The organism is Ancylobacter sp. 3268 (assembly GCF_031456575.1).
Classification (GTDB): domain Bacteria; phylum Pseudomonadota; class Alphaproteobacteria; order Rhizobiales; family Xanthobacteraceae; genus Ancylobacter.
Genome location: NZ_JAVDUX010000009.1, coordinates 1 through 225,827 on the forward strand (window position 1 = coordinate 1; position 225,827 = coordinate 225,827).

A 225,827-nucleotide genomic window follows, 5' to 3' on the forward strand; every position below is an offset into this window, starting at 1 on the left:
GACCCTCAAGGCGATAACCGGGTGAACGGAGCTAACGCGCGCCATGGCAACAACCTGCGCGACGACCCACAGGGAGTTCTCACACAGCCTCGGGCGGGAAGCGGTCGGGCGGACGCAAGCACGATTCTCCGAGACGGGCCGCAAACTGAATTCAAGCTGGCTCATCACCAATGGCAACTGTGTCACCGACATCATCCGGAATCTCCGTCAGAAAATTCTGACCCTTCTGCAGGCGCTTGCCGAGCGTCTCGATGAAGCCCTCGTAGCGCTCCCGACCCTTGATCTGCGCCGCGGCCTGGGCGTCGCCCGGCAGCGGCGGGTGATCGTCAACCAGAAGCGGACGAACAGCGCGAGCGTATCGGTGGTGACTCGCAGATCGCGCTCGATGCGTGCGCTCCGACGAGAGAGCCGGTCGAGGCGCCGGGTAAGGCGGCCTCGCGCAGGTCGGCGGCATCGGGGGACAGAAGGAGGCGATGGCGGCCTCGACGATTGCCGAGCGCGGGATCTTGCGGCGCTCGGCAAGCTCGTTGATCCGGGCGATCAGCTCCGCGGGCAAGGTGAAGTTGAGGTGCTCGCGCATGCCGGCGCCTACAGGTCCAAGCCGTCATTTGGATCAAGCGAGACCTGGCGTGCGACACAACCCATCTGCCGGCGCAGGACCTGGCGCTGGCGGACGACGTCTTCCGGCTCGTCGTCGAGCATGATTGCGAACTCCTCCGACGGGCGCGGCGGGGTCGTCTCCCTGGCGATGGCGACATGATCCGGCGACTCGGGCTCGCGCCGCAGGCCGGCATTGGCCGTGTCGGCCTCGGCCTTGGCGATCTCGGCGAGCAAGCCGGTGTCCAGCTGTTGCGGCCGCAGGGCGGACCAGTTGTCGGTGCGGGATGTTCGCGCGCAGCGCTGCGGGGCAGGGGGCGGCAGCACCCGCTCGCGAAAGCGCGGATCCTCGTAGTAGCGCGCCTTCTTCGCCCGGATCGGCGGTGAGCCCGCGGCCATCACGATCTCGTCGGCGGGGGGAAGCTGCATGATCTCGCCGGGGGTGAGCAGCGGCCGCGCGGTTTCCGATCGCGACACCATCAGGTGGCCTAACCAGGGCGAGAGGCGATGGCCGGCATAGTTCTTCATCGCCTTCATCTCGGTGGCCGTGCCGAGGGCGTCGCTGACCCGCTTGGCCGTCCGCTCGTCATTGGTCGCGAAGCTGATCCTCAAATGGCAGTTGTCGAGGATGGAGTTGTTCGCGCCGTATGCCTTCTCGATCTGATTGAGGCTTTGAGCGATCAGGAAGGCCTTCAATTTGTACCCGGCCATGAAGGCGAGCGCGCTCTCGAAGAAATCCAGGCGGCCGAGCGCGGGGAACTCGTCGAGGATCATCAGCATGCGATGCCGGCGCTGCGTGGCGTGCAGTTCCTCGGTCAACCGCCTTCCGATCTGGTTGGGGACCAGGCGCACGAGGGGCTTGGTCCGGCTGATGTCGCTCAGGGGCACCAAGAGATAGAGCGTCGCCGGGCGCGGGTCGCCAACGAGATCGGCGATGCGCCAGTCGCAGCGGCGCGTGACCTGTGCGACTACGGGATCGCGATAGAGGCAGAGGAAGCTCATGGCGGTGCTCAGGACACCCGAGCGCTCATTGTCCGATTTGTTAAGGAGTTCGCGGGCGGCGCTGGCGACCACGGGGTGCGGGCCGGCCTCCCCGAGATGGGGCGTCGTCATCATCGTCCTGAGCGTCGTCTTGATCGGCCGCTTCGGATCGGAGAGGAAGGCGACAAACCCGGCCAATGTCTTGTCCGTCTCGGCATAGAGGACATGCAGGATGGCCCAACCAGGAGGGAATGGCTGGTCTTCTCCCAGTGATTGCGGCGGTCGAGGCTGCCCTCCGGGTCGACCAGGACGGGAGTGACGAGGGATATCGTCATCCGGACATCCGGCGACGCCGACGAATTGATGGCGATCGTTCGTGCCTCGGCAGCACGCGCCCGGGAGTGGATTGCGGCGCAATCGGGTGACCCACTCGACCTCTTGCGTCGGATGAAGTTCGATCCGATCGGATTCCACCCTATCGACGACCGGCCACTCAATCTGATCGAGCAGATCAACCAGACATGGACCTTCGCCGTCGCAATAGCGGCCGCCCGGCAGCTGCTGGAGCTGCATCCGGATGTGTCCGGGCTTCGACTCGCCCCGGGGCCCACGCATTGCTCGAGCTCGATATCATGAGCCACGAGGCTGGTTATGTCGGTGCCGAGACCTTGGCCGCCGTCAACCCGCGCAACAACGGCAAACTAGCAGCGGATCTTAGCAAGCTAGCGGGACGTATGGAGCGGCATAGATACGTGTTCTTCATGTCACCTCTGTTTCCCGGTAACGAACGCTGGCCGCAGTTCGAACGCCATGGGATAGAGGTCTGGTCTGTCGACTTCTGATCCGGGACGAAGCTGTCCTCTCATGGGGGTGATAGCTTGGCCCAACAATATTACGCCAACCGAAGAGAGCCGGGTTGCGTTCGAGCGGAATGACCAGACATGGCGCTACCCAACCACTTGGCGGCAAGGGCGAACACCACGAAAGATAAGCTCATATTTGGTGAGGACAGCGGTGCCGGCGGCATTCAGCCAGCCGCTTCCATTTTGCTTCCATATGGCTCGACGATGCAACTCGAAGCAAAAAAGCGCCTCGGGAACATCTAGCAATATGTTGATATTATTAAGAAAAACTGGAGCGGGCGATGGGATTCGAACCCACGACCCCAACCTTGGCAAGGTTGTGCTCTACCCCTGAGCTACACCCGCACCGCTCCCGTCGAACCGGCTGGCAGCGCCGCAGTCCGAACGGGCGCCTCTATGCCCCATGCCGAGCCGGATTGCAACGCCCTTTGTCACGGTTTCACGAAGCCTGTGGAAATCTCGCCGCCCGGGGAAGCACGTTCGGAGACGCGGATTTCCTGCGTCAGCTCCGTCCGGCAACCGGCGCCATGCCGAAGCTGCGCGCGGCCGCGACAAACAAATCGACATCCGCCGCCGTCGTCGCGAACGAGGTGACGAGCCGCACCACGTTCGGCGCCCAGCGGTCTGCATAAAAATAGAAGCCCGCGTCCAGCAACGCCGCTGCCATGCCCTCGGGCAGCTTGCAGAACAGGATATTGGCTCGCGCGCCCTCCTGCACCTCCACGCCCTCGATTCCCGCCAGCCCTCGCGCCAGCCGCGCCGCCATGGCGTTGGCGTGGCGGGCATTGCCAAGCCATAGATCGTCGGCGAGATAGGCCTCCATCTGCGCCGCAAGAAAGCGCATCTTGGAGGTGAGATGACCGCCACGCTTGCGTCGCAGCTCCAGTTCGTGGCCGCGTTGCGGAGCAAAGGCAATCACCGCCTCGACTCCCATGGCGCCATTCTTGGTCGCGCCGAAGGAAAGCAGATCCACACCCGCCTTCCAGCTCATCTGCGCCGGCGAAACGTCGAGCGCCGCCAAAGCATTGGCGAAGCGTGAACCATCCATGTGCAGCGCGAGGCCGGATTCGCGACAGATGGCGCCGAGCGCCGCGACCTCGTCGGGCGTGTAGAGCGTGCCAAGCTCGGTCGCCTGCGTGATGCTGACGCAAGCCGGCTGGACGGAATGCACATCGCCCTTCCCGAGACGCGCCTTAACCTGCAGGGCCTCCGGTTCGATCTTGGCGAGCGGTCCTTCCACCGGCACCAGCTTGGCGCCGCCGGTAAAGAACTCCGGCGCACCGCATTCGTCGTTCTCGATATGGCTCAGCGGGTGGCAAAGCACCGCCCCCCAGGGCGGCGTCGCCGCGGCGAGGCACAGTGTATTGGCGGCCGTGCCGGTGGAAACCAGCAGCACCGAGATTTCATGCTCGAACAGTTCGGCGAAGCGGCGTTCGAGCCGCGCGCTCACCTCGTCAGCGCCGTAAGATCGTGCCGGGCCCTCGTTGCAACGGGCGAGCGCCTCGAGAATCTGCGGCGACATGCCGGCCATGTTGTCGCTGCCGAAGGCGGGCATGCGGTTGCGCCCGGAGAGTGAGATGGTCACGGCAATTTCCTTTCCATGGCTGGTCGGCGCGCCGGATGCCTATCGCTCCGCCGCGCGGCGGCGGGCATCCGCGACCACATCCACGAAGCCTTGATAATCGAGCGCCGCGGCGACCTTGTAGGGGCCGACGAGATAGACCGGCGTGCCGGGCAACTGCAGTGCCACCGCCTGTTCGTTGTTGCGCCTCAGCAATCCGGCGATCGGCTCGACATGCTTTTCCGCATCGGCATTCAGGCGGGCGAGGTCGAGGCCAGCGCGTTTCAGCGCCCTGGCCATGCCATCCTCATTCATGGAACGGCCCTGCAATCCCATGAGAGCATGATGGGCGGGCTCGTAGCGGTTCTGGTACTTGGCGGCTACCGCGAGGCGAGCGGCCGTCACCGACGATTTGTGCAGGATGGGCCAGTCCTTGTAGACGAGGCGGATCTTGCCGTCGCTCTTGAGCAGCCTGGTCAAGGCCGGCGCGGAAGCTTTGCAATAGCCGCAATTATAGTCGAAGAACGCGACGATGGTGACGTCGCCGGCCGGATTGCCGCCGACCGGCGCCGCCGGATCGAACAGCAGCGCCTCGATATCCAGCGCCGGTCCCACGGGCGCGCCCTCGCCCGCATGTGGCGCCGCGAACACCGTGGCGAGCGAAACGCCCATGGCGGAGCGCAGGAAGGTGCGACGGTGCATCAGGCATCTCCAGGAGGCGCGCAACCGGCGCGCAGCGGGCGCGGGCAAGACGACACTTGCCACTAAGGGATTGGGCGGAAACGAATTCCTTCAAGAATGATGCGGCTGACATTCTCGGCGGCGGCATTGGCGAAAGCTTCGTCGTCGAGGCCGGTGCCGAGCAGCGCGTCGATCTGCCCGGCAAAGTCGGCATAATGCTGTGTCGTCGCCCAGATGGCAAAGATGAGGTGATGCGGATCGACCGGGGCGAGCTTGCCGGCCGCCGTCCAGCCACGGATCATCGCCGCCTTGGCATCGACCAGCTGCTTGAGCGAGGTTTCCAGCTCGCGCTTCAACAGCGGCGCCCCCTGTACGATCTCGAGACAGAACAGGCGCGAGGCGGCGGGCTGGGTGCGGGAGAACAGGATCTTGCGGCGGATATACTCGCCGATGGCGACCACAGGATCGGCATCCGGCTCGATGGCGCGCAGCGGCGCCAGCCATTCATCGAGCAGGCGGCTCAGCACCGCGACGTAAATTTCCTCTTTGGAGGCAAAGTAATAGAAGAGGTTGGTCTTGGAGACGCCGGCGTCCTCGGCGATCTGCTCCACCGTGGTGCCGTGCAGGCCGGCGCGGGAAAACAAGCCGAGGGCGGCATCGAGTATCGCGGTGTGCTTGGCTTCGATCTGCTTCAGCCGGCGCGGGGTTTTGGGGTGCGCGGAGCGCTGACCGGACCGGGATTTGGGCGTCGCGGGCGACGCCTCCTTGCCGGATGGATTTCGGGTGACCGCGCTGCGTGCCAACGACCGATGCTCCCCTTCCACGCCCCCGGACTGACATGACATGGAAATGAACGGCGTCGCAATATGAAGCTGGATCCCCGGTTTCGGAGTTCGCGATGATCGACATCAGGTCATTGATTTTAATCGGTTTTTTATCGGTGTCGGCTTATGCCGCGACGGCTCAGACGATTCCGATCGAGGTGCGGGCCACCCCGATCGAGGCCTTCGACACCAGCGGACGGATACGGATCGGCGCGGTGGAATTTCGCGGAGGTCTGACGCTGACCTCGCCGAACGACCATTTCGGCGGCCTATCCGGCATGGCGCTCGACGCCAGCGGCGAGAAGCTTATCGCTTTGACGGACAAGGGTTATTGGCTCTCCGCCACCCTCACCAACCAGGACGGCCGCCCCACGGGCCTCGCGGATATACGCATGGCACCGCTGATGGCGACGGATGGGCGCAGCCTGGATTCCCGGGGGCTGGGCGACAGCGAATCGCTGGCCGTCACCGGGGAAGGCGTGATTGTTGGCATCGAACGGCGTCACGAAATCTGGCAGTTCCGAGGGCCCGACCCGCTGACCTCAAGGGGGAAACAGCTGATATCCTTCAAGGGGATAGCCGATCTCGGCTTCAATGAGGGCATCGAGGCGCTCGCCGCTTCTCCCGCCGGCAAGCCGGCGGCGCTGATCGCCATCGCCGAGCAGGATCCGAAGGATCTGGACATCCTGCCCGGCTTCCTGTTCTCCCCGCTCGACAAGCCGGCGCTGATAGGGCGCTTTGCCATTGAAAGAATTGATGAATTCAGTGCCACCGACATGTCCGTCGGCCCGGATGGCAAGGTCTACCTGCTGGAGCGGCGTTACGATCCGCTGCGCGGCGTGGCCATGCGAATCCGCCGGTTCGAGCTCACGCAACTGGTTGACGGCGCTCGACTTTCGGGAGATATCCTGATGGAAGCCCACCGGGCTGCCGCCATCGACAATATGGAGGCGCTGGCGGTGACCCGGGGCTCAGCGGGAGAGATCCTCCTCACCGTGCTGTCCGACGATAATTTCTCGCCGCTGCAGCGGACCGTGCTGCTGCGTTTCGCCGTCGTCCAGTGAGGATGATGAGGTGTACGATCAGGCCGATCGGCGACTGAAAATGGCCGGTGCGACCGGATCAGGCCGAAATCAGGCCCGATTCAGGCCGAGGTGCCGGACATCGGCGTCGAATTCGGCGCCGCCCACGGCTTCATCCGGCCCATCAGCGCGCCATAGGGCACCAGGGCGACCAGCGCGCAGCCAAGCTTCACCAGGAAGTCGAAATAGGCGAGGCCCCCCCACAGCGGCACGGTGATGCCGGTCGAGGCATAGGTGACGGGGAAGGACATGTCGGCATCGCCCGCGAAGGCGAGGGAAAAGAACAGCACCGTGTCGAGCGCCGAGCCGATGAGGCTGCCGGCGAGCGGCGCCTGCCACCAGCTCATGCGGCGCAGGCGATTGAAGACGGTGATGTCGAGGAGCTGGCCGACGAGGAAGGCGCTGCCGGAGGCGAGCGCGATGCGCGGGGTGGCAAGCCACACCGACAGCAGCACCGCGAGGGCAAAGCCGGCATAGACGACGCGACGCGTCACCGCCGGCCCGAAGCGGCGATTGGTCAGGTCATTGACCAGAAAGGCAAGCGGATAGGTGAAGGCGCCCCAGGTGAGCGCCTCCTCCAGGCCGAAGAACCGCACCGGATACTGGACGGCCACATTCGACGCCGCCACCACCGCCATCATGGCGGCAATGGGCAGCATCAGTGCGCGCAGCGAAACCCGCGTTCCGGCGATCAGCATCGGCTCAGGCCCGGATCACGCCGCCGCGACCTCGACCGAAGCCTTCTGCACCGCGCGCTTCAGCTCGACGGCCTTCTGCGACAGCTCCTCGGCACTGGCCTTGAGGAGGAACGCATCGAGGCCGCCGCGGTGATCGACGGTACGCAGGGCATTGGCGCTCACGCGCAGCTTCACCGACCGCTTCAGCACATCGCTGGTGAGGGTAACGTTCACCAGGTTCGGCAGGTAGCGCCGACGGGTCTTGCGGTTGGAGTGGCTCACGAGATTGCCGGTCAGAACCGCCTTCCCGGTAAGTTCGCACCGACGAGACATCGTGGAATTCCTTAATGTTCGCAGCTACCGCGCGCCGGACCCGAATATCGAGCCTTGCGTTCTTGCAGGCAGCATCCGTGAAAGAGTGCGCTCCTATAGGCAAGCGGCCCGCGCACGTCAAGGCTCAAGACACGGCGATGACAGCCCCCCGCCGCGACGACCGCTGCCCGCGAGCCGGCCAGCCGGTCGCGGGATGATGTATCATGGCGGGCCGCGCGCGTCTCGCGCACAGGTGATGGGGGCGCAGCCAAACCGTCACAGTTCCGCCGGCTTCGACCGCCATCGGGAATCATAATAGACTGATTCCCCATTGTGATTCACCGCCCGCGTCCCGCGGCGGCCGGAGCCTGTCCTTCATGTCGCGTCCCTTGCCGCGTCGCCTGTCGCGCCTCGTGCCGTCCCATCTGCCGCGTTCGCTGGCGGCCGCCGGCAGCGCCGCCGGCATTCTGGCGGGCATTCTGGCGGGGGTCGCCCCCGCCCTGGCCGACGGCAAGCTGGAAGCCCGCTACAAGCTGTCGCTCGCCGGGCTGGAGCTGGGCCGCGCCGCCTTCCTGCTGGAGGTGGATGACGGCTCCTATACCGCCTCGGGCAGCGCCCGGCTCACCGGCGTGGTGCAGGCGGTGTCCTCCGGCAAGGGATCGGCAGGCGCGCGCGGCGCCGTGCAGCGCGACGGGCTGATGCCGCGCTCCTTCGCCATGGAGGCGGAGACGGACAGGAAGGCCGAGGCGATCCGCCTGTCGCTGGCCGGCGGCAACGTCACCGACACCAAGGTGGAGCCACCGGTGCCCGCCGCCGCCGACCGCGTGCCGGTATCCGACAAGGACAAGCGCGGCGTGCTCGACCCGATGACGGCGGCGCTGTTCCTGGCGCCGGGCTCGGGCGACCTGATGGCGCCGAAGAACTGCGAGCGGCTGCTGCCGATCTATGACGGCCGCCAGCGCTACGACCTCGACCTCAGCTTCGAGCGCGTCGACCAGGTGAAGGCGGAGAAGGGCTATGCCGGCCCGGCACTGGTGTGCCGCATCGCCTACAAGCCGGTGGCGGGGCATCGCGCCAACCGCACCAGCGTCAAATACATGACGCGGAACAAGGACATGTATGTGTGGCTGGCCCCGGTGGCCGGCACGCGCGTGCTCGCCCCGTTCCGCGCCTCGGTGGCGACCGCCATCGGGGTGGCGCAGATCGAGGCGGTCTCCTTCCAGACCGAGCCGATGATCCCCAAGGGTGGCGCGCCCTCGAAGGCGGCAGCGCCGTAGCGCCCCGGCCCCCGGTCCCTGCCCCCCGCCCCCTGCCCCCTGCCCGGACGGCCGGGCAAGAGGCGCCCCGGCGCGCCCCTCGCCCGGCCGGGTGAGGATCGTCAACTCATCGGTGCTGGGGACGCATCAGGACTTCGGCATCAGCACGGTGTCGATCACGTGAACGACGCCGTTGGCCTGAAGCACGTCCGGGGTCTCGATGGTGGCGACATGGCCGGCCCTGTCGACCACCACCCATTTGCCCATCTTCTCCTCGACCACCAGCGTCTGGCCCTCGACGGTCTTCAGCGTCGCCTTGCCGCCATGCTTCATCGCCTGGGCCTTGAGGTCGGCAGCGGTCAGCCGGCCCGGCACAACGTGATAGGTGAGGATCTCGGTCAACTGCTTCTTCATGCCCGGCTCGACCAGCTTGTCCACGGTGCCGGCCGGCAATTTGGAAAACGCGGCATTGGTCGGGGCGAAGACGGTGAAGGGGCCGTCGCCGTTCAGCGTGTCGACCAGCCCGGCGGCTTTCACCGCGGCGACCAGCGTGGTCAGGTTCTTCGCCTTCGAGGCGTTGGCGGGAATGCGCGCATCGGACATCATCGGCGCGCCGCCGACCATGACCGAGGTGGCGGCAAGCGCGGGAACCGCGATCAGGAAGCCGGCGGCCGCGGCCGACATGGCGACATTCCGGAAGGTGAACGGCGTTGTTGTGCGGGACATGGGACGTCTCCATTGCTGCATGCTCTCGGCATGACGCCCCCTGTACGAACCCGCCGGCGCGGCAGCTCAACCGATCATCCATTCGTGATCCGGCCTGTGCCGGAGCCTTCCGGAGGCCGGCCCGGGCCGCTGAAGCCGGCCGCCGCCAGTACCCGGTCGAGCGCCGCGTCCTTATCGTCGCCGAGCGCCAGCAACGCGGCATATGGATCGCCGGCAAGGCCGAGCGCCGCCGCGAAGGCCGGCTCGGTCTTCAGGCCGGCCCGCCGGCGCGCCACCGCCGCCCCGCGCAACGCCTCGCCGCCGCGTGCCAGCAGGCGCTGCTCGGCGCGGAAATGCCGCCAGCCGGCCTGCTCCGCCACCGGACGCGGCGCGGCAAACACCTCGAACGGCCAGCCGGCGGCGGTGAAGCAGGCGATCACCGGGCGATCGCCGGCGCGCCACCGCCGCAGCAGGAAATGTTGCCGATCGCCGAAATGATCCCACATGAGACGGGCGACGGCGTTCGGATCGGGTGCGTGGCAGACGATATCGATGTCGCTGCCGGCGAGATCGAGGCCGAGCGGCGGCGTGCCGACCACGTGCGGATCGAAGCCGGCGATACGGCCGAGCAGGCCGGTCCTTTCCAGGGCGGCGCGGAAGCCGGGTCGCGGCGGCGTGCTCATACTGGTTACCTCGCCGAAAGCGGCCCCGTCGCCGTGGCCCTTCGCCTTGCTCGCTGCCTCGCCCCTCGGCGCGATTCGCCGATGGCGCGGTCCCTATGCTAGAACGGCCACCCTTCCGGTTCGATGGAACGGTCGCCTGGTGAACGCTACCTTATGAACATTGCCGCCCCGCCGGACATCGCCCGCGCCGCCAATGCCGCTTCCCTCGCCCCGCTGCCGCCGCGCATGCGCGCGCGCGGCGTCACCGCCGTGCTGGGGCCGACCAACACCGGCAAGACCCATCTCGCCATCGAGCGCATGCTCGGCCATTCCTCCGGGCTGATCGGCCTGCCGCTGCGGCTGCTCGCCCGCGAGGTGTATCAGCGCCTCGTCGAGCGCGCCGGCGCCGACCAGGTGGCGCTGGTCACCGGCGAGGAGCGTATCAAGCCGGCGCATGCCCGCTACTGGGTGGCGACGGTGGAGGCGATGCCGCGCGACCTCGACGTCGCCTTCGTGGCGCTCGACGAGATCCAGATCGCCGCCGACCTCGACCGCGGCCATGTCTTCACCGACCGGCTGCTCAACCGGCGGGGCCGCGAGGAGACGCTGCTGCTCGGCGCCGCCACCATGCGGCCCTTGATCGAGAAGCTGATCCCGGGCGCGAACATATTGGTGCGCCCGCGCCTGTCGCAGCTCAGCTTCGCCGGCGAGAAGAAGATCACCCGGCTGCCGCGCCGCTCGGCCATCGTCGCCTTCTCCGCCGACGAGGTCTACGCCATCGCCGAGCTGGTGCGCCGCCAGCGCGGCGGCGCGGCGGTGGTGCTCGGCGCGCTCTCGCCGCGCACCCGCAACGCCCAGGTGGCGATGTACCAGAACGGCGATGTCGATTACCTCATCGCCACCGACGCCATCGGCATGGGGCTGAACCTCGACGTCGACCATGTCGCCTTCGCCGGCGACGTGAAGTTCGACGGCTGGCAGTTCCGCCGGCTCAACCCAGGCGAACTGGCGCAGATCGCCGGCCGCGCCGGGCGGGCGCAGCGCGACGGCACCTTCGGCACCACCGGGCGCTGCCCGCCCTTCGACGCCGAGCTGGTGGAGCGGCTGGAAAGCCATGCCTTCGACGCCCATCGCGTGCTGCAATGGCGCAACACCGCGCTGGACTTCGGCTCGATCCAGAGCCTGCAGCGCACGCTCGCCGAGCCGCCGCGCGAGGAGGGGCTGACCCGCGCGCCCACCGCCGACGATGTCGAGGTGCTGGAAGCGATGGCCCGCGACGAGCAAGTGCGGCGCTTCGCCACCAGCCGCGCCGGCGTGGAGCGGCTGTGGGAAGCCTGCGGGCTGCCGGACTACCGCAAGGTGTCGCCGGGCGCGCATCGCGAGTTGGTCGGCACGGTCTATGACTACCTGATGCGCGAGGGAAAGCTCTCGACGGACTGGTTCGCCAAACAAGTGGCCTTGGCGGACCGGACGGAAGGTGACATAGACACGCTGTCGGGACGCATCGCGCAGATCCGCACCTGGACCTTCGCGGCCAACCGTCCCGACTGGCTCGACGACCCGGAGCACTGGCAGGGGATAACACGGCGCGTGGAGGACCGACTCTCCGACGCGCTTCACGAAAGACTGGCAAACCGTTTCGTCGACCGACGGACGAGCGTCCTGATGCGGCGCCTGCGGGAAAACGCAATGCTCGATACAGAAATCACCAAGACCGGCGACGTCGTCGTGGAAGGCCATGTGATCGGCCATCTGCTCGGATTCCAATTCGCGGCGGACGCCTCCGCCGGCGGTCCGGAGGCGAAAGCCTTGCGCACCACCGCCCAGAAGGCGCTGGCCGGCGAGATCGAGGCGCGCGCCACGCGGCTCTCGGAGGCCGGCGACGACGCCTTCGTGCTCTCCGCCGACGGCACGCTGCGCTGGATCGGCGACCCGGTCGCCAAGCTGATCCCCGGCGAAGAGGTGCTGGCCCCGCGCCTCAAGATCATCGCCGACGAGCACCTGACCGGCGCCGCCCGCGACGCGGTGCAGGCGCGCATCGAGCTGTGGCTGAAGGCGCATACCGAGAAGCTGCTCGGCCCGCTGATGGCGCTCGGCCGCGCCGAGGACGTCACCGGCATCGCCCGCGGCATCGCCTTCCAGCTGGTCGAATCGCTCGGCGTGCTGGAACGGCAGAAGGTCGCCGAGGAGATGAAGACGCTGCCGCAGGAGCAGCGCGCGGTGCTGCGCGGCCACGGCGTGCGCTTCGGCGCCCACCACATCTACCTGCCGGCGCTGCTGAAGCCGGCGCCGCGCGCGCTGGCCGCCCAGTTCTGGGCGCTGAAGCATGGCGGGCTGCAGCAGAAGGGCCTCGACGAGCTGCCGCATCTGGCCGCTTCCGGGCGCACCTCGATCACCGTGGACCCGGATATCCAGAAGGGCCTGTACCGCGCCGTCGGCTTCCGCGTCGCCGGCGAGCGGGCGGTGCGCGTCGACATCCTCGAGCGCCTCGCCGACCTGATCCGCCCGGCGCTGGCCTGGCGCCCCGGCGCCTCCGGCGAGAAGCCGGCCGGCGCCTTCGACGGCAACGGTTTCACCGCCACCGTCGCCATGACCTCGCTGGCCGGCTGCGCCGGCGAGGACTTCGCCTCGATCCTGCGCTCGCTCGGCTACCGCATGGAGCGCCGCCCAGCTCCGGTAGAGACCGCGCCGGTGGAGGCCGTGCCGGCGGTTGCCGAGGCGGCGGTGCCGTCTTCGGACGCTGCCGTCATCGAGGCCGCGACCGCCGAAACCGCGGCCGATGCCGGCGCCGGGATTCCGCTCGGCACCGATGTCGCCTTCGACCACACGGTGGAACCGGCGCTTGAGCCAGAAGCCGCGGCGCAGTCCGCCGCCGAGCGAGCGGAGACCGCCGCCGAGGCGACGACCGACGCGCCGGCGGCCGATGTCACCGCCGTCAGCGGCGAGGTGTTTACCGATCCGGTGTTCGACCAGACGGTGGAACCGGCGCTGGAGGCCGTGGCGGAAGCGCCGGCGGCCGAGAGCGCGGCCGATACGGTGGACGTCGCCGGGGATGCGGCCGCCGAGGCACCGGTCGCCGAAACCGTTGCCACCGAAACCGTTGCCACCGACGCCGCTCCGGCGGAGCCGGCGATGATCGAGGTGTGGCGGCCCGGCCGTCCGCCCGGCCAGCCGCACCACCGTGGCAGCCCGCGCGGCCAGCGCGGGGCGCCGCGCCAGGGCGAGGGCGCCGAGGGCGGCCGCCGCTTCGAGCGCGGGCAGCCGCGTGACGGGCAATCCCGCGAAGGGCAATCCCGCGAAGGGCAGCCGCGCGAGGGACAACCCCGCGACGCGCAGCCGCGTCCCGCGGGCGAGGCCGCCCGCGAGAATGGCCGACGCGACGACAATCGGCGCGACGACCGCCGTCCGCGTCCCGAGCGTGGCGAGCGGCCGGATCGCGCCCCCCGTCCGGAGCGCGGCGAGCGCACCGGCGGCGGGCGGGAGGAGCGTGGCGAGCGCCGGGGCGGCGAGCGGCGCAACGAGTTCCGCGACGGACCGCGTCACGATCAGCGCCCGGATCACCGCGCGCCGCGCAACGAGCCGCCCCGCCGCGACAAGCCGGTCGACCCGGATTCGCCCTTCGCCAAGCTGCTGGCGCTGAAGGCGAAGATGGAAGCCGAGAAGGACGGGAAATAGGAGACGCCTGCTTGGCCGGCGAGCGACATCGTCTCGACGTCTGGCTCTGGCACGCGCGCTGCGTGCGCACCCGCAGCGCCGCGGCCGAACTGGTTCGCGCCGGCCATGTGCGGCTGAACGGCACGCGGGTCGGCGCGCCCGCCCAGGTGGTCCGGCTCGGCGACGTGCTGACCGTCGCCCTCGCTGGCCGGGTGCGGCTGCTCAAGGTGATCGGATTTTCCGAACGCCGGGGGGATGCGCAGGCCGCGCAGGCGACCTATCTCGATATCGACGCGCCATCGCAGGCCGGCGATGCCGGGCAGGACGCTGGGTAACCGCTCGCGGCCGGCCCTCTCGAGCCGCAGGCAGGGCGGAATCGGCAGATGGCCCAGATGTGGTTCAACGGGCCGACGTCCAGGTCTGCTATGCGCGCAGGCCTGCCCCTCGCCCAGGTCGGACCTTCCGACGGGTCGGACCTTCCGACGGGTCGGATCGGCCCGGCAGGCGGGCGCGCGGCGGGCTTGGGCGCCGATGCCCGGTTGCATGGCGGCAGGCGGTGCGCTAGAGCGCTTCTTGGCCGGATGCGATATCCCGCCGAAGCGCTCTCGGTTCGATGATCGGGAGCATGTTCTCCTCGCAAAAGGCATTTCGGTTTTTGCGGAACATGCGCTAGGTAAGGGCCGCGGGTAAATCACGCGTCCCGCACGGAGATAGGATCAATGCCCTACGTCGTGACGGACAATTGCATCAAGTGCAAGTACACCGACTGCGTCTCGGTGTGCCCCGTCGACTGTTTCTACGAGGGCGAGAACTTCCTGGTCATCCACCCCGACGAATGCATCGACTGCGGCGTGTGCGAGCCGGAATGCCCGGCCGAGGCGATCAAGCCCGACACCGAGCCGGGGCTGGAGAAGTGGCTCACGCTGAACGCGGAATACGCCAAGGTGTGGCCCAACATCACCGAGCGCCGCGACCCGCTGCCGGATGCCAAGGAATGGGATGGTGTAGCCGACAAGCTACAGTATCTCTCGCCGGAACCCGCTAAGCAGGACTGACGAAGCGGCGTGCGTCGCCACGCTTCGACAGATCGCCGAACGCCTGTACCCCCGCGCGCGACATCGAGGTCGCACGCGCGCTGCGTTGCGGCAGTGTTTTGATTCTGTGCGAAATTGTGCTATAACCTCTTTCGAGCAGTCGATTGGGTTTGCCATGGCGCAACGCTCCCGATTTGGAGCGCCCTCCCCGGAATTGATGAAGGGTTCGGTCTGACACGCCGTCGTGCGCGTGCCGGAGACACCCGATTTTCCGTTTTCGGCTGATGGTACGGCATCGGTATCCACCGGTGCCGGGTGTGTCTTATGCCCGGAGCGATCCGGGAGGGCAAGCCGGCCGAGGTGGCCGGGTGCCGAAGAACAGAGACCCAGGAGCAGGCTCAGCATGTCGACGAAGAAGCCGTCCACCAACGTCCGTCAGGGTTTCAAGACGGGCGAGCATATCGTCTATCCGTCGCATGGCGTCGGACGCATCACGTCGATCGAAGAGCAGGAAGTGGCGGGCTTCAAGCTCGAACTTTTCGTCATCCATTTCGAAAAAGACAAGATGACGCTCCGCGTCCCGGTGCCGAAGATCGCGTCCGTGGGCATGCGCAAGCTTTCCGAGCCGGCGGTGATGAAGAAGGCCCTGGAAACGCTGAAGGGCCGCGCCCGGGTGAAGCGCACCATGTGGAGCCGCCGCGCCCAGGAATACGAGGCCAAGATCAATTCCGGCGATATCGTCGCCATTTCCGAAGTGGTGCGCGATCTCTATCGCTCCGACGCGCAGCCCGAGCAGTCCTACAGCGAGCGCCAGCTCTATGAGGCGGCGCTCGACCGCATGGCCCGCGAGCTGGGGGCGGTGGAGAACCTGACCGAGACCGAGGCGATCAAGTCGATCGAAGCCAACCTCCAGAAGGGCCCGCGCCGGCTTGGCAAGGGCGAGGAGGCCGAGGTGGACGAGGCTGACGACGCCGACGCCGAGGAAGCCGCCGCCTGAGCGCCGTCGCTTCTTGACGACACGGAATGCCCGGCCTTCGCGCCGGGCTTTCTGTTGCGCCGCGGCCGTGGCGGCCCGGGGTGTCGCCGGGATCCGGGCATCGCCCTTCGCGGCGCCGGCCGCGTCGACATGCCGCCGGCCGCCCCCGCCCGACGGGCGAGGATCGCGGCCGGACATCCATCGCAGCGGGGAGCATGGCGGTCGCGGGGCCGCCGGCGGGTCTTCCTCGCACCGGCGGCCGCATAGAGGAGGTGGCCGGCGATCATCCGTGCCGCGCAGCGCTGCCGCCGGCGCCTCCGGTCATTCGGCCGGCGTGGTCTCCGCGCGCGTGCTGGCGCCGGGCAGCGGCGACATGCTCTCGAACACGCCGTCGCGGCGGATGAGCGCGTGGAACAGTCCCGCCGCCAGATGCAGGAGGATCAGCGCGAAGAAGGCGAAGGCGAGATACACATGCGCCTGCCACAGCAGCGCGTGCAGCTGGTCGCTCTGCGGCAGGATCGCCGGCAGGCGGATGCCGCCATACAGCACCACCGGATAGGCGCCGGCCGACAGCATCGCCCAGCCGATCAGCGGCATGCCGATCATCAGCGCATAGAGGCCGTAATGCGAGAGATGCGCGGCAAGCTTCATCGGCGCCGGCATCGAGGCCGGCAGCGCCGGGGCGCCATAGATGAACCGCACCGCCAGCCGGAACAGCGCCAGCACCAGTATGGCGATGCCGAGCGTCTTGTGGGTCTCCACCAGCGGCAGATATTTCGGCGCCACGGTGGACACCATGCCGACGCCGATGAACAGCATGGCGAGGATGCCGATCGCCATCAGCCAGTGCAGCGCGCGCTGGAGGACGGTGAAATGCGCGGAATCGGAGCTCATCGAATCACCGTTTGTCAGGGCTGCTTGGCTTGCGGGGCGGCACCGGCCGGCGCCTGGTAGGGATAGTCCCTCCATTCCGCGGTGCGCAGATTGAAGGAGCGCGCATAGGCGGCGGAGCGGGCGGCCGGGAACGGATCGTCGGACACGCCGATGCCGTCCGGCAGCAGGGTCGGATCGAAATTGATGTCGCGGCAGGGGCCGTCGCGCTCGTCCTCGACCTTCTCGACCACCAGCGTGCCGGCCTCCACGGTGCGCCGCCCTTCCGGCCAGACCTTGCTGGGATCGGCGGTGGGATCGCCCGGCTCGGCGACGGTGAGCGCCAGCGTCCAGCGCTGCGGCGCGCCCGCCACCCGCTCGGCGATCTCGGTCTCCAGATGATCCGAGCCGAGCTTGGTGAAATCGTCCTTGCTCAGCGGCTGGGGCTGCGCCTCAGGCTTATACGACCAGCGCACCGCATGGGCGGCCCCGGCGGCATTGGTGAAGATGAAGGCGTTGAGGCTGTTGAACTGGTCCTCGGCATAGCTCGCCATATAGGGCGCACTGCCGGCCCAGGCGCCGAAGGCGGGCAATTCCGGATGGGCGGCGACGAAATTCTTCATCGCGTCCGGCTGCTTGCTGTGGCTGGCTTCGAGCAACGCGTAGAAGGCGTCGGGCGTCGCGACCGGGAAGAACGGCGGATCGATCATCGCCGCCCGCCACACCTGCCCTCCCGCCGTGATCTGCAGCCCGAGCCCGCGCACCCGCACGGTGGCGTCCGGGGCGTTGGGATCCGGCGTGCCGAGATTGAAGCGGCCGACGACCGGATATTCGCCGGCCGCGAGCATCGGCGCGCGGGACAGCGCCGCGCCCGCCCCGTTCGCCTGGAATATTCCGGTGAAGCAGATGCCCTTGGCGTGGTTGCGGCGATGGCCGAGCGCCGGCCCGCCCGGCGGCGCCAGCGCGGCGACCAGCTTCGGCGGCGTGAGACGGTCCGGCGACAGGAAGCCGCCAGTATAGGCGAACGCCCCGGCACCGACGGCGACGACACCGGCAATGAGGAGGAGCGAGCCGATCGCCGCACGGGAGGTCGGTCGAGGCGACTGAGCCATGAGATAGCTTCCGATGTTCGGCCCACCCGGAAGGCCCGGCGCAGGCGAGACGGCCCAAGGTGGAGTCATTCTAGGCTGCCTTGCGGCTTCCCACTTGTCCATTCGCTCTTTCGCTTGCCGGATCGCACGCCGGCAGGCACGAAGAAGGGGCGCAAGGGAGGGGTGGTCGTGAAGGCCGGGCGGCGGGAAATCCGCCGAGGCCCATCCCCCATGCCGCCGCGCCGAGGGTTGCGAGGCCTCGGACACCGCGCTAGCCTGTGGCGTCGGCCTTGCATCAGTGCGGATGCGGGGACCGGCACGAGCGTTGGAGCTCTCGTCCGCGGCACGCGCGGCGAGGGCTTTTTTTGTGAGGATGGCCGGCGATGTCGCAAGACGACTGGGACCACAGCCCGTTGCCGATCGGCATCCTGTTCTCGCGCACCGGCGTGACCTCGGCGGTGGAGCGCACCCAGCTGAGCGCCACCCGGCTCGCCATCGCCGAAATCAACGCCGCCGGCGGCGTCGCCGGGCGCGAACTGGTCGGCCTCGGCGAGGATTGCGAGGCCGATCCCAAGGTGTTCCGCCGTGAGGCGACGCGGCTGGTCGAGGAGGCGGGCGTGCGACTCGTCTTCGGCTGCTACATGTCGAGCACCCGCAAGGCGGTGCTGCCGGTGGTGGAGGCGCGCGGGGCGCTGCTGTTCTACCCCACCCTCTATGAGGGTTTCGAATATTCGCCGAGCTGCATCTATACCGGCGCCGTGCCGAACCAGAACTCGCAGCCGCTGGTGCGCTACCTGATGCAGCATCACGGCCCGCGCATGTTGCTGGTCGGCTCGAACTACATCTACCCCTACGAGTCCAACCGCATCTTCTCGGATCTCGTCACCGCGGCGGGCGGTCGCATCCTCGACGAAATCTACGTGCCGCTCGACCCGAAGCCGGAGGATTTCGAGCGCGTGCTGCGCAAGATCTCCCGGCTGGAGCCGGATGCGGTGTTCTCCACCATCGTCGGCTCGGGCACGGCGCAGTTCTATGACGCCTATCGCCGCGCCGGCCTCGACGCCGGGCGCCGGCCGATCGCCAGCCTGACCACCGGCGAGGCCGAGGTGGCGGAGATGACGGCGGAGGCGGCGGAGGGACACCTGACCGCCGCGCCGTACTTCCAGAGCCTCGACACCCCGCGCAACCGGGCGTTCCTCGCCGCCTGGCGCCAGCATGTCGGGCCGGAAATGCCGGTCACCGCCGCGGCGGAAGCCGCCTATTTCCAGGTGCATCTCGCGGCGCGCGCGGTGGCGCAGGCGCGCTCGACCGCCCGCGAGGCGGTGGTGGAGGCGCTCGGCCAGGTACAGTTCGAGGCGCCGCAGGGGCTGGTCGCCATCGACCCGGCCAACAATCATTGCTTCCTGTGGCCGAAAGTGGCGAAGCTCGATGCAAAGGCCCGCTTCGAGGTGGTGTGGGACCCGCGCCGGCGCATCACCCCGGATCCCTATTTCGCCTCCGCTTCCCTGGACGCATGGGCCCTCGAGGACGGGCCGTTCGGACCGCAGCCGGCGGGGATCGGCTGACCATGGCCATGCCGCCGCTGAAGAGCCTGAAGGGGCTTCCCGTCCTCGTCGTCCATCCGGCCGATGCCGACGGGCGCATGCTGACCGAGCATCTGCGCCGCATCGGCTGCCACGCCGAGGCGACCTGGCCGATCCCGCGCGACATTCCCGCCAATGTCGCGGTGGTGTTCCTCTCCGTCGACCACGAATGCCGCGCCGACATCCTCAAACTGTGCCGGAACATCGACGGCATCCCGCCGGCGATCATCGCCATCGTCGACTACGAGAACCCCTCGACGCTGGAAATCTTGTTCGACATCGGCGTGCTGGCGGCGATGGACCGGCCGATCCGGCCGTTCGGCGTGCTCACCAACCTGCTGCTGGCGCGCGGGCTGTGGCAGGAGCGGCTCGACGGGCAGAAGCGCCTCGCCAAGCTGGAGCGCCGGCTCTCCTCGATGCAGCGGATCCAGAAGGCCAAGGCGATATTGATGGCGCTGCACGGCATCGGCGAGGAACAGGCCTATGAGAGCATCCGCCAGCAGGCGATGGGCAAGCGCATCTCCATGGACGAGATCGCCACCTCGATCATCAACGCCAGCGAGCTCCTGAACGCCGGCGAGCTCATGAAGGCGAAGGGCCCGGCGGCGGGAACGCCGGCCGCAGCGCTGCCCTTGCAATTGCCGGGGAAGGGTGGTTAGCTCCCTCTGCTCGGTTTCGAGCATGCCGCTTTTGTCGGCAGGCGGGAGCGGACAGTGTTGTCCTCCCGCTTCGGCTAGGTAGCCCGGTCCGCCCCGCGAGGGGTGTCCGGGCTTTTTTGTTTTCCGGGTCCGACAGGGCCGTCGACCCGCTCCGACCGCCACGCCGCGGCTTCCGCCGCCGCCTCGACGCGCCGCGCTCGCCCCGGCCGCGCTCGCGGCATCGCGCCTTCTCCCCGCCCCACCCGACCGAGGCCCGCACGGGCCGCCTTTCACGGAGGACCGCCATGCAACACGGAGACATCACCTCGAGCCGGGATTCGGTCGGCGTCGCGGTCGTCAATTACAAGATGCCGCGCCTGCACACCAAGGCCGAGGTGCTGGCCAATGCCCGCAAGATCGCCGACATGCTGATCGGCATGAAGCAGGGCCTGCCCGGCATGGACCTGGTGGTGTTCCCCGAATACTCCACCCACGGCATCATGTACGACCCCAAGGAGATGTACGCGACCGCCGCCACCGTGCCCGGCGAGGAGACCGAGATCTTCGCCGAGGCCTGCCGCACCGCCGGCGTGTGGGGGGTGTTCTCGCTCACCGGCGAGCAGCATGAGGAGCACCCCAGCAAGGCGCCCTACAACACGCTGATCCTGATGAACGACAAGGGCGAGATCGTGCAGAAATACCGCAAGATCATGCCCTGGGTGCCGATCGAGGGCTGGTATCCCGGCGACTGCACCTATGTCTCGGACGGCCCCAAGGGGCTGAAGATCAGCCTGATCATCTGCGACGACGGCAACTATCCGGAGATCTGGCGCGACTGCGCCATGAAGGGCGCCGAGCTGATCGTGCGCTGCCAGGGCTACATGTATCCCGCCAAGGAGCAGCAGATCCTGATGGCCAAGGCGATGGCCTGGGCCAACAATGTCTATGTCGCGGTAGCCAACGCCGCCGGCTTCGACGGCGTCTACACCTATTTCGGCCATTCGGCGGTGGTGGGCTTCGACGGGCGCACGCTGGGCGAATGCGGCACCGAGGAGATGGGCATCCAGTTCGCCCAGCTCTCCGTGCCGCTGATCCGCGAGGCGCGCAGCAAGGGCCAGGCGCAGAACCATCTCTACAAGCTGCTGCACCGCGGCTATACCGGCATGATCAATTCCGGCGACGACCCGCGCGGCAGCTGCGCCCTGCCGTTCCAGTTCTACAAGCAATGGGCCGACGACCCCGAGGGAACCCGCGACAGGGTGGAGGCGATCACCCGCGCCGCGCCGGGGGTGGAGGACTGCCCGATCGAGGGCATCCCGACCAAGCTCGCCGCCGGGCATCGCTGAGCCGGCACACCTTCGCGCCAGCCCTGCCGGCGGAGGCCCTCCGCCGGTTCTGCGCCTCAGCGCACGGTGAGCTGGAAATACAGTGCCGCCAGCCGTGCCGGCAGTTCCTCCACCCGCGTGATCGGGAAGCTGTTGCGGCGGCCGAAGATGGCCGCCGCCGCCCGGTCGGCGGCCGCGCCGAGCGCGACGCAGAACACGTCGAGCCCCTGGCCGCGTGCGCCCGCCACCGCCCGGCGGGCGTCCTCGGCGAGATAGGCCTCGTCCTCGACATCGATGTCGGAGGGCTCGCCATCGGTGACGACGACCAGCACCCGGCGATGCGTCGCCTGCGGGGCGAGCCCGGCGGCGGCGTGGCGGATGGGGGCGCCGAGCCTGGTCGAATAGGCCGGCACGAGGCCGGCGAGGCGCGGCAGCGCGGCCTCCCAGCGCTCGGCGAAGCCTTTCAGTCCGGTGATGCGGACATCCTCGCGGCCATTGGAGGCGAAGGCGAGGGCGGCGAAGGGATCGCCGACGCCGTCCAGCGCCGCGCCGAGCAGGCCCACCGCCAGAGCGGCGGTCGACAGCACGCTCTCGCCCGCGCGGCCGACCGGATCGGCGGTGGATTGCGAGACGTCGAGCAGCAGCATGAGCGCCACGTCGCGCCCCTGCCGGCGCCGCAGCGTGTGGATGCGCGGATCGGGCAGTTCGCCGAGGCGGCGCGCCAGCATCGCCTCCTGCGCCGCCTCGAGGTCGATCTCCTCGCCATCGAGGCGGCGGCGCAGCCGGGTCGGCCGGTCGAGACGGGCACGGCGCATCAGCGCGTCGAGGCGGGCAGCGACGGGGGCCGCCGCGTCAAGCCGCGCCGCCAATGGCGAGACGGCGGGCGCCGCCGGCTCATAGAGCCGCACCGTCACATGGTCGGCGATCTCGGTGCGCAGGCGGTGGTCCCATTCCGGGTAATAGCCGGCAATCGTGCCCTCTTCCCGAGACGCCGCGCCCTTCATGCGGGCGCCGCCGGCGGGCGCGGGGGCCGGATCCGGCGGGGCCTCGCCCGCCGCCTCCTGCCGCAGGCGGGCGGCCTCGACGACGAGTTCCAGCACGTCGTCATTGTCGGGATCGGTCTCGTCCCAGTCGAACAGGCCGAGCCCGTCGTCGCGATAGGCCGGTTCGACGCGATAGGCCCTGGCATCGAAGGAGATGCGCAGCTGGCCGAGGTCATGGCCGAGGATGCGGGCGATCTCCGGCACGAAGTCCTGCCGTTCGGCATGCTCGGCAAAGGCGCGCTCGAACAGGTCGCGGGCCTTGGCGATCCAGCCGTCATCGTCGTGGAAATCCGGATCGGCCAGCGCGCGGGCGAGGCTCGCGAACAGCGAACGGACGGTGCGGGCGCTCGATGGCTCCACGGTATGGAAGCGCCGCCACAGCCGGCCGAGTCCGGGATAGGCGCGTGCCGCCAGCCGCTCGACGCGGGCATCCTCCAGCAGCGACACGAGAGCGAGCTGCACCGGCCTCATCCGGCCGATGGCGAATCGCGCGCGGCTATAGGCGCCATGACAGGCGGCATGCGTCACCGCCGCCTCGAAGAAGGTGGCGGCATCCTCCGGGCGCAGATCCGGGAAACCCTGCGGCATCAGCAGCAGCCCGCCGGCGAGGCGAGGGCGGATCAGCGCCGGATCGGCAACGACCCGCACCTCCGGCGTGAAACCGAACAGCGCCTGCGCCACCAGCTTCAGCCGCTCCTCATGCGCGGCGAAACGCACTGCGCCGGCAAGGTCGGCGAGGCGCCGCCGCGCCAGCGGATCCTCCAGCCGGAACCACGTCGCCCGGCGGCGGCGATCGGTGGGGTACAGCGCGAGGCCATCGGCGAGCCATTGCGCCATCGGCCCGGGCGGCAGCTCGTCCATCACCCGCGCCAGCACGGAGGCCAGCGGGGCCAGCGCGTCCGGCGCCCGCTCGGCGAGGCCGGCGAGCGCCGCCAGGCGGGCCGCGGTCTCGCGCCCGTCGCCGCCATAGGCGAGGCGGGCGGCCAGCGCGTCGAGCAGCGCGAGGGTGGCGCGGCTGCCGCTCTGGCGGCACAGCGTGCGGCCGGCCTGCCAGAGCGCCGCCGACGTGTCGAGGTCGGCGCCGGGCAGGATGCGCCGCTCGATGCCCCACAGCGCCTCCAGCACCGCCGGGCCGGCATTGGCATGATAGAGTGCGCTCACCTGCGCCGCCCAACGCGGCAGCCCGGCCACGCCGAGATGACGCCGGGCCTGCGCCCGCGCCGCGAGGAACCCGGCCTGCAGCGCCGGCCGGCGGCCCAGCAGGCGCTCCAGCGCCGCCGCATCGTCCTGCACAGCCTCGCCCGCGGCGTCGAGCCGACCGGCCGCCGTCACAGGCAGGCCGCCACGACCGAGCGCAAGGCGCCGCGGGTATCGGCATCGTCGGTGAGCGGCGCGACGATGGCCATGTCGCAGGCCTCGGCGGCGGCGATGCCGCGGGCGATCAGCTTGCCGGCGCGGATCAGCGTGCGGGTGGAGGCGCCCTCCTCCAGCGCCCGGTGGCCGAGATTGCGCGAGGCCGCGGCGATGCGCACCAGCTTCTCGGCGGTGCCGGCGTCGATGCCGGCCTCGCGGGCGACGATGTCGGCCTCCCGCGCCGCCTCGGCATAGGTGAAATCGATGGCGGCGAAGCGCTGCTTGGTCGATTCCTTCAGATCCTTCACCGCGCTCTGGTAGCCGGGATTGTAGGAGATGACGAGGAAGAAGCCGGGAGGCGCGGCGACAACCTCGTTGCGCTTGTCGAGCGGCAGCACCCGGCGCTCGTCGGTGAGCGGATGGATGACGACGGTGGTGTCCTGCCGCGCCTCGACGATCTCGTCGAGATAGCAGATGGCACCGCCGCGCACCGCCTGGGTCAGCGGCCCGTCGCGCCACACCGTGCCCTGCGCGTCGAGCAGATAGCGCCCGACGAGATCGGCCGCCGTCATGTCCTCGTGGCAGGCAATGGTGATCAGGGGCCGCTGCAGCCGCCAGGCCATGTGCTCGACGAAGCGGGTCTTGCCGCAGCCGGTCGGCCCCTTGAGCATCAGCGGCACCTGGGCGCGATACGCCGCCTCAAACAGCGCCACCTCGTTGCCCACTGGGGTGTAATAGGGCTCGTCGACGAGACGGAAGCACGCGAGGTCCGGCGGATCGGCATCCATTGGGGGCTCCTGCAAGCGGCGGGAATGAGGGGAGGGCGTAGGAGGACGGCGACACAGGGCGGCGACACAGGGCGGGCGACACAGGACGGGCGACACAGGACGGCGACACAGGACGGCGACACAGGACGGCGACACAGGACGGCGACACAGGGCGGGCGACGGGCACAAAAAAACCCGGCCCGAGCGGCGAGCTCGGGACCGGGCTTCCATGCCCCTGCCGCGCACGACCCTGTGCGGCGGCGATTTTCCGGGGCTCATCATTCAGCAGCGGGTTCGCTTGCGCAAGCGGCACGGCTCCCGGCGGGCGGTCGGAGGAGCATCGGCGCCGGCTTCGCTTCGCCCTGCCCTGTGGTAGAAGAAGCCGCCGGGACGCGCCGCGCCCGGCGGGGGGAGTGACCATCCATGCCGCGCAGGCGACAGAGCCACGAGCCCGGCCACCGCCGGAAGTTTCTCGTGGTCATAGACGACACGCCGGAATGCGACCGGGCGGTGTATTACGCCGCCCGCCGCGCCGCCCGCACCCAGGGCGGGGTGGTGATGATGGCGGTGCTGGAACTGGCCGACGTGCAGAGCCAGTGGCTCGGCGTCGCCGAACTGATGCGCGCCGAAGCCACCGACAAGGCACAGGCGCGGCTCGACCACTTCGCCGCCCGCACCCGCAACCTGTCCGGCATCGAGCCGGAGCAGGCGGTGCGCGAAGGCGAGGTCGCCGGCGAGATCCTCAAGGTCATCGAGGCGGACGAGGACATCGCCATACTGGTGCTGGCGGCCGGCACCGGCAGCGAGGGGCCGGGGCCGCTGATCGCCGCGCTCGCCACGGGATTGCTGAACGGCCTGCCGATCCCGGTCACCATCGTGCCCGGCGGCTTGTCCGACACCGAGATCGACGCCCTGGCCTGAGGTTGCCCTGGCCTGAGGTTGCCCTGGCCTGAGGTTGCCAGCCTGACGTTGCCCTCGCCTGACGCCGCCCGATCCGTGCCCAGCCTGCCCGATCAAGGAGCGCCTCATGCCGTTCGGTTTCCTCATACCCGTGCATGCCTTCTGGATCGGCCCCGCGCTCGGCCCGACCGCACGGGCCTGCCTCTCCTCCTTCGTGCGGGCCGGCCATCCGGTCACCCTGCACGGCTACCAGCGCCCGCACGACCTGCCGCCGGGCGTCGCCTTCGCCGACGCCGCCCGCCTGGTGCCGCCGGAGCGAATCATCCGCCATCGCGAGACCGGCAGCTACGCGCTGTTCGCCAACGTATTCCGCTACCGGCTGCTGCAGCGCTACGACTGCCTGTACGTCGATTGCGACGTCTATTGCCTGAAGCCGGTGGAGCGGGCGGACTATCTGCTCGGCTGGGAGGATGACGTCCACATCAACGGCGCGGTGCTGCGCCTGCCGAAGGATTCCGCGCTGCTGCGCGCCCTCAACGCGGTGGCCGACGACCCGACGCCGATCCCGCCCTGGCTGCCGGAGGCATTGCAGGCCGAGCTGCGCGAGAACGCCCGGCAGGGCCGCCCCACCAGCGTGCAAGACATGCCCTGGGGCGTGCTGGGGCCGCGCGCCATCACCTGGCTGGCGAAGGAATGCGGCGTCGACGGCAAGGCGCTGCCGACCGAGGCGTTCTATCCGCTGCACTACACGCAGGTGCACCGGCTGCTCGACCCGGAGCTGACCCTCGAGGACCTGGTGACGCCTCGCTCGCAGTGCCTCCACCTCTATAACGAGATGCTGCGCCGGCTCGACCTCTCCGCCGTGCCGCCCTCCTCGCCGCTCGGGCAGGTGCTGGCGGCGCCGGAGGTGGTGCCGAGCCGGTGGGACCGGCTGCGCCAAGGCTTCCTTTGGCGGCGATGAGCGCCTATCTATAACCCTACCAGACCCACGTCGCCGGGGCCTTGAACCCCGGTAGGCCAGGAGCATCCCATGTTCATCCAGACCGAGCCGACCCCGAATCCCGCCACGCTGAAGTTCCTGCCCGGGCGCAGCGTGCTCGGCGCCGGCACCTTCGAGGCGCGCAATCCCGACGAAGCCGGCCGCTCGCCGCTGGCGGTCAAGCTGTTCGACATTCCCGGCGTCACCGGCGTGTTCTTCGGCTCCGACTTCGTGACCGTCACCAAGGATCGCGCCGAATGGGCGCATCTGAAGCCGGCGATCCTCGGCGCCATCATGGAGCATTTCGTCTCCGGCCAGCCGGTGCTGCCGGAGGACCATGAGCATGCCGAGGACGATGCCTTCTACGAGGCGAAGGATGCCGGGCTCGTCGACACCATCCGCGAGCTGATCGACACCCGCGTGCGCCCGGCGGTGGCCAATGACGGCGGCGACATCACCTTCCGCGGCTACAAGGACGGCGTGGTGTTCCTCGCCATGAAGGGCTCCTGCTCCGGCTGCCCGTCCTCCACCGCGACGCTGAAGAACGGCATCGAGAACCTGTTGCGGCACTTCGTGCCGGATGTCACCGAGGTACGGCCGGTCTGACCGGCCGGGACCGCCGCCTCCGGGGCGTCCGGCGCCCCAAGGCGCGGGCGCTTCCAGCTTTACGGCGCCGAGCGGCGCCGGGCGGCTGCCTGTGGAGAGGCGCGCCGGCGGGGCTTTGCCTCGCCTGCCGCCCATGTGCATGGTGAGGCGAAGGATAATGGCGCCATGCTGATTCTCGCCCTCGATACCGCGCTGGAGGCCTGCTCCGTCGCCCTCCACGATATCGCCAGCGACCGGACGCTGGCGCGGGCCTCGCAGGCGATGACGCGCGGCCACGCCGAGGCGCTGGTGCCGATGGTCGACCAGGTCATGGTCGAATCCGGCCGCGCATTCGGCGATATCGGCCTGTTCGCCGTCACCGTGGGACCGGGCAGCTTCACCGGATTGCGGGTGGGGCTTTCGGCGGCGCGCGGCTTCGGCCTCGCCACCGGGCGGCCGGTGATCGGCATCTCGACCCTCGCCACGCTGGCGGCGCCGCTGCTGGCCGAGGATGACGGCGTGCCGGTGGTCGCCGCCATCGATGCCCGGCACGACAATCTGTACATCCAGATGATCGGCCCCGGCGGCCGGGTGATGGTGTCGCCCCGCCAGCTGGCGCTGAAGGACGCGGTGCGCGCGGTGGCCAACGGCCCGGCGCGGCTGGTCGGCTCCGGCGGGCCGCTGCTCGCCAGCGCCTGGCCGAGCACCGCGCCGGCGCCGGTCGAGGTCGTCGCCACCAATACCCCCGATCCGGTCTGGCTGGCCCGCCTCGCCTCGGTGGCCGACCCGGCCAAATCCGAGCCGCGGCCGCTTTATCTGCGCGACGCCGACGCCAAGCCGCAGACCGCGGCCCGCATCGCCCGCCGCTGAGCACGCGAGGTGGCGGGCCGGCGATGAGCTGGAAGATCACCGACATCACCCGGGCCTGGCGCGCACCGCCGGCCTTTCGCCCGGCCGTCGCCGCCGATGCCGAGGCGCTGGCGGCGCTGCATGCCGCGAGCTTCCGCATCGGCTGGGAGGCGGCGGAGTTCGAGCGCCTGCTCGCCGACCGGCTGAGCCGGGCGCTGGTGGCGACCGAGGGGCCGGGCGGCCGGGTGACCGGCTTCATCCTTCTGCATGGCGTGGCGCCGGAAATGGAGATCCTCTCGATCGCCGTGGCGCGCAGCCATCGCGGCGGCGGCATCGGCCGCGCCCTGGTGCAGAAGGCGATGGCCCGCCTCGCCGCCGAGGGCATCGCCACGCTGTTCCTCGAGGTCGAGGAGGGCAACCGGCCGGCGGTGACGCTCTACGAGAAAGCCGGCTTTCGCGAGATCGGCCGCCGGCCCGGCTATTATCGCGACGCCGCCGGCAGGCCGGTGGCGGCGATCGCCATGCGGCGCGACCTCGCGTGAGGCGGCGGCGCGCGCTCCGGCCGGGGATAGGGCCGGAGGAAACGGTTGCCCTCAGCCAACGGGTTGCGCCATAAGCAGGGCAAAGGAGACGACGCGCGAATGACCGACAAGCCGACCGCCATCGAGGAGGCCTGCGTCACGCTGGGCCTGCGCATGACGGACCAGCGCCGGGTGATCGCGCGCGTCATCGCCGATGCGCAGGACCATCCCGATGTCGAGGAGCTGCATCGCCGTGCCGTGGCGGTGGATGACCGCATCTCGATCTCCACCGTCTACCGCACGGTGAAGCTGTTCGAGGATGCCGGCATCATCGAGCGCCACGATTTCCGCGACGGCCGCTCGCGCTACGAGCCGGTGCCGGACGAGCACCATGACCACCTGATCGACCTGCGCAACGGCACGGTCGTGGAGTTCCGCTCGGAAGAGATCGAGCACCTGCAGGAAGAGATCGCCCGCAAGCTCGGCTTCCGCCTCGTCGGCCACCGGCTGGAGCTCTATGGCGTGCCGCTCGATTCCACGCCGAAGAAATAGACCGTGCGCCCCGTCCTCGTGCTGGTACCGGTGCTGATCGCGACGCTGATCGGCATACCCTGCCAGTGGCTGGCGGTGCGGCTGGCGCTCGACGCCCGGCGGTGGATCCCGGTGCTTTATCACCGCTTCGTGCTGACGATGCTCGGCGTCAAGGTGCGGGTGATCGGCGCGCCGGCGGCCGAGCGGCCGCTGATGATCCTCTCCAACCATGTCTCCTGGCTCGACATTGCCGTGCTTGGCGCGCAGTTCCCGCTGGGCTTCATCGCCAAGAGCGAGGTCGCCGGCTGGCCGGGCATCGGGCTGCTCGCCCGGCTCCAACGCACCATCTTCGTCGACCGGCAGGCGCGCGCCGCCACCGGGCGGGTCAGCGCCGAGATCGCCGCCCGGCTCGACGGCGGCGATCCGGTGGTGCTGTTCGCCGAGGGCACGTCGAGCGACGGCAACCGGGTGCTGCCGTTCCGCTCCGCCCTGGTCGGCGCGGCGCGGCCGAGCACCGAGGGTCGGCCGGCCACCTTGCAGCCTCTGGCCATCGCCTATGTGGCGCAGGGCGGGGTGCCGCTCGGCCGGGCGCGGCGGCCCTTGGTGGCCTGGTACGGCGACATGGACCTCGCGCCGCATCTGCTGGAGGTGCTGCGGCGCGGCGGCATCGAGGTGGAGCTGCGCTTCGGCGCCCCGATCGCCGGGGCCGACCGCAAGGCGGCGACAAGCCGCGCCGAGGCCGCGGTGCGCGCCATGATGGCGGAAGCGCTCAATCCCCGGCCGGCATGACGGCGCGGGCGGCCGGGGAAATCGGCACGGCGGCTCATTTCCTTTTGCCGGGAATCCCGCTAAACAGACATCGGGTGTCGACCGAGGAGACGTACACGATCTCGACCTGGGAACGAGCGGCGGCAAGCGGAGGCGCCTCGTCACGGGCGCATGGTGCGCGCGCCGTGCCCTCAACCTTCAGCGACCCTGTGGCCGGGACGGCCGGACAGGGCGGGTCGATCGATACGCCATGAGTGAAACGCAGGAAGCGCGTCAGCAGGAAGCGCGTCAATTGGAAGCGCCGCGCGAGACGCACGAGCCGGGTGACGCGCGCAGGATTTACGTCCGCTCCTTCGGCTGCCAGATGAACGTCTATGATGCCCAGCGCATGACGGACACCATGGCGAAGGAAGGCTATGTCGAGACCGACAAGCCCGATGATGCCGACCTCATCATCCTCAACACCTGCCACATTCGCGAGAAGGCGGCGGAAAAGGTCTATTCCGAGCTCGGCCGGCTGCGCGTGGCGCAGGAGGAGGCCGGCCGCACGCCGATGGTGGCGGTGGCCGGCTGCGTCGCCCAGGCCGAGGGCGCCGAGATCATCAAGCGCGCCCGCGTCGTCGACCTCGTGGTCGGGCCGCAGAGCTACCACAAGCTGCCGGAACTGGTGGCCCGCGCGCAGGAGAAGCGCGGCCAGCACAGGAAGGGTGTCGTCGAAACGGAGTTCCCGGTCGAGGACAAGTTCGACTTCCTCGCCCCGCCGAGCCGGCAGGCGATCGCCAAGCGCGGCCCGACCGCCTTCGTCACCGTGCAGGAAGGCTGCGACAAGTTCTGCACCTTCTGCGTGGTGCCCTATACGCGCGGCGCCGAGGTGTCGCGCCCGCTCGCCAAGATCCTCGACGAAGTGAAGCGCCTCGCCGAGGGCGGGGTGCGCGAGGTGACGCTGATCGGCCAGAACGTCAACGCCTATCACGGCCTCGACGCGCACGGCCGCAGCGCCAACCTCGCCGAGCTGATGGCGCGCGTCGCCGAGGTGCCGGGCATTGCCCGCATCCGCTACACGACGAGCCATCCGCGCGACATGGATGACGAGCTGATCGCCGCCCATCGCGACATGCCGGCGCTGATGCCCTATCTGCACCTGCCGGTGCAGTCCGGCTCCGACCGCATCCTCGCGGCGATGAACCGCAAGCATGGGCGCGAGGCCTATTTCGAGCTGGTCGCCAAGGTGCGGGCGGCGCGGCCGGACATCGCCTTCTCCTCCGACTTCATCGTCGGCTTCCCCGGCGAGACCGATGCCGATTTCGCCGACACCATGGACCTGGTGGAAAAGGTCGGCTTCGCCGGCGCCTTCTCGTTCAAATACTCGCCGCGCCCCGGCACGCCGGCGGCGGGGATGGGCGCGCAGGTGCCCGAGGCGGCGATGAACGAGCGCATCTACGCGCTGCAGGCGCTGCTGGACAGGCAGAAGGCCGCCTTCGACGCCGCCTGCCGCGGCCGGCGCTTCGATATCCTGCTGGAAAAGCCCGGCAAGCTGCCCGGCCAGCTCATCGGGCGCTCGCCCTATCTCCAGTCCGTGGTGGTGCTCGCCCCGCGCGAGGCGATCGGTACGCTTGCCAGCGTGGTCGTGCGCGACGTCAGCACCAAGAGTCTTTCCGGCGACATCGTCGCGGGCGAATTCTGGCCCGAGGGCGTGCCGGCCGGCACGAGCTTAGTGGGGCAGGGCGAAAAACTGGAGGCGTGATGGTGCGTCGTGGAGGATCGGATACGGATCGGACGCTGGTGGCGACCCGTACGGGCGCGCGCAGCAGCGGGAGCGGCAGCAGCAGCGGAACCGCGGCACAGTCGGCCTCGACAGCTTCGACGGCCCGCTGGCTGACCCCCGACGCCGGCACGTCGAGCCAGATCGTGCTCGCCTTCGACGACAACCGGCTGGCCAGCCTGTTGTTCGGCAATTACGGCCAGAACCTCGCCACCATCGAGCGGCGGCTCGACATCGTCGCCGAGCAGCGCGGCAACCACGTTACGCTCGAAGGCCCGCGCGAAGCCTGCGACCAGGCCCGGCACGTGCTGGAGACGCTGTATGCCCGGCTGAAGAAGGGCGGCGAGATCGCCCCCGGCGATGTCGAGGGCGTGCTGCGCGAGGCGGCCTCGCAGGGCTTCCTGTTCGATTTCGACCCGGCGACCAAGAAGCAGAGCTTCGACGAAATCCAGCTGCGCCGCCGCCCGGTGCGCGCCCGCACCCTGGCGCAGGACGCCTATATCCGCGCGCTGAAGCGGCAGACGCTGGTATTCGGCGTCGGCCCGGCCGGCACAGGCAAGACCTGGCTCGCCGTCGCCTACGCCGTGCACCTGCTGGAGCGGCGGATCGTCGACAAGCTGATCCTCTCGCGGCCGGCGGTGGAAGCCGGCGAGCGGCTCGGCTTCCTGCCCGGCGACATGAAGGAGAAGGTCGATCCCTATCTGCGGCCGATCTACGACGCGCTGCACGACCTGATGGACCGCAACTATGTCGAGCGGGCGCTGACCTCCGGCGAGATCGAGATCGCCCCGCTCGCCTTCATGCGCGGGCGCACGCTGGCCAATGCCTGCGTCATCCTCGACGAGGCGCAGAACACCACCTCGATGCAGATGAAGATGTTCCTCACCCGCCTGGGCGAGAATTCGCACATGATCGTCACCGGCGACCCCAGCCAGATCGACCTGCCGCCGGGCCAGACCTCCGGCCTCGCCGAGGCAGTGGGGCTCCTGGAGAATGTCGAGGGCGTCGAGGTCTGCCACTTCAACGCCGCCGACGTGGTGCGCCACGAACTGGTGGGCCGCATCGTCGCCGCCTATGACGGCAAGGCCGCCGCCCGCCGCCCCGCCCCCCCGCCGGAAGCGCCGGCACCGGTCCAGAAGCCGGCCGCCGACGGGGAGCCGCCGCGATGAGCGACGGCTCCGCCATCGCGGTCGACGTCCTCGTCGCCGCCGGCCCCTGGCCGGAGCATGCCGAGGCCGCCGGCCTGGTGACGCGGGCGATCCGCGCCGCCCATAAGGGGGCGATGGAAGAGTACGATCTGGGCATCGAGCAGGGCGAGGTCGCGGTGATGCTCACCGACGACACCGGCATCCGCACGCTCAACCTCGACTGGCGCTCGAAGGACAAGGCGACAAACGTGCTATCATTCCCCACGCCGCAGGTAGCGCGGGAGGCCGGCGAGCCCCATCTGGGCGATATCGCCATCGCCTATGAGACCGTCGCCCGCGAGGCGGCCGCCGAGGAGAAGAGCTTCGACGACCACCTGACGCATCTCGCCGTTCACGGCATGCTGCATCTGCTCGGCTTCGACCACGAGACACCGGACGAAGCGGAGGAGATGGAGGCGATGGAGCGGCGGATCTTGTCCGGCCTCGGCATCGCCGATCCCTATGCCGAGACCGAACCCGTTCATCAAACCCACTAGAAGGCCATGTCCGATCCCGTTTCCAAGACACCGCCCCCCGCAGACGCCGGCGAAGGGCCAAGTACAGGGACCAGCATAAGTCCCACCCCGCTCCCCACCGAGCCGCGCGCCGGCGAGGGGCGGGGGGGACTTCTCGACCGGCTCCGACACCTGATCGGCGGCTGGCGAACCACCGGCTCGCTGCGCAGCGATCTCGCCGAGGCGCTGGCATCCAATGCCGATTTCACCGCCGACCTGTCGGCGACCGAGCGCGCGATGCTGAAAAGCATCCTGGAACTGCGCGAGCGGCGCGTGGGCGACCTGATGGTGCCGCGCGCCGACATCATCGCCGTGCAGAAGGACATCCCGCTCGGCGAACTGCTCGCGGTTTTCGCCGATGCCGGCCATTCGCGCCTCGTCGTCTATGACGACACGCTCGACGACCCGGTCGGCATGGTGCACATCCGCGACCTCGTCACCCATCTCACCCAGCGGGCGATGACCTCGCGCCCGCCCGCCGCGCTCGGCAGGCCGCGCGAGCCGAAGGCCGAACCGGGCGACGCCCGATCCGGCGGCGACACAAAACCGGCACCGGCGTTCAACCTCAAGGCGATCGACCTTTCCGCCTCGCTGAGCGCCGCGCGGCTGATCCGGCGGCTGCTGTTCGTGCCGCCCTCCATGCCCTCGATCGAACTGCTCGCCAGCATGCAGGCGAGCCGCATCCATCTCGCCCTCGTCATCGACGAATATGGCGGCACCGACGGCATCGTCTCGATGGAGGATCTGGTCGAGGAGATCGTCGGCGACATCGAAGACGAGCATGACGACGACGAGGCGCCGATGATCGCCCGCCAGCCGGACGGCAGCTTCATCGCCGATGCCCGCGCCGGCCTCGACGAGGTCGCCGAGATGGTGGACCCGGCCTTCGCCAATGGCGAGGAAGCCGAGGAGGTCGACACGCTCGGCGGCCTGCTGGTGACGCTGGCCGGGCGGGTGCCGGTGCGCGGCGAGATCGTCGCCGGGCCGGGCCCGTTCGAAATCGAGGTGCTCGATGCCGATCCGCGCCGGGTGAAGCGGCTGCGCATCTCCCCCGCCCGCGGCAATGGACATGCGCCGCGCGAGGCCGAACCGGCCGGGCGGGCCTCCACCGCCAGCCTGCCGCCGCCGGCGCAGCAATCCAGCGCCGATTCGCGCGCCGCGCTGCGCGGACCCGATGCGGCGTGATCCGCTGCCCGCCGGCGCGGCGGGCCCGGCCGGCGACCGCTCCGTCGCCGGCCCGCCGGCCACCGACCGGCGGAACCGTCTCGCCGCCCTGCTGCGGGACGGCCCCTACCCCCGGCGGGCGCTGATCGCGCTCGCCGCCGGCGCCGTCTCGGCACTGGCTTTGCAACCCTTCAACGTCTGGCCGCTGCTGGCGCTGACCTTGCCGGTGCTGGTGCTGCTGCTCGACGGCGTGCGGGACGGCGTGCGGGCGCGGCAGGCCCCGGCCTGGGCGGCGCTGCGGCCGGCCTTCGGCCTCGGCTGGTGCTTCGGCATGGGCTATTTCGTCGCCGGCCTGTGGTGGATCGGCGCCGCCTTCCTGGTGCAGGCGGACGATTTCGCCTGGCTGATGCCCTTCGCCGTGCTGGGGCTGCCGGCCTATCTGGCGCTCTATACCGGCCTCGGCGCCAGCGCCTGCATGCTGATCTGGCCGCGCGGACCGGCGCGCCTGCTCGGCTTCGCCGCGGTGATGACGCTGGCCGAGGGGTTGCGCGGCCTCCTGCTCACCGGCTTTCCATGGAACAATTTCGGCTACGCGCTCGGCAGCGACCTGCGTTTCGCGCAGGCAAGCGCGGTGATCGGCATCGCCGGGCTTTGCCTGGTCACCCTCGCCTGCCTGTCGACGCCGGTGGCGCTGCTGGATACCTCCCGCTCCTGGCGCGCGCGCCTCGCGCCGCCGCTCGCCGCCGGCCTGGTGCTGGCGGCACTGTGGATCGGCGGTGCCTGGCGGCTCGCCCATGTCGAGGTCGGCACGGTGCCGGGCGTGAAGCTGCGCATCATGCAGCCCGACCTGCCGCAGGACCAGAAATTCCGCTACGACGCCCGCCGCAGCGTGATGGACCTCTATGTCGCCACCAGCGAAAGCGCCGGCGGGCTCGAGGGCGTCACCCATCTGTTCTGGCCGGAATCCGCCTTCCCCTTCTTTCTCGAGCGCGAACCGGAGGCGCTGGCACGGCTGCGCGCCATGCTGCCCGCCGGGGCGACGCTGATCACCGGCGCCGGCCGGCTGGAGGAACGGCCGAGCGGCCAGCGGCCGGCGGTCTATAACAGCCTGCTGGCCCTCGATTCGCAGGGGCGGACCGTCGCCACCGCCGACAAGGTGCATCTCGTTCCGTTCGGCGAATATCTACCGTTCCAGGAAACGCTTGAAGCGCTCGGGCTCCAGCAACTTACACGTGTGCGTGGCGGTTTTTCTGCCGCCGACACCCGAAAACCGATGGAAATTCCGGGATTGCCCCCGGCTTTGCCGCTAATATGTTATGAAGCAATATTCCCGACCGAAATTGTATCGGCAAGAAATTCCTATGATGTGCATCGGCGGGGCCTATTACTGAACGTCAGTAACGATGCCTGGTTTGGCGAGACCCCCGGTCCGTTCCAGCATTTCGAGCAGGCGCGGATGCGGGCCATCGAGCAGGGACTGCCGCTGATCCGCGCGACCAATAATGGCATATCCGCCATTGTCGATCCGTTGGGCCGCGTGGTTGCCATGCTACCGCTGGGTGCGCGCGGCGTGCTTGATGGCGCATTGCCGCAAGCACTCGCGCCGACCATTTATGCCAATATTGGCAATTCTGTATCCAATTCCCTGCTTGTCTTGTTCCTGCTACTCGCCTTTGCATCGCAACGAGGATATACACGCAGGGATTGATCGACGTGTGCGCGTAGTTTGCCTAGACTGCCTGCCCTGATCGATGCGCTTTTCCTGCCTGCGAGGGGAGGGAAGGTATTTTTTTGTCCGAATCGGGGAAGCCGATGACCAAGAAGTCTCCTAACCCAATTGACAGGCATGTTGGCAGCCGCGTGCGCATGCGCCGGATGATGATCAACATGAGTCAGGAAAAATTGGGAGAAAGCTTGGGTATTACTTTTCAGCAGATTCAGAAATACGAAAAAGGCACAAACCGCATCGGCGCCAGTCGGTTGCAGAATATTTCCAGCGTGCTGGGCGTGCCGGTCGCGTTCTTTTTCGAGGGCGCACCTTCCACCGGCGTGACGATGTCCGGGCTGGCCGAGGAGGCCTCGCCCGCCTATGTGGCGGATTTCCTCGCCACATCGGAAGGCCTGGCGCTCACCCGCGCCTTCACCCGCATTTCCGATCCCAAGGTGCGCCGGCGAATCGTCGATCTCGTCGAGACTCTCGCCGACCAGGACGACGGCGCCTGAGCGAGCGGCGGCGCGCCCGTTCGTTTTTCCGAACAAATCCGGCGGCAAAACTTGACCTGTCTGGCCGCTATTGCCAGAAAGGGCCAGCCGGACGTCTTCGCCGCGCCGGTGGTGAGATGAGGAGCCGAGACGTGTCTCGACAAGACTATGTTTTTACCAGCGAATCCGTTTCCGAAGGCCATCCCGACAAGGTCTGCGACCGCATTTCCGACGAAGTGGTCGACGCCTTTTTCCGTGAAGGCCCGAAACTCGGCTGGGATCCGGGGCACCTGCGCGTCGCCTGCGAAACCCTCGCCACCACCAACCGCGTGGTGATCGCCGGCGAGACCCGCGGCCCGGCCGCCATCACCCGCGACTTCATTTCGCACATCGCCCGCCTCGCCATTCGCGACATCGGCTACGAACAGGACGGCTTCCACTGGGAAGACGCCGATATCGAGGTGCTGCTGCACGCCCAGTCCGTCGACATCGCCCAGGGCGTCGATTCCACCGGCAACAAGGACGAAGGCGCCGGCGACCAGGGCATCATGTTCGGCTATGCCTGCCGCGAGACGCCGGAACTGATGCCGGCACCAATCTACTACGCCCACCGCATCCTCAAGGTGCTGGCCAATGCCCGCCATTCCGGCGAGAGCTCGGTGCTCGGCCCCGACGCCAAGAGCCAGGTGAGCGTGCGCTATGAGGGCGGCAAGCCGGTCGAGGTGACGCAGATCGTGCTGTCGACCCAGCATCTCGACGCCGAGCTGTCCTCCCACGACGTGCGCAACATCGTCGAGCCCTATATCCGCGAGGCGCTGCCGCAGAGCTGGATCACCCCGTCCACCGTGTGGCACGTCAATCCGACCGGCAAGTTCGTCATCGGCGGCCCGGACGGCGATTGCGGCCTGACCGGCCGCAAGATCATCGTCGACACCTATGGCGGCGCGGCCCCGCATGGCGGCGGCGCCTTCTCCGGCAAGGACCCGACCAAGGTCGACCGCTCGGCCGCCTATGCCGCGCGCTACCTGGCCAAGAACGTGGTCGCCGCCGAACTGGCGCAGCGCTGCACCATCCAGCTCGCCTATGCGATCGGCGTCTCCGACCCGCTCGCCGTCTATGTCGACCTGCACGGCACCGGCGAGGTCGAGGAGGCCCGGCTGGAGAAGGTGCTGCGCGAGGTGATGAACCTGCGTCCGCGCGGCATCCGCGAGCATCTCGAGCTCAACAGGCCCATCTATGCCCGCACCGCCGCCTATGGCCATTTCGGCCGCGCGCCGGAAGAGGATGGCGGCTTCTCCTGGGAACGCACCGACCTCGCCGCGGCGATCCGCGCCGCCGTGGGCTGAGCCCGGCAGCCGCGACCGGACAGAACCGGGCCGGGGCGATCGATCCCGGCTTGCGCCTTTCCACGGCTGATCTTAATGCGGGGCGGATCTGCGGGTCCGCCCCGCCCTGCTTTCGGTGACGCCTCATGACCAGCGCGGACAACGCGCACACCCGCGATACCGCGGCGCCCGGCACCGGCTTCTATGGCCGGCGCAAGGGCAAGCCGCTGCGCGCCCTCCAGAACCAGCATCTGCAGGAACACCTGCCGCGGCTGCAGATCGATTTGGCGATGCTCGACGACCTGGCGATGCTCGACGATCCGGCGACGCCCGACCGCCCGCTTTTGTCGGCGCTGTTCCCACTTCCGATCGCCGAGGTGCGGCTGGAGATCGGCTTCGGCGGCGGCGAGCACCTGCTGGCCGAGGCCGCGCGGCATCCCGGCATCGGCTATATCGGCGCCGAGGCCTTCGTGAACGGCGTCGCCAAGGCGACGGCCGGCGTCGTCGAGGCCGGGCTCGCCAATGTCCGGCTCTACGGCGACGACGTGGTGCCGCTGCTCGACCGGCTGCCGGCCGGTTCGCTCGCCCGCATCGACCTGCTCTATCCCGATCCCTGGCCGAAGCGCCGGCACTGGAAGCGCCGCTTCGTGCGGCCGGACAATATCGACCGTTTCGCCCGGCTGCTGGCGCCCGGCGGGCATTTTCGTTTTGCCACCGATGTCGAGGACTACGCGGCCTGGACGCTGCGCCACCTGCTGGCCGACGCCCGCTTCCGCTGGACGGCGCGGGTCGCCGACGACTGGCGGCTGCCCTGGGCCGGGTGGCCGGGCACCCGCTACGAGGCCAAAGCGCGGCGCGAGGGACGAATACCGGGCTATTACGAGTTCCAGCGCATCTGATTACCGCATAGGCTGGAACCGCGGCGGCGCCAAAGCGTTATCGCCCGCACCCACCGGGGTAAGGCACAGGAGACGAGCATGGCCGATCCGAATCCGCAGGAAGACTTCTCCAAGCTCACCGCCGATCTCGCCGCCCTGCGGGAAGATGTCGCCAAGCTCGCCGAATCGCTGGCGACGCTGGCCAGGCAGGAAGGCGCCGCCGCCGCCGAAACCGTGCGGGAAAAGGTGCGCAGCGGCAAGGCGCAGGCCGAAGCCACCGCCGCCGGCCTGCTCGACGAGGGCGCCGCCGCCGTGGAGGATGCCAAGGCCTGCGCTTCCGCGCTTTGCCGCGACGCCAGCGGCGCCATTGAACGCAATCCCTTTGCCGCGGTGGCCGCGGCGCTCGGCATCGGCTTCGTCTTCGGCCTGATCTCGCGGAGCCGGTGATGCTGAAGCTGCTGGCCGGTTTCGTCGGCGCCGAGGTCAACCTTGCGCTGCGCCGCGCCGCGACGACCGCGCTGCTGCTGCTGCTCGGCGCGCTGCTGTTCGGCGGCGCGCTGGTCGCCCTGATGGTCGCGCTCTTCATCGCGCTGGCCGAAGCCTATGATCCGGTGGTGGCGGCGCTGCTGATCGCCGCGCTGTCCTTCGTCGTCGGCCTCCTCCTGCTGATCGTCGCCTATGCGCGGCTGAGGACGCGCTCACGGCGGGCCGCCTCCTCGTTCGACCTGCGGGCGGCAGCGATTCGCGCGCCGGTAGGGCCGGCCGTTCCGCCGGCGCCGCCGCTCGCCGCCCAGACGGTGCTGGGGATTGCCGCGATTGCGGCGATTACCGGCCTTATTCTTGGCCGACGCATCTGAAACTCTCAGCTTCGTGCGCGACGCAGGCTGTTCCTAGCACCACCCGTTCTTGCAGGAGCGGGTAAAAAGGAACAATCTGCCCGCAGGCATTGGGGAGCCGCTTAGGCAGCCACCTGGTAACCACTTGGGTAACCATTTGAGTGGCAACCTGGGCTGTCGGCGGCCGGATCGGTCGCGGCTGACCAAGCTTCGCCGCTGGAGGTTCTGGATTTGACGTTTCGACGCTCGTCGCTGCGGCCGGGTGTGGCCGTACTCGCCCTGCTCACGGCCCTTGGCGGGGCGAGCGCGGTCAAGGCCGATGCGCCTCCCGCGGCGCTGATCGCCCGTTCCTCCCCCGCCGGCAACTATCTCGCCGCCCGCCTCGCGCTCGCCGAGCGCGATACCGGTGCCGCCGCCGCCTATTACCGCGCGCTGGTGCGGGTGTTCCCGCGCAATGGCGAGATACTGGAACGGGCTTTCCTCACCCTGCTCGCCGACGGCTCGATCGACGAAGCGGTGGAACTGGCCCAGCGCATCGTGCGCATCGATCCGGAGCACTCGCTGGCCCGGCTGGTGCTCGGCGTGAAGGCGATCAAGACCAAGCAATATGTCACCGCGCGCTCCAATCTGCGCCGGGCCGGCGACGGCGCCATTGCCGAACTCAATTCGACGCTGCTCAGCGCCTGGGCGCAGTTCGGCTCGGGCAACGCCCGCCAGGCGGCGGCCGCCATCGACGAGTTGCAAGGGCCGGAATGGTATGCCGGCTTCAAGGCGCTGCATGCGGGGCTGATCCTCGACGCCGCCGGCATCCGCAAGGAAGCCGGCCAGCGGCTCGAACAGGCGCTGAAGGTCGATCCACGCTCGCTGCGGGTGGTGGACGCCTATGCCCGCTGGGCCTCGCGCAGCGGCAACAAGAAGCTGGCGATCGATACGTACGAAGCCTATGACAAGGTGGCGCCGGACGACCCGCTCGTCGAGCGGGCGATGGCGCAACTCGACGCCGGCAAGACCCTGCCGCCGCTGATCGACACGCCGCAGGCCGGCGCCGCCGAAGTGATGTACGGCCTCGGCGCTGCGCTCGGCCGCCAGGGCGGCGAGGACCTCGCCATGGTCTATCTGCAGCTCGGCCGCTGGCTCGACCCCTCGCATCCGCTGATCGAGGTGACGCTCGCCGACCTGTTCGAAAGCCTCAACAAGCACGACGAGGCGATCGCGCTTTTCCGCGCCGTGCCGGCGGATTCTCCGCTCAAGCTGAATGCCGACATCCAGCTCGGCATCAACCTCAATGCCGCCGGCAAGAAGGACGAGGCGGAGAAGACGCTGGAAGAGGCGCTCGCCCGCCACCCGAAGGATCTGCGCGCCATGATGGCGTATGGTGACGTATTGCGCGCCAATGAGCAGTTCGAGAAATCGATCGTGGTCTACAGCAAGGCGATCGACGAAATCGGCACGCCGACCGGCAAGAACTGGATGCTGTTCTATTTCCGCGGCATCGGCTACGAGCGCACCAAGCAGTGGGCAAAATCGGAAGCCGACCTGAAGAAGGCCCTGGAGCTGCGCCCCGACCAGCCGCATGTGCTGAACTATCTCGGCTATTCCTGGATCGACCAGGGCGTCAATCTCGACGAGGGCATGGAGATGATCCGCAAGGCGGTGACGCTCCGGCCCGACGACGGCTATTTCATCGACAGCCTCGGCTGGGCCTATTACCGCATCGGCAAATATGACGACGCGGTGCGCGAACTGGAGCGCGCCGTCGAACTGAAGCCGAACGAGGCGGTAATCAACGACCATCTCGGCGACGCCTATTGGAAGGTCGGGCGGCATCTGGAGGCGCGGTTCAAGTGGAACCATGCCCGCGATCTCAACCCGGAGCCGGCCGACCTCGCCAAGATCGAGCGCAAGATCGCGGTGGGCCTCGACGAGGCACAGACCACCGAGGCGGCGCAGAACAACACCTCGGCCGCCAAGCCCGCGGCGCCGGCCGAGGTGACGAAGCCCGGTGGCGGCGGCTGAGCGCCCGAGACTTCCGTGAGGCGTGAAACGTGCCGGCCCGGTGGACACCTGGCCGGCACGTGTCTGTTCGGGCCTGTGCGATCAGGCGTTAGCGGGGCGGCCGACGAAGAGCAGCGGGCGCGAGCGCAGCGCATAGGCGCCATCCCCGAGCAGCCACAGCGCGAAGGACGTCGCGATGAGGAAGGCGGGATATTCCCAGCCACCGCCGGCGGCGGAAAACAGCCAGCCATTGCCGAGATGCGCGCTCATGGCCCCGGCCATCACCGGGATCATCAGCAGGGCGACGTGGCGGGCATAGAGGCCGGCGACGATCAGGACGCCGCCGACCAGTTCCGCAAGGATCACCGGGCCGGCAAGGACGCCGGGCATGCCCAGGCTTTCGAGATAGCCGGCGAAGCCGGGAACGGTGAAGACGACATATTTCAGCAGCGCGTGCGAGATCCACATGAGACCGAGGGCGACGCGCAGGACGAAGATGCCATAAGGGGCGGAGCGGGTGTCGAGCATGACGAGCTATCCGTGTGTGGTGACGGGGGTGCCGGAGGACTTCCGGTTGCGGGTGTCTTGCACCACAGCTAGCTCATCGCATCACGGCACGCGATAGCCATAAAAACGCAAGATACATTGCACTGCTGCAATATGGAGCGAAAGTCCTGCGCCTGAGGCCGGGATCGGAATCCGTCGATCCGCGATAGGGCGTCACGGCGATGTCGGCGGGAGGTTGGCGGGAGGGGCCGCGCCGGATTCGCTACCCGGGGAGGCGCACAAAGATGCGACGGCCGAGCGACGCAAGGACGGGTACGGAGCCAAGGCGAACGCATACCGCCCGCAACCGGCGAGGGGAGGCCGACGCCAGCCTGGCGCCACGCCGCCGCGGTGCCGTTACGGCGAGGCGGCCTCAGTGCACGCTTTCGATCTGCGCGGTCTTGGTGCCCGCCGGCGCGCCTCGCGCACGCTCCACCAGCCGGGTGCGGCCGCTGCCGCCACGCTTGAACTCGCACCACATCTGGTTGAAGCCGGCGAGATTGCCGCGGAACGCATCCGCCGCCGTCTTCTCCAGCTCGAAGCAGGGCTGATAGGCAACGCCCTTCAGCCGGGCGCAGATCTTTTCGGACGAGGTTTGCACCGTGCCCGCCGGCAGGGTGACATAGCGGGCATTGCCCTTGCCGCGCACCTGGATGGTGCCGGCGACCGAACCGTCCTTCAGCACCCGGCCGGAACCGACCGTACCTTCATAGCAGGTATAGGAAAAGGTTTTTCCCAGCACGAAGCGCTCGGCGGCCTGCGGCGTCAGCGGGTCGGCCGACGCACCCGACGACATTCCGACGGCGCCGGCGGTGAGCGCAGCAGCAGACAGCAGAACCTTGGTGATCCGCATCCGAAACCTTCCTATCAGAGGCAGTGCCCCCAAGCCCCGGGAGAACCGCCACATCACGATGCGTCGCAAACGCCGGATCCCGCAAGAGCCGGGCCGGAACCCGGCACCGCACGGGCTCACGCGACGTCACACCTGTTGCAGGATTGCTACGCCGCCGCCGCAACGCCTCCTCGGACTATGTGCGCGCGATGGTTAACAGCTCGCCAACGCGACCGGCCGGAGCCGGTCGCCATAGGGCGGCTCGGAGACCGGTTGTCAGGCGGCGGCGGGATGCCGGCGCTCGGCCACCGGGCGCTCGACGATCGGCAGGTTGATCGCCGCCGAGGCGAAGGACAGCGCCACCGACAGCCACCACACCAGATCGTAGGAACCGAGCCGCTCATAGAGCAGGCCGCCCAGCCACACGCCGAGGAAGCCGCCGACCTGATGGCTGAAGAAGGCGAAGCCATAGAGCATGGCGAGGTAGCGGGTGCCGAACATCAGCATGACCAGGCCGGAGGTCGGCGGCACGGTGGAGAGCCACAGCAGGCCGATACCGATGCCGAAGCCGATGGAGGTGATCGGGCTCGCCGGCAGCAGGATGAAGACGATGATGACGACACCGCGGGCGAAATAGATCCAGGCCAGCAGCAGCCGGCGCGAGAAACGCGACGACAGCCAGCCGGAGGAGAGCGAGCCGACCATGTTGGCCAGGCCGATCACCGCCAGCGTCCAGCCACCCACGGTGATGGAGAGGCCACGATCGGTGAGATAGGCCGGCAGATGGGTGGTGACGAAGGCCAGCTGGAAGCCGCAGGTGAAGAAGCCGAGCACCAGGAACACATAGCTCGGATGCCGGAAGGCCTGGCCGAGTGCCGCGCCGATGGTCTGCTTCGGCTCGGTGGCGACGACCGTCACCTTGGGCGGGCTCATCAGCGCCACGGCAAGCGGCATCACCATCAGCATGGCGCCGCCGAACACGATCAGCGTCTCCTGCCAGCCGACGGCACCGATGAGGCCGGCAGCCAGCGGCGGGAACAGGAACTGGCCGAAGGAGCCGGCGGCGGTACCGGCGCCGAAGGCCATGGGCCGCCAGCGGTCCGGCAGCATCTTGCCGAAGGCGGCGAGCACGATGTTGAAGGAGCAGCCCGACAGGCCGAAGCCGACGATGACGCCGGCCGAAAGATGCAGCAGGCCGGGCGTCGAGGCATAGGCCATCAGACCGAGACCGACGGCATAGAGCAGCGCGCCGGCGCACAGCACGCGGGCGACGCCGAATCGATCGGCAATGGCGCCGGCAAACGGGGTGCCGAGGCCCCAGAGCAGGTTCTGGATGGCGATGGCGAGGCCGAACGTGTCGCGTCCCCAGCCATATTCGGCGGTCATCGGCAGCAGGAAGATGCCGGAGGACGCGCGCGGCCCGAAGGTGAGCATGGCGATGAGGCAGCCGCACAGCACGATGATGAGCGGGGCGCGCCGTGCCAGGCCGGAAGCGGAGGAGGGGGAGGCGGCGGACATGCGGTCATCCCGGCGATGAGCTGAAGGCGGCAAATTACAGCCCTGTCGCGGACGATAGAAACGAATAATTTTCCGGTCGACCATCAGCATATTAGATGAATCCGGCCGGTGCCGCGTGGCTGGGTGCCGTGTGCCGAACCGCCTCCATACGGGCCGGCCGACGATTGCGAGCGGGTGCCCGTCGCGTGACGGGCGCCCTCCGAGAGGGACGCGAACTCAACCGAAGAGCTTCATTGCCGAGACCGCTGAGGTGTGGGATGGCTGCGCTGCGGGCGGAATCGGCCCGGCCGGCATCACCGCCACAGCGCGATGCCGGCGCCCCCCTCCCGACGACCGCGGCACCGCGATCTTCTCCTCGCATCGACCCGAAGCCACATCCCACAGGCTGCTTCCGCATCATGGCTCCCACCGCGGCCGACCGTTCCGGCACTCCCGCCATACCGCTCTCCGCCTATGCCCACCTCCTCACCATCTACATCGTTTGGGGCGGCGCCTATCTGGCGGTGAAGATCTGCATCTCCGGCCCGGCGGCGATTACCGTGCCGCAACTGCAATCGACGCGCATGTGGGGAGCGGCGCTACTGATCGGCGCGGTGGCACTGGCGCGCACCCGGCGGGTACCGCACCTGACACGGCGCGATATCGCGCTGTGCACCGCCACCGGGCTGCTGATGTGGGTCGGCGGCAACGGCCTCGCCACCCTCGCCTCGCGCCATGCCACATCGAGCTTCATCGTCATGGCGATGGGCGCGATCCCGTTGTGGAGCTGCCTGCTCGAACTCGTCATCGCCCGCACCCTGCCGGCAAGGCGGGTGGTGCTCGGGCTGGTGCTCGGCCTCGCCGGGCTGTTCCTGGTGGTGGCGCCGACGCTGATCGGCACCGGCGCGGCGATCATCGAGCCGGGCTATGCCGGCCTCACCGTTGTTCTGCTCATCGGCGCGGGCATGAGCTGGTCGCTCGGCACCATCGTTCAGCGGCCGCTGATGAAGCGGATGCGGCCGGAATGGGCGGCGACGCTGCAGCTGCTCACCGCCGCGCTGGTGCTGAGCGTGGTGGCGGCGGGCGAGCACGCGCCACTGCCGGACATGCCGAGCACCCGGCAATGGCTTGCCTTCGGCTTCCTGATCGTCTTCGCCTCGGTGATCGGGCTGACGTCCTATATCCGCGTCATCGGCGCCTTCAGCCCGGTGATCGCCTCGACCTTCGCCTATGTGAACCCGATCATCGGCGTCCTGCTCGGCTGGATCTTGCTGGGCGAGGAGATCGCGCCGGTGTCGCTGCTCGGCCTCGGCATCGTGCTCGCCAGCATCGCGATCGTGCTCAGCGGGCGACGCTGAACCGCTCATCCCACCGCGCGCAGATGGCGGATCGGCCGGCCGGGGGTCATCGATTGCGCGGCGCGGACGATGCCCTGCGCGTCGATGCCGTAATGGCGGTAGAGATCGGCCAGCGTGCCGGTCTGGCCGAAGCGCTCGACGCCCAGCGCCCGCACCCGGTGCCCCTGCACGGCGCCAAGCCAGCCCAGCGTCGCCGGATGGCCGTCGATGACGGTGACGAGGGCGCACGCACCGGGCACGTCGGCCAGCAGCCGCTCGATATGCGCCTCCCCTGCCTCGCCGCGCTCGCGCAGGCGCTGGGCGCCGGTCCAGCCGGCATGCAGCCGGTCGGCGGAAGTGACGGCGAGCAGGCCAACATCGCGGCGGTCCTCGGCGATCAGCCCGACCGCCTCGATGGCCTCCGGCGCCAGCGCCCCGGCATAGGCCACGACCACCTGCGCGTTCGGCCCCGGCCGCCGCAGCCAGTAGCCGCCGGCGACGATGTCGGCCGCCAGCGCTTCGTCCATGGCGCGGCGCGGCTGCTCGATGGTGCGGGTCGACAGGCGCAGATAGCTGGCGCCGCCCTGCGCATCGGTGAGACCGGAGGCATCCGGCGCGGCGGAGCCGGAGCGCTGCATGTAGTCGAAGGCGAAGCGCAGGATCACCGCGAGTTCGTCGACGAAGGCCGGCTCGAAACTGGCCAGCCCGTCCTGCGCCACGCCGATCAGCGGGGTGGCGATCGACTGGTGCGCGCCGCCCTCCGGCGCCAGCGTCACCCCGGACGGCGTGGCCGCGAGGATGAACCGGGCCTCCTGGTAGCAGGCATAGTTCAGCGCATCGAGGCCGCGCTCGATGAACGGGTCGTAGAGCGTGCCGACCGGCAGCAGCCGCTCGCCGAACAGCGAATGCGACAGGCCGAGCGCCGAGAGCATGAGGAACAGGTTCATCTCGGCGATGCCGAGCTCCATGTGCTGGCCCTTGGGCGAGAACTCCCAGTTGAAGGTCGAGGGGATGCGCTCCCGCTTGAAGGTGTCGGCCAGGGATTCGCGGGCGAACAGGCCGCGCCGGTTCACGAAGGCACCGAGATTGGTGGAGACCGTGACATCCGGCGAGGTAGTGACGACGCGGGCGGCGAAATCGTCCTCGCGCTTGGCGATCTCATGCATCAAAAGGCCGAAGCCCTGCTGGGTCGACATCGCCGGCTGGAGGGCAAGCTCGAGCCGGGACGGCACCGCGAGCGCCGGCGCCTGATGGCGACGGGTGCCCCTGGCATTGAACGGCGCGGCATCGAGGAACGCCTGCAGCCGCTCGGCCGGCAAAGCGAGCCCCTCGAACGGATCCCATTCATGGCCCGGGCGGATGGCGTGGCGCCTGCGCAGGTCTTCCATCTGCGCCGGGGTCATCAGCCCGGCATGGTTGTCCTTGTGGCCGGCGAGCGGCAGGCCATAGCCCTTGACGGTGTAGGCGATGAAGCAGACCGGGCGATCATGCGCCCTCGCCGCCTCGAACGTCTCGGTAAGCGACGGAAGATCATGGCCGCCGAGATTGCTCATCAGCCGCGCCAGCTCCTCGTCGGAGCGACGCTCGATCAGGGCCGTCACCGGCCCCTGGTCGCCGATATCGTCGTTGAGGCGCTTGCGCCAGGCCTTGCCGCCCTGGAAGGTGAGGGCGGAATAGAGCTGGTTGGGACAGGTGTCGATGAAGCGGCGCAGCGCCTCGCCGCCCGGCTCGGCGAAGGCTTCCTGCATCAGGCGGCCATATTTCAGGATGACGACGTCCCAGCCGAAATTGCGGAAGATCGATTCGACGCGCTCCCACAGGCCCTCGCGCACCACCGCATCGAGGCTCTGCCGGTTATAGTCGACGATCCACCAGCAATTGCGCAGGCCGTGTTTCCAGCCTTCGAGCAGGGCTTCGAAGATATTGCCCTCATCCATCTCGGCATCGCCGACCAGCGCGACCATCTTGCCTTCCGGCCCCTCGCCGCCGAGCGCCTTCGCCCGCAAAAAGTCCTGCACCAGCGAGGCGAACAGCGTCTGGGCGACGCCGAGGCCGACCGAACCGGTGGAGAAATCGACGTCGTCGACATCCTTGGTGCGCGAGGGATAGGACTGGGCACCCTTGTAGCCGCGGAAATTCTCCAGCTTCTCCCGGCTCTGATTGCCGAACAGGTACTGGATGGCGTGAAACACCGGGCTGGCATGCGGCTTCACCGCCACCCGATCCTCGGGACGCAGCGCCTTGAGGTAAAGCGCCGTCATCACGGTGGCCAGCGAGGCGGAGGAGGCCTGATGGCCGCCCACCTTCAGCCCATCGACATTGGCGCGGACATGGTTGGCGTTATGGATGGTCCAGGTCGCCAGCCACAGCAGCTTTTTCTCGAGCTCCGCCAGTTCGTCATCCGCCGGTCTCCGGGGGCGGTCCCGGCCTTCCATCCGTTGCACGGCCATGTTCCCTCTCCGGCATGCAGAGGAGGGAGATTACGCCTGGCCGAGGCGCGATTGCAGCTATTCTCAAGTGCGGAAGCGGGCCATGTTAGCTGAAATCGCCCATTTTCCCGCGCAACATGGCTGAACATGACCGAGACGCCCCTTGATGCCATCGACCGCAAGCTCCTCGCCGCCCTGCAGGCGGACGCCCATGCCACCATGGAGCAATTGAGCGCACTGGTCGGCCTCTCGCCCTCGCCCTGCGCCCGGCGGGTGCGGCAGTTGGAGGCGGCCGGAGTGATCCGGCGCTATGTGGCGGTGCTCGACCAGGACAAGGTCGGGCTGCCGATCAGCGTCTTCGCCTCGATCCGGCTGGAGCGCCAGCGCGAGGAGGAACTCGACCGCTTCGCCAAGGCGATCATGCGCTGGCCGGAGATCGTCGAATGCTACCTGATGACCGGGCAGCGCGACTATCTGCTGCGCATCGTGGTCAAGGACCTGCCCGCCTATGAAGCCTTCCTCAAGCGGACGCTGACCCGGCTCGAGGGCGTCGCCTCGATCGAATCGAGCTTCGCCCTCGGGCAGGTGAAGCATGCGGAAGGGCTGCCGATCGGCGCGCCTGAGCCGCCACGGTTCTAATCGCCCTCGGTCTCGGCGACGAGGTCCAGAAAGGCCTGCGCCGCCCGCGTGCGGTAGCGCTCCTTGTGACGCAGCGCCAGGAAGCGGCGCGTCGGCAGCGGGAAGGCGATCTCGGCGAGCGTGCCGGCGCGGATGGCGCTCGCCGCCACCCGGCGTGACAGCACGGTGACGCCGCTGCCGGCCTCCACCGCCGCCCGCACCGCCTCGTTGGAGGGATATTCCAGCGCCACATTCAATCGCTCCGCCGGCAGACCGAGGCCGGCGAGATGGGCCTCCAGCACCGCGCGGGTGCCCGATCCCGGCTCGCGCAGCACCCAGGGACCGGCGAGCAGCTGCTCCGCTGCCGTCGGCGGGCGCCAGGCCCAGGGATGGGTGACCGGGGTCACCAGCACCATCTCGTCCCGCGCCACCGGCAGCACGGTGAGCGCCGGCTCTTCCACCTCACCCTCGGCAAAGCCGAGGTCGGCCTCGCCGCGCCGCACCTGCCCGGCGACGAAATCGGTGTTGCCGACGGCGATGGAAACCGAAATGCCGGGATGGCGGGCACGGAACCGCTGCACCTGCCGCGGCAGCCAGTAGCCGGCAATGGTCTGGCTGGCGGCCAGAGCGAGCGAGCCATGGGCAAGGCCGGACAGGTCGGCGAGCACCTTCTCGGCGGCGGCGGCCTGGGCCAGCACCGCCTTCGCCTCGACGAGGAACAGCCTTCCCGCCTCGGTGAGCTCGATGCGGCGGCCGATGCGATCGAACAGCCGAGTGGCGTGGCGCGCTTCCAGCGCTGCGATGGCGGCACTGGTGGCCGACTGGGTGAGGTTGAGGTCCGCCGCCCCCTTGGTGACATGCTGGCGCGCGGCGACGGCGACGAAGATGCGCAGCTGTTCGAGGGTCATTCCGGGCCGTCGCCGATGCTCATGCGGTGAGTTTCACCAGCATAAGACTGAAACCGGCGATGAAGGCAAAGGCGGCGAAGCCCAGCGCCAGGGGGCGGGTGCCCCTGGCCTTCAATTTGGCGAAGCTGGTCTCCAGCCCCATCGCCGCCAGCGCCATCGAAAGCAGGAAGTTGGTGATGACGACGATCGCCGATTTCAGCCCGGCAGGGAGGACGACCAGGCTGTTGAACCCGACCATCGCCAGGAAGCCGAGCACGAACCACGGCATCGGCGGACGGGTGCCGCCGGTCGCCCCGCCTTCCCGGCGGGCCTGACGGGTGGCGATGAGGCCGAGGGCGAGCACCACCGGCACCAGCAGCATCACCCGCGACAGCTTGGCGATGGTGCCGAACTCGCCGGCGGCGGCGCCGTCCTGATAGGCGGCGGCGACCACCTGGGCGATCTCGTGGATGGAGGCGCCGGCCCATAGGCCGTAGGCATGCGGCGAGAGGCCGAGCACCCCGACCAGCAACGGGTAGGCCAGCATGGCGATGGAGCCGAACACGGTGACGCAGGCCACGGCATAGGCGACGTCCTCATCCGGCGCGCGGGTGACGGTGTTGGTGGCGATCACCGCCGAGGCGCCGCAGATCGAGGTGCCGGCGGCGATCAGCTCGGCGAGGCCGCGCTCGACGCCGATCAGCCGGCCGAGCCAGAGGGTGAAGACGAAGGTAGCGACGAGCGTCAGCGCGATCACCGCGAGGCCGCTGCCGCCGACCTCCGCCACCTGCGCGGCGGTGAGCTGTAGGCCCAGCAGCACGATGGCCAAGCGCAGGATGCGGCGCACGGAGAACGTCACCCCGGCCCGCGCCCGCGCCGGGGTTCCGACGGCATTGTGCAGGATCATGCCGATGATGATGGCAAGGATCATCGGGCTGAGACCACCCATATAGGGCAGCTGGCGCAGACCGAAGGCGGCGCCGGCTATGGCGGCGGTGAGCGCGAGGCCCGGCCCCAGCGCCGCCGCCCTCGAAGGAAGCGGCAGGGCGGCGGGCACCAATGTCTGCGAGGCGTGCGAACGAGCGGCCATGGCCGGATCTCCCCTCTGCCGGACGGGCTCGGCATGGGTGGTTGATCGCAGCTATGGATCAATCGATCCAACGCATTGTTTGGATCGATTTGTTCGGTAAAAGCGAACGATCAGGCGCCACGATGGGCGATGAAGTCGATTTCCACCCGCGCGCCATAGGCAAGCCCGGTGACGCCGACACAGGTCCTCGCCGGCAGCCGGCCTTCCGGGAAATAGCTGCGATAGGTCTCGTTGAAGACGGCGTAGTCCTCATGAAACTCGGTAAGGAAGGCGCGGGTGCAGACGACGTGCTCGAAGCCGAGGCCGAGACCGGCGAGTACCAGGCGCAGATTCTCCATGACATTGCGCGTCTGCGCCTCGACGCCTTCCGGCAGCAGGCCCGGCGCCGCCGGGGTGTCCGGCATCTGGCCGGTGACGAAGACGAAGCCGTCGCACTCGACGGCATGGCTGAACGGCGCGACCGGCTTCGGACCGCCGGCGATCATGTGGAAGAGAGCGGACATGCAGGGGAACTCCGACTGGAAGGCACCTCGGCCCGGCCGGGACGATGGACCGGCGGGGGTCGCGCCATGCAAGCACGGGGCCGGCGCGATGTCCTTCATCGGCCACGGCGGGCAGGACACGTCACCGGCGCGCCGGGCCATTGGTTACCGCCAGGTGACTGGCCTCACGAAACTTTGTGCCGCCGAACCGGCGCTTTCGCCGCCGCTTCGGCTTTCTGCCCCGCGACGTTCCATGCCATGAGGCGGCGGGGAGGCCGGCATGACCGACAGGACAACCGTCACCTATCTGTTCGACCCGCTGTGCGGGTGGTGCTACGGCGCCGGGCCGGGGCTCGACATGCTGTCCGCCGCCCCGGCCTTTTCGCTCGAACTGGCGCCGACCGGGCTGTTCGCCGGCGCGGGCGCCCGGCCGATGGACGATGGCTTCGCCGCCTATGCCTGGGCGAACGACCAGCGCATAGAAAAGCTGACCGGACAACGCTTCACCGTCGCCTATCGCGACAGGGTGCTCGCCGACCGACAGCGCCGCTTGGATTCCGGCCCGGCGACGCTGGCGCTCACCGCCGTGCACCTGACCGCGCCGGACGGCGAACGGGACGCGCTCAAGGCGATCCAGCAGGCCCGCTATGTCGATGGACGCGATGTTACCGACGCGGCGGTGCTCGCCGCCCTGCTCGACGATGCCGGCTTTCGGGCGGCGGCCGGGCGGCTGGCGCGGCCGGACGGCGATCTCGCCGCGGCGATGCAGGCCCGCATCGACGCCGCCCGGCGGCAGATGCAGGGCTTCGGCGTCGCCGGCGTGCCGGCGCTGATCCTCGGGGAGGGCGACCGGCGCCGCCTCTTACCGGCGGCCGCCCTGTTCCAGGACCTGTCGACGCTGCTGACGACACTGACGGCCGCGTGAGGGCGCCTTCTCCATGATCACGCGACGCGGAATGCTGAAATTCGCCGGCATCGCCAGTGCCGCCGCTGCGCTCGAAGGCGCCTTGCGGATGGAAGGGGCGGTGGCCGGCGAGGCAAACGGCGCGCGCCCGCCAGCCGCCGTCGCCCTGCCCTTCGCGCTGACCACTCCCGCCCATATCGACGCCGCCGCTCTACGCGTGCGCGACCTCGCCACGGTGAGCGCCTATTACCGGCAGGTGCTGGGGCTGGACATCCTTGCCCGCACCGCCGATGGCGAGGTGCTCGGCGCCGGTGGCGTGCCGCTGCTGCACCTCATCCGCGCCCCCGCCGCGCCGGCATCCGGGCCGGGATCGGCCGGGCTGTTCCACGTCGCCTATCTCATGCCGAGCCGCGAGGACCTCGCCCGCTGGCTGGTGCATGCCACCCGCATCGACGTGCCGGTGGACGGCCTCGCCGACCACAATGTCAGCGAGGCGATCTATCTCTCCGATCCTGAGGGCAACGGCATCGAAGTGTATGCCGACCGGCCGCCCGCCAGCTGGCAGTGGCGGGACGGCCTCGTCACCATGGGGACGCAGGCGCTCGACGTCGACGCCATCGTGGCGCTGACCGACCGGTCGGTGGACAGCTATCGCACCGCACCGGCCGGGTTGCGCATCGGCCATGTGCATTTGCGGGTCGGCGACGTGGAGGCCGCCCGCGGCTTCTACCAGACCGCGCTAGGCCTCGACGCGACGCGGCCGCGGCGCCCGGACGCCGCCTTCCTCTCCTCCGGTGGCTATCACCACCATGTGGCGGTGAACAGCTGGCAGAGCCTGGGCGCACCGTTGCGCCGGCCAGGGGAACTCGGCCTCGACTGGTTTGCGATGAAGGTCGGCGATTTCCGGCTCTATGCCGGCCAGCGGGCACGGCTGGCGAGCCTCGGGAGGGTAACCGAGACCGCCAGCGGCATCGAGGCCCGCGATCCGTGGGGCACCACGGTGCGGCTGCGGCCGGCCTAGCCGCAAGACGACGACCCCGCCGGGGAAGCGGCAGCCGCCGGACGGAGCGGCTGCGCGGAATACGAGCATCCGCCGTGCCCATGGCGCGACGGGCGCGGGCGGCGGCGCGGCGAAAAAGCGAACGGACGCAGCGGCCCGCAAGGCTGCCGCCCCCTTGCGCCGCAACCCAAGAAAACGGCGCCGCCTGCCCAAAAAACAGGCGTGCCTGACATTTCGAATTTGTATAGCGTTTTTCCCGGCCTCCGATCGGTGCCGGAAGGCCGGTGCGCGGCGCTAACTGTCTGTCACAAAGGCGGTTTCGCGGTACTAAAGATAGACACTTTCCAGAGGGGCACAGCCCCATCATCACCCGCTTCGCCCGCGCAAACCGACGCGGCGAAGGCACGGTAGGACGATGCGCCGGGCCGCTCCCGGCGGCGTCGCAGGGAGTCGCAGCATGATGACCAAACTCTTCCGCCGGTGCCTCGCCGGCGCGCTCACCGGAGCGGTCCTGGCCGCCGCCGCGGCGCAGCCCGCCGCCGCCGGCAAGATCTCCATCGGCCACACCATCTGGGTCGGCTACGGCCCGCTCTACCTCGCCAAGGAGCTCGGCTTCTTCAAGGAGAACGGCGTCGACGTCGACTTCCAGGTGGTGGACGATTCCGCCCTCGCCATGGCCGCGCAGGCCGCCGGCAAGCTCGACGGCACCGCCACCACCCTCGACGAGATTCTGAAGTACCGTTCCGACAATTTCTGCTTCAAGGCGGTGGCGCTGTTCGACGAGAGCCATGGCGGCGACGGCATGGTGTCGCTGAAGGAGATCAACTCGCTCGCCGACCTCAAGGGCAAGACCGTTGCGCTCAACGAGGGCTCGACCTCGCAGTTCTGGTTCTCCTACCTGTTGAAGAAGCAGGGCATCCCGCTGAAGGACGTCGAGGTGCTCAACATGAGCGCCGACGCCGCCGCCGCCGCCTTCATCGCCGGCCAGGTGCCGGTCGCGGTGACCTGGGAGCCGAACCTCACCCTGGTGAAGACCAAGAACGCCGGCAAGGTGCTGACCGACAGCGCCGCCACGCCGGGCGTGATCGTCGACGTGCTGGAAATCTCCTGCTCGGTGCTGAAGGACCGGCCGGCCGACGTGAAGGGCTTCGTCGCCGGCCTGCAGAAGGCGGTCGACTACATCAAGACCAACCCCGACAAGGCCTATGCGATCATGGCCAAGGGCGTGGGCGGCTACCTGAAGGAGCCGAAGGACTTCGCCGACGCCGCCTCGGGCGTGAAGTTCTACGACAAGGCGATGACCATCGAATATCTCGGCACCCCCGACAAGCCCGGCAAGGTGACCGAGGTGATCGCGCTCGGCAACGAGATCTGGACCGACCTCGGCAAGATCAAGAAGCCGATCGAGTACAAGGACATCATCGACGCCAGCTTCACCCAGTGAACGGCTCGCTGTGATCCCCTGCGGGACGCGGTGCGCCGCGTCCCGTCCCTGCCCCGAGACCGGTGACACCGCATGGCCCGCAAGCGTTCCATCGTCGACCTCTGCCTGACGCCGAAAGCCGAGATTCCGACCGGCCTGCGCTTTGCGGTGTCGACGCTGATGTGGCTGCTGGTCATCGGCACCTGGTCGCTCGCCACCTATGGCGGCTTCATGCAGGAGATCTTCCTGCCCTCGCCGACCGCCGTGGTCGCCGCCTTCTTCCGGCTGTTCGAGGACGGCACGCTCGGCCAGCACATCTGGGCCAGCGTGCAGGTGGTGGTGATCGGCTTCGTGATCTCCTCGGTCATCGCTGTGCCGCTCGGCCTGCTGATGGGCACGTTCCGCGTGGTGCAGGCGGGCCTCGAGCCGCTGGTCAACTTCATCCGCTACCTGCCGGTGACCTCCTTCGTGCCGCTGTTCATCCTGTGGATCGGCATCGGCATCGAGCAGCGGATCATGGTGATCTTCTTCGGCACCTTCTTTCAGCAGTTGGTGATGATCGCCGACGTCTCGCGCGGGGTGCAGAAGGACCTGCTCAACGCCTCCTACACGCTCGGCGCCACCCGGCGGGACGCGGTGCTGCACGTGCTGGCGCCGGCCGCCATGCCCGGCGTGCTCGACACGCTGCGCGTCACCATGGGCTGGGCCTGGACCTACCTCGTGGTGGCGGAACTGGTCGCCGCCTCCTCGGGCCTCGGCTACATCTCGATGAAGGCGATGCGCGGCTTCCAGGTCGACGTGATCTTCCTCGCCATCGCGGTGATCGGCCTGCTGGGCCTGCTTACCGACCTCGTGTTCCGGCTGCTGCGCATGCGGCTGGTGGCGTGGGCGAATTGAGACCGCCGATCGAGGCGGGGCGAATTGAAGGAGCCGAACATGACTGCCGTGACAGCGCTGCGCGGGATGCCTACCGCCGCCTCGGCCGCGACGGCAGCCCCGCGGCTGCGCATCGAGGATGTGCGGCTCGAATATACCACGCGGCAGGGCAAGACCGTCCTCGCCATCGACGACATCTCGATCGACGTGCCCGACAACCAGTTCGCGGTGATCGTCGGCCCGTCCGGCTGCGGCAAGTCGAGCCTGCTCTACCTCGTCGCCGGCCTCAACGAGCCGACCTCCGGCCGCATCCTGCTCGGCAACGAGGAAGTCGACGGGCCGGGCACCGATCGCGGCATGGTGTTCCAGAGCTACACGCTGTTCCCCTGGCTCACCGTGCGGGAGAATGTCGAATTCGGGCTCAAGCGCCGGAAGGTGCCTCCGGCCGAGCGCGACGAGATCGTCAACCGCTACCTCAACGAGACCGGCCTCGCCGCCTTCCACGACGCCTATCCCAAGCAGCTCTCCGGCGGCATGATGCAGCGCGTCGCCATCGCCCGCGCGCTCGCCAACGACCCGAAGATCCTCTTGATGGACGAGCCCTTCGGCGCGCTGGACAGCCAGACGCGCAACTCGATGCAGAAGCTGCTGCTCAGGGTGTGGGAGCAGCACAAGAAGACGGTGCTGTTCGTCACCCACGACATCGACGAGGCGATCCTGCTCGGCGACCGCATCTATGTGATGACCGCCCGCCCCGGCCGCCTCAAGGAAGAGGTGGTGGTCGACATACCGCGCCCGCGCTCGCTGGACATGGTGATGGACCCGGCGTTCATCGCGGTGAAGCGCAAGATCCTCGAACTGCTGAAGAACGAGATCAAGGACGACGAGCATTAGGCTCGGGACGGCACGATGACCTGGCTTTCGCTCTTCGACCTGACCGGCCGCAAGGCGCTGGTGACCGGCGCCAGCCGCGGCATCGGCCGCATGCTCGCGGTGGCGCTCGCCTCCGCCGGCGCCGATATCGCCATCTCCGCCCGCAGCCGCTCCTCGCTTGCCGGGACCGCTGCCGAAATCGAGGCGACCGGCCGGCGCGCGGTGGCTCTCGATCTCGACGTGACCGATGCCGCACGCTGCCGTTCCGGCGTCGCGGAGGCCGCCGCGGCATTGGGCGGGCTCGACATTCTCGTCAACAATGCCGGTATCGAGCAGGTCTGCCCCTCGCTCGACGTCGAGGAAGAGCTCTGGGACCGCATTCTCGATACCAACCTCAAGGGCGCGTTCTTCTGCGCACAGGGGGCGGCGAAGGCGATGAAGGCGGCCGGGCCGGATGGGCGCCCACATGGCGGCGCCATCATCAATCTGTGCTCGCTGACCTCCGAGGTGGGCGTGCCGACCGCGGTGCCCTATGGCTCGTCGAAATCCGGCCTGCTCGGCATGACGCGGGCGCTGGCGGCGGAATGGGCGCCGTTCGGCATCCGCGTCAACGCCATCGCGCCCGGCTATTTCCGCACCGACATGACCGACGTGTTCTATGCCGACGAGGACTGGCAGGCGAAGATGCTCGGCAAGATCCCGCAGGGGCGCTTCGGCGAACTGGGCGATCTCGCCGGGGCGGCGATCTTCCTCGCATCAAAGGCCTCCGCCTATGTCACCGGCCAGTGCCTGCCGGTGGATGGCGGCTATCTCGCCTCGATCTGAGACCGCCCGGCGGGACCGCGCCGCGATGAGATCGCTCAGGAAACGGGCAGCGGCGCGGAAAGTTTGACCTCACGCAACCCTGAATATGGCTATACATATTCCATCCGAGCTGAGGCGCCGTTCGGGCACCACGTCGAAGGTTTGATCATGTCGGACATCTGCAATTTCCACGAACTCGCCACTCTCGACGCGGAAGCCCGCGCGGCGCTGCTGAAGCGCTCGGAGACCGACCTTTCCGGTTTCATCGACAAGGTGCGTCCGATCGTCGAGGCGGTGCGGACCGAGGGCGACGCGGCGCTGGCCCGCTTCGGCCGCGATTTCGACAAGGCGGAGCTGACCGCCGACCGCATCAAGGTGACCGAAGTGGAATTCGACGCTGCCTTCAAGGCGGTGGAGCCGGAGGTCATCGAATCCATCCGCTTCGGGATCTCCAACATACGCACCTTCCACGAGGAGCAGGCGCCGGAGCCGATGTGGCTGAAGGAAGTGCGCCCCGGCGCCTTCGCCGGCGACCGCTGGACGCCGATCCAGTCCGTCGCGCTCTATGTGCCGCGCGGCAAGGGTGCCTTCCCCTCGGTGACGATGATGACGGCGGTGCCGGCCAGCGTCGCCAAGGTGCCGAACATCGCGATCGTGACGCCGCCGACCGCCGACGGCGGCGTCGATGCGGCGACGCTGGTGGCCGCAAGGCTCGCTGGCGTCGAGACGGTTTACAAATGCGGCGGCGCGCAGGCGGTGGCGGCGGTCGCCTATGGTACGCAGACGGTGGGCAAGGCGCTCAAGATCGTCGGGCCGGGCTCGCCCTGGCTGGTGGCCGCCAAGCGGCTGCTGTCCGGCCTCATCGATACCGGCCTGCCGGCCGGCCCCTCCGAGGCGCTCATCTTCGCCGACGGCACGGTGAACGGCGCGGTGGCGGCGCTCGACCTCTTGATCGAGGCCGAGCACGGGCCGGATTCGTCGGCCTATCTGGTGACGCATTCGCGCGACGTGGCGGAGCAGGCGCTGGCCGCGCTGCCCGAGCACTGGGCGCGGATGACCGAACAGCGCGTCGGCTTTTCGAAAGCGGTGCTCACCGGCAAGAGCGGCGGCATCGTGCTGACCTCCTCGCTGCAGGAGAGCATCGACTTCGTCAACGCCTATGCGCCGGAGCATCTGGAGATCCTCTCCACCGACCCGTTCGCGCATCTCGGCCGCATCACCGAGGCGGCGGAAGTGCTGATGGGGCCGCACACGCCGGTGACCATCGCCAATTTCACCCTCGGGCCGAACGCCGTACTGCCGACCAGCCGCTGGGCGCGCACCTATGGGCCGCTGTCGGTGACGGATTTCCTCAAGCGGTCCTCCATCGGCTACGTCACCGCCTCGGCCTATCCCGAATTCGCCGGCCACGCCCGCCGGCTGGCGCGCTATGAGGGCTTCTCCAGCCATGAGAACGCCGTGTCGGAGATCCGCGACCAGTTGCTGAAGGGCTGAGCCATGAAGGCGGTACGGCTGCATGGCGCCGGCGACCTGCGGGTGGAGGAGGTGCCGGCCCCCGGCTCGCCCGAACCAGGCTGGGTGCGGCTGAAGGTGACGGCGGCCGGCATTTGCGGCTCCGACTTGCATAATTTCCGCACCGGGCAATGGATCAGCCGCGCGCCCTCCACCGCCGGACATGAGCTGACCGGGGTGGTGGCGGAGCTCGGCGAGGGCGTGGCCGGCTTCGGGATCGGCGATGCGGTGGTGGCGGATTCGCGCTTCTGGTGCGGCGACTGCGCCGCCTGCCGGGATGGGCGACATCATCTGTGCGAGAGGCTCGGCTTCGTCGGCGAGGCCTGCGACGGCGGCTTCGCGGAGGAGGTCGTGCTGCCGGCGCGCCTGCTGCTGGCGGTGGCGCCGGAGGTCGATCCAGCGGTGGCGGCGATGGCCGAGCCGCTGGCGGTCGCCCTGCATGCGGTGAAACGGCTGGCGCCGAGGCCCGGCGAGCCGGTGCTGGTGCTCGGCTGCGGGCCGATCGGCGGTCTGGCGGCGCTGCTGCTGGCGCGCGATCGCACGGGGCCGCTGTTGGTGGCCGACCGCAACGCCACCCGCGCCGAGCTGGTCGCGACCGTGACCGGCGGCACGGCGGTGGCGCTCGACGCCGGCGAGATCCGCAACGTGCTCGGCGGCGCGCTGCCGAGGGCCGCCATCGAGGCCACCGGCTCGACGGCGGCGCTTGGCCATCTCGTCGGTGCGCTGGAGGGCGGCGGACGGGTGGCGCTGGTCGGCATCTTCCATGGCCGGCTCGATATCGATCCGAACCTGCTGGTCGAGCGCGAACTCACCATGATCGGCTGCCACGCCTTCGCCGACGAGCTGCCGGGGGCGGTGGCGCGGCTTCCGGAGCTCGCGCCCGATCTCCTCCGGCTCGTCGACCGGCAGATCGACCTCGACGCGGTGCCGGACGCCTATCAGCGGCTGATGGCCGGCGAGGCCGCCGGGCTCAAGACCATCATCCGTCCAGATGGGGTGCCGAGATGAGCCGCACCGCCGAACTGCGGGCGCTGGCCGCGCGCGATCCCAAGGCGGCGGAGGCGCCGCTCGCCCGCCTGCTCGCCGACCTGTTCGGGCTCAAGGCGCGCGAGGTGCGCATCAATCTCGACCAGTACAGCCTCAATTCGCTCAACGGCTTCTTCGCGACCGACGACGGCGCCTTCTTCTTCAAGTTCCACCAGGAGGAGGGCGAGGAGGCGATGACCGGCGAATACTATCGCGCCGACATCCTCGCCCGCGCCGGCCTGCCGGTGGACCAGCCGGTGCATGTGTCGACGCAGCCGGGCGAGCAGATACTCGTCTACCGCCGCCGCGACGAACCACGCTTCTCCGACGTGCTGCGCGCGCTCGACCTCGCCGACGATGCGGCAGAGCGGGCGGTGGCGCTGGAGGCGGAGCGCGGGCTGTCGCAGCATCTCGCCGCGACCTATCTCGCCACCCTGCACCCGATCACGCCCGAGCAGGCCGTGGCCGAGCCGATCCACCGGCTATTCCACGAGCGGCTGATCGACCGAACGACAGCCGGACTGCGCTATCCCGGCGGGCGGCTTGCCGAGTTCTATGTCGGCAAGCGCTTCGCCTTTCCCGGTGTCGAGCTGGAATGGGACGAGCTGGCGGCGCGGCGCTTCACCATCAACGGCATCACCCATGCCCGTCCGCTCGGCGACCTGTTTGACGCCGCCGAAGCGCGGCTGCGGCCGGAGCGGCTTGCCGATGCCGGCGGAGTAGTGGCGCATGGCGACGCGCACAATGCCAATGTGTGGTTCGCGCGCGAAGGCGGGACGGCGCGGCTCTCCTTCTTCGACCCGGCCTTTGCCGGCGCGAAGGTGCCGGCGCTGCTCGCCGAGGTGAAGGCGACCTTCCACAATGTCTTCGCGCATCCGTTCTGGCTCTACGACCCGGCGCTGGCCAGCGAGCGATTTTCCGCCACTGCCCGGCTGGGCGCAGGAGAGCTGATCGTCGAGACCGACTGGGCGCTGTCGCCGGTGCGGCTCGGCCTCCTGGAGGTCAAGGCACGGGAGGTGTGGCGGCCGCTGCTCGCCGGGCTGAAGGCGCGCGGCATGCTCCCGGCCGACTGGCGCGAGGTGATCCGGCTTGGCCTGTTCCTCTGCCCGACGCTGGTGATGAATTTGCGCGCCGGCGCCCGCTCGCACACGCCGGTCTCCTCGCTGATCGGGCTGTCGGTGGCGGTGATGGCCGGCTCGGAACCCGTGAGCGGCGAGGACGTGGTCACGCGCTTCCTCGACGCCATCGCCCCCGGGGGCGGCTGAACCGCCGGCTCCGCCCTTGGTCCATCGCGACAGACCGGGCGCCGGCGGCCTATAGGAACGCGCAGCAGGGATCGCCGGAGTGCAGCCAATGACCATCGTCAATGTCGAGGATGCCCGCGCGGCGGCCAAGCGCCGGATGCCGAAGATCTTCTTCGACTATGTCGAGGGCGGCTCCTTCAACGAGGACACGCTGCGGGCCAACCGCGCCGATTTCCAGCGCTGGACACTGGTGCAGCGGGTGCTGAACGACATCTCCGTGCGCGATCTTTCGACCGATTTCCTCGGCACCCGGCATCCCCTGCCCTTCATGCCCGGCCCGGTCGGCTTTCTCGGCCTCTATGCCGGTCGTGGCGAGGTCGCCGCGGCGAAGGCGGCGCATGCGGCGGGGGTGCCGCTGTGCCTCTCCACCTTTTCCATCGCCTCGCTCGGCGAGTTGCGCGCCGCCACCTCCGGACCGCTGCATTTCCAGCTCTATGTGATGAGCGACCGCGCCATGGGCGAGGAGCTGCTCGCCCAGGCCGAGGCGGCGGGCGTCGACACGCTCTATCTCACCGTCGACACCGCCATCACCGGCATACGCGAGCGCGACGTGAGGAACGGCTTCCGGGCGTTGACGCGGATCACACCGGCGCTGGGGCTGCGGCTGGCGATGCGACCGGCCTGGTGCCTCGACATGCTCGGCGCCGGACTGCCGGAGGTCGGCGCCGTGAAGCATCGGCCGGACTTCGGCAAGGGCGTGCTCGAGCAGGCCGGCAACCTGTCGCGCCGCATCGACACGCGGCTGTCCTGGAAGGATGTCGACTGGCTGCGCGGGCGCTGGAAGGGACGGCTGGTGCTGAAGGGCATCCTCGCACCGGAAGACGCGCTCGCCGCCCGCGCGGCGGGAGCGGACGCCATCGTGGTCTCCAATCATGGCGGGCGGCAGCTCGACGGCGCCTCCTCCACCATTGCGGCGCTGCCGGCCATCGCCGAAGCGCTGGAGGGCTCCATGGACGTGCTGTTCGACGGCGGGGTGCGGCGCGGCGCCGACATCGTCAAGGCGCTGGCGCTCGGCGCCTCAGGGGTGCTGCTGGGGCGGGCCTATGTCTATGGGCTCGGCGCGGCGGGGCAAGCGGGGGTCACGCGCGTGCTCGCCCATCTCGCGGAAGAGGTGAGCCTGACGCTCGCCCTGATGGGGCTCACCTCGGTGGACGAATTGAAGCGGCGCGGGCGCGCGGCGCTGACACCCCGCGCCCCATAGTCGCCTCACGCCCGCTTCTGGTTGTAGACGTCGAGGCAGACGGCGCCGAGCAGCACGAGGCCCTTGATCACCTGCTGGTAATCGATGCCGATGCCGAGGATCGACATGCCGTTGTTCATCACCCCCATGATCAGCGCGCCGATCACCGCCCCGCCGACCCGGCCGACGCCGCCATAGGCCGAGGCACCGCCGATGAAGCAGGCGGCGATGACATCGAGCTCGAAGCCGAGGCCGGCCTTCGGCGTCGCGGTGTTGAGCCGGGCGGCGAAGATCAGGCCGGCCAAGGCGGCGAGCACGCCCATATTGACGAAGGTGAGGAAGGTGAGCCGCTCGGTCTTGATGCCGGAGAGCTTGGCCGCCTTTTCGTTGCCGCCCACCGCATAGATCTGCCGGCCGATCACCGTGCGGGTGGTCATGAAGGCATAGAGCGCCACCAGCACCGCCATGATCACCAGCACATTGGGCAGGCCGCGATGCGAGGCGATCAGATAGGCGAAATAGACGATCACCGCGAAGAACACCGCGTTCTTGCCGAGGAAGAAGCCATAGGGCTCGGTCTCGATCCCGTGGCTCTCCTGCCGGGCGCGGCTGCGGACATTCTGCCAGACCAGACCCAGCGCGAGCAGCGCGCCGATGGCGAGCGAGGTGGGGTAGAGCGTGCCGGCATCGGGAAGCAGTTCCGGGATGAAGCCGGAGGACAGCTTCTGGAAATCCGGCGGGAACGGCCCGACCGACTGGCCGGCGAGGATGGCGAGCGCCAGCCCCTTGAACACCAGCATGCCCGCCAGCGTGACGATGAAGGACGGGATCTTGAAATAGGCCACCCAATAGCCCTGCGCGGCGCCAATGGCACCGCCCAGTACCAGGCAGAGCAGGGTGGCGGGCACCCATGGCACGCCCAGCTTGACGATGAGCACCGCCGCCACCGCGCCGACGAACCCGGCCACCGAACCGACCGACAGGTCGATATGACCGGTGACGATCACCAGCAGCATGCCCAGCGCCATGATGACGATGTAGCTGTTCTGCAGCACGAGATTGGTGAGGTTCAGCGGCCGCAGCAGCGTGCCGTTGGTGACTACCTCGAAGAAGATCATGATAGCGAACAGCGAGAGCATCATCCCGTATTCGCGCAGGTTGTTCTTGAGGAAGCCGGCGTGGTGCGGCTTTTCCTTCAGCGCGGCGTCGCTCATGAACGGTCTCCTTCGCGCGCGAGGGCGGCGTGACGCATAATGGCGCGCATGATTTTTTCCTGTGTCGCTTCCGCGCCGGGGAACTCGCCGACGAAGGTGCCCTCGTTCATCACGCAGATCCGGTCGCAGATGCCGATCAGCTCCGGCATCTCCGATGAGATGACGATCACGCCTTTGCCGGCGTCGGCCAGCTCGTTGATGATGCAATAGATTTCATATTTGGCGCCGACATCGATTCCCCGCGTCGGCTCGTCGAGGATCAGCACCTTGGGGTCGGTGAACAGCCATTTCGACAGCACGACCTTCTGCTGGTTGCCGCCGGAGAGCTTGCCGGCCTCCTGATAGACGCTGTGGCTGCGGATGCGCATGCGGCCGCGATAATCGGCAGCGACGCGCAGCTCCTGCACGTCGTCGATCACATTCGACGAGGCGACGGCGGCAAGATTCGCCAAGGTGATGTTCTTGCGGATGTCATCGGCCAGCAGCAGGCCGAGCTGCTTGCGGTCCTCGGTGACATAGGCGAGGCCGGCATCCACGGCGCGCCGCACGGTGGAGAGATCGACGGGCCGACCTTCCATCTCGGCATGGCCGGAAATCTTCTGGCCGTAGGAGCGGCCGAAGATGCTCATGGCGAACTCGGTGCGCCCGGCGCCCATCAGCCCGGCAATGCCGACGATCTCGCCGCGCCTCACTTCGAAATCCACATTGCGGATCATCTGCCGGTCGGCATGCTGCGGGTGGAACACCGACCAGTCGCGCACCTTGAAGATGGGCTCGCCGATCCGAGGGTCGCGCTTGGGGTAGCGGTGCTCGAGGTCGCGATCGACCATGGAGCGGATGATGCGGTCCTCCTCCACCGCGCCGGCGGAGCAGTCCATGGTGTCGACGGTGCGGCCGTCGCGCAGCACGGTGATGCGGTCGGCGACGCGGGAGACCTCGTTCAGCTTGTGCGAGATGAGGATGGAGGCGATGCCCTGCGCCTTGAACTCCAGCAGGAGGTCGAGCAGCGCGGCGCTGTCCTTCTCCGACAGGCTGGCGGTCGGCTCGTCAAGGATGAGCAGGCGCACCTTCTTCGACAGCGCCTTGGCGATCTCCACCAGTTGCTGCTTGCCGACCCCGATATTGGTCACCAGCGTGTCGGGAGCCTCGTCCAGTCCGACCTTCGCCAGCAATTCCTTCGCCCGGCGATGCACGGCGCCGCGGTCGATGACGCCGAAGCGGGACGGCGGATCGGTGAGGAAGATGTTCTCGGCGATCGACATCAGCGGGATCAGGGCGAGTTCCTGATGGATGATGATGATGCCGAGCGCCTCGGAATCGTTGATGTCGCGGAAGCGGCGCTCCTCGCCGTCGAACAGGATGGCGCCCTCATAGGAGCCGTGCGGGTGCACCCCGCTCAGCACCTTCATCAGGGTCGACTTGCCGGCGCCGTTCTCGCCGACGAGCGCATGGATCTCGCCGGGCTCCACCGTGAGATCGACACCGCTCAGCGCCCTCACCCCGGTGAAGTGCTTGCTGATGTCGCGCATTTCCAGAAGGGCATACATGAGCGCATTTGCTCCGAAGAAGCGTCCTGCGCCGGCGGGGGTCAAACCGCCCGCCGGCGCAGGATCTGACTTGGTTGAACCCGACTTGGTTGAACCGGCTTCAGTTGATCTGGTTCTGCTTGTAGTAGCCCGAGCCGACCAGCACCGGCTCCCAGTTGCTCTTGTCGACGACGACCGGCTTCAGCAGGTAGGACGGCACGACCTTGACGCCGTTATTGTAGGTCTTGGTATCGTTCACCGTGACCTGCTTGCCGGAGAGCGACGCATCGACCATGTCGGCGGTCACCTTGGCGAGTTCGCGGGTGTCCTTGAAGATGGTCGAATACTGCTCGCCGGCCAGCATCGATTTCACCGACGGCACCTCGGCGTCCTGCCCGGTGACCACCGGCATCTTCATGTTGCCCGAGCCGTAGCCGACGCCCTTCACCGAGGACAGGATGCCGATCGACAGCCCGTCATAGGGCGACAGCACGCCATCGAGCTTCTTGTCCGAGTAGTAGGCGCTCAGCAGGTTGTCCATGCGGGCCTGGGCGGTGGCGCCGTCCCAGCGCAGCGTCGACACCTTGTCCATGCCCATCTGGCCGGACGCCACCTTCAGCGTGCCGTTGTCGATCAGCGGCTTCAGCACCGACATGGCACCATCATAGAAGAAATAGGCATTGTTGTCGTCCGGCGAGCCACCGAACAGCTCGATGTTGAACGGCCCCTTGTTCTCGGGATAGCCGAGACCCTTCAAGAGCGACTGCGCCTGCAGCACGCCGACCTGGAAATTGTCGAAGGTGGCGTAATAGTCGACATTCGGCGTCTCGCGGATCAGCCGGTCATAGGCGATGACCTTGATGCCCTTGTCGGCGGCCTGTTTCAGCACATCGGACAAGGTGGTGCCGTCGATGGAGGCGATCACCAGCACCTTGGCGCCCTTGGTCACCATGTTCTCGATCTGCGAGAGCTGGTTGGGAATGTCGTCCTCGGCATATTGCAGATCGGTATTGTAGCCGCGCTCCTTGAGCACCTTCACCATGTTGTCGCCGTCGGCGATCCAGCGGGCGGAGGACTTGGTGGGCATGGCGATGCCGACGGTGGCCTTCTCCTGGGCGGAGGCAGGACCGGCGAACATCATCGCGCCGAGCGCGAGGGCGGAAAGCGTGGGCAGCAGGCTTTTCATCGTCTCTCTCCCAGTGGGTTGGATGGCCGCGTTTCGCGTACCGTGTTCTTGGCGGCGCATGAGACAGAGGGTCCCTGGCCGCGCGTGACGTCCGCCGCGCCTCACCACGAGGCGCGCAAGCTGTCTCCCGTTCGAGCCGGAACCCCGACTGCGCCGCTCATCGCCGCGTCTCCACAGCCGCGAAGGCGAGGCGCGCCGCTTCGTGCAGCCCGCCGCGCACGCAGGTCTCGGCGTCGCACAGGCCGATGCCGGCCACCCCGGCCATGGTGAAGGCACGGCGATAAAGCTCGGCAATGGGCCCCGAAGCGACGAGAACCGCGCCGTCGAGCGCGCCCATGCGCGCATAGGCGCCGGTAATCTCCAGCCCGATCAGCAGGCCCGACAGCCGCGCCAGCGTAGCGTCGGCCGGCTCATCGGCCAGCAGCCATCCGGCACGCAATTCGAACAGGCGGTTGCCGATCGCCGCCGGCGCCTCCAGCGCATCGGCAACGCCGCCGGCAAAGGCCGGCGAACCGGCATCGACCGCCGCCGCGCCCTCCGCCGCCGGCGCCACCACCGAGGCGGTGCGGAGCAGCTGGAACAGTTCGCCGGTCATGAAGGTGGCGAAGCCGGCCACGGCGCCGGCCTCCATCCGCACCCATTTGGAGTGGGTGCCGGGCAGGCAGGCGAGGCCGTCATATCCATCGCTGGCCAGCGCCAGCAGCTGGGTTTCCTCGCCGCGTATCACGTCGGGATGCTCGCCATCGCGCTGGGCGATGCCGGGCAGGATGCGCACGAGGCGGCGGGCGGCGGGCACCTCGGTGGCAAGTGCGGCGAGGCGGTCGAGCCGCACCGGCGCGTCGACATAGGCCGCCTCCTTCCAGCCGGCCCGCGAGCCGACCATGCCGCACATCATCACCGGCACGCCTTCCGGCACGCCGAGTGCGGCGAGGTGCGATTCCAGCACCGCCTCGAAGCCCGCGGCGGCGGAGGCTTTCAACCCCTGGTCGCTGCGGCGCTCGGCGAGCACGCCGCCTTCGGCATCCAGCGCCCACAGGCGGAAGCTCGACGTGCCCCAATCGACGACGACATGGGAGAGGCGGAGCATCACAATCCTCCCAGCCGCACGCGCGGCTCGGCGCGCCCGCATGCGCCGATGTCGACGAGGAAGGTCTGGCCGTGGGCGGCATCGGCGGTGCGCGCCGCCGCGTCCATCCCCTCATAGGCGGAGGTGACGAGCAGCCTGTCGAAATCCCGGCCGACGAAGACCGGGCAGCTCGACTGCAATGCCGGCACATCGACGCTGCGGAGGAGTTCGCCCGCCGGCGAATAGGCATTGAGCCGCGCCCCGCCCCAGATGGCGCACCAGATGCGGCCTTCGGCATCGGTCACCGCGCCGTCGAGCCCCCCGGCCGCCGAGTGGTGGTGCAACGCCTGCGGCTCGCCCTCGGGCAAGCCGGTCAGCGGGTCGAGCTCGACGCGGCAGAGCGTGTTCTCCCGGGTATCGGCGAAGTAGCCGGTTGAACCATCCGGCGAGAAGCAGATGGCATTGGGGATGGAGATGCCGGAGAACAGCCGCAGCAGCGCACCGGCGCGGAAGGCATAGATGGCGCCGGCGCCCGGCTCGGCGCGCCTGCCCATGGTCGAGACCCAGAAGGTGCCGGACGGATGCACCCGCCCGTCATTCGAGCGGGTCGCCGGGTTGTCGGCCTCGATATCCATCACCTCGGTCAGTTGGCCGCCGGCAATGTCGCGCAGCATCAGCCCGTGTTCCGTGGAAAGCAACTGCCGGCGGTCGTCGACGACCGCGAGTGCACTGGCCATCACCGGCAGCTCGTGCCGCCGATGTCCGCCACCGGACGGGCTCTGCTGGTAAAGCCGTTTCTCGACGATATCGAACCACCACGCCATGTCGCTGGCGGCGTCATAGGTTGGCCCTTCGCCGAGATGGCAGCGTTCGGCGCAGAACAAGGTCGCGGCGGCCAATGCCGGAGCCAGAGGCGCGCTAGTGGTTGTCACGCGGCATCCCCATGGTCTGGGCGATGCGCTGGTAGCGCACCGCCGGCTCCAGCACCGCGCCGGTCTCCAGCTGGCCGACGAAGCTGCGCTGGATCTCCTGCCAGGGCGTCTGGTGCGCCGGATAGTGATAGCCGCCATTAGCCGCCAGCTCCTGCCGGCGCTTTTCCAGTTCCTCGTCCGGAATCAGCATGTTGGCGCTGTTGCGCTTCAAATCGATGCGCACCCGGTCGCCGGTGCGCAACAAAGCCAGGCCACCGCCGACCGCCGCTTCCGGCGAGGCGTTGAGGATCGAGGGCGAGCCGGAAGTGCCAGACTGGCGGCCGTCGCCGATGCAGGGCAGGGCGTGGATGCCCGCCTTGATCAGATAATCCGGCGCCCGCATGTTCACCACCTCGGCCGCGCCGGGATAGCCGACCGGGCCGGCGCCGCGCATGAACAGGACGGTGGTCTCGTCGATGGCGAGCGCGGGGTCGTCGATGCGGGCGTGGTAGTCCTCCGGCCCGTCGAACACCACGGCGCGGCCCTCGAAGGCTTCCGGATCGTTCGGATTGGAGAGGTAGCGGTCGCGAAACTCCGACGAGATCACGCTGGTCTTCATGATCGCCGAGGAGAACAGATTGCCGCGCAGCACCCGGAAGCCGGCCTTCTCCTTGAGCGGCCTGGCATAGGGACGGATGACGTTCTCGTCCTCGATGTTCGCCGCGCGGCAGTTCTCGCCAAGGGTCCGGCCATTGACGGTGATCGCCTCTCCCGCGATAAGGCCTTGGTCCATAAGCTGTTTCACCACCGCCGGCACGCCGCCGGCATGGTAATAGTCCTCGCCGAGATACTCGCCGGCCGGCTGGAGGTTGACCAGGAGCGGCACCTCCTCGCCATAGGTCTGCCAGTCGTCGATCGACAGCTCCACCCCGACATGGCGGGCCAGCGCGTTGAGGTGGATCGGCGCGTTGGTGGAGCCGCCGATGGCGGAATTGACGCGGATGGCGTTGAGGAAGGCGTCGCGCGTGAGGATGTCGGAGGGCTTCAAATCCTCATGCACCATCTCGACGATGCGCAGGCCGGTACGGTAGGCGACCTCCTGCCGGTCGCGATAGGGCGCGGGAATGGCGGCCGAGCCCGGAAGCTGCATGCCCAGCGCCTCGGCAAGCGAGTTCATTGTCGTCGCCGTGCCCATGGTGTTGCAGTAACCCGTTGACGGTGCTGAGGACGCCACGAGCTTGACGAAGCCGGCGTAGTCGATCTCGCCGGCCGCCAAGAGCTCGCGCGCCTTCCAGACGATGGTGCCCGAGCCGGTGCGCTGGCCCTTGTACCAGCCGTTCAGCATCGGCCCGACCGATAGCGCAATGGCGGGAATGTTCACCGTCGCCGCCGCCATCAGCAGCGCCGGGGTGGTCTTGTCGCAGCCGATGGTGAGCACTACGCCGTCGAGTGGGTAGCCGTAGAGCACCTCCACCAGCCCGAGATAGGCGAGGTTGCGGTCGAGGCCCGCGGTGGGGCGCTTGCCGGTCTCCTGAATCGGGTGGACGGGGAACTCGATGGCGATGCCGCCGGCCTCGCGAATGCCCTCGCGCGTGCGCTTGGCAAGCTCGATATGGTGGCGATTGCAAGGGGATAGGTCGGATCCGGTCTGGGCGATGCCGATGATCGGGCGACCGCTTTGCAGTTCTTCCTGCGACAGGCCGAAATTGAGGTAGCGCTCAAGATAGAGCGCGGTCATGTCGATGTTGTGCGGGTTGTCGAACCAGGCGCGGGAGCGAAGCTGGCGGTCGGATTTGGGGGCTTTGCCGTGCATGATGCTCTCCTCAGCCTTCGAACGGTGCGACCACGATACGCCGACCAAGCAGGAATGCATCGGCAACGTGCTGTAGCGGCGCCAGGTCGACATCCGAGGCGCCGCGCGCGACCAGATCGACGAAGTGCTTGTAGATGCCGGGATATTCGGCTTCCGGCTCCTCGATCAGCGCCTTGCCGTCAAGGAAAAGCTTGGCGCCGCCAAGCGACAGGGTGAGGCGGCCGGCGTCGGTCTCCACATGAATGTCCCAGGTCTGCGGCCCGGTTTGCAGGAAATCGAGCTCGGCACGGATCGGCACCCCGGCGCTATCGGCGAAATCGAGCGCCGCCTCGATGGGAGCGTCGCGGTTTTCCGGGAAGCCGAGCGTGGCCCTCGTCAGGAAGAAGGGGGCTGGCAGTATATGGGTGAGGATCGATAAGGCATTGATTCCAGGATCGAAAACCCCGAGGCCGCCCGGCTCGAAGATCCAGTCCTGGCCGGGATGCCAGACGCGGACATCCTCCTTCCACTCCACGCTCACCGCGCGGGGCGCGTGCTCGGCGAGGAAGGCGCGCGCGGGCGCCACCGCCGGGGCGAAACGGGAGTGCCAGGTGGCGAACAGCGTCCGGCCGGAGGCCCGCGCGGCGGCGATGAGCGGGGCGAGCTCGCTCACCGTGGCACCGGGCGGCTTCTCCAAAAGCACGTGTTTTCCGTGACTTAGTGCCAGCGCGGCCTGTTGGCGGCGCACCTGCGGCGGGGTGCAGAGCGCCACCGCGTCGACCGCCACGTCGCTCGCCAGCAATTCGTCGAGGCTGGCGAAATGGGGGATGCCGTCGAGGGTAGCGTTACGGCTGGCGATGGCGACCAGCTCGATTCCGCCGGTCTTTTCGATGGCGGGGAGGTGCTGGTCGCGGGCGATCTTGCCGAGGCCGACAATGGCGAGACGGATCATGACCGGACGTCCCGTTTCGAGTGCAGTGAGGTGTAGGGTGCGGCCGATGCCGCGGCCGGGATGACCGATGCGATCATTTTTCGGCCTCCGTCTCTGTGGCGGCTATCATCTTGCCGTCGAGAAGACGCGGGAGGCGGAGCGGATTACCGCCCTTGACCGCTGCCGGCAACAGTGCCTCGGGCAGGTCCTGGTAGCAGACCGGGCGGAGGAAGCGGCGGATGGCGAGGGTGCCGACCGAGGTCGAGCGCGGGTCCGAGGTCGCCGGAAACGGGCCGCCATGCACCATGGCATGGCAGACCTCGACGCCGGTCGGCCAGCCATTGGCGAGGATGCGGCCGGCCTTTTCCTCCAGCACCGGCAGCAGCTGCGCCGCCAGCGGGTGGTCGGCGACGTCCAAATGCAGGGTGGCGGTGAGCTGGCCCTCCACCGCGCGGGCGACCTGCACCATTTCCGCCGCGTCGCGGCAGCGGATGACCAGCGAGGAGGCCCCGAACACCTCGTGCGAGAGGGCCGGCTCCGCAAGGAAGCTCGCCGCTTCGGCGACGAACAGCGCCGGGCGGCAGGCATTCGGGCCGGTCTCGGCACCGCCGCGGGCGATCTCGGTGGCGCCGGCTTCGGCGAGCGCGGCGACGCCCTTGCCATAGGCGCCGGCGATGCCGGGGGTGAGCATGGTGGCGGCGGGCGCCGCCTCCACCGCCGCGCCGGCGCCGGCGAGGAAGCGGGCGAGGCCCTCGCCCTCGATGGCGATGACGAGGCCGGGATTGGTGCAGAACTGGCCGGCGCCGAGGGTGAGTGAGCCGACGAAGCCGGCGGCCAGCGCCTCGGCACGGGATTCCAGCGCCGCCGGCAGCAGGAACACCGGGTTGATGCTGCTCATCTCGGCATAGACCGGGATCGGCACCGGGCGGGCGGCGGCGATGCGGCACAAGGCGAGGCCGCCGGCTCGGGAGCCGGTGAACCCCACCGCAGCGACGCGCGGATCGCCCACCAGCGCGCCGCCGAGCTCGTGCGAGGTGCCGGTGAGCAGCGAGAACACGCCTTCCGGCAGCCCGGCCTTGGCCATCGCCGCCCGGATGGCGCGGCCGACCAGCTCCGAGGTGCCGGGATGGGCGGGATGGCCCTTGACGATGACCGGGCAGCCGGCAGCGAGCGCCGAGGCGGTGTCGCCGCCGGCCACCGAGAAGGCCAGCGGGAAATTCGAGGCGCCGAACACCGCCACCGGGCCGATGCCGATATGGCGCAGGCGCAGATCGGCGCGCGGCAGCGGCGTGCGCTCGGGGAGCGGAGAATCGAGGCGCGGCTCGTCGGCGCCGCCGTCGCGGATCCACGAGGCGAACAGGCGGAGCTGGCCGCAGGTGCGGGCGCGCTCGCCCTGAAGCCGGGCGGCGGGCAGGCCGGTCTCCCGCGCGGCGCGCTCGATCAGCGCGTCGCCCAGCGCCTCGATCTCGGTGGCGATGCCGTCGAGAAAGGCCGCGCGGGCTGCCGGCGCCGTGGCGCGGTAGAACGGGAAGGCCTGCGCGGCGAGAGCGGCGGCCTCGGCGACATCGGCCGGGCCGGCCTCGACGAAGGCCGGTTCGATCTCGGCTCCGCGCGCGGGATCGACGGCGCGGAAGGCCGGGCCTTCCGTCACCTCGCGCGAGCCGATGAGCAGGGCGCCAGTGATACCAGTTGCCTCGATCATGCTCATTTCCCCCAGCTCAGCACCACCGGATCGAGCCGGCGGGCAATCTCGATCAGGCCGGCGCGGGTGGCGGGGGCGACCTGCGGCAGCGGCGCGCGCAGCGTGTCATGGGCGATGACGCCGCCTTCCTTCATCAGGATCTTGCACGCAGCCAAGCCGGTCTGGCGGTTCTCGTAATTGATCAGCGGCAGCCAGCGCATATAGGCGTCGATGGCGGCTTCCCGATCTCCGGCGAAATAGGGGTCGACGATCTGGCGGATGCCGTCCGGGTAGCCGCCGCCGGTCATGGCGCCAGTGGCGCCGGCATCGAGATCGGCGAGCAGGGTGATGGCCTCCTCGCCGTCCCACGGCCCTTCGATGGCGTTGCCGCCGGCCTCGATCAGCGCCCGCAGCTTGGCGGCGGCCTGCGGCACCTCGATCTTGAAATAGGCGAGGTGCTCGATCTCCTTCGCCATGCGGGCGAGGAAGGGAACGGAGAGCGGCGTGCCGGCCACCGGCGCGTCCTGCACCATGATCGGGATATCGACAGCATCCGAGACGCCACGATAGAAATCGTAGATTGCGCTCTCCGGCACCCGGAAGGTGGCGCCGTGATAGGGCGGCATCACCATCACCATCGCCGCGCCCATCTCCTGCGCCCGCCTCGAGCGTTCGGCGCAGACGAAGGTGGAGAAATGCGTGGTGGTGACGATGACCGGCACCCGCCCGGCCACATGCTCCAGCACCGTGCGCATGACCAGGTCGCGCTCGTCATCGGTGAGCACGAACTGCTCGGAGAAATTGGCGAGGATGCACAGGCCGTGCGAGCCGCCATCGATCATGCACTCGATGGCGCGCTTCTGGCCTTCGAGGTCGAGCCGGCCATCGGCATCGAACACGGTCGGGGCGACCGGGAAGACACCTTTATAGGGGCGGGCGGAAGTCGTGGTCATCATGCACCCTTAGTGATTGTCGCGCGGCACCGGCGAACCGGAGCGGCCGACGAGAAAATCGAAATCGGCGCCGCGATCGGCCTGCAGCACATGGTCGATGTAGAGACGCTGGTAGCCGCGCGCGGCGTGCGGCTCCGGCGACACCCAGGCGGCGCGACGGGCGGCGAGCTCGGCCTCCTCCACATGCAGGTGCAGCGCGCGGGCGGGCACGTCGAGGGTGATGAGGTCGCCGTTGCGGACGAGGGCCAGCGGCCCGCCGGCGGTCGCCTCCGGCGCGACATGCAGCACGACGGTGCCATAGGCGGTGCCGGACATACGGGCATCGGAGATGCGGATCATGTCGCGCACGCCCTGGCGCAGCAACTTAGCCGGCAAAGGCATGTTGCCGACCTCGGCCATGCCGGGATAGCCCTTGGGCCCGCAATGCTTCAGCACCATGATGCAGGAGGCGTCGATGTCGAGGTCCTCGTCATTGACCGCGTGGTGCATCTCCTCGACGCTCTCGAACACCACCGCGCGGCCGGTGTGCACCATCAGCTCCGGCGAGGCGGCCGACGGCTTGATGACGGCGCCGTCGGGGGCGAGGTTGCCCTTCAGGATGGCCATGCCGGACTCGGGCTTGAACGGCGTCTCGAACGGGGTGATCACCTCGGCATTCCAGTTCGGCGCGTTCTCGACATTCTCCCACAGGGTGCGGCCATTGGCGGTGCGGGCGTCCTTGTGGATCAGCCCGCGTTCGCCCAGCGCCCGCAGCACCGCCGGCAGGCCGCCGGCATAGTAGAAGTCCTCCATCAGGAAGCGGCCGGAGGGCATCAAATCGACGAGGCAGTGGATGTCGCGGCCGAGGCGGTCGAAATCGTCGAGGGTGAGGTCGATGCCGACGCGGCCGGCGATGGCCAGCAGGTGGACGACAGCATTGGTGGACCCGCCGATCGCCGCCAGCGTGCGGATGGCGTTCTCGAAGGCGTCGCGGGTCAGGATGTCGGAGGGTTTCAGGTCCTCACGCACCATCTCGACGATGCGCCGGCCGGCCATGCGGGCGAGCAAGGCGCGGCGGGCGTCGGCGGCGGGGATGGCGGCATTCTCCGGCAGGCCGATGCCGAGCGCCTCGACCATCGAGGCCATGGTGGAAGCGGTGCCCATGGTCATGCAGGAGCCGGCGGAGCGGTTCATGCCGGCCTCGGCGGCGTGGAACTCCTCCAGCGTCACCTCGCCGGCGCGCAGCTGCTCGCTCATCGAGATGATGTTGGTGCCGGATCCAATGATCTGGCCGCGATAGACGCCGCGCAGCTGCGGGCCGCCGGAGACGCCGATGGCCGGCAGGTCGGCGGAGGCGGCGCCCATCAGGAGGGCGGGCGTGGTCTTGTCGCAGCCCATGAGCAGCACCACGCCATCGAGCGGATGGGCGCGGATGGCTTCCTCGACATCCATCGAGGCGAGGTTGCGGAACAGCATGGCGGTGGGGCGCATCGTCACCTCGCCGAGCGAGGAGACCGGGAATTCCAGCGGGTAGCCGCCGGCATCCAGCACGCCGCGCCGCACGTGCTCGGCGAGGTCGCGGAAATGGATGTTGCAGGGCGTCAGCTCGGACCAGGTGTTGCAGATGCCGATCACCGGGCGGCCGTCGAACTGGTCTTGCGGCGTGCCGGAGTTCTTCAGGAAGGAGCGGTAGTAGAAGCCCATCTTGTCCTGCCGGCCGAACCAGGCCTGGCTCCGCAACGGCTTGCCGCCGCCGGGCTGCTTCTTCTTGTCGTTGGACGGATGGTCGCTCATCTCGGCACCTGTTCAGCCCGCCGCGCCGTGGCGGCGCAGGCCGTTGAAGATCACATTGGTCATCGCCACGCTGGCGGCCTCGGCATCCTTGTCGGCGATGGCCTCGACGATGCGCTCATGCGCGGCCACCGCGATGTCGCGCTCACGCGTATCCACCGGGGCGGAGAGCACGAAGGAGGCGCGCAGCGCCGCCTCGATCACCGCGCCGATCGAACGCATGAACGGATTGCCGGAGGCGTTGGCGATGGCGATGTGCAAGGCGAGGTCATCCTCGGCGAAGCCTTCCGACGCGCCGGGCACCTCACCCATATGGGCGACCGCGGCGCGCATCAGCACCAGATCGGCCTCGTTGCGGCGCTCGGCGGCGAGCGCGGCGGCGCGCGGCTCCACCGCGAGGCGGATCTCGGCGAGATCGCGCAGGAAGCGGCGGTCGATGCCGGCATCGAGATGCCAGGCCAGCACGTCCGGATCGAACATGTTCCACGCCGCCCGCTCGCGCACCACCGTGCCGACGCGGGCCTTGGTGGACAGCAGGCCCTTGGCGACCAGCGTCTTGACACTCTCGCGCAGCACCGGGCGGGACACGCCGAACAGCAGGGTCAGCTCGGCATCGCCGGGGAGCTTCTCGCCCTCGCCATAACGGCCGGCGATGATGTCGATGCCGATGGTGCGCGCCACCTCGGCATGGTTGGAATGCCCGCGGCGGGCGGGGATGACGATGATCCGCGAGTTCATGCGTGCGCGCCTCCGGTCGCGTGACGGCGCGAACGCCGCGCCAGCCGCAACGTAGCCTGCTGGAAGCCGATAAAGGCAAACAGAAGCAGGCCGGTGGCGATCTTTGCCCACCAGCTCGACAGCGAGCCATCGAAGGAGATGTAGGTCTGAATCAGCCCCTGGATCAGCACGCCGACGAAGGTGCCGAACACGAAGCCGTAGCCGCCGGACAGCAGCGTGCCGCCGATGACCACCGCGGCGATGGCATCGAGCTCCACCCCGACGCCGGACAGCGAGTAGCCGGACGAGGTATAGAGCGAGAACACGATGCCCGACAGGCCGGCGAGGCCCGCCGACAGCATGTAGATGAGGATGGTGGTGCGGGTGACGTTCACCCCCATCAGGGCGGTGGAGACCCGCGAGCCGCCCAGCGCATAGACATTGGCGCCGAAGCGGGTGAGGTGCAGCAGCACCATGCCGCCGATCACGACGAGGATCATGATCATCGCCGGCACGGTGAGGCGGGCGCCGCCGGGCAGCCGCAGCGCATGGTCGGCGAGGTGGGAATACAGATCGGCGGTGATCGGGATCGATTCCGTCGACATCAGGAAGCTGGCGCCGCGGGCGAGGAACATGCCGGCCAGGGTGACGATGAAGGGCGGCAGCTCGAAATATTCGATCGCCGCGCCCATGGCGGCGCCGAACAGCGCGCAGATGACCAGCACCAGCGCGAAGGCGACCAGCGGCGGCACGCCCCAGCGCTCGATGGCGATGGCGAGGAACACGGTGGTGAAGCCGATCACCGAGCCGACCGACAGATCGATGCCGCCGGAGATGATGACGAAGGTCATGCCCACCGCGACGATGCCGAGAAAGGCGTTGTCGGTGAACAGGTTCATCACCACCCGCAGCGAGGCGAAATTGGGGAAGGTGAGCGAGCAGATGAGGAAGCCGAGCAGGAACACCGCGGTGGTGGCGGCGACCGGCAGCAGCCGGTTCAGGGAATTGCGACCGGCGGCGTTCATGCGCGCCTCCCGAACAGGCTGGAGCCGAGGACGGCAAGGCTGCCCTTCAGCCGCGGCGACTGGGCGAGCAGCACGGCGAGCACCACCACCGCCTTGACCACGAGGTTGGTCTCCGGCGGGAAGCCGGACAGCAGGATGCCGGTGTTCATCGCCTGGATGATGAGCGCGCCGATCACCGCCAGCACCAGCGAGAAGCGGCCACCGAACAGCGAGGTGCCGCCGATCACCACCGCCAGGATGGCGTCGAGCTCCAGCCACAGCCCGGCATTGTTGGCATCGGCGCCGAGAATGTCGGCGGCGGCCACCACGCCGGCGATGGCGGCGCACAGGCCGCACCAGGCATAGACGGCCAGGGTGATGAGGCGGGTGCCGACCCCGGCCAGCGCGGCGGCGCGGGCATTGCCGCCGGTCGCCTCGATGAGCAGGCCGAGCGCCGTGCCGCGCACGATGAGGAGCGTCAGCGCCAGCAAGGCGAGGGTGATGACGATCGGGGTGGGCAGGCCCAGCACCGAGCCGCCGCCGAGAAAGGCCAGCTCCGGCGAGGTGAAGGTGACGATGCGCCCCTCGGTGATCAGCTGCGCGATGCCGCGCCCGGCCACCATCAGGATCAGCGTGGCGACGATCGGCTGGATGCCGAGCACCGCGACCAGGAAGCCGTTCCACAGGCCGCAGGCGAGGCCGGCGCCGAGCGCGGCGGCCAGCACCACCGGCAGAGAATGACTATCGGCAAGGCTGGCGGCGATGGCGCCGCAGATCGCCATCACCGCGCCGACCGACAGATCGATGCCGCGCATGGCGATGACCAGCACCATGCCGAGCGACAGGATCGCCACCGGCGCGCCGCGATTGAGCACGTCGATGAGGCTGCCGAACAGCCGGCCGTCCTGCAGGCGGATGTCGAAGAATTGCGGCGACACCACCCAGTTGATCGCCAGGATCGCGAGCAGTGCCACCACTTGCGAGGTGCCGATGCGGGGAAGGCGAAGCGACATGATCCCCTCCCTCACGCGGCCCGCCCGGCGGCGGCCGGCGGCGGCTGCACCGGATCGGCTTCGGCGATGGCGGCGAGGATGCCGGGTACGGTGATGTCTTCGCCGGTGAGCCGGGCGACATGGGCGCGATCACGCAGCACGATCACCTCGTCGGCATAGGTGACGATCTCCTCCAGCTCAGAGGACACCACCAGCAGCGCCATCCCCTCGGCGCAGAGCCGGCGGATCAGCGCGATGATCTCGGCATGGGCGCCGACATCGATGCCGCGCGTCGGCTCGTCGAGGATCAGGAGGCGCGGCTCGGTCGCCAGCCAGCGGGCCAGCAGCGCCTTCTGCTGGTTGCCGCCGGACAGGAGGCCGATCGGCCGCTCCGGATCGGGCGGGCGAATGTCGAGCAGGCGGATGAACCTTGCCGCGATCTCGTCCTGCTCGCGGCGCGACAGCGGCCGGGTGACGCCGCGACGGGCCTGCAAGGCCAGCACGATGTTCTCGCGCACGGTGAGCTCGGCGACGATGCCCTCGGTCTTGCGCTCCTCCGGGCAGTAGCCGAAGCCGAGATGCAGCGCCTCCGCCGGGCTGGTGAGCGCCACCCTGGCGCCGTCCACGGTGGCGGTGCCGCTGTCGGCATGGGCGGCGCCGAAGACCAGGCGGGTGGTCTCGGTGCGGCCGGAGCCGAGCAGGCCGGCGAGGCCGACCACATGGCCGGGGCGCAAGGCGAGATCGAAGGGCGCGACATAGCCGGCCTTGCCGTAATTCTCGAAGGTGGCGAAGGCGGCCGCGCGCCCGCCGGCCACGTCGCGGGCAGCCTCCGGCGCGTGCGCGGCGGAGGCGGTCGCCTGGGCGAGCTCGCGGCCGAGCATCATCCGCACCAGATCGAGGCGGGGCAGCTCGGCAGTGGTGGCGCTGCCGGCGAGGCGGCCATTGCGCAGCACGGTGATGCGTTCGCAGATCGCATAGACCTGATCGAGGAAATGGGTGACGAAGACGATGCCGATGCCGCGCGCCTTCAGCTTGCGCAGCACCGCGAACAGGATTTCGACCTCGTGGGCGTCGAGGCTGGCGGTCGGCTCGTCGAGGATCAGCACCCGCGCCGACTGATCGACCGCGCGGGCGATGGCGACGATGTGCTGCACGGCGACCGAATAGCTCTCCAGCGGCGCGGCGACGTCGAGGTCGAGATCGAACGCGGCCAGCAGCTCGCGGGCACGCCGGCGCATCTCGCCCTCGCGCACCAGGCCGAAGCGGGTGGGCTGGCGGCCGAGGAACAGGTTCTGAGCCACCGAGAGGTTGGGGGCGAGATTGACCTCCTGATAGACGGTGGCGATGCCGGCCTTCACCGCCTCCTCCGCCGAGCGCGGCGCGATGTCCACGCCATCGAGGCTGAGCCGGCCGGCGTCGCGGTGGACGACGCCGGTCATGCATTTGATCAGCGTCGACTTGCCGGCGCCGTTCTCGCCCAGCAGCGCATGCACCTCGCCGGCGCGCAGCGTCAGCTCGACCTGATCCAGAGCCTTGAAGCCGGCAAAGGACTTGGAGAAGCCGGTGAGCTCAAGCAGGGGAGCGCCGGAAGGCGGGGCGGCGGGCGCGTCGTCATGCGGGGAACTTACGGGTACCATATGCGGTCTCGCCGGCGACGGTCGGGCTGGGGACAACCCTGTGGAGAAGGCGGTGCACGAACCCGCTTTCTCCACAGGCAGAGGCGGCGGGCGATGCCGGCGGGCCATCAAGGTCCGCCGGGCGGTCGGAGGGCATGCGCCCCACGCCTCCCCGCAACGACCCGGTTCGGTGCAGGGATCGGGGAGACACCCCGTCCCGCATGCTCCGCCTCAGTAGCCGAGGTCCTTCTTGCTCTCGTAGACCGCCTTCGGACTGTCGGCCTGGGTGTAGAGCTTGGATTCGGTCTGGATCCACTTCGGCGGCACCGTGCCCTTCTCCTTGAAGGCGACGATGGCGTCGAAGGCCGGGCCGGCCATGTTGGGCGTCAGCTCGACGGTGGCGTTGGCCTCGCCGGCGGCCATCGCCTTGAAGATGTCCGGCACCGCGTCGATGGAGACGGTCAGCACCTCGGTGCCCGGCTTCAGCCCGGCTTCCTTCATCGCCTGGATGGCGCCGACCATCATGTCATCATTATGCGCGTAGACGGCGCAGATGTTCTTGCCGCCGCCCTCGGCCTTGATGAAGCTTTCCATGACTTCCTTGCCCTTGGCGCGGGTGAAGTCGCCGGTCTGCGAGCGGACGATCTTGACGTTGGAGGCGCCGGCGATGCCGTCCTCGAAGCCCTTCTTGCGGTTGGCCGCGACGCTGGCACCCACCGTGCCCTGCAGCTCGACCACGTTGCACGGCTTGCCGTTCACCGTCTTCACCAGCCATTCGCCGGCAACCTTGCCTTCATGCACCGAATCCGAGGTGACCGCGGTGAGGTAGAGGCTCTTGCCGGCGGGATCGATGTCGCGGTCGAGCAGCACGACCGGGATCTTGGCCTCCTGCGCCTCCTTCAGCACCGTATCCCAGCCGGTGGAGACGACGGGCGCCAGGAAGATGGCGTCGACGCCCTGGGCGATGAAGGAGCGGATCGCCTTGATCTGGTTCTCCTGCTTCTGCTGGGCGTCGGCGATCTTGAAATTGATGTTGCGCTTCTTCGCCTCCGCCTTGGAGACGGTGGTCTCCGCGGCGCGCCAGCCCGATTCCGAGCCGATCTGCGAGAAGCCGATGGTGAGGTCGCTCGCAAGGGCGCCGGTGGCCGCGAACAGGGCGCCGGACATGGCGGTGGCGAGCATCAAAGCTTTGAAAGACATAGCGTTTCTCCCATGAGGTCCAGCTGCGCGCCACTTACGGGCGCTTGTGAGCTGGCGTTTTATGGCATGGTTTCGAACGGTTGAATAGTCATACTGTTTGACTTTTCAGCCATGGAACGTGCGAGGGAGCGGACGCGCGAAAGCACGGCGCAAGGACGCGGCGACGCGCCCTCGCCGACATGAGCGGGGGATGGGAGACGGCGGGAAGCGGCAAAAGCGGGTCCGCACTGGACGCCATGACGCGCCGGCAGCCGGCGTGACGGCAGCCCCCAGGCGTCTCGGCGGTGCGGAGGAGCGGCGGCAGGCGCCGCCGCGGCCGGACGGTCAGCGCACGAAGCCGACGATGTCCTTCACCTCAGCCATGGTGACCTCGGCAATGGCGCGGGCGCGGGCGGCGCCGTCGCGCAGCACCGCGTCGATATGGCCGGGATCGGCGACGAGGCGCTTCATCTCGTTGCCGATCGGGCCGAGACGCTCGACGGCGAGCTCGACCAGCGCGCCCTTGAAGGTGGAGAACTGGCCGCCGCCATAGCTCTCAAGCACCTCTTCCTTGGTGGCGCCGGACAGCGCGGCATAGATGCCGACCAGGTTCTCCGCCTCGGGCCGGCCCTTCAGGCCGTCGAGCTCGGTGGGCAGCGGCTCGGGATCGGTCTTGGCCTTGCGGATCTTGGAGGCGACGGCGTCGGCATCGTCGGTGAGGTTGATGCGCGACAGGTCGGAGGGGTCCGACTTCGACATCTTCTTCGAGCCGTCGCGCAGGCTCATCACCCGCGCCGCCGGCCCGCCGATCAGCGGCTCGGTGAGCGGGAAATAGCCGCCCTCGGCGCCCCTGCCAAAGCCGTTGGACGCGATCGATTCGGCGAAGTCGTTGTTGAACTTCTGCGCGATGTCGCGGGTGAGCTCGATATGCTGCTTCTGGTCCTCGCCCACCGGCACATGGGTGGCGTGGTAGAGCAGGATGTCGGCCGCCATCAGGTTCGGGTAGGCGTAGAGGCCGACCGAGGCGTTCTCGCGGTCCTTGCCGGCCTTCTCCTTGAACTGGGTCATGCGGTTCAGCCAGCCGAGCCGGGCGACGCAGTTGAACACCCAGGCGAGCTCGGCATGGCCGGAGACCTGGCTCTGGTTGAAGATGATGTTCTTCTTCGGATCGATGCCGGCGGCGAGATAGGCGGCGGTCACTTCCCGGATGTTGCGCGACAGCTCGGCCGGCCCGCCCCACACCCGCATATCCGGGGTGATGGCGTGCAGGTCCACCACGCAATAGAGGCAGTCGAAGCTGTCCTGCAGCTCGGCGAACCGCTTGATGGCGCCGAGATAATTGCCGAGATGCAGGTTGCCGGTCGGCTGCACGCCGGAAAACACGCGCTGCTGGACGTTCATTACACCCTCGAAAAGGCTGGCTTCCTCGAAGACACGGGCCCGCCCGGCCGTGTCGACGGGGCAGATGAATCTGGGTCCGCCTCATGGCACGCACGGCCTGACGGCGCAAGGGCGGCGGGGCCGGGGCGCGGCCGGCGGGGAACGGCCTCGCCTCAGCGGCGCGGCAGCAGGCCGAGGCTCCGGGCGGCAAGGCCGTAGACGGCGATGCCGGCGAGCACCAGCAGGCCGAGCGTCAGCGTGCCGTGCAGCCCGCCGGCGGCCAGCGGCGCGGCGAGGAGGTGCGCGCCGAGCCCGACCATGACCGCCATCGCCAGGGTGGCGAGCAGGCAGCCGGCGAGCAGGCGCCACTCCCCGCCGCCCAGACGCAGCAGGCCGGCGCGGGCGAGCCCGACCCACAGCCCGGCGAGTGCCACCAGGCTGGAGGCGACGACGCCGAGCGCCGGGCCGGCGAGCCCGAGCGGGCCGGCGGCGGCAAAGCCGATGCCGCCGCCCGCCAGCAGTGCCGCGACGCTGGTGCGAGTGACGAGGCGCCCGAGCCCCTGGGCGAAGGCGGCGGTCGACAGGATGCGCTCCATCGCCTGCAAGGGCAGGCTGAGCGCCAGCATCGCCAGCGCTTCGGCGGTGAGCGCCGCCGCCGCGGCATCGAAAGCGCCGCGCTGGAACAGCACCCGCACGATCGGCTCGGCGAGCAAGGCGAGACCGGCCGCCGCCGGCGCGGTGAGCGCCAGCGCGGCGACGAGGGCGTCGCCCAGCAGCTTGTGGCCCCGCGGGCTGTGGCCGGCCGGATCCTCCGCCCGTCCATGGGCGGCCAGCGCCGGCAGCAGCACCGCCCCGGCGCTCGCCCCGACCAGGCCGAGCGGCAATTCGACGAGGCGGGTGGCATAGAACAGCGCCGAGACGCCGCCCTCCAGCTCCGAGGCGCCGGCATTGGCGACGAGGATGCGCAGCTGCGGCAGCGCGGCGGCGAACAGCGTCGGGCCGGCAGCGATCAGCACCGGCAGCGCCGCCTTCAACGCCGCGCGGTCGGGCAGCAGGGTGCCGGGCCGGTGCGGCAGCGCGGCGCCGATCACCATCGCCTGGGCGAGCGCGCCGGCCACCGTCGCCACCGCGAGGAAGGCGAGCGCGCGGGAGCCGACGTCTTCGGCGGTACCGGCATGGAAAAAGGCGAAGGCGCCGATCACCGCCAGCACGGCGAGATTGCCGGCGGCCGGCGCGAAGGCCGGGCGCGTCACCCGGCCGGCGGCATTCACCAGCGCCGCCAGCACGCCGGCGCCGGCGGCGAGCGGCAGGGCGAGCATGGCGATGCGCCCGGCCAGCACCGCGCCTTCGGCGCGCGCCGGATCATCAAGGAAGCCAGGCGCCAGCAGCGCCGTCACCTGCGGCATGAACAGCGCCAGCAGCGCGGCGATGAGGACCGCCGCGAGGGTGAAGACGAGGATCAGCGCCCCGGCGAGGCGAGGGGCGGGACCCGCGGACGCGGCCGGCAGCCGCGGCAGGATGGCGGCGTTCAGCGCCCCCTCCCCGAGCAGCCGCCGGGCGAGCTGGGGAATGGCGAGGCCGGCGACGGAGGCATCGGCCACCGCGCCGGTGCCGAACAGCGCCGCCACCGCGGCATCGCGGGCAAAGCCGAGCCCCCGCGAGAGCAGCGTCAGCGAGACGACGGTGGAAGCATGCCGCAGCAGGGACATCAAGGCGCCGGCGATTGGGACCCCGCCAGCAATAGCCGCTCGCACCGCCCGGCGGAAGGGCGAGGCGGGCCGGTACGGCCGAGCGGGGGCGGCGCGGGGTGGCGATCGCCCCCGGCATCAACGGTCAGGGATCGCCGGCAAGGGAGGCGTAGGCCACGTCCGGGACTGCCCTGTCCGGCGCTGCCGCGTCGCGGGAAAGCCGGGCATCGGCGGGAGGTTGTCGCCAAGAGGTCGGCGGCGGAACCAAGGTCGGGCCGAGCCGCTGCGGAAGGGAAGCGGGGGCGACCGACATTGCGGCCACGCGCCGGCTCTGCTACCGCCAGACATCATCTCCCATTCGAAAGGCCCGCATGTGACCGCGCCAACCCTCGATGTGATCGGTTTCGGCAATGCCATCGTCGACGTGCTCGCCCGCGCCGAGGACGACTTCCTTGCCACGCACGGCATGCGCAAGGGCGGCATGACGCTGATCGACGAGGAGCGGGCCGAGACGGTCTATGCCGCCATGGGATCCGGCATCGAGATCTCCGGCGGCTCGGCGGCCAATACCATGGCCGGCATCGCCGAGCTCGGCGGGCGCGCCGGCTTCGTCGGCAAGGTGAAGGACGATGCGCTCGGCGCCATCTTCGCCCATGACATCGGCGCCGCCGGCGTCGCCTACCGCACCCCCGCCGCGGCGGACGGCCCCGCCACCGCCCGCTGCCTGATCCTGGTGACGCCGGATGGCGAGCGCACCATGAACACCTATCTCGGCGCGGCGCAGGACCTGACGCCGGACGACGTCGCCGCCGAGATGGTGGCGGCGGCCACCGTCACCTATCTCGAGGGCTATCTCTGGGACCCGCCGCCGGCCAAGCAGGCCTTCCTCAAGGCCGCCGGCATCGCCCATGCCGCCGGGCGCAGCGTCGCGCTCACCCTTTCCGACGCCTTCTGCGTCGACCGCTACCGGGCCGAGTTCCTCACGCTGATGCGCGAGGGGACGGTCGACCTGGTCTTCGCCAATGAAAGCGAGCTCAAATCGCTCTACCAGACCGCCGATTTCGACACCGCCCTCGCCCAGCTCGCCACCGATGTGCGCCGGGCGGTGGTGACGCGCTCCGAGCAGGGGGCGCTGTGGCTGTCCGGCAACGAACGCGTGGCGGTGCCCGCCTACCCGGTCGAGCAGGTGGTCGACACCACCGGCGCCGGCGACCTGTTCGCCGCCGGCTTCCTGCACGGCTTCGCGCGCGGCTTCGTCCCGGAGGAATCGCTGCGGCTGGGCGCGCTGTGCGCGGCGGAGGTGATCAGCCACATGGGGGCACGCCCCGAGCGCGGGCTGAAGCAGCTGGCGCAGGAGAACGGCCTGCGGGTGTGAACGCTGCAGCCGGGACCGCGCCTCGCCGGCCGGACGCAACTTCGTCACGATTGCCGGCGAAGCTCACCTGTGGCCGGGCGCCGGAGCGTCTTGGCAGAGGTGCGCCCCCGATGAGCGTCGTCCGTCTGGAAACCCCGCCCATTCCCTATGATGCCGCGCGCTTCCGCTCGACGGCGGAATTCTACGGCCGCTACCGCCAGCCCTATCCGCTGGAGCTGATCGCCGCGGTGGCGGCGCGGATCGGGCTGGAGGCCGGCGACCGGCTGCTCGACCTCGGCTGCGGGCCGGCGCCGCTGGCGATCGGCTTCGCCCGGCTGGGCCTCGACGTCACCGGCATGGATCCCGAGCCCTCGATGCTGGCGGCGGCACGGGCCGAGGCGGAGGCGGCCGGGGTCCGGCTCGATCTGGTGCAGGGCTCGTCCTACGACCTGTCGGCAACGCTCGGACGGTTCGGCGCGGTGGTGATGGGCCGCTCCTTCCACTGGATGGACCGGCCGGCGACGCTGCGCGCGCTCGACGCGCTGATCGAGCCCGGCGGCGCGGTGGTGCTGATGGGCGACCGCCGCCTGTACGGCACCCCGGACTGGCATGCGGTGCTCGACCGGCTGGCCGAGCGGCACGCCCCCCAGCGCTATGCCGACCGGCGGGTGCGCCGGCAGCCGGACTGGGTGCCGCATGAAGCGGTGCTGATCGCCTCGCCTTTCGCCGTCGTCGAGCGGATCGGCCGCATCCTGCCGCGCGAGCGCAGCATCGAGGAGGTGGTCGGGCTGGCCTATTCCCGCTCGCTGACCTCGCCGGCGGCGCTGGGCACGGCGCAGCCGGCGTTCGAGCGCGAGCTGCGGGACGAGCTGGCGCGCATCGCCCCCGACGGGCGCTTCCACGACGTGATCGAGATGACCGCGGTGCTAGCCTTCCGGCCGACGCCGGAGGGGTGAGGGCGGGCCCCGGAAGGCCAGGCGGCTGCCTTCAGCGGGGCGACGTCATGGCAGGACCGCCCAACGCCTTCGGCCCGCTCAGCGTGGGGCGCGCTTGGCGAGGATGCGCTGGAGAGTGCGGCGGTGCATGGAAAGGCGGCGGGCCGTCTCCGACACGTTGCGCCCGCACAGCTCGTACACCCGCTGAATGTGCTCCCAGCGCACCCGGTCGGCCGACATCGGGTTTTCCGGCAGCTGCGGCTTGTAGTCCGCCTGCGCGTTCAGGGCGGCGCAGATGTCGTCGGCATCGGCGGGTTTGGCGAGATAATCGACCGCGCCCATCTTCACCGCGTTCACCGCGGTGGCGATGTTGCCGTAGCCGGTGAGGATGACGCCGCGCGCCTCCGGGCGGCGGCGCTTCAGCGCCGAGATGACGTCAAGGCCGTTGCCGTCGCCGAGCCGCATGTCGACCACCGCATAGGCCGGGGCGCCGCCTTCGACGCGGGCGAGGCCATCGGCGACCGATTCCGCCGTCGTCACGGCGAAGCCGCGCGTTTCCATGGCACGGGCCAGACGCTGGAGAAAGGGCCGGTCGTCGTCGACGATCAGCAGCGAGCGGTCGATTGTATCGGCGGTTGCGTCAAGCATGGCGTTTTCCGGCAAGGACTCCCTAGCGGCCGGCCTCGGCGCGGCGGCCTTTAATATTTTGCGTGAGGCTACACCGCAGGGCCGGCGATGCACAGCACCGTGGCATTATAGCGCAGCGGCGGCGCTTGTCATTTCGGCTCGCCCTCGCCGGGCTCGCGGTCGGAAATATCGACCAGCCGGCGCGGCCAGCGCACGGTGACGCGGGCGCCATGGCGGGGCGCCGGCACGTTCACATAGGCGAGTTCGGCGCCGGAACGCTCCAGCAGCGTCTTGGCGATGAACAGGCCGAGGCCGAGGCCCTGCTCGCCATCCTCGCCCTCGCCGGCCCCCTCGCGCCGCCAGCGATGGCGGCCGCGGCTGGTGAGATAGGGCGCGCCGATGCTGTCGATGAGCTCGGCCGGGAAGCCCGGCCCGTCATCGGTGACGGTGACCACCAGATCGCGATCGGTCCAGTTGGCGGCGATCTCCACCCGCCCGGCGGCGAAATCGACGGCGTTCTCGACGATGTTGCCGAGGCCGTAGATCAGGCCGGGATTGCGGGCGATCACCGGCTCGCCGATGCGCGTCGCGGTGGTGACGTCGACCTCGATGCCGAAATTGCGGTGCGGCGACGCCACATCCTCGAGCAGATGCGTGACCTTCATGCGGTCGAACGGCGCCTCGCCGGCATCGAGCGTGGTGAGGCGGCGCAATATGGCGCGGCAGCGCTCGGACTGTTCGCCCAGCAGGCGGATATCGTCGGCGATCGGGCTATCGGGCGCCAGGCCGCGGGCCAGTTCCTTGGCGACCACGGTGATGGTGGCGAGCGGGGTGCCGAGCTCATGGGCGGCGGCGGCGGCAAGCCCGTCCAGCGCCGAGAGATGCTGCTCGCGGGCCAGCACCAGCTCGGTGGCGGCGAGCGCCTCGGAGAGCTCGCGCGTCTCCTCGGCGACGCGCCAGGCATGGCTGCCGATGAAGGCGATCGCCACCGCCAGCGCGCTCCAGATGGCGGCGAGATAGAGCGGCGGCAGCAGCGGCCCGGCCCCGAGCGCCTCGCTGTGCCGCCACGGCAGCGGCATCTGCCACAGCCCGACCAGCGCCGCGAGGCCGCCGGCGAGCAGGCCGAGCAGCAGGGTGGAGCGCGGCGACAGCGCGGTGGCCGAGATCAGCACCGGGGCGAGGAACAGCACCGCGAAGGGATTGGCCAGGCCGCCGGTGAGAAACAGCAGGGCCGCGAGCTGAAGGATGTCATAGGCGAGCAGCCAGGTCGCCTCGGTGTTGGAGAGCCGCCTTGCGCCGGGGCTGCGCAGCCGCAAGGCGAGGTTCAGCCATGCGGAAAGCGCCACCACCGCGAGGCAGGCGCCGATCGGCACCGTGAAGCCGAGCAGCCACTGCACCACCACGATGGCGGCGGTCTGGCCGGAAATCGCCAGCCAGCGCAGGCGGATGAGCGTATCGAGCCTGAGGCCGAAGAAGCGCTCGCCGATCGGATGATCCAGCGAAAGTGGCATTTGGTTCCCCCCTGCGCGCCCTCTATACAGGTAAGCGCGGCGCGGCGGGAATGCGCTGATTCGTTGACGTGCGGCCGAAAGCGACTATGTGTTGCAGTGCACAACGATCCCGCCGGTCTTCTCGCTATCGCAGGAACCCGGGCGGGACCTCGGGAATTGCCCGAAGGAATTGCCGGGGAATTGCCGAAGGAATTGCCGACCTGCCCCGTGACACGCTGCCGGCGGGAAAGCCCGCGGCGCCAGCGGTACGGGCGAGTTCAGGACTGTCGTTTTCAAATCGGAGGCGCGTATGGCGATCGGGGTTTTCGGGGCCGTGCCCGATGCGGAGGCGACCGCAGGGACGCCGACCGACTTGCTGGAGGCGGCCTCGGTCTTCTCCAAGCCGCTCTACTGGATGTTCGAAATGGGCCAGGCGGCGCTCGACCCGTTGCGGGCGATGGCGGATGCCGGGCGGCTCTATTACCGCCATCCGGCCAACCCGCTCTCGCACACCGATTTCGGCCGCACGCTGCTGGCCGGCTTCGAGATGTTCGAGCGCACCACGCGGCGCTATGGCAAGCCGGACTGGCGGATCGAACACACCACGGTGGGCGGCGCCAAGGTGCCGGTGCGCATCGAGACCGTGTGGGAAAAGCCGTTCTGCCGGCTGCTGCATTTCGAGCGGGTGTTCGCCCGCCCGCCGCGCCGGCCGCAGCCGCGCATGCTGATCGTCGCCCCGCTCTCCGGGCACTATGCGACGCTGCTGCGTGGCACGGTGGAGACGCTGCTGCCCAACCACGACATCTACATCACCGACTGGACGGATGCCCGCGAGGTGCCGCTGAGCGCGGGGCGGTTCGGCCTCGACGACTATATCGACTACCTGATCGAGATCTTCCACTTCCTCGGCGGCGGGGTGCATGCGCTCGCCGTGTGCCAGCCGGCGGTGCCGGTGCTGGCCGCCGTCGCGGTGATGGAGGGCCGGGGCGACCCCGACGTGCCGGCCTCCATGGTGCTGATGGGCGGGCCGATCGACACCCGGGAAAGCCCGACGGCGGTGAACGATTTCGCGCAGGCGCGCGGGCTCGATTGGTTCCGCCGCAACGTCATCACCACCGTGCCCTGGCCGCATCCGGGCGTGATGCGACAGGTCTATCCCGGCTTCCTGCAGCTGCACGGCTTCATGAGCATGAATCTGGAGCGGCACCTGCAGGCGCATGCCGACATGTTCCGCCATCTGGTGAAGGGCGACGGCGATTCCGCCGCCAAGCACCGCGAGTTCTATGACGAGTATCTCTCGGTGATGGATCTGCCGGCGGAATATTACCTGCAGACGCTGCAGGCGGTGTTCATCGACCATGCACTGCCCAACGGCACGTTCACCCATCACGGCGAGAAGGTGGATCCCGGCGCCATCCGCAACGTCGCGCTGCTGACCGTGGAAGGCGAGAACGACGACATTTCCGGGGTCGGCCAGACCCGGGCGGCGCACGAATTGTGCACCAACCTGCCCGACGACAAGCGGGCGCACTACCTGCAGCCGACGGTCGGCCATTACGGGGTGTTCAACGGCTCGCGCTTCCGTGCCGAGATCGCCCCGCGCATCTCCGACTTCATCTTGAGCCATAACTGGCCGACCAAGGGGCACAACCAGCCGGCCCCGGCGGGCGACGCCAAGGCCGCGGCCGCGCCGGACGCCGGCGCGCCGAACAGCTGAAAAGGGCGGGGCCGGCCGTGTGGCCTGCCCCGCCCGTCCGGCTCGCGCCGTCAGTCGCAATCGATGGTCCCGGGCGGGATTTTGGGAGCCGCCGCCCAGGCAATATGCTCCGACGGGCGTTCCGGCACCCCTGGGCCCCGACACGGCGACCGCGAAGAACCTGCCGCCCGCGCCCGTCTCCCTGCTGAAATCGACGATCCTCCGCCGGCGCCGCACGCCCCCCGGCGAACCGCGGACGGCAACCCGCCGCCGCGGATGCGGCCACCGGCGGAGGCCACGCGCCGGCGACTACTCGCTGGCGACGTCCTGCGGCATCAGCCGGTCGAGACGCGGCATCAGCGGATGCACGATCCCGGCATTCGGCCGGCCGGCGGCCCGCCATTGCGCCAGCCGCTGTTCGTGCTCGTCGACGAAGGCGATGGCGGCCGCCCGCTGCTCGGGCGTCATGCGCGGGGCGTGCACGAGGCGCTTGCGCATCTGGGCGAAGCGCGCCTCGATCGGCCCCTTCGGCAGATTGGCGAGATAGCCGCACAGGGTGGCGTCGAAGGCATCGCGCCAGCTCTCGCGGGTGAAGCCGGCCTTGGCGATGAGCCCGTCGCGCAACGCATCGCGGGCGAACCATTCCTCGGCAGTCTCCTCATTATAGGCGATCGGACCGAGCTCGGGTTCGAGCGCCTCGATGAGGGCGACCACCTTGGTGGCGTCGGCAGCGGTCAGGGCGGCAGCGTGGGTGACGAGGCCGGCAAGCATGACGAGCGCCAGCGTGACGATGGCCGCACGCGTCCGCAGCCGCAAGGACGACAGGCGCGGGCACGGGAGGCGCAGACCTGGGAGGCGCAGACCTGGGAGGCGCAGACCTGGCAGGCGCAGACCTGGGAGGCGCAGACCTGGGAGGCGCAGACCTGGGAGGCGCAAGGGCAGGAGAGACATGGAGGGCACTCGCTGGTGAAACGCGAGCGTCTTGCTAAACGGACCATTCGGTCCGGTCTCGGCGTGGCGCGCAGCAACTGGGCGTGGCGCGCAGCGGCGTTCAGTTACGTCGCGTCCTCAGCGCCCGCGCCCGCACATCGGAGGGCGTGCAGCCATAGCGGCGGCGGAAGGCCCGGTTGAAGGTCGACAGGTCGGTGAAGCCGGCGTCGAAGGCGATGCCGGCAACTCCATCGCGATTGGTGGAATCGCCGAGCTGGCGGAAGGCGCGGTCGAGCCGGGCTTCGCGCAGGAAATCGGAGAAGCTGGTGTCCTCCTGCGCGAACAGCAGCTGCACATAGCGCGGCGAGATGCCATGGCGGCGCGCGACCATGGCGATATCGAGCGCGGGATCGTCGAGCCGCGCCGCGATGTCCTTCTTGATCAGGGCAAGCCGGGCGTGGCGCAGCGCCGAGCCATGCTCCCGCGCCGGCTCCGCCGGATCGGCGGCGAGGGTGAGCGCCGCGAGCTTGACCAGATGATCGGCCGCAAGCCGGATGGCGGCCGGCGTCGCCGGCGGCTCGCGGCGCAGCAACCGGGCATAGCCGACCAACAGGCCGAGCCCCGCCGTCCCCCGCCCGGCCTTGCGGAAGGCGCGGGCGCCGAGGCCCGGCACCAGGCCGGCGAGCGCGCGGCGCGGCAGCACCAGCACCTCGTAGCAGCTGGCCGGAGCGCGGGTGACGAAGCGCGCCGCCTGGTCGAAAGCCAGCAGCTCGCCGGCGCCGACCGCGAGCGTGCGGCCGCCGTCGATCTCGGTCTCGTAGCCGGTCGGGTTGATCAGCAGCTGGTAGTCGTCGCGGCCGTCGGCGAGCAGTTCGCGCGTCCTGACGCCGGTGAAGGCATCGTAGCAGGCATCGCCGACCAGCACGCCGTCGAGCGGCAGGATGGAGAAGCGGGCGCGGAACGCCTCGGTATCGACCGGCCGGAAGCACATGCCGGCGGCATGGCGGCCGACCACATCATGGACGAAGGCGAGGCGCTCGTGCCGCGGCACGTCCTCGGTCGACAGGCGTTGCATGGCGTTCCCCCCGGGGCGGCCTCTTCGCGTGGCCTTGTTTGGCCCTCTTTCGGCGCGAGAGGTGTGACGCAACGGCAGAAAAGTCAATCCGGCCGGCAGGGGAAGATCTCGCGCCCGGCGGCGGCGGATCAGGGCTCCCAATAGGGCGGATCGCCGAAGGCATGGCGCAGCCAGTCGGCCAGCGCCCGCAGCTTCGCCGATGGCCGGCGGCCTTCGGGATGCGCGACATAGATGAATTCGGGCTCGGTGGCGGCCCCGACTTCGACGGCGACCAGCGTGCCCGCCTTGAGCGGAGGGCCGGAGATGAACAGGGGCAGCAGCGCGATGCCGAGGCCGGCAAGGGCGGCGTCGCGCATCAGTTCGCCATTGTTGACCCGCAGCGCCGCCGGGGCGCGCAGATGCACCGTTCCGCCCTCGGTGAGGAAGCGCCAGTCGGCGATGCCGCGGCCGGTGTAGAAGATGCCGCGATGGCCCTCCAGCTCGGCGAGGCTGGCGGGGGTGCCGTGGCGGGCGAGATAGTCCGGCGAGGCCACCAGCACCCGCCGGCTGCGGGCGAGCCGCCACGCCACCAGCCGGCTGTCATGCAGCGGCCCGTGCCGCACCACCCCGTCATAGCCTTCCGAATGGGCGTCGATGCGGCGGTCGTCGAGATCGAGGGTGAGCTCGATCTGCGGATGGCGCGCCAGGAAGGGATAGAGCGCCGGGCCGAGATGCAGCCGGCTGAAGGTGACCGGCGCCGACAGCCGCAGCGGCCCGGCCAGCGTGCTGCGCCGCTCGGCCAGCGCGGCGGCGGCGGCGTCGAGCTCGCGCAGCGCGCCCGATGCCCGCTCCAGGAACGCCATGCCGTCCTCGGTCAGCGACAATTTGCGGGAGGAGCGGTGGATCAGGCTGGCGCTGAGCTGATGCTCCAGCTCCCTGAGCCGGTCGCTGACCACCGATTTCGACAGCCGCAGCCGGCGGGCGGCCTCGCTGATCGAGCCCGCCTCGGCGATGGCGACGAAGGCGGCGATGCCGTCGAGCTTCATCGTTCGGTTTTTCCGGACATGAGTTCCATCGATCGCAGGCTAATCCGAACGCATCGGCATCGCCATACTTCCCGGCGACAGGATGACAACCACGTTGTCACGGTGCCTGGCCACCCCGGAAGGCGCGGCGGCCGGCAGACAGGAGAAGATCGATGGGACGTCTGGATGGAAAAATCGCGCTGATCACCGGCGCCAGCGCCGGCATCGGCCGCGCCACCGCCGAGCTGTTCGCCCGCGAGGGCGCGAAAGTGGTGGTCGGCGCCCGCCGCCAGGCCGAGCTCGACACGCTGGTGGCCGAGATCACCCATGCCGGCGGCGCGGCGGCGGCACTGGCCGGCGACGTGAAGGACGAGGATTATGCGAAGGCGCTGGTGGCGCTGGCGGTGGAGCGCTTCGGCCGGCTCGACGTCGCCTTCAACAATGCCGGCACGCTCGGCGCCAGCGGCGCCAGCACCGAAATCTCGGCGCAGGGCTGGGCCGACACGCTAGCGGTGAACCTCACCGGCGCCTTTCTCGGCGCCAAGCACCAGATCGTCGCGATGCTGACCAGTGGCGGCGGCTCGGTGATCTTCACCTCGACCTTTGTCGGCTATTCGACGGCGTTTCCCGGCCTTGCCGCCTATGCCGCCTCGAAATCCGGGCTGATCGGCCTCACCCAGGCGCTGGCCGCCGAATATGGGCCGCAGGGGATCCGGGTGAACGCGGTGCTGCCCGGCGCGGTGGAGACCGAGATGTTCCGCCAGGCCAACGGCACGCCGGAGGCGCAGAGCTTCGTCACCGGCCTGCACGCGCTGAAGCGGGTGGCGCAGCCGGAGGAGCTGGCGCGCTCGGTGCTGTATCTGGCCTCAGACGATTCGTCCTTCGTCTCCGGCACCGCGCATCTGGTGGATGGCGGGTTGTCGATCACCCGCACCTAGGAACACCACGACCCTTCAGGGAGAGAGGCCCGCGCAGCAGACCGGCGAAGGGCGGCGGATCGCCGAGCGTCACTCCCTCACCCCCCTCCCCCTCGGGGAGAGGAGAAGGCAGTCAGGCTCAGCAGCCCTGTCCGAACCATCGCCGCCCGAGCCGCGCCCGCTCAGCCGCCTCGCGCCGGATCGACGGCGATCGGGGTGGTGCGGGCGACATGGTGATGATCGGAGGCGCGGAAGCGCACCACGGCACGGGCCTGGTCGAGGAAGGCCGTTTGCTCCACCAGCCCCTTGGCGACCAGCAGTTCCACCGCCGCCTCGTGCCAGCAGACATAATAGGGCTGGTCCGGGTGAGCGTGGATCTCGGCGCTAAGGCCGGCGGCGAATTCCGGCCATTCGAACAGGCCGCGCTCGTGCAGCTTCACCACCAGCGCGAAGGCCTGAGCCTCCCATGGCGCGGCGAAGGCCTTCGGCCGGTCGAGGTCGGGCAGCAGAGTGCCGGTCATGGCACGACCTCCGAAGCGGGAGAGGCCGGCAGGGCCGGCAGCAGATAGCTGTCCCACAGATCGATGGTGAGGCTGTCGGCCGGCGCGCCCTGCGGCCCCCACAATTCGCGCATGGAGAAGCGCACGGCGTAGCAATATTCACGCGTTTCCTCGTCGCCGAGCGCCCGGACATCGGGCAGGGCATAGAGGCCGTGCACCTTCACCACCACCCCGCGCTTGCCGCGGCAATAGCGCGGCAGCCGCGTATGGGTGAGCGGGCTGAGCGTGCGGGTGACGACGTGATCGCCCGGTGCGAAGGCCGGCACGCGCGAGGGGTCGTCGACCCTGGTGGTGGCGCCGGTCTTCAGGAGATCGAGAATATCGGCGGCGCTGAGCATCAGGCGTCCCCGGCAAGAATATCGGCGCTGCCGGCGGCGGCGCGTCCGGCGGCGAGGTGCCGGGCGAAGTCCTCCGGCGTCAGCAGGCCCTTCTCCATCATCAGCCGCGCCACCGCGAACCACCATTGCTCGTAATAGGGGCGGGTGAGATATTTCACCGGCTCCAGCCGCTCGCGCGACTGGCGGAACTCGTCGTCCGAGTAATGCGCGCCGATGGTGATCATGAACAGCCCGCACATGCGGCGCTCCCACTCCTCCTTGAACACCGGCTCGCGCCCGTCATAACCCTCCGGCACCACCCGGCCGAAGCCGTCGAAGCCGCCGCAATCATGCACCGAGTTCATTCGGCCGGCTCCGGGGTCAGGGCCTCGGTGACGCCGATCATGCTGTCACGGGTGACGAGGGCGGCGAGCGCCGCCTCGTCCATGCCCTCGGTGCCCTCCGGGCGGCGGGGAACGACGAGGTAGCGGACTTCCGAATTGCTGTCCCAGACGCGGATTTCGGTGGTGTCCGGCAGCACGGTGCCGAATTCGGCCAGCACCGAGCGCGGATCGCGCACGATGCGGGTGCGGTAGGCCATGCTCTTGTACCAGACCGGCGGCAGCCCCAGCACCGGCCACGGGTAACAGGAGCACAGGGTGCAGACGACGACATTGTGCACGCTGTCGGTGTTCTCCAGCGCCACCATGTTCTCGCCCTGCGCGCCGGTGAAGCCGAGATCGGCGATGGCGGCGTTGGGATCCTCGAGCAGCCACGTCCTGTAGGCCGGATCGGCCCAGGCGCGGGCAATCACCCGGGCACCGTTCTTCGGGCCGATCTGGTTCTCATAGAGATCCACCACCGCATCAAGCGCGGCCGGATCGACCAGCCCCTTCTGTGTGAGCAGCTCCTCCAGCGCCTTGACGCGGGCGCTGATCTCGATGTCGGCGATCGACATCAGCAGCGCGTCCGCCTCCTCGGAATGGATGCGGTGGAAAGGATCCTCATGCGGGTGATCGTGAGGCGCATGATCATCGTGATCGTGGTCGTCGTGCTGCCCTGCCATGCGAAGCGATCCGTCCCTGCGCCGCGAGGAGGGCATTATGCGGACACGCCGCGCGCGTGTCGACGACGCAGGAGTAGAAAAGCGGCACGGTGAAAAGATGGGCGACGCCTCGGAAAACGACGTTGGCGCCGGGGGTCGCGGCAGAAGCACGTGCGACGCCCACAGGCCGCCATCCCGTCCGGACCTTCGGCCCGCCGGTACTCCCCCGACGGATGAACGGAGAAGAGGCCGGCGGCGTGCTGTCGTGAGGCAGAGGGGAGCCTGCGAGACAGGGCGCCGGCACCAAAGACGAAAATCCGCCGGGGATTGCGCGCCAGCGGATCGGTTCCGAGTGCCACACGCGCGGCGGCGAGGCCGCCTCAATGGGTGCGGGCGAACATCTCGTTGAAGGAATAGCCGGAGCCGCGCACGGTGCGGATCGGATCGGGCTGGCGCGGGCGGTTGAGCGCCTTGCGCAGCCGGCCGACATGCACGTCCACCGTGCGCTCGTCGATATAGACGTCCTGGCCCCAGACGCCGTCGAGCAGCTGCTCGCGGGAATAGACCCGGCCGGGCGACTGCATGAGGAACTCCAGCAGCCGGAACTCGGTGGGACCGAGATGCAGCTCGCGGCCGGAGCGGTGCACCCGCTTGGTCTCGCGGTCGAGCTCGATGTCGCCGGCGCGCAGCAGCGTCGAGATGTGGTCCGGCTTGGCCCGGCGCAGCAGCGCCCGCACGCGGGCGACCAGTTCCGGCACCGAGAACGGCTTCACCACATAATCATCCGCCCCGGTGGCGAGGCCGCGCACGCGCTCGGTCTCCTCGCCGCGGGCGGTGAGCATCAGGATCGGCATGCGCTCGGTTTCCGGCCGGGCCCGCAACCGCCGGCACAGCTCGATGCCGGACAGGCCCGGAAGCATCCAGTCGAGCAACAGAAGATCCGGCACCTTCTCGCGCAGCCGCGTCTCCGCCTCGTCGCCGCGCGCCACGCTCTCCACCGAATAGCCTTCGGATTCGAGGTTGTAGCGCAGCAACAGGGTGAGCGGCTCCTCGTCCTCGACGATGAGAATATTGGTCGGCATCGCTTTTCCCGTGCGAATGATGCGAAACCGCGATCCGGCCCGCCTCAGGACGGGAACGGAACCGCGGTCAGGCTGGTGGTGTCCTGCTTCGGCCGCTCTTCGGTGAGCAGCTGGCCGGTCGCGAGGTAGTGCACGGTCTCGGCGATGTTGGTGGCGTGGTCGCCGATGCGCTCGATGTTCTTGGCACAGAACAAAAGATGCGTGCACAGCGAGATGTTGCGCGGATCCTCCATCATATAGGTGAGGAGTTCGCGGAACAGCGAGGTATAGAGAACGTCGACCTCGCCGTCGCGCTTCCACACCTCGATGGCGCGGGTGTCCTCGCGGCTGGCATAGGCGTCCAGCACCTCCTTAAGCTGCTCCAGCACCATGCTCGACATGTGCTCGACGCCACGCACCAGTTTCTGCGGATGGAACTCGCCGGTGAGCGCCAGCACCCGCTTGGAGGTGTTCTTGGCGAGGTCGCCGATGCGCTCCAGATCGTTGGCGACGCGCATCGCCGCCACGATTTCGCGCAGGTCGCCGGCCAGCGGCTGGCGACGGGCGATGGTGAGCACCGACTTTTCCTCGATCTCGCGCTGGAGCAGGTCGATGGGACCGTCCAGCACGATCACCTTCTGCGCGAGCTCCGTATCGCGCTTGACCAGCGACTGCACGGAATCGGCGACCAGCTGCTCGGCCTGGCCACCCATCTCCACCACGCGGCGGCTGATCTCCTTGAGATCGGTATCGAAGGACGAGACGATATGTTCGGAGGGCATGGGCTGGTCCTCTTTCCCGTCGCACTCAGCCGAAGCGGCCGGTGATGTAGTCGCGGGTGCGCGCCTCGCGCGGATTGGTGAAGATCTCGTTCGACGCGGCCACCTCGATCAGCTCGCCGAGATAGAAGAACGAGGTGATGTCGGCGCAGCGGGCGGCCTGCTGCATGTTGTGCGTCACGATGACAATGGTGAATTCCTGCTTCAGCTCGTCGATCAGGTCTTCGATCTTCGAGGTGGAGATCGGGTCGAGCGCCGAGGTCGGCTCGTCGAGCAGGATCACCTCCGGCCGCACCGCGATGGTGCGGGCGATGCACAGGCGCTGCTGCTGGCCGCCGGACATGCCGAGCGCCGAGGTGTGCAGCCGGTCCTTGGTCTCTTCCCAGATGGCCGCCTTGCGCAGGCACCACTCGACCCGCTCGTCCATCTGCGACTTGGACAGGCTCTCGTGCAGCTTCACGCCGAAGGCGATGTTGTCGTAGATCGACATCGGGAACGGCGTCGGCTTCTGGAACACCATGCCGATGCGCGAGCGCACCACGGTGGAATCGAGATCCTTCGACAGGAGGTCGCCGCCGTCGAACAGGATCTTCCCTTCCGCGCGCTGGCCCGGATAGAGTTGGTACATGCGGTTGAAGATGCGCAGCAAGGTCGACTTGCCGCAGCCCGAGGGCCCGATCATCGCGGTGACGCGCTTCTCGGGAATCTCGAAGTTGATGTTCTTCAGCGCGTGGTTGTCGCCGTAGTAGAAATTCAGCTTCTCGACCTTGAGCTTCGGCTGCGCGGACGGCGCGGTGGCGCGGTTGACGGCGGAAGCGATGTCGATGGAGGTATCGGGTGCGAAATTCATGGCCGTCTCACTTCATCTTCGCCAGAACCAGGCGGGACAGGACGTTCAGGGTCAGCACCCCGACGGTGATGATGAGGGCGCCGGCCCAGGCAAGGGCGACCCAATCCTCGAAGGGGCTGGCGGCGTATTGATAGATGGCGATCGGCAGCGACGCCATGGGCGCCGACATGTTCAGCGACCAGCCATTATTGCCGAGCGAGGTGAACAGCAGCGGCGCGGTCTCGCCGGCGGCGCGGGCCAGCGCCAGCAGGATGCCGGTGACGATGCCGGCGCGGGCGGCGCGCCAGGTGATGAAGGTCACCACCTTCCACTGCGGCGCGCCAAGAGCGAAGGCCGCCTCGCGCAGGCCGATCGGCACCAGGTTCAGCATGTCCTCGGTGGTGCGCACCACCACCGGGATGACCAGGATGGCCAGGGCGATCGAGCCCGCCCAGCCGGAGAAGCCGCCGAACGGCACCACGAGGAGCTGGTAGACGAACAGGCCGATCAGGATCGACGGCGCCGAGAGCAGCACGTCGTTGACGAAGCGCACCACATTGGCGATCTGGGTGCCGCGGCCGTTCTCGGCGAGGAAGGTGCCGCACATCAGGCCGATCGGCGTGCCGATCACCAGCGCGACGCCGATCTGGATCAGCGAGCCGACAATGGCGTTCAGCAGGCCGCCGCCGGCGCCGGGCGGGGCGGTGATGCGGGTGAAGACGTGCGGGCCGAGCGCCGGCAGGCCGCGGGAGAGCAGCGTCCACAGGATCCAGGCGAGCAGGATGAGCGACAGCGCGGCGAAGGCGGTGGAGATGGCCTTGACGGCATAGTCGGTGGTGCGACGGCGGGCGAGCGATGACATGGTTTCCTCTCCCCTCAGCCCTTGAGCTTCGAGCGGACGAGCAGGCGGGACAGCGCCAGCACGATGAAGGAGATGACGAACAGGATGAAGCCGAGCTGCAGCAGCGCCTGCAGCTTCAGCGAGCCGATCGAGGCTTCCGGGAACTCGTTGGCGATGGTGGAGGCGATGGTGGCGCCCGGCGCGAACAGCGAGGCCGACATGCGCGTCGCGTTGCCGATGACGAAGGTGACCGCCATGGTTTCGCCCAGCGCACGGCCGAGGCCGAGCATCACCGCGCCGACCATGGCCGTGCGGCCATAGGGCACGGAGACGTTGCGATAGACCTCATAGGTGGTCGCGCCGACGCCATAGGCGGATTCCTTCAGCATCGGCGGCACCGATTCCAACACCTCGACGAACATGGCGGTGATGAAGGGCAGGATCATCAGCGCCAGGATCAGGCCGGCGGTGAGCATGCCGGCGCCGAGCGGCGGGCCCTGGAACAGCGCGCCGATCAGCGGGATCGGACTGAGCCACTCGATGAGCGGCGGCTGCACATAGGCGGCGATCAGCGGCACCACGACGAAGAAGCCCCACATGCCGTAGATGATCGAGGGAATCGCGGCGAGCAGCTGGATGGCGACGCCGATCGGCCGGCGGAACGGACCGGGGGCGATCTCGGTAAGAAAGAAGGCAATGCCGAAGGACAGCGGCAGCGCCACGATGACGGCGATCACCGCGCTCGCCACCGTGCCGAACACCATGACGCCGGCGCCGAAGCGCTCGGTGACCGGGTTCCAGGTGGTGGACCAGAGGAAGGAAATGCCGAATTCGCGCAGCGCCGGCAGCCCGCCCTCGAACAGCATCGCGATGATGAGCCCGAGCAGAACCAGCACGAAAATGCCGCTGGCCCAGAGCAGGCCGACGAAGATGGGATCGCTGACGCGCCCGGTCGGCTTATGCGCGGCGATCAGGGCCGTGTCGGCCTCGGTTCCGCTGATGGAGGCAGCCATGTCGAATTTCCTTGAGCGCTGTCGCCGCTGATGCGCTTGAAACGGGATCAGCCTGTCACCGGCGGGCGCAGGCTGCATCTGTAAATGACGCTAGCCTCTCCGGGCGGCAGGCAGGACGCGGAAGGCACGGCACGCTTGTTCAGGCGAGCGAAAGGCGAGGGGGCGGCCGCATGGCGGCACCCCCTCGCCGGTCGGCAATACCAGGCTCAGTTGGTCCAGACCGACTTGCCGTCGGCCTTGATCTCGGCCTTCCAGGCGTCGCGGATGGTGGTCACAACCGCGTCCGGCAGCGGGATGTAGTGCAGCTTCTCGGCGATGGCGTCGCCCTCGGCGCCATAGGCCCAGTCGAAGAACTTGATCGTCTCGGCCGACTGCGCGCCATTGCTCGGGTTCTTCGGCAGCAGGATGTAGGTGGCGCTGGTGATCGGCCAGGCCTTGTCGCCGGCGGTATCGATCATCGAGGCGGCGAAGTTCTTCGCGCCCTTCCAGTCGGCGGCGGCGGCGGCGTCCATGAAGGCCTCGGTGGTGGGCTTCACGACCTTGCCGGCCTTGTTGACGAGGTTGGTCGAGGTCAGCGCATTCGCCGCGGCATAGACGAACTCGACATAGCCGACCGCGCCCTTGGTGTTCTTCACGGTGCCGGCAATGCCCTCATTGCCCTTGGCGCCCGCGCCGGCCGGCCACTGCACCGAGGTGGCGGCGCCGACATTGGACTTCCAGTCCGCGCTCACCGAGGTGAGGTAGGAGGTGAACACGAAGGAGGTGCCCGAGGAATCCGAGCGGTAGACCGGGACGATGGCCAGATCCGGCAGGGCCACGCCCTTGTTCAGCGCCGCGATCTTCGGGTCGTTCCACTTGGTGATCTTGCCCTGGTAGATGTCGGCCAGGGTGGCGCCGTCGAGGGTCAGCTGGCCGTCGGCGATGCCGTCGATGTTGACGATGGCGACCACCGAGCCGATCACGGTCGGGAACTGCAGCAGGCTGGCCTGCTCGAGCTTGTCGTCCTTCATCGGCGCGTCGGAGGCGCCGAAATCGACGGTGCGGTTGACGATCTGGTTCTGCCCGCCGCCCGAGCCGATCGACTGGTAGTTGAGGCCGGTGCCGGACTTCGCCTTATACGCGGCGGCCCAGGCCTGGTACACCGGAGCGGGGAACGAGGCGCCGGCGCCGTTGATGTCGGCGGCGAAAGCCGCGCCGGTAAAGCTGGCGAACGAGATCACGGCGACGCCGAGGAGGCGGTTGAACTTCAAGGGTCTTCTCCCAGTGCTTCAGCGGTTCGCGCGGCGCGCGAACCGGGCCGGAGGTGTTTGCCCGTGGGCGGTGAAAGAGAGCACACCGGACTCTTAACGACCGGACGCCACCGTTCTATGACCATGCAATGACAACTGGATGACACTTCAAGCTATTGATTTAACCGATATTTTCTTAACTTCAGCCGGCAGTGCCGCCAAGCGCACCGAGAATGTCGAGCCCTCGCCCGGCGTGCTGTCTATGCCGAGCCGGCCGCGATGGCGGGCAACGATGTGCTTGACGATGGCAAGGCCCAGCCCGGTGCCTCCCTGCTCCCGCGAATGGGCGGTATCGACGCGGTAGAATCGCTCGGTAAGCCGGGGTACGTGCTCCGGGGCGATGCCGGGACCGTAATCGCGCACCGCGACCAGCGCGTCGTCGCCGTCGCGCGACAGGGTGATGTCCACCCGGCCGCCGGACGCCCCGTATTTCAGGGCGTTCTCGACCAGGTTCTCGAAGACCCGGATCAGCTCGTCGCGGTCGCCCAGCACCATCACCGAGGCGTCGGCGTGGTGGAAGGCGATCTCCAGCTGCCGCTCGGCGCCGAGCGGAGCGAGGGCCTCGCGCACATGGCCGACCACCGCGACGAGATCGATCCGCGCCTGCGGGCGCAGATGCGCGTTCAGCTCGATGCGCGACAGCGACAGCAGGTCGTCGATCAGCCGCGACATCCGCCGCGCCTGCTCGGCCATGATCTTGAGGAAGCGCTCGCGGGCGGTGACATCGTTGCGGGCCGGGCCCTGCAACGTCTCGATGAAGCCGGAGAGCGAGGCGAGGGGGGTGCGCAGCTCGTGGCTGGCATTGGCGATGAAGTCGACCCGCATCTGCTCGACGCGGCGCTGCGGGGTGAGGTCGGTGAAGGTCAGCAGCAGCGATTCCACCTTCTCCGCCCGGCCGCCATTGCCGCCCGGCCCCATGACCGGGACGATGTCGGCGCGCAGCCAGCGGTCCACCGGCACACGCTGGCTGAACTCGACGCGGCGGGCCTGGCCATCGGCGCTGGCGGCGCGGATCGCCTCCAGAACCTCGGGCACCCGCACCGCGAAGGAGACCGGATCGCCGACCCGCACGGCGGCGAGCATGCCGGAGGCGCGGCTGTTGGTGGCGCGCACCGTGCCGCGATGATCGAGCAGCAGCGCCGCCTCCGGCAGCGCCCCCACCAGCGAGGCGAGCCGATCCGGCGGCGGGGCCGGCGGCTCGCGGAAGCGCGACAGCGCCGCGGCGACGGGCCGACGCAACCGCCAGCGCCCCGCCGGCACGCAGGCGGCGACAAGGATGACCGCGCCGAGGATCAGCGCCGGCCCGGGCGCGAGCACCTCCTGCACCACCGCCACCGCCAGACCGAGACCGCCGGCGAGCAAAATCCAGCGCGCCGCAGCCAGACGCTCGCCGAGCGTCTCGCGGGCGAACGGGCCGGATTCGTCGATGCTCATGGCGGTTTCCTCCCCGGTACGCCCGAAATTGGCTATGTTGTCCTCGACTTCCCGGATGGATTCGCCGGAATCAGGTCCGGCGGCAAGGGAACGATTCACCGTCTCCTTATGGTCTCATCGAGAGGCTTCCATATGACGAAGAAGCCGAACCGGCCCGCGGTCAAGCCCGCAGCGGCCAAATCTTCCGCCACCGACGCCACCACGGTGCAGGCCGCCGCTCCCGTCGCGCCGCAGGACGGGGCGGATGCCGCCCTTCCGCCGGCCGCCACCCGCAAGGGCGCCGACGGCGGCAAGAAGGCCGCCCCCCGGGATTCCGCGCGCAAGAACGGTGGAAGTGCCGACCGCCTCGCCGCGGCTCTCGCCACCTTCTCGATGGATTTGCCGGCGCTGCCGGCGATCATCGACGAGCGGGCCTATCGCAGCGGCAACTATCCCTATGCCGACCGACCCAAGCGCAAGCACTACCAGAAGGAGCTTCGCGCCCTGCAGATCGAGCTTTTGAAGCTGCAGCGCTGGGTGAACGACACCGGCGAGCGCATCGTCATCGTGTTCGAGGGCCGCGACGCCGCCGGAAAGGGCGGCACCATCCACCGCCTGGTGCAGCACCTCAACCCGCGTTCGGTACGGGTGGTGGCGCTCACCAAGCCGACCGAGGCCGAAGCCGGCCAGTGGTACTTCCAGCGCTACATCGCGCATCTTCCCCGCCGGGGCGAGATCGTGCTGTTCGACCGCTCCTGGTACAACCGCGCCGTGGTCGAGCCTGTCATGGGCTTCTGCACGCCGCAGGAGACGGCGCATTTCCTCGAACAGGTGCCGACCTTCGAGAAGATGCTCGCCGATGACGGCATCCGCCTGTTCAAGATCTGGCTCGACATCGGCCGCGAAATGCAGCTGAAGCGGCTCTTCGCCCGCAAGAAGGATCCGCTCAAGCACTGGAAGCTGTCCCCCGTCGACCTCGCCGCCCCCTCCCGCTGGGAGGCGATCTCGGCGGCGCGCGACGCGGTGATCGCCGCCACCGACCAGCCGGCGGCGCCGTGGACGGCGATACTCGCCAACGACAAGATGCGGGCGCGGCTCGGCGTGATCCGCCAGCTGCTGGCCCAGCTTCCCTATGCCGAGCGCGACGACCGGGTCATCGGCGTCCCCGATCCGCAAATCGTGCTCGGCGGGCGCAACTTTCTGCATCGGGCCGATGCATGAGCCGCGTTGACGCCCAGATTGCCTGCCAGTGCTCGTCGACGTAAGAGCATGACGCTGCGTCGGTCACAGGGGGCGGATGCACGACAGGTGCCAGGACGGCCGGCAGGTGCCGGGCGGATGGCGGCACCTTGCCGTGCCGTCCGGCGCCTGGAACGCCCGCGGCGACACCCCCGCCGCGTTTCCGCCCGACCCGATTCCGTCCGATCCAGGACCGTAACCGAGCCATGATCTTCTTCCGGCCGATGCAGCGCTTGCTGACCACGGGCCTGTTCGGCCTGTGCGCGAGCGCGGTCGCGGCGACGGAGCCCGCGCCTTATCGGTCGCCACCCGCGCCGCCTCCTGCCTTCGGGCCGCCGCCCGGGCCGCCATCGGACGCGTTCACGCCGCCGCCCTTCGCGCCTTCGCCCTTCGGCCCCACCCCGTTCGGCCCGATGCCGTTCGGGCCGCCGGCGCTGGGGCCGCTGCCGCCGCGCCCCACCGTCGACTTCACGCTGCGCGGGCGCACCCTGCCGGAGGGCGGGGATGTGCGCATCGCGCACCGCCAGGGACGGCTGCGCGTCGATGTCCGCGTCGCCGCCGTGACGACGACGCTGACCGGCTTCATCGACCTGAAGGCACGGAAGCTGGCGGTGCTCTCCAACCTTCCCGGCCTCGGCCGGGTGGCGGTCGAGATGAAGCTGCCGCAGGAATATGTCGCGATCGACATGCCGGCCGACAGCCGGTATTGGGGCACGGATACGGTGGCCGGCGAGCCCTGCGACATCTGGCGCAGCCTCGACCCGGTCAGCTCGGCGCCGATCGAGGCCTGCATCACCCTCGACGGCGTGCCGCTGCGCTCGCTGAGCTATACCGACACCGGCAAGAAGGTGATGTTCGAGGCCGTGGAGATTTCGCGCGCGCCGCTCGGCGCCGAGGCGGTGGCCCTGCCCAAGGGGGTGAAGGTCACCCGCCTGCCCGGCGCCCTCGAGAGCATGGTGCCGAGCCTGACCCGCTGAGCCCGGTGGCCGGGGGCCATCACCCAGGACGGCGGGCCGGATTGGACCGGAAACGCCCCGCCGGCCGTCAGCCGACGGCGCGACGCGGCGGCTCGGCCTCGCCATCGGCCGGCGCGGCGGCCAATTGGGAGGCATCGCCGAGATGCGGCGGCGTGTCCTCGATCAGCGCCGGCACGGCGGCGGCCGCCAGCGCCGCATCAAGCGAGGCCGGAGGCGCGAAGCGGCGGCGACGGCTGACCAGCAACTCGCGCACACCCATGGTGACCAGAGCGATAGCGAACGGCGTGACGTAATAGAGCAGGCGCAGCAGCAGCAGCGCGCCGAGCAGCGGCTCGGTCTCGAATTGCGGCAGCGCGACCAGCATGGCGGCGTCGAACACGCCGAGCCCGCCGGGCGCATGGCTGGCGAAGCCGAGCAGCGTTGCCGAGATGAACACCACGCCGAGCGCGATCGGATCGATGAACGGCGTCTGCGGCATTAGCACATACATCGCCATGGCGCAGAAGGAGAGGTCGACGATGCCGATGCCGATCTGCAGCAGCGTCAGCTTCCAGCCCGGCAGGGTGACCTGCCAATGGCCCTTGCCGACGCCGATGCGGCGCGGCTTCAGGCCCACCCACACCACATAGGCGGCCAGCGCCGCGAGCAGGCCGAGGCCGATCAGCCGGTTGATCCACGCCGGCAGCTTGTCCACCGCGCTCGCCGCCCAGGGCTCGACGGACACGCCGAGGCCGAGGATCGCCATGTTGCCGAGCCAGAAGGTGAGCCCGGTGATGAAGCACAGCTTGGCGACATCCACCGCGCCGAGCCCGTGCGCCGAATAGATGCGATAGCGCACCGTGCCGCCGGTGAAGGCGGAGAAGCCGATATTGTGGCCGATGGAATAGGAGGTGAACGAGGCCAGCGCCGCGGTGCGATAGGGCACGTGGGTCTTGCCGATGGTGCGCAGCGCGAACCAATCATAGAAGGTGAGGGTGAAATAGGCGCAGGCGACGAACAGCGCGGCCAGCGCCACCCGCCAGGGCGCGGTATCGGTGAGCGCGTCGAACACCTCGCCGGGGCGGATGTTGCGGAGCATCTCATACAGCACGACCGCCGCGATGCCGATGATGACCAGGCTGGCGACGACGCCCACGCCATGCCAGCCGACACGCTCGCGGAAGAACCTCGCTATCGTGCTCAGCTTGCTGCTCATGGCGTTCCCGTCATCCTGTACCTCGTCATGCGCATTCCCCTTTCAGCCGTAGCAGACCTTGGCCGGCGGCGGAACCTGCCTTGAGTGCGGCGGCACCGCGCGGGGGAGGCCTTACGCAAGGGCCGGGGCGGGAGCCGGAGCGGCGATTGCCGGACCTATCCGCCCGGAACGCGGCAAGGCCATGGCAGGCGTCTGTCGGCGGCGCGCCGCCGCCTGCGGGTGCACCGCACCGAGCGCTCACAGGCGCACCGGATAGCCGATCTCGATGGTACGCGGGCGCGGCAGGCCGAAGCGGTCGACCGAGCGTTCGGCATTGCGCGCCAGGAAGGCGAACACATGGGCGAGCGCGTCGCGGATGCCGAGGATCTCCTCCGGCGGCATGATGCGCTCATGGCCGATGACATAGACCGCCTCGTCCGGATCGATGCCCAGCGAATACAGCGCCGGGCCGAGCACCGAGGGCACGTCGATCTGCTGCATGTAGCCGAAGCGCACATCGACCCGCACATGGCCGGCATCCAGCACGGTGACGCGCACCCGCTCATCCACCGGCACCCGCGGGCGCGAGGCGATCCACACCGAGGCGATGACCGATTTGGTGAACTGCACGTTGAGCAGGTCGGACAGCCGGCCGAGCGCCACCGGGGTGAGCGCGCCACCGCGCGACAGGAAGATGGCGGTGCGCGGGCTGGTGGCGCTGCCGGCGGGCTTGCCGCGGGCGATGAATTCCTCCAGCGGCTCGGCGAAACGCTTCTGCTGGATGCCGAGGCCCTCGAGCCCGCGGCGCCAGCTCACCATCACCACCAGCACCAGCGAGGCGATGGCGACCGGCAGCCAGCCGCCATCATGCAGCTTGGTGAGATTGGCGGCGGCGAAGGAGAGATCGACCACCAGCAGGCCAGCGGCGAGGCCCACCAGCGCGAGCACCGGCAGCCTATTGAGGCGCTTGACGAAGGCGACGAACAGAATGGTGGTGGCGATCATCGCCATCGCCACCGCGATGCCATAGGCGGAGGCAAGGCTGTCCGACGAGCCGAAGGACACCACCACCGCGGTGCAGGCCAGCATAAGCAGCCAGTTGAGCCGGCCGATATAGATGTGCTGGTCATTGTGCTCGCTGGTGTAGCGGATGCGCATCGGCGGCAGATAGCCGAGCTCGATCGCCTGCTTGGCGAGTGAGAACACCCCGGTGATGATCGCCTGCGAGGCGATGACGGTCGCCGCCGCCGCCAGGAACAGCAGCGGCACGTCGAAAATGTCCGGCGACAGGTCGTAGAACGGGTTGCGCACCGCCGCCGGATTGACCAGCACCGTGGCCCCCTGCCCGTAATAGTTCAGCAGCAGCGCCGGCATGGCGACGAACAGCCAGGCCCGGGTGATCACCGGCCGGCCGAAATGGCCCAGATCGGCATAGAGCGCCTCGCCGCCGGTGATGGCGAGGAAGGTGGCGCCGAGTACCGCACCGGCCAGCCAGATATGATCGGCGATGAGGGCGATGCCGTAGCGCGGATCGATCGCGACCAGCACGCCGGGCTCCTGGACGATGCCGTAAAGGCCGAACCCGCCGAGCGTGAGGAACCAGACCAGCATGATCGGCCCGTAGAACGCGCCGATGCGATCGGTACCCGCCCGTTGCGACACGAAGACCGCCATGATCACCACCACGGTGACGGCGACGATCCAGTGGTCGAGCGCCGGCGCTACGACCTCCAGGCCCTCGATGGCCGAGAGCACCGAAATGGCCGGGGTGAGCACGCCGTCGCCGATCAGCATCGCCGCGCCGACCAGCCCGGCAATGAGCAGCCATATCCGCCCGCCATTGGCGCTGCGGTGCAGGTCGAGCAGTGTCACCAGCGCCAGGATGCCGCCTTCGCCGTCATTGTCGGCCCGCAGCACCAGCAGCACATATTTGATGGTCACCGACAGGATGATCGCCCAGGTGACGAGCGAAAGCAGGCCCAGCACCTCGTCATGGGTCACCGAGGCGCCGCCGACCGCCAGAAGACCCTGCTTGAAGGCATAGAGCGGACTGGTGCCGATATCGCCGAAGACCACGCCCAGCGCCGCAAGTTCGGCGGTAAACGGAATCACGCGTTTCGCGCTGGTCGAAGAAGAGGATCGGGCCATAATGCCTCGTTATGCCCCTGACGGCCGGCGCAGCTGGCCGCGGCCGCCGTTGCGGCCTTTGCGGCCGCATTTTACCAAACTGGCCCTTGGCATGATCGACGCCGGCGATGAGGAGGAAGTAGCGCACCGCAGCAATAGCGCGGCAGGCTGCCGCCGCCAAGCGGAGTTTCCCCGAAAGACCGCGACCGAAAGATCGAACGCCGCTTTCCGCGCGGCGAAGCCGTAGGGCGGGGCAATGGCGCGATGGGTTTGAGGGAGGAGAGCATGGGGGGCGGAAAGCTCCCCTCCCTCGACCATCCGTCGGAGCACCCCGAGGGCTTGCGGGGGCCATTCGGACTCACGACGGCGGGTGACGGACCGGGGAATGGCGGATCGAAATATTGGATCCAATTCGCCATCCGAACCGTTCGGTCATTGGTTCCGAATTATATAGTCTCCAAACGGGGCTTTGTCAGGCATTTGCCGAGGCCGCTCGCGGTCATAGCGACAACGTGATCGCAAAAATTCGGAAATGTAATAGATTTCCGATCGTTTCCCGCGCCGCGACGGATCGATATGGCAGCCTCCCTCACCCTACCGGATGCCTGGGCCTTTTCCTCCTACGGCACGGAAAAACGCCGGCAGATTCTCGACGGCGCCAGCGACGTGTTCCTGGCGAGCGGTTTCGACGGCGCCAGCATGGGCGAGATCGCGCGGGCGGCCGGCGTGTCGAAGGGCACGCTCTATACCTATTTCGCCTCGAAGGAGGAGTTGTTCCGCGCGCTGCTGCGGGAGAAGTGCGCCAGCACCGCCGAGCGCTGCTTCGTGCTGCGCCCGGAAGGCGACGTGCGCGCCGAGCTGACCGCGGTGGCGGGGCGCTATATCGCGGCGATGGCGGAACCGGAATATATCGCCACGGTGCGTGTCGTGATCGGCGTCGCCGACAGGTTCCCGGCGGTGGGCGCCGCCTATCACGAGGCCGGCATCGAGACTGCCGTGGCGCTGCTGCGCGACTGGCTCGCCGCCAAATCGGCCGGCGGCGAACTTGCCGTCGAGGCTCCCGAACTGGCGGCACGGCAGTTCATCTGCAGCTGCTACGCCCAGACCGTCACGCCGATGCTGTTCGGCCAGATGGAGCAGCCGGCGCCGGATGAGATCGCCAAGGCGATCCGCTTCACCGTGAACGCCTTCCTGCGCGCCTTCGGCCCGGCGGCGTGAGCGGAAGTCAGTCGCGCGTCCCGGCGCTTCCCTCGCCTTGCGCGAACAGCGCGTCGAGCCCCTCGCGATAGCTGGGAAAGGCGAGATCGACGCCGAGCTCACGCCGGAGCCGGGCATTGCGCACCCGGCGGTTGTCGGCCCAGAAAGACAGCGCCATCGCCGACATGGCGGGCGCGGCCTGCGCGAACGGCACCGCCACCGGTTCCGGCCGGCCGAGCAGGCGGGCGGCATGGCGCACCGGGGCGCATGCCGGCGAGGGCTCGTCGTCGACGACGTTCACCACCCCGTCGAAACCGAGGCGGAAGGCGGCGTCGATGGTGCGGGCGATGTCGTCGACATGGATGCGGTTGAACATCTGGCCGTCCCGCTCGATGCAGCGGGCGCTGCCATCGGCGACGTCGACCAGCGCGTTGCGACCGGGCCCATAGATGCCCCCCAGCCGCAGGATCGCCACCGGCCGGCCGGCGCGGGCGCCGAGCGCGCGCCACGCCGCCTCCGCCTCGATGCGGCGGCTCGCGCGGGGTTTCGCGGCGGCGAGAGGGGCGCTCTCGTCGATCCAGGCCCCGGCGCTGTCGCCATAGACGCCGATGGTGGAGAGATAGACGATCGGGCCGGAGCCCCGCTCCAAGGCACCGGCGAGGGCAGGCAGGAACGGGTCGCCCGCTTCCCCCGGCGCGGCACTGGCCAGCACCGCCGCCTCGCCGGATATCGCCGCGGCGAGGCCCGGCGAATCCGGTGCCAGCAGTTCCACCGGCCCCTGCGCGCCGGCGCCCTGCCGCGAGGTGCCGAGGACACGGGAGAAGTGCCCGGCGAACAACGCGGCATAGCCGCGGGCGCAGAAGCCGTAGCCGAGACAGATCAGCGTGGTCACGCGGCGCTCTCCAAGGAAGTCTCCCATTCCGCCCGCACGCCGGCATCGGGCTCGCCCGGCGCATGGCGGGCGGCGAGGCCGGCGAAGGTGGCGGGCGGGACGAGGCGCGACAGCGCCCAGACCGCCGCGCCACGGATCAGCGGCTCGGAATCGGCAAGCAGGCGCTCGGCCTCGCCGGCCAGCGCCGGATCGCCGGAATTGCCAATGGCGGTCAACACATTGCGCAGGAAACGCACCCGTCCGGTCCGCTTGATCGGGCTCTTGCTGAAGCGGGCGCGGAACTGCGCATCGTCGAGCCGGGCGAGTTCCGCCAAGGCGGGATTGCGGTTCTCGTCGCGGGCGGCGAGCCGGGCCTCGCGGCCCAGCTGCGCGAACTTGTTCCACGGGCAGGCGGCGAGGCAATCGTCGCAGCCATAGATGCGGTTGCCGATCAGCGGGCGCAGCGCGCGCGGGATCGGCCCCCGATGCTCGATGGTGAGATAGGACACGCAGCGGCGGGCATCGATGCGATAGGGGGCGGGGAAGGCCCCGGTCGGGCAGGCATCGAGGCAGGCGCGGCACGAGCCGCAATGGTCGCCCTCCGGCGCGTCCGGCGGCAGTTCCAGCGTGGTGGCGATGGCGCCGAGCAGCAGCCAGGACCCCTTCTCGCGCGAGACCAGATTGGTGTGCTTGCCCTGCCAGCCGAGGCCGGCGGCGGCGGCCAGCGGCTTTTCCATCAGCGGCGCGGTATCGACGAACACCTTCACGGCGACGTTCTCAGGACCGCCAGCGCGCGGCACGAAGCGCGAGCAGATGCGCTTCAGCTTGCCTTTGACCAGCTCGTGATAGTCGTCGCCGCGGGCATAGACCGAGATGGCGCCGCGCGCCCGGTCCGCCAGTGCCGCGCGGGGATCCTCGTCCGGGCCGTAATTGAGGCCGAGCATGACGACCGAGCGTGCCTCCGGCCACAGGCGATGCGGCGAGGAACGGCGCGCGGCGGTCTCTTCCATCCACTCCATGTCGCCCTGGGCGCCGGAGGCCAGCCACTGCGCGAGGCGCGGCGCGGCCTGCGGGATGGAATCGGCGGCGCAGATGCCGATGGCGTCGAACCCCTCGTCGCGGGCCAATTGCTGGAGCAGCGCCCTGGCAGCGGCAGCGGGCGGTGCGTCGGACGCCCGCGGGTTCAGAAATCCAGATCCGCGTAGCAGGCGGCCGGCGGCATCCCCGCCATGGTCACGGCGAGCAGCGGCCGGAAGGCCGGGCGCGACTTGATGCGCGCGTACCAGATCTTCGCCGTCTCGTCCTCGTGCCACGGCACGTCGCCCAGGTAATCGACGCAGGAAATATGGGCGGCGGCGGCGAGGTCGGCATAGGTGAGCCGGTCGCCGCCGAGCCAGTTCCGCGTCTTCAGAAGCCAGCCGATATAATGCAGATGATAGCGGATATTGGCGCGCGCGGCACGGATCGCCGGCATGTCCGGCGGCCCCCCGCCGGCCTCGCGCGGCATGTAGCGCTTGTAGACCTTCTCGCGCACCAGCGGCTCGGAGACCTCGAAGTAGAACTTCTCGTTGAACCACGCCATCAGCCGGCGCACCTCGACGCGGTCCTCGCGGCCGGCGGGCAGCAGCCGGCGATCGCCCATCACATGGCCATAGGTCTCGTCGAGATATTCGGCAATCACGGTCCCGCCCGGCACCACCAGCCCGTCCGCCTCCGTCAGCACCGGCGTCTGGCCGGCCGGGTCGAGCATCAGGAAGCCCGGGCGACGTTCCCACACCCGTTCCTCGATGAGTTCGGGGTCCATTCCCATCTCGCCGAGGGCGAGACGGATCATGCGCGAGAACTGGCAGAAGGGGTGATGATAGAGCTGCATTTTCCGGGATGCGCCGCGCGGCTGCTTGAGACAAGCGCCGTCCATTGATCGGTCTAGAGAGGTTCCGGCGACATCGCAAGCGATGACGGCATCAAGATGGCCGAGGAGAACGGGTTGCCGCTACGCCACGGAGCGCCTTTCTCGGGTTATCGTATCCGGACGGTTAACATCGCCGCACCGGCCCTTCCGCCGGCCGGCGCCGCACGGGAGGAACCCGCCCATGTCCGAGACGCCGCAGCACGGCAGCTTCGTCTGGAACGAGCTCAACAGCCCCGATCCCGCCGCCGCCAAGGCCTTCTACGGTCGGCTGATGGGATGGAGCTTCACGCCCTTCCCCATGGCGGAGGGCGAGTACTGGCTCATCAGGAAGGGCGACACGGAAATCGGCGGGCTGTTTCCGCTCGCCGGGCCGGACTTCAAGGACATGCCGGCGCACTGGCTGACCTACATTGCCGTCGACGACGTCGATGCGCGCGCCGGCGAGGCGGAGGCCGCCGGCGGCACCATCGCCCGGCCGCCCTTCGACGTGCCCGGCGTCGGCCGGATCGCCATCATACGGGATGCCGAAGGCGCCTATATGGGCTGGATCACGCCGAAAATGTAAGGCGGCTCAAGGCCCTGATGACCCTAGGGCATTAGGCGATTCCGACATTCGCATGTCATGCTGGAGGCGCAGGTGCGTCGCCCGAGCGGCGCTCCGGCGTCCGCATGACCTCTATCAACCTGCGAAGTGAAGGAAATTCCGAACGATGCAGATGCCCCTCCCGGTTTCCCCCATCCGTGCCTGTGGCTATTCCCTGCGTGAAGGCAGTCCCGAGTTCGACGATCTCGGCCTCTCTCTCGACGAAGCGGAGGCGCTCGGCGTCGATGTGGTGGAGCTGCCGGCGTATGCGTGGCACCTCATCGTCGGCGGCCGCGTGCTCACCAGCCGGCTCGCCGACCTCACGAGCCACCTCGCCGGCCGCAATCTGCGCTACACGGTGCACGGCCCGCTCTCCATCAACCTGATGGACCTGCCCGAGCGGCTGCCGCGCCATGAAGCGGTGCTCGATGCCGCGATCGAGATCGCCGGCACCATCGGCGCCGATAATCTGGTCATCCATACCGGCATCGTGCGCGAACAGGGCGACGACATCGAACTCGCCTATGCCCGCCAGCGCGAGGCGCTGGTGCGCGCCGGCGACCGCGCCGCCGCCGCCGGGCTGACGCTGTGCGTCGAGAACATCTTCCGCTTCGCCGGCGCGCGGGAGACCGCGACCCCGCTGAAGCTGGCCGGCGAGCTCGCCGCCATCGACCACGAGGCGGTAAGGGCGACGCTCGACGTCAGCCACGCCTTCATCCGCTGCGCCGATACCCGGCACGACCCGATCGCCGAGATCGCGGCACTGGCGCCCTATGTCGCGCATCTGCATCTGCACGACAGCTTCGGCCGGCCGAACGACCTGTGGACCTATCATCCCGCCGAGGCGGTGGCCTTCGGCGAGGGCGACCTGCACCTGCCGATCGGCTGGGGCTCCATCGACTGGCAGGCGGTCGCCGAGGCGGTTCCGCTCGCCTCCGCGGCGACGGCAATCCTCGAGCTCAACCCGCGCCACTGGCGGGAGATCGGCACCCAGGTGCCGGTGCTGAGGGAGCTGGCGGAGCGGTTCCGCGGCGTCGCCACCGCCGTGGCGGCCTGAGGCGTGGCCCCGGCCTGCCGCTGCGCGTTGCCCAAGGAAGCCGCGGCCAGTCGCCCGCGGCCCCGCTTCAATCCAAAATGGCTCGGATTCAACCCGAGAAGGCTTCTTGCAGGCGCGTAACGCCGCCCCTATATCGGCGAGCGAACGACGCTCGGAAAAGGCGTCGTACCCAATCTATCGGAGGCCGGTCCGGAGGGACGGCGTGGCGCAACGAGCGCCGGTGTCGTTCCTCTCCGGGTGCTTCATGAGGCCCGGCCGGCCTGCCAGAAGGAGAATATGCATGTCTAAAGTCATCGGTATCGATCTCGGCACGACCAATAGCTGCGTCGCGGTCATGGAAGGCACCTCGCCCAAGGTGATCGAGAACGCGGAAGGCGCCCGCACGACGCCCTCCATCGTCGCCTTCACCGAGGACGGCGAGCGTCTGGTCGGCCAGCCGGCCAAGCGCCAGGCGGTCACCAATCCCGAGCGCACCTTCTTCGCGGTGAAGCGCCTGATCGGCCGCCGCTACGACGACCCGATCATCGAGAAGGACAAGAAGCTCGTCCCCTATTCGATCGTGAAGGGCGACAATGGCGATGCCTGGCTCGAATCGGACGGCAAGAAATATTCGCCCTCGCAGATCTCCGCCTTCACGCTGCAGAAGATGAAGGAGACCGCGGAGGCCTATCTCGGCGCCAAGGTCGACAAGGCGGTGATCACCGTCCCGGCCTATTTCAACGACGCCCAGCGCCAGGCCACCAAGGACGCCGGCCGCATCGCCGGCCTCGAGGTGCTGCGCATCATCAACGAGCCCACCGCGGCGGCGCTCGCCTACGGCCTCGACAAGAAGTCGGCCGGCACCATCGCGGTCTACGACCTCGGCGGCGGCACCTTCGACGTCTCGGTGCTGGAGATCGGCGACGGCGTGTTCGAGGTGAAGTCCACCAATGGCGACACCTTCCTCGGCGGCGAAGACTTCGACATGCGGCTCGTCAACTATCTCGCCGACGAGTTCAAGAAGGAGCAGGGCATCGACCTGCGCAACGACAAGCTCGCCCTCCAGCGGCTGAAGGAAGCCGCCGAAAAGGCGAAGATCGAGCTGTCGAGCGCGCAGCAGACCGAGATCAACCTGCCCTTCATCACCGCCGACGCCTCCGGGCCGAAGCATCTGACCATGAAGCTCACCCGCTCCAAATTCGAGGCGCTGGTGGACGACCTGATCCAGCGCACCGTCGAGCCGTGCCGCAAGGCGCTCAAGGATGCCGGCCTCACCGCCGGGCAGATTGACGAAGTGGTGCTGGTCGGCGGCATGACCCGCATGCCGAAGGTGCAGGAGATCGTGAAGCAGTTCTTCGGCAAGGAGCCCCACAAGGGCGTCAACCCGGATGAAGTGGTCGCCATCGGCGCCGCCATCCAGGCCGGCGTGCTGCAGGGCGACGTGAAGGACGTGCTGCTGCTCGACGTCACCCCGCTCTCGCTCGGCATCGAGACGCTGGGCGGCGTGTTCACCCGCCTGATCGACCGCAACACCACCATCCCGACCAAGAAGAGCCAGGTGTTCTCCACGGCGGAAGATGGCCAGACCGCGGTGACCATCCGCGTGTTCCAGGGCGAGCGCGAAATGGCGGCGGACAACAAGATCCTCGGTCAGTTCGACCTCGTCGGCATCCCGCCGGCGCCGCGCGGCGTGCCGCAGATCGAGGTCGCCTTCGACATCGACGCCAACGGCATCGTCAACGTGTCGGCCAAGGACAAGGGCACCGGCAAGGAGCAGCAGATCCGCATCCAGGCTTCGGGCGGCCTCTCGGACGCCGACATCGACAAGATGGTGAAGGATGCCGAGGCGCACGCCGCCGAGGACAAGAAGCGCCGCGCCGCCGTCGAGGCGAAGAACCATGGCGAGGCGCTGATCCACTCGACCGAGAAGGCCCTCGCCGAGCATGGCGACAAGGTCGGCGCGGCCGAGAAGGGCGCCATCGAGACCGCGATCGCCGAGCTGAAGACCGCGCTGGAAGGCGACGACGCCGAGGCGATCACCGCCAAGACCAATGCTCTCGCCCAGGCCTCCCTCAAGCTGGGCGAGGCGATGTATGCCGCCCAGCAGGGTGGCAGCGAGGCCGAGGCCGGCGCGCCGAAGGACGACGTGGTGGACGCCGAGTTCACCGAAGTCGACGACGACAAGAAGAAGTCGGCCTGACAGGCTTCTCCGACACCCCGCCCCGGGAGTCCGCTTCCGGGGCGGCTTTGTAATGACGATGCAGGCGAGCGAGCGCCCGGGCCCCGGCAGATTTGCTGCCGGACGAGGTCTCCGGCGGCAAGCTTCCTGCATGTAACGGGCCCGAACGTCCCTCCAGCCTGCGCATCCATGACGGATCCGAACGGCGCGGCTGGCCGGTGGACACAACGATTCGGCGGCACGGCGACCCATGGCCAAGATCGACTATTACGAACTGCTCGAAGTGGACCGCACCTGTTCGGACGGGGAACTGAAGTCGAGCTATCGCAAGCTCGCCATGAAGTGGCACCCCGACAGGAACCCCGGCGATGCCGCGGCCGAGGCCCGCTTCAAGCAGATCAGCGAAGCCTATGATGTGCTGAAGGACCCGCAGAAGCGCGCCGCCTATGACCGCTTCGGCCACGCCGCCTTCGAGAATGGCGGCGGCGGGGCCGGCCCCGGCTTCGGCAATGATTTCGCCTCCACCTTCTCCGACATCTTCGACGACCTGTTCGGCATGGGCGGCGGCGGGCGCCGCGGCGGCGGGCGCGGCACCGGCCGCGAGCGCGGGGCGGACCTGCGTTACAACATGGAAATCACGCTCGAGGAAGCCTTCTCCGGCAAGGATGCCACCCTGCACCTGCCGACCTCGATCACCTGCGAGGCCTGCACCGGCACCGGTGCGAAGCCGGGCACCCAGCCGACCACCTGCCGCACCTGCGGCGGCGCCGGCCGCGTGCGCCAGGCCCAGGGCTTCTTCACCCTGGAGCGCACCTGCCCGAGCTGCCAGGGCCGCGGCCAGGTGATCGAGGATCCCTGCCCGGCCTGCGCCGGCGCCGGGAAGGTGACCAAGGAGCGCACGCTGGAGGTCGCGATCCCCGCCGGCGTCGAGGACGGCACCCGCATCCGCCTCGGTGGCGAAGGCGAGGCCGGGACGCGCGGCGGCCCGTCGGGCGACCTCTACATCTTCCTGTCCATCGCCCCGCACGACTTCTTCCAGCGCGACGGCGCCGACCTGTTCTGCCGGGCGCCGATCTCGATGGTGACGGCGGCTCTGGGCGGCTCCTTCGAGGTGCCGACCATAGATGGCGACACCTCCAAGGTGAAGATCCCGGAGGGTACCCAGTCCGGCAAGCGCTTCCGCCTCGGCGGCAAGGGCATGCCGGTGCTGCGCACCCGCACCCGCGGCGACATGTATGTGCAGGTGGTGGTGGAGACGCCGCAGAACCTCACCCGCCGCCAACGCGAGCTGCTCGCCGAATTCGAGGCGGAATCCTCGACGGAAAACCATCCCGAGGCGCACGGCTTCTTCGCCAAGGTCAAGGATTTCTTCGCCGGCGACGCCGAATGACCTCGACGCATGACGTATCGGCAGCGGCCGGAATGTCCGGCCGGTGTAACGCCCGCGTCATCGCGATGACTTAACATTGCCCGATAGCGCGCATAGTCTTCCAGGATTGCATATCGTCCCCTTCATTCACGGCCGTTCCGTTTCGGCGCTCTGGAATCCAAGTGGCATGCTGCATCGTTCCTGCTCCGACGGCCAAAAGGCACGTCCCGACGAAGTCCGCTTCCTCCAATCCTGGCTGCAGGATCCGCTACGTACCGGGGCGGTGTCGCCGTCCGGCCGGGCGCTGGCGCGCACCATGGCCGGCTATGTCGACCCGGATTCCGATGGCCCGGTCATCGAGCTCGGGCCCGGCACCGGGCCGGTAACGGCGGCACTGATCGCCCGCGGCGTGGCGCAGGAGCGGCTGGTGCTGATCGAATACAACCCGGAGTTCTGCAAGCTGCTCAGGACCCGCTTTCCCGGCGCGACGGTGATCCGCGGCGACGCCTATGGCATCGGCAAGACGCTCGACGGCTCGCTCGACAAGCCGGCGGCGGCGGTGGTCTCCTCGCTGCCGCTGTTCACCCGGCCGGTCGCCGAGCGCTACAGCCTGCTCGACCAATCCTTCGACCTGTCCCGGCCGCAGGCGCCGTTCATCCAGTTCACCTATGCCGTGGTCTCGCCGGTGCCGTTGCAGCCCGAGCGCTTCGATTCCCACCGCAGCCCGCGCATCTGGGCCAACCTGCCGCCGGCCCGGGTCTGGGTGTACCGTTCCCGCACCGCCTGACGTCCCGCCCCCGGCGACAGAGCGGCGGCGGACACTACCCCGCCCCCGCCCGCCCTCATCACGCTCCCGCGGAGAGAGCCATGCGCCCGCCAAAGATCCTCAGCTTCGCCGGCTCGATCCGTACCGGCTCCTATTCGGCACATCTCGCGGCACTGGCCGCCAAGGAGCTCGCCCTGCTCGGTGCCGAGCCGGTGCTGATCTCGCTGCAGGACTACCCGCTGCCGATCTACGACGCCGATCTCGAAGCCGAGGAAGGCGTGCCGCAGGCCGCCGAGCAGCTGCGCGACCAGCTGGCGCTGGCCGACGGGGTGTTCATCGCCACGCCGGAATACAATGCCTCGGTGCCGCCGCTGCTGAAGAACGCCATCGACTGGGCGAGCCGCGCCAAGGGCATAAGCGGGGGAAGCGCTGCGGGCGGCGGCGGGCACGACCCGTTCAAGGGACCGGTCTTCGCCATCGGCTCGACCTCGCCGGGCGCGCTCGGCGGCTACCGCGCGGCGATGATGCTGCGGCAGGTGCTGGCGCTCGGGCTGAGTGCGCTGGTGCTCGCCGAGCAGGCGATGGTGCCCGCCGCGCACCAGGCCTTCACCGACGCCGGGGATTTCAAGGACGATCGGCAGCTCGAACGCTTGCGCGGAACGCTGCGCGCGCTTATCGACCAGTCGGCGCTGCGCGCAGGCCTGCGCGCCTAGCGCCAGGCACCGCCCGAAGCCGCCGTGCGCCGCACGGGGCCCGAGGACCAGTCGACCGGAGACCGCCGATGAGCCCCGCCGCGCGCCTAGCCGTTGCCGATCCGCGCGACCGGTTGATCGTCGCCCTCGACCTGCCCTCGCTCCGGGCGGCCGAGGACGTGGTCTCGAAGCTCGGCGACACCGTCAGCTTCTACAAGATCGGCTATGAGCTCGGCTTCGCCGGCGGCCTCGGCTTCGCCCGCGAGCTGATCGGCGAGGGCAAGAAGGTCTTCATCGACTTCAAGCTGCACGACATCGGCAACACCGTGGCGCGCGGCGTGGCGAGCGTCGCCGGCATGGGCGCCAGCTTCCTCACCGTGCACGCCTATCCCCAGACCATGCGCGCGGCGATGGAAGGCAAGGGCGCCAGCCCGCTGCGTATCCTCGCCGTCACCGTGCTGACCTCCTATGACGAGGCCGACCTCGCCGAAGCCGGCTATGCCGCCGGCGTCGAGGCGACGGTGCGGCGGCGGGTCGAGCAGGCGCATGAAACCGGCATTGACGGCATCGTCTGCGCCCCCACCGATGCGGCGATGGTCCGCGAGGTGCTGGGCCCCAAGCGCGCCATCGTCACCCCGGGCGTGCGCCCGCAGGGGGCCGCCGCCGGCGACCAGAAGCGCATCGCCACGCCGGCCGCCGCCATCCGCGCCGGCGCCGATCATCTGGTGGTCGGCCGGCCGATCGTCGCCTCGCCCGATCCGGCCGCCGCCGCCCGCGCCGTGCAGGCCGAGATCGCCGCCGCGCTCGCGGGCGCCTGAGTTTTCCGAACGGGAAGGTTTCGACAGCATGGCCAAGGGTTACTGGATCAGCCGCATCGACGTGAACGACGCCGAGGCCTACAAGCCCTATGTCGCCGGCGCCGATGCGGCGATCGCCGCCTATGGCGGCCGCTTCCTGGTGCGCGGCGGGGCGTTCGAGGCGCCCGAGGGTATTGCCCGCGCGCGCAATGTGGTCGTCGAGTTCAAGGACTACGAGACGGCGCTCGCCTGCTTCAACTCGCCGGAATACCAGGCCGCCTACCAGCACCGTCTGGCCGCCTCCGATGGCGAGCATCTCGTCATCGAGGAATATGAGGGCAACCAGCCGGCGGCGGGCGTGATCGACGGGCCGGCCTCCGGGCCGGGCACCGCCTATTGGGTGATGCGCATCGACGTTCACGACGCCGAGGGCTACAAGCCCTATATCGCCGCCGACGCCATCGCGGTGGAGCACGCCAAGGGCTGGTTCCTGGTGCGCGGCGGCAAGCATGAGGCGGTACACGGCCCCGCCCGCTCGCGCAATGTGGTGCTGGCATTCAAGGACTATGCGACCGCCGTCGCCGCCTATCATTCGCCCGAGTACCAGGCGGCGCTCGCCTTCCGCAAGGCGGCCGCCGAGGCCGAGGTGATCATCATCCACGGCGCCGAATAGCGGCGCGGCACCTGAAGGCACCGGCCGGCGGCGGATTCGCCCGGCCTCACCACCACCGCTGTGGACAAGGCGGGGCGGGTCTGCTATGTGCGCACACCTTGATCGGATCTGCGCGGTTTCTGCCTGAAGGCGGAACGACGCCTCCGGTCGCCGATATTCAACGCATACGCGATAGCGAAGGCACGAAGAGGAAGACACGTGCAGGTTCTCGTTCGGGACAACAATGTCGATCAGGCCCTGAAGGCCCTCAAGAAGAAGATGCAGCGCGAAGGCATTTTCCGCGAGATGAAGCTGCGCGGCCATTACGAGAAGCCCTCCGAGAAGCGCGCCCGCGAGGAGGCCGAGGCCGTCCGTCGCGCGCGCAAGCTGGCCCGTAAGCGCGCCCAGCGCGAAGGCCTGCTGCCGTCCAAGCCGAAGCCGACCGTCGGCGGCCGCTGATCGCGCCGCCCCTCTCGGGGCTCCCGTCGACCATCCGTGAAGCGCGGTGACGATGTCGCCGCGCTTTTTGGCGTTTCCGAACCCGATGACCGCGGATCACATTTGCCGGCACCGCCGAACGGCACGACCGGGGGGCGAGGCGAGATGGCCAACAGCGCGAAGACGCAGGCGTGCGATCCGGCCAGGCTCCCACCCGCAGGCAGCGGAGCGGGCATCTGCGACCTGCGTACGGCTCCACATTTCGTCCCGGTCGTGGCCGATCGGGTCTGGCGCGCTTGGTGGCAGGACCAGGGAGTGTCGCTGGATGCCCTGCGCCTGCGGCTGGAGGAAAGCCTCGGCACCCAGCCGGTGCCGACCGCTCTGGTGGCCCATCGCGACGCGCAGTTCCTCGGCACCGTCTCGCTGATCGCCACCGATGTGGAGCAGCGCCCGGCGCTATCGCCCTGGGTGGCGGCATTGTGGGTGGAGCCGCCGCACCGGCGGGCCGGCATCGGCGCGGCGTTGGTCGAGACCGCGAGCCGGCTCGGCTTTCGCCTCGGCCATCGACGGATCCATCTGGCGGCGCTGCCGGCAAATGCCGGCTACTACCGCCGTCGCGGCTGGACCACGCTTGAAGCTGATGTGGGCGGGCTGGACATCCTCAGCCGGGCAGCGCCGCCCGACTGACGGGCATTACTGGCGGTTCATCGGCACCGTGTATTCGCCGGCACGGATGCGCTCGGCGAGGCGTCCGGCGAAATCGGCGGCCGCGTCCTCGCCATAGGTGGCCACCATCGAGCGGATGGCGGTGAACAGCGCCGCCTGGGCGAGACAGTCCTCGTCGAGACCGTCATAGACCGCCTCGTTCCACGCCTCGTCGAGATAAGCGAGCGCGGCATGGCGCTCGTCTTCCTGCGCCCGCTCGGCGGCGGGATCGATGGCGGTCGGATCGGTAATCTCGGACAAACTGGCACCTCCGCGCGTGCTGGCCGCGCCCCGACTCACCATAGCACGACGATCCCGATGGTCTGCCCATGTTTTGAACAAGGGTTAACGACGCTCGGTAATTCGCCGGCCTGTGTCTTTTCAGCCGCGACTGTTGCCCAATAGCCGCAGAATGCGGCCGGAGCATGATCCCTCGGCACTCACTTCACGGGATGGAAATCGCCGGAGCGATCCGCGATCAGAGCGCGATCTCGAACGGCTCGCCCAGCATCGCCTCGCTGCCGCGGCCGATGCCGGCGATCGCCGCGCTCATCCGCCCCTGCCGGCCGAGCGCGGCATCGGCGAGCGAGACCAGCAGCGCGTTGGGAGTGGCGCTGGGCGAGGCGGCGCGCAGGGCGCGGGCGATCGCCGCCTCGTCGCGCTCGGGGGCGAGCGCACAGGCGGCGATGAAGGCCGAGGCGGTGGAGCGGCTGATGCCGGCGAAGCAGTGCACCACCAGCGGCGCCTGGCGCGGCCAGCGGCTGATAAAGCCGAGGATCGCCTCGACATGCTCCGCCGCCGGATGGATCAGCCCTTCCTGCGGCTCCACTATGTCGTTGAAGCCGATGAAAAGATGGTCCTCGGCGCGGATGGCGGCCGGACGCGGCACCGTCGTGCCGCGATTGATCACGGTGAGCACATGCGAGGCGCGGGTGCGCGCCACCGTCTCCTCGAGACGCGAGAGCGGGCAGACATGGATCATGGCGGGCCTCCGGCCGACGGGCCATGCGAGGATATCGACGCGAGTTCGGTGAAGCGGGCGAGGAAACGCGCCTTGGCTTCACCCGCGCTCCAAGGCGAGAGATGCTCGCGCTCGACGGCCGGGTCGAGCGGAAACGGCGTGCCGAAGAACCGTCTGGCTTCATTGACCTCGAAGCCGGCGAGGCGGGTGGCCTCCAGGAAGGCGCTGGCGCGGTCGGCGGCCTTCACCTTCTTCACCAGCACCGCCGGCCACTGCACCGGCAGGCCGAAGCGCAGGCTCACCGCCGCCAGCAGGCGTGCCTCGACGCCCTTATAGTCGCCGCCCAGCACCGCCTTGAAGGGGCTGATCATATCGCCGACCACATATTCCGGCGCGTCGTGCAGCAGCATGGCGAGGCACCAGCGGCGGTCGAGTTCAATGCCGGCGGCCTCGGCCTGCCGGCGGGCGATCAGCTCGACCAGCACCGAGTGCTGGGCGACGGAGAAGATCTGCTCGCCGCGGGTCTGGCCGTTCCAGCGAGCGACGCGGGCGAGGCCGTGGGCGATGTCCTCGATCTCGATGTCGAGCGGCGAGGGGTCGAGCAGGTCGAGCCGCCGGCCGGAGAGCATGCGCTGCCACGCGCGCGGCGCGCGGGGTGGGCTCAACGTCGGCCTCCGAATTCCCGCGCCCCATGCCGGTGGCAGGTGAGGTCATGGTCGTCCACCATGCCGACCGCCTGCATGAAGGCATAGACGATGGTCGGGCCGACGAAATTGAAGCCGCGGCCCTTCAGCTCCTTCGACATCGCCTGCGCCACCGGCGAGGTGACGAGCGGCGGCGCGCCCGCCTCGCGGCGATTGTCCAAGGTCGGGCCGTTGATGCCCCAGAGCAGCGCCGAGAAGCCCGGCCCCTTGTCCATGATATCGAGCCAGGCGCGGGCGGAGCGGATGGTGGCCTCGATCTTGGCGCGGTTGCGCACGATGCCGGCATCCTGCATCAGCGCCTCGACCTTGTCCGACCCGTAACCGGCGATGATCTCCGGCTCGAAGCCGTCAAAGGCGCGACGGAATCCGTCGCGCTTGCGCAGGATGGTGATCCAGGCGAGGCCGGCCTGGAAGCCGTCGAGGATCAGCTTCTCGAACAGCGCCCGGTCGTCGCGCTCCGGCACGCCCCATTCCTCGTCGTGATAGGCGATATAGAGCGGGTCGGTGCCGCACCAGCGGCAGCGATGCCGGCCGTCGGCGTGCAGGGGGTTGGCGTTCTTGGACATTAGGCGGCGCTCCCGGCGCCGGGAATGGCGAAGCTCGCCCATTCGAGCCGCTCGGGCACCAGCGTCGCGCCGTCCGCCTCGATGGCCAACCCGGAATCACGGGCTTCGGCGAGACGGTCGAGGCGGATCAGCGCCAGCAGCCGTCCTTCGACACCCGAGCCTACGGTGCCGAGCGTCTTGCCGCCGGCGATGATCGGCGTGCCGGGCGCCGGCGGCTGGCCGCAAATGGCGAACGGCACGATCCGGGTGCGGGCGGTGCCGCGATGCTGCATGCGGCTGACGATTTCCTGGCCGACATAGCAGCCCTTGTCGAAGTCGATGCCGTTGAGTTGGTCCATATCCGCCTCATGCGGGAAGGCGTCGGCATAGGCGAAGTCGCGCCCGCCTTCCGGCACGCCGAGCGCCACCCTGTGCGCCTGCCAGTCCGCCTCGTCGGCATCCGGCGCGACGGCGGCGTCGGGAGCGAGCAGGAAGCGGGTGCCGAGCGCCGGCAGGCGCGGATCGGCAAAGGCGGCAGCCCCCGCGGGCGGCACATCATCGCCCCAGGCGACGCCGACGCGCCAGCCTTCCAGCGCCGCGATCTCCACCTTGGCGCGCAGGCGGTAAAGCGTCAGGCGCTTGAGCAGATCGGCAAGCCGGTCGGCGGGCAGGTCGAGGCGGAAACCGCCATCGACACCGAGCACGAACATGTCGGCGATGATCTTGCCCTGCGGGGTCAGCAGCGCGGCATAGCGCGCCGCCCCCGGCGCCGGGGTGCGGGCGGTGAGCAGATTGTCGAGGAAATGCGCCGCATCGGCGCCGTCGATCCGGGCTAGGGCGCGCTGTTGGAAAAGAGCGATGGGCATTCAGCCGTCTCCCGGCACCATGGACGCCGGTAGAGGCACCGACTCGGCCGGCGGACCGACCGTTCCGCACAGGTAAGGCGCCCCGACGACGCGGGCAAGAGCCGCCGCACATCGGCCGGGCACGCTGTCGGACGGAACGCCCGGTGACGCCGGCGATGCGCCGGCTTTCACGTCCGGCGCGGGGCGGCCGGCGCACCGATGTCGACGCCGTGGCCGGTGAGATCGCCGCCGGGATAGACCCCGTTCAGCACCTCGTCGAAATGACGGCGCACCGCATCGGAACAGTCGCAGCTGATCTGCCGCAAGCGCGTCGCATCCTTCACCACCAGCCGGCCGCGGCGGGTATCGACGGCACCCGCTTCGCGCAGCGAATTCAGCACGCGGCCAATATAGGAGCGGCCGACCGCCAGCATGGCGGCGAGTTGCTCCTGGGTGAGCCGGACATTCTCGTCGCCGGTGCGATCCATGGCACCGAGCAGCCATTTGGCCGTGCGCTGCTCGATGGAATGGGCGGCGTTGCAGGCCACCGACTGGAAGATCTGCGCCAGCAGGCAATCGGCATAGCGCGAGAACAGGTGACGCAGGGTGAGCGAGTGTTCCTTGGCGCGCTCGAGGTCGGCGCTGTCGAGGCGCAGCAGCGCCCCGCCGATCTGCACCTGCGCCCGGCAATAGGCCGGCAGCCGGCCCTGGCTGACGATGCCGCCGACGGCACCCTCGCGCCCGACCATGCCGACCTCGGCGGGACGGCCATCCTCCAGCATCACCATGAAGGAGACGAGCGTCGGGCCGCAGGGGAAATAGACGGTGCGCACATCGTCGCCCGGCTCGTAAAGCACCGCGCCGGCCGGCCGCTCCAGCCGCATCAGATGGCCGCGCAGCAAGGCGAAATCCATCTCCCGCACCGCGGCGAGAAGATTATTGCCGGTCGCCGCGCCGTTGATCGGAATATTGGTCGCCCCCGCCATCGCCATCTCTCTCACCCCTGTCGCCTTTCGACAGATAGGCAACGCAGTAGGGGGAGAAATGTTCACCAGTGTGCAGAAGCCGGCCCCGAGGGTCTCTACAAGACGGTATCTCAGGCCGGCAACCATCGGGCATGCACGTGGCACGGCGAATCAGGAGCCTTCGGATCGATGGCAGTTCAGGACACGGCATGGCGCCGGAGCGGCGCTCGCCGCACTTCACTGCGGAATGCCCGCCTAGCGGTCATCCCGCGACATGGCTGAGCCGCATCGGCCCGGATCGCCCAGGGTTTCGCTGTTCTGGAAGCTGGTCACCGCGGCGCGGCCGCTGCGCCACCATCCCTGGCTGGGCGACGCCGTCGGCATCGCCATGTTCGTGGCCGCGGTGGCGCTGCGCTTCGCCGTCGACGGCGTGCTGCCGCCAGGCTTCCCCTTCCTCACCTTCTTCCCGGCGGTGATCCTGGCCACCTTCTTCTGCGGGCTGCGGCCGGGCATCACCTGCGCGGCGCTGTCCGCCCTCGCCGCCTGGGCATTCTTCATCGGCCCGGCGACCGGCATGAACATCGCCGACGGCCAGGCTTTGATCGCGCTTGCCTTCTTCGTCGCCATCGCCTCGATCGACATCGCGCTGATCCACTTCACCTTCGGCGCCGCCGAGCAACTGCGCGAGGAGGAGGCGACCACCGCACGGCTCTATGAGAGCCAGCACATCATGTTCCAGGAATTGCAGCACCGCGTCGCCAACAACATGCAGTTCGTGGCGGCGCTGCTGAACCTGCACAAGCGCCGTGCCGCCGACGAGCCGCGGCATGCGCTGGTGGCGCTCGACGAGGCGCGGATGCGGCTCGACACCATCTCGCGCATCCATCGCCATCTCTACGCTCCCGAGCGGCTGGACATGCCGACCGCCCAGTTTCTCCGCGAGTTGTGCAGCGATCTCATTGCCGCCGCCGGCGTCGAGGGCATCGCCAGCGAGGTCTCCTCGCCGGACCTGCCGCTGAACGTGGCTCAGCTCACCACGCTCTCCATGCTGGTCGCCGAGATCGTCACCAATTCGCTCAAGCACGCCTTTGCACCCGGCAGCGGCGGCACGGTGCGCATCATTGTGACGCCTCAAGGAGAGCGGCGCTTCGAGATCACCATCTCCGACGATGGGCGCGGCCTGCCGCAGGGGGTGGATCTGGTCGGCAGCAAGAGCCTCGGCTGGCGGATCATCCAAGGGCTCGCCACCCAGCTCGGCGGCAAGGCGCGGCTTGCCGAGGCGGCCGGAGGCCGCGGCACGGCGGTGCGGGTGGAGTTCGCCCTCGCCTGAGCCGATACACGACCCAGCCGACGCGTCGGGCAGGGTCGTGGCACGGCCGCCCCGGACATGGTCTTGCGGCCGGAACTGGGTTAAGAGCCCGGAAGGGCTTCCATCACCAGCGGGGACACCATGAGCTTGACCTTCGACCTTCTCCTCAAGGGCGGCACCGTGGTGAATCAGGACGGCATCGCCCGGCGGGATGTCGGCGTGACCGGCGGCCGGATCGCCGGCATCGGCTCCTTCGACGCCGCCCGGGCCGGCGAGACGATCGACTGCACCGGTCTGCATGTGCTGCCCGGCGTGATCGACACCCAGGTGCATTTCCGCGAGCCCGGCATGGAGCACAAGGAGGATCTCGAGACGGGATCCCGCGCGGCGGTGATGGGCGGGGTGACGGCGGTGTTCGAGATGCCGAACACCAGTCCGCTCACCACCTCGGCGCGCGCGCTCGAAGACAAGATCGCCCGCGCCACCGGGCGCATGCATTGCGACTTCGCCTTCTTCGTCGGCGGCACGCATGAGAACGTCAACGACCTGCCGGAGCTGGAGATGCTGCCCGGCGCCGCCGGCATCAAGGTGTTCATCGGCTCGTCCACCGGCTCGCTGCTGGTGGCCGACGATCCGGGCGTGAAGGCGATCCTGCAGGTGATCCGCCGCCGCGCCTCGTTCCACTGCGAGGACGAGCCGCGCCTTGCCGAGCGCAAGGGTCTGCGCGTGCCGGGCGACGCCTCCTCGCACCCGGTGTGGCGGGACGAGATCGCCGCGCTGACCGCCACCACCCGCCTCGTCAACCTCGCCCGCGAGGTCGGCAAGCGCGTGCATGTGCTGCACGTCACCTCCGCCGAGGAAATGGCCTTCCTGCGCGACAACAAGGACGTTGCCACCGTCGAGGTGACGCCGCACCATCTCACCATGGATGCGAGCTGGTACGCCCGGCTCGGCTCGCTGGTGCAGATGAACCCGCCGGTGCGGGAGGCCCGCCACCGCGCCGCGCTCTGGCAGGCGCTGGCCGACGGCGTGGTCGACGTTCTCGGCTCGGACCACGCGCCGCACACGCTGGAGGAGAAGGCCAAGCCCTATCCCGACAGCCCCTCGGGTATGACCGGCGTGCAGACGCTGGTGCCGATGATGCTCGACCATGTGAATGCCGGGCGGCTGACGCTGGAACGCTTCGTCGACCTGTCCTCCGCCGGGCCGGCACGCATCTTCAACATCGCCACCAAGGGGCGGATCGCGGTGGGCTATGACGCCGATTTCACCGTGGTCGACCTCAAGCGGCGGCAGACCATCCGCAATGGCTGGATCGCCTCCAAGCCCGGCTGGACGCCCTATGACGGGGTGGAGGTCGCCGGCTGGCCGGTCGGCACCTTCGTGCGGGGCACAAAGGTGATGTGGGAAGGCGAGCTGGCGACACCGTCGCAGGGCGCGCCGGTGCGCTTCATGGACGCGCTGAAGCCGCTGTGAGTTTCCTCTCCTCTTCCGGCGGGGAGAGGAGCAGGCCCCGCGCCGCGCTCAATAGGTCACTTCCGCCAGATACAGCCCCGCCGAGGGCGCCATCGGGCCGCAGCGTGTGCGGTCGGTGGCCTCCAGCGCCGCCCTCACGTCGCCGGGCGTCCACGCCCCCTCGCCGACCTTCACCAGCGTGCCGACCATCGAGCGCACCTGATGGTGCAGGAACGACCGCGCGGCCGCATGCACGCGAATCTCGCTGCCGAAATCGAGCGGCACCTGCTCCACCTCCAGCCGGTCCAGCGTCTTCACCGGCGAGGCGGCCTGGCAGCCTCTGGCGCGGAAGGTGGTGAAGTCGTGCCGGCCGACCAGCTGCCGCGCGCCTTCGGCCATTGCCTGCGCATCGAGCGGGCGCAGCACCCGCCACGCCCGGTCGCGGTCCAGCGCGAGATCGGCGCGGCGGAGGATGATCCGGTAGACATAGCGGCGGCCGACGGCCGAGAAGCGGGCGTGGAAATCATCATCCGCCGCCTCCGCCGCCAGCACGGCGACCGGCAAGGGCCGCAGATGCGCGTTCATGGCGTCGCGCACCGTATCCGGGCGCCAGTACTTCGACAGTTCGATATGCGCCACCTGCCCCGTGGCGTGCACGCCGGCATCGGTGCGACCCGCCCCCTGCACATGCACGCGCTCGCCGGAAAAGCGCTTCACCGCATCGGTGAGCGCGCCCTGCACGGAAGCGCCGAGCGCCTGGATCTGCCAGCCGACGAAGGGCGTGCCGTCATATTCGATGGTGAGCTTGTAGCGGGGCATGATCGTATCCTCGCGGCTCTGTAGCGCCGGACGGCCGCGCCGTCACTATCTCGTCCCGCGCTCTTGCTCCGGAGGACCGGGTTCGGCATCGTGCGCGCCCGACAGGAGCCCGCCATGACCGCCCCGACCACCGACCGCACCGACATCGTAGACCCGAACGACCATGTCGTGCTGATCGACGGCTCGGCCTATATCTTCCGCGCCTATCACGCGTTGCCGCCGCTCACCCGCACCTCCGACAAGCTGCCGGTGGGCGCGGTCGCCGGCTTCTGCAACATGTTGTGGAAGCTGGTGCGGGCGCAGGGCTTCTCCCCCGCCCCGACCCATCTCGCGGTGGTGTTCGACAAGAGCGAGCAGACCTTCCGCAAGGACATCTACCCGCTCTACAAGGCGCAGCGCCCCGAGCTGCCGGAAGACCTGATCCCGCAATTCCCGCTCATTCGGGAAGCCACGCGCGCGTTCGACCTCGCCTGCGTCGAGCAGGCGGGCTTCGAGGCCGACGACATCATAGCCACCTATGCCGAGCAGGCGAAGAAGCGCGGCGCGCGCGTCACCATCATCTCCTCCGACAAGGACCTGATGCAGCTCGTCGACGACAATGTCCGCATGTACGACCCGATGAAGGACAGGACGATCGGCACTGAGGAGGTGTTCGAGAAATTCGGCGTCGCGCCGGACAGGGTCATCGACGTGCAGTCGCTGGCCGGCGATTCGGTGGACAACGTGCCGGGCGTGCCGGGCATCGGCATCAAGACCGCCGCGCAGCTGCTCGCCGAATATGGCGACCTCGACGCGCTGCTGGCCCGCGCGCCGGAGATCAAGCAGACCAAGCGGCGCGAGAACCTGATCGCCTTCGCCGACCAGGCCCGCCTGTCGCGCGAGCTGGTGACGCTGAAGCGCGACGTGCCGGTGGAGGTGCCGCTCGACGAGATCGCGGTGGTGGAGCCGGAAGGCAAGCGGCTGGTCGCCTTCCTCAAGGCGATGGAGTTCACCACCCTCACCCGCCGTGTCGGCGAGACCTACGAGATCGAGATCGCCGCCATCGAGCCGGATGAGCGGCTGAAGGCCGGAGCGCCGGCCTCGCTGGCCTTTGCCGAGGCCGCCGGACTGGGACCGCAGGCCGAGGAGAGCGGAGAAGCCGGCGCGGCAGCCGGTTTCTCCATCGGCGGTGGCGACGACCAGTTGCTGTCGCCAACCAGACGTGCCGTGGCGCGCGTCAAGGAAGCCGGCAAGACCCCGGTGGACCGCTCCCGCTACGAGACGGTGACGAGCCTGGCCCGCCTGCAGGCCTGGGTCGGCAAGGCGTTCGAGACCGGCTGCGTCGCCATCGACACCGAGACCAATTCGCTCGACACCATGCAGGCCGAGCTGATCGGCTTCTCGCTGGCGCTGGCGCCCAACGAGGCCTGCTACGTGCCGCTCCAGCATGTCGGCGCCGGCGACGGGCTGTTCGCGGAAGGGTTGGTCCCTGGCCAGATTCCGCTCGACGCGGCGCTCGCCACCATCAAGCCGCTGCTGGAAGACGAAGGCGTGCTGAAAATCGGCCAGAACCTCAAATATGACTGGCTGATCCTCGCCCGCCACGGCATCGAGGTCGCCCCCTATGACGACACGATGCTGCTCTCCTATGTGCTCGACGCCGGCGCCTCGCCGCACGGCATGGACCCGCTCTCCATGCGCTGGCTGAACCACACGCCGATCAAATATGAGGAGGTCGCCGGCAAGGGGAAGGGCGCCGTCACCTTCGACCGCGTCGCCATCGAGAAGGCGGTGGAGTACGCCGCCGAGGACGCCGACGTTACGCTGCGGCTGTGGCGCGTGCTGAAGGCGCGGCTGGTGGCCGAGCACAGGAGCACGGTCTACGAGACTCTGGAACGCCCGCTCGTCACCGTGCTCGCCAATATGGAGCGGCGCGGCATCCTCATCGACCGGCAGATGCTCTCCCGGCTCTCCGGCGACTTCGCGCAGGGCATGGCGCGGCTGGAGGCCGAGATTTCCGAGATGGCCGGCGAGACCTTCAATCCCGGCTCGCCCAAGCAGCTCGGCGACATATTGTTCGGCAAGATGCAGATCCCCGGCGGGCGCAAGACGCCGACCGGCGCCTGGTCGACCGGTGCCGACGTGCTGGAGGAGCTCGCCGAACAGGGCCACGAACTGCCGCGCCGCATCCTCGACTGGCGCCAGCTGCAGAAGCTGAAATCCACCTATGCCGACGCACTGCCGACCTATGTGAACCCGCATTCGGGCCGGGTGCACACCTCCTTCGCGCTGGCGGCGACGACGACGGGCCGGCTGTCCTCCTCCGAGCCAAATCTGCAGAACATCCCGGTGCGCACCGAGGAGGGCCGCAAGATCCGCAAGGCCTTCGTCGCCGCGCCCGGCCACAAGCTGGTCTCGGCCGACTATTCGCAGATCGAGCTGCGGCTGCTGGCCGAGATCGCCGACACGCCCTCGCTGCGCCAGGCGTTCCAGGACGGGCTCGACATCCATGCCATGACCGCCTCCGAGATGTTCGGCGTGCCGATCGCCGGCATGCCGAGCGAGGTGCGCCGCCGCGCCAAGGCGATCAATTTCGGCATCATCTACGGCATCTCGGCCTTCGGGCTCGCCAACCAGCTGTCGATCCCGCGCGAGGAGGCGGGGGCCTATATCAAGCGCTATTTCGAGCGCTTCCCGGGCATCCGCGCCTATATGGACGAGACACGCAACTTCGCCCGCGAGCACGGCTATGTGGAGACGCTGTTCGGCCGGCGCTGCCACTATCCGGACATCGCCGCCAAAAACCCGTCGATCCGCGCCTTCAACGAGCGGGCGGCGATCAATGCCCGGCTGCAGGGTTCGGCGGCCGACATCATCCGCCGCGCCATGGTGCGCATGGATACGGCGCTCGCCCGCGCGAAGCTGGACGCCCGCATGCTGCTGCAGGTGCATGACGAACTGATCTTCGAGGTGCCGGACGATCAGATCGCCGCCACCATCCCGGTGATCGCCAAGGTGATGGAGGAAGCGCCGCTGCCGGCAGTGGCGCTCAAGGTGCCGCTGAAGGTCGACGCCCGCGCCGCCGCCAATTGGGACGAGGCGCATTGAGGCGACGCACTCCCTTTCGCTCTTCCATCAAGCTGTCGCCTTGACCGGCAAGGCGGCTCCCTCTCCCCGTGGGGGAGAGGGATGGGGTGAGGGGTCTTCTTCGCTTCCCGATCGCGTCTCCCCTCACCGACCCGCTACGCGGCCACCTCTCCGTCGAAGCCGGATGTTTCCGGCTTCGACCTTGCCGAACGGAACTCGGCAACAGCCGAGTTCCGGCGGGGAGAGGAAAGGAAGGGAGACGCTCCCCATGGACGAGCCGCCCGCTCAAATGTCGTTCAATGCGCGGCTTCCCGCGCGCGGTCCAGCCGCTCGATGATCGCCTTGGCGATCAGCGTCACCAGCGCCACCGCGGTGAGCAGCGTGGCCACCGCGAAGGCGGCCACCGCGTTGTTGTCCTGGTACAGCAGCTCGATCTGCAAGGGCAGCGTGTTGGTCTGGCCGCGTATGTTGCCCGAGACGATCGACACCGCGCCGAACTCGCCCATCACCCGCGCATTGCACAGCGCCGCGCCGTAGAGCAGCGCGAAGCGGACATTGGGCAAAGTCACCGTGCGCAGGATGCGCCAACCGCCGGCGCCCAGCGTCACCGCCGCCTCTTCCTCCTCCGACCCCTGGGCGATCATCAGCGGGATCAGCTCGCGGGCGACGAAGGGGGCGGTGACGAACAGGCTCGCCAGCATGATGCCGGGCACCGCGAACATGATCTTGATGTCCCACGCTTCCAGCGTCGGCCCGAGCAGCCCCTGCGCGCCATAGACGAACAGATAGGCGACGCCGGCAATGATCGGCGAAATGGAGAAAGGCAGCTCCACCAGTGCCACCAGGAGGTTGCGGCCGGGAAAGCTGAACTTGGCTATGCACCAGGCGGCGGCGATGCCGAAGCCGATATTGACCGGCACCACCACCAGCGCGGTGATCAGCGTCAGCCAGATGGCGTATTGGGTGTCGGGCGCCGCGAAGGAGCGGGCATAGGCCTCCCAGCCATGGCGCAGCGCCTCGGCGAAGATGGCGACGAGCGGCGCCACCAGAATGAGAGCGGTGACCAGCAGCACGGTGCCGATCAGCACCCGCCGGGTGGTCGCCCCCGAGCCGACGCGCACGCGGGCGCCGAGAGCATCCTTGCGGGGGCGGGGAATGGTGGGCGGCGCGGCCATGCTCAGTCTCCCGACGCGCCGATCCGCCGCTGCTGCCAGAGCTGGATCATGTTGACGAGGAACAGCATCACGAAGGCGGTCAGGAGCAGCGTGGTGGCGATGGCGGCGGCGGCGGGGTAGTCATATTCCTCGATGCGGATGAAGGTGAGCAGCGACACCACCTCGGTCTTGCCCGGCAGGTTGCCGGCAATGAAGATGATCGCCCCGAATTCGCCGAGCGAGCGCGCGAAGCTCAGCGACGCCCCGGTGAGGAAGGCCGGGAAGATCGCCGGGAAGATCACTCTGGCGAAGATGCGCGCGTCCGAGGCGCCCAGCGTGGCGGCCGCCTCCTCGACATCGGCCTGCAGATCCTCCAGCACCGGCTGCACGGTGCGCACCACGAAGGGGATGGAGGTGAACGCCATGGCGATGGCGATGCCGAGCGGGGTATAGGCGACCTCGATGCCGAACGCGGCCAGCGGGCCGCCGAACCAGCCATTCTTGACGAACAGGGCCGACAGCGCGAGGCCCGCCACCGCCGTCGGCAGGGCGAAGGGCACGTCGACCAGGGCGTCCAGCAGCCGCTTGCCGGGAAACTCATAGCGCGCCAGCACCCAGGCAAGCGCAAGGCCGTAGACGCAGTTGAAGGCGGTGGCGAGCGCGGCGGTAGTGAACGTGATGCGGAAGGCGTTCGCCGTGCGCGGGCCGGCGAGAATGGCGAGGTAGCGTTCCCAGCCGACGCCGAGCGCCTGCCAGACCAGGGCGCCGAGCGGCAGCAGCACGATCAGGCTGAGATAGGTAAGGGTGATGCCGAGCGACAATCCGAAACCCGGGACGACGCGGTTCAACGGCTCGGCTCCTCAAGCTCGGCAACGGGCACGGCACGGCCAATCGCCGACACCGCTCCGGCCATGCCGCACTTATCCGGCAATGTCCAGTGCGAGGACACTTTTCACGGCGGCGGGACGGGGATCAGAGCTTTCCCCGATATGCGCCATCCCCGAGCAACGTCATGGCCGGACCTGATCCGGCCATCCAAGCCTTTCCACCCCGGCACCGGCCGGAGACGTGGATGCCCGGGACAAGCCCGGGCATGACGGGTCTTCTGCTTCTTCGGAAGAATCAGCAGAAGATCACTTGCCGACGAAGAGCTGGTCCAGCTTGCCGTCGGAGACGAAATGCTCCTTCTGCAGCTCGGCCCAGCCACCGAACACGTCCTCGACCTTGACGAGGCGCACCGGGGCGAACTTCGCCTTGAACTGATCGGCAACCTTGGCATCGACGACGCGGTTATTGGCCTGCGCGGCGATGGTCTGCCCCTCCGGCGAATAGAGCCAGGTGAGGTAATCCGTCGCTTCCTTGCGCGAGCCGCGCTTGTCCACCACCTTGTCGACCACCGCGACCGGGAACTCGGCCAAGAGGCTCACCGGCGGCACCACGACCTGGAAATTCTTGTCCTTGTAGGCGTCCTTCACGCTGATGACCTCGGCCTCGAAGGTGATCAGCACGTCGCCCTGCTCGCGCTCGACGAAGGAGGTGGTGGCGCCGCGCCCGCCGGTGTCGAAGACGACGACGTTGGAGAGCAGCTTCTTGGCGAAGGCATCGGCCTGCACCTTGTCGCCCTTGAACTTCTCCAGCGCGAAGGCATAGGCGGCGATATAGGTGTAGCGCCCGTTGCCGGACGTCTTCGGGTTGGGGAACACCAGCTTGACGTCGTCGCGGACGAGGTCGTCCCAGTTCTTCACATTCTTGGGATTGCCGGCGCGGACCAGGAAGGCCGGGAAGGAGTACCAGGGCGAGGAGGCATTGGGCAGGCGGCCCTGCCAGTCCTTGGCGACGAAACCCTTGTCGACCAGGAACTGGATGTCGGTGATCTGGTTGAAGGTGACGACGTCCGCTTCCAATCCCTCGACGATCGAGCGCGCCTGCTTCGAGGTGCCGGCATGGCTCTGATTGACCTTCACCTCCCTGCCGGTTTCCGCCTTGTAGGCGGGCTCAAACTTGGCGTTGATCGCCTCGAACAGTTCGCGGGCGATATCGTAGGAAGCGTTGAGAATCGCATTGGGCTCGGCGGCGCGGGCGGACGGCACGGCGGCCGACAGCACGAGGGGCGCCAGGGCGGCGGCAAGGACGAGGCGGCGCGACAGGCGCATGGGAGTCTCTCCAGACGGGCAGCTATTTATCATTTACAATTTGTGGAAATTTCAATTCCACAGTCGAAATTGATGTAGCATGGCGGTTGTCGTGGCGGAAGGGTGAATCGGTACCGACCCGCATTCGTCGCCCTGCCATTCGCTTGGCGTCGCCGCGGTGCGCGGAGGGCTGCGGGACGCGCCACCCGATGCCATATGACAAGCAAAACCTCGCCTCGGCCGATGGTTCCGTGCTAGTGGCAGGCCCCGAGGAGAGACGCGCGTGGCCATCGAGATCAAGATCTGCGGGCTGAAGACGCCGGAGACGCTGGACGCGGCGCTTGCCGCCGGCGCCGACATGGTCGGTGCGGTGTTCTTCACGCCGAGCCCGCGCCATCTCGACCTCGCCACCGCCGCCCGCCTCGGCACGCGCGCGCGCGGCAAGGCGCAGATCGTCGCGCTCTCGGTCGATGCCGACGATGCGGCGCTTGCCGACATCATCGCCGCGCTCGCCCCCGACGCGCTGCAGCTGCACGGCCGCGAGACGCCGGAACGCGTCGCCGCCGTCAAGGCCCGCTTCGGCCGGCCGGTCTGGAAGGCGATCGGCATTGCCGGACCGGAGGACCTCGCTAGGCTGCCGGCCTATGCCGCGGTCGCCGACCGGCTGCTGCTCGACGCCAAGGCACCGAAGGGCGCGGCGCTGCCGGGCGGCAATGGCGTGCCGTTCGACTGGAATCTGCTCACCGGCCTTGACCTCGCAAAGCCCTTCATGCTGTCAGGGGGGCTGACGCCTGAAAATGTCGGGCAGGCCGTGGCCATCACCCGCGCGCGGGCGGTCGATGTCTCGTCCGGCGTGGAAAGCGCGCCGGGCGTGAAGGATCCGGCGCGGATCGCCGCCTTTGTGCGCCATGCGCGGCACGCCGCGCACGACGTCGCCCACGCCTTCGAAACCGCCGCCGGCACGCCGGCGGACCACTTGCCGGCCGCGCCGACACGCCCTGCCAACCTAACGAGCTCCACGTCGTGAACGCACCCAACTCCTTCCGCACCGGCCCCGACGAGAACGGGCATTTCGGCATGTTCGGCGGCCGCTTCGTCGCCGAGACCCTGATGCCGCTGATCCTCGACCTGGAAAAGGCCTATCAGGACGCCAAGGCGGATCCCGCCTACAAGGCGGAGATGGATGCCGGGCTGAAGCACTATGTCGGCCGGCCGAGCCCGCTCTATTTCGCCGAGCGGCTGACCAAGCATTTGCGCGCCGGGGCGCCCGATGGCTTGGGCGCCAAGATCTATTTCAAGCGCGAGGAACTGAACCACACGGGTTCGCACAAGGTGAACAACGTGCTCGGGCAGATCCTGCTCGCCCGGCGCATGGGCAAGCCGCGCATCATCGCCGAGACCGGCGCCGGCCAGCACGGCGTCGCCACCGCCACGCTGTGCGCGCGGTACGGGCTGAAATGCGTCGTCTATATGGGCGCGCTCGACGTCGCCCGACAGGCGCCGAACGTGTTCCGCATGAAGATGCTCGGCGCCGAGGTGGTGCCGGTGCAGGCGGGCGCCAAGACGCTCAAGGACGCCATGAACGAGGCGCTGCGCGACTGGGTGACCAATGTGCACGACACTTTCTACTGCATCGGCACCGTGGCCGGCCCGCATCCTTATCCAGCAATGGTCAGAGACTTTCAAAGCGTGATCGGCCACGAGACCCGCGCGCAGATGCTGGAGCAGGAGGGCCGGCTGCCGGACAGCCTGATCGCCTGCATCGGCGGCGGCTCCAACGCCATGGGCCTGTTCCACCCCTTCCTCGACGATCCCGCCGTGAAGATCTGGGGCGTCGAGGCTGCCGGCCACGGCATTCCGACCGGCCAGCATGCCGCCTCGCTGACCGGCGGTCGTCCCGGCGTGCTGCACGGCAACCGCACCTATCTGCTGATGGACGATGACGGCCAGATCGCCGAGGCGCATTCCATCTCCGCCGGGCTCGACTATCCCGGCATCGGGCCGGAGCATTCGTGGCTGCACGATACCGGCCGCGCCACCTATATCTCGGCGACCGACCAGGAGGCGCTGGCCGCCTTCCAGCTGGTGTCGCGCCTCGAGGGCATCATCCCCGCGCTGGAGCCGGCGCATGCGCTGGCCAAGGTGATCGAACTCGCGCCGACGCTGCCGAAGGACCATCTGATGGTGGTCAACCTCTCCGGCCGCGGCGACAAGGACATTCCGCAGGTGGCGGAGATTCTGGGAACCCGCATATGAGCTCGCGCCTCACCCAACGCTTCGAGGCCTGCGCCCGCGAGGGCCGCGCCGCGCTCGTCACCTTCGTCACCGCCGGCGACCCCGATTACGACACCTCGCTGGCGCTGCTGAAGGCGCTGCCGGCGGCGGGGGCCGACGTCATCGAGTTCGGGGTGCCGTTCACCGATCCGATGGCCGACGGCCCGGCGATCCAGGCCGCTGGCCTGCGGGCGCTCAAGAACGGCCAGACGGTCGCCAAGACGCTGGCGATGGTGCGCGCCTTCCGCGAGACCGACTCGACCACGCCGGTGGTGCTGATGGGCTATTACAACCCGGTCTACATCTATGGCGTCGAGCGCTTCCTGGTCGACGCCAAGGCCGCGGGGGTGGACGGGCTCGTCGTCGTCGACCTGCCGCCGGAGGAAGACAACGAGCTGTGCCTGCCGGCGCTCGCCGCCGGGCTCGCCTTCATCCGGCTCGCCACCCCGACCACCGACGACAAGCGCCTGCCGACAGTGCTGAAGAACACCGCCGGCTTCGTCTATTATGTCTCGATCGCCGGCATCACCGGCGCCGCCACCCCGGATGCGGACCGGGTGACGCGGGCGGTCGCCCGCATCAAGGCGCATACGCCGCTGCCGGTGGCGGTCGGATTCGGGGTGAAGACCCCGGCACAGGCCGCCGCCATCGCCGCCGGAGCCGATGGCGTGGTGGTCGGCTCGGCATTGATCGACGCCCTGCGCGGCACGCTCGATACCGAGGAGAAGGCGACATCGGCCACCATCCCGGCCGTGACCCAGCTGGTCTCGGCGCTGGCGACGGCGGTGCGCGACGCGCGACCGGCCGCCGCCGAGTAGCGCGCCCGCCTTTTCCTCGCCTTGCTGCATGATTACTTGCTGCGTGACTAGATGAAGGCCGGCGCCGCAGCGCGCCGCCTCGACCACCCCGGAGCCGCGCCCTTGAACTGGATCTCGAACGTCGTCCGCCCCAAGCTCAACAGCTTCCTGAACCGTCGGGAAGTGCCGGAGAATCTGTGGGTGAAGTGCCCCGAGACCGGGCAGATGGTGTTCCACAAGGATCTGGAAGCCAATCTGCACGTCATCCCCGGTTCCGGCTACCATATGCGCATGGAGCCGACGGCGCGGCTGCGGACGATGTTCGACGGCGGCAAATGGTACGACGTGGCTCTGCCTTCAGTCGTCGCCGATCCGCTGAAGTTCCGCGACGAGAAACGCTACACCGACCGGCTGAAGGACGCCCGCACGAAAACCGGGGCGCAGGACGCGCTGAAGGTCGGCTATGGCAAGCTCGACGGCCTGCCGGTGACGATTGCGGTGCAGGATTTCGGCTTCATGGGCGGCTCGCTCGGCATGGCGGCCGGCGAGGCGATCGTCACCGGGCTGGAGACCGCCGCGGCGCGGCAGACGCCGTTCATCATCTTCGCCTCCTCGGGCGGCGCGCGCATGCAGGAAGGCATCCTCTCGCTGATGCAGATGCCCCGCACCACCTGCGCCGTGCAGGAACTGCGCGAGGCGCGCCTGCCCTATATCGTGGTGCTCACCAACCCGACCACTGGCGGCGTCACCGCTTCCTACGCCATGCTCGGCGACGTGCACATCGCCGAGCCGGGGGCGCTCATCGGCTTCGCCGGCCCGCGCGTCATCGAGCAGACCATCCGCGAGAAGCTGCCCGATGGTTTCCAGCGCTCGGAGTTCCTGCGCCAGCACGGCATGGTGGACATGGTCGTGCATCGCCACGAGATGCGCGCAACTCTCGCCCGGCTGTGCCGGCTGCTGATGCGCGCACCCGCCGCCGAGGTGGCTCCGGCCAGGGCGGAGAAGCTGGACGAAACCCCGGACGCAGCCACCGCATCCGCTGCCCCGGCGACCTCCTGACGCGAGGACGACAGCCGTGCCTGCCCTCCCCATCGCCGGCGGCGCGCCCATCGACGCCATCTTCGAGCGGCTGCTGGCGCTGCATCCCAAGCTGATCGACCTGTCGCTCGACCGCATGGAGCGGCTGATGGCGCGGCTCGGCCATCCCGAACGCCGGCTGCCGCCGCTCATCCATGTCGCCGGCACCAATGGCAAGGGCTCCACCGTCGCCTTCATGCGGGCGATCCTGGAGGCGGGCGGCAAGCGGGTGCATGTCTACACCTCGCCGCATCTGGTGCGCTTCAACGAGCGGATCCGTCTCGCCGGGCATCTGGTCGAGGACGCGCAGCTGGTCGACGCGCTCGACCGCGCCGAGCGGGCCAATGGCGGCGAGCCGATCACCTTCTTCGAGATCACCACCGCTGCCGCCTTCCTGCTGTTCGCGGAGGTTCCCGCCGACGTGCTGCTGCTGGAAGTCGGCCTCGGCGGCCGGCTCGACGCCACCAATGTGGTGGATGCTCCGCTGGTCAGCGTCATCACGCCGGTCTCGATCGACCATGTCGATTTCCTCGGCGAGACCGTCGCCGCCATCGCCGGCGAGAAAGCCGGCATCCTCAAGCGCGGGATTCCGGCGGTGCTCGGCCGGCAGAACGAGGCGGCGCTTCGGGTCATCGAGCGGCAGGCGGCGCGGCTGCACGCGCCGCTCACCATCATGGGCGAGCACTTCCAGGCGCATGACGAGGGTGGCCGGCTCATCGTCGCCGACGAGAACGGCCTGATCGACCTGCCGCGTCCGCGTCTCGTCGGCCCGCACCAGATCGAGAATGCCGGCCTTGCCGTCGAGGCGCTGCGGGTCGCCGGTCTGGCCATGCCGTCGCTGGCGCTGCCTTCCCATGCCTTCGAGGAGGGGGTGCGCGCGGCGGAGTGGCCGGCGCGGCTGCAGCGGCTCGGCCCCGGCCCGCTGACCGCCCGCGCGCCGGAAGGTGTCGATGTCTGGCTCGACGGCGGTCACAATGCCGCCGGCGGACAGGCGCTTGCCGCCGCGCTGGCCGATATCGAGGATCGGGTGCCGCGGCCGCTGGTGCTGATCGTCGGCATGCTCGGCACCAAGGATTCCGGCGCCTTCCTCGCTCCTTTCGCCGGACTGGCACGCGAACTCATCGCGGTGCCGGTACCGGGCGATCACAAGGGTCGTTCGCCGGAGGAGGTCGCCGCCACCGGCGCGGCGCACGGCCTGTCGTCCTCGACGGCGCCCAGCGTCGCGGCAGCGCTCGACGGACTTGCCGCCTTTCCGGTCACCCCGGCGCCGCGGGTGCTGATCGCCGGCTCGCTCTATCTTGCCGGCGCGGTCCTGGCGGAAAACGGCAACCTGCCGGAGTGACCCGGCCCGGCCGTCCCAGCCAGGGGGCCGGCCAGGCGGAGCGGTGAGCCTTCCACCCGCGGCCGGCTCGGTCACCCTCTCCCGGACATGCAAAAGCACCGGCGCCCGCACGGCCCGGTGCTTGCAGTTCACGGGAGAAGGACCCGTTCCGTCGGAAGACGGCCCGGCGTCCGCGCTCAGCGCGGCGCCAGCACCATGATCATCTGCCGGCCTTCCAGCAGCGGCTCCGACTCGACCTTGGCGATCGTGGCGAGCTCTTCCTTGACCTTGTTGAGCAGCTTGTAGCCAAGCTCCTGATGCGCCATCTCGCGACCGCGGAAGCGCAGGGTGACCTTCACCTTGTCGCCTTCGTCGAAGAAACGATGGATGGCCTTCATCTTCACCTCGTAATCATGGGTGTCGATGCCTGGGCGCAGCTTGATTTCCTTGATCTCGACGACGTGCTGCTTCTTGCGCGCCTCGCTGGCCTTCTTCTGGTTCTGGTATTTGAAGCGGCCGTAATCGAGGATCTTGCAGACAGGCGGAACCGAGTTCGGCGCGATCTCGACGAGATCGAGGCCAGCCTCCTGCGCCAGGGCAATGGCATCGCGCGTCGGCACGACGCCACGATTCTGCCCGTCCTGGTCGATGAGCTGGACTTCACGGATGCGGATATCTTCGTTGACGCGCGGGCCTTCCTTCTCGGGCACGGCGGCTCTCATAGGGCGACGAATGGCGGTCTTCTCCTCTGACGTTCCGGGTACATCTCACCGCGCGTCTCGGGACAGGCCGGCCGGCTCGCTCACGCGCGTGTAAAACGGTCGCAGAACATCGGTATAAACCCGCCGGAAGTCAACGGTCTTACCAAGGGTAAGAGGCCCTCAAAGCCGCGAAAATAAGCAATTTCCTCCTCCGCACTGCCTTTTGATGTTGCTTTTCGGCTCTCGGCACGCCTTGAGTGCGCCCCGGGCCGGTCGATTTTCGCCGCGCCGGTGCGAGAACGGGTACGGGCAGCGAGGACGGGAATGGCCGAAGACACGCCGGATGTCATCGAGACAGGCTTCTCCGGGGCGAGCTTCATCGAGGTCGGCCTGCCGGCGCGACGCATCGCCGTGCGGACGACGCCCGGGCGCAGCGAACAGGGCGCCCCCGGCATCCTGTGGTGCGGCGGCTATCTCTCCGACATGCGCGGCACCAAGGCCGAGGCGCTGGCCGAATGGGGTATCGCCCAGGGCCGGCAGGTGGTGCGGTTCGACTATTCCGGCCATGGCGAATCTGCCGGCGCCTTCATCGACGGCACGATTTCCCACTGGGCCGAGGACGCGCTCGCGGTGTTCGACCGCTGCACCAGCGGGCCGCAGATCATCGTCGGCTCCTCCATGGGCGGCTGGATCTCGCTGCTGCTGGCGCGGGCGCTCGCCGCGCGCGGCGACAAACGGCTTGCCGGCCTGGTCCTCATCGCCCCGGCGCCCGATTTCACCGAAGAGCTGATGTGGAAGGCGATGACGCCGCAGGTCCGCGCCGAGCTGCTCGCAAACGGGGTCTGGTACCGCGAAAGCGAGCATGGCCGCAGTCCGATCACCTTGAAGCTGATCGAGGATGGGAGGCGGCACCAGGTGCTGGGCGAGCCGTTCGCGGTGGGCTGCGCGGTGCGCATCCTGCAGGGCATCGCCGACGACGTCGTGCCGTGGCGCCACGCGATGAAGCTGGTCACCTGCCTCGCCGAGGACGACGTGGTGGCGACGCTGATCAAGGACGGCGACCACCGGCTGTCGCGTCCGGAGGACATTGCCCGCATCCTGGCGGCGGTCGAGCAATTGGGTTAGGCCGCGCCGCCGCCCGGCGCACGCAGGAAGATGACTTCCGTCGTATCGTAGCGCCGCCGCTCCAGCTCCTCGAAGCCCTCCGGGGGGGCAAAGGCGGCTTCCACCGCCTCCTCGACGAGGACGAGGGCGCCCGGCGCCAGCCAGCCGCCGTCGCGGACGCCGGCCAGCGCCTGCTCGGCGAGGCCGCGCCCATAGGGCGGGTCGCAGAAGACGAGGTCGAACGCATCGCTGGCGAAGGCGGTACCCAACCGCGTGGCGTCGCGGCGGAAGATGCGGGTGACCCCGCCGAGCCCGAGCGCCTCGACATTGGCACGGATGAGGCCGCGCGGCTCGGCGGCCTCCTCGACGAACACCGCGAGCTTCGCGCCGCGCGACAGCGCCTCCAGGCCCAGCGCGCCGGTGCCGGCGAACAGGTCCAGCACCCGGGCGCCGTCGGCCGCGTCGCCATAGGCATGGGCGAGCACATTGAACAACGCCTCGCGCAGCCGGTCGCTGGTGGGCCGGGTCGCATTGGAGGTCGGCCCCCGCAGGGGCCGGCCGCCGAACCGGCCGCCGACGATGCGCATCGCAGAGTTCCCTTGGCTCAGCTACGCGGCGGACGCGGGCCGCGCGGCTTCGACGGGCCGCCGGAGGGACGCTCCCCGCGCGGCTTGCCAGCACCGGGCCGGCCACCGCTGGGCTTGGCATCGAAGCTCTTGCCGCCGGAGCTCTTGCCGCCGGAGCTCTTGCCGCCGAAGCTTTTGCCGCCGAAGCTTTTGCCGCCGCCCGGCTTGCCGGCGAACTTGCCGGCCGGACGCCCGCCGGGCTTGTCGCCGAAGGAACGTTCGCCGCGCGGCTTGTCCCCCGCGGAGCTCTTGCCGGCGAAGTTCTTTGCCCCGAAGCTCTTGCCTTCCGGCCGGCTGTCGCGACGCTCGGTCCCCTCGCTGGAACGGAACGAACGGCCGCGCCCGGCCTCCTCGGACTTCACCCGGCCGCTATAGGGCCGGTTGCTGCCCTCGCCACGGAAGGAGCGCTCGCGGAACGGCCGCTCGCCCTGCTCGCGACGCGGCGCGCGCGCCGGGCGCTCCTCGCCGTCCCGGTTGCGGAACGGACGCTCGCCCTCCGCACGCTCGGTGCGGGGACGGAACGGGCGCTCGCCTTCCGCACGTTCCCCGCGCGGGCGGAACGGACGCTCGCCGCGCTCGCCCTCCTCGCGGGGCGGCCGAGGACGGGACGGGCGCTCGCCCTCTTCCCGCTTGCGAAAACCATCTTCTGCGGAACGCGCGCGGAAGGGACGTGCGGCGGCCGCCTCCTCACGCGGCGTGCGCGGACGGAAGGCGCGCTCGGTGCGCTCGCCCTCCTCGCGGCGTGGGCGCTGCGGGCGCTCGCCGCCATCGTCCTCGCGGCGCGGCCGGTCGCCGCGGGCGCGGAACGGCTGGCCGCCGTCTTCACGGCGCGGACCGCGAGCCGGACGCTCGTCGCCGTCCCGGCGATGGGCCGGGCGATCGCCATCCTCGCGCGGGCGGAACGGACGGCCGCCCTCCGGACGCGCGCTGCGCGAACGGAAGGTGCGCTCGCCGGCGTCTTCCTCGCGGCGCGGACGCTCGGTGCGGGCACGGAACGGCCCGTCGCCCTCGTCGCGGCGCGGGCCGCGAGCCGGACGCTCGTCGCCGTCCCGGCGATGGGCCGGACGGTCGCCATCCTCGCGCGGGCGGAACGGACGGTCGCCCTCCGGACGCGCGCTGCGCGAACGGAAGGTGCGCTCGCCGCCCTCCCCCTCACGGCGCGGACCGCGGGCCGTGCGCTCGCCGTCCTCGCGCGGGCGGAACGGGCGTTCGCCCTCGGTACGACGGCCGCGCAACGGCGCGCGCTCGGGCTCCGGCTCCGGCGCATTGCTCTTCACGCGCTGCACCAGCACTTTGCGACCCTTGCGATCGGCGACGATCCCGGCCTTCACCGTGCGCTCGGGCGTCTCCTCAGTATCGATCGGCTTGCGGCGGTGACGATCCTCGGCGCCCTCCGCCTTGGCATAGCGCGCCGCCTTGCCGGAGCGTGCCGGCGCGCGGGGCGCCTCCTCGTCCGAGCCGTCATAGACGAAGACCGGACCTTCGAAATCGGCACCGGCGGCAGCGGCCAACTCGGAACCGAGCTGGTCGGCGAGCACGCGGGTGCGCACCTCCTCGATCGCGCCCTGGGCGATCTCGCCGAGCTGGAACGGGCCGTAGGACAGACGGATCAGCCGGTTGACGTCGAGGCCGAGCGAGCCGAGCACGTTGCGCACTTCGCGGTTCTTGCCTTCGCGCAGGGCGAGGGTCAGCCAGGAATTGGCTCCCTGCACGCGGTCGAGCACGGCTTCGATGGGGCCGTAATGCACGCCATCGACGGTGATGCCGTTGATCAGGGCGTCGAGCTTGTCCTGGGTGATCTCGCCCTTGGCGCGCACGCGATAGCGGCGCAGCCAGCCGGTTTCCGGCAGCTCCAGCACCCGCGACAGGCCGCCATCATTGGTGAGCAGGATCAGTCCCTCGGTGTTGAGATCGAGCCGGCCGACCGAGACGAGCCGGGGCAGGTCGGCGGGCAGGATCTCGAACAGGGTCGGGCGTCCCTCGGGGTCGAAATTGGTCGTCACCACGCCCTTGGGCTTGTGGTAGAGGAACAGCCGCGTGCGTTCCTTCGCCGGCAATGGGCGGCCGTCGACGGTGATGGCGTCCTGAGGCGTCACGGTGCGGGCGGGGGTGTCCAGCACCTCGCCATTGACCGTCACCCGGCCTTCCGCGATCCAGTCCTCGATCTCGCGGCGCGAGCCGAGGCCGGCGCGGGCGATGACCTTGGCGACGCGCTCGGCCTCCCGCGGCTCGGCGGGGGCGAGGTTGCGCGGCGCACGCGGCACGCGGTTCTGTTCCTTGCGGGGCGCGGAGGGGTTGCGCGGAGGCGGTTTGGGCATGGGGATGATCCGAACTTTGGGCGGCGGTGCTATCACGTCCGGGACGCGGACGCGAGCTTTTGGGGGCATCAAGGGTTGAATGAGGCGACGGCACGGCCGGATTTCATGGAACGGGCCCTCGATGAGGCCCGGAAGGCCGCCGAACGCGGCGAGGTGCCGGTCGGCGCGGTGGTGGTACGCGAAGGCGCGGTGCTGGCCGCGGAGGGCAACCGCACCCGCGAGCTCGCCGACCCGTCGGCGCATGCCGAAATGCTGGCGATCCGCCGGGCCGCGGCGCTTTTGGGCACCGATCGGCTCGGCGACTGCGATCTCTATGTGACGCTGGAGCCCTGCACCATGTGCGCCGGCGTCATTGCCTGGGCGCGGCTGCGGCGCCTCTATTACGGCGCCGCCGATCCCAAGGGCGGAGCGGTGGAGAGCGGCGTGCGGTTCTTCTCGGCGCCGACCTGCCACCATGTGCCGGAGATCTATGACGGTATCAGGGCAAGCGAGGCGGCAACGCTGCTGAAGGCCTTCTTCGTCGCGCGACGCTAGAGCGTTTTCGAGCGAAGTGAATTCCACTTCGCGGGAAGAAACGCGTCATGCTAGAGCATTTCCGGCGAACCGGTGTTCACCGGAAATGCTCTAGGCGGACGGCGCGGAACTAGGCCAGCACCGCCTCGACACGGCGCTTCACCTCGTCCTTTACCGGCTCGGCGGCCTTGAAGATCGCGGGGGAACGGAAGAAGTCCAGCACCCGGAAGCTGTCGACATTGGGCCGGATCAGGATATCCGGCGCGCCGGATTTCAGCTTCTCGGCGACGATCGAGCCGGCCATGATCTGCAATGCCGCGAACATGGCGTCGAAGGGCCGCGGCACGCCGCGCGTCTCGCCGCCATGGCCGCCGGTGATATCCACCGCCAGCACCTTGTCGGCGCGCAGCCGCAACAGGTCGAACGGCAGCGGATTGACCGCGCCGCCATCGACCAGCGTATGGCCGCCATGCACCACCGGGCGGATCAGCCCGGGTATCGCCAGCGACGCCGCCACCGCCGGGCGGATGTCGCCGGAAGAGAATACCTGCTCGCGCCGGGCCCAGTAATCGGTGGCGACGACATGCAGCGGGATCGCCAGTTCCTCGAAGCGCGCCGGCACCGAGGCGGGCAGAAATCCCTCGAGGAAGCGCTCGGCATCGAGCAGCACCGGATTGCCCAGCCCGCCGAACAGGTCGGCGATGCGGCCGACACGGGCCGCCAGCAGGCGGCGCATCACCTCGCCGCGGTCCTTCAACAGGTTCGCCACCATATGGCGCAGCTCCTGCGCCGGGATGCCGGACGCATAGGCGGCGCCGATCAGCGCGCCGATCGAGGCGCCGGCGATGGCGACGGGACGCACGCCGAGCTCGTCCAGCGCCTCCAGCACCAGGATGTGCGACAGCCCGCGCGCGCCTCCCGACCCCAGCGCCACGGCAAGCGACGGCTCGCGCCCGGCCAGCGAGGTGCCGTGCGAGGAAAGAACCGGTTCGTGAGGCGGCGCGTGACGTCCGCGCCCGGCGTGAGGGTCGTCCATGGCGGTCATGTCGCATGATTCCGCGGCAATTGTTTGAAAACGTCGCGACAGCCCCATAGTTCGGCCGGCGCGGCGATCTTGTTTCGCCCCGCCGGCCGGCCCGCTATTGCGCCAGCGCCCGCCAGGCGATGTCGGAGCGGCAGAAGCCCTCCGGCCAGTCGACCAGCGCCACCGCGTCATAGGCGCGCTCGCGGGCTTCGGCGACATTGGCGCCGATGGCGGTGACGTTGAGCACCCGCCCGCCATTGGCGATGAGGTGCCCGCCCTCCAGCCGGGTGCCGGCATGGAAGACATGCACGCCCGGCAGCGCGCCGGCGGCGCCGACACCCCTGATCGGCGTGCCCTTCTCATAGGAGCCCGGATAGCCGCGCGCGGCCATCACCACGGTGATGGCGGCGTCCGCCGCCATGGAGACACCACGCTCCTCGGCCAGCGCGCCGGTGGCGGTGGCATGGAGCAGCTCCAGGAGGTCGCCCTCCAGCCGCATCAGCAGCACCTGGCATTCCGGATCGCCGAAGCGGACATTGTATTCGATGAGCTTGGGCCCATCGAGGGTGATCATCAGCCCGGCAAAGATGATGCCGCGATACGGGCTGCCGCCATCGGCAAGGGCGCGGGCGGTCGGCTTGACGATTTCCGACAGCGTGCGGCGCTCCATCTCGGCGGTGAACACCGGCGCCGGCGAATAGGCGCCCATGCCGCCGGTGTTGGGACCCTGATCGCCGTCGAAGGCACGCTTGTGGTCCTGCGCCGAGCCGAAGGGCAGCACTGTCTCGCCGTCGACCAGGCAGAAGAAGCTCACTTCCTCGCCTTCGAGGAATTCCTCGATGAGGATCTCGGTGCCGGGGGTGCCCATGGCGAACACCTCGTCGACCGCGGCAAGCGCCTCCTCCGGCGTCATGGCGACGACGACACCCTTGCCGGCCATCAGCCCGTCGGCCTTCAGCACGATCGGCGCGCCGCGCTCGCGCACATAGGCCCGGGCGGCATCGGCCTGCGAGAACCGGCCGAAGGCGGCGGTCGGAATGCCGTGCTGGCGGCACAGTTCCTTGGTGAACAGCTTGGAGCCTTCCAGCTGCGCCGGGGCTCGGCGCGGGCCGAACACGTTGATGCCCTCGGCGGCCAGCCGGTCGGCGATGCCGTCGACCAGCGGCGCCTCGGGGCCGACCACCACCAGGTCGATCTTCTCGGCGGCACAGATCGAGACGATGGCGTCGTGATCGGTCAGCGGGATGGATTCGAGGCAGCGCGCATGTTCGGCAATGCCGGGATTGCCGGGAATCGCGATCAGCGCCGTGAGCAGCGGGCTCTGCGCCAGCTTCCAGGCGAGTGCATGCTCGCGGCCGCCCGAGCCCAGCAGCAGAACTTTCATGCCTCGTCTCCCGTTCGCGTCATGCGGCGGCGCGTCAACCAGCTACGCGCCATCCGCTCCGCGCTTCGCCTAGACGACCCGGCGCCGGGGAGCAAGGGGCGGGCGGGCCAGGTCGGGATATCGAGAGCCGGAACGAGCCTACTCGTAGGCCAGCGCCACCACCGGATCCATCCCCGCCGCCTTGCGCGCCGGCAGATAGCCGAAGATCAGCCCGGTGAGGAAGGCGCAACCGAAGGCGAGCAGCGGCGGCAGCAGCGAGAGCACGATGTTGACGCCCAGCATCGCCAGCGCCACCGCTGCGCCGAGGCCGAGCACCACGCCGACGGCACCGCCGACCCCGCACACCACCAGAGCCTCGGTATTGAACTGCAGCATGATGTTGCTCATCCGCGCCCCGGTCGCCATGCGGATGCCGATCTCGCGGGTACGCTCGGTGACGCTCACCAGCATGATGTTCATCACCCCGATGCCGGCGACGATGAGCGAGATGGCGGCGACGCAGCCGAGCACCAGCGTCAGCGTCTCCTGCGTTGCCATTGCCGTCTCCAGGAACTGCGCGGTGTTGCGCACCTGGAAGTCCTCGGCCTGGTGGCGCTCGGTGAGGATGCGGGTGACCTCCCGCTCGACGGCCGGGATGTTGGCGGCGTCGTCCACCTTCAGCGTCACCGAGTTGACGAAGCGGCGGCCGAACACCCGCACGAAGCCGGTGGAGAGCGGCACCAGCGCCACATCGTCCTGGTCCTGGCCGAAGGCATTAGCGCCGCGCGCGCCGAGGATGCCGATCACCTGATAGGGCACGTTCTTCACCAGCACGTAGCGCCCGATCGGATCATCCTCGCCGAACAGGTTTCTCGCCACCGTCTGTCCCAGCACCAGCACCGGCGTATAGGCCTTGACGTCGGCGGCGGAGAACATCACCCCCCGCTCCATCGGCCAATCGCGCGCGGCGAGATAATCCGCCGTGGTGCCGGTGATCTGGGTAAAATAATCCTCCGAACCGAACCGCATGGTGTAGCGCCCGGTCCGTTCCGGCGCCACGGCGCCGAGGCCGGGAATGGCGCGCAGCGCGTCGGCATCCTCCGGCAGCAGCGTGGCATTGTCGCCGGAGGTGCGGATGCCCGCGGCGCCGGGCCGCACGATCAGCAGGTTGGTGCCGATCTGGGCGATCCGCTCCATCACCTGCTGCTTGCCGCCGTCGCCGACCGCCAGCATGGTGATGACCGAGGCGACGCCGATGACGATGCCGAGCAGGGTCAGCACAGTGCGGAACAGGTTGGCGTACATGGAGGCGAAAGCCATGCGCACCGCTTCCGCCAGGTCCGGCACGAAGCGGGCGAGGCCGCCGCGACCCTCCAGGTGGCCCGCCGGCTTGGGCGGGGCGGCGGGCGGCGGCAGCGCCGCGCGCGGGGTCGGCTCGTCGGAGACGATGTGCCCATCCTGGAAGCGCACGATGCGCCGCGCATGCGCCGCTACCTCGGCGTCGTGGGTGATCAGGATGACGGTGTGGCCCTCGGCGTTCAGCTCGGTGAGCAGCGCCAGCACCTCCTCGCCCGAGCGGCTGTCGAGCGCGCCGGTCGGCTCGTCGGCGAGGATCACCGGTGCGGCGTTCATCAGCGCCCGCGCGATGGAGACGCGCTGCTGCTGGCCGCCGGAGAGCTGACTGGGCCGGTGCCCGGCGCGCTCGGCGAGGCCGAGCCTGGCGAGCAGGGCGTGGGAACGGGACACCCGCCGTTCCCGCGGCAGGCCGGCATAGATGGCGGGGATCTCGACATTTTCCGCCGCCGTCAGGCTCGGCAGCAAATTGTAGCGCTGGAACACGAAGCCGAAGCTTGAGCAGCGCAGATGCGCCAGCGCGTCGGGGTCCAGCCCGGCGACATCGACGCCGGCGACGCGGTACTGGCCGCTGCTCGGCCTGTCGAGGCAGCCGACGATGTTCATCAGCGTCGACTTGCCCGACCCCGACTGGCCCATGATGGCGACGAACTCGCCGGGCATGATCGACAGCGACACCCGGTCGAGCGCCCGCACCACCGTCTCGCCGTTCGGATAAAGCCGGCTGACATCGACCAGCTCGACGATCGGCGTTCCCGCCGGCGGGACGGGAGAGGGGAGATCGCGGCCGCCAAGGCCGGCTTCGCCGATCACCCCCTCGCGTGTGGCTCCCTCGCCTGTGGTCCCCTCGCTCATGGCGCTGCCTCAGCCGAGCCGCGGCATCATCGGCGGCCGGCCCTGCCCCGGGGTGGCGCCCGGCGCGCGGTTGCCGGTGATCACCCGGTCGCCCACCGCCAGGCCCTCGACGATCTGCGTCATCGAGCGGTTCGACAGCCCCGTCGTCACCGCGCGCTCCTCCACCGCACCGCCACGGGAGAGCACGCGCACCGTCCTGGCGCCATCGCGGCCGGTGCGCAGGGCGGCGGTCGGCACCAGCGGCACGCCCTTGGCCTCGCCGAGCCGGAAGAACACCTGCGCGGTCATGTCGGTCATCAGCATCAGATCGGCGTTCGGCACGTCGATCAGCACGTTGTAGAGCACCACGTCGTTGACGATGGTGGGGGTCGGTTCGACCTGACGCACCGTGCCCTCCCAGCGCCGATCCGGCAGGCCCAGCGTGGAGAAATAGGCGGGGGTGCCGACCTGGATGCGCGGAATGTCGCCCTCGGCGACCTGCGCCGTCACCGTCATGGTCTGGAGGTCGGCGATGCGCAGCACGATCGGCGCGCTCTGGTTGGCATTGAGCGTCGAGCCCTCACGGGCGGTGATCGACACCACGGTGCCATCCATCGGCGCGTAGATCTTGGTGTATCCGAGATTGGCGAGGTCGCCCTCGAGCGTTGCCTGCGTCTGGGCGATCTGCGCCTTGAGGGCGTCGATCTTGGCTTCGCTGATGCGCGCCGTGGCGGTGGCGGCGTCGGCGGCATCCTTGCTGCCGGACTGGTTGGCCAGCAATTGCTGCGCGCGCTCGTTGCGCAGCCGGTCAAGGGTGAGCTGTGCTTCGGCCTGCGCCAGCTGGGCACGCAGATTGTCGAGGCTGGCACGGTCGCCGGCGACGCGGGTCTGGTAGACAGTGGGATCGATCTCGGCGAGCAGATCGCCCTTCTTCACCACCGCGCCGACATCGGGATGAATGGTGCGCAGCTGGCCGGACACCTGGGTGCCGACATCGACATAGTTCTTCGGCTGCAGCTTGGCGATGGCGGTGACCACGGCCTCGATGTCGCCGAGCTCGACCCTGGCGGTCTGGTAGGCCGGCGTCTCAGTGGCATTGCGCTCACCGGAAAGATAGGCAAAGGCGCCGCCCCCGGCCACCAGAACGGCCGCCAGCGCCAGCCACGGCCAACGCCGCCGCCGACGCGGCGCGAGGCGCGTCTCACCCAATTCCCTACCGGAGCGCTGAAGCATCGCCGTTCCGTCGCTTTCCCTGTCTGTCCAAGGGGATAGACCGGAAGCCGCACAGCATAAAGTGAATTCGCGGTAATGTCGTCCGTGGAGGCGCCCGCCGACGCGTCGCCTTGGCTTGTCTACCGGCCCGGCGAGCCCGCCCGATCGGTAAAGGGTCCTAGCGCTGCTGCGGCCGGTAGTCGCCCGTCGCCGGATCGCGCCGCAGCGTGGCCGGGGGCTGGGCGGCCGCCGACTCGTCGTTGCGGGCCTCGTCGAGTTCGGCATTCACCCGGCGCGACTCCTGCGCCAGCTTCTTGATCAGGGCGGCGGCGCCCAGGGCGCCCAGGGCGACGATCAGGAAAGGGGGCATGGACGGTTTCCTCGGTTACAGGCCGAAGCGGCCCCACAGCGCCCGCGTCTCGGCGGCATGGACGATCTCGTCGGCGAAACTGGCACCGATCGCGGCGGCCGATCCTGTCTGGACGCCGACACCGGGGACACGGCGGCCGAACAGCCCGCCGCCGGACTGGATCAGCGGCGTGACGACCTTGTCGCCGTAGCGGGCGCGCAGGAACGCGCGCAGGTCGCCGATCGAATCGACGAGGCCGAATTCCTGCGCCTGTTCCGCCGTCCAGAACTCGCCGGAGAACAGCGTGGCGTCATCGGCGGTCAACACATCGCCGCGCCGCGCCCGCACCAAGCCGGCGAACACCGCATGGATGTCCTTCTGCAGGCTTTTAAGCCGTTCGACGTCCTCCGGCTTTTCCGGCTGGAACGGGTCGAGCATCACCTTGCGCTCGCCGGCGGTGTAGACGCGCCGGTCGATGCCGAGCTTTTCCAGTGCCTTGTCGAAGCCGAAGCCGGCGCTCACCACCCCGATCGAGCCGACGATCGAGAACGGATCGGCGACGATCTCGTCGGCCGCGCAGGCCAGCATGTAGCCGCCGGAGGCCGCCACGTCCTCGACGAAGCCGATCACCGGCACGTGCTTCTCGGCGGCGAGATCGCGGATGCGCTTATAGATGAGATGCGATTGCGCCGGCGCGCCGCCGGGCGAATTGATGACAATCGCCACGGCCTTCGCGCCTTTCACGGCGAAGGCCTTGTCGAGGCTTTTCGCCACCCCGGCAAGGGTGAGCGCCGGGCGCAGCGGCGTGCCGACGCCGATGGTGCCGGACAGACGGACCACCGGAACGATGGCCGCGTCGTCGCGCAGCGAAGCCGGCAGGATGGGCGCCATGTGCCGGCGCAGCTGGGTAAACAGGGACGCAGTTGCCATCCGCAAGACATAGGGCCGCAGGCGCTCCGGCTCAAGCGCCTCCGCCGGCGCGGGCGATAACGGTCAGGCGAGCGGCCGCCTCACGCGAGGCCGGCGCCGTCCCGCAGCACCGCTTCTGCCGCCGGCGTCGGCCGGCCGCCGGCATCGGCGAGCAGCAATCCGGGCAGCAGCGCCGGCGAGGTGCGCCGCCCCTTCACCGCGCCGATCAGCACGCGGATCGCCGGCGCGTCCGGCCGGCCATGGACCGGGCGGATCGTCACGGCACCGAAACGGCCTGAGAGTGCCGCGAGGATAGTCTCCAGCGCCTCCGGGCGATGGATGAGGGCGAGATGGCCGCCCGGGGCCAGCAGCCGCTCGGCCGCCCGCACCCAGTCGTCGAGCGCGACGTCCTCCGCCATATGGGCGAGCGCCCGCCGGCCGCTGGGCGAGACCCGATGGCGCGCCGGATCGTTGAAGGGCGGATTCATCAGCACCGCATCGGCGGCGCGGGGGCCGGGCTCCGCCGGCCCGCCCGGCCGGGCGAGCGTCGCCATGTCGGCCTCCACCACCGTCACCCGCGCCGAGAGATCGGGCTGCTGGCGCGCGGCGTTGCGCCGGGCAAGCGCGGCCGTCGCCGGGTCGACCTCGACAAGGTGCAGCCGCGTCGCCGGCAGCCGGGCGGCGACGGCGAGGCCGGCCGCGCCGACGCCGGCCCCGAGGTCGACCGCGCGGCGAATCGCCGCCGGCACGCTGGCGGCGAGCAGCAGCGCGTCGTGCCCGGCGCGGTGGCCGCGCGCCGGCTGCAACAGTCGCAGCCGGCCGCCGAGCAATGCGTCGTCGGTGAGCGGCAGATCGTCCGGCGGCGGCGCGTCCACGCTCATTCCGGCACCAGTTCGCCCCCCAGGCCGGCTTCGACCAGCAGCCGGCGGGCGCGATTCGCCGCGTCGTCCTCCACCAGCACCCGGCGGGGAATCACCCCGAGCGAGCCTTCGAGGATGCTCATATGCCGGTCGAGCACCAGATGGCCGATGCCGTCGGCGGCGAGGAGCGACTCGACGGCGCTGATGAGGACCGGATCGTTGGTGCGCATGATTTCCCGCATGCGTGCATCATGGCACGGCGCCCCGGCGCTGGGGAGAGGCGCAGCCGATTCCGCCGGCGGAACCGGCCATCCGTGACGGCGGCGAAACCGGCGATCCAGCGGGCGGCTTGCCCGAGAGGCGGGCCTGTCCTTATTGTGGCGCCGGTTTTCATCCTGTCGGAAAATGACTGTGGCTGTCGTCGTTCCTTTCGATCCCGTTGCCGAACCGTCGCTCGAGACCGTCATCTCTCTCGTCCGCGACGACATGGAGCGCGTCAATGCGCTGATCCTGTCGCGCACCGGCTCCGACGTCACCATGATCCCGGAAGTGGCGACGCATCTCATCTCCTCCGGCGGCAAGCGGCTGCGACCGATGCTCACCGTGGCCACCGCCATTCTCGCCGGCTATCGGGGCGAGGGCCACGTCAAGCTCGCCGCCTCGGTGGAGTTCATGCATACCGCGACGCTGCTGCACGACGATGTTGTCGACGACAGCGACATGCGCCGCGGCAAGCCCGCCGCCCGCATGCTGTGGGGCAACGAGGCCAGCGTGCTGGTCGGCGACTTCCTGCTCGGCCAGGCGTTCCGCATGATGATCGAGGTCGGCGACATGCGCTGCCTCGACATCCTCTCGACCGCCGCGGTGGTGATCGCCGAGGGCGAGGTGGCCCAGCTCGCCGCCGCCAAGAACACATCGACCAGCGAAGACGAGTATCTCGCCGTCATCCGCGGCAAGACGGCGGAACTGTTCGCCGCCGCCTGCGAGGTCGGCCCGGTGCTGGGCAAGCTCTCCAAGGCCGAGCAGGCCGCCTGCCGCAGCTACGGCATGAATCTCGGCATCGCCTTCCAGCTGATCGACGACGCGCTCGATTATGGCGGCCAGCGCGCCAAGCTCGGCAAAAATGTCGGCGACGATTTCCGCGAGGGCAAGATCACCCTGCCGATCGTGCTCGCCTTCCGGCGCGGCAACGAGGAGGAGCGGGCCTTCTGGACACGCTGCCTGCAGGATGGCGAGATCGGCGAGGGCGACCTCGAGCGGGCGATCGAGCTGCTCTCCCGCCACCACGCGCTCGCCGACACGGTGGAGCGCGCCCGTCACTACGGCGCCATCGCCAAGGACGCGCTCGGCCTGTTCCGCGACGGGCCGGCCAAGCAGGCGCTGATCGACGTGGTGGAGTTCTGCGTCGCACGGGCCCGCTGAACAGCAAGGGCTCGCTGAAGGCCGCTCGCTGAAGGCCGCCGCCGGGACGTCTCAGCCGCGCGGCGCGTAAAGGATGATCGCCGCGCCGGCGAGACAGACGGCGCCGCCGGCCAGGTCCCACCGATCGGGCCGGAAGCCCTCCGCCGCCCACAGCCAGACCAGCGAGGCGGCGATATAGACGCCGCCATAGGCGGCGAAGGCGCGTCCGGCCGCCTCGGCATCGACCCGCGTCAGCAGGGCGCCGAAGGCGATCAGGCTCAGCGCGCCCGGCGCCAGCCAGAGCGGGTTCGCCCCCGACCGCACCACCGCCCAGAACGCGAAGCAGCCGGCGATCTCGGCGAGCGCCGCCAGCGCGTAGATGAATGCCGTCGTCATTGGCTTGCCCTCATCCGAGCACGGTGGACTTGACCCACCAGTCCGGCCGCGCCGCGGCGATGATCTTCGCCGCCCGCGTCGCCGCCCGGCAATCGTCATAGAGCCCGAAGAAGGTCGCGCCGGAGCCGGACATCCGCACCAGCCGCGCCTCCGGCGTTCCGGCAAGGCGTTCCGCCACCTCGGCGAGCGAGGGTTCGAGCGCACGGGCCGGCGGTTCGAGGTCGTTGGGCACGCCGGCGAGGAAGGCAAGCACCTCGGCGCGCGTCGCAAAGCCGGCGGGTGGCGGCGGCACCGACCGGCTCCGCTCGCCCGGCGCCAGGCCGAGCTGGCGAAACACCGCGGCGGTCGCCACCGGGAGGCGGGGATTGACCAGCACCAGGCCGAAGCGCGGCAGGGCGACGGGGGAGAGCGCCTCGCCGCGCCCGTGCATCAGGCAGGCGCGGCGATACAGGCAGACCGGCACGTCGGAGCCGGTGGCGAGCGCCGCCGCGAACAGGCGCGGGTCGTCGAGCGCCAGCCGGTTGGCCCGGGCCAGCAGCCGGAGCGCCGCCGCCGCATCGGCCGAGCCGCCGCCGAGACCGGAGGCGACCGGCAGCCGCTTGTCGAGGGTGAAACGGCCGACGGCCAGCCCCTCCACGCGCGCCGCCAGTTCCCGCACCGCCTTCAGCACCAGATTGTCCGGCTCGACGGCGAGCATCGCGGCGCCGGGGCCGGCGAGATCGAGGCCCGGCGCGCCGGCCGGGTCATAGGCCAGCCGGTCCGCCGCGCCGGCGAAGGCGACGAGGCTCGACAATTCGTGATAGCCGTCGGCCCGGCGCCCGAGCACGGCGAGGGAGAGATTGATCTTGGCCGGCGCGCGCTCCGCCAGCCGCGGGGCAGGCGGGGACGAGGCGGTCGTCATGGCGGCGGTCGTCATGGCGGTGGGATGGAGCATGCCCTGCTTATGAGCGGCGCCGGGCCGGCCGGCAAGCGGCGGCGGCGATCGGCCCGCCGAAGCGGCGGCTTGCGCCGAAGGGGGTTTTGGCTGTATATGACGGTCATTCACATATCTCAGATGACCTGACGGTTGGTTGAGAGTGGGTTCCGCCGACGGGACCCGCTCTTTTTGCATTGCCGACCATCTCGGGTCCGGTGAGGACGATGAGCGAGAACGACATCAAGGCCGATACCGCTGCAATCGAGGCCCGGCTCGACGAGCCGCGCCTCGTCACCGAGACCGGCCCGGCCGCGCGGGTGGCGGCGATCGTCGCGCCGGTGCTGGAGGGTCTCGGCTTCCGGCTGGTGCGGGTGAAGATCTCCGGCGGCGACCCGATGACGCTGCAGATCATGGCCGAACGACCGGACGGCTCCTTCGGCATCGACGAGTGCGAAGCGGCGAGCCGTGCCATTTCCCCGGTTCTCGACGTAGAAGACCCGATCTCCGGCGCCTATAACCTCGAAATGTCCTCGCCCGGCATCGACCGGCCGCTGGTGCGGATCAGCGATTTCCGGCGCTGGACCGGCCATGACGTCAAGGTCGAGATGGCGGTGCCGCATGAGGGGCGCAAGCGCTTTCGCGGCCTGCTGCTCGGCGTCGAGGGCGGCGAGGCGGTGGTTCGCCTGCCCGACGCGCCCGCCGGCGCCCCCGACACGCATCGCCTGCCGGTCGCCGATATCGGCGAGGCGCGTCTGGTGCTGACCGATGATCTGATCCGCGACGCGCTGCGTCGCGACAAGGCGCTGCGCGAGAGCGGCGACTTCGACGAAGACGATGAACTGGGCGACGAGCTGAACGACGACCAGCAGGACGAGGCCGGCGACGCGGCGGACGAGCAGGTTCTGGTGCGCATCGTTCCGGCCAAGCCGACGCCGGTGCGCAAGGCGGCGGTGAAGAAGCCGTCGCCGAAGGCCTGGCCGAAGCCGCCGGGCGTCAAGCCCGGCAAGAAATCGAACGCCAAACGCAAAACCCCCGCGAAGGAGACGCACTGATGGCTGTCGTCAGCGCAAACCGGCTCGAGCTGCTGCAGATCGCCGATGCGGTCGCGCGTGAAAAGTCGATCGACCGGCATATCGTCATCGCCGCCATGGAGGACGCGATCGCCAAGGCGGCGCGCTCCCGCTACGGCGCCGAGACCGACATCCATGCGGAGATCAACCCGCGCACCGGCGAGCTGCGCCTCGCCCGTCACCTTCTGGTGGTCGATCAGGTCGAGAACTACGCCACCGAGATCGACCTCGTCGGCGCCCGCCGGCTGAACCCGGCGGCGCAGGTGGGCGATTCCATCGCCGACACCCTGCCGCCCTTCGATTTCGGCCGGATCGCCGCGCAGAGCGCGAAGCAGGTCATCGTGCAGAAGGTGCGCGAGGCCGAGCGCGACCGGCAGTATGAGGAATTCAAGGACCGTATCGGCGAAGTCATCAACGGCGCGGTCAAGCGCGTCGAATACGGCAACGTCGTCGTCGATCTCGGCAAGGGCGAAGCCTCGCTCCGCCGCGACGAGCTGCTGCCGCGCGAAGTGTTCAAGGTCGGCGATCGCATCCGCGCCTATGTCTATGACGTGCGCCGCGAGCCGCGCGGCCCGCAGATCTTCCTGTCGCGCACCCATCCGCAGTTCATGGCGAAGCTGTTCGCCCAGGAAGTGCCGGAGATCTATGACGGCATCGTCGAGATCAAGGCGGTTGCCCGCGACCCCGGCTCGCGCGCCAAGATCGCCGTCACCTCGCGCGACAGCTCGGTGGATCCGGTCGGCGCCTGCGTCGGCATGCGCGGCTCGCGCGTGCAGGCGGTGGTGAACGAGCTGCAGGGCGAGAAGATCGACATCATCCCGTGGTCGCCGGACGTCGCGACCTTCATCGTGAACGCGCTCGCCCCGGCGGAAGTCGTCAAGGTCGTGCTCGACGAGGACCGCGAGCGTATTGAAGTCGTGGTGCCGGATGCCCAACTAAGCCTGGCGATCGGCCGCCGCGGCCAGAATGTCCGCCTCGCCTCCCAGCTCACCGGCTGGGACATCGACATCATGACCGAGGCGGAAGAGAGCGAGCGGCGCCAGAAGGAATTCGCCGAACGCTCGAAGATCTTCGCCGAGGCGCTCGATCTCGACGAGATGATGGGCCAGCTGCTCGCCTCGGAAGGCTTTGCCACCGTCGAAGAGCTCGCTTATGTGCCGATCAACGAGCTGGCGAGCATCGAGGGCTTCGACGAGGACACCGCGCAGGAGCTGCAGAACCGCGCGCAGGGCTATCTCGCCCAGGTGGAAGCCGAGCTGGACGAGCGCCGCCGCGCGCTCGGCGTCGAGGACGAACTGCGCGAAGTGCCGGGCGTGACATCGCCGATGCTGGTGGCGTTCGGCGAGAACGACATCAAGTCCGTCGAGGACCTCGCCGGCTGCGCCACCGACGATTTGATCGGCTGGACCGAGCGCAAGGATGGCGAGACCGTGCGCATCGCCGGCGCGCTGGAGGGCTTCCAGCTCTCGAAGGAAGACGCCGAGGCCCTGATCATGCAGGCCCGTGTGAAAGCGGGCTGGATTTCGGCCGAGGAGCTCGCGCAGGCGGGCGACGAGGCCGAAGAGACGACTGAAGAGGACGCCGGCAACGCGGCGTGAGTCGCGGCGCCCTCGCGTCCGGCCACCTTAGGCGGGTGACGGGCCGGGGTGCCGAACGCACTGTCGGAGCCGGTAACGAACGGAGTAGCGCGCAGCGATGCAGCAGGCGAGCGAACAGGTCGGGGATCACGAGATCCCCGCTGGCGCCGGCGAGCCGGAAGAGACCGATGCCGGTCCCGCCGCGGCGCGCCGTGTGCTGTCGCGCCTGTGCCTCGCCAGCCGCACGGTGCGGCCGGTGGGGGAGATGTTGCGTTTCGTGGTGGCGCCGGACGGGCAGGTGGTGCCCGACCTCGCCGCCAAGCTCCCGGGACGCGGCGCCTGGGTCGGAGCCACCCGCTCCGAGCTGGCGCTGGCGCTGAAGAAAAAGGCCTTCGGCCGCGCGTTCCGCGGCAAGGGCCGGGTCGATCCGGGCCTTATCGACCTGGTCGACACCTTGCTGGAGAAGGACGTGTTCAGCGCCCTCAGCTTCGCCAACAAGGCGGGGCAGCTGGTGACCGGCACGACCAAGGTGGGGGAAGCGCTGGTGGGCGGCGCCGCCATCCTCGTTCACGCCAGTGACGCGGCGCGCGACGGGGCGGCCAAGCTCGACGCACTCGCCCGGCGCGTCGGCGAGGCGGAGGGTAAGGAAATAGCCTTCGTTAACTCTTTGTCAGGCGTGCAATTGGACTTGGCGTTGGGGCGGGCAAATGTGGTACATGCTGCGCTGCTCGCCCATCCGACGAGCGCAGGGTTTCTTGCGCGCGTGAGAAGGCTCGAGAGCTGGCGCGCTGGATAAGCGAAGCCGGCGCACAGATGTGAGGCATCCCGCAAGGGGCGTGGATGCTCAGGAACGGATACCGAATGACCGATACGAAGAACCCCGGCGAGAAGACGATGGGCGTGGGCCAGGGCAAGACCCTGACGCTCAAGAGGCCTGTCGAGCAGGGCGTCGTTCGCCAGAGCTTCAGCCATGGGCGCTCCAAGTCGGTGGTGGTCGAGAAGGTGAAGCGGCGCGTGATCGGTCCGGGCGAGAAGCCCGAGGCACCGTCCGCGCCTTCCGCCCCGGCCGCCGCCGCGCCTGCCGCCCCGGCACCGCAGGCGGCGCCGGCGCCGCGTCCTGCACCGGCAGCCCCCCAGCAGGTTCAGGCCGCGCGTCCGGCGCCGGCACCGGCGCCCCAGGGTGCCCGTCCCGCTTCGGCCCCGCAGCAGCCGCAGCGCCCGCCGGTGCAGGGTCGTACCCAGCCCAATCCGGGCGCCAATTATTCCGGGCCGCGTCCCGGTCCCGTCGGCACCCGTCCCGGCGGCGTCGTGCTGCGCTCGCTGACCGAGGAAGAGGCCCGCGCCCGCACCGCCGCGCTTCAGGACGCCCGCGTCCGTGAGGTCGAGGAGCGCAAGCGCGCCGAGGAAGAAGCCCGCCGCCGCGCCGAACGCGAAGCCCGCGAGAAGGTCGAGCGCGAGGCCGCCGAAGCCCGCAAGCGCGAGGAAGAAGCCCGCCGCGCCTTCGAGGAAGAGGCCAAGCGCAAGTCCGAGCAGGAGGCGCGCAAGCGCTTCGGCGAGGAGAATGCGCCGCCGCCGGCCCCGGCCGCCGCGCCCTCGGCGCCCCGCGCCGCCTCGCCGGCCGCCGCCGCGCCTTCGGCCCCGGCCGCTGTTCCCGGCGCCCCGCGCGTCGCGACGCCCCGCAGTGCCGCCATGGAGTCCGAGGACGAAGAGCGCCGTCCGGTCCGCCGCGGTCCCGGTGGCGCGCCCGCGCGCCCTGCCCCGGCGCCGCAGAAGCCGACCCGGCCCGCCGGCGGCGAGAAGAATCGCGGCCGCCTCACTTTGGTGACGGCGCAATCCGGCGATGAGGAGCGGCAGCGTTCGGTGGCGGCGTTCCGTCGCCGCACCCAGCGCATGAGCGGTCACCGCCATGTCGAGACCAAGGAAAAGATCGCCCGCGAGGTCACGGTCCCGGAGACGATTTCCATTCAGGAACTCGCCAACCGCATGGCCGAGCGCGCGGTCGACGTCATCCGCCTGCTGATGAAGCAGGGCCAGATGGTGAAGATCACCGACGTGATCGACGCCGACACCGCCCAGCTGATCGCCGAGGAACTCGGCCACAGCGTGCGGCGCGTCGCCGAATCCGACGTCGAGGAAGGCCTGTTCGACACGCCGGACGCGCCGGAGAACCTGCTGCCGCGCCCGCCGGTCGTCACCATCATGGGCCATGTCGACCACGGCAAGACCTCGCTGCTCGACGCGCTGCGCTCGGCCAATGTCGTGTCCGGCGAGGCCGGCGGCATCACCCAGCACATCGGCGCCTATCAGGTGACCTCGCCGCTCGGCGGCAAGATCACCTTCATCGACACGCCCGGCCACGCGGCGTTCACCGCCATGCGCGCCCGCGGCGCCAAGGTGACGGACATCGTGGTGCTGGTGGTGGCGGCCGATGACGGCGTGATGCCGCAGACGGTCGAGGCGATCAATCACGCCCGCGCCGCCAAGGTGCCGCTGATCGTGGCGATCAACAAGATCGACAAGCCCGATGCCAAGCCCGAGCGCGTGCGCTCCGAGCTGCTCCAGTACGAGGTGCAGGTCGAAAGCATGGGCGGCGAGACGCTCGAGGTGGAGGTGTCGGCCAAGGCCCACACCAATCTCGACAAGCTGCTGGAGCTCATCAGCCTGCAGGCGGAAGTGCTCGACCTCAAGGCGAACCCCGACCGCGAGGCCGAGGGCACCGTCATCGAGGCCAAGCTCGATCGCGGCCGCGGTCCGGTGGCCACCGTGCTGGTGCAGCGCGGCACGCTGCATGTCGGCGACATCGTCGTCGCCGGCGCCGAGATGGGCCGCGTGCGCGCGCTGATTTCCGACAAGGGCACCCAGCTCGCTTCGGCCGAGCCGTCCATGCCGGTCGAGGTGCTCGGCTTCAACGGCACGCCGGAAGCGGGCGACCGCCTCGCCGTCGTCGAGAGCGAAGCCCGCGCCCGCGAGATCACCGACTACCGCAAGAACCAGAAGCGCGAGAAGGCGGCGGCGCGTTCCGCCACCGTGCGCGGCTCTCTGGAGCAGATGATGAGCCAGGCGAAGACGGCGGGCCGCAAGGAATTCCCGCTGATCGTCAAGGGCGACGTCTCCGGTTCGGTGGAAGCGATCATCGCCTCGCTGGAGAAGCTCGGCACGGACGAGGTGCAGGCCCGCATCATCCATTCCGGCGCCGGCGGCGTGAACGAGAGCGACGTCACGCTGGCGGAGACCGCCGGTGCGGTGATCATCGCCTTCAACGTTCGCGCCAACAAGGAAGCCCGCGAGGCGGCCGAGCGTGCCGGTATCGAAATCCGCTACTACAACATCATCTACGACCTGGTGGATGACGTGAAGGCGGCGATGGGCGGCCTGCTCGCCCCGGTCAACCGCGAGACCATGCTCGGCAACGCTCTCATCAAGGAGATCTTCGCGGTCTCCAAGGTGGGCAAGGTCGCCGGTTGCCTGGTTACCGACGGCATCGTCGAGCGCGGCCAGCATGTCCGCCTGATCCGCGACAATGTGGTGATCCACGAAGGCAAGCTCGCCACGCTCAACCGCTACAAGGATGCGGTCAACGTGGTGCAGTCCGGCCAGGAATGCGGCATGTCCTTCGAGAACTACCAGGACATGCGCGCCGGCGACGTCATCGAGTGCTACCGCGTTGAGGTGGTCCAGCGCACGCTGTGACCATCGCGCCGCCTGACGGCCGGACGGTTCTCCGCCCGGCCGCCTGAGACTTGCCGCGGGAGCCGGACGGTCCGAATCCGTCGGCTTCGGTCGAAGCCGTCCCGCCTGCCGGCCAAGCCGGTGCGGGCGTTGAGGATTGTTGAACGTCATGAAGACCAAAGCGAGCTCGGGCACCGGCCCGAGCCAGCGCCAGCTGCGTGTCGGCGAGCTGGTGCGACACGCCCTGTCCGACGTGCTGTCGCGGGGCGACATTCCCGATCCGGCGCTGTCGAAGGTGCTGATCACCGTGCCGGAAGTGCGGATGAGCCCGGATCTGAAGATCGCCACCTGCTTCGTCATGCCGCTCGGCGGCAAGGACACCAAGGCGGCCATCGACGCGCTGGCAAGCAACGCCAAGCTGCTGCGCGGCGAGATCGCCCGCCGGCTGGAGCTGAAATTCGTGCCGGAACTGCGCTTCCGCATCGACACCTCCTTCGAGGAAGGGGCGCGCATCGACGCACTGCTGCGCTCGCCGGACGTGGCGCGCGATCTCGACCATGACGACAACAACGAGAACGACGAGGACGATCAGCCATGACCGCCCCCATGATCGAGGCCGCCGCCAGCGCGGTCGACGCCGTCGACGAGACCATCGCCGCACCGCCGGCCGGCACGCCCCCGGCCGATGCCCGCCCGCGCGGGCCGAAGGGCGACCGCCGCGAGCGTTCCGCCCGGCGTCCGAAGAAGGATGTCGACGGGTGGGTCCTGCTCGACAAGCCCGTCGGAATGACCTCCACCCAGGCGGTTGGCGCGGTGAAATGGCTGTTCCAGGCCAAGAAGGCCGGCCACGCCGGCACGCTCGACCCGCTCGCCTCCGGCTGCCTTCCGATCGCCCTCGGCGAAGCCACCAAGACCGTGCCCTTCGTCATGGACAGCCGCAAAGTCTACCGCTTTACCGTGCGCTGGGGCATCGAGACCGACACCGACGACAGCGAGGGCCAGCCGGTCGCGCAGTCGGGGGCACGGCCGGCCCGCGACGACATCCTCGCGCTGCTGCCCAGCTTCCGCGGCGAGATCGAGCAGGTGCCGCCGGCGTTCTCGGCGCTGAAGATCAATGGCGAGCGCGCCTATGATCTGGCGCGTGACGGCATCGCCGTCGAGCTCGCCGCCCGCCCCGTCGTCATCCACCGACTCGACCTCGTCGACATGCCGGATGTTGACCACGCGGTGTTCGAAGCTGAATGCGGCAAGGGCACCTATGTGCGCTCGCTCGCCCGCGACTTCGGCCGCCAGCTCGGCACCCACGGCCATATCGTCGCGCTCCGGCGCAGCGTGGTCGGCACCTTTGCCGAGGAAGAGCTGGTCCCGCTCGACCAGCTGCGCGCCATGCACGAGGCCAATGGCGAGACCCCGCCCCTGGCGGCGCTCCGCCCGGTGGAGATCGGCCTCGACAGCCTGCCCTCGCTGCGGGTGAGCCCGGCGGATGCGGCGCGGCTGGCGCGCGGCCAGTCGATCATCCTGCGCGGGCGCGACGCGCCGATCCTCGAAGGCCCGGTCGCCATCACCGCCGGCGGCCGGCTGGTGGCGCTCGGCGATGCCGAAGGGGCGGAGATCTTCCCCCGGCGCATCTTCCACGCGGCCCCGGCGGCCTGAACTGCGGCGGCCGGCCGTGCGCCGGCCCCTCGCAAAGCGAGCCGCCACACGCGTTCCACCGCTGGCCGGGCGCAAGATGCGACTGGCGTCGCGGGCGATTTCGTGTATGGTGCGCCCGCGTTGCGGACCGAGAGGTCCGCGCGAGCTCTTCGCTTTTCGACCGCGCTGGACGACATCCCGGCCCGGCCGATCCGCGAAGCCGGCGCGCCCGCCAAGGCAGATTCTGCGGCGGCCGCCATCTTCTCTACCAGAACCGGAAAGGACATCCGATGTCGATCACGCCGGAGCGCAAGCAGGCGCTCATCAACGAATATGCCACCAAGCCGGGTGATACCGGTTCGGCGGAAGTGCAGGTTGCGATCCTCACCGAGCGCATCACCAACCTGACCGGCCACTTCAAGAGCCACGCGAAGGACAACCACTCCCGTCGCGGCCTGCTCAAGATGGTGTCCGCGCGTCGCGGCCTCCTCGACTATCTAAAGAAGACCGAGGAAACCCGCTACAAGTCCCTGATCCAGCGGCTGGGCATCCGCCGCTGATCGTTTGACGAGGCTCGCACCGCCCGGTGCGGGCCTCGTCCGCTATCCAGACCATGCGTTGCGGATCCAGCCGCGGCGCCGGCGACCTTCGCGATCGGGATTTCCCGATCGACCGCAAGGTCCGCCAGACCAAGAAACCGGAGCCTGAGGAGCAGGTTCCGGAACACGCAAGAGCGGCGGGCATGGGGCTCGCCGCGTCCGACAGAAGCGGCGGCCATGGCAGGATCGCCGGAGACTTGGCCCGGCATGTCCGGGAGAGCGGAGTCTCCCGCCGTCTTGCCCATGGCCCCTCTTCGGAAAGCCAGAGACAGACATGTTCGACATTCACCGCGAGGAACTCGACTGGGGCGGGCGCACGCTCACCCTCGAGACCGGCAAGATGGCGCGTCAGGCCGACGGCGCCGTGCTCGCGACATACGGCGACACCACCGTGCTCGCCACCGTGGTCTCGGCCAAGGCGCCGAAGCCGGGGCAGGACTTCTTCCCGCTCACCGTCAACTACCAGGAAAAGGCCTATGCGGCCGGCCGCATTCCCGGCGGCTATTTCAAGCGCGAAGGCCGTCCGTCCGAGAAGGAGACGCTGGTCTCCCGCCTCATCGACCGCCCGATCCGCCCGCTCTTCGCCGACGGCTACAAGAACGACACCCAGGTCGTCGTCACCGTTCTCTCGCACGATCTCGAGAACGATCCCGACATCGTGTCGCTGGTCGCCGCCTCCGCCGCGCTCACCCTGTCCGGCGTGCCGTTCATGGGCCCCATCGGCGGCGCCCGGGTCGGCTTCATCGACAATGAGTACGTGCTCAACCCGACCGTGGACGAACTCAAGGAATCCGCGCTCGACCTCGTGGTCGCCGGCACCGCCGACGCCGTGCTGATGGTCGAATCCGAAGCCAAGGAGCTGTCCGAAGAGGTCATGCTTGGCTCGGTGATGTTCGGCCACCGTCACTTCCAGCCGGTGATCGAGGCGATCATCCGCCTCGCCGAAAAGGCCGCCAAGGAGCCGCGCGACTTCGCCGCTCCCGACAATTCGGCGCTCGAGACCGAGCTGCGCGGCCTGATCGAGGACGATCTGCGCGCCGCCTACAAGATCGCCCGCAAGCAGGACCGCTACGATGCGGTCGGCGCCGCCAAGGCCAAGGCCAAGGCGCACTACGTCGCCCTCGCCGCCGAAGGCAAGGACGTGCCGGACGCGCAGACGCTCGGTGAAGTGCTGAAGGAGCTGGAAGCGAAGATCGTCCGCTGGACCATCCTCGACGAAGGCGTGCGCATCGATGGCCGCGACACCAGAACCGTCCGCCCGATCGTCGCGGAAGCCGGCCTCCTGCCGCGCGCCCACGGCTCGGCGCTGTTCACCCGCGGCGAAACGCAGGCGCTGGTCGTCGCCACGCTGGGCACCGGCGAGGACGAGCAGTTCATCGACAGCCTGGAAGGCACCTACAAGGAGCGCTTCCTGCTGCACTACAACTTCCCGCCCTTCTCGGTCGGCGAGACCGGCCGCATGGGTTCGCCCGGCCGCCGCGAGATCGGCCACGGCAAGCTCGCCTGGCGCGCCATCCGCCCGATCCTGCCGCCGCAGCACGAGTTCCCCTACACGCTGCGCGCGGTGTCGGAGATCCTCGAATCGAACGGCTCGTCCTCGATGGCGACCGTCTGCGGCACCTCGCTGGCGCTGATGGATGCCGGCGTGCCGCTGCGCCGTCCGGTGGCCGGCATCGCCATGGGCCTCATCCTCGAGGGTGAGAAGTTCGCGGTGCTGACCGACATCCTCGGCGACGAGGACCACCTCGGCGACATGGACTTCAAGGTCGCCGGCACCGACAAGGGCGTCACCGCCCTGCAGATGGACATCAAGATCGCCGGCATCACCGAGGAGATCATGAAGGTCGCCCTCGGCCAAGCCAAGGACGGTCGTCTGCACATCCTCGGCGAGATGGGCAAGGCGCTGTCCGGCGCCCGCGCCGAGCTCGGCGAGCACGCCCCGCGCATCGAGGTGATCCAGATCCCGGTCGACAAGATCCGCGAAGTGATCGGCTCCGGCGGCAAGGTGATCCGCGAGATCGTCGAGAAGACCGGCGCCAAGATCAACATCGAGGACGACGGCACCGTGAAGGTCGCCTCGGCGTCCGGCGAATCGATCAAGGCGGCGCTCAACTGGATCAAGTCGATCGCCTCCGAGCCGGAGATCGGCCAGATCTACGAGGGCACCGTGGTGAAGGTGGTCGATTTCGGCGCCTTCGTGAACTTCTTCGGCGCCAAGGACGGCCTCGTCCACGTCTCGCAGCTCGCCAAGGAGCGGGTGTCCAAGCCCTCCGACGTCGTCAAGGAAGGCGATAAGGTGAAGGTGAAGCTGCTCGGCTTCGACGAGCGCGGCAAGACCCGCCTGTCCATGAAGGTCGTCGACCAGGCGACCGGCGAGGACCTCGAGGCCAAGAAGGCCGAGGACAATGAGGCCGGCGCCGCCGAGTGATCGGCCGCGACCTCACGGTCGATATCGAGCGGGGCGCCTTCGGGCGCCCCGTTTCGTTTCGGCGCCTCCCGCCATGGCATCTTCCATCACGGGAGCGGCCAGCCTGACGCGGCGTGGCGGCGACGCGTGCGACGGGCCGCTCAGCCGAAGGCCGCCAGCGCCGCGGCGATGTCCTCGCGCGAAAAACCCCCCTTGAGCGCCAGTACCAGCAGCAGCCGCGCCTTCAGCGCCGGCAGCAGGCCGGCGGGAAGGGCGCCGCGGGCGATCAGATCGATTTCCGAGCCGGGATAGCCATAGCTGCGCTCGAATACCGGGCCACCGAGCGTCCGGCTGGCCAGCACCACCGGCATCTGCGCCGCCAGTTCGCCGACCGCCTCGGCCATCACGCCGGGGACATGGCCGGCGCCGGCACCCTCGATGACCGCGCCGGCATAGCCGAGGCCGGCCAGCACCGGCAGCAGCCGGCCGTCATCGCCCATGCCGATCTTGACCAGCGCCACCGGCGGCAAATCGCCGGCTTCCGGCAGCAGCACCGGCACCGCGAGCGGCGCGACCCGGCTGAAGAATCGCGCCCGCCCCTCCGCCACCAGCCCGAGCGGACCGCCATTCGCCGAGACGAAGGCCGAGGTGAGCGCCGTATGCGCCTTGCGCACAAAGCGCGCGGCATGGATCTCGTCATTCAGCACCACCAGCGTGCCCATCCCCCGCGCCGCGGCGCTGACGGCGACGATGGCGCCGGCAAGCAGGTTCGCCGGGCCGTCGGCGCCCGGCTGCTGCGGGCCGCGCATGGCGCCGATCACCACCACCGGCCGTTCGTCGCGCACCAGCAGATCGAGCGCGAAGGCGGTTTCCTCGATGGTGTCGGTGCCCTGGATCACCAGCGCCGCGTCGAAACCCTCCGCGAAGGCGACTCGGATCTCGGCGGCGACGGCGGCGATGTTGGCGAGGGTCAGCGAGGAGCTGCCGAGCCGGAACGGCGAGCGCGCCTCGACAGCCGCCACCTCGCCCAGCCCCGGCACCGCCGCCACCAGATCGGCGGCGCCCAGCGTCGGGGCGATGCCGCCGCCGGCGGTGGCGGTCATGGTGATGGTGCCGCCCAGCGACAAGGCGAGGAGGCGGGGCCGCTTGGCCGGGTGAGCGGCGGAAGGGGCGGCGGGAGTGGTGGTAGCAGGAGTGGTGGCGGGCATGGGCGCTCCGGGGCCTTCAGTGTCCGACTTTTATACCGGCCGGTCCCCGTCCTGTCGCTCACACCTTGCTCGCCACCGGGAATGGCCCAGCGCGCCCGGCCGGTCGGCGCGCCCTTGCCGATGTGGCGAGGTCCGGAAATGCCCTCACACCACCGGCGGATGCACCGCGCGGCTGTCGTCCGGTGCCTCGTCCCGCTGCTCCAGGCCGTAATCGCGCAGGATGCTCGCCACGCGCAGCCGGTAGTCGCGGAACACACCGCCACGACCGCCCTTGCCGCGCCCCTCGCCCTGGGCGATACGGTGCGAGGGCAGGCAGCGCCAGGCGCGCACCGCCTCCTCGTCGCGCCAGATCGACAGAGACAGGAGCTTGCCCGGCTCGGTGAGGCTCTCGAAGCGCTCCACCGAGATGAAGCCGTCGCGCCCCTGGAGATCGGCCTTCAACGCGGCGGCGAGGTCGAGATAATGCTGGCGCTGGCCCTCTGCCGGCCAGACCTCGAAGATGACGGCGATCATTGATGCGCTCCCCTCATATCCGCCCGCCGATCACTCCGCCGCGACGGCGAACGGCGCCGGCAGCGGGCTCGGCCCGCCGGTCGCCCAATCAAGCAGTTCGACCGTGTGCACGGCGGGGATGGCGGTGCCGCCGCCGATCTGGGTCAGGCAGCCGATATTGCCGGCGGCGATCACCTGCGGCTGCGTCCGCTCGATATTGGCCACCTTGCGCTCGCGCAGGCGGCCGGCGATCTCCGGCTGGAGAATATTGTAGGTGCCGGCCGAGCCGCAGCACAGATGCCCCTCGGCCGGCTCCAGCACGGTGAAGCCGGCGCGGGTCAGCAGTTCCTTCGGCGCCGTCTTCACCTTCTGACCGTGCTGCAGGGAACAGGCGGAGTGATAGGCGACGCGCAGGCCGGCGTCGATCACCGGCACCGGCAATTCGCGTTCGACGAGGAACTCGCTGATGTCCTTCGCCAGCGCCGACACTTTCGCCGCCTTCTCGGCATAGGCCGGCTCGAGGCGCAGCATATGGCCGTAATCCTTGATCGTCGTGCCGCAGCCGGAGGTGGTGATGACAATGGCGTCCAGCCCCTCGCCCTCGATCTCCCGCCACCAGGCGTCGACATTGGCGCGGGCATTGGCGAGCGCCGGTTCCTCCTTGCCCATATGGTGGGTGAGCGAGCCGCAGCAGCCGCCGCCGACCGGCCGCACCACCTCCACCCCCATGCGGGTGAGCAGGCGGATCGCCGCCTCGTCGATCTCCGGCCGCAGCACCGGCTGGGCGCAGCCGTCGAGCAGCGCGACGCGGGCGCGGCGGGCGCCGAGCGCCGGGAATTTGCGGACAGTTTCGCCGGCCGAGCGGGTCGCCGGCCGGGCCGGGGCCAGCTTCAGCATCGCCGCCACCGGGGCTAGGCCCGGCACTTGGCCGATCAGGCCGGCGAAAGGTCGCGCCAGCATGGCGCCGGCCAGCGACAGGCGGAACAGCGCGCGGCTCGGCAGCACCTTGGCTAACACGGCGCGCAGCGTGCGGTCGAGGAAGGGGCGCCTGTAGGTCTTCTCGATGTGGTCGCGGGCATGGTCGACCAGGTGCATGTAATGCACCCCGGATGGGCAGGTGGTCATGCAGGAGAGGCAGGACAGGCAGCGGTCGATGTGCTTGGCGACCTCGGCAGTGGCCGGCCGGTCGTTCTCCAGCATGTCCTTGATCAGGTAGATGCGCCCGCGCGGTGAATCCAGCTCGTCGCCGAGCAGGGTATAGGTCGGGCAGGTGGCGGTGCAGAAGCCGCAATGCACGCAGGCGCGGAGAATCTGCTCGGACCGCGCGACCTGCGGATCCGCCAGCTGGGCGAGGGAGAAATGGGTCTGCATGGCTTCTCACACTCCCGCATACATGCGGCCGGGGCTCAGCACCCGGCTGGGGTCGAACCCGTCTTTCATCCGCTTCACCAGCGCTCCGGTGACCGCGTCGAGCGGCTGGAACACGTCGATCGCGGCGCGGGTGGCGCGCTCGGCGCGGATCAGCGTCGCGTGTCCGCCGGCAATGGCGACCGCCTCGCGCACCAGCCCGGCGCGCGGATCGGCATCCGGCATCTCGATCCAGACGAGGCCGCCGGCCCAGTCATAGAAGCAGGTGCCGCCCGCCGCCCCGACCGCGGCGCCGAGGGCGGCGGCCTTCATCGGCGCGGTCGAGACCCGCCAGACGGCGCGCGACAGGTCCTCGCCGAACGGCTCGACATCGCGCAGCGCCCGCCACAACGCGGCCGAGCTCTCCGCCTCCAGCCGGCCGAGCGTGCCGAAGCCGCCGAGCAGGCCTTCCAGCTTCTCGCGGCGATGGCGGATCGACGGCGGCACCCCTTCCAGCCGCAGCGCCGTGACCGAGGTTCCCGCGAGCGCCAGCGCGGGAATGCGTCCGGCAAGGACGAACGGCACATGGGCGGCGCCGGAGACGTCGTAATAGGAGCCGACCGCCGCGCTCATCGCCTTGGCGGCGGTGGCGTCGTCGAGGCCGTAGATCAGCAGCGTCTCCAGCGTCTCCGGACGCGGCAGCACCTTGATGGTCAGCTCGATGAAGGCGGCGAGCGTGCCATAGGAGCCGGCGAGGCCGCGCGGCAGGTCGTAGCCGGTGACGTTCTTCACCACCCGGCCGCCGGCCTTGAAGGCCTCGCCCCGGCCGGACACCGCCCGCAGGCCGAGCGCGTGGTCGCGGGCAGCGCCGGCGCTGGGGCGGCGGGGGCCGGCGAGATTGGTCGCCATCAGCCCGCCCAGCGTGCCCTGCCCGCGCGGACGGCCGAGGAGCGGGCCGAAATCCATCGGCTCGAACGCCATCATCTGGTTCGAGGCCGCCAGCAGCGCCTCGATCTCGGCGACCGGCGTGCCGGCGCGGGCACTCAGCACCAGTTCGGCGGGCTCGTAGAGCGTCACGCCCGCCAGCGCCGAGAGGTCGAGCGTGGCATCGGTCTGGATATGGCGGCCGAGGCCCTGCTTAGAGCCGGTGCCGGCGATGTCGAGGGCGCGTCCCCCGGACACCGCCCAGCGCACGGCCTCGACGACCTCGGTTTCATCGCGGGGACAGAGACGGTCTGTGGCGGGTTCGGTCATGGCGGCGTTTCACTCGAAATGCAGCGCGGCGAGGCGCGCCGCATGCCGGTTGTGCTCGGCGATCACCGCCGGCAGGTCGATGGTGACGATTTCCCCGCCCTCCACCACCGGCCGGCCGTTCACCACGGTCCAATTGGCGCGGTGCGGGCCGGTGAACAGGCAGGCGGCGACGGGATCGGACAGCCCGCCGGCAAAGGCGAGATCGTCGAGGCGGAAGGCGGTGAAGTCGGCGCATCTGCCGGGCTGGAGCGAGCCGATATCGTTGCGGCCCAGCACGGCGGCGCCGCCCAGCGTCGCCAGTTCCAGCGCCTCGCGCGCGGTCATCCATTCCGCATCGCGCGAGGGATCGGAAGTGGAGAGCGCGGTGTCCGGCCCTTCGGGCGGGCGCAGGGAGATCTGCAGCCGCGCCAGCAGCATCGCCTGCCGCGCCTCGCCCAGCATGTGGTTGCCATCATTGGAGGCCGAGCCGTCGACGCCGAGCCCCACCTTCACGCCGGCGCGGCGATAGGCCTTGACCGGGGCGATGCCGGAAGCGAGGCGCATATTCGAGGACGGGCAATGGCATACGCCCACTCCTGAGCCGGCAAAGCAGCCGATCTCGTGGGCGTTCACATGCACGGCATGAGCGAACCAGACGTCATCGCCCAGCCAGCCGAGTCCCTCCATATAGGCCACCGGCCGCTTGCCGAAGCGCTCCAGCGTGTAGCGCTCCTCGTCGACTGTCTCGGCGAGATGGGTGTGGAGGCGCACCTTGTGCCGGCGGGCGAGCGAGGCGCTCTCGCGCATCAGCTCCGGCGAGACGGAGAAGGGCGAGCAGGGCGCTAGCGCGATCTGCAGCATCGCGCCCGGCGCCGCATCGTGATAGGCGCCGATCACCCGCTCGCTGTCGGCGAGGATGTCGTCCTCGTCCTCGACGCAGCTGTCGGGCGGCAGGCCGCCGCGCGATTCCCCGAGCGACATCGAGCCGCGCGAGACCATGAAACGCATCCCGATCTCACGGGCGGCGCCGATCTGGTCGTCGACCTTGCAGCCATTGCGGAACACATAGGCATGGTCGAAGGCGGTGGTGCAGCCGGACAGCGCCAGTTCCGCCAGCCCGACCAGCGTCGCGGTGCGGCTCGCCTCCGGCGTGCGGGCGCCCCAGATGCGGTAATGCGCCTTCAGCCAGCGGAACAGATTGGTGTTCTGAGCCGCCGGCAGGTTGCGGGTCAGCGTCTGGTCGAGATGGTGGTGGCCATTCACCAGCCCCGGCAGCACCACATGGCCGGAGAGGTCGATCACCCGGTCGGCGGTGGCCGGCAGGGTTTCCGACGGCCCCACCGCCTCGATCCTGCCGTCGCGCGCGAACAGGCCGCCGCCGGAAATTTCCCGGCGGGCGCCGTCCATGGTGACCAGCACCGTGGCGTTCTTCGCGAGCAGCGTGGCCATGTCTCCAGCCCCTGCTCAGAACCGCGGAATGTCCGGGAACGGCAGCTTGCCGCCGCTGATATGCATGCGCCCCAGCTCGGCGCAGCGATGCAGCTGCGGGAACATCTTGCCGGGATTGAGCAGCCCCTCGGCATCGAAGGCACATTTCAGCCGCTGCTGATGCGCGAGATCGGTGGCGTCGAACATCGAGCCCATCAGGTCGCGCTTCTCGACGCCCACCCCATGCTCGCCGGTGAGCACGCCGCCGACCTCGACGCAGAGCAGCAGGATGTCGCGGCCGAACGCCTCGGCCCGCTCCAGCTCGCCCGGCTTGTTGGCGTCGTAGAGGATCAGCGGATGCAGGTTGCCGTCGCCGGCATGGAAGACATTGGCGCAGGCGAGGCCGTATTTCTCCGACATGTCGATCATGCCGGAGAGCACGCGCGGCAGCGCCTTCCTCGGAATGGTGCCGTCCATGCAGTAATAGTCCGGCGAGATGCGCCCCACTGCCGGGAAGGCCGCCTTGCGCCCGGCCCAGAACGCCATGCGCTCCTCCTCGCTGGTGGAGGCGCGCAGCGTCATGCAGCCGAGCCCGGAGGCGATCTCCGATACCCGGCCGATCAGGTGGTTCACCTCGGCTTCCGGCCCGTCGAGCTCGACGATCAGCAGCGCCTCGACGTCGAGCGGATAGCCGACCTTCACGAAGGCCTCGGCCGCCTCGATGGCGAGCTTATCCATCATCTCCATGCCGCCGGGGATGATGCCGGCGGCGATGATGGCGGCGACGCATTCACCCGCCGCTTCCGAGGAGGGGAAACCGACCAGCACCGCCCGCGCGGTCTCCGGCTTCTTGAGGATGCGCACGGTGACCTCGGTGACGACGCCGAGCAACCCCTCCGAGCCGACGATCAGGCCGAGCAGGTCAAACCCGCCGGAATCGAGGTGCTGGCCGCCCAGCCGGATCACCTCGCCGGTGATCAGCACCATCTCGACGCCCATGACGTTGTTGGTGGTGAGCCCGTATTTCAGGCAATGCACGCCGCCGGAATTCTCCGCGACATTGCCGCCGATGGTGCAGGCGATCTGCGAGGAGGGGTCGGGCGCGTAGTAGAAGCCTTCATGCACCACCGCATTGGTAATGCCGAGATTGGTGACGCCCGGCTGCGCCGTCACCGTGCGGTTGTCGAAATCGATGTCGAGGATGCGGTTGAACTTGCCCATGCCGAGCAGGATGGCGTCCTCGAGCGGCAGCGCGCCGCCCGACAGCGAGGTCCCCGCCCCGCGCGGCACCACGCGGATGCCATGGGCGTGGCAATAGGCCAGCACCTTCGACACCTGTTCCGTGGTCGAGGGCAGCACGACGGCGAGGGGAAGCTGGCGATAGGCGGTGAGACCATCGCTCTCGTACGGGCGCATCTCGATGGTGCTGTCGATCACCCCTTCGCCCGGCACGAGGGCGCGCAGATCGGCGACGATCTCCGCCCGCCGCGCCAGCACGTCGCGCTTGGGTTCCGGCATCACCAGCGCGTGATACTCGACATCCCCCGCCGCGTGCGCGGCCGATGCTTCCGGCTGGGACATGGCGCTCCTCCCCTACGGTCATTCGACCCGTTCTAGAGAACCAATGCACCGCCCTTGGTAAAAAATCTAGACCACCGAGGATTATCTGTTGGTCGAGCCCTATCAATTCGCCGCGCCGATGCGGCCGCGGCCTTGCGCCCGATCAAGGCGCTCCTCACCTCGAATAGGGATAAGGCTGCATGCCGGATCCATGCCGCGCTGAAGGGAGAACCTCCGATGACCGCCAGCTCGTCCGCCGAAACTGTGGTGCTGAAGCGCATCCGCCTGCACCTCGCGCGCTCGAAGCAGTTCCCGGACGGCAGCGCCCGGCACGGCTACGAGTTCGTCGCCCCGCTCGACGCCACCGGCCATATCGATCTCGCCGCCTGGCGCCTCGCCCGCGAGCTGTGCACCGTGCACCGCTTCTGGAGCGGCGAACCGCCGGAGGACGGCATGCTGGTGCACCGGGCCGGCGGCACCAATGGCGCCACCTGGGTGTTCGACTACGACAGGGGCGCGGCGGAGGATGACGAGGCGGGCTATCGCTTCGGCGACCACGCCTTCGCGCCGGGCGAATATGTCTCGCTGCGCGACGAGGACGGCGAGATGCACACGTTCAGGGTGGTGTCGGTCGAGCTCAATTAGGCGCGCGGGCAGCGGCGGCCGGCACGCTTGCCGCCGCCGGCACCGCGGCGGTCTCGGTGGAGGGGGTCGGGGCCGTGGCTGGGGTCGTAGCTGGGGTCATGGCCGGGGTCGCGACGGGAGCGCTGGCGGTCGGCGGCGCCGCCGGACGGGTCCGGCGCGGGCGCACCGGCGGACGGTCGATCATGGCGATCACCTGCTCGTGCAGCTGCGCCAGCTTGTCGATGTTGAAGTGGCCGACCTTGGAATCGCCGCCGCCCATGTTGATGTTCTGCACCTTCGGGCCGGCGACCGGCTTGCCGGAGCCCGACGCGACGTAATAGTTCACCACCTTGCCGATGGCGGCGGAAGCGGTGGTGGGCGTCACCGGATCGAAGGTCACCACCAGCGGCACCGGCACGCCCTCGCCGCTCACCTTGTTGCCCATATAGACCGCCGCATCGGCGCCCAGCGAATGGCCGACGATGATCACCGGCGAGGGGCGGCGCTTGCCGCGCTTGGCCTCGGCCACCGCCGCCGCCGAAACCGTCTGCCAGTCGGCATAGGAATGCACGGTGGCCTTGATGCCGCGCGCGTTCAGCTTGGTGGCGAGGTCGTCCATGCCGAGCGAGAAGATGTTGGCGAGGCCGCGCAGCAGGTAAACGCGCGGCTTGGCGCCGTTCGACGCCGCGCTCTGGGCATCGGCCGGCGAGGACATTGCAAGGGCGAGGATGAGGACGACGCACAGGCCCCAGATACGCGCAAGCAATGTCATGGTCAGATTCCCAAACCTACCCTGGCAACGTTCATGCATCCGCCACAATCGGCAATGCAATCGAATTTTTAACCGCGGCGGCATTGCGCGATGGTTAATGCAAATGCGCCACAATTCCGCTCGGCGCGACGCGGTTTCGCACGCCGCCGTGCCGTATCGGCCTTGCCTTGCCGTCCCCACCGTGCAACCGCTGCGCACGGTGTAAAGTTCCGCGGCCGCGCCGTCATGCCGCGGCGCGCCAGGGAGGCCCGCCATGTCCGATGCCGCCGGATCCGATGTCGCCGCATCCGGTGCCAGTGTGTCCGGTGCTGCCGTGTCCGGCGCTTCCGCCCCTGCGGCCGCCGCGCCGCCGCTCGGTCTCACGCCGTTCCGCGACCACCCGCTGCGCGCCGGCGTGCTGGCCGAACTGCACGCCCGCCCCTTCGTGCCGGTCTCGACGCCGGCGCGGCTGCTGCATCTCGCCTTCCTGGTCAATCGCGAGGAGGCCTCTGCCGATCGCGACGCCTTCGCCGCGCTGTGCGCCGCCCGCGGCCAGCCGGCGCCGTCCCGCCAGGCCAAGCAGCACCACGCTGCCTTTGGCGGGGTGAATGTGCGCTGGGAGCGCCACGCCGAATTCACCACCTATACCTGGGAGCTGCCGGCGGAGGACATCGTCGCCGGCAGCCTGCCGTTCCATCCCTCCTCGGCGAGCCTGATGGCGTCGCTGGCGCAGGCGCCGCAACCCGGCCTGCTGCTGGTGGCGGTCGATCTGCACCTGGCCACCGACAACGCCGATTCGCTGCCCCTCGACCGGCTGTTCGACCGATCGAGCCTCGCCCGCTCCGATGTCGAGGACGGCTTCGCCGAAATCGCCACCGACTTCCAGCCCGATGTCTCCGGCTTCGTCCGCATCCTGGTGCGCGACCGCGGCATGACGCCCGATGCCGCCGGCGCCCTGATCCAGCGGGTGCTGGAAATCGAGACCTACCGCACCCTCGCCTTGCTCGGCCTGCCGGAGGCGATGCGCATCGCCCCGGGAGTCGCGCGCATCGAGGAACGGCTGCGCGCCTTGACCACCGAGATGAAGGACAGCCAGGGGCTGGCCGCCAACCACAAACTGCTCGACGAGCTCACCTCGCTCGCCGCCGAGGTGGAGGCGGACGCCGCCGCCTCGCTGTTCCGCTTCGGTGCCAGCCGCGCCTATGACGAGATCGTCGGCCTGAGGCTGCGCACCATCGGCGAGCGGCCGATCGCCGGCTTCCCGACCTGGCAGCAATTCCTCGCCCGCCGCCTGCTGCCGGCGATGCGCACCTGCCAGAGCACCGAGCAGCGCCAGGCCAATCTCTCGCTCAAGCTCACCAGCGCCGCCAACCTGCTGCGCACCCGCGTCGACGTCGAGCTGGAGCAGCAGAACCGCGACCTGCTCTCCTCGATGAACAAGCGCGCGCGCATGCAGCTGCGCCTGCAGCAGACCGTCGAGGGGCTGTCGGTGGCGGCGATATCCTATTACGTGATCAGCCTGCTGCATTACGCCCTCGAAGGGCTGCACGCCGCCGCCGAGCACGCCGGCATGCATTACGACGTCGGCATCGCCACCGCGCTGGCCGTGCCTTTCGTGGTGCTGGCGATCTGGATGGTGGTGCGGCGCATCCGCCGGGGCCATTTCGACGAGACCTAGCGCCGAGACCTAGGTGGCGAAACCTTGCGCCGAAACCTGGCGCCGCCGATCCTGCCGCGGAAAAGCCGAGGCCCGCCGCGATCCCCCGCGACAGGCCCCGATCCCAGTGGAAACCGAACGCAACAAAGGCCGCGGACGGCCCTCGCCTATTGCGAGAAGCCGCCGGTGGAAGGCGCCGGGGCGCCGATCCACTGATTGTTTCCGCTGCTCGACGCCGCCGGTGCCGGGGCGGTGCTGGTCTGCGGCGCGCCGATCATCGGCGTCGAGGCCGCCGGCGCCGCGGGAGCGGCCTGGACCGCGGCGGCAGGAGCGGCGGCGGGAGCGGCCTGCACGGGCGCCGAAGCCGCCGCGGGCGCGGCGCTGGGCGGCGGCGTGGTCCGCGCCGGCTGCTGTGCCGGGCGAGACTGGGCGGCCGGGCGCGGACGGGTGGTGCGGCGCGCCTCGGCAGCGCCGGCCTGCGAATCGAAGCCGACATAGACGACGTAGCGCTCAATCGTCTCCGGCGTCGGCAGCGGGAAGGTGACATCGTCGGCGACGAGGCCGAAATCGACCTGCATCACGCCCTGGCCGATCTCCACCGGCACCGTATAGAGCTTGGTCCAGATCGGCTTCGGCGTCGGGCCTTCCTCCACCAGAGCGAGGCGCAGCGGCACCGTCACCCGGCCCGGACCGCCCTTGGCGCCGAGCAGCACCCGGCCCTGAATGCCGACGCGCATGTTCATGTCCGGCCGGGCGAAATGGCACTCGCGCGAGAAGGTGCCGAGATTGGCCTGGTAGCGGATGCCGCCCTCGGCGCCGTCAGTGACCTGCCAGGTGGCGGCGCCGCCGCGCACCTGCACGCCGGGGCAGGTATAGTCGTCGGGATTGACGCCGGCGGTGGAATTGGCGCCGAGACTGCCATCGCCGGCAACCACGGTCTGGGCGGAAGAGCGCGAGCCGGTGACGGCGGTCACCGGTGCCGGCAGCGCCGGCGCGGCGGGAGCCGCCCGGCCCACCGCGGTCGGCCCGGACGACGAGCCGGCGGTCGGAGCGACGGTGGTGGTTTCCATGGTCGAGCCCAAGCCGCCCTGGCCATCGGCATTGCCGCCGCCCATCGGTCCTTCATTGCCGCCGCCGCCAAGGCCGCCGGCACACCCCGCCAGCAGCAGGCCGAGCGCCGAAACCATGATCAAGCGGCGTGCCGAACCGGTCATCCCCCCGATGCCGAAAACGCCTTCACGCATAGGCACGTTCCCCATTCCTCGCGGCATGACGCCCATCCCCAACGCGCGAAACGACGCCGTTGCGGCGCGCTTTGCGCTCGTCCACGTCATCCGCCGATCCCTTGAAGGCATGCTCGGCGAAGGCTGAACGGCCTTTGCGGCGAGAACATGCCCCAGTTCATTGAATCCAGAGCACTTTCCCACCAATCGCGCCGCATGGCGCGATCGGAGGCACTCCGGGGCGGCGGCTCTTATAGCAAAGCATCGCCGCCGGGGGGAACAGGGGAGGAGGAGGTTCAGCCGCCCGAGTTGCCGCTCGCGGCATCCTTGGCGGGGGTGACACCGGCGGCGGCGAGGCCTTCGGGCTTGCCGACCAGGCTGAACAGCAGCGCCGGATTCTCGCGGAACCGGCCGGCGACGCGCCGGATGTCGTCGAGGGTCACCGCCGCCACCAGCTCGTTGCGGCGGTCGATATAGTCGATGCCGAGATCGTCGATCTGGATCTGCAGCAGCTGCGAGGCCACCTTGGCCGAGCTGTCGAAGCGCAGCGCGAACGAGCCGATCAGATAGCTCTTGGCATCGGCGAGCTCCTCCTCGCTCGGGCCGTCAGTCAGCAGCTTCAGATATTCGGCGCGGATCAGCTCCACCGTCTCGCCGGCACGCTCGTTCTTGGTGGCGGTGCCGCCGAGGATCAACCCGGCATGGTCGAGCGGGGCGAGATGGCTGTAGACCGAATAGGCGAGGCCGCGCTTCTCGCGCACCTCCCGGAACAGCCGCGAGGAGAAGGCCGAGCCGCCGAGCATGTGGTTCATCACGAAGGCGGGGATGAAATCGGGATCGTTGCGCTTCAGCCCGATGCCGCCGAACACCATCGAGGTTTGCGGCACGTCGAGGGCCTTCACCTCCACCGCGCCGAGCCCCTGCGGCACCACGTCGGGCACCGGCGTCAGCTCGGCCTTGGCCGGCAGGGCGCCGAACATCTTGTCCAGCGCCGGGGCGAGCGCCTCCGGGGTGATATCGCCGACCACCGCGATCTTGAGATTGCCGCGGGCGAGCGTGCGCTTGGCAAAGCCGGCCAGATCCCCGCGGCTGATGGTGGGCACGCTCTCCAGCGTGCCGGACAGCGGGCGGCCATAGGGGTGGTTCGGGAAGGCCTTGGCCGACCAGGCGAGGCTGGCCTGGGTCGAGGGATCGTTGGCGCGACGGCGCAGATTGGCAAGCTGCCCCTGGCGGATGCGCTCCACCGCCTCGTCGTCGAAGCGTGGCGCGGTCACCGCGAGCCGCATCAGCTCGAAGGCCGGCTCGACATTCTCCGACAAGGTGCGCAGCGAGCCGCCGACCATGTCGCGCGAGGCATCGAAATGCAGCTCGATCGCCTTCTCCGCCATCGCGTCCTGGAAGGCGCGGGCATCGAGATCGCCGGCGCCCTCGTCGAGCAGCGAGGCGGCGAGGCTGGCGACGCCCGGCTTGTCGGCGGGGTCCTGGGCGCCGCCGCCGAGGAAGGCGATCTCCATCGCCACCAGCGGCAGCGTGGTGTCGTGCACCAGCCAGGCCTCGATGCCCCCGGGGCTCACCACCCGCTGGATGCGGGTGGTCTCGGATTGGGCGGATGCGGGAGGGGCGAGGGAAACAAGGGCGGTCATGGCGATAAGGCCTGCGGCGAGGTTACGGGCAGAGGGATGCAGGGCGGCCAAGCCGCTCGACAGGGCGCTCATCAGGCGGCTCACGAGCGCTTCTCCGGCGCGGCCGGCGCCGCGGCGGCGTCGCGCGCCGGCAGCAGCTGGCTGGTCACCGCCCGCGCGGGAACGAGGTAGCGCCGCGCCACCTCCTTCACCTCGTCGGCGGTCACCTGCTTCACCTCGTCGGGCCAGTTCTTCACGTCCTCGACGGTGGTGCCGGTGGCGAGCGCGGCACCGTAGATGCGCGCCAGCGTCGCCTGGTTGTCCTGGGCATAGATCGCCTCGGCGACCAGGCGGGTCTTGGCCCGCTCCAGCTCCCCGGGTTCCGGCCCGTCGGCGGCCAGCTTGGCGATCACCGCGTCGAGCGCCGCCTCCAGCCTGGCCATGTCGACATCCGGACGCGGCGAGGCGGAAACCCCGAAGCGGGTGTCGTCCAGCGCCGTGCTCTGGTACCAGGCGCCGGCACCGGCGGCGAGGCCCTGCGCCACCACCAGCTCGCGATAGAGCCGGCCGGTCGAGCCGCCGCCGAGGATCTGCGCCAGCACGTCGAGCGCCACGCTGTCCTTCTTCTCGTTGCGATAGGCCGGCACCAGATAGGCGCGCGACAGGCTGGGCTGGCCGACGCGGGCATCCGCCAGCACCAGGCGGCGCTCGGCGCGCGGCGTCGGCTCCTTCGGCCGCGCCCGCGCGGCGGTCTCGGCGCGGCGGCCGACCTTGCCATAGGTCTCCTCGGCCAGCGCCTTCACCGCCTCCGGCTCGACATCGCCGGCCACCACCAGGATGGCGTTGTTCGGCGTGTAGAAGCGCTTGTAGAAGGCGAGCGCGTCCTCGCGGTTGAGCTGGCGGATCTCGTCCTCCCAGCCGATGATCGGGTGGCCGTAGGGGTGGTTGGTGTACATCGCCGCCTGGGCCGCTTCCGAGAGCTGCGCGCCGGGGTCGTTGTCGGTGCGCATGCGGCGCTCTTCCAGCACCACGTCGCGCTCGGGCAGCACCACCTCGTCGGTGAGCACCAGCCCGGTCATGCGGTCGGCCTCGAAGCCCATCACCGTCTTCAGGTGCTCCTTGGCGACGCGCTGGAAATAGGCGGTGTAATCGGTCGAGGTGAAGGCGTTCTCCTGTCCGCCGATCTTCGACACCACCTGCGAGAACTCGCCGGCCGGGTGGCTGGCGGTGCCCTTGAACATCAGATGCTCGAGGAAATGGGCGATGCCGGACTTGCCGGGCTGCTCGTCGGCCGAGCCGACGCGGTACCACACCATATGGGTGACCACAGGGGCGCGTCGATCGGGCACCACCACCACCTGCATGCCGTTGTCGAGCGTGTACTGCGCCACATCGGCGGCCTGGGCGGGGCGGGGCGCGGCAAGGGCCGCGGCCCCGGTGGCGGCGGCGAGCAACAGAGCGGGCATGAGCTTTCCAGTCGACATAACGGCATCCGGTTGAGTCATATGGGCACGCCGCGCCGCCGGCGCATCCCCGCAGGGCGGGTCCGGCAGGCGGCAGCGCGTCGGGCGTACCCTGGGCACGTTCCGCGACCGTCGCACGAGCGCGACGACAAGAACATGCTCCGGTTGATTAAATCGGCGTAAGGGTGGCACGGAACCGCCGCCGCCGGGCCACCGGCGGTTTCAATCCCCCGTGAACATGGCGGGAATGGCCGAAGGCGGGGGCATCGCGGAGCGGCGCGAGCGGCCGTGAAAGCGAAAAGGCCGGCAATCGCCGGCCTTCCAGAAGACGCGCTCAGTTGCGGTCCTTGTTGCGCTGGGTCTGGTCGAACCAGCTCAGCGGGTTCCACGCCTTGTCCTCGGGCCGGTCGGAGACCACGCCGAAGGCGGCGCCGGGAGCCGGCGTCTGGAAGCCGGGCGGCGGCTCGGTGAGCGACTGGCGCTCCGGTTCCCCGGCGAACACCATCGGCTTCTCTTCCTGCTTCTGGCCGAGGCTGAACAGGCCATAGCCCGTGGGCTTGATCCAGTCCTCGCGCGCCTGGGCGTTGCGGCCCTGGGCCCGGTTGTTGGAAGGAATGTTGGTGCGGGTGCTGGCCATCTCGGCCGGGCCGAGCGCACGGGTCTGGGCGTTGTCGTTGGTGAACACCTTCACCTTCGCCGCCGCCGCCTGCTCCTTCTTCTTGCGCTCTTCGTCGTAATCCTTGGGCCAGGCCGGGTTCTGGGTGATGGCGGCGCCATCGCGCGGCGGCGGCAGACTGCCGACGCCGGGCGGCACCACCAGCGGCGCGCGCTCGCGATAATCGATGTCGGGACCCGGGGGCGGCACCAGGCCGAGGCTGGTGAGCACCTGCTCGGTGAAATTGTCTTCCTGGGCAGCGGCGGGCGCGGCACTGAACAGCGTCAGCGCCATCAGGCCCGACGCAAACGCGGCAATGGCAAGGCCGCGCACGAGGACATGGCGCGGCGCAAGGGTCGATGTCGTCATCCGGTCGTCTCCTGCCGCCCTCCGGCCGACGCAGGAAGGTCGGACACGCGGGGCTCGAACGCAGTTGTCACCTCAGGACGGCGTTTTTACGGCGCCGCCGAAGAAGGAGTCATACAAAAGCAGGGCCACGCCGGCAACAATGGCGACGTCCGAGAGGTTGAAGACGTACCAGTAGAAGCCGAAGGCATGCAGCGAAATGAAGTCGAACACCGCGCCATAGGCGACGCGGTCGATGGCATTGCCCAGCGCCCCGCCGATCAAAAGCCCGAGAGCCACCGCCTCGATGCGCCGTCCGGTGCGTGCCAGCCAGAACCAGAACAGCACCGCGGCGGCGACCTTCAGCCCGCCGAGCAGCCACCAGCCATCCTCGCCGCCGGAAAACATGCCGTAGCTGATGCCGGTATTCCACGCCCGCACCAGATCGAAGAACGGCAGCACCGTCACCTTGCCGTCGTCGCCGAAATCGACGCCGTGCAGCACCGCCAGCTTCGAGGCCTGGTCGACGGCCAGCGCCAGCAGCGCGAAGCGCGCGCCGAGCCCGGTGAGCGGGCCGGTCAGGCTCAGCCTCATTCGGCGGCCCGCCGGCCGGCGGCGCGCTCGCGCAGCGCCTGGGCGTCGCGCGGGGTGACGTCCGGATAGTCCGGGTCGGTGCCGACCAGCGGCGAGATCTTCCACGAGCGGGCGCATTTGCGCCCCTCCGCCCGCGCCGGCACCACGCTGACGCCCGGCACATCGTCGAGGCGGAAGGCCTCCTTCGGCCCCTCATCCGGCATCAGATGCGCGTCGGAGGTGATGCACACCTCGGCGAGGTCGACCGCGCTCACCGCCGCGAACAGGTTCGGATCCGATACGTGGATGACCGGCGCCGCCTCGAGGCTGGAGCCGATGCGCTTGGCGGCACGTTCAAGCTCCAATGCGCCCAGCACCACGCGGCGGACGAGGCGGATCTTGCGCCATTCGTCGGCCAGCGTCTCGTCGCGCCATTTCGCCGGCGTGTCGGGGAAGATCTCCAGATGCACCGAGCCGTCGGTGGAGGGGAACCGGGCCAGCCAGGTCTCCTCCGCGGTGAAGGGCAGGATCGGCGCCAGCCAGATGACGAGGCGGCGGAACACCTCGTCGAGCACGGTCAGGCAGGCGCGGCGCGTCACCGAGGAGATCGGGTCGCAATAGAGCGCGTCCTTGCGCACGTCGAAATAGAAGGCGGAGAGCTCGGCGGTCATGAACTGGGTCAGCGCCGCGTTCACCCGCTTGAAGTCGAAGGTGGCGTAGGATTCGCGCACCACCTTGTCGAGCTCGACCAGCCGGTGCAGCACCATGCGCTCCAGCGCCGGCATGTCGGCATAGGCGACGCGCTCGCTCTCGCGGTAATGGTGCAGCGAGCCGAGCAGCCAGCGCAGCGTGTTGCGCAGCTTGCGGTAGGTCTCGACCGTGGTCTTGAGGATCTCCGCGCCGATGCGCAGATCGTCGGAATAGTCGGAGGCGCACACCCACAGGCGCAGTATGTCGGCGCCGGAGGACTTGATCACCTCCTGCGGCGCGACGACATTGCCGATCGACTTCGACATCTTGCGGCCCTGCTCGTCGAGCACGAAGCCATGGGTCAGCACCACGTCATAGGGCGGCCGCGCGCGGGTGCCGCAGCTCTCCAGGAGCGAGGAATGGAACCAGCCGCGATGCTGGTCCGAGCCTTCGAGATACATCACCCGGTCCGGCCCGCCATTGAAGGCGCGGTCCACCTTCAGGTCGTCGCGCACCTCCAGCGTGAAAGCGTGCGTGGAGCCCGAATCGAACCAGACGTCGAGGATGTCGTCGACCTTGTGCCATTCATTGGCGCTGTAGTCGGTGCCGAGGAAGCGCTGCGCCGCGCCCTCCTTGTACCAGGCGTCCGCCCCTTCGGCGGCGAAGGCGGCGGCGATGCGGGCGTTCACCCTCTCGTCGCGCAGCAGCTCCACCGTGCCGTCGCCCTTGTCCTTCACGAACACAGCGATCGGCACGCCCCAGGCGCGCTGGCGCGACACCACCCAGTCCGGGCGGTTCTCGATCATGCCGTTGATCCGGTTCTCGCCGGAGGCCGGCACCCAGTCGACGCCGGCGATGCCGCCGAGCGCGCGGGCCCGCAGCGTGTCGCCGGCGGTCGACGAGCCGTCCGCCGCCGCGATGTCCTTGTCCATCGCGATGAACCATTGCGGCGTGTTGCGGAAGATCACCGGCGCCTTGGAACGCCAGCTATGCGGATATTGGTGCTTCAGCCGGCCGCGGGCGATGATCCGGCCGGCCGCCATCAGCGCCTTGATGACGACGTCGTTGGCGTCGCCGTCCTTGCCCTTGTCGTCCATCACCCGATGGCCGGCGAACAGCGGCACATGGTCGTAATAGCGCCCGTCGGGGCCGACGGTGTGCGGCACCTCGCCGAGGCGCTCGGCGGTGTAGAGGTTGAAGTCGTCGGCGCCGTGGCCCGGGGCGATGTGGACGAAGCCGGTGCCGGTGTCGTCGGTGACGAAATCGCCCGCCACCACCGGCACCGGGAAGTCGAAATAGCCGCCGGTGCCTTCGACGCCGGCGAAGGGATGCGCGCAGACCAGATGCGTCGGATCGACCTCCTTGTGGCGCTCATAGCCGGTTACCCGCGCCGCCTTGAACACCTCGGCCGCCAGCTTGTCGGCGAGGATGAAATGCTCGCCGACCTTCGCCCAGTTGTCGGGCGCCGCCTCGGTCACCTCATAGACGGCATAGGTGACGTCCTTGGAGAAGGCGATGGCGCGGTTGCCGGGAATGGTCCAGGGCGTGGTGGTCCAGATCACCACCGAGGCCCCCTCATAGGAGGGGAACAGATGGATGTCGGCGGCCTTGTCGGCCGGGTCGAGCCCCTTGGGCAGGCCGCCGGCGGTGGCGGCGCTCTTGCGGTAGCCGGTCACCGGGAACCTGACGAAGATCGTCGTCGACTGGTGGTCGTGGTACTCGACCTCCGCCTCGGCCAGCGCCGTGCGTTCGACCACCGACCACATCACCGGCTTGGAGCCGCGATAGAGCAGGCCGTTGGCCGCGAACTTCATGATCTCGCGGGCGATCTGCGCCTCGGCGTCGAAGCTCATCGTCACATAGGGATGGTCCCAGTCGCCGCCGATGCCGAGCCGCTTGAACTCGGCGCGCTGCACGTCGATCCAGCCCTGGGCGAAGGCGCGGCATTCCTGGCGGAACTCGACGACCGGCACCTCGTCCTTGTTGCGGCCCTTGGCGCGGTACTGCTCCTCGATCTTCCATTCGATCGGCAGGCCGTGGCAGTCCCAGCCCGGCACATAGTTGGAATCGTGGCCGAGCGCGCCCTGCGAGCGCACCACCACGTCCTTGAGGATCTTGTTGAGCGCGTGGCCGATATGGATGTTGCCGTTCGCATAGGGCGGGCCGTCATGCAGCACGAAGCGCGGCTTGCCGGCGCCGGCCTCGCGCTGGCGACGATAGAGGTCGATCTGTTCCCAGCGGGCGAGGAATTCCGGCTCGCGCTGCGGCAGGCCGGCGCGCATGGGGAAATCGGTCTGCGGCAGGAACAGCGTCGCCGAATAGTCGTGCGCCTCGCCACCCTCGATATCGGGGGTCTTCGGCTCGCGACCATCGCTGTTTCGGTTCGTCATTGACCGGCTCCCTAAGCTGTCGGCCACGGTGTAAGCGCAGCGGCGAGGCCGTGCAAGGGTTTGCAGGGCCGGCGCGTCAGCGCCCGCCGGGCCCGGCACCGAGGATGGCGCGCGCGCGGCGGCTGTCCTCGTCCATCTGGGCGATCAGCGGTTCGATGCCGGCGAATTTCAGCTCCGGCCGGAGATAGGCGTGGAACGCCACCTTCAGCCGCCGGCCATAGAGATCGCCCGACCAGTCGAAGACGAAGGTCTCCAGCCGCGGCGCGCCGTCGTCGAAGGTCGGCCGCCGGCCGAAGCTCGCCACCGCCGGCCGCGCCACCCCGTCGATCTCCACGCTCACCGCGTAGATGCCATGCGCCAGCTCGGTGGCGGGATCCAGCCGCATATTGGCGGTGGGGTAGCCGAGTTCCCGGCCCCGCTTGTCGCCATGGATCACCTCCGCCTCGACGGTGAAGGGCGCGCCCAGCATATGTGCGGCCTGCTCGACCCGCCCTTGCGCCAGCGCCGCCCGGATGGCGCTGGAGGAGATCTGCGCGCCGTCGTCGAGCAGCGGCGGCACGATCTCCACCGCGAAGCCGTGGCGCGCGCCCGCCTCGCGCAGGAAGGCCGGCGAACCGCCGCGGGCGCGGCCGAAATGGAAGTCGAAGCCGGCCACCACGCACCCCACTCCCAGCCAGCCGACCAGGATCTCGGTGACGAAGCTCTCGGCGTCCTTGGCCGCCAGCAGGGCGTCGAAGGCCAGCACCGCCGCGCCGTCGAGCCCGGTCGAGGCGAGCAAAGCGAGCTTCAGCGGTTCCGGCGTCAGGCGGAACATCGGCTCGTTGGGACGAAAATAGGCGCGCGGATGCGGCTCGAAGGTCAGTGCCAGCGCCGGCTTGCCGGCGGCATGCGCCCGCCGCACCGCCACGCCGATCACCGCCCGGTGGCCGCGATGCACGCCGTCGAAATTGCCGATCGCCACCACCGGATCGGCGAGGGCGGCCGGCACGGCGTCGCCGCCGCGCAGCACGGTGAAGGGACGGGAGGCGGGGGAAGCACTCATCGGGGCAACACCGTCGGAACCTGCGTAACGGATCGCGCGCAAACTGCGGATGCGCAGCCGGCGCGTCAACCCGGCAATCCCCTAGCCGCTTTCCGCGCCCCGGGGAACCGGCCGGCCGATACGAATAAGCTATGGGTTCGACAGGCGGAGCCTTGGCTGGGACTTGGCTGAGCCTTGGCTGGGCCGGAATGGCGGGACGCGTCCGGGTCGGGCGCGGGGCCTACCAGACCAGCTGCGGCGCGGCGGCCACCGGCCGGCCCGGCCCGTCCTCGATCAGCCGGGCAAGCGCGCGCGGGTCGATGGTACCCGAGCGCTCCAGCCCGAGCTCGCCGGCATGGATGCCGCCGGCGATGAACAGGCAGTCGATGCCCACCCCGAGCGCGCCGGCGAGGTCGGTGCGCAGCGCGTCGCCGATGGCGAGGAAACGGCTGGGCTCCACCGCCGCGCCGCGCAGTTCCGCCGCCTTGGCGAAGGCCGCCTCGTAGATCGGCCGGTGCGGCTTGCCGCACCAGATCGCCGCGCCACCGATCTGCTGATAGGCCTCGGCGAGCGCGCCGGCGCACCAGATCAGCTCGCCGCCGCGCTCCACCACGATGTCGGGATTGGCGCAGATCATGGTGAGCCCGCGCGTGTGCATGGCCGCCAGCGTGTCGCGATAGCTGTCGGGCGTCTCGGTGGTGTCGTCGAACAGGCCGGTGCAGACCACCCGCTCGCAGGCCTCCATCGCCACCAGCTCGACGCCGGCGTCCCGGTAGATGCCGAGGTCCCGCTCCGGCCCCAGATGCCAGACCTTGCCGATGCCGCCCTGGCGCAGCAGGCCGGTGGTGACGTCGCCGGAGGTGACGATGGCGTCATAGGCCGCGCGGGGAACCCCGAAACGATCCAGAATTATGCCGACATCGGCGTTCGGCCGCGGCGCGTTGGAGACCAGGATCACTGTGCCTCCGGCCGCCCGGGCCCGCGTCAATGCGTCCGAGGCCGCGGCAAAGGCGTCGGCGCCGTTGTGCAGCACCCCCCAGACGTCGCACAGGATCACGTCGTAGCGCGGCGCCAGCTCGGCGAAGGGCAGCACCGGAATTGGCGCCATGGCGGCGGACGGGAGAGGTGTGGACATAGACGACATGGGCAAGGCGACCTCGTCGGCTGGCAGCATACGGGACGGATGGCGGCAAGGCTGACGCCGGCATCGAGGCGGGAACGGCAAAACCCAAGGGTCCAACTGCCATGCCCGCCGCCACGGCACAAGGCCGGCCCGGGCATGGCAGGCTCCCGCACTGTGGCTGCCGGGCCGCCCGCGCGCCGCGTGATCGGCCTTGCGCCGTTGCGACAACGCCGCGGCACGGCGGGCGGCCCTGTCGGCTTCGCACGCGGGCGAAGGCGGAACGGCGGCCAGCGACATTGCCGGGGGAAACCGTCGCCCTATGTTCATGGCGCCTGTCGATGATCGGCGACATCTGAAAGCGCCAAGGAGCATTTTTCATGACCGCGACCACGCTTTTCACCGGCACCGCCACAGCCAAGGGCGGCCGCCACGGCCATTCCGCCACCAGCGACGGCTCGGTGTCGGTCGATCTCGGCATGCCGAAGAACGGCGTGCTCGAGCCCGGCAAGACCACGCCCGAGCATCTTTTCGCCACCGGCTATGCCGCCTGCTTCGGCTCGGCGGTGGAAGCGGTCGGCGGCCAGAAGAAGCTCGACGTTTCCGACGCCTCGGTGACGGTGGCGGCCTCGCTGCAGAAGAGCGACAGCGGTTTCAGCCTGGCGGTGAAGCTCACCCTGAAGGCGCCGGCGCTGACCAAGGAGCAGGCGCAGGAGGTGATCGAGGCGGCGCACCAGATGTGCCCCTATTCCAAGGCGACCCGCGGCAATATCCCGGTTGAACTCGCCGTCGAGTGACCGGCAGCCTCCGCACCGGCAGAAGCGTCATGTCCCGGCCTGCGCCGGGCATGGCGCCGTCCGTTGCGACCGTTACCGGACGAGACGATCCGCCGCCGCGCGCCGCGCCGCGCCGCGATGCCGACACGAGCACGCACGCGTCGTCGCATGACGGCGCGGCCGGGCCAATGCCTGCTTCGCGCAGGTCTGCTTCGCGAATGCCTGCTTCCTCATTGCCGAACGGTCGCAAGCGGCAGGGCTGAGCCGTGTCATCGCCGGCATCAGGCATTCAGGCAATGGCCGGGGTGCGCCCTCCGTGCTGGCGCGCCATGCCGGAGGGCGCAGCGCTCATGCCGCGTCGCGCCGGCCCGGCAGGGCCACCGGAGCAATCGGCCCCATGCCGCCGCCCGGCGCCATCGGCCCGCGCGGCGCCCGCTCCGCCATCGCGGCGCGCAAATTTTCCACCTGCGCATTGGCCCGGCGCGCATCGCGACCGGCGCTGCGCGCCGCCCGGCGATAGCGTCCCTGCCGCAGCCACACGGTGATCCCGCCCAGCGCCACGCCGATGATGAGGCTCGCCAGCACCACCACGAACAGCGGCAGATCCACCGACAGCGCGCCGGCAAAGGGATCGAGCACCAGCGCCACCGGATGGCGGTTGGCCACCGCCAGCATGATGATGCCGATGGAGATCGGCAGGATCAGCACGATCGAGAGGATGCGACGCAGCACGCTTTGACACTCCTGCTTGCACGTCCGGCTATTCGAGATCCACCCCGCCATTCAGGCGTTCGCGCATCTCCTTGCCGGTCTTGAAATACGGCACCGCCTTGCCGTCGACCGCCACATGGGCGCCGGTGCGCGGGTTGCGCCCGGTGCGCGCCGGCCGCGCCTTCACCGAGAAGGCGCCGAAGCCGCGCAGCTCCACCCGGTCTCCGCGGGCGAGAGCGCCGACGATCTCGTCGAGTATCGCATTCACGATATTCTCGACGTCGCGCTGGTAGAGATGCGGATTGGCTTCCGCGATACGCTGGACTAGTTCCGACTTGATCATCGACGCCCCGGCCCCTTAGTTCGTCTTCGGCTCGTCGCAAATCCGAAAACACTTTATTCTCGAAACTGTTGGCTCCCCCGAAAGCTTAATCGCGAGGGTGCCAGAGGGCCAACAGACCGTCAAGGCGAGACTGTGTGGCGGCGTCGAAAGCCGGGCCGATCAACACCGCGGCCACGTCCTCGAGCCCGAACAGCGACATCAGCCGCAGCCCCGCCGCCCGCAGCCAGCCGAATTCCTCGCCGGAACGCCCGGTGCGCCAGACGCGCACCGGCAGGCTTTCCGCCACATCGCGCTCGCGGGCGAGGTAGGCCCGCGCGGTGCGCTCGTCGCCGAGCTCGTCGACGAGGTTCAGCGGCAGGCCCTGATGCGCGGTGAACACCCGCCCGTCGGCGACGAGGTCGAGCGTCTCGCCGGCGATGGTCCGCCGCTCGGCGACCAGGCCGCGAAACCAGTCATAGCTGTCGGTCACCAGCGACATCACCGCCGCCCGCGCCTCGGGGCTGGTCGGCTCGAAGCCGTTGGGCACCGCTTTCAGCGGGCTCGACTTGATGGTCTCGTAGGCGACGCCCACGGTCTTCATCAGATCGGTGAAGTTCGGGTACTGGAAGATCACGCCGATCGAGCCGACCATGGCGTTGCGCGGCGCCACGATGTGATCGGCGCCCATGGCGGCGATATAGGCACCCGACGCCGCCATGCCGTCGACCACCGCCACCACGGGCAGCTTTTCCGCCAGCCGGCGCAGCCCGTCATAGAGCTGCTGCGAGCCGACCACGGTGCCGCCGGGGCTGTCGATGGCGATGATCACCGCGCGGGCGCCGGAGCGGGCGATGTCGTCGAACATCTCCAGCCGCTCGCGATCGTTGCGGATGATGCCGCCAATGGTCACCCGCGCCACATGCGGCGCCGCGCGCGGGGTGAGGCCGCCATCGGTCCACCACACCGCCGCCAGCGCCGCGGCGCCGGCGATCACCAGCAGCACCGCCACGCGCCAGAAGGTGAGCTTGCGGCGCAGCCGCCGCCGCTCCAGCAGGGAATCGACGTCCATCGCAGTGCCGAGCATCGGTTCCGGGCCGCTCCGTCTTCAAAGCCGAGCCCCTGACGTAGAGCCCAAGCGTGGCGGGCGCAAGGCTGTCAGGTCGCCGCGCCGGAGGCCCGGCGGTCGCGGCGCGCCGCTCAGCCGCCGTGCTTCTCCAGGAAGGCCTCGACCGTCAGCGCCCGGAAATCGGCGAGCGCGGCATGCAGCCGCGCATGCTCCCAGTGCCACCAGCCGAGCGCCTGCAGCCTTTCGCCGATTGCCGCGGGAAAGCGTGCGCGGATCGGCCGCGCCGGATTGCCGCCGACGATGCTGTAGGGCGCCACGTCCTTGGTGACCACCGCCCCGGCGGCCACCACCGCGCCGTCGCCGATGCGGCGGCCCGGCAGCACGATGGCGCCGTGGCCGATCCAGACGTCATGGCCGATCGTCACCCATTGGGCGCGGCGGCGGTCGAAGAAGCTCGGCTCGTTCGATTCGCCGGCGAAATAGTCGCCGGCACGGTAGGTGAAATGCGACTGGCTCGCCCGCTCCATCGGGTGGTTGCCTGGATTGATGCGGGTCATCGCGGCGATGGAGGTGAACTTGCCGATGGTGGCGTAGGCGATGTCGGCGTCGTTCACCACGTAGGAATAGTCGCCGAGCTCGACCTCGACCAGCCGCGTGCGCGCGCCGACCTCGGTGTAGCGGCCGAGCGTCGAGGCGTTGAGCTCGGCGCTGGCATCGATAACGGGCTCCGGCCCGAGCCGGGTGGACGGCTGGGTCACGCCTCAGCTCCCGAAGCCGTAGCGTTCGATCAGCCGGAAGCGCTCGCCGCCGGCGCCGTCCTGCCGCGCCTCCTGGCGGTACAGCGCGATGCCGCCGACGATCAGCGGCCCGTCCGCCCCGCTCCGCGCGAACAGCTCGGCCAGTTCCTCCGCCGCCGCCGCGCGGTCGGCATCGTCGAGCGGCCCGGTCAACGTCATGTGGAAGCGGAAATCGTCCAGCACATAGGGATAGCCCCAGCGCGCCAGATAGTCCTTCTGCCGCTCGGTCAGCGGCGCCCGCAGCCGGCGCTCGCGCTCGGCCTCGGTCATCGGGGCGCGGAAATCGTCGAAGGCCGCCACCGCGCCGGCGGCCAGCCGGTTCAGCGCCGAGCAGGTCGATACCGTCTTCAGCGCCAGGAAGCGGCCGATGGAGGCCAGCATCACCCCGGCGCAGGCGAAGCTCGCCCGGTCGGCGGCGAAGCGCGCGCACACCGCGCGCAGGCTCGCCTCGTCCCTGTCCGGCGCCAGGCGGAACGGCGCCTTCAGCGTGCCGTGGAAGCCGTAGCGGCGCGGCTCGGAGGTGATGTCGCGCCAGCGCTCCGGCGTGAAGCGGGACAGCGGCGGCGGCGGCAATTCGCGCCCGCTCTCGGCGTCGTAGCCGATCACCGCGGAGCCGAAGCGCCACAGCGGGCTCTTGGCCGGCGGTGCGAAATAGATCGCATAGCGGGGCTCAGCCGGCCGAGTCTCGTTCCGGCGGGGCTCCGCCGTCTCGACGGTCAGTGTGTCCATGCGACCGGCATCGGCCGGCCGCGCCTCACCCAGTATCGTCGTCATGCGTCCTCCCGAGAACAGCTTCGCGCGCGAAGTCCCGTCGTTCAGAAGATGCGCCGGCCGGCGAGGAAGACCTCCCGCACCACCGGCGTGTCGTCGATCACATGAAAAGCCACCACATCGGCCCGCAGGCCCGGCGCCAGCCGGCCGCGATCGGCGAGCCCCGCCAGCGCCGCCGGCCGCGAGGTCACCAGCGCCAGCGCCGCCGGCAGCGTCAGGCCGGGATCGCGCGTCAGCGCCAGCGCCGCCTGCAACAGGCTCGCCGGCACATAGTCGGAGGCGAGCGCGTCGATCAGCCCCTGCGCCGCCAGCGCCCGCATCGACACGCCGCCGGAATGCGAGCCGCCGCGCACCGCGTTCGGCGCCCCGCCAATGGTGGCGAGGCCCGCCTCGCGCGCGGCCTTCGCCGCTTCCGGCGTGGTGGGAAATTCCGAAATGGTGCAGCCCGCCGCCTTGGCGTCGGCGACATGCTCGGGCGTGGTGTCGTCATGGCTCGCCAGCACGATGCCCGAGCCGGCGAACAGCCCGACCATCTTGGCGAAGTTGCCCGGCACCGCCGCCCGGCCGCGCGCGGCGCGCTCATTGAGCTCGCGGTCCATCTCCTCGGCGGTCTTGCCGATGCCGGAGAGATAGGTCTTCAGGTGCTCGACATTGCGCCACTGCCGGGCGCCGGGCGTGTGGTCCATCAGCGAGGCCAGCGCCAGGCTCGGCCGGCCCGAGGCCTGGGCCACCAGCTCTTCCAGCGTCGGGTCGGTGAGCTCGCAGCGCAAATGCAGCTTGTGCTCGACGCGGAACATGCCGCGCGCGGTCCCCTCGTCGACGGCGTCGAGCATCACCGTGTAGAGCGCCCGGCGGTCGGCCTTGGACTGGTCGAAGCCGCCGGCGCAGATCGCGTCGTAGACCGTGGTGACGCCGGAGCCCGCCATCTGCGCGTCATGCGCCAGCGCCGCGGCGCGGGCATCCGGCCAGATCACCTTCGGGCGCGGCACGAAATGGCTTTCCAGCGCATCGGTGTGCAGGTCGATCAGGCCCGGCGCCAGATAGGCGCCGGCGCAGTCGATCGCCCGGGAGAGATGCGAGCGCCCCTCGTCGACGGCGCGGATGTCGCCGCCTTCGACGACCAGCGTGCCCTCGACGACGGCGTCATCGAGAACGACTCGGGCATTGGTGAGAATCGTTTCCATGGGCCGCGCGTCTCGCATGTTGCCGTGACCATTCGATGAACCCGCGCGAAATCCTTGCCGCGCCGGCATTCTCCAGCTCACACCGCCTCGGCGTCGCCATCCGAACGCGGGTCGTGCGTGCCCTCGACGTTCCCCTTAGGGTGCCATACCACCGCCCCGGCATGGCCCATCGTGTCGCTATAGGCCTCCGGCAGCACGCCGAGCTCGTGGCCGGCGCGCGACAGGTCGTCGGCGACGCGCGAATCGAAGGCACCCTCGACCCGCAGCCCGATGGTGTCGTCGCCCCAGGTGCGGCCGAGCAGCCAGCGCGGCCGCGCCACCGCCTGGCCGAGCGGCACGCCGAACAGCCCGTAGCGGCTCATCACCGCCGCATTGCTCTGCGGCTGGCCCTCGCCGCCCATGCAGCCGAAGGCGACCACGCGCCCGTCGGCCAGCTCGGCCATGCAGGGGTTCAGCGTGTGGAACGGCCGCCTCCCCGGCTCCAGCGGGTTCACCACCTGGGGGTCGAGCGAGAAGGAGGCGCCGCGATTCTGCAGCAGCACCCCGGTCGCCGGCGAGACGACGCCGGAACCGAACTCCCAGTAGATCGACTGGATGTAGGAGACGCAGATGCCGCTCTTGTCGGTGGCGCCCAGCCACACCGTGTCGCCGCGCGCGGCCTTTTGCGGCCAGGGCAGGGCGCGGCGCCCGTCGATCGCCGCCGCCTCGCGCGCCAGCGTCGCCGGGGTGAGGAAGGAGGCCGGATCGGCGGTCAGGCGCGCATAGTCGGTCACCACCCTGTCGCGGACCAGGAAGGCGCGCTTGGTCGCCTCGACGAGGCCGTGGACATGGGCGAAGCCCTCGGGCTCGGTCACGCCCAGCCGGTCGAAGATGCCGAGGATCATCAGGCTGGCCAGCCCCTGCGTCGGCGGCGGCGAGCCCCAGAGCGTCATCCCGCGCAGCGTCGCCGCCAGCGGCTTGCGCTCGACCGCGCGATAGGCCTGGAGATCGGCGCGGGTCACCGGCGAGCCGACGCGCTCGAGATCGGCGGCGAGCTCGCGCCCGACATCGCCACGGTAGTAATCGTCGAGGCCGGCGCCGGCGAGGTGTTCCAGCGTGTCGGCGAGACGCCCGGCGCGCTGCAGCGTCCCGGCCTCCGGCGGCTTGCCTTCCGCGAGATAGGCGGCCGCGAAGCCCGGCACGTCCTTCAGCTCGCCGAGCTTCTCCGCCGTCAGCCGCGCCTGCGAGGCGGAGACCGGCGTGCCCTCGCGCGCATGGGCGATCGCGTTCTCCAGCAGCCGCTTCAGCGGCATCCTTCCACCCAGCCCCCGCGCCATCTCCAGCGCCAGCATCCAGCCGCCGACCTGCCCGGGCACGGTGAGCGCGGCGAGCGGCCCGCGCGTGGGGATCGCGTCATGGCCGGCATGGCGGTAGAAGGCCGGCGTCGCCCTGGCGCCGGCGAATCCGGCCGCCTCGATATAGGCCACCCGGCCGGACGGGCCGCGGATCAGCCAGAAGCCGTCACCGCCCATCTGGTTCATGTGCGGATAGACCACCGCGATGGTGGCGGCGGCGGCGAGCATGGCCTCGACGGCGTTGCCGCCCTCTTCCAGCACGGCGCGGCCGGCGAGCGACGCCAGCCGGTGCGGCGCGGCGACCACCCCGCGGCCGCCGTGCCGGCTCTCATGTGCGGCGAAGCGATCCATGTCCCCGACCCCCCATGTCCTCAACCTTTCGTCCGGCGCCGAATCACGCTCGCGTGCGGCGACTTGACCGGCGCGGCCGGGCATAGCAGGTTGCGCCCCGTCATTTAAGGCAAGAGTCAAGGCTGGGAAGACTGATGAGCACGGGCCGTCGCATCCGCTGGGACCATGTCAGCACGGTGGTGAGCGCCGCCATTCTGCTGGGAGCCGAGCTCATCGGCGCCGGCCTTGCCGCCGGCTGGGCGGTGGCGGCGCTGTTCAATGCCGGCTGGGTGACGGAGCTGATCTTCGAGGGCGCCTTCGGCCTGCTCGCCATCTACGGCATCTACCGCTTCATCATGAAGGCCAAGAGCGTCGAGCCCTTCGTCGAGGGCTAGGCGTCCGCCGACGGCGCGGCCGGCGCCGGCTCCGATTCCAGCAGCGCCTTCAGCCGCGCGAGATCGCGGCGCACCCAGTCGGCATCGGCGGCGAACGCCGCCTCGCTCACGCCCGCGCGCTGGAACAGGCAGAACACCACCTCGCTGCCATCGCCATTGGCGACCACCCGCATCGGGTTGTACATCGGCGCACCGTCTTCGGGGATCAGCGTGTGGTCGAGCACGCCATGCTGGTTCGGCGGGGTGAAGCGCACCCGCATCGGGCCGAGCGGGGTCTCCACCTGCCAATCGGTGCCGCCGAGCGGCGTGAATCCTTTGCCGAGCCCTTATGCCCATTCCGGAAAATTCGCCGGCTCGCAAAGAAACGCCCGCACCTGCTCATAGGGGCGCGCTATGCCGATGCCGATATGCAGAGCGGGTTGAACCGCCATCGCCGCCTCCGCAATCAATCAAGAACGAAAACAGAACACACCCGCTCCCTGCTGGCAAGCACCGGCGGACGGCCAGGAGCGGCCCCGCCGCGCAGTGCCGGGCCGCGGCAGCCGATTCCGCCATCGGGCGATGCGGGAAAATTCCTGCAAAAACCCGCTTGCATGTGACGGCGAATGTCCCTACATCACGCCTCGCCCAATATTCGCACGTGCCTGTGGTCGCGTGCCGGTCGGCGGAAGTCCGGACAAGAGGCCGGAAAGTCGCCAGGAAGATCGGTAGCCGGAGGCGAAACCGGCGCACTCAGCTCTCAGCTGGGAACGTGACTTGAAGCAACGACGTAGCGGGCTTTTTTGGTCTCTGTCGGCCCTCCAAAGGTCGGGAAACTGAAGAGGCACTACTTCTTGCCGGGCGTGCGGTCGGGTTTCCCGTACCAAGCGAAGGCATCGATCGAACGGTCGCGCTCTCCACATGCGCGCCGAACGCATCGCTGCCACGGCTCCACTTCATCCGGCCAAGCGGCAAAAACCGTGCGGCCGGCGAACGGAGGCGCATTCTCGCCACCGACGCGGCTCATTGGCGCCGCGCGGGCGAGGGATCGTCTCCACGGGTCGCAGCTTCGGGTCAGTGGGAGAGCGCCATGACCGACCGTATTCGCGAGTTCCTCCGCAACCGACGTGAGGAAGGTCCCTGCGTCGTCGTCGATCTCGACGTCGTGCGCGCCAATTACGGCGCCTTCGCCCACGCGCTGCCGGACACCCGCGTCTTCTATGCGGTGAAGGCTAACCCGGCGCCGGAGATCCTTTCCCTGCTCGCCGAGCTGGGCTCCTGCTTCGATTGCGCCTCGGTCGCCGAGATCGAGATGGCGCTCGCCGCCGGCGCCACGCCGGACCGCGTCTCCTATGGCAACACCATCAAGAAGGAGCGCGACATCGCCCGCGCCTTCGCGCTGGGCGTGCGGTTGTTCTCGGTCGATTGCGAGGTCGAGGTGGAGAAGATCGCCCGCGTCGCCGCCGGCTCCAAGGTGTTCTGCCGCATCCTGTGCGACGGTGCCGGCGCCGAATGGCCGCTGTCGCGCAAGTTCGGCTGCGAGCCGGAGATGGCGGTCGACGTGCTGGAGCACGCCCATCGCCTCGGGCTGGAGGCGCATGGCGTCTCCTTCCATGTCGGCTCGCAGCAGAAGAACGTCGAGGCGTGGGATTCGGCGCTCGCCTCCGCGTCGGCGATCTTCCGCGCCTGCGCGGAACGCGGCTTCACCCTGTCGCTGGTCAATCTCGGCGGTGGTTTCCCGACGAAGTACCTGCAGGACGTGCCGGCGGCCGAGGCCTATGGCGAATCGATCTTCCGCGCCCTGTCGCGTCACTTCGGCAACGCCATCCCGCAGACCATCATCGAGCCGGGCCGCGGCATGGTCGGCGGCGCCGGCCTGATCGAGGCCGAGGTGGTGCTGATCTCGAAGAAGTCGGCGACCGACACCATGCGCTGGGTCTATCTCGACATCGGCAAGTTCGGCGGCCTCGCCGAGACGATGGACGAGGCGATCCGCTACCCGATCCGCACCGCGCGGGACGGCGACGCGATGGAGCCCTGCGTGCTGGCCGGCCCGACCTGCGATTCGGCCGACGTCCTCTATGAGAAGACCCCGATCGAGCTGCCGATCTCGCTCGCCATCGGCGACAAGGTGCTGATCGAGGCCACCGGCGCCTACACCACCACCTATTCGGCGGTGGCGTTCAACGGCTTCGATCCGCTGCGCTCCTATGTGATCTGAGCCGGCACGAGCTGGCTCCTGAGTGCTCCCCGCGGCCGGTTCTCTGGTCGCGAAGCGTCGCCGCGCCGCCCGCAATCGGCGCGGCGACGGGAGCATCCCGGATCACTATCCGGGCATCGTGTCGGGCGGAAATCAAGCCGCCGCAGCGGAACCATCCCGCCGCACCGGGTCTTTCACCATTCCTTTTCACCTCTTTTGCCCGCCATGCCGGGTGTTGGAGGCCGTCAATGGAACGTGCCGTCACCGATCTCGCCGCCGCCCTGATCCCCGCTCCGGCCGACTTCGCCGGTCCCGCGCCCGCGATCTCGCTGGAGCGCGCGGCGGACGTCGTCCAGCGCGAGGCGCTGCTCGACCTCGCCTTCGGCCGCGCCGCCCGCTTCAGCAAGACCTCGGAGCGCCTGCGCGAGGGCCGCATGCCGGCGGAGGGGCTCGCCTTCGCCGCCCATGGCGCCGATGGCCGGGTGGTCGGCACGCTCAGGCTGTGGCACGTCACGGCGGGCCCGGGCCGGCCGGCGCTGCTGCTCGGCCCGCTGGCGGTGCACCCGTGGTTCCGCGACCGCGGCCTCGGCAAGGCGATGATGGTCACCGCCATCAACGAGGCCACCCGCCTCGGCCATGGCGCCATCCTGCTGGTCGGCGACGCGCCCTATTACGCCCGCTTCGGCTTCGAGCGCTCCCTCACCGATGGGCTGTGGCTGCCGGGTGCCTTCGAGCGCGCCCGCTTCCTCGGCCTGGAGCTGCGGGCGGGTGCGCTGAAGGGCGCGCGTGGCCTCGTCAGCCCCACCGGCGATTTCCTCGCCGCCCCCAGCCTCAGCGAGCTGATCGCCCGCGAATCCGTGCCCGCCGTGCTCAAGCGCTCGGCGTGAGGCGCGAGCGCCTTCCCCTCGGACTAAGGTCCGACCGGCAGGGAGGCGCTTTCGGTTCGACGGGTTGACGCATGTTCCGACGGCCGGGCCCTCGTGACGCCTTTCGTGCGGCACGGCCGGCGCGGAACATGCTCCGGCGCCGCCCCGGTGCGGAGACCGCTTGCATGCGGTCCCCCGGGGCGGCGTCCGCCGCCTGTCACCGCGACGTCACGCGCGCGTCATCACCCGCGCGGCAGGCTCGTCCGGTGCTGGGGCGGCGTCGCTATTGACGTCGTATCCCCGCCCCACCATGGTGCCCCCACCCAAAAGTATTGAGGCCAACAAAGGAGTGTCCCAGAGAATGTCGGTCTGGCCGGTCTATGGAAAAATCGACGGTCCCATCGTGATGATCGGCTTCGGCTCGATCGGGCGTGGCACCCTGCCGCTTCTCGAACGGCACTTCGACTTCGACAAGGACCGTCTCACCGTCATCGATCCGGTCGACGACAACCGCGCCCTCCTCGACGAGCGTGGCATCACCTTTCTGCAGCTGGCGATCACCAAGGAGAACTACCGCGAAATCCTGACGCCGCTGCTGACCACTGGCGGGCGCGGCTTCGTGATCAATCTCTCGGTCGATACCGGCTCGGTCGACATGATGACGCTCGCCCGCGAGTTGGGCGCGCTCTATATCGACACCGTGGTGGAGCCCTGGCTCGGCTTCTATTTCGACAAGAACGCCACCCCGGCGAGCCGCTCCAACTACGCCCTGCGCGAGAGCATGCTGGCCGCCAAGCGCGCCAATCCGGGCGGGCCGACCGCGATCTCCTGCTGCGGCGCCAATCCGGGCATGGTGTCGTGGTTCGTCAAGCAGGCGCTGGTCGACATCGCCACCGACACCGGCCTGGCCTTCGAGGAGCCGACCTCGCGCGAGGGCTGGGCGGCGCTGATGCAGCAGCTCGGCATCAAGGGCATCCACATCGCCGAGCGCGACACCCAGCGCGCCCATGATCCCCGGCCGTTCGGCAAGTTCGTCAACACCTGGTCGGTCGAGGGCTTCGTCTCGGAAGGCCTGCAGCCGGCCGAGCTCGGCTGGGGCACCCACGAGAAGTGGCTGCCGGATACCGCCCGCTCGCATAATCAGGGCTCCGGCGCGGCGATCTACCTGCTGCAGCCCGGCGCCACCACCCGCGTGCGCACCTGGTGCCCGAGCCTCGGGGCGCAGCACGGCTTCCTGGTCACCCATAACGAGTCGATCTCGATCGCCGACTATTACACCGTGCGCAACGGCGCCCAGGTCGCCTACCGCCCGACCTGCCACTACGCCTATCATCCCTGCAACGACGCGGTGCTGTCGCTGCACGAGATGTTCGGCGCCGAGGGCAAGTTCCAGGAAAACTGGACCATCCTCAGCGAGCACGAGATCGTCGACGGCCGCGACGAGCTCGGCGTGCTGCTGTTCGGCCATGCCAGGAACGCCTATTGGTACGGCTCGCAGCTCACCATCGAGGAAACCCGCAACCTCGCTCCCTATCAGAGCGCGACCGGTCTTCAGGTGACCTCCGCCGTGCTCGCCGGCATGGTGTGGGCGCTGGAGAACCCGGAAGCCGGCATCGTCGAGACCGACGAGATGGACTATCGCCGCTGTCTCGATGTGCAGAAGCCTTATCTCGGCACGGTGAAGGGCTACTACACCGACTGGACGCCGCTCGAAGGCCGCCCCGGCCTGTTCCCTGAGGACATAGACGAGAGCGACCCCTGGCAGTTCCGCAACGTGCTGGTGCGGTGAGGGCGTCTTTCCGTCGGATCGATGCGCGAAGCGGCCGGGCCTGTCCCGGCCGTTTTCGTTTCGCGGCGGACTGGCATTGCGCCCGGCCGTGCATAACTAGGCTCCGACGTCCATCCTCACCGGAGCAACCGCGTGACCGATCTTTCCGCTTTCCCGATCACCGCCCGCTGGCCCGCCAAGCACCCCGACCGTCTCCAGCTCTATTCCTTCCCCACGCCCAATGGCGTGAAAGTGTCGATCCTGCTGGAGGAGACCGGCCTTCCCTATGAGGCGCACACCGTCAATATCGGCAAGGACGAGAGCTGGACGCCGGAATTCCTGTCGCTCAATCCCAACGGCAAGATCCCGGCGATCCTCGATCCCGACGGCCCGGACGGCAAGCCGCTCGCCTTGTTCGAATCCGGCGCGATCCTCATCTACCTCGCGGAGAAGACCGGGCAGTTCCTGCCGGAGGATCCGGCTGCCCGCTACGAGACCATCCAGTGGGTGATGTTCCAGATGGGCGGCCTCGGCCCGATGTTCGGCCAGCTCGGCTTCTTCCACAAATTCGCCGGCGCGTCCTATGAGGACAAGCGCCCGCGCGAGCGTTACGCCAAGGAGAGCGCCCGCCTCATCCGCGTGCTGGAGGACAGGCTCGAGGGCCGCGACTGGATCATGGGCGACGACTACACCATTGCCGACATCGCCTCGCTGGGCTGGGTGCGCAACCTGGTCGGCTTTTACGGCGCTGCCGAGCTGGTCGGCTATGACGAGCTGAAGAACGTGCCGGCCTGGCTGGAGCGCGGGCTCGCGCGCCCGGCGGTGCAGCGCGGCCTCGAGATCCCGCCCCGCCCGTAAGGCAGGACGCGCCGTGCCGGCCGCTCCGAACGGCTACGGATGGCAGGCACGGCGCAATGGCCTATAAGGCTCGGCACGCGATCCGCCGAGGCGGCGACAAGGCGAAGGACAACCGATGAACAAGCCCGTTCCGGTGCCATCCGGCACCGCTCCCGTCGCCGGGACTTTTCCTCCCGGCCACCCGCCGGTGAAATCCGGGCGGATCGGCGTGCTCATCGTCAATCTCGGCACGCCGGACGGCACCGATTACTGGTCGATGCGCCGCTATCTCAAGGAGTTCCTCTCCGACCGCCGCGTCATCGAGGTGAACCGGGCGCTGTGGTGGTTCCTGCTCAATGTGATCATCCTGTCGAAGCGCCCGCAGGCCAAGGGCCGCGACTATGACACGATCTGGAACCGGCAACTGAACGAGGGCCCGCTGCGCACCATCACCCGCGCCCAGTCGGACAAGCTCGCCGCCCGGCTCGGGCACAAGGACAGCCGCCTCGTCTTCGACTGGGCGATGCGCTACGGCAATCCGTCCATCGCCTCGCGCATCGAGGCGCTGCAAAAGCAGGGCTGCGAGCGCATCCTTCTGGTGCCGCTCTATCCGCAATATGCGGCGGCGACCTCGGCCACCGTCTGCGACGCCGCCTTCGACGCGCTTAAAGCGATGCGCTGGCAGCCGGTGCTGCGCGTCGCGCCGCCCTGGCCGGATGACCCGACCTATATCGACGCCATCGCCTCCTCGATCGAGACCTCGCTCGCTGGGCTGGACTGGGAGCCGGAGCTGGTGCTCGCCTCCTTCCACGGCATTCCGAAGGAGTATTTCGAGAAGGGCGACCCCTATCACTGCTATTGCTACAAGACCGCACGGCTGGTGCGCGAGCGCCTCGGCTGGCCGGAGGGGAGACTGAAGCTCACCTTCCAGTCGCGTTTCGGCAAGGCGGAATGGCTGCAGCCCTACACCGACAAGACGGTGGAGGCGCTGGCGAAATCCGGCGTGAAGCGCCTTGCGGTCATCACGCCGGGCTTCGTCGCCGATTGCCTGGAGACGCTGGAGGAGATCGCCGGCGAGAACGCCGAGATCTTCCACCATAATGGCGGCGAGAAGTTCCACTTCATCCCCTGCCTCAACGACAGCGAGCCGGGCATGGACGTGCTGGAAGGCGTGGTCCGCCGCGAGCTCGCCGGCTGGGCCGATCTGGGCTGAGGCTCGCGGGGTGGGTCGATCTGGGGTAAGAGCGGCGGCAGGCCGAGCCGGCGCGGGGCGATCCCTCTCGCAAGGGGACGCCGACGGAGCGACGCCGTTTCCGATGCCCCCGGCGCGCTGACCGTGCCGTCTCCCTCTCCCGGTCGAGGAGAGGGGTGAGGGGGCTTCGCACGCGGTTTGGCGTCATGTCCGGAAGAGCGGGTGGTCGATCAGGCAAGAAGCCGGCGCCGTGCGTGCTTCGAGGCTCTGCGGCCCGGATCACCTCGGCATGACGGCATGCCTGTTCCGGCAAAGGGTCGACACCTTGAGGGCCCTCTCTTGCCGACAGCGCGGCGATGCCCTCTTAGGGAGGTCAATGCCGATCAGCCTCCGAGAGCATGACGCAGACTGTTGACTCGCCACGGCGACCCTCGTCCCGAGGCAACGGGCCGATGGCCGAGCCTCGAATGAGCCTCCAGCTCATGCGCCGGAACGGGCCTTCCGGATCACGTTCCAAACGGCCCCGCTTCGTCGCCTACGCCGTCCTTCGATACTGCCGTTCGATCTCCAGCAGCTTCTGCTTGCGCCACAGCCCGCCGCCATAGCCGGTGAGCGCGCCGTCGGCGCCGATCACCCGGTGGCAGGGAATGATCAGGGCGAGCTGGTTGGCGCCGTTCGCCCGCGCCACCGCACGCACCGCCGCCGGCTGGCCGATGCGGTGGGCGATCTCGCCATAGGAGCGGGTCTCGCCGGGTGGAATCTGCCGCAGCTCCGCCCATACCGCGCGGGTGAAGGCGCTGCCGTGCAAGGCCAGCGGCGTGGCGAACGACGCCGATTCGCCGGCGAAGAACCGCCCGAGCTCGGCGCGGATCTGCTCGGTCGGCGCCGTGGTGCCGATGCCGATCTCGCCCTTGGCCAGCGTGGCGAGCTTGCCGAGCTCGGTCGGCAATGCCCGACGGTCGATGAATTCGAGCAGATGCAGCTGCGAGGCGCTCGACAAGGCGAGCATGTCGCCGATCGGGGTGGCGATCCAGTCGGCCAGGAGCAGCCCGCGCCCGGTGAGTTCGCCCGGCGCGCGGCCGATCAGCCGGGCGAAGGCGGCGCGGAAGGCGCTCGGCGAGGCGAAGCCGGCCTCCTGCTGCGCGGCGATCACCGAGCCGCCCAGCGCCAGCGTCTCGAAGCCCTCGCGCAGGCGGCGCTGCCGCGCCATCTCGATGAAGGTCATGCCGAAATGCCGCTTGAAGCTGCGCCGCACCGTGGAGAGGTCGAAGCCCAGGCGCTCCACGTCGCCCTCGCTCCAGCGCCGCTCCGGCCGCGCGTCGAGCGCGGCCAGCAGCGCCGCGATCACCGGGTCGGCCGCGGCGGCCGGTTGCAGCGGATGGCACCGCTTGCAGGGGCGGAACCCGGCCTCGATGCAGGCGCCGATTGTGGCGTGGAAGCTGCAATTGCCGGCCAGCGGCTTGCGGGCCGGGCAGGTCAGCCGGCAGAACACGCCGGTGGTGGCGACGCAGACGAAGGCGCGACCCTCATAGCGGTCGTCGCGGTCGATGAGCGCGCGATAAAGCGTCTCGTGGTCGGGCAGATCGAACAGCATGCGGCGAATCTAGCAGGCGCCGCGGATGCTGCCGCCGCAAATCGGGCATCTATTTCGGATTCCGCCCGGCGGGGGACAGTCCCGGGTCAGTCCGCCGCGAGAATGTGGTTGCGCACCAGCGGGTAGACCTGCCCCTGCCAGCGCCGCCCGGAGAATACGCCGTAATGGCCGACGCCGGCCTGCATGTGGTGGCGCTTGCGGTGCGGCCGCAGGCTGGAGCACAGATCCTGCGCCGCCACCGTCTGGCCGACGGCGCAGATGTCGTCGCGCTCGCCCTCAACGGTGAGCAGCGCGGTGCGGCGGATGGCGCGCAGATCCACCGTCTCGCCGCGATAGGTCAGCACCCCGCGCGGCAGCTCGTGCTCCTGGAACACGATGCGGATGGTCTCGAGGTAGAACTCGGCGGCGAGGTCGAGCACGGCGAAATACTCGTCGTAGAAGTTCTTCGAGGTCGCCGCCTTCTCGTGCTCGCCCATGGCGAGGTTCTCGAACAGCTCGACATGCGCCTTCACATGCCGGTCCATGTTCATCGCCATGAAGGCGCCGACCTGCACGAAGCCGGGATAGACCCGCCGCCCCGCCCCGCGGAAACCGGGCGGCACCGTGGCGATCAGGTTGTTCTCGAACCAGTCGAGCGGCTTGGAGGTGGCGAGCTCGTTCACCTTGGTCGGGCTGATGCGGGTATCGACCGGGCCGGCCATCAGGGTGATGGAATGCGGCGTCGCCGGGTTGTCCTGCTGGCTCATCACCGCGGTGGCCACCAGCACCTGCACGCAGGGCTGGCACACCGCCAGCGCGTGCGCGCCGGGACCGACGATCTCCAGAAAGCGGATGACGTGCTCGACATAGTCGTCGAAGCCGAACGGACCGGCATTGAGCGGCACGTCGCGGGCATTGTGCCAGTCGGTGACGTAGACGTCGTTCTCCGGCAGCAGCGTCTTCACCGTGCCTTGCAAAAGGGTGGCGAAATGGCCGGAGAGCGGCGCCACCACCAGCACGCGCGGCTGCGGCTGCTCGACATCCTTCTTGAAATGCAGCAGCGAGCCGAAGGGCAGGCTGGCCGTCACCTCCTCGGTCACCGCCACCTCGCGGTTGCCGACCATCACGGTGTCGATGCCGAAGGCCGGGCGCTGGTGACTGAGGCTGAAGCGCTCGAACATCTCCAGCGCCGCGACCATGTTGCGCATCACCACCCCGGCACCCGGCCCCGCCGTCGCGAGGCCCGCCAGCGGCAGGCCGGCCATGGCGCTGCCGCCCATGGCGGTCTCGATCATCCGGCGCGACAGCCGCGCCATGGTACGCAACGGGTCAAGCAGATCGGCCTGGGCCTGATAGGCGGCGTAGATCATGCGCGGCGGGCTCCCGGACGGCACGGCTCACCGGCCCGGTGCGCGGCGGGACGGGGCACCGCTGCCCGGTCCATCCCGCACGCTAGAGCAAAGCCGGAGCCGGCACGATACGACAAAGGGTCTTGACGCTGCGGCAGATCGCGCCCGTCATTCGCGATGGCACGAAGTGTGATTACATGCAGTTCGCCCAAGCCTTCGCCCAAGCCCCGGCCCACGCTTCCGCCAAGGCCTCCGCCAAAGCCCCGTTGCGTCAACACAGGACCAGCTGACATGCCCGCCCCGGCCGCCCCTAAACGCCGTCCGTCGCGGACATCCGCTCCCGCGCCTGCCGAAGCCGCCGCGACGCCGCGGGGCGCGGCCCCCGGCAAGGCGACTGCCAAGGCCACTGCCAAGACACCGGCGGGCAAGCCGGCGCCGTCCCGCCCATCAGCCTCGTCCAGCCCCGAATCCACCCAGCGCTCCGCTCACCGCCCGAAGACCACCCTTACCATCAGTAGCAAGAACTATTCCTCATGGTCGCTGCGCGGCTTCCTGCTGTGCCGCATGGCCGGGCTGGATTTCACCGAAGCCCAGCTTTCCGCCGACGATCCCTCGATCCGCGCCGAGCTGCTGCTGCAGGCCTCCTCTTTCCTGGTGCCGCGGCTGGACCATGCCGGGCTGCGCATCTGGGACACCCTCGCCATCGGCGAATATCTGCATGAAATCGCGCCAGAAGCCGGGCTGCTGCCCAAGGATCGGGCCGCGCGGGCGCATTGCCGCTCGATCTGCGGCGAGATGCATTCGGGCTTTGCCAATCTGCGCTCGGCGCTGCCGATGAACATCAAGGCGCATCATCCCGGCTTCAAGATCTGGACCGGGGCGCAGGCCGATATCGCCCGCATCGTCGCCATCTGGAACGAATGCCTCACCGCGCATGGCGGGCCCTATCTGTTCGGCGCCGCCGCCACCATGGCGGATGCGATGTATGCGCCGGTCTGCTCGCGCTTTTCCACCTATGACGTGCCGCTCGATCCGCTCAGCGCCGCCTATTGCGCCACCATGCTCGCCTTTCCCGCCATGCAGGAATGGAGCGAGGCGGCGCGGGTGGAGCCGGACGAGATGGAGGAGCTCGACGTCGAGTTCTGACGCCGGCACCGGATCGCGGCCATCGCAGGGACATTCGCCGCCCGTCCCCGTCATCCCCGCGATTCAGAGCGTCGCGAAACGTGATGCCGCCGCCGCTTCCGGCTGCCGCCGTTCTCCGCTAATCGGGCGTCCTCACGATGGACGATCCCGATGGCGCAGACCGCGTTCAAGCTGTACGACGACACCATGCCCCCGAGCGAATTCGAGAAGATGCTGGCCGGCGAGCTCTACAGCGCCGCCGATCCGGAGATCCAGGCCTGCGCCGCCGCCGCCTTCGCGTGGATGGCGCGCTACAATGCCTCGCTCGGCCTGTCCGAGGCGGCGCGCGGCGAGTTGCTGCGCCAGCGGCTCGGCAAGGTGGGCGCCGGCACGGTGGTGCGCCCGCCCTTCCATTGCGATTACGGCTTCAACATCCGGCTCGGCGCCGGGGTGTTCCTCAATTTCAACTGCGTCATCCTCGACGTGGTCGAGGTGCGCATCGGCGACGGCAGCCAGATCGGGCCGGGCGTGCAGATCCTCACCGCCGACCATCCGCGCGATCCGGACGAGCGGCGCGGCGGCCTCGAATTCGGCCGCAAGGTGACGGTCGGGCGCAATGTCTGGATCGGCGCCGGGGCGATCATCCTGCCGGGCGTAACCATCGGCGACGACGCGCTGATCGGCGCCGGCGCGGTGGTGACCAAAGACGTCCCCGCCGGCGCCAGGGCGATGGGGAATCCGGCGCGGGTGCGCCAATAGCGGCGCCCGCGACAGGGCGCCGCGCCGTCAGAGCCCCTGCAAGGCCGCTTCCACGCGCGGCCGCACCTCGCCGGAAAGCGGCAGGATCGGCCGCGGCGGCTCAAGCCGGCCGAGGCCGAGCAGCTCGGCGATGACATACATCACCCGGAAGCTGCCGAACTCCCGGAACAACTGCCAGAGCGGCTGGAAGGCGGCGTCGAGGCGCCGGACCTCGGCCGCCTCCCCGGCCTGCGCGGCGCGCAGCAGTTTCAGCGCCGGCACCGGCAGCAGCCCGGCCACCACGCTGTACCAGGCGTCGCCGCCGGCCAGCAGCGCATCGGCCGCCCCCCAGTCGCCGCTATAGCCGATGGCAAAGCCGTCCGGCGTGCGCGCGCGCAGCCGCGCCAGCTCGCCGGCGAAGTCGCCATCGGCGGGCAGCGGCATCTTGATGGCGGCGATGTTCGGCACCCGCGTCAGCCGGGCGATCAGATCCTCGCCGAAGATGAATTTGGTGGTGCCGGGATTGTTGTAGATGCACAGCGGCAGTTCGCCGGCCTCGGCGACGGCGGCAATGTGCTGAAACGCCTCCTCCTGGGTCAGCGGCGTGTAGGAGACCGGGGCCAGCAGCAGGCCATCGGCGCCCGCCTTGCGGGCGTCGCGGGCGAGAGCCAGCGCCTCGTCGGTCCGCAGTGCGCCGACGCCGACGATGATCGGCAAATGTCCGCCGACCGCCTCCACCGCGACCCGAACGGCGCGCTGCCGCTCGGCGAGGGTGAGATAGGCATAGCCGCCGGTGCTGCCCAGCAGCCCGAGCGAATCCACCCCCGCCGCCTGGATGCGTTGCACCAGGCGACCGAGCAGGTCCGCCTGCACCTGCCCCTCCGCATCGGTCGGGGTGAGCGAAAAGCCGGACAGGCCGCGAAACAACTGCACGAGAGGCTCCTCACATCCTTCGACAGGGCGGCGCCGGCGCGCCATGCCCGCACTCACGCCCCACTCACCAGCCGGTAGGCGATCATCCACATGGTAACGGCGATCAGCGCTTCCAGCACGCGCCAGGCCGAGGGGTTGGCAAAAATCGGCCGCAGCCCGCCGGCGCCATAGCCGAGAGCGAAGAAGAACAGGAAGGAGCCGCTGGCCGCGCCGGCCGCGAACGACGCCTCGCCGCCGGGAAAACGGGTGGAGACAGTGCCGAGCAGCACGACGGTGTCGAGATAGACATGCGGATTGAGCCAGGTCAGCGCGAGGCAGGTGGCGAGGGTTCGGCGAAAGCTCGACGGGTTCGCCTCGGCGGCGGCCAGCGTTCCGGAGGAGAGCAGGGCGGAGCGGAAGCTCCGGGCGCCATAGAGGATGAGGAATGCCGCGCCGCCATAGCGCATCACCGGATCGAGCCAGGGCAGCAGCGCGGCGATCTGCCGGAAGCTGGTGACGCCCAGCACGATCAGCACGGCGTCGGACAAGGCGCAGGCGAGGCAGACCGCGAACACATGCTCGCGGCGCAGTCCCTGGCGCAGGACGAAGGCATTCTGCGCGCCGATGGCGACGATCAGGCTCAGCCCCATCAGCAGGCCCGTCACAAAAACCGAAACATTCATGGCAGGCACGGCGCTTTCCCAAGGAGACGGATGCGCGATAGCGCGACGAGCGGGTTCAGACGAGTTAATCTTGCTGGTCCCAATTAAGCAGAACTGATCCATGCTCGATTATCCCGCGCTCCGCGCCGTCGCGGCGGTGGTCCAGACCGGAAGCTTCGACCGGGCCGCCCGCCAGCTCGGCGTCACCCCTTCCGCCGTGTCGCAGCGGGTGAAGCAGCTGGAGGAGCGCCTGGGGGTGGTGCTGATCGCGCGCGGCAGCCCCTGCACCGCGACCGAGACCGGGGACTGGCTGTGCCGGCACATGGAGACGGTCGGCATGCTCGAAGGCGAATTGCTCGCGCATCTGCCGGCGCTGATCGATCCGGGCGCGGCCGGGCAGAAGGTAACGCTGCACATCGCCACCAATGCCGACAGTCTCGGCACATGGTTCTTGGCGGCCATGTCGGCCTTCGCCCGCCACTCGCCCTATCTTCTGAACATCGCCGTCGACGATCAGGACCACACCGCCGACTGGCTGCGGCGCGGGCGGGTCATCGCCGCCGTCACCAGCGTGGAAGAGCCGATCGCCGGCTGCCGCCGGACCTCGCTCGGCGCGCTGCGCTATCTGGCGACGGCGAGCCCCGGTTTCATCGCCCGGCATTTTGCCGGCGGCGTGACGCCGCAGGCGATCCTCGAGGCACCGGCGCTGACCTTCAACCAGAAGGACGGCTGCAGGACCGGTGGCTGCGGCAGCAGCTCGGCGTCGATCTCGGCTATCCCACCCATTGGCTGCCCTCGACGCAGAGCTTCATCGAGGCCAGCCTGTCCGGCATGGGGTGGGGGATGAACCCGATCCAGCTGGTGCGGCCGCATCTGCACTCCGGCCGGCTGGTGGAGCTGATCCCCGATACCGCCCTGGACATTCCCCTCTACTGGCAGATCAACCGCCTCGTCGCCGACCGGCTGGCGGCGCTTACCCGCGAGGTGGTGGCGACGGCGCGGCACCATCTGTCGGCCTGACGCTGCATGAAGCCGGGCAGCAACGGCGCGGCGACCGGAACCACCCGGCGCCGGCGCCCGTTCTCCCCACAGCCGAGGAGGACAGAGCATGGTCGATCCCAACGCCCCCGACATCCCGACGCCGCCGGCCCCGGACCTGCCGGAGCCGCCGCGCAGCCCGCAACCCGGCGGGCCGGACATTCCCGTCCCGGCCGACAACCCCGACAGCCCGCCGGCGCCGGTCGAGGATCCCAATCCGCCCGATCCCGGCCCCGACATCCCCCCGCCGGGCCGCGGCGAGCCCGATATCCGCCCCGGCGACATCCCGCAGGAGCTGCCGCCCGACAGCCTGCCGCCGGAGGTCGAGCCGCCGCCCGCGATCTGACGCCGGGGCGCGGTCGGTGCCCTGCCCCGAAAGCAAGCGGGCCGGAAAGCAAGCGCCCCCCAAAGCAAAACGGCCGGCGTGTCGCCACGCCGGCCGTCCCGTGTCTATCGATCAGGCGATCGAGCGGGCGTTACTCAGTCGGCCTTCTCGTTGGCCTTCTTCAGCGCGGCGCCGAGGATGTCGCCCAGCGAAGCGCCGGAATCCTGCGAGCCGAACTGCGCCACGGCTTCCTTCTCCTCGGCGATCTCGAGCGCCTTGATCGAGACCTGCACCTTGCGCGCCTTGCGGTCGAACAGGGTGACGCGGGCATCGAACTTCTCGCCGACGGCGAAGCGGTCCGGACGCTGGTCGCCGCGGTCGCGGGCCAGTTCCGAGCGCTTGACGAAGGTGGTCATGTCGGAGCCGATGATCTTCACCTCGACGCCGCCATCCTTCACGTCGATGACTTCGCAGGTGACGATCGCGCCCTTCTTCAGCTCGCCGGCATCGGCGAAGGGGTCGCCGGCCAGCTGCTTCACGCCGAGCGAGATGCGCTCCTTGTCGACGTCCACATCGAGGACGACCGCCTTGATCACGTCGCCCTTCTTGAACTCGTCGATGACCTGCTCGCCCGGACGGTTCCAGTCCAGGTCCGACAGATGCACCATGCCGTCGACGTCGCCGTCGAGGCCGAGGAAGAGGCCGAACTCGGTCTTGTTCTTGACCTCGCCTTCCACCACGGCGCCGGCCGGATACTTCTCGGCGAAGGCGTCCCAGGGGTTCTGCAGGGTCTGCTTGAGGCCGAGCGAGATGCGGCGCTTGACCGGATCCACCTCGAGGATCGCCACTTCCACTTCCTGCGAAGTGGCGACGATCTTGCCGGGATGGACGTTCTTCTTGGTCCAGCTCATCTCGGAGACGTGGATGAGGCCCTCGATCCCCGGCTCCAGCTCGACGAACGCGCCGTAGTCGGTGATGTTGGTGACGCGACCCTTGAAGCGGGCCTCGACCGGGTACTTGGCCTCGATGCCCTCCCACGGATCGCCGAGCAGCTGCTTCATGCCGAGCGAGATGCGGTGGGTCTCGTGGTTGATCTTGATGATCTTCACCTTGACCGTCTGGCCGATGTTCAGCACCTCGGTCGGGTGGTTCACGCGGCGCCAGGCGATGTCGGTGACGTGCAGCAGGCCGTCAATGCCGCCGAGGTCGACGAACGCACCGTAATCGGTGATGTTCTTGACCACGCCGTCGATGACCTGACCCTCTTCGAGGTTCTGCACCAGCTCGTGGCGCTGCTCGGCGCGGGTCTCTTCGAGGACCGTGCGGCGGGAGACCACGATGTTGCCGCGGCGACGGTCCATCTTGAGGATCTGGAACGGCTGCGGGTTGTGCATAAGCGGGCCGACGTCGCGGATCGGGCGGATGTCCACCTGCGAACGCGGCAGGAAGGCCACGGCGCCGTCGAGATCGACGGTGAAGCCGCCCTTCACCTGGTTGAAGATCACGCCGGTGACCTTCAGCTGGTCGTTGAACGCCTTTTCGAGGCGGACCCAGCTCTCTTCGCGGCGGGCCTTGTCGCGCGAGAGGACGGCCTCGCCGAGCGCGTTCTCGACGCGCTCCAGATAGACCTCGACCTCGTCGCCGACCTTGATGGTCTGGTCGCGGCCGGGGCCGGCAAATTCACGCAGCGCCACGCGGCCTTCGGTCTTGAGACCGATGTCGATGATGGCGAGGTCCTTTTCGATGGCGACGACGATGCCCTTGACGACCGAGCCTTCGGCGGGCTCGGCGACGGAGAAGCTCTCCTCGAGCATCGCGGCGAAATCGTCGCGGGACGCAAGTGCGGTTTGAGTAGCGGACATAAAAGCTCCTAGCCAGTGGATTGCGCCGGACGGGGTTTTGGGCGCCCTTCCCGTCACGGGCACCGGGTCTGGCGATCCCGATGCGGCCTGCCCTTGCGGGCGAGGCCCGGCGCGCTGGCCGTGGCGAGGTGGGCGTAGATATGCGCAAAGGCCGCACCGGCCCGCGGGCAAGGCCCGGAACCGCACGGCTCTCGGCCGGCAGCACCTGGGCCTCACGCGCGAGGGCGCGGGGAGGCCGGGCGGGGCGGACCGGCGGGGGACATATAGTGCATGGAGGCGAGAAAGGCGAGGGGGCATGGACGAGATCAATTCAATGGGTCGCACTTGAGACGACGAACTCCACTATTGGCCTAATCCAAGCGAACATTACATGTTGTTCGGATAGATACATTAAATAAGCAGAATTCTTGACAATCCAGGCAACCGCAAGTATGCCGACGGCAAATTTAGCACCATCAGAGACAAGATCGCTCGCAATACTTGTAGTCTTTCTAAATGATATTCCAATGAATCTGAGGCCTTGTCGCGCAGTTTCCGATATTATATTCAATATACTTTGACATACTGCTAAATCTATCCTTTCGTGTCGCGCAAGTATATCATTTTTACCTTTATAACATCTTCTATAGCTCGTGGTATTTCAGAATCAAATAATTGGTCATCCATAATGGATTTAAATTCCATTACCACATTGTTAGAATCAAACTCGAATTCAATTTCATCATTCCTATATGTATTCCAATCTTTGAAGTTTCTTAGAAAGATTTGACACTGCATCAACGTAGCGGTGATTTGCCGTGCTAAAAATACACTGGTTTCCTCTTCTAGGCTTTCTGTAAATGAGTTTGCAATCTCAACGTTTATCCCAAATTTAATGGGAGAAAAAACTCGATATCTTTAGATATTTCTTCTTTGCACCGATCGAGATATTTGATCAAGCGGGGATCGCAGTTCGAACGATTTGCCTCTTCAACGGCGTCAAGGATAGATTCTCGCAAAGCAATCAATGCTTGCTGGATATTTTTTGAAGAAATACGGGATTCGTAGTTAGAGAGCTCTTTACGTTTAATGTTCTTGGAAGTCGAGATAACTTCAATAGGCGCCGCCTTTTGAGGCGGAATCATCCGCATCAACTCTGCTAAATCCTCGTCCTTTAAAGACGATAAATCAATATCGATCAAATCTTCAGTTTTATCGAAAAGTAATTCTAGGCTGTCCTCCAGCTCAGTTAAGAGACCCCACTCGACTCCAGCGGCTCCAAATTCAGTTATAACATCATTTAGCGTAGAAACGCACCTTTCTATCCGAGAAAAGAAGTATTCCTTATGGTCGGAAAATACGCCAGTTGTTACTTTATAGTCTATAATTGACTTGGTATCATCTATATCGAATATATAATTCCAAAATTCCACCTCAAATTCGTCGAATTGTCTCGAGAAATTTACAAGATCCTTTAATACAACCTTTGATACATCATAAAGAATTTGATTATGAGCTCCATCTAAACTTTCGTTGCAAAATTTAATAATATCTTCACAATGTAGAAATACTTTTTCTTGCGCATCCAAAAATGACATCAGCTTTCCGTCTGCTTCACTAAGCTCAGGTCTGCGCATCTTTGAAAGCCTCTTAAGATAATGAGGCTGAGTATATCGAAACCACTAAAGGCTTCAATTGGACACTGATAAAGATTGGCTTACATCTTCCTCAACCACACATCCATGACCCACCCCTTCCGCGCCTGCATCTCGCCCCGACGCGCAGGATCTCCGCCCACCCCCAACAGCCACCCCGCCCGAAGCACCTCGTCGGTCACCCCTCGCTAGGCGCAGCCGGCACCGCCTCACCTCCGTCCCGCCCGCACCAGCACCGCCGTCGCCAGCAGCGACGCCGCAGCACATATCCCGAGGCACACCAGCCCGGCGGGCGTCAGCCGGCCGGTGCCCTGCAGGCGAATGAGGCTGCCGATCCGCAGGTCGAAGCTGCCGCGGATCTCCTCGGGATGGGCCGGCGCCGGCTCGGCGGGCGGCCCGGTGCGCGGGGCGGGCAGGGTGCCGCTCGGCGCGTCGCTCGTCTCGGTCGCCATCATCGTCCTCCCTGCGGCGCAGGCCGGCGGATCGGCGGCGCGCGCATAAGCGGCGCGATCATGCGGCAAAGCCCGGCGGCGCGGAAGCCATCCGCGCGGATCATGCGCCACAGGCTAGGCGGGCGCACCGGCGGGAGACCGCCCCAGCCACACATCCATCACCCAGCCCTTGCGCGCCCGCGCCTCGGCCCGCAGGCGCAGGATCTCCTCCCCCACCTCGGAAAGCCGCCCCGCCAGCAGCACCTCGTCCTTTGTCCCGAGATAGGCGCCCCACCACAGCTGCCCGTCCCAGCCGCGTTCCATCAGCGCCCGCAGCCCTGCGCCGTCGTCAAGCAGCACCACGAAGGCCGGCGCCTGCGGCGTCGCCTCCGCCACCCGCCGCCCGGTGGTCACCTCCACCGCCTCGCCAATGCCGTTGAGCGGGATGCGGTGCGCCGCGCACAGCGCCTGCACGGCGGTGATGCCCGGCACCACCTCCACCGCGAAGGCAAGGCCCGCCCCGGCGGCCCGCTCCAGCACCCGCAGGGTCGAATCGTAGAGCATCGGGTCGCCCCAGACGAGCAGCGCCCCGGTGCCGCCCTCGGGCACCTCCTGCGCGATCGCCCGCGCCAGCAGCGCCGCCCGCGCGGCGTGCCAGGCCTCGACCCCGGCGCGGTAGCCGCCCGTGCTGTCGCGCCCCTGCGGCTCCCGCGCCGGGCTCGCCAGCGTCACCGTCCGCCACGGCGCCCGGCGATGCGCGGCGAGGATCGCCTCGCGCATCGCGATCAGTTCGGCCGCCGCCTCGCCCTTGTCGAGCAGCAGGAACACATCGGCGCGGTTGATCGCCGCGACGGCCCGCAGCGTCAGCGCGGCGGGGTCGCCCATGCCGATGCCGATGACCAGCACGCGCCGGCTCATTCCCCGGTCGCGTCCTCGCGCGCGGCAAAGACGCGGCGGGCGACGAACAGCGCGTTCAGCGCCGCCGGGAAGCCGGCATAGAGCGCCATCTGCATGATGGTCTCCACCACCTCGTCGCGGGTGGCGCCGCAATTCAGCGCCGAGCCGATATGCACCTCCAGCTCCCGCTCGGCATGGCCGAGGGCCACCAGCCCGGCGACGGTGGCCAGCATGCGGGTGCGCAGATCGAGGCCGGGGCGGGAATAGATGTCGCCATAGCCGAACTCGAAAATATAGCGGGCGAAATCGGGGGCGATGTCGGCCAGCGCCGCCATCACCTGCTCGCCGGAGCGGCCGGTGATCTCGGCCAGCTTCGCCTGTCCCCGCGTCAGCCGGTCGGTTTCGTTCTCATCGGTCATCGCGCTTGGCATCCTGGCCTGATCATACACCGCACCGCACTCGCCCGACGCTCAGCCGCGACCGGTGCGGCGGGCGACGATCTCCAGCGCCCGGGCGATGCTCGCCTGCTTGTCGAGCGCGGTATTGTCAATGAGCTCGGCATCCGCCGCCCGCAGCAGCGGCGCGGCGGCGCGGCTGCTATCGCGCTGATCGCGCTTGAGAATATCTTCCAGCACCGAGCGCGGCGTCACCGGCTCGCCGCGCGCCGAAAGCTCGGCATGGCGCCGGGCGGCGCGGGCTTCCGGGCTGGCGGTGACGAAGATCTTCACCTCCGCCTCGGGGGCGATCACGGTGCCGATGTCCCGCCCGTCCAGCACCGCCCCGCCCGGCTGGCGGGCGAAATGGCGCTGAAGGTCGATAAGTGCCTGCCGTACCTCGGGAATTTCCGCCACCCGCGAGGCCGCTTCTCCCACCGGGCCGGTGCGCAGCGCCTCGCCATCGAGGTTCTGCACATCGAGCGCCGCCGCGAGGCCGGCAAGGGCCGGCACATCGGAAAAATCCAGCCCGCGCGCCAGAACCTCAGCACCGACAGCACGATAGAGGAGGCCGGTGTCGAGGTGCGGCAGCCGGAAATGCGCCGCCAGCGCCCGCGCGACCGTGCCCTTTCCCGATGCCGCCGGCCCGTCTATGGCGATGATCATGAGGCCACCTCGATCACGGCGCCCAGCCGCGCCATCAGCGGCACGAAGGTCGGGAAGCTGGTGGCGACGAAGGAAATGTCGTCTATTTTCATCGGCTTGTCCGAGGCGAGCCCGAGGATGAGGAAGCTCATCGCGATGCGGTGATCCATGTGGGTGGCCACCGTGCCGCCGCCGGGAACCGCCCCGCTCCCCTCGACGAGGAGGTCGTCGCCGGCGATGGAATGCACGACCCCGGCCTGGGCAAGCCCCGCCGCCACCGCCGCCAGCCGGTCGGATTCCTTCACCCGCAGCTCGGAAAGCCCGCGCATCCGCGTGGCGCCGCGGGCGAAGGACGCCGCCACCGCCAGGATCGGGTACTCGTCGATCATCGACGGCGCCCGCTCGGCCGGCACGTCGACACCGGTGAGCGCGGAGTGCCGTACGCGCAGGTCGGCAACGACCTCGCCGCCCTCGACGCGCTCGCAAAGCAGCTCGATGGAAGCCCCCATCTCCTTGAGCGTCTTCAACAATCCGCTGCGCAGCGGGTTGGTCATCACCGCCTTGATGGTGATGGCGGAGCCCGGCACGATCAATCCCGCCACCAGTGGGAAGGCGGCGGAAGACGGGTCCGCCGGCACGGCGATCGGTGCCGGCTTCAGCTCCGGCCGGCCCCGCAGCGTCACCTTGCGGCCATGCGCGCCATAAGGCTCCACCCGCACATCGGCGCCGAAATGCGCCAGCATGCGCTCGGTGTGGTCGCGGCTGGCCTCCCTCTCGATCAGCGTCGTCTCGCCCGGCGCGCCGAGCCCGGCGAGCAGCACCGCCGATTTGATCTGTGCCGATGCGACCGGGCTCTCATAGGTGATCGGGATGAGATCGCGTGGCCCCTTGAGGCGGATCGGCAGGCGCCCGTCTCCGGCGGCTTCAGCGACGGAAACACCCATCTTTTCAAGCGGATCGAGGATACGGCGCATCGGCCGGCGGCGCAGGCTGGAATCGCCGTCGAAGAGGGCGTCGATCGGGCTGCCCGCCACCATGCCCATCATCAGCCGGGCGCCGGTGCCGGAATTGCCGAAATCAAGCGGCGCCTCCGGCGTCCGCAGCCCGCCAATGCCGACACCCCGGACGCGCCATTCGCCGGCGCCGACCCGCTCGATCCGCGCGCCCAGCGCCGCGCAAGCCTTGGCGGTGCTCAGAACGTCCTCACTTTCCAGCAGCCCGGTGATCGGCGTCTCGCCGATGGCGAGGGCCCCCAAAATCAACGCCCGATGCGACACCGATTTGTCGCCCGGCACCGTCACGCCCCCCGAAAGCGGACCGGAACGCAACGCGGTAGCCGGGGAGGGCGCGGCGGCGTGGTCACCGGATGAAAGAGCAACGGCACTCATTGAAGGCACCTTGAGAGAAGCTTAGATAGGGCGCGAATTCTCCTTACACGGCGATGCGAACCGCGTCACGGCTTTGCGCGATTGCGTCTTGACAGCGCAAGAAGCTGCGTCCAATGGGAGCCACCCTTTTTCACCCACCACCTTCCGAGGTCCTATCCGTGGTGAAACCTGAACTTGGCACCAAGCGTGTCTGCCCCGTCACTGGGCGCAAATTCTACGACCTGAACAAGGATCCGGTGATCTCGCCCTATACCGGGCAGATCGTGCCGATCACCGCTCCGATCTCCCGCGGCCGGCCCGAAGCCAGCCGCGCCGCCGAGACTCCGGCGGACAGCGAGGCCGAGGACGTCGAGGACGTCGAGCTTGTGTCGCTGGAGGACGCCGACGAAGAGGCCGCCAGCCCGGCCAAAGCGGCGACGTCCGACGACGATATCGAGATCGACGACGACGTCGATGCCGATGGCGACGAAGACGACACCTTCCTCGAGGAAGACGAGGACGACGGCGACGACGTCACCGATCTGATCGGCGACGGCCTCGAGGACGACGAGGAAGGCTGACGACGAAATCCACAGGGCGGAGAATTCGAGACTTGCAGTCTTCTTCGCCCTGTGCTTTACGAGCGCACCGCAGCGGTTGAGGCCGCCGCGACAAGTCGGGTGATCCCCAAGCAAGCCGCATTCGTGAGGCTCGCGCGCCCGGCGCCCCCGGTGGGGCCATAGCTCAGTTGGGAGAGCGCTTGAATGGCATTCAAGAGGTCGGCGGTTCGATTCCGCCTGGCTCCACCAAATTCCCTGATCGGTTGAAATCACGCGGGCAGGTCGGCGTCGGTTTACCTCCGCCAACTTGGCCGACAGCCCATCCGGCGTTTCGGCCTTCCGGCCCGGGGTGCCGGCCGCCTGTCCCGTCCTATCCGGCAGCCCGGCCGCCAGACAAACCTGCTTCAGATCGAACTCGCTCGAATCGGCGCCACGGCTGCCGCATGTCGCGCTGGCGCTGCATTGGGTGGAGCGGCGCGCGCCACCTGCGCTCATCGCCGGGAAGTGATGGGCGCTCGCCTGTCAATCGGCGTTTGATGGCCGCCTCTAAGCACCTATTCGATGAAGGTTGGCCCATGCTCCCTTTTCCGAAACGCTCGACATTCATTGTGGCCGCAGCGGCGGCTGTCTTCGTGGCCGGCAGCGCCATGGCGCAGGGCGCCCCACCCGCCACCCGCCTGGCCGCTACGGTGGTGAAGGCGGATGGCGATCGGCTGGAGGCCACGCAAGCCAACGGCACGCCGGTGACCCTGGCGCTGACCGGCGACGTACGGATCATGTCCGTGGCAACCGCCGAGCCGGAGGAAATCAAACCCGGCAGCTTCGTCGGCAGTGCGGCCCTGCCCGGCCCCGATGGCACGCTGATCGCGCTGGAGGTGCACGTGTTCCCGCCGAGCATGCGCGGTACTGGCGAAGGTCACCGACCTTGGGGCTCCGACCCCTCCGCCTCGATGACCAACGGCACGGTAGGCGACCTCGTGGTGTCCAAGGGACGCATCATGACCCTGAAGTATGGTGAGAACGGCACGCAGACCATCATGGTGCCGCCCGACGTGCCGATCGTCACCATCGACAAAGGCGACCGATCGCTTCTGGTGCCCGGCGCGCACATCGTGGCCTTCTACACGCGCAGCGACGATGGAACGTTGACCACGAGCCGGCTGACGGTCGGCAAGAACGGCACCGTGCCGCCGATGTGAGGCGGTGGCGAGAAGGAGCCCCGCCCCCTTCGGCAGAGGCGTCGTGTCGCGACCCACGGCTTGCCGGCGGACGTCCGGTTTGTGACAGCCGAAGCCGTTTGACCGCCGCGCGGAAGCCGCCGGCAGAGAGCGCGCGCCGTCCCTGCGCGCCTGCACGTCGCGTCGAGCGGCGGCGCGTGGCCTGGCGAGCTGGGCTAACGATACGCGCCCTGGTCGATGTCGTGACGGCGCAGCTTGTCGTACAGCGTCTTGCGGGGAATGCCGAGCCGCTTCAGCGTCGCCTGGATGTCGCCGTGCGTGGCCGCGAGGGCGTCGCGGATCTGCGCCGCCTCGTAGGCTTCCATCCGCTCCGGCAGGCTCGCGGTCGGCGCATCGTCCGGTGCCGGCGGCGGGGTGTCCTCGGCGAGGCCGAGCGCGACCCGCTCCGCATAATGGGCGAGTTCGCGCACGTTCCCGGGCCAGTCATGGCTGGCGAGATGGTCGCGGATGGCGGCGGTGATGAGCGGCGCCGGACGGCGAAAGCGCTTGGCGGCCTGGCCGAGGAAATGGCCGAACAGCAGCGGCACGTCCGCCTTGCGCTCGCGCAGCGGCGGAATGCGCACCGCGGCGACATGCAGCCGATAGTACAGGTCTTCGCGGAAGCTGCCGCGGCGCACCAGTTCCTGCAGGTGAACCTTCGAGGCCGCCACCACCCTTATGTCGACCTTGCGGATCTCGTTGGTGCCGAGCGGGGTGATCTCGCGCGCCTCCAGCACCCGCAGCAGCTTCACCTGCAAGGCGGCCGACATCGCCTCGATCTCGTCGAGGAACAGCGTGCCGCCATGGGCATGCTCGATACGCCCGACCCGCTTCTTCAGCGCACCGGTGAAGGCGCCGGGCTCATGCCCGAACAATTCGCTCTCGATGACGGTTTCCGGCACCGCCCCGCAATTGACGGCGACCAGCGGACGCGCCACGCGCCGGCTCCAGCGGTGCAGCGCGCTCGCCACCACCTCCTTGCCGCTACCGGTCTCGCCTTCCACCAGCACGTCGATATCGGCATCGGCGATCTGGCGCAGCGTCTGGCGCAGCCGTTCCATCACCGGCGTGGTGCCGAGCAGCGGCATGTCGACGCTTGCCGTCTCGGCCGCCTGCCGCAGCGCTCGATTGTCGAGCACGAGGCGCCGCTTCTCCAGCGCGTGGCGCACCGCCCCGAGCAGCCGGTCGAGGGCATAGGGCTTGGCGATGAAGTCGTAGGCTCCTTCCCGCATGGCCTCCACCGCCATCGGTATGTCGCCATGGCCGGTGATCAGGATGACCGGCAGGTCGGCGTCCATGCGCTTCAGCCGGCGGAACAGTTCCAGCCCGTCCATGCCCGGCATGCGCACGTCGCTCACCACGATCCCGCTGAACGAGGCATCGAGTTCGGCGAGCGCAGCGGTGGCCGATGGGTAGGGTGTGACCGCATAGCCCGCCAGCATCAGCGCCTGGGTATTGGCGGCGCGCAACGCGTCGTCGTCGTCGATAAAGGCCACATCCATTATGGCACTCGCGGGAGCATGAGGGTGAAGACCGCGCCGTCGCGATTGGCGGCGGCGAGCGAGCCACCGAATTCGGCGACGATGTCGTGAGAGATCACCAGCCCAAGTCCGAGCCCGGCCGGCTTAGTGGTGGTGAAGGGCATGAACAGCGCCTGCAGCACAGAGTCCGGCAAGCCGGGACCATTGTCGGTGAGCGTGATCACGGCGCTGTCGCCTTCGGCGCGCGCCTCAACCCGTATCCGCCCGCCTGCTCGGCCGGTGAGCGCCTCCAGCGCGTTCTGCAGCAGGTTGACCAGCACCTGCTCCAGCCGCACCCGCTCGGCCGCCACCACGATATCGCCGGGGCCGAGGTCGATCTCCAGCGCGACGTCCTGCTCGCGCAGCCGGTGGCCGAGCAGCAGCATCGCCCCCTCCACGGCCTCGCGCAGCGACACCGGCCCGATATGGCCGGGCGTCTTGCGCGCGAAGGCCCGCAACTCGCCGGTGATGGCGCCGATGCGCTCGGTCAGCCCGACAATGGTGGCGAGATTGCCGCCCACGCTCGACATGTCGCCGCGCGCGAGCAGCAGCCCGCCGCTCTCGGCGAAGGTGCGGATCGCCGCCACCGGCTGGTTGACCTCGTGCGCGACGCTGGCGGCGATCTGGCCGAGCACCGCGAGCTTGCTCGCCTGCACCAGTTCATCCTGCAGCCCCTGCATGGCCGATTGGGCATGCTGGCGCTGGTCCATCTCCTCGCGCAACCGGTCGTTGGCGGTGCTCAGTTCGCGCGTGCGCGCCTCCACCCGGCGCTCCAGCTCACGCCGCGCCCGCTCTTCGCGCCGGCGCTTCTGCAACGCCCGGCGGCGGCGTGACCAGGCGAACAGCAGCGCGACGACCAGCAGCGCACCGCCGAGCAGCGCCAGCACGCGTGCCGCGGCGATAGCGATGTTGGCGGTGCCCGCCATCGGCTCCAGCACATGCAGGGTCCAGCCGGTGCTGGGTACCGGGGCGGCCGCTTCGACGAAGACGCGTTCGGCTCCGCCCTCCGGCATCTTCACCCGCACCCGGTCGTCGCCTTCGGCCGTGATCGGCAGCGGATCGAGCGAGGCATCGCCGAATTGGAGGCTGGCGCGGATCCGTACCCGTTCCTCATCGGTGATCTGGGCAGTCGCGCGAAACTGCCAGCCCGGCACACTGGTCACCAGCACGATGTGGCGCGTGTCGGTGACGAAGGTCGGCCCGGCGAGCCGGCGCCAGTCGGCCTCGACCTCGGAGAACTCCGCCTTGACCACGATGACGCCGAGCGGTCCCTCCGCGCCGTCGATCCGCCGCGTCAGATAGAGGCCCGGCCGGCGGCTCACCGTGCCGAAGGCGAAGTGCTCGGCCGCGCCATCGGCCATCGCCTGCCGGAAATAGGGGCGGAACGAATAGTCACTGCCGACGAACGAGGTCGGCGCGCGAAAATTGCTCGCCGCCAGCGTGATGCCTTTGGCGTCGAGCAGATAAATGACGCCTGCGCGCGTGCCGCCGGCCAGAGTCTCGAATTTGGCGTCGAGTGCCCTCAGCACCGCCGGGGCGCGCTCGGAAAGGGCGGCGCGCACGTCCGGGTCCTGCGCCAGCACCACCGGCAGCGAGCGCTGCTTCTCGATCTCGCTGCGCAGCACCGCGGCTCGCAGCTCGGCGGCGGCCTGCGCGTCGGCGCGAAGCTGGACCAGCACCCAGCGCTGGGCGCCGTAGCGGGCGCTCTGGTCCAGCCCCACCAGAAGCAGCGCCGCCGCGAGCAGGGGGGCGGCGCGCCAGGCGCAGCGGCGCCACCGTTTGATCCGGCCGGGACTGCCGAGATGTCGCAATAACCGCACGGCGCTGTTCTCTGCGTGCGGCATTCCGCACAGGCTGCGGGACACTTTGTGCGATATTTCGCACGCCATGTCGAGTCGTCAGTCTCTGACTCACAAAATATCCATTGAAAATCAACATCTTAATGTCGTGCCGCGAAGGGCGCGCATCTGGCATGCGCCTTGCGCAGGATCAAACCCGCGGCGGGCAGACGCCGTACCCGATCCATCGATCCCGGCTCCCAACGCTGCCCGTCCAACGAGGCGACGACGGATCCACCAGGAGGACGCCAATGGCCTACGCCATCACCCCGGGCCCGGTGAAAGCCGCGCCGCGCAAATTCTATCGTCAGCTCTACTTCCAGGTGCTCGTCGCCATCGCGGCGGGCGTCGCGCTCGGCCATTTCTATCCCGGCCTCGGCGCCGACATGAAGCCGCTCGGCGATGCCTTCATCAAGCTGGTGAAGATGATCATCGCCCCGGTGATCTTCCTCACCGTCGCCACCGGCATCGCCAATATGCGCGATCTCGGCAAGGTCGGCCGCGTCGCCGGCAAGGCGATGCTGTACTTCCTCACCTTCTCGACGCTGGCGCTGATCATCGGCCTTGCGGTCGCCAATGTGGTGCGCCCCGGCGCCGGGCTGAACATCGATCCGGCCTCGCTCGACGCCAAGGCGGTGGCTGATTATGCCGCCAAGGCGCACGAACAGTCCCTGATCGGCTTCCTGAGCAACATCATCCCGACCACGCCGGTGAGCGCCTTCGCGTCCGGCGATATTCTCCAGGTACTGTTCTTCGCGGTGCTGTTCGGCATCGCCATGGCCGGCGTCGGTCCGCGTGCCGAACCGCTGATGCACGTGCTGAACTCGGCCTCGCAGGTCTTCTTCCGCCTGGTCGAGATCCTGATGAAGGCGGCGCCGATCGGCGCTTTCGGCGCGATGGCGTTCACCATCGGCAAATATGGCATCGGCTCGATCGCCCATCTCGCCATGCTGGTCGGCACCTTCTACATCACCAGCTTCCTGTTCGTGTTCGTCGTGCTCGGCGCAGTGGCGCGCTACAATGGCTTCTCCATCGTCGCCCTGATCCGCTATCTCAAGGAAGAGCTGCTGCTGGTGCTTGGCACCTCGTCGTCGGAGGCCGCGCTGCCGAGCCTGATGGAGAAGATGGAGCAGGCGGGCTGCCGCAAGTCGGTGGTCGGCCTCGTCATCCCGACCGGCTATTCCTTCAACCTCGACGGCACCAACATCTACATGACGCTGGCCGCGCTGTTCATCGCGCAGGCCACCGGCATCGACCTCAGCCTGCAGGACCAGATCGTGCTGCTGCTGGTCGCCATGCTCTCCTCCAAGGGCGCGGCGGGCATCACCGGTGCCGGTTTCATCACGCTCGCGGCGACGCTCTCGGTGGTCCCCGCCGTGCCGGTGGCCGGCATGGCGCTGATCCTCGGCATCGACCGCTTCATGTCGGAGTGCCGCGCGCTGACCAACTTCATCGGCAATGCGACGGCGACCGTGGTGGTGGCGCGCTGGGAAGGCGAACTCGACACCAACCGGCTGAACGCGGCTCTTGCCGGCCAGCCGATGGAGCTGCCTTCGGAAGAGGAAGAGCTCGCCCCGCTGCCGGTTGCGGCCGAATAAGGCGACAGCCCTCTCGAAGACGCTGCCTTTCCGGGCGGCGTCTTCCTCTCCGCAGCCGGCGCGCCGCCATCTGCATTTTCCGATTGCATGACCTCTTCGCCGCCTTGAGCGCGAAGAGGCTGAGGAAGCGTCTATGTCGTCTTACATTTCGGATGCGCTGCGTTCTTCCGCCATGGTTTACCACCGTCTACCCCGTCCTGGTAAGCTTGAGATCCAGGCGACCAAGCCTCTGGCCAACCAGCGCGACCTTGCGCTGGCGTACACGCCT

208 protein-coding genes, 2 tRNA genes and 4 pseudogenes are annotated in these 225,827 nt (G+C 69.2%); 96 read left to right on the forward strand and 118 right to left on the reverse strand.

The genetic code is table 11. The features are described 5' to 3' along the window. Positions 1-151: 151 nt before the first annotated feature. Positions 152-580: pseudogene (locus J2X65_RS13735) on the reverse strand (ribbon-helix-helix protein, CopG family). An 8-nt stretch (positions 581-588) separates the two neighbouring features. Next, positions 589-1,898, reverse strand: a pseudogene (gene traG, locus J2X65_RS13740) (IncP-type conjugal transfer protein TraG); the annotation flags it as partial. Between traG and J2X65_RS13745 the strand changes: the two are divergent. The 3 genes from J2X65_RS13745 (at position 1,894) to J2X65_RS13755 (ending at position 2,684) form a co-directional block, all read left to right on the forward strand. Further along, positions 1,894-2,214: a hypothetical protein gene (locus tag J2X65_RS13745; protein WP_310202317.1), complete on the forward strand. Its 321-nt coding sequence runs from the start codon at positions 1,894-1,896 to the stop codon at positions 2,212-2,214. The pseudogene traG and the gene J2X65_RS13745 overlap by 5 nt on opposite strands. Next, complete coding sequence (locus J2X65_RS13750) at positions 2,211-2,420, forward strand: hypothetical protein (protein WP_310201907.1); 210 nt, start codon at positions 2,211-2,213, stop codon at positions 2,418-2,420. Before J2X65_RS13745 ends, J2X65_RS13750 begins: the two co-directional genes overlap by 4 nt. 99 nt (positions 2,421-2,519) lie before the next feature. Further along, positions 2,520-2,684 carry a hypothetical protein gene (locus J2X65_RS13755; RefSeq protein ID WP_310201909.1) on the forward strand — a complete coding sequence of 55 codons (165 nt, stop codon included), beginning with the start codon at positions 2,520-2,522 and terminating at the stop codon, positions 2,682-2,684. 27 nt (positions 2,685-2,711) lie between these two features. On the opposite strand, the gene J2X65_RS13760 is transcribed toward J2X65_RS13755, so the two are convergent. From J2X65_RS13760 to rutR, 4 genes are all read right to left on the reverse strand, one after another. Continuing rightward, positions 2,712-2,786: transfer RNA gene (locus J2X65_RS13760), tRNA-Gly, on the reverse strand. A gap of 157 nt (positions 2,787-2,943) precedes the next feature. After that, positions 2,944-4,020: a threonine aldolase family protein gene (locus J2X65_RS13765; RefSeq protein WP_404977715.1), complete on the reverse strand. Its 1,077-nt coding sequence runs from the start codon at positions 4,018-4,020 to the stop codon at positions 2,944-2,946. 45 nt (positions 4,021-4,065) lie between these two features. Further along, the gene (locus J2X65_RS13770) at positions 4,066-4,704 is read right to left on the reverse strand and encodes a DsbA family protein (RefSeq protein ID WP_310201913.1); all 639 of its coding nucleotides are present in this window, start codon (positions 4,702-4,704) and stop codon (positions 4,066-4,068) included. A gap of 62 nt (positions 4,705-4,766) precedes the next feature. Further along, positions 4,767-5,378: an HTH-type transcriptional regulator RutR gene (gene rutR, locus J2X65_RS13775; protein WP_404977716.1), complete on the reverse strand. Its 612-nt coding sequence runs from the start codon at positions 5,376-5,378 to the stop codon at positions 4,767-4,769. A 203-nt stretch (positions 5,379-5,581) separates the two neighbouring features. Between rutR and J2X65_RS13780 the strand changes: the two genes are divergently transcribed. Next, a complete protein-coding gene (locus J2X65_RS13780; RefSeq protein ID WP_310201917.1) occupies positions 5,582-6,571 on the forward strand; it encodes an esterase-like activity of phytase family protein in 990 nt (329 codons plus the stop codon). 80 nt (positions 6,572-6,651) lie between these two features. Here J2X65_RS13780 and J2X65_RS13785 read toward each other — a convergent pair whose 3' ends face one another. After that, positions 6,652-7,287, reverse strand: coding sequence for a queuosine precursor transporter (locus J2X65_RS13785; protein ID WP_310201919.1), 636 nt, complete (start codon positions 7,285-7,287; stop codon positions 6,652-6,654). A gap of 15 nt (positions 7,288-7,302) precedes the next feature. Beyond that, positions 7,303-7,599 (reverse strand): 50S ribosomal protein L28, encoded by a 297-nt coding sequence (gene rpmB, locus J2X65_RS13790; RefSeq protein WP_310201921.1) that lies wholly within the window; start codon positions 7,597-7,599, stop codon positions 7,303-7,305. A 356-nt stretch (positions 7,600-7,955) separates the two neighbouring features. Here rpmB and J2X65_RS13795 point away from each other — a divergent pair, with 356 nt between their 5' ends. Continuing rightward, on the forward strand, positions 7,956-8,855 hold the full coding sequence (locus tag J2X65_RS13795) for a DUF3108 domain-containing protein (RefSeq protein WP_310201923.1): 900 nt from the start codon (positions 7,956-7,958) through the stop codon (positions 8,853-8,855). A 126-nt stretch (positions 8,856-8,981) separates the two neighbouring features. Here the strand turns inward: J2X65_RS13795 and J2X65_RS13800 are convergent, their stop codons facing one another. Together J2X65_RS13800 and J2X65_RS13805 are read right to left on the reverse strand one after the other, a co-directional pair. Further along, positions 8,982-9,560 carry a fasciclin domain-containing protein gene (locus tag J2X65_RS13800; RefSeq protein WP_404977708.1) on the reverse strand — a complete coding sequence of 193 codons (579 nt, stop codon included), beginning with the start codon at positions 9,558-9,560 and terminating at the stop codon, positions 8,982-8,984. 74 nt (positions 9,561-9,634) lie between these two features. After that, positions 9,635-10,222, reverse strand: coding sequence for a DUF4269 domain-containing protein (locus tag J2X65_RS13805; RefSeq protein WP_310201925.1), 588 nt, complete (start codon positions 10,220-10,222; stop codon positions 9,635-9,637). 153 nt (positions 10,223-10,375) lie between these two features. Here J2X65_RS13805 and J2X65_RS13810 point away from each other — a divergent pair, with 153 nt between their 5' ends. The 4 genes from J2X65_RS13810 to J2X65_RS13825 all read left to right on the forward strand — a co-directional run bounded on the left by J2X65_RS13810 (position 10,376) and on the right by J2X65_RS13825 (position 15,886). After that, the gene (locus tag J2X65_RS13810; RefSeq protein WP_310201927.1) at positions 10,376-13,876 is read left to right on the forward strand and encodes a helicase-related protein; all 3,501 of its coding nucleotides are present in this window, start codon (positions 10,376-10,378) and stop codon (positions 13,874-13,876) included. A gap of 11 nt (positions 13,877-13,887) precedes the next feature. Then, positions 13,888-14,190 (forward strand): RNA-binding S4 domain-containing protein, encoded by a 303-nt coding sequence (locus J2X65_RS13815; RefSeq protein ID WP_310201930.1) that lies wholly within the window; start codon positions 13,888-13,890, stop codon positions 14,188-14,190. A 384-nt stretch (positions 14,191-14,574) separates the two neighbouring features. After that, positions 14,575-14,910: a ferredoxin FdxA gene (gene fdxA, locus J2X65_RS13820; protein WP_310201932.1), complete on the forward strand. Its 336-nt coding sequence runs from the start codon at positions 14,575-14,577 to the stop codon at positions 14,908-14,910. A gap of 223 nt (positions 14,911-15,133) precedes the next feature. Beyond that, positions 15,134-15,886: a CarD family transcriptional regulator gene (locus J2X65_RS13825; protein ID WP_404977709.1), complete on the forward strand. Its 753-nt coding sequence runs from the start codon at positions 15,134-15,136 to the stop codon at positions 15,884-15,886. A gap of 300 nt (positions 15,887-16,186) precedes the next feature. Here J2X65_RS13825 and J2X65_RS13830 read toward each other — a convergent pair whose 3' ends face one another. Together J2X65_RS13830 and J2X65_RS13835 are read right to left on the reverse strand one after the other, a co-directional pair. Continuing rightward, positions 16,187-16,759, reverse strand: a complete 573-nt coding sequence (locus tag J2X65_RS13830) for a cytochrome b (RefSeq protein ID WP_310201936.1) — start codon at positions 16,757-16,759, stop codon at positions 16,187-16,189. A gap of 14 nt (positions 16,760-16,773) precedes the next feature. Then, on the reverse strand, positions 16,774-17,847 hold the full coding sequence (locus J2X65_RS13835) for a catalase family peroxidase (protein WP_310201938.1): 1,074 nt from the start codon (positions 17,845-17,847) through the stop codon (positions 16,774-16,776). 362 nt (positions 17,848-18,209) lie between these two features. Between J2X65_RS13835 and J2X65_RS13840 the strand changes: the two genes are divergently transcribed. The 3 genes from J2X65_RS13840 (at position 18,210) to J2X65_RS13850 (ending at position 21,393) form a co-directional block, all read left to right on the forward strand. Continuing rightward, positions 18,210-19,391, forward strand: a complete 1,182-nt coding sequence (locus J2X65_RS13840) for a transporter substrate-binding domain-containing protein (protein ID WP_310201939.1) — start codon at positions 18,210-18,212, stop codon at positions 19,389-19,391. 2 nt (positions 19,392-19,393) lie between these two features. After that, positions 19,394-20,068 carry an ANTAR domain-containing protein gene (locus J2X65_RS13845; protein ID WP_310201941.1) on the forward strand — a complete coding sequence of 225 codons (675 nt, stop codon included), beginning with the start codon at positions 19,394-19,396 and terminating at the stop codon, positions 20,066-20,068. 284 nt (positions 20,069-20,352) lie between these two features. Further along, the gene (locus tag J2X65_RS13850; protein ID WP_310201943.1) at positions 20,353-21,393 is read left to right on the forward strand and encodes an aliphatic amidase; all 1,041 of its coding nucleotides are present in this window, start codon (positions 20,353-20,355) and stop codon (positions 21,391-21,393) included. A gap of 56 nt (positions 21,394-21,449) precedes the next feature. Here J2X65_RS13850 and J2X65_RS13855 read toward each other — a convergent pair whose 3' ends face one another. Together J2X65_RS13855 and J2X65_RS13860 are read right to left on the reverse strand one after the other, a co-directional pair. Next, on the reverse strand, positions 21,450-23,747 hold the full coding sequence (locus tag J2X65_RS13855; protein ID WP_310201945.1) for a VWA domain-containing protein: 2,298 nt from the start codon (positions 23,745-23,747) through the stop codon (positions 21,450-21,452). Next, positions 23,744-24,556: a CbbQ/NirQ/NorQ/GpvN family protein gene (locus tag J2X65_RS13860; protein WP_310201947.1), complete on the reverse strand. Its 813-nt coding sequence runs from the start codon at positions 24,554-24,556 to the stop codon at positions 23,744-23,746. The genes J2X65_RS13855 and J2X65_RS13860 overlap by 4 nt, the downstream gene beginning before the upstream one ends. A 402-nt stretch (positions 24,557-24,958) precedes the next feature. On the opposite strand from J2X65_RS13860, the gene J2X65_RS13865 reads away from it, so the two are divergent. The 18 genes from J2X65_RS13865 to J2X65_RS13950 all read left to right on the forward strand — a co-directional run bounded on the left by J2X65_RS13865 (position 24,959) and on the right by J2X65_RS13950 (position 41,553). Beyond that, positions 24,959-25,456, forward strand: coding sequence for a universal stress protein (locus J2X65_RS13865; RefSeq protein WP_310201949.1), 498 nt, complete (start codon positions 24,959-24,961; stop codon positions 25,454-25,456). Positions 25,457-25,562: 106 nt separating this feature from the next. Further along, complete coding sequence (locus J2X65_RS13870) at positions 25,563-26,396, forward strand: hypothetical protein (protein WP_310201951.1); 834 nt, start codon at positions 25,563-25,565, stop codon at positions 26,394-26,396. A 69-nt stretch (positions 26,397-26,465) separates the two neighbouring features. Then, on the forward strand, positions 26,466-27,020 hold the full coding sequence (locus J2X65_RS13875; RefSeq protein ID WP_310201953.1) for a NifU family protein: 555 nt from the start codon (positions 26,466-26,468) through the stop codon (positions 27,018-27,020). 165 nt (positions 27,021-27,185) lie between these two features. Then, on the forward strand, positions 27,186-27,869 hold the full coding sequence (gene tsaB, locus J2X65_RS13880) for a tRNA (adenosine(37)-N6)-threonylcarbamoyltransferase complex dimerization subunit type 1 TsaB (RefSeq protein WP_310201955.1): 684 nt from the start codon (positions 27,186-27,188) through the stop codon (positions 27,867-27,869). Positions 27,870-27,892: 23 nt separating this feature from the next. Beyond that, a complete protein-coding gene (gene rimI, locus J2X65_RS13885) occupies positions 27,893-28,390 on the forward strand; it encodes a ribosomal protein S18-alanine N-acetyltransferase (RefSeq protein WP_310201957.1) in 498 nt (165 codons plus the stop codon). Positions 28,391-28,489: 99 nt separating this feature from the next. Continuing rightward, complete coding sequence (locus J2X65_RS13890; RefSeq protein WP_213366904.1) at positions 28,490-28,921, forward strand: Fur family transcriptional regulator; 432 nt, start codon at positions 28,490-28,492, stop codon at positions 28,919-28,921. A gap of 3 nt (positions 28,922-28,924) precedes the next feature. After that, on the forward strand, positions 28,925-29,689 hold the full coding sequence (locus J2X65_RS13895) for a lysophospholipid acyltransferase family protein (protein ID WP_310201960.1): 765 nt from the start codon (positions 28,925-28,927) through the stop codon (positions 29,687-29,689). A 229-nt stretch (positions 29,690-29,918) separates the two neighbouring features. Further along, on the forward strand, positions 29,919-31,412 hold the full coding sequence (miaB, locus tag J2X65_RS13900; RefSeq protein ID WP_404977710.1) for a tRNA (N6-isopentenyl adenosine(37)-C2)-methylthiotransferase MiaB: 1,494 nt from the start codon (positions 29,919-29,921) through the stop codon (positions 31,410-31,412). Positions 31,413-31,543: 131 nt separating this feature from the next. Then, positions 31,544-32,599 (forward strand): PhoH family protein, encoded by a 1,056-nt coding sequence (locus tag J2X65_RS13905; RefSeq protein WP_404977717.1) that lies wholly within the window; start codon positions 31,544-31,546, stop codon positions 32,597-32,599. Then, positions 32,596-33,114, forward strand: coding sequence for an rRNA maturation RNase YbeY (gene ybeY, locus J2X65_RS13910; protein ID WP_310201962.1), 519 nt, complete (start codon positions 32,596-32,598; stop codon positions 33,112-33,114). Before J2X65_RS13905 ends, ybeY begins: the two co-directional genes overlap by 4 nt. 6 nt (positions 33,115-33,120) lie before the next feature. Continuing rightward, the gene (locus J2X65_RS13915; RefSeq protein ID WP_310201964.1) at positions 33,121-34,317 is read left to right on the forward strand and encodes a hemolysin family protein; all 1,197 of its coding nucleotides are present in this window, start codon (positions 33,121-33,123) and stop codon (positions 34,315-34,317) included. Further along, positions 34,307-36,004: an apolipoprotein N-acyltransferase gene (gene lnt / locus J2X65_RS13920; protein WP_310201966.1), complete on the forward strand. Its 1,698-nt coding sequence runs from the start codon at positions 34,307-34,309 to the stop codon at positions 36,002-36,004. Before J2X65_RS13915 ends, lnt begins: the two co-directional genes overlap by 11 nt. Positions 36,005-36,108: 104 nt before the next feature. Next, positions 36,109-36,519 (forward strand): helix-turn-helix transcriptional regulator, encoded by a 411-nt coding sequence (locus J2X65_RS13925; protein ID WP_310201968.1) that lies wholly within the window; start codon positions 36,109-36,111, stop codon positions 36,517-36,519. Between the two features lie 131 nt (positions 36,520-36,650). Further along, positions 36,651-37,844 carry a methionine adenosyltransferase gene (gene metK, locus J2X65_RS13930; protein WP_310201970.1) on the forward strand — a complete coding sequence of 398 codons (1,194 nt, stop codon included), beginning with the start codon at positions 36,651-36,653 and terminating at the stop codon, positions 37,842-37,844. 125 nt (positions 37,845-37,969) lie between these two features. Continuing rightward, a complete protein-coding gene (locus tag J2X65_RS13935; protein ID WP_310201972.1) occupies positions 37,970-38,722 on the forward strand; it encodes a tRNA (guanine(46)-N(7))-methyltransferase TrmB in 753 nt (250 codons plus the stop codon). Between the two features lie 78 nt (positions 38,723-38,800). Beyond that, complete coding sequence (locus tag J2X65_RS13940) at positions 38,801-39,148, forward strand: hypothetical protein (RefSeq protein ID WP_310201974.1); 348 nt, start codon at positions 38,801-38,803, stop codon at positions 39,146-39,148. Then, on the forward strand, positions 39,148-39,558 hold the full coding sequence (locus tag J2X65_RS13945; protein WP_310201976.1) for a phage holin family protein: 411 nt from the start codon (positions 39,148-39,150) through the stop codon (positions 39,556-39,558). Before J2X65_RS13940 ends, J2X65_RS13945 begins: the two co-directional genes overlap by 1 nt. A gap of 210 nt (positions 39,559-39,768) precedes the next feature. After that, positions 39,769-41,553 (forward strand): tetratricopeptide repeat protein, encoded by a 1,785-nt coding sequence (locus tag J2X65_RS13950; protein WP_310201978.1) that lies wholly within the window; start codon positions 39,769-39,771, stop codon positions 41,551-41,553. 81 nt (positions 41,554-41,634) lie between these two features. Here the strand turns inward: J2X65_RS13950 and J2X65_RS13955 are convergent, their stop codons facing one another. The 3 genes from J2X65_RS13955 to J2X65_RS13965 form a co-directional block, all read right to left on the reverse strand. Beyond that, positions 41,635-42,060, reverse strand: coding sequence for a DoxX family protein (locus J2X65_RS13955; RefSeq protein WP_310201980.1), 426 nt, complete (start codon positions 42,058-42,060; stop codon positions 41,635-41,637). Between the two features lie 391 nt (positions 42,061-42,451). Further along, positions 42,452-42,931 carry a hypothetical protein gene (locus tag J2X65_RS13960; RefSeq protein ID WP_310201982.1) on the reverse strand — a complete coding sequence of 160 codons (480 nt, stop codon included), beginning with the start codon at positions 42,929-42,931 and terminating at the stop codon, positions 42,452-42,454. Between the two features lie 255 nt (positions 42,932-43,186). Next, positions 43,187-44,428 carry an MFS transporter gene (locus J2X65_RS13965; RefSeq protein ID WP_310201984.1) on the reverse strand — a complete coding sequence of 414 codons (1,242 nt, stop codon included), beginning with the start codon at positions 44,426-44,428 and terminating at the stop codon, positions 43,187-43,189. 398 nt (positions 44,429-44,826) lie between these two features. Between J2X65_RS13965 and J2X65_RS13970 the strand changes: the two genes are divergently transcribed. Continuing rightward, entirely contained in the window at positions 44,827-45,765 is a 939-nt protein-coding gene (locus J2X65_RS13970; protein WP_310201986.1) for an EamA family transporter, read from the forward strand. Between the two features lie 5 nt (positions 45,766-45,770). Here the strand turns inward: J2X65_RS13970 and J2X65_RS13975 are convergent, their stop codons facing one another. Then, complete coding sequence (locus J2X65_RS13975; RefSeq protein ID WP_404977711.1) at positions 45,771-48,194, reverse strand: transketolase; 2,424 nt, start codon at positions 48,192-48,194, stop codon at positions 45,771-45,773. A 126-nt stretch (positions 48,195-48,320) separates the two neighbouring features. Between J2X65_RS13975 and J2X65_RS13980 the strand changes: the two genes are divergently transcribed. Further along, positions 48,321-48,812: an Lrp/AsnC family transcriptional regulator gene (locus J2X65_RS13980; protein WP_310201987.1), complete on the forward strand. Its 492-nt coding sequence runs from the start codon at positions 48,321-48,323 to the stop codon at positions 48,810-48,812. Here J2X65_RS13980 and J2X65_RS13985 read toward each other — a convergent pair. The 3 genes from J2X65_RS13985 to J2X65_RS13995 all read right to left on the reverse strand — a co-directional run bounded on the left by J2X65_RS13985 (position 48,809) and on the right by J2X65_RS13995 (position 51,271). After that, the gene (locus J2X65_RS13985; protein ID WP_310201989.1) at positions 48,809-49,699 is read right to left on the reverse strand and encodes a LysR family transcriptional regulator; all 891 of its coding nucleotides are present in this window, start codon (positions 49,697-49,699) and stop codon (positions 48,809-48,811) included. The two genes, J2X65_RS13980 and J2X65_RS13985, sit on opposite strands and share 4 nt — an antisense overlap. A gap of 19 nt (positions 49,700-49,718) precedes the next feature. After that, positions 49,719-50,768, reverse strand: coding sequence for a YeiH family protein (locus tag J2X65_RS13990; protein ID WP_310201991.1), 1,050 nt, complete (start codon positions 50,766-50,768; stop codon positions 49,719-49,721). 110 nt (positions 50,769-50,878) lie between these two features. Next, on the reverse strand, positions 50,879-51,271 hold the full coding sequence (locus tag J2X65_RS13995; RefSeq protein ID WP_310201993.1) for a RidA family protein: 393 nt from the start codon (positions 51,269-51,271) through the stop codon (positions 50,879-50,881). A 259-nt stretch (positions 51,272-51,530) separates the two neighbouring features. On the opposite strand from J2X65_RS13995, the gene J2X65_RS14000 reads away from it, so the two are divergent. The 10 genes from J2X65_RS14000 (at position 51,531) to J2X65_RS14045 (ending at position 62,173) form a co-directional block, all read left to right on the forward strand. Continuing rightward, entirely contained in the window at positions 51,531-52,175 is a 645-nt protein-coding gene (locus tag J2X65_RS14000) for a DsbA family protein (RefSeq protein WP_310201995.1), read from the forward strand. A 13-nt stretch (positions 52,176-52,188) separates the two neighbouring features. Further along, positions 52,189-53,175: a VOC family protein gene (locus J2X65_RS14005; RefSeq protein WP_310201997.1), complete on the forward strand. Its 987-nt coding sequence runs from the start codon at positions 52,189-52,191 to the stop codon at positions 53,173-53,175. 436 nt (positions 53,176-53,611) lie between these two features. Next, positions 53,612-54,598 (forward strand): ABC transporter substrate-binding protein, encoded by a 987-nt coding sequence (locus J2X65_RS14010; protein ID WP_310201999.1) that lies wholly within the window; start codon positions 53,612-53,614, stop codon positions 54,596-54,598. Between the two features lie 72 nt (positions 54,599-54,670). Continuing rightward, positions 54,671-55,474, forward strand: a complete 804-nt coding sequence (locus J2X65_RS14015; protein ID WP_310202001.1) for an ABC transporter permease — start codon at positions 54,671-54,673, stop codon at positions 55,472-55,474. A gap of 66 nt (positions 55,475-55,540) precedes the next feature. Next, a complete protein-coding gene (locus J2X65_RS14020) occupies positions 55,541-56,347 on the forward strand; it encodes an ABC transporter ATP-binding protein (protein WP_404977718.1) in 807 nt (268 codons plus the stop codon). 15 nt (positions 56,348-56,362) lie between these two features. Beyond that, positions 56,363-57,151 carry a glucose 1-dehydrogenase gene (locus J2X65_RS14025; RefSeq protein WP_310202005.1) on the forward strand — a complete coding sequence of 263 codons (789 nt, stop codon included), beginning with the start codon at positions 56,363-56,365 and terminating at the stop codon, positions 57,149-57,151. Between the two features lie 147 nt (positions 57,152-57,298). Beyond that, entirely contained in the window at positions 57,299-58,624 is a 1,326-nt protein-coding gene (gene hisD / locus J2X65_RS14030) for a histidinol dehydrogenase (RefSeq protein WP_310202007.1), read from the forward strand. A 3-nt stretch (positions 58,625-58,627) separates the two neighbouring features. After that, entirely contained in the window at positions 58,628-59,650 is a 1,023-nt protein-coding gene (locus J2X65_RS14035; RefSeq protein WP_310202009.1) for an alcohol dehydrogenase catalytic domain-containing protein, read from the forward strand. Next, a complete protein-coding gene (locus J2X65_RS14040) occupies positions 59,647-60,933 on the forward strand; it encodes a hypothetical protein (protein ID WP_310202011.1) in 1,287 nt (428 codons plus the stop codon). The genes J2X65_RS14035 and J2X65_RS14040 overlap by 4 nt, the downstream gene beginning before the upstream one ends. Positions 60,934-61,021: 88 nt before the next feature. Beyond that, the gene (locus J2X65_RS14045) at positions 61,022-62,173 is read left to right on the forward strand and encodes an alpha-hydroxy acid oxidase (RefSeq protein ID WP_310202013.1); all 1,152 of its coding nucleotides are present in this window, start codon (positions 61,022-61,024) and stop codon (positions 62,171-62,173) included. A gap of 5 nt (positions 62,174-62,178) precedes the next feature. On the opposite strand, the gene mmsB is transcribed toward J2X65_RS14045, so the two are convergent. From mmsB to murJ, 17 genes are all read right to left on the reverse strand, one after another. Beyond that, positions 62,179-63,366, reverse strand: a complete 1,188-nt coding sequence (gene mmsB / locus J2X65_RS14050) for a multiple monosaccharide ABC transporter permease (RefSeq protein WP_310202015.1) — start codon at positions 63,364-63,366, stop codon at positions 62,179-62,181. Then, entirely contained in the window at positions 63,363-64,913 is a 1,551-nt protein-coding gene (gene mmsA, locus J2X65_RS14055) for a multiple monosaccharide ABC transporter ATP-binding protein (RefSeq protein WP_310202017.1), read from the reverse strand. The genes mmsB and mmsA overlap by 4 nt, the downstream gene beginning before the upstream one ends. Before the next feature lie 100 nt (positions 64,914-65,013). Beyond that, a complete protein-coding gene (gene chvE / locus J2X65_RS14060; protein WP_404977712.1) occupies positions 65,014-66,078 on the reverse strand; it encodes a multiple monosaccharide ABC transporter substrate-binding protein in 1,065 nt (354 codons plus the stop codon). A 157-nt stretch (positions 66,079-66,235) separates the two neighbouring features. Beyond that, positions 66,236-67,165: a 2-dehydro-3-deoxygalactonokinase gene (locus J2X65_RS14065; protein WP_310202019.1), complete on the reverse strand. Its 930-nt coding sequence runs from the start codon at positions 67,163-67,165 to the stop codon at positions 66,236-66,238. Beyond that, the gene (locus J2X65_RS14070; RefSeq protein ID WP_310202021.1) at positions 67,165-68,076 is read right to left on the reverse strand and encodes an SMP-30/gluconolactonase/LRE family protein; all 912 of its coding nucleotides are present in this window, start codon (positions 68,074-68,076) and stop codon (positions 67,165-67,167) included. The genes J2X65_RS14065 and J2X65_RS14070 overlap by 1 nt, the downstream gene beginning before the upstream one ends. Beyond that, complete coding sequence (locus J2X65_RS14075) at positions 68,063-69,868, reverse strand: IlvD/Edd family dehydratase (protein WP_310202023.1); 1,806 nt, start codon at positions 69,866-69,868, stop codon at positions 68,063-68,065. Before J2X65_RS14075 ends, J2X65_RS14070 begins: the two co-directional genes overlap by 14 nt. Before the next feature lie 10 nt (positions 69,869-69,878). After that, positions 69,879-70,799, reverse strand: a complete 921-nt coding sequence (locus J2X65_RS14080; protein WP_310202025.1) for a Gfo/Idh/MocA family oxidoreductase — start codon at positions 70,797-70,799, stop codon at positions 69,879-69,881. 73 nt (positions 70,800-70,872) lie between these two features. Beyond that, on the reverse strand, positions 70,873-72,480 hold the full coding sequence (locus tag J2X65_RS14085) for an aldehyde dehydrogenase (NADP(+)) (protein WP_310202027.1): 1,608 nt from the start codon (positions 72,478-72,480) through the stop codon (positions 70,873-70,875). 2 nt (positions 72,481-72,482) lie between these two features. Then, the gene (locus tag J2X65_RS14090) at positions 72,483-73,412 is read right to left on the reverse strand and encodes a dihydrodipicolinate synthase family protein (protein ID WP_310202029.1); all 930 of its coding nucleotides are present in this window, start codon (positions 73,410-73,412) and stop codon (positions 72,483-72,485) included. 9 nt (positions 73,413-73,421) lie between these two features. Then, complete coding sequence (locus J2X65_RS14095; RefSeq protein WP_310202031.1) at positions 73,422-75,185, reverse strand: IlvD/Edd family dehydratase; 1,764 nt, start codon at positions 75,183-75,185, stop codon at positions 73,422-73,424. Positions 75,186-75,197: 12 nt separating this feature from the next. Then, complete coding sequence (locus J2X65_RS14100; RefSeq protein ID WP_310202032.1) at positions 75,198-75,920, reverse strand: FadR/GntR family transcriptional regulator; 723 nt, start codon at positions 75,918-75,920, stop codon at positions 75,198-75,200. Then, positions 75,917-76,924, reverse strand: coding sequence for a galactofuranose ABC transporter, permease protein YjfF (yjfF, locus tag J2X65_RS14105; RefSeq protein ID WP_310202034.1), 1,008 nt, complete (start codon positions 76,922-76,924; stop codon positions 75,917-75,919). The genes J2X65_RS14100 and yjfF overlap by 4 nt, the downstream gene beginning before the upstream one ends. Beyond that, the gene (locus J2X65_RS14110) at positions 76,921-77,916 is read right to left on the reverse strand and encodes an ABC transporter permease (RefSeq protein WP_310202036.1); all 996 of its coding nucleotides are present in this window, start codon (positions 77,914-77,916) and stop codon (positions 76,921-76,923) included. The genes yjfF and J2X65_RS14110 overlap by 4 nt, the downstream gene beginning before the upstream one ends. 11 nt (positions 77,917-77,927) lie before the next feature. After that, the gene (locus J2X65_RS14115) at positions 77,928-79,532 is read right to left on the reverse strand and encodes a sugar ABC transporter ATP-binding protein (RefSeq protein WP_310202039.1); all 1,605 of its coding nucleotides are present in this window, start codon (positions 79,530-79,532) and stop codon (positions 77,928-77,930) included. Positions 79,533-79,742: 210 nt separating this feature from the next. Next, positions 79,743-80,711: a galactofuranose ABC transporter, galactofuranose-binding protein YtfQ gene (gene ytfQ, locus J2X65_RS14120; protein ID WP_310202041.1), complete on the reverse strand. Its 969-nt coding sequence runs from the start codon at positions 80,709-80,711 to the stop codon at positions 79,743-79,745. Positions 80,712-81,035: 324 nt separating this feature from the next. Then, positions 81,036-82,091, reverse strand: a complete 1,056-nt coding sequence (gene trpS / locus J2X65_RS14125) for a tryptophan--tRNA ligase (protein ID WP_310202043.1) — start codon at positions 82,089-82,091, stop codon at positions 81,036-81,038. A 152-nt stretch (positions 82,092-82,243) separates the two neighbouring features. Continuing rightward, entirely contained in the window at positions 82,244-83,779 is a 1,536-nt protein-coding gene (gene murJ, locus J2X65_RS14130; RefSeq protein WP_310202045.1) for a lipid II flippase MurJ, read from the reverse strand. Positions 83,780-84,131: 352 nt separating this feature from the next. Here murJ and J2X65_RS14135 point away from each other — a divergent pair, with 352 nt between their 5' ends. Then, on the forward strand, positions 84,132-85,133 hold the full coding sequence (locus J2X65_RS14135; protein WP_310202047.1) for an adenosine kinase: 1,002 nt from the start codon (positions 84,132-84,134) through the stop codon (positions 85,131-85,133). A 110-nt stretch (positions 85,134-85,243) separates the two neighbouring features. Continuing rightward, positions 85,244-86,068 (forward strand): class I SAM-dependent methyltransferase, encoded by an 825-nt coding sequence (locus J2X65_RS14140; RefSeq protein WP_310202050.1) that lies wholly within the window; start codon positions 85,244-85,246, stop codon positions 86,066-86,068. Between the two features lie 78 nt (positions 86,069-86,146). On the opposite strand, the gene J2X65_RS14145 is transcribed toward J2X65_RS14140, so the two are convergent. Both J2X65_RS14145 and J2X65_RS14150 read right to left on the reverse strand, forming a co-directional pair. Beyond that, positions 86,147-86,695 (reverse strand): ActR/PrrA/RegA family redox response regulator transcription factor, encoded by a 549-nt coding sequence (locus tag J2X65_RS14145; RefSeq protein ID WP_310202052.1) that lies wholly within the window; start codon positions 86,693-86,695, stop codon positions 86,147-86,149. A gap of 128 nt (positions 86,696-86,823) precedes the next feature. Next, on the reverse strand, positions 86,824-88,185 hold the full coding sequence (locus tag J2X65_RS14150; RefSeq protein ID WP_310202054.1) for an ActS/PrrB/RegB family redox-sensitive histidine kinase: 1,362 nt from the start codon (positions 88,183-88,185) through the stop codon (positions 86,824-86,826). A gap of 289 nt (positions 88,186-88,474) precedes the next feature. Here J2X65_RS14150 and J2X65_RS14155 point away from each other — a divergent pair, with 289 nt between their 5' ends. Continuing rightward, positions 88,475-89,881: a polyhydroxyalkanoate depolymerase gene (locus J2X65_RS14155; RefSeq protein ID WP_310202056.1), complete on the forward strand. Its 1,407-nt coding sequence runs from the start codon at positions 88,475-88,477 to the stop codon at positions 89,879-89,881. A 288-nt stretch (positions 89,882-90,169) separates the two neighbouring features. Here J2X65_RS14155 and J2X65_RS14160 read toward each other — a convergent pair whose 3' ends face one another. Further along, positions 90,170-90,676: a hypothetical protein gene (locus tag J2X65_RS14160; RefSeq protein WP_310202058.1), complete on the reverse strand. Its 507-nt coding sequence runs from the start codon at positions 90,674-90,676 to the stop codon at positions 90,170-90,172. Between the two features lie 32 nt (positions 90,677-90,708). On the opposite strand from J2X65_RS14160, the gene J2X65_RS26985 reads away from it, so the two are divergent. Beyond that, positions 90,709-90,849 (forward strand): pentapeptide repeat-containing protein, encoded by a 141-nt coding sequence (locus J2X65_RS26985; RefSeq protein ID WP_404977719.1) that lies wholly within the window; start codon positions 90,709-90,711, stop codon positions 90,847-90,849. A gap of 62 nt (positions 90,850-90,911) precedes the next feature. Here the strand turns inward: J2X65_RS26985 and J2X65_RS14165 are convergent, their stop codons facing one another. Both J2X65_RS14165 and J2X65_RS14170 read right to left on the reverse strand, forming a co-directional pair. Beyond that, positions 90,912-91,865, reverse strand: a complete 954-nt coding sequence (locus tag J2X65_RS14165) for an AraC family transcriptional regulator (protein ID WP_310202060.1) — start codon at positions 91,863-91,865, stop codon at positions 90,912-90,914. A 128-nt stretch (positions 91,866-91,993) separates the two neighbouring features. After that, positions 91,994-92,890: a LysR family transcriptional regulator gene (locus J2X65_RS14170; RefSeq protein ID WP_310202062.1), complete on the reverse strand. Its 897-nt coding sequence runs from the start codon at positions 92,888-92,890 to the stop codon at positions 91,994-91,996. Between the two features lie 152 nt (positions 92,891-93,042). Between J2X65_RS14170 and J2X65_RS14175 the strand changes: the two genes are divergently transcribed. Continuing rightward, the gene (locus J2X65_RS14175; protein ID WP_310202064.1) at positions 93,043-93,807 is read left to right on the forward strand and encodes an SDR family oxidoreductase; all 765 of its coding nucleotides are present in this window, start codon (positions 93,043-93,045) and stop codon (positions 93,805-93,807) included. 161 nt (positions 93,808-93,968) lie between these two features. Here the strand turns inward: J2X65_RS14175 and J2X65_RS14180 are convergent, their stop codons facing one another. The 11 genes from J2X65_RS14180 to J2X65_RS14230 form a co-directional block, all read right to left on the reverse strand. Next, positions 93,969-94,307 carry a nitrile hydratase accessory protein gene (locus tag J2X65_RS14180; protein WP_310202065.1) on the reverse strand — a complete coding sequence of 113 codons (339 nt, stop codon included), beginning with the start codon at positions 94,305-94,307 and terminating at the stop codon, positions 93,969-93,971. Continuing rightward, positions 94,304-94,684 carry an SH3-like domain-containing protein gene (locus tag J2X65_RS14185; RefSeq protein WP_310202067.1) on the reverse strand — a complete coding sequence of 127 codons (381 nt, stop codon included), beginning with the start codon at positions 94,682-94,684 and terminating at the stop codon, positions 94,304-94,306. Before J2X65_RS14185 ends, J2X65_RS14180 begins: the two co-directional genes overlap by 4 nt. Beyond that, the gene (locus J2X65_RS14190) at positions 94,684-95,028 is read right to left on the reverse strand and encodes an SH3-like domain-containing protein (protein WP_310202069.1); all 345 of its coding nucleotides are present in this window, start codon (positions 95,026-95,028) and stop codon (positions 94,684-94,686) included. Before J2X65_RS14190 ends, J2X65_RS14185 begins: the two co-directional genes overlap by 1 nt. Beyond that, positions 95,025-95,729, reverse strand: a complete 705-nt coding sequence (gene nthA, locus J2X65_RS14195; protein ID WP_310202071.1) for a nitrile hydratase subunit alpha — start codon at positions 95,727-95,729, stop codon at positions 95,025-95,027. Before nthA ends, J2X65_RS14190 begins: the two co-directional genes overlap by 4 nt. 359 nt (positions 95,730-96,088) lie before the next feature. Beyond that, positions 96,089-96,790 (reverse strand): phosphate regulon transcriptional regulator PhoB, encoded by a 702-nt coding sequence (phoB, locus tag J2X65_RS14200; RefSeq protein ID WP_213366789.1) that lies wholly within the window; start codon positions 96,788-96,790, stop codon positions 96,089-96,091. Between the two features lie 44 nt (positions 96,791-96,834). Next, on the reverse strand, positions 96,835-97,551 hold the full coding sequence (gene phoU, locus J2X65_RS14205; RefSeq protein ID WP_310202076.1) for a phosphate signaling complex protein PhoU: 717 nt from the start codon (positions 97,549-97,551) through the stop codon (positions 96,835-96,837). 25 nt (positions 97,552-97,576) lie between these two features. Further along, positions 97,577-98,398, reverse strand: coding sequence for a phosphate ABC transporter ATP-binding protein PstB (gene pstB, locus J2X65_RS14210; RefSeq protein ID WP_310202078.1), 822 nt, complete (start codon positions 98,396-98,398; stop codon positions 97,577-97,579). A 7-nt stretch (positions 98,399-98,405) separates the two neighbouring features. Next, positions 98,406-99,239, reverse strand: a complete 834-nt coding sequence (gene pstA / locus J2X65_RS14215) for a phosphate ABC transporter permease PstA (protein WP_310202080.1) — start codon at positions 99,237-99,239, stop codon at positions 98,406-98,408. Between the two features lie 14 nt (positions 99,240-99,253). Beyond that, positions 99,254-100,231, reverse strand: coding sequence for a phosphate ABC transporter permease subunit PstC (gene pstC / locus J2X65_RS14220; protein ID WP_310202082.1), 978 nt, complete (start codon positions 100,229-100,231; stop codon positions 99,254-99,256). A gap of 206 nt (positions 100,232-100,437) precedes the next feature. Beyond that, on the reverse strand, positions 100,438-101,481 hold the full coding sequence (pstS, locus tag J2X65_RS14225; RefSeq protein WP_310202084.1) for a phosphate ABC transporter substrate-binding protein PstS: 1,044 nt from the start codon (positions 101,479-101,481) through the stop codon (positions 100,438-100,440). A gap of 147 nt (positions 101,482-101,628) precedes the next feature. Then, a complete protein-coding gene (locus J2X65_RS14230) occupies positions 101,629-102,954 on the reverse strand; it encodes an ATP-binding protein (RefSeq protein ID WP_310202086.1) in 1,326 nt (441 codons plus the stop codon). Positions 102,955-103,086: 132 nt separating this feature from the next. On the opposite strand from J2X65_RS14230, the gene ppk2 reads away from it, so the two are divergent. Together ppk2 and J2X65_RS14240 are read left to right on the forward strand one after the other, a co-directional pair. Continuing rightward, complete coding sequence (gene ppk2, locus J2X65_RS14235; protein WP_310202088.1) at positions 103,087-104,154, forward strand: polyphosphate kinase 2; 1,068 nt, start codon at positions 103,087-103,089, stop codon at positions 104,152-104,154. Positions 104,155-104,378: 224 nt separating this feature from the next. Beyond that, positions 104,379-105,149, forward strand: coding sequence for a hypothetical protein (locus tag J2X65_RS14240; RefSeq protein WP_310202090.1), 771 nt, complete (start codon positions 104,379-104,381; stop codon positions 105,147-105,149). 67 nt (positions 105,150-105,216) lie between these two features. Here the strand turns inward: J2X65_RS14240 and J2X65_RS14245 are convergent, their stop codons facing one another. Then, entirely contained in the window at positions 105,217-106,344 is a 1,128-nt protein-coding gene (locus J2X65_RS14245) for a UPF0104 family protein (RefSeq protein ID WP_310202092.1), read from the reverse strand. A gap of 237 nt (positions 106,345-106,581) precedes the next feature. After that, a complete protein-coding gene (locus J2X65_RS14250; RefSeq protein ID WP_310202093.1) occupies positions 106,582-108,435 on the reverse strand; it encodes a KUP/HAK/KT family potassium transporter in 1,854 nt (617 codons plus the stop codon). Positions 108,436-109,026: 591 nt separating this feature from the next. Between J2X65_RS14250 and J2X65_RS14255 the strand changes: the two genes are divergently transcribed. After that, complete coding sequence (locus J2X65_RS14255; RefSeq protein WP_310202095.1) at positions 109,027-109,668, forward strand: TetR/AcrR family transcriptional regulator; 642 nt, start codon at positions 109,027-109,029, stop codon at positions 109,666-109,668. 7 nt (positions 109,669-109,675) lie between these two features. Here the strand turns inward: J2X65_RS14255 and J2X65_RS14260 are convergent, their stop codons facing one another. Genes J2X65_RS14260 through J2X65_RS14270 form a run of 3 tightly spaced genes read right to left on the reverse strand, consistent with a single transcriptional unit; the run spans position 109,676 to position 112,391 of the window. Further along, positions 109,676-110,539, reverse strand: coding sequence for an NAD-dependent epimerase/dehydratase family protein (locus J2X65_RS14260; protein ID WP_310202097.1), 864 nt, complete (start codon positions 110,537-110,539; stop codon positions 109,676-109,678). Further along, positions 110,536-111,726 (reverse strand): tRNA epoxyqueuosine(34) reductase QueG, encoded by a 1,191-nt coding sequence (gene queG, locus J2X65_RS14265; protein WP_404977720.1) that lies wholly within the window; start codon positions 111,724-111,726, stop codon positions 110,536-110,538. The genes J2X65_RS14260 and queG overlap by 4 nt, the downstream gene beginning before the upstream one ends. After that, the gene (locus J2X65_RS14270) at positions 111,702-112,391 is read right to left on the reverse strand and encodes a glutathione S-transferase family protein (protein WP_310202099.1); all 690 of its coding nucleotides are present in this window, start codon (positions 112,389-112,391) and stop codon (positions 111,702-111,704) included. The genes queG and J2X65_RS14270 overlap by 25 nt, the downstream gene beginning before the upstream one ends. A gap of 220 nt (positions 112,392-112,611) precedes the next feature. Here J2X65_RS14270 and J2X65_RS14275 point away from each other — a divergent pair, with 220 nt between their 5' ends. From J2X65_RS14275 to J2X65_RS14320, 10 genes are all read left to right on the forward strand, one after another. Then, positions 112,612-112,995, forward strand: coding sequence for a VOC family protein (locus tag J2X65_RS14275; RefSeq protein WP_310202102.1), 384 nt, complete (start codon positions 112,612-112,614; stop codon positions 112,993-112,995). Between the two features lie 145 nt (positions 112,996-113,140). Beyond that, the gene (locus J2X65_RS14280) at positions 113,141-114,070 is read left to right on the forward strand and encodes a sugar phosphate isomerase/epimerase family protein (RefSeq protein ID WP_310202104.1); all 930 of its coding nucleotides are present in this window, start codon (positions 113,141-113,143) and stop codon (positions 114,068-114,070) included. A 280-nt stretch (positions 114,071-114,350) separates the two neighbouring features. Continuing rightward, positions 114,351-116,249: a molecular chaperone DnaK gene (gene dnaK / locus J2X65_RS14285; protein WP_310202106.1), complete on the forward strand. Its 1,899-nt coding sequence runs from the start codon at positions 114,351-114,353 to the stop codon at positions 116,247-116,249. Between the two features lie 229 nt (positions 116,250-116,478). Beyond that, the gene (gene dnaJ, locus J2X65_RS14290) at positions 116,479-117,618 is read left to right on the forward strand and encodes a molecular chaperone DnaJ (RefSeq protein WP_310202108.1); all 1,140 of its coding nucleotides are present in this window, start codon (positions 116,479-116,481) and stop codon (positions 117,616-117,618) included. Positions 117,619-117,784: 166 nt separating this feature from the next. Then, on the forward strand, positions 117,785-118,384 hold the full coding sequence (locus J2X65_RS14295) for a phospholipid methyltransferase (protein ID WP_310202110.1): 600 nt from the start codon (positions 117,785-117,787) through the stop codon (positions 118,382-118,384). 80 nt (positions 118,385-118,464) lie between these two features. Beyond that, positions 118,465-119,076, forward strand: a complete 612-nt coding sequence (locus J2X65_RS14300; protein ID WP_310202112.1) for an NAD(P)H-dependent oxidoreductase — start codon at positions 118,465-118,467, stop codon at positions 119,074-119,076. A gap of 68 nt (positions 119,077-119,144) precedes the next feature. Continuing rightward, positions 119,145-119,873, forward strand: coding sequence for an orotidine-5'-phosphate decarboxylase (gene pyrF, locus J2X65_RS14305; RefSeq protein ID WP_310202115.1), 729 nt, complete (start codon positions 119,145-119,147; stop codon positions 119,871-119,873). 28 nt (positions 119,874-119,901) lie between these two features. After that, positions 119,902-120,525 carry a DUF1330 domain-containing protein gene (locus J2X65_RS14310; RefSeq protein ID WP_310202117.1) on the forward strand — a complete coding sequence of 208 codons (624 nt, stop codon included), beginning with the start codon at positions 119,902-119,904 and terminating at the stop codon, positions 120,523-120,525. Positions 120,526-120,723: 198 nt separating this feature from the next. Beyond that, complete coding sequence (gene rpsU / locus J2X65_RS14315; protein WP_310202120.1) at positions 120,724-120,963, forward strand: 30S ribosomal protein S21; 240 nt, start codon at positions 120,724-120,726, stop codon at positions 120,961-120,963. A gap of 252 nt (positions 120,964-121,215) precedes the next feature. Then, positions 121,216-121,629, forward strand: a complete 414-nt coding sequence (locus J2X65_RS14320) for a GNAT family N-acetyltransferase (RefSeq protein ID WP_404977713.1) — start codon at positions 121,216-121,218, stop codon at positions 121,627-121,629. A gap of 6 nt (positions 121,630-121,635) precedes the next feature. Here J2X65_RS14320 and J2X65_RS14325 read toward each other — a convergent pair whose 3' ends face one another. The 6 genes from J2X65_RS14325 to J2X65_RS14350 form a co-directional block, all read right to left on the reverse strand. Continuing rightward, positions 121,636-121,908: a hypothetical protein gene (locus J2X65_RS14325; RefSeq protein ID WP_310202123.1), complete on the reverse strand. Its 273-nt coding sequence runs from the start codon at positions 121,906-121,908 to the stop codon at positions 121,636-121,638. A 217-nt stretch (positions 121,909-122,125) separates the two neighbouring features. After that, positions 122,126-122,629: a protein tyrosine phosphatase gene (locus tag J2X65_RS14330; protein WP_310202125.1), complete on the reverse strand. Its 504-nt coding sequence runs from the start codon at positions 122,627-122,629 to the stop codon at positions 122,126-122,128. Next, a complete protein-coding gene (locus J2X65_RS14335) occupies positions 122,626-123,237 on the reverse strand; it encodes an HD family hydrolase (RefSeq protein WP_310202299.1) in 612 nt (203 codons plus the stop codon). The genes J2X65_RS14330 and J2X65_RS14335 overlap by 4 nt, the downstream gene beginning before the upstream one ends. 32 nt (positions 123,238-123,269) lie before the next feature. Next, positions 123,270-123,878: a DNA-3-methyladenine glycosylase I gene (locus J2X65_RS14340; protein WP_310202127.1), complete on the reverse strand. Its 609-nt coding sequence runs from the start codon at positions 123,876-123,878 to the stop codon at positions 123,270-123,272. After that, positions 123,878-124,723, reverse strand: coding sequence for a folate-binding protein (locus tag J2X65_RS14345; RefSeq protein ID WP_310202129.1), 846 nt, complete (start codon positions 124,721-124,723; stop codon positions 123,878-123,880). Before J2X65_RS14345 ends, J2X65_RS14340 begins: the two co-directional genes overlap by 1 nt. A gap of 167 nt (positions 124,724-124,890) precedes the next feature. Then, on the reverse strand, positions 124,891-125,694 hold the full coding sequence (locus tag J2X65_RS14350) for a Crp/Fnr family transcriptional regulator (protein ID WP_310202131.1): 804 nt from the start codon (positions 125,692-125,694) through the stop codon (positions 124,891-124,893). Positions 125,695-125,941: 247 nt separating this feature from the next. On the opposite strand from J2X65_RS14350, the gene J2X65_RS14355 reads away from it, so the two are divergent. Together J2X65_RS14355 and J2X65_RS14360 are read left to right on the forward strand one after the other, a co-directional pair. Then, positions 125,942-126,997: a histidine kinase dimerization/phosphoacceptor domain -containing protein gene (locus tag J2X65_RS14355; protein WP_310202134.1), complete on the forward strand. Its 1,056-nt coding sequence runs from the start codon at positions 125,942-125,944 to the stop codon at positions 126,995-126,997. 120 nt (positions 126,998-127,117) lie between these two features. Beyond that, positions 127,118-128,452 (forward strand): dihydroorotase, encoded by a 1,335-nt coding sequence (locus J2X65_RS14360; protein WP_310202136.1) that lies wholly within the window; start codon positions 127,118-127,120, stop codon positions 128,450-128,452. Positions 128,453-128,500: 48 nt separating this feature from the next. Here J2X65_RS14360 and truA read toward each other — a convergent pair whose 3' ends face one another. Next, a complete protein-coding gene (gene truA, locus J2X65_RS14365) occupies positions 128,501-129,250 on the reverse strand; it encodes a tRNA pseudouridine(38-40) synthase TruA (RefSeq protein ID WP_310202138.1) in 750 nt (249 codons plus the stop codon). 114 nt (positions 129,251-129,364) lie between these two features. On the opposite strand from truA, the gene polA reads away from it, so the two are divergent. Then, positions 129,365-132,337, forward strand: a complete 2,973-nt coding sequence (gene polA / locus J2X65_RS14370) for a DNA polymerase I (RefSeq protein WP_310202140.1) — start codon at positions 129,365-129,367, stop codon at positions 132,335-132,337. A gap of 275 nt (positions 132,338-132,612) precedes the next feature. On the opposite strand, the gene cysW is transcribed toward polA, so the two are convergent. The 3 genes from cysW to cysP form a co-directional block, all read right to left on the reverse strand. Next, positions 132,613-133,491: a sulfate ABC transporter permease subunit CysW gene (cysW, locus tag J2X65_RS14375; protein ID WP_310202142.1), complete on the reverse strand. Its 879-nt coding sequence runs from the start codon at positions 133,489-133,491 to the stop codon at positions 132,613-132,615. Between the two features lie 2 nt (positions 133,492-133,493). After that, positions 133,494-134,318: a sulfate ABC transporter permease subunit CysT gene (gene cysT / locus J2X65_RS14380; RefSeq protein WP_310202144.1), complete on the reverse strand. Its 825-nt coding sequence runs from the start codon at positions 134,316-134,318 to the stop codon at positions 133,494-133,496. A 285-nt stretch (positions 134,319-134,603) separates the two neighbouring features. Further along, positions 134,604-135,623, reverse strand: coding sequence for a thiosulfate ABC transporter substrate-binding protein CysP (cysP, locus tag J2X65_RS14385; protein ID WP_310202146.1), 1,020 nt, complete (start codon positions 135,621-135,623; stop codon positions 134,604-134,606). Positions 135,624-135,885: 262 nt separating this feature from the next. Between cysP and J2X65_RS14390 the strand changes: the two genes are divergently transcribed. The 5 genes and pseudogenes from J2X65_RS14390 (at position 135,886) to J2X65_RS14410 (ending at position 141,092) form a co-directional block, all read left to right on the forward strand. Beyond that, positions 135,886-136,629 (forward strand): phosphoribosylanthranilate isomerase, encoded by a 744-nt coding sequence (locus J2X65_RS14390; protein WP_310202148.1) that lies wholly within the window; start codon positions 135,886-135,888, stop codon positions 136,627-136,629. Between the two features lie 50 nt (positions 136,630-136,679). Then, positions 136,680-137,858: a tryptophan synthase subunit beta gene (trpB, locus tag J2X65_RS14395; protein WP_310202301.1), complete on the forward strand. Its 1,179-nt coding sequence runs from the start codon at positions 136,680-136,682 to the stop codon at positions 137,856-137,858. Further along, entirely contained in the window at positions 137,855-138,694 is an 840-nt protein-coding gene (gene trpA / locus J2X65_RS14400) for a tryptophan synthase subunit alpha (protein ID WP_310202150.1), read from the forward strand. The genes trpB and trpA overlap by 4 nt, the downstream gene beginning before the upstream one ends. A 102-nt stretch (positions 138,695-138,796) precedes the next feature. Beyond that, a pseudogene (gene accD, locus J2X65_RS14405) lies at positions 138,797-139,827 on the forward strand (acetyl-CoA carboxylase, carboxyltransferase subunit beta). Continuing rightward, on the forward strand, positions 139,749-141,092 hold the full coding sequence (locus J2X65_RS14410) for a folylpolyglutamate synthase/dihydrofolate synthase family protein (RefSeq protein WP_310202152.1): 1,344 nt from the start codon (positions 139,749-139,751) through the stop codon (positions 141,090-141,092). Before accD ends, J2X65_RS14410 begins: the two are co-directional and overlap by 79 nt. Before the next feature lie 176 nt (positions 141,093-141,268). Here the strand turns inward: J2X65_RS14410 and infC are convergent, their stop codons facing one another. Beyond that, positions 141,269-141,793 carry a translation initiation factor IF-3 gene (infC, locus tag J2X65_RS14415; protein WP_214007819.1) on the reverse strand — a complete coding sequence of 175 codons (525 nt, stop codon included), beginning with the start codon at positions 141,791-141,793 and terminating at the stop codon, positions 141,269-141,271. A gap of 303 nt (positions 141,794-142,096) precedes the next feature. On the opposite strand from infC, the gene J2X65_RS14420 reads away from it, so the two are divergent. Continuing rightward, positions 142,097-142,897, forward strand: a complete 801-nt coding sequence (locus J2X65_RS14420) for an alpha/beta hydrolase (RefSeq protein WP_310202156.1) — start codon at positions 142,097-142,099, stop codon at positions 142,895-142,897. On the opposite strand, the gene rsmD is transcribed toward J2X65_RS14420, so the two are convergent. After that, positions 142,894-143,484, reverse strand: a complete 591-nt coding sequence (gene rsmD / locus J2X65_RS14425; protein ID WP_310202303.1) for a 16S rRNA (guanine(966)-N(2))-methyltransferase RsmD — start codon at positions 143,482-143,484, stop codon at positions 142,894-142,896. The genes J2X65_RS14420 and rsmD overlap by 4 nt on opposite strands. Then, positions 143,481-145,820, reverse strand: a complete 2,340-nt coding sequence (locus J2X65_RS14430) for a pseudouridine synthase (protein WP_310202158.1) — start codon at positions 145,818-145,820, stop codon at positions 143,481-143,483. Before J2X65_RS14430 ends, rsmD begins: the two co-directional genes overlap by 4 nt. 105 nt (positions 145,821-145,925) lie before the next feature. Between J2X65_RS14430 and J2X65_RS14435 the strand changes: the two genes are divergently transcribed. Next, on the forward strand, positions 145,926-146,354 hold the full coding sequence (locus J2X65_RS14435) for a nucleoside deaminase (protein ID WP_310202160.1): 429 nt from the start codon (positions 145,926-145,928) through the stop codon (positions 146,352-146,354). A gap of 109 nt (positions 146,355-146,463) precedes the next feature. Here J2X65_RS14435 and J2X65_RS14440 read toward each other — a convergent pair whose 3' ends face one another. The 8 genes from J2X65_RS14440 to J2X65_RS14475 all read right to left on the reverse strand — a co-directional run bounded on the left by J2X65_RS14440 (position 146,464) and on the right by J2X65_RS14475 (position 154,479). Continuing rightward, on the reverse strand, positions 146,464-147,378 hold the full coding sequence (locus J2X65_RS14440) for a patatin-like phospholipase family protein (protein ID WP_310202162.1): 915 nt from the start codon (positions 147,376-147,378) through the stop codon (positions 146,464-146,466). 94 nt (positions 147,379-147,472) lie between these two features. Then, entirely contained in the window at positions 147,473-148,741 is a 1,269-nt protein-coding gene (gene purD / locus J2X65_RS14445) for a phosphoribosylamine--glycine ligase (RefSeq protein WP_310202164.1), read from the reverse strand. A 138-nt stretch (positions 148,742-148,879) separates the two neighbouring features. Then, entirely contained in the window at positions 148,880-150,928 is a 2,049-nt protein-coding gene (locus tag J2X65_RS14450; RefSeq protein ID WP_310202166.1) for a MacB family efflux pump subunit, read from the reverse strand. A 9-nt stretch (positions 150,929-150,937) separates the two neighbouring features. After that, a complete protein-coding gene (locus tag J2X65_RS14455; protein WP_310202168.1) occupies positions 150,938-152,140 on the reverse strand; it encodes an efflux RND transporter periplasmic adaptor subunit in 1,203 nt (400 codons plus the stop codon). Positions 152,141-152,297: 157 nt separating this feature from the next. Beyond that, on the reverse strand, positions 152,298-152,489 hold the full coding sequence (locus J2X65_RS14460; protein WP_310202170.1) for a hypothetical protein: 192 nt from the start codon (positions 152,487-152,489) through the stop codon (positions 152,298-152,300). 15 nt (positions 152,490-152,504) lie between these two features. After that, positions 152,505-153,398, reverse strand: a complete 894-nt coding sequence (locus tag J2X65_RS14465; RefSeq protein WP_310202172.1) for a S49 family peptidase — start codon at positions 153,396-153,398, stop codon at positions 152,505-152,507. An 80-nt stretch (positions 153,399-153,478) separates the two neighbouring features. Further along, positions 153,479-154,258: a methyltransferase gene (locus tag J2X65_RS14470; RefSeq protein ID WP_310202174.1), complete on the reverse strand. Its 780-nt coding sequence runs from the start codon at positions 154,256-154,258 to the stop codon at positions 153,479-153,481. Further along, positions 154,255-154,479 (reverse strand): DUF2007 domain-containing protein, encoded by a 225-nt coding sequence (locus tag J2X65_RS14475; RefSeq protein ID WP_310202176.1) that lies wholly within the window; start codon positions 154,477-154,479, stop codon positions 154,255-154,257. Before J2X65_RS14475 ends, J2X65_RS14470 begins: the two co-directional genes overlap by 4 nt. A gap of 169 nt (positions 154,480-154,648) precedes the next feature. Here J2X65_RS14475 and J2X65_RS14480 point away from each other — a divergent pair, with 169 nt between their 5' ends. Beyond that, complete coding sequence (locus J2X65_RS14480) at positions 154,649-155,659, forward strand: polyprenyl synthetase family protein (protein WP_310202178.1); 1,011 nt, start codon at positions 154,649-154,651, stop codon at positions 155,657-155,659. Between the two features lie 51 nt (positions 155,660-155,710). On the opposite strand, the gene J2X65_RS14485 is transcribed toward J2X65_RS14480, so the two are convergent. Next, on the reverse strand, positions 155,711-156,034 hold the full coding sequence (locus J2X65_RS14485) for a YnfA family protein (RefSeq protein WP_310202180.1): 324 nt from the start codon (positions 156,032-156,034) through the stop codon (positions 155,711-155,713). 10 nt (positions 156,035-156,044) lie between these two features. Then, on the reverse strand, positions 156,045-156,935 hold the full coding sequence (locus J2X65_RS14490; protein ID WP_310202304.1) for a 4-(cytidine 5'-diphospho)-2-C-methyl-D-erythritol kinase: 891 nt from the start codon (positions 156,933-156,935) through the stop codon (positions 156,045-156,047). Positions 156,936-157,174: 239 nt separating this feature from the next. Here J2X65_RS14490 and rimP point away from each other — a divergent pair, with 239 nt between their 5' ends. From rimP to pnp, 8 genes are all read left to right on the forward strand, one after another. After that, on the forward strand, positions 157,175-158,002 hold the full coding sequence (gene rimP, locus J2X65_RS14495) for a ribosome maturation factor RimP (protein WP_310202182.1): 828 nt from the start codon (positions 157,175-157,177) through the stop codon (positions 158,000-158,002). Continuing rightward, positions 158,002-159,618 (forward strand): transcription termination factor NusA, encoded by a 1,617-nt coding sequence (gene nusA / locus J2X65_RS14500; protein ID WP_310202184.1) that lies wholly within the window; start codon positions 158,002-158,004, stop codon positions 159,616-159,618. The genes rimP and nusA overlap by 1 nt, the downstream gene beginning before the upstream one ends. Positions 159,619-159,715: 97 nt before the next feature. Then, positions 159,716-160,393 (forward strand): RNA-binding protein, encoded by a 678-nt coding sequence (locus tag J2X65_RS14505; protein WP_310202186.1) that lies wholly within the window; start codon positions 159,716-159,718, stop codon positions 160,391-160,393. A gap of 65 nt (positions 160,394-160,458) precedes the next feature. After that, entirely contained in the window at positions 160,459-163,287 is a 2,829-nt protein-coding gene (infB, locus tag J2X65_RS14510) for a translation initiation factor IF-2 (RefSeq protein WP_310202188.1), read from the forward strand. A 148-nt stretch (positions 163,288-163,435) separates the two neighbouring features. Then, positions 163,436-163,864 carry a 30S ribosome-binding factor RbfA gene (gene rbfA, locus J2X65_RS14515; protein WP_310202190.1) on the forward strand — a complete coding sequence of 143 codons (429 nt, stop codon included), beginning with the start codon at positions 163,436-163,438 and terminating at the stop codon, positions 163,862-163,864. Next, entirely contained in the window at positions 163,861-164,919 is a 1,059-nt protein-coding gene (gene truB, locus J2X65_RS14520; protein WP_310202192.1) for a tRNA pseudouridine(55) synthase TruB, read from the forward strand. The genes rbfA and truB overlap by 4 nt, the downstream gene beginning before the upstream one ends. A 269-nt stretch (positions 164,920-165,188) precedes the next feature. Then, the gene (rpsO, locus tag J2X65_RS14525) at positions 165,189-165,458 is read left to right on the forward strand and encodes a 30S ribosomal protein S15 (RefSeq protein ID WP_310202194.1); all 270 of its coding nucleotides are present in this window, start codon (positions 165,189-165,191) and stop codon (positions 165,456-165,458) included. A 313-nt stretch (positions 165,459-165,771) separates the two neighbouring features. Continuing rightward, a complete protein-coding gene (gene pnp / locus J2X65_RS14530) occupies positions 165,772-167,925 on the forward strand; it encodes a polyribonucleotide nucleotidyltransferase (RefSeq protein ID WP_310202196.1) in 2,154 nt (717 codons plus the stop codon). Positions 167,926-168,065: 140 nt separating this feature from the next. Here the strand turns inward: pnp and J2X65_RS14535 are convergent, their stop codons facing one another. The 6 genes from J2X65_RS14535 to J2X65_RS14560 form a co-directional block, all read right to left on the reverse strand. Then, positions 168,066-169,112 carry an asparaginase gene (locus J2X65_RS14535; protein ID WP_404977714.1) on the reverse strand — a complete coding sequence of 349 codons (1,047 nt, stop codon included), beginning with the start codon at positions 169,110-169,112 and terminating at the stop codon, positions 168,066-168,068. A gap of 144 nt (positions 169,113-169,256) precedes the next feature. Next, entirely contained in the window at positions 169,257-169,625 is a 369-nt protein-coding gene (locus J2X65_RS14540; RefSeq protein WP_310202198.1) for an antibiotic biosynthesis monooxygenase, read from the reverse strand. A 30-nt stretch (positions 169,626-169,655) separates the two neighbouring features. Further along, positions 169,656-170,975, reverse strand: coding sequence for a glycolate oxidase subunit GlcF (gene glcF, locus J2X65_RS14545; RefSeq protein WP_310202200.1), 1,320 nt, complete (start codon positions 170,973-170,975; stop codon positions 169,656-169,658). A gap of 6 nt (positions 170,976-170,981) precedes the next feature. Further along, the gene (locus J2X65_RS14550; RefSeq protein ID WP_310202202.1) at positions 170,982-172,205 is read right to left on the reverse strand and encodes an FAD-binding protein; all 1,224 of its coding nucleotides are present in this window, start codon (positions 172,203-172,205) and stop codon (positions 170,982-170,984) included. A gap of 9 nt (positions 172,206-172,214) precedes the next feature. Next, entirely contained in the window at positions 172,215-173,633 is a 1,419-nt protein-coding gene (locus tag J2X65_RS14555) for an 8-oxoguanine deaminase (RefSeq protein ID WP_310202204.1), read from the reverse strand. A gap of 15 nt (positions 173,634-173,648) precedes the next feature. Beyond that, positions 173,649-175,130: an FAD-linked oxidase C-terminal domain-containing protein gene (locus J2X65_RS14560; protein WP_310202308.1), complete on the reverse strand. Its 1,482-nt coding sequence runs from the start codon at positions 175,128-175,130 to the stop codon at positions 173,649-173,651. A 279-nt stretch (positions 175,131-175,409) separates the two neighbouring features. Here J2X65_RS14560 and J2X65_RS14565 point away from each other — a divergent pair, with 279 nt between their 5' ends. Then, the gene (locus J2X65_RS14565; protein WP_310202206.1) at positions 175,410-175,817 is read left to right on the forward strand and encodes a hypothetical protein; all 408 of its coding nucleotides are present in this window, start codon (positions 175,410-175,412) and stop codon (positions 175,815-175,817) included. Here the strand turns inward: J2X65_RS14565 and J2X65_RS14570 are convergent. Then, on the reverse strand, positions 175,810-176,568 hold the full coding sequence (locus J2X65_RS14570) for a hypothetical protein (protein WP_310202208.1): 759 nt from the start codon (positions 176,566-176,568) through the stop codon (positions 175,810-175,812). The two genes, J2X65_RS14565 and J2X65_RS14570, sit on opposite strands and share 8 nt — an antisense overlap. Before the next feature lie 253 nt (positions 176,569-176,821). Here J2X65_RS14570 and J2X65_RS14575 point away from each other — a divergent pair, with 253 nt between their 5' ends. Then, a complete protein-coding gene (locus J2X65_RS14575) occupies positions 176,822-178,225 on the forward strand; it encodes a DUF3422 domain-containing protein (RefSeq protein ID WP_310202210.1) in 1,404 nt (467 codons plus the stop codon). A 146-nt stretch (positions 178,226-178,371) separates the two neighbouring features. Here the strand turns inward: J2X65_RS14575 and J2X65_RS14580 are convergent, their stop codons facing one another. From J2X65_RS14580 to J2X65_RS14615, 8 genes are all read right to left on the reverse strand, one after another. Next, entirely contained in the window at positions 178,372-179,448 is a 1,077-nt protein-coding gene (locus tag J2X65_RS14580) for a hypothetical protein (RefSeq protein WP_310202212.1), read from the reverse strand. Positions 179,449-179,723: 275 nt separating this feature from the next. Beyond that, positions 179,724-181,070 carry a M16 family metallopeptidase gene (locus J2X65_RS14585; protein ID WP_404977721.1) on the reverse strand — a complete coding sequence of 449 codons (1,347 nt, stop codon included), beginning with the start codon at positions 181,068-181,070 and terminating at the stop codon, positions 179,724-179,726. Positions 181,071-181,150: 80 nt separating this feature from the next. Continuing rightward, entirely contained in the window at positions 181,151-182,515 is a 1,365-nt protein-coding gene (locus J2X65_RS14590; RefSeq protein ID WP_310202215.1) for a pitrilysin family protein, read from the reverse strand. A 331-nt stretch (positions 182,516-182,846) separates the two neighbouring features. Continuing rightward, complete coding sequence (locus J2X65_RS14595; RefSeq protein WP_310202217.1) at positions 182,847-183,536, reverse strand: hypothetical protein; 690 nt, start codon at positions 183,534-183,536, stop codon at positions 182,847-182,849. 72 nt (positions 183,537-183,608) lie between these two features. Further along, positions 183,609-184,106, reverse strand: coding sequence for a signal peptidase II (lspA, locus tag J2X65_RS14600; RefSeq protein WP_310202219.1), 498 nt, complete (start codon positions 184,104-184,106; stop codon positions 183,609-183,611). Next, the gene (ileS, locus tag J2X65_RS14605) at positions 184,103-187,165 is read right to left on the reverse strand and encodes an isoleucine--tRNA ligase (protein WP_310202222.1); all 3,063 of its coding nucleotides are present in this window, start codon (positions 187,163-187,165) and stop codon (positions 184,103-184,105) included. Before ileS ends, lspA begins: the two co-directional genes overlap by 4 nt. Before the next feature lie 76 nt (positions 187,166-187,241). Next, positions 187,242-188,207: a bifunctional riboflavin kinase/FAD synthetase gene (locus tag J2X65_RS14610; RefSeq protein WP_310202223.1), complete on the reverse strand. Its 966-nt coding sequence runs from the start codon at positions 188,205-188,207 to the stop codon at positions 187,242-187,244. Positions 188,208-188,427: 220 nt separating this feature from the next. Continuing rightward, positions 188,428-189,321 (reverse strand): TIGR01459 family HAD-type hydrolase, encoded by an 894-nt coding sequence (locus J2X65_RS14615; protein ID WP_310202225.1) that lies wholly within the window; start codon positions 189,319-189,321, stop codon positions 188,428-188,430. A 365-nt stretch (positions 189,322-189,686) separates the two neighbouring features. Between J2X65_RS14615 and J2X65_RS14620 the strand changes: the two genes are divergently transcribed. After that, positions 189,687-190,103 carry an Ohr family peroxiredoxin gene (locus J2X65_RS14620; protein ID WP_310202227.1) on the forward strand — a complete coding sequence of 139 codons (417 nt, stop codon included), beginning with the start codon at positions 189,687-189,689 and terminating at the stop codon, positions 190,101-190,103. A gap of 327 nt (positions 190,104-190,430) precedes the next feature. Here J2X65_RS14620 and J2X65_RS14625 read toward each other — a convergent pair whose 3' ends face one another. The 7 genes from J2X65_RS14625 to J2X65_RS14655 all read right to left on the reverse strand — a co-directional run bounded on the left by J2X65_RS14625 (position 190,431) and on the right by J2X65_RS14655 (position 196,618). Next, positions 190,431-190,814: a LapA family protein gene (locus J2X65_RS14625; protein ID WP_310202229.1), complete on the reverse strand. Its 384-nt coding sequence runs from the start codon at positions 190,812-190,814 to the stop codon at positions 190,431-190,433. Positions 190,815-190,842: 28 nt separating this feature from the next. Then, positions 190,843-191,136 (reverse strand): integration host factor subunit beta, encoded by a 294-nt coding sequence (gene ihfB / locus J2X65_RS14630; protein ID WP_213353364.1) that lies wholly within the window; start codon positions 191,134-191,136, stop codon positions 190,843-190,845. Positions 191,137-191,221: 85 nt separating this feature from the next. Then, positions 191,222-192,199, reverse strand: coding sequence for a signal peptide peptidase SppA (gene sppA, locus J2X65_RS14635; protein ID WP_310202231.1), 978 nt, complete (start codon positions 192,197-192,199; stop codon positions 191,222-191,224). A 113-nt stretch (positions 192,200-192,312) separates the two neighbouring features. Continuing rightward, complete coding sequence (locus J2X65_RS14640; RefSeq protein WP_310202233.1) at positions 192,313-192,939, reverse strand: DapH/DapD/GlmU-related protein; 627 nt, start codon at positions 192,937-192,939, stop codon at positions 192,313-192,315. Between the two features lie 3 nt (positions 192,940-192,942). Next, on the reverse strand, positions 192,943-193,752 hold the full coding sequence (locus J2X65_RS14645) for a DUF1045 domain-containing protein (protein ID WP_310202235.1): 810 nt from the start codon (positions 193,750-193,752) through the stop codon (positions 192,943-192,945). Between the two features lie 41 nt (positions 193,753-193,793). Further along, positions 193,794-194,933 carry an alpha-D-ribose 1-methylphosphonate 5-triphosphate diphosphatase gene (locus J2X65_RS14650; protein WP_310202237.1) on the reverse strand — a complete coding sequence of 380 codons (1,140 nt, stop codon included), beginning with the start codon at positions 194,931-194,933 and terminating at the stop codon, positions 193,794-193,796. 77 nt (positions 194,934-195,010) lie between these two features. Next, entirely contained in the window at positions 195,011-196,618 is a 1,608-nt protein-coding gene (locus J2X65_RS14655) for a gamma-glutamyltransferase (protein WP_310202239.1), read from the reverse strand. 134 nt (positions 196,619-196,752) lie between these two features. Between J2X65_RS14655 and J2X65_RS14660 the strand changes: the two genes are divergently transcribed. Further along, positions 196,753-196,992 carry a hypothetical protein gene (locus tag J2X65_RS14660; RefSeq protein WP_310202241.1) on the forward strand — a complete coding sequence of 80 codons (240 nt, stop codon included), beginning with the start codon at positions 196,753-196,755 and terminating at the stop codon, positions 196,990-196,992. On the opposite strand, the gene J2X65_RS14665 is transcribed toward J2X65_RS14660, so the two are convergent. Next, positions 196,989-197,273 carry a hypothetical protein gene (locus J2X65_RS14665; RefSeq protein ID WP_310202243.1) on the reverse strand — a complete coding sequence of 95 codons (285 nt, stop codon included), beginning with the start codon at positions 197,271-197,273 and terminating at the stop codon, positions 196,989-196,991. The two genes, J2X65_RS14660 and J2X65_RS14665, sit on opposite strands and share 4 nt — an antisense overlap. Positions 197,274-198,061: 788 nt before the next feature. Here J2X65_RS14665 and J2X65_RS14670 point away from each other — a divergent pair. The 5 genes from J2X65_RS14670 to hemH all read left to right on the forward strand — a co-directional run bounded on the left by J2X65_RS14670 (position 198,062) and on the right by hemH (position 203,855). Next, complete coding sequence (locus tag J2X65_RS14670) at positions 198,062-199,192, forward strand: type III PLP-dependent enzyme (protein WP_310202245.1); 1,131 nt, start codon at positions 198,062-198,064, stop codon at positions 199,190-199,192. A 227-nt stretch (positions 199,193-199,419) separates the two neighbouring features. Continuing rightward, on the forward strand, positions 199,420-200,058 hold the full coding sequence (locus J2X65_RS14675; RefSeq protein WP_310202247.1) for an N-acetyltransferase: 639 nt from the start codon (positions 199,420-199,422) through the stop codon (positions 200,056-200,058). 340 nt (positions 200,059-200,398) lie between these two features. Beyond that, on the forward strand, positions 200,399-201,826 hold the full coding sequence (locus J2X65_RS14680; protein WP_310202249.1) for a homospermidine synthase: 1,428 nt from the start codon (positions 200,399-200,401) through the stop codon (positions 201,824-201,826). 132 nt (positions 201,827-201,958) lie between these two features. Beyond that, complete coding sequence (locus tag J2X65_RS14685; RefSeq protein WP_310202251.1) at positions 201,959-202,663, forward strand: glutathione S-transferase N-terminal domain-containing protein; 705 nt, start codon at positions 201,959-201,961, stop codon at positions 202,661-202,663. 115 nt (positions 202,664-202,778) lie between these two features. Further along, positions 202,779-203,855: a ferrochelatase gene (hemH, locus tag J2X65_RS14690; protein WP_310202253.1), complete on the forward strand. Its 1,077-nt coding sequence runs from the start codon at positions 202,779-202,781 to the stop codon at positions 203,853-203,855. Positions 203,856-204,369: 514 nt separating this feature from the next. Here hemH and J2X65_RS14695 read toward each other — a convergent pair. Together J2X65_RS14695 and J2X65_RS14700 are read right to left on the reverse strand one after the other, a co-directional pair. Then, complete coding sequence (locus tag J2X65_RS14695; RefSeq protein WP_310202254.1) at positions 204,370-205,428, reverse strand: trifunctional transcriptional activator/DNA repair protein Ada/methylated-DNA--[protein]-cysteine S-methyltransferase; 1,059 nt, start codon at positions 205,426-205,428, stop codon at positions 204,370-204,372. Between the two features lie 86 nt (positions 205,429-205,514). Further along, complete coding sequence (locus J2X65_RS14700) at positions 205,515-206,777, reverse strand: polyhydroxyalkanoate depolymerase (RefSeq protein ID WP_310202256.1); 1,263 nt, start codon at positions 206,775-206,777, stop codon at positions 205,515-205,517. A 489-nt stretch (positions 206,778-207,266) separates the two neighbouring features. Here J2X65_RS14700 and J2X65_RS14705 point away from each other — a divergent pair, with 489 nt between their 5' ends. Continuing rightward, positions 207,267-207,902, forward strand: a complete 636-nt coding sequence (locus tag J2X65_RS14705) for a glutathione S-transferase (protein WP_310202312.1) — start codon at positions 207,267-207,269, stop codon at positions 207,900-207,902. A gap of 186 nt (positions 207,903-208,088) precedes the next feature. Further along, positions 208,089-208,640: a sugar O-acetyltransferase gene (locus J2X65_RS14710; RefSeq protein ID WP_310202313.1), complete on the forward strand. Its 552-nt coding sequence runs from the start codon at positions 208,089-208,091 to the stop codon at positions 208,638-208,640. A gap of 27 nt (positions 208,641-208,667) precedes the next feature. On the opposite strand, the gene J2X65_RS14715 is transcribed toward J2X65_RS14710, so the two are convergent. Continuing rightward, positions 208,668-209,597 carry a dihydrodipicolinate synthase family protein gene (locus J2X65_RS14715; RefSeq protein ID WP_310202258.1) on the reverse strand — a complete coding sequence of 310 codons (930 nt, stop codon included), beginning with the start codon at positions 209,595-209,597 and terminating at the stop codon, positions 208,668-208,670. Positions 209,598-209,605: 8 nt separating this feature from the next. Then, positions 209,606-210,214, reverse strand: a complete 609-nt coding sequence (locus J2X65_RS14720; protein WP_310202315.1) for a LysE/ArgO family amino acid transporter — start codon at positions 210,212-210,214, stop codon at positions 209,606-209,608. Positions 210,215-210,314: 100 nt separating this feature from the next. Between J2X65_RS14720 and J2X65_RS14725 the strand changes: the two are divergent. Both J2X65_RS14725 and J2X65_RS14730 read left to right on the forward strand, forming a co-directional pair. Then, positions 210,315-211,213 (forward strand): annotated as a pseudogene (locus J2X65_RS14725) (LysR family transcriptional regulator ArgP). An 88-nt stretch (positions 211,214-211,301) separates the two neighbouring features. Further along, the gene (locus J2X65_RS14730; protein WP_310202260.1) at positions 211,302-211,577 is read left to right on the forward strand and encodes a hypothetical protein; all 276 of its coding nucleotides are present in this window, start codon (positions 211,302-211,304) and stop codon (positions 211,575-211,577) included. A gap of 134 nt (positions 211,578-211,711) precedes the next feature. Here the strand turns inward: J2X65_RS14730 and rpsA are convergent, their stop codons facing one another. The 7 genes from rpsA to aroA all read right to left on the reverse strand — a co-directional run bounded on the left by rpsA (position 211,712) and on the right by aroA (position 218,847). Further along, positions 211,712-213,418, reverse strand: a complete 1,707-nt coding sequence (gene rpsA, locus J2X65_RS14735) for a 30S ribosomal protein S1 (protein ID WP_310202262.1) — start codon at positions 213,416-213,418, stop codon at positions 211,712-211,714. Positions 213,419-214,278: 860 nt separating this feature from the next. Continuing rightward, positions 214,279-215,034: a hypothetical protein gene (locus J2X65_RS14740; RefSeq protein ID WP_310202265.1), complete on the reverse strand. Its 756-nt coding sequence runs from the start codon at positions 215,032-215,034 to the stop codon at positions 214,279-214,281. A 227-nt stretch (positions 215,035-215,261) separates the two neighbouring features. After that, positions 215,262-215,504: a hypothetical protein gene (locus J2X65_RS14745; protein ID WP_310202267.1), complete on the reverse strand. Its 243-nt coding sequence runs from the start codon at positions 215,502-215,504 to the stop codon at positions 215,262-215,264. A gap of 114 nt (positions 215,505-215,618) precedes the next feature. Then, a complete protein-coding gene (gene cobF, locus J2X65_RS14750) occupies positions 215,619-216,401 on the reverse strand; it encodes a precorrin-6A synthase (deacetylating) (protein WP_310202268.1) in 783 nt (260 codons plus the stop codon). After that, positions 216,398-216,799, reverse strand: a complete 402-nt coding sequence (locus J2X65_RS14755) for a carboxymuconolactone decarboxylase family protein (protein WP_310202271.1) — start codon at positions 216,797-216,799, stop codon at positions 216,398-216,400. Before J2X65_RS14755 ends, cobF begins: the two co-directional genes overlap by 4 nt. 51 nt (positions 216,800-216,850) lie before the next feature. Beyond that, a complete protein-coding gene (gene cmk / locus J2X65_RS14760) occupies positions 216,851-217,480 on the reverse strand; it encodes a (d)CMP kinase (RefSeq protein WP_310202273.1) in 630 nt (209 codons plus the stop codon). After that, on the reverse strand, positions 217,477-218,847 hold the full coding sequence (gene aroA, locus J2X65_RS14765; protein ID WP_310202275.1) for a 3-phosphoshikimate 1-carboxyvinyltransferase: 1,371 nt from the start codon (positions 218,845-218,847) through the stop codon (positions 217,477-217,479). Before aroA ends, cmk begins: the two co-directional genes overlap by 4 nt. Before the next feature lie 158 nt (positions 218,848-219,005). Here aroA and J2X65_RS14770 point away from each other — a divergent pair, with 158 nt between their 5' ends. From J2X65_RS14770 to J2X65_RS14780, 3 genes are all read left to right on the forward strand, one after another. Next, complete coding sequence (locus J2X65_RS14770) at positions 219,006-219,407, forward strand: TIGR02300 family protein (protein WP_310202277.1); 402 nt, start codon at positions 219,006-219,008, stop codon at positions 219,405-219,407. A 152-nt stretch (positions 219,408-219,559) separates the two neighbouring features. Then, positions 219,560-219,635: transfer RNA gene (locus tag J2X65_RS14775), tRNA-Ala, on the forward strand. Positions 219,636-219,961: 326 nt separating this feature from the next. After that, positions 219,962-220,585 (forward strand): hypothetical protein, encoded by a 624-nt coding sequence (locus J2X65_RS14780; RefSeq protein ID WP_310202279.1) that lies wholly within the window; start codon positions 219,962-219,964, stop codon positions 220,583-220,585. Positions 220,586-220,779: 194 nt separating this feature from the next. On the opposite strand, the gene J2X65_RS14785 is transcribed toward J2X65_RS14780, so the two are convergent. After that, positions 220,780-222,105, reverse strand: coding sequence for a sigma-54 dependent transcriptional regulator (locus J2X65_RS14785; protein WP_310202281.1), 1,326 nt, complete (start codon positions 222,103-222,105; stop codon positions 220,780-220,782). Then, entirely contained in the window at positions 222,105-223,943 is a 1,839-nt protein-coding gene (locus tag J2X65_RS14790; protein ID WP_310202283.1) for an ATP-binding protein, read from the reverse strand. The genes J2X65_RS14785 and J2X65_RS14790 overlap by 1 nt, the downstream gene beginning before the upstream one ends. A 269-nt stretch (positions 223,944-224,212) precedes the next feature. On the opposite strand from J2X65_RS14790, the gene J2X65_RS14795 reads away from it, so the two are divergent. Then, complete coding sequence (locus tag J2X65_RS14795) at positions 224,213-225,559, forward strand: dicarboxylate/amino acid:cation symporter (protein ID WP_310202285.1); 1,347 nt, start codon at positions 224,213-224,215, stop codon at positions 225,557-225,559. The last annotated feature ends 268 nt before the right edge of the window (positions 225,560-225,827 follow it).

Excerpts from the sequence above, each read along its gene's own strand:
- J2X65_RS13840 (WP_310201939.1), top strand. The coding sequence starts at position 18,210 with ATGTCGCAAGACGACTGGGACCACAGCCCGTTGCCGATCGGCATCCTG.
- J2X65_RS13960 (WP_310201982.1), bottom strand. The coding sequence starts at position 42,931 with ATGCGGATCACCAAGGTTCTGCTGTCTGCTGCTGCGCTCACCGCCGGC.
- J2X65_RS14565 (WP_310202206.1), top strand. The coding sequence starts at position 175,410 with ATGACCGCCAGCTCGTCCGCCGAAACTGTGGTGCTGAAGCGCATCCGC.
- phoB (WP_213366789.1), bottom strand. The coding sequence starts at position 96,790 with ATGCCGACCAATATTCTCATCGTCGAGGACGAGGAGCCGCTCACCCTG.
- J2X65_RS14755 (WP_310202271.1), bottom strand. The coding sequence starts at position 216,799 with ATGACCGATGAGAACGAAACCGACCGGCTGACGCGGGGACAGGCGAAG.
- J2X65_RS14170 (WP_310202062.1), bottom strand. The coding sequence starts at position 92,890 with ATGAAGCTCGACGGCATCGCCGCCTTCGTCGCCATCGCCGAGGCGGGC.
- J2X65_RS14475 (WP_310202176.1), bottom strand. The coding sequence starts at position 154,479 with ATGCGGGAAATCATGCGCACCAACGATCCGGTCCTCATCAGCGCCGTC.
- J2X65_RS14795 (WP_310202285.1), top strand. The coding sequence starts at position 224,213 with ATGGCCTACGCCATCACCCCGGGCCCGGTGAAAGCCGCGCCGCGCAAA.
- J2X65_RS13845 (WP_310201941.1), top strand. The coding sequence starts at position 19,394 with ATGGCCATGCCGCCGCTGAAGAGCCTGAAGGGGCTTCCCGTCCTCGTC.
- ihfB (WP_213353364.1), bottom strand. The coding sequence starts at position 191,136 with ATGATCAAGTCGGAACTAGTCCAGCGTATCGCGGAAGCCAATCCGCAT.
- J2X65_RS14560 (WP_310202308.1), bottom strand. The coding sequence starts at position 175,130 with ATGCCGGAACCCAAGCGCGACGTGCTGGCGCGGCGGGCGGAGATCGTC.
- J2X65_RS13800 (WP_404977708.1), bottom strand. The coding sequence starts at position 9,560 with ATGTCCCGCACAACAACGCCGTTCACCTTCCGGAATGTCGCCATGTCG.
- J2X65_RS14335 (WP_310202299.1), bottom strand. The coding sequence starts at position 123,237 with ATGCTCTCCGGCCGGCGGCTCGACCTGCTCGACCCCTCGCCGCTCGAC.
- J2X65_RS13750 (WP_310201907.1), top strand. The coding sequence starts at position 2,211 with ATGAGCCACGAGGCTGGTTATGTCGGTGCCGAGACCTTGGCCGCCGTC.
- mmsB (WP_310202015.1), bottom strand. The coding sequence starts at position 63,366 with ATGAGCGACGCCGCGCTGAAGGAAAAGCCGCACCACGCCGGCTTCCTC.
- J2X65_RS14140 (WP_310202050.1), top strand. The coding sequence starts at position 85,244 with ATGAGCGTCGTCCGTCTGGAAACCCCGCCCATTCCCTATGATGCCGCG.
- miaB (WP_404977710.1), top strand. The coding sequence starts at position 29,919 with ATGAGTGAAACGCAGGAAGCGCGTCAGCAGGAAGCGCGTCAATTGGAA.
- J2X65_RS14020 (WP_404977718.1), top strand. The coding sequence starts at position 55,541 with ATGCCTACCGCCGCCTCGGCCGCGACGGCAGCCCCGCGGCTGCGCATC.
- pstC (WP_310202082.1), bottom strand. The coding sequence starts at position 100,231 with ATGGCTGCCTCCATCAGCGGAACCGAGGCCGACACGGCCCTGATCGCC.
- J2X65_RS14570 (WP_310202208.1), bottom strand. The coding sequence starts at position 176,568 with ATGACATTGCTTGCGCGTATCTGGGGCCTGTGCGTCGTCCTCATCCTC.
- rpmB (WP_310201921.1), bottom strand. The coding sequence starts at position 7,599 with ATGTCTCGTCGGTGCGAACTTACCGGGAAGGCGGTTCTGACCGGCAAT.
- J2X65_RS13995 (WP_310201993.1), bottom strand. The coding sequence starts at position 51,271 with ATGTCCGCTCTCTTCCACATGATCGCCGGCGGTCCGAAGCCGGTCGCG.
- J2X65_RS14340 (WP_310202127.1), bottom strand. The coding sequence starts at position 123,878 with ATGTCCAAGAACGCCAACCCCCTGCACGCCGACGGCCGGCATCGCTGC.
- J2X65_RS14670 (WP_310202245.1), top strand. The coding sequence starts at position 198,062 with ATGACCGACCGTATTCGCGAGTTCCTCCGCAACCGACGTGAGGAAGGT.
- J2X65_RS14655 (WP_310202239.1), bottom strand. The coding sequence starts at position 196,618 with ATGGATCGCTTCGCCGCACATGAGAGCCGGCACGGCGGCCGCGGGGTG.
- mmsA (WP_310202017.1), bottom strand. The coding sequence starts at position 64,913 with ATGTATGCCCTTCTGGAAATGCGCGACATCAGCAAGCACTTCACCGGG.
- rpsA (WP_310202262.1), bottom strand. The coding sequence starts at position 213,418 with ATGTCCGCTACTCAAACCGCACTTGCGTCCCGCGACGATTTCGCCGCG.
- polA (WP_310202140.1), top strand. The coding sequence starts at position 129,365 with ATGACCGCCCCGACCACCGACCGCACCGACATCGTAGACCCGAACGAC.
- J2X65_RS14695 (WP_310202254.1), bottom strand. The coding sequence starts at position 205,428 with ATGCTGTTCGATCTGCCCGACCACGAGACGCTTTATCGCGCGCTCATC.
- tsaB (WP_310201955.1), top strand. The coding sequence starts at position 27,186 with ATGCTGATTCTCGCCCTCGATACCGCGCTGGAGGCCTGCTCCGTCGCC.
- J2X65_RS13985 (WP_310201989.1), bottom strand. The coding sequence starts at position 49,699 with ATGACCCTCGAACAGCTGCGCATCTTCGTCGCCGTCGCCGCGCGCCAG.
- J2X65_RS14470 (WP_310202174.1), bottom strand. The coding sequence starts at position 154,258 with ATGAGCGTGGACGCGCCGCCGCCGGACGATCTGCCGCTCACCGACGAC.
- J2X65_RS14110 (WP_310202036.1), bottom strand. The coding sequence starts at position 77,916 with ATGTCGCTTCGCCTTCCCCGCATCGGCACCTCGCAAGTGGTGGCACTG.
- J2X65_RS14740 (WP_310202265.1), bottom strand. The coding sequence starts at position 215,034 with ATGCGCAGACCTGAGCTTAGTGAAGCAGACGGAAAGCTGATGTCATTT.
- truB (WP_310202192.1), top strand. The coding sequence starts at position 163,861 with ATGACCGCCCCCATGATCGAGGCCGCCGCCAGCGCGGTCGACGCCGTC.
- rimI (WP_310201957.1), top strand. The coding sequence starts at position 27,893 with ATGAGCTGGAAGATCACCGACATCACCCGGGCCTGGCGCGCACCGCCG.
- fdxA (WP_310201932.1), top strand. The coding sequence starts at position 14,575 with ATGCCCTACGTCGTGACGGACAATTGCATCAAGTGCAAGTACACCGAC.
- J2X65_RS14090 (WP_310202029.1), bottom strand. The coding sequence starts at position 73,412 with ATGACCACGACTTCCGCCCGCCCCTATAAAGGTGTCTTCCCGGTCGCC.
- J2X65_RS14465 (WP_310202172.1), bottom strand. The coding sequence starts at position 153,398 with ATGGCAACTGCGTCCCTGTTTACCCAGCTGCGCCGGCACATGGCGCCC.
- trpA (WP_310202150.1), top strand. The coding sequence starts at position 137,855 with ATGAGCTCGCGCCTCACCCAACGCTTCGAGGCCTGCGCCCGCGAGGGC.
- ppk2 (WP_310202088.1), top strand. The coding sequence starts at position 103,087 with ATGACGAAGAAGCCGAACCGGCCCGCGGTCAAGCCCGCAGCGGCCAAA.
- J2X65_RS14295 (WP_310202110.1), top strand. The coding sequence starts at position 117,785 with ATGCTGCATCGTTCCTGCTCCGACGGCCAAAAGGCACGTCCCGACGAA.
- nthA (WP_310202071.1), bottom strand. The coding sequence starts at position 95,729 with ATGGCAGGGCAGCACGACGACCACGATCACGATGATCATGCGCCTCAC.
- J2X65_RS14785 (WP_310202281.1), bottom strand. The coding sequence starts at position 222,105 with ATGGATGTGGCCTTTATCGACGACGACGACGCGTTGCGCGCCGCCAAT.
- J2X65_RS14620 (WP_310202227.1), top strand. The coding sequence starts at position 189,687 with ATGACCGCGACCACGCTTTTCACCGGCACCGCCACAGCCAAGGGCGGC.
- phoU (WP_310202076.1), bottom strand. The coding sequence starts at position 97,551 with ATGCCCTCCGAACATATCGTCTCGTCCTTCGATACCGATCTCAAGGAG.
- rbfA (WP_310202190.1), top strand. The coding sequence starts at position 163,436 with ATGAAGACCAAAGCGAGCTCGGGCACCGGCCCGAGCCAGCGCCAGCTG.
- J2X65_RS14535 (WP_404977714.1), bottom strand. The coding sequence starts at position 169,112 with ATGCCCGCCACCACTCCTGCTACCACCACTCCCGCCGCCCCTTCCGCC.
- nusA (WP_310202184.1), top strand. The coding sequence starts at position 158,002 with ATGGCTGTCGTCAGCGCAAACCGGCTCGAGCTGCTGCAGATCGCCGAT.
- J2X65_RS13875 (WP_310201953.1), top strand. The coding sequence starts at position 26,466 with ATGTTCATCCAGACCGAGCCGACCCCGAATCCCGCCACGCTGAAGTTC.
- J2X65_RS13785 (WP_310201919.1), bottom strand. The coding sequence starts at position 7,287 with ATGCTGATCGCCGGAACGCGGGTTTCGCTGCGCGCACTGATGCTGCCC.
- J2X65_RS14350 (WP_310202131.1), bottom strand. The coding sequence starts at position 125,694 with ATGGCGATGGCGGGGGCGACCAATATTCCGATCAACGGCGCGGCGACC.
- J2X65_RS14345 (WP_310202129.1), bottom strand. The coding sequence starts at position 124,723 with ATGCCCATCGCTCTTTTCCAACAGCGCGCCCTAGCCCGGATCGACGGC.
- pnp (WP_310202196.1), top strand. The coding sequence starts at position 165,772 with ATGTTCGACATTCACCGCGAGGAACTCGACTGGGGCGGGCGCACGCTC.
- J2X65_RS14580 (WP_310202212.1), bottom strand. The coding sequence starts at position 179,448 with ATGCGTGAAGGCGTTTTCGGCATCGGGGGGATGACCGGTTCGGCACGC.
- J2X65_RS14650 (WP_310202237.1), bottom strand. The coding sequence starts at position 194,933 with ATGGAAACGATTCTCACCAATGCCCGAGTCGTTCTCGATGACGCCGTC.
- J2X65_RS14095 (WP_310202031.1), bottom strand. The coding sequence starts at position 75,185 with ATGAGCGACCATCCGTCCAACGACAAGAAGAAGCAGCCCGGCGGCGGC.
- rimP (WP_310202182.1), top strand. The coding sequence starts at position 157,175 with ATGAGCGAGAACGACATCAAGGCCGATACCGCTGCAATCGAGGCCCGG.
- J2X65_RS14310 (WP_310202117.1), top strand. The coding sequence starts at position 119,902 with ATGGCCAAGGGTTACTGGATCAGCCGCATCGACGTGAACGACGCCGAG.
- J2X65_RS14645 (WP_310202235.1), bottom strand. The coding sequence starts at position 193,752 with ATGACGACGATACTGGGTGAGGCGCGGCCGGCCGATGCCGGTCGCATG.
- J2X65_RS14450 (WP_310202166.1), bottom strand. The coding sequence starts at position 150,928 with ATGAGCGAGGGGACCACAGGCGAGGGAGCCACACGCGAGGGGGTGATC.
- J2X65_RS14000 (WP_310201995.1), top strand. The coding sequence starts at position 51,531 with ATGACCGACAGGACAACCGTCACCTATCTGTTCGACCCGCTGTGCGGG.
- J2X65_RS14155 (WP_310202056.1), top strand. The coding sequence starts at position 88,475 with ATGGCGATCGGGGTTTTCGGGGCCGTGCCCGATGCGGAGGCGACCGCA.
- J2X65_RS14555 (WP_310202204.1), bottom strand. The coding sequence starts at position 173,633 with ATGGCCACGCTGCTCGCGAAGAACGCCACGGTGCTGGTCACCATGGAC.
- J2X65_RS14180 (WP_310202065.1), bottom strand. The coding sequence starts at position 94,307 with ATGACCGGCACTCTGCTGCCCGACCTCGACCGGCCGAAGGCCTTCGCC.
- hisD (WP_310202007.1), top strand. The coding sequence starts at position 57,299 with ATGTCGGACATCTGCAATTTCCACGAACTCGCCACTCTCGACGCGGAA.
- J2X65_RS13925 (WP_310201968.1), top strand. The coding sequence starts at position 36,109 with ATGACCAAGAAGTCTCCTAACCCAATTGACAGGCATGTTGGCAGCCGC.
- J2X65_RS14075 (WP_310202023.1), bottom strand. The coding sequence starts at position 69,868 with ATGCACGGCAAAGCCCCCAAATCCGACCGCCAGCTTCGCTCCCGCGCC.
- J2X65_RS14065 (WP_310202019.1), bottom strand. The coding sequence starts at position 67,165 with ATGCTCCGCCTCTCCCATGTCGTCGTCGATTGGGGCACGTCGAGCTTC.
- J2X65_RS14680 (WP_310202249.1), top strand. The coding sequence starts at position 200,399 with ATGTCGGTCTGGCCGGTCTATGGAAAAATCGACGGTCCCATCGTGATG.
- J2X65_RS14590 (WP_310202215.1), bottom strand. The coding sequence starts at position 182,515 with ATGCCCGCTCTGTTGCTCGCCGCCGCCACCGGGGCCGCGGCCCTTGCC.
- trpB (WP_310202301.1), top strand. The coding sequence starts at position 136,680 with ATGTTCGGCGGCCGCTTCGTCGCCGAGACCCTGATGCCGCTGATCCTC.
- J2X65_RS14100 (WP_310202032.1), bottom strand. The coding sequence starts at position 75,920 with ATGAACTCGCGGATCATCGTCATCCCCGCCCGCCGCGGGCATTCCAAC.
- J2X65_RS13890 (WP_213366904.1), top strand. The coding sequence starts at position 28,490 with ATGACCGACAAGCCGACCGCCATCGAGGAGGCCTGCGTCACGCTGGGC.
- J2X65_RS14490 (WP_310202304.1), bottom strand. The coding sequence starts at position 156,935 with ATGACGACCGCCTCGTCCCCGCCTGCCCCGCGGCTGGCGGAGCGCGCG.
- J2X65_RS14455 (WP_310202168.1), bottom strand. The coding sequence starts at position 152,140 with ATGCTTCAGCGCTCCGGTAGGGAATTGGGTGAGACGCGCCTCGCGCCG.
- J2X65_RS14595 (WP_310202217.1), bottom strand. The coding sequence starts at position 183,536 with ATGACGACATCGACCCTTGCGCCGCGCCATGTCCTCGTGCGCGGCCTT.
- pyrF (WP_310202115.1), top strand. The coding sequence starts at position 119,145 with ATGAGCCCCGCCGCGCGCCTAGCCGTTGCCGATCCGCGCGACCGGTTG.
- J2X65_RS13835 (WP_310201938.1), bottom strand. The coding sequence starts at position 17,847 with ATGGCTCAGTCGCCTCGACCGACCTCCCGTGCGGCGATCGGCTCGCTC.
- J2X65_RS13860 (WP_310201947.1), bottom strand. The coding sequence starts at position 24,556 with ATGGATGCCGATCCGCCGGACCTCGCGTGCTTCCGTCTCGTCGACGAG.
- cysW (WP_310202142.1), bottom strand. The coding sequence starts at position 133,491 with ATGGCCGCGCCGCCCACCATTCCCCGCCCCCGCAAGGATGCTCTCGGC.
- J2X65_RS14700 (WP_310202256.1), bottom strand. The coding sequence starts at position 206,777 with ATGATCTACGCCGCCTATCAGGCCCAGGCCGATCTGCTTGACCCGTTG.
- J2X65_RS14245 (WP_310202092.1), bottom strand. The coding sequence starts at position 106,344 with ATGAGCAGCAAGCTGAGCACGATAGCGAGGTTCTTCCGCGAGCGTGTC.
- J2X65_RS14660 (WP_310202241.1), top strand. The coding sequence starts at position 196,753 with ATGAGCACGGGCCGTCGCATCCGCTGGGACCATGTCAGCACGGTGGTG.
- J2X65_RS14035 (WP_310202009.1), top strand. The coding sequence starts at position 58,628 with ATGAAGGCGGTACGGCTGCATGGCGCCGGCGACCTGCGGGTGGAGGAG.
- J2X65_RS14270 (WP_310202099.1), bottom strand. The coding sequence starts at position 112,391 with ATGCAGCTCTATCATCACCCCTTCTGCCAGTTCTCGCGCATGATCCGT.
- J2X65_RS14355 (WP_310202134.1), top strand. The coding sequence starts at position 125,942 with ATGGCTGAGCCGCATCGGCCCGGATCGCCCAGGGTTTCGCTGTTCTGG.
- J2X65_RS14300 (WP_310202112.1), top strand. The coding sequence starts at position 118,465 with ATGCGCCCGCCAAAGATCCTCAGCTTCGCCGGCTCGATCCGTACCGGC.
- J2X65_RS14115 (WP_310202039.1), bottom strand. The coding sequence starts at position 79,532 with ATGGTACCCGTAAGTTCCCCGCATGACGACGCGCCCGCCGCCCCGCCT.
- J2X65_RS13915 (WP_310201964.1), top strand. The coding sequence starts at position 33,121 with ATGTCCGATCCCGTTTCCAAGACACCGCCCCCCGCAGACGCCGGCGAA.
- J2X65_RS14275 (WP_310202102.1), top strand. The coding sequence starts at position 112,612 with ATGTCCGAGACGCCGCAGCACGGCAGCTTCGTCTGGAACGAGCTCAAC.
- J2X65_RS14080 (WP_310202025.1), bottom strand. The coding sequence starts at position 70,799 with ATGATCCGTCTCGCCATTGTCGGCCTCGGCAAGATCGCCCGCGACCAG.
- J2X65_RS14720 (WP_310202315.1), bottom strand. The coding sequence starts at position 210,214 with ATGAATGTTTCGGTTTTTGTGACGGGCCTGCTGATGGGGCTGAGCCTG.
- ybeY (WP_310201962.1), top strand. The coding sequence starts at position 32,596 with ATGAGCGACGGCTCCGCCATCGCGGTCGACGTCCTCGTCGCCGCCGGC.
- J2X65_RS14240 (WP_310202090.1), top strand. The coding sequence starts at position 104,379 with ATGATCTTCTTCCGGCCGATGCAGCGCTTGCTGACCACGGGCCTGTTC.
- J2X65_RS13805 (WP_310201925.1), bottom strand. The coding sequence starts at position 10,222 with ATGAGCACGCCGCCGCGACCCGGCTTCCGCGCCGCCCTGGAAAGGACC.
- J2X65_RS14745 (WP_310202267.1), bottom strand. The coding sequence starts at position 215,504 with ATGGCGACCGAGACGAGCGACGCGCCGAGCGGCACCCTGCCCGCCCCG.
- J2X65_RS13990 (WP_310201991.1), bottom strand. The coding sequence starts at position 50,768 with ATGGCCGCTCGTTCGCACGCCTCGCAGACATTGGTGCCCGCCGCCCTG.
- J2X65_RS14040 (WP_310202011.1), top strand. The coding sequence starts at position 59,647 with ATGAGCCGCACCGCCGAACTGCGGGCGCTGGCCGCGCGCGATCCCAAG.
- J2X65_RS13965 (WP_310201984.1), bottom strand. The coding sequence starts at position 44,428 with ATGTCCGCCGCCTCCCCCTCCTCCGCTTCCGGCCTGGCACGGCGCGCC.
- J2X65_RS14460 (WP_310202170.1), bottom strand. The coding sequence starts at position 152,489 with ATGCCCCCTTTCCTGATCGTCGCCCTGGGCGCCCTGGGCGCCGCCGCC.
- J2X65_RS13795 (WP_310201923.1), top strand. The coding sequence starts at position 7,956 with ATGTCGCGTCCCTTGCCGCGTCGCCTGTCGCGCCTCGTGCCGTCCCAT.
- J2X65_RS14145 (WP_310202052.1), bottom strand. The coding sequence starts at position 86,695 with ATGCTTGACGCAACCGCCGATACAATCGACCGCTCGCTGCTGATCGTC.
- J2X65_RS14280 (WP_310202104.1), top strand. The coding sequence starts at position 113,141 with ATGCAGATGCCCCTCCCGGTTTCCCCCATCCGTGCCTGTGGCTATTCC.
- J2X65_RS13980 (WP_310201987.1), top strand. The coding sequence starts at position 48,321 with ATGACCGAGACGCCCCTTGATGCCATCGACCGCAAGCTCCTCGCCGCC.
- J2X65_RS14165 (WP_310202060.1), bottom strand. The coding sequence starts at position 91,865 with ATGCAACGCCTGTCGACCGAGGACGTGCCGCGGCACGAGCGCCTCGCC.
- infB (WP_310202188.1), top strand. The coding sequence starts at position 160,459 with ATGACCGATACGAAGAACCCCGGCGAGAAGACGATGGGCGTGGGCCAG.
- lspA (WP_310202219.1), bottom strand. The coding sequence starts at position 184,106 with ATGAGGCTGAGCCTGACCGGCCCGCTCACCGGGCTCGGCGCGCGCTTC.
- J2X65_RS14435 (WP_310202160.1), top strand. The coding sequence starts at position 145,926 with ATGGAACGGGCCCTCGATGAGGCCCGGAAGGCCGCCGAACGCGGCGAG.
- J2X65_RS13770 (WP_310201913.1), bottom strand. The coding sequence starts at position 4,704 with ATGCACCGTCGCACCTTCCTGCGCTCCGCCATGGGCGTTTCGCTCGCC.
- J2X65_RS14005 (WP_310201997.1), top strand. The coding sequence starts at position 52,189 with ATGATCACGCGACGCGGAATGCTGAAATTCGCCGGCATCGCCAGTGCC.
- J2X65_RS13810 (WP_310201927.1), top strand. The coding sequence starts at position 10,376 with ATGAACATTGCCGCCCCGCCGGACATCGCCCGCGCCGCCAATGCCGCT.
- J2X65_RS14185 (WP_310202067.1), bottom strand. The coding sequence starts at position 94,684 with ATGCTCAGCGCCGCCGATATTCTCGATCTCCTGAAGACCGGCGCCACC.
- J2X65_RS14420 (WP_310202156.1), top strand. The coding sequence starts at position 142,097 with ATGGCCGAAGACACGCCGGATGTCATCGAGACAGGCTTCTCCGGGGCG.
- pstA (WP_310202080.1), bottom strand. The coding sequence starts at position 99,239 with ATGTCATCGCTCGCCCGCCGTCGCACCACCGACTATGCCGTCAAGGCC.
- J2X65_RS14550 (WP_310202202.1), bottom strand. The coding sequence starts at position 172,205 with ATGACCGAACCCGCCACAGACCGTCTCTGTCCCCGCGATGAAACCGAG.
- lnt (WP_310201966.1), top strand. The coding sequence starts at position 34,307 with ATGCGGCGTGATCCGCTGCCCGCCGGCGCGGCGGGCCCGGCCGGCGAC.
- trpS (WP_310202043.1), bottom strand. The coding sequence starts at position 82,091 with ATGAACGTCCAGCAGCGCGTGTTTTCCGGCGTGCAGCCGACCGGCAAC.
- J2X65_RS14255 (WP_310202095.1), top strand. The coding sequence starts at position 109,027 with ATGGCAGCCTCCCTCACCCTACCGGATGCCTGGGCCTTTTCCTCCTAC.
- ileS (WP_310202222.1), bottom strand. The coding sequence starts at position 187,165 with ATGACGAACCGAAACAGCGATGGTCGCGAGCCGAAGACCCCCGATATC.
- J2X65_RS14780 (WP_310202279.1), top strand. The coding sequence starts at position 219,962 with ATGCTCCCTTTTCCGAAACGCTCGACATTCATTGTGGCCGCAGCGGCG.
- J2X65_RS14015 (WP_310202001.1), top strand. The coding sequence starts at position 54,671 with ATGGCCCGCAAGCGTTCCATCGTCGACCTCTGCCTGACGCCGAAAGCC.
- J2X65_RS14440 (WP_310202162.1), bottom strand. The coding sequence starts at position 147,378 with ATGACCGCCATGGACGACCCTCACGCCGGGCGCGGACGTCACGCGCCG.
- J2X65_RS13935 (WP_310201972.1), top strand. The coding sequence starts at position 37,970 with ATGACCAGCGCGGACAACGCGCACACCCGCGATACCGCGGCGCCCGGC.
- J2X65_RS13755 (WP_310201909.1), top strand. The coding sequence starts at position 2,520 with ATGGCGCTACCCAACCACTTGGCGGCAAGGGCGAACACCACGAAAGAT.
- J2X65_RS14715 (WP_310202258.1), bottom strand. The coding sequence starts at position 209,597 with ATGGCGCGCCGGCGCCGCCCTGTCGAAGGATGTGAGGAGCCTCTCGTG.
- J2X65_RS14505 (WP_310202186.1), top strand. The coding sequence starts at position 159,716 with ATGCAGCAGGCGAGCGAACAGGTCGGGGATCACGAGATCCCCGCTGGC.
- aroA (WP_310202275.1), bottom strand. The coding sequence starts at position 218,847 with ATGAGTGCCGTTGCTCTTTCATCCGGTGACCACGCCGCCGCGCCCTCC.
- dnaJ (WP_310202108.1), top strand. The coding sequence starts at position 116,479 with ATGGCCAAGATCGACTATTACGAACTGCTCGAAGTGGACCGCACCTGT.
- cobF (WP_310202268.1), bottom strand. The coding sequence starts at position 216,401 with ATGAGCCGGCGCGTGCTGGTCATCGGCATCGGCATGGGCGACCCCGCC.
- J2X65_RS14175 (WP_310202064.1), top strand. The coding sequence starts at position 93,043 with ATGGGACGTCTGGATGGAAAAATCGCGCTGATCACCGGCGCCAGCGCC.
- glcF (WP_310202200.1), bottom strand. The coding sequence starts at position 170,975 with ATGCAGACCCATTTCTCCCTCGCCCAGCTGGCGGATCCGCAGGTCGCG.
- pstB (WP_310202078.1), bottom strand. The coding sequence starts at position 98,398 with ATGAATTTCGCACCCGATACCTCCATCGACATCGCTTCCGCCGTCAAC.
- J2X65_RS13830 (WP_310201936.1), bottom strand. The coding sequence starts at position 16,759 with ATGAGCTCCGATTCCGCGCATTTCACCGTCCTCCAGCGCGCGCTGCAC.
- J2X65_RS14540 (WP_310202198.1), bottom strand. The coding sequence starts at position 169,625 with ATGATCGCCGTCATCTTCGAGGTCTGGCCGGCAGAGGGCCAGCGCCAG.
- dnaK (WP_310202106.1), top strand. The coding sequence starts at position 114,351 with ATGTCTAAAGTCATCGGTATCGATCTCGGCACGACCAATAGCTGCGTC.
- chvE (WP_404977712.1), bottom strand. The coding sequence starts at position 66,078 with ATGAAAAGCCTGCTGCCCACGCTTTCCGCCCTCGCGCTCGGCGCGATG.
- J2X65_RS14230 (WP_310202086.1), bottom strand. The coding sequence starts at position 102,954 with ATGAGCATCGACGAATCCGGCCCGTTCGCCCGCGAGACGCTCGGCGAG.
- J2X65_RS14360 (WP_310202136.1), top strand. The coding sequence starts at position 127,118 with ATGAGCTTGACCTTCGACCTTCTCCTCAAGGGCGGCACCGTGGTGAAT.
- purD (WP_310202164.1), bottom strand. The coding sequence starts at position 148,741 with ATGAAAGTTCTGCTGCTGGGCTCGGGCGGCCGCGAGCATGCACTCGCC.
- J2X65_RS14615 (WP_310202225.1), bottom strand. The coding sequence starts at position 189,321 with ATGTCCACACCTCTCCCGTCCGCCGCCATGGCGCCAATTCCGGTGCTG.
- truA (WP_310202138.1), bottom strand. The coding sequence starts at position 129,250 with ATGCCCCGCTACAAGCTCACCATCGAATATGACGGCACGCCCTTCGTC.
- ytfQ (WP_310202041.1), bottom strand. The coding sequence starts at position 80,711 with ATGTCTTTCAAAGCTTTGATGCTCGCCACCGCCATGTCCGGCGCCCTG.
- J2X65_RS14010 (WP_310201999.1), top strand. The coding sequence starts at position 53,612 with ATGATGACCAAACTCTTCCGCCGGTGCCTCGCCGGCGCGCTCACCGGA.
- J2X65_RS13945 (WP_310201976.1), top strand. The coding sequence starts at position 39,148 with ATGCTGAAGCTGCTGGCCGGTTTCGTCGGCGCCGAGGTCAACCTTGCG.
- J2X65_RS13850 (WP_310201943.1), top strand. The coding sequence starts at position 20,353 with ATGCAACACGGAGACATCACCTCGAGCCGGGATTCGGTCGGCGTCGCG.
- J2X65_RS14045 (WP_310202013.1), top strand. The coding sequence starts at position 61,022 with ATGACCATCGTCAATGTCGAGGATGCCCGCGCGGCGGCCAAGCGCCGG.
- murJ (WP_310202045.1), bottom strand. The coding sequence starts at position 83,779 with ATGTCCCTGCTGCGGCATGCTTCCACCGTCGTCTCGCTGACGCTGCTC.
- J2X65_RS14025 (WP_310202005.1), top strand. The coding sequence starts at position 56,363 with ATGACCTGGCTTTCGCTCTTCGACCTGACCGGCCGCAAGGCGCTGGTG.
- J2X65_RS14575 (WP_310202210.1), top strand. The coding sequence starts at position 176,822 with ATGTCCGATGCCGCCGGATCCGATGTCGCCGCATCCGGTGCCAGTGTG.
- J2X65_RS13870 (WP_310201951.1), top strand. The coding sequence starts at position 25,563 with ATGCCGTTCGGTTTCCTCATACCCGTGCATGCCTTCTGGATCGGCCCC.
- hemH (WP_310202253.1), top strand. The coding sequence starts at position 202,779 with ATGAACAAGCCCGTTCCGGTGCCATCCGGCACCGCTCCCGTCGCCGGG.
- J2X65_RS14585 (WP_404977721.1), bottom strand. The coding sequence starts at position 181,070 with ATGACCGCCCTTGTTTCCCTCGCCCCTCCCGCATCCGCCCAATCCGAG.
- J2X65_RS13865 (WP_310201949.1), top strand. The coding sequence starts at position 24,959 with ATGCCGCGCAGGCGACAGAGCCACGAGCCCGGCCACCGCCGGAAGTTT.
- J2X65_RS13970 (WP_310201986.1), top strand. The coding sequence starts at position 44,827 with ATGGCTCCCACCGCGGCCGACCGTTCCGGCACTCCCGCCATACCGCTC.
- J2X65_RS14085 (WP_310202027.1), bottom strand. The coding sequence starts at position 72,480 with ATGATCGAGGCAACTGGTATCACTGGCGCCCTGCTCATCGGCTCGCGC.
- J2X65_RS13975 (WP_404977711.1), bottom strand. The coding sequence starts at position 48,194 with ATGGCCGTGCAACGGATGGAAGGCCGGGACCGCCCCCGGAGACCGGCG.
- J2X65_RS14430 (WP_310202158.1), bottom strand. The coding sequence starts at position 145,820 with ATGCCCAAACCGCCTCCGCGCAACCCCTCCGCGCCCCGCAAGGAACAG.
- yjfF (WP_310202034.1), bottom strand. The coding sequence starts at position 76,924 with ATGAACGCCGCCGGTCGCAATTCCCTGAACCGGCTGCTGCCGGTCGCC.
- J2X65_RS14610 (WP_310202223.1), bottom strand. The coding sequence starts at position 188,207 with ATGAGTGCTTCCCCCGCCTCCCGTCCCTTCACCGTGCTGCGCGGCGGC.
- J2X65_RS14730 (WP_310202260.1), top strand. The coding sequence starts at position 211,302 with ATGGTCGATCCCAACGCCCCCGACATCCCGACGCCGCCGGCCCCGGAC.
- J2X65_RS14710 (WP_310202313.1), top strand. The coding sequence starts at position 208,089 with ATGCCCCCGAGCGAATTCGAGAAGATGCTGGCCGGCGAGCTCTACAGC.
- J2X65_RS14150 (WP_310202054.1), bottom strand. The coding sequence starts at position 88,185 with ATGCCACTTTCGCTGGATCATCCGATCGGCGAGCGCTTCTTCGGCCTC.
- J2X65_RS13940 (WP_310201974.1), top strand. The coding sequence starts at position 38,801 with ATGGCCGATCCGAATCCGCAGGAAGACTTCTCCAAGCTCACCGCCGAT.
- rpsO (WP_310202194.1), top strand. The coding sequence starts at position 165,189 with ATGTCGATCACGCCGGAGCGCAAGCAGGCGCTCATCAACGAATATGCC.
- cysP (WP_310202146.1), bottom strand. The coding sequence starts at position 135,623 with ATGCGCCTGTCGCGCCGCCTCGTCCTTGCCGCCGCCCTGGCGCCCCTC.
- cmk (WP_310202273.1), bottom strand. The coding sequence starts at position 217,480 with ATGATCATCGCCATAGACGGGCCGGCGGCATCGGGAAAGGGCACGGTC.
- J2X65_RS14330 (WP_310202125.1), bottom strand. The coding sequence starts at position 122,629 with ATGATCCATGTCTGCCCGCTCTCGCGTCTCGAGGAGACGGTGGCGCGC.
- sppA (WP_310202231.1), bottom strand. The coding sequence starts at position 192,199 with ATGCTCGGCACTGCGATGGACGTCGATTCCCTGCTGGAGCGGCGGCGG.
- J2X65_RS14675 (WP_310202247.1), top strand. The coding sequence starts at position 199,420 with ATGGAACGTGCCGTCACCGATCTCGCCGCCGCCCTGATCCCCGCTCCG.
- J2X65_RS13780 (WP_310201917.1), top strand. The coding sequence starts at position 5,582 with ATGATCGACATCAGGTCATTGATTTTAATCGGTTTTTTATCGGTGTCG.
- J2X65_RS14190 (WP_310202069.1), bottom strand. The coding sequence starts at position 95,028 with ATGAACTCGGTGCATGATTGCGGCGGCTTCGACGGCTTCGGCCGGGTG.
- infC (WP_214007819.1), bottom strand. The coding sequence starts at position 141,793 with ATGAGAGCCGCCGTGCCCGAGAAGGAAGGCCCGCGCGTCAACGAAGAT.
- J2X65_RS14485 (WP_310202180.1), bottom strand. The coding sequence starts at position 156,034 with ATGACGACGGCATTCATCTACGCGCTGGCGGCGCTCGCCGAGATCGCC.
- J2X65_RS13955 (WP_310201980.1), bottom strand. The coding sequence starts at position 42,060 with ATGCTCGACACCCGCTCCGCCCCTTATGGCATCTTCGTCCTGCGCGTC.